The sequence below is a fragment of the Gammaproteobacteria bacterium genome (assembly GCA_024235095.1).
Classification (GTDB): Bacteria; Pseudomonadota; Gammaproteobacteria; order Competibacterales; family Competibacteraceae; genus UBA2383.
In genome coordinates, this window is sequence record JACKNC010000002.1 from 576,448 (window position 1) to 807,133 (window position 230,686).

Annotated in this window: 225 protein-coding genes, 7 tRNA genes, 1 other RNA gene and 7 pseudogenes; 115 read left to right on the top strand and 125 right to left on the bottom strand. The window is 56.9% G+C overall.

The window, feature by feature from the left end; translation table 11 throughout:
• Positions 1-11 precede the first annotated feature (11 nt).
• From H6973_15645 to H6973_15655, 3 genes are all read right to left on the bottom strand, one after another.
• Positions 12-2,993, bottom strand: coding sequence for a DUF1566 domain-containing protein (locus H6973_15645; protein ID MCP5127021.1), 2,982 nt, complete (start codon positions 2,991-2,993; stop codon positions 12-14).
• Between the two features lie 28 nt (positions 2,994-3,021).
• Complete coding sequence (locus tag H6973_15650; GenBank protein ID MCP5127022.1) at positions 3,022-3,249, bottom strand: hypothetical protein; 228 nt, start codon at positions 3,247-3,249, stop codon at positions 3,022-3,024.
• 102 nt (positions 3,250-3,351) lie between these two features.
• Positions 3,352-4,056 (bottom strand): ATP-binding protein, encoded by a 705-nt coding sequence (locus H6973_15655; protein ID MCP5127023.1) that lies wholly within the window; start codon positions 4,054-4,056, stop codon positions 3,352-3,354.
• A gap of 140 nt (positions 4,057-4,196) precedes the next feature.
• Here H6973_15655 and H6973_15660 point away from each other — a divergent pair, with 140 nt between their 5' ends.
• Together H6973_15660 and H6973_15665 are read left to right on the top strand one after the other, a co-directional pair.
• Complete coding sequence (locus H6973_15660) at positions 4,197-4,886, top strand: IS630 family transposase (protein MCP5127024.1); 690 nt, start codon at positions 4,197-4,199, stop codon at positions 4,884-4,886.
• Positions 4,887-5,252, top strand: a complete 366-nt coding sequence (locus H6973_15665) for a transposase (protein ID MCP5127025.1) — start codon at positions 4,887-4,889, stop codon at positions 5,250-5,252.
• 72 nt (positions 5,253-5,324) lie between these two features.
• Here H6973_15665 and H6973_15670 read toward each other — a convergent pair whose 3' ends face one another.
• Positions 5,325-6,854, bottom strand: coding sequence for an IS21 family transposase (locus tag H6973_15670; GenBank protein MCP5127026.1), 1,530 nt, complete (start codon positions 6,852-6,854; stop codon positions 5,325-5,327).
• A gap of 536 nt (positions 6,855-7,390) precedes the next feature.
• Positions 7,391-7,687, bottom strand: a complete 297-nt coding sequence (locus H6973_15675) for a hypothetical protein (protein ID MCP5127027.1) — start codon at positions 7,685-7,687, stop codon at positions 7,391-7,393.
• A gap of 12 nt (positions 7,688-7,699) precedes the next feature.
• Here H6973_15675 and H6973_15680 point away from each other — a divergent pair, with 12 nt between their 5' ends.
• The gene (locus H6973_15680) at positions 7,700-8,587 is read left to right on the top strand and encodes an IS982 family transposase (protein ID MCP5127028.1); all 888 of its coding nucleotides are present in this window, start codon (positions 7,700-7,702) and stop codon (positions 8,585-8,587) included.
• Between the two features lie 59 nt (positions 8,588-8,646).
• Here H6973_15680 and H6973_15685 read toward each other — a convergent pair whose 3' ends face one another.
• The 4 genes from H6973_15685 to H6973_15700 form a co-directional block, all read right to left on the bottom strand.
• A complete protein-coding gene (locus H6973_15685; protein MCP5127029.1) occupies positions 8,647-9,363 on the bottom strand; it encodes a hypothetical protein in 717 nt (238 codons plus the stop codon).
• Between the two features lie 330 nt (positions 9,364-9,693).
• Complete coding sequence (locus H6973_15690; GenBank protein ID MCP5127030.1) at positions 9,694-9,849, bottom strand: hypothetical protein; 156 nt, start codon at positions 9,847-9,849, stop codon at positions 9,694-9,696.
• Positions 9,850-9,903: 54 nt separating this feature from the next.
• Complete coding sequence (locus H6973_15695; GenBank protein MCP5127031.1) at positions 9,904-11,130, bottom strand: aspartate aminotransferase family protein; 1,227 nt, start codon at positions 11,128-11,130, stop codon at positions 9,904-9,906.
• A 74-nt stretch (positions 11,131-11,204) separates the two neighbouring features.
• Positions 11,205-11,825: a dTMP kinase gene (locus H6973_15700; protein ID MCP5127032.1), complete on the bottom strand. Its 621-nt coding sequence runs from the start codon at positions 11,823-11,825 to the stop codon at positions 11,205-11,207.
• 161 nt (positions 11,826-11,986) lie between these two features.
• On the opposite strand from H6973_15700, the gene H6973_15705 reads away from it, so the two are divergent.
• The 9 genes from H6973_15705 (at position 11,987) to H6973_15745 (ending at position 19,277) form a co-directional block, all read left to right on the top strand.
• Positions 11,987-12,063: transfer RNA gene (locus tag H6973_15705), tRNA-Val, on the top strand.
• A gap of 131 nt (positions 12,064-12,194) precedes the next feature.
• Positions 12,195-14,111, top strand: a complete 1,917-nt coding sequence (gene thrS / locus H6973_15710; GenBank protein MCP5127033.1) for a threonine--tRNA ligase — start codon at positions 12,195-12,197, stop codon at positions 14,109-14,111.
• Positions 14,112-14,129: 18 nt separating this feature from the next.
• Positions 14,130-14,651, top strand: coding sequence for a translation initiation factor IF-3 (infC, locus tag H6973_15715; protein MCP5127034.1), 522 nt, complete (start codon positions 14,130-14,132; stop codon positions 14,649-14,651).
• A gap of 95 nt (positions 14,652-14,746) precedes the next feature.
• Positions 14,747-14,944: a 50S ribosomal protein L35 gene (rpmI, locus tag H6973_15720; GenBank protein MCP5127035.1), complete on the top strand. Its 198-nt coding sequence runs from the start codon at positions 14,747-14,749 to the stop codon at positions 14,942-14,944.
• Between the two features lie 26 nt (positions 14,945-14,970).
• A complete protein-coding gene (rplT, locus tag H6973_15725; protein MCP5127036.1) occupies positions 14,971-15,333 on the top strand; it encodes a 50S ribosomal protein L20 in 363 nt (120 codons plus the stop codon).
• 81 nt (positions 15,334-15,414) lie between these two features.
• Positions 15,415-16,431, top strand: coding sequence for a phenylalanine--tRNA ligase subunit alpha (gene pheS / locus H6973_15730; GenBank protein MCP5127037.1), 1,017 nt, complete (start codon positions 15,415-15,417; stop codon positions 16,429-16,431).
• A gap of 10 nt (positions 16,432-16,441) precedes the next feature.
• Positions 16,442-18,820 carry a phenylalanine--tRNA ligase subunit beta gene (gene pheT, locus H6973_15735; GenBank protein ID MCP5127038.1) on the top strand — a complete coding sequence of 793 codons (2,379 nt, stop codon included), beginning with the start codon at positions 16,442-16,444 and terminating at the stop codon, positions 18,818-18,820.
• A gap of 13 nt (positions 18,821-18,833) precedes the next feature.
• Entirely contained in the window at positions 18,834-19,124 is a 291-nt protein-coding gene (ihfA, locus tag H6973_15740) for an integration host factor subunit alpha (protein MCP5127039.1), read from the top strand.
• 76 nt (positions 19,125-19,200) lie between these two features.
• A tRNA-Pro gene (locus tag H6973_15745) sits at positions 19,201-19,277 on the top strand.
• A 458-nt stretch (positions 19,278-19,735) separates the two neighbouring features.
• Here H6973_15745 and H6973_15750 read toward each other — a convergent pair.
• Together H6973_15750 and H6973_15755 are read right to left on the bottom strand one after the other, a co-directional pair.
• Positions 19,736-21,628, bottom strand: a complete 1,893-nt coding sequence (locus H6973_15750; protein MCP5127040.1) for a propionate--CoA ligase — start codon at positions 21,626-21,628, stop codon at positions 19,736-19,738.
• A gap of 170 nt (positions 21,629-21,798) precedes the next feature.
• Entirely contained in the window at positions 21,799-22,779 is a 981-nt protein-coding gene (locus H6973_15755; protein ID MCP5127041.1) for a malate dehydrogenase, read from the bottom strand.
• Positions 22,780-22,986: 207 nt separating this feature from the next.
• Between H6973_15755 and cysZ the strand changes: the two genes are divergently transcribed.
• The 7 genes from cysZ to H6973_15790 all read left to right on the top strand — a co-directional run bounded on the left by cysZ (position 22,987) and on the right by H6973_15790 (position 29,404).
• Positions 22,987-23,715, top strand: a complete 729-nt coding sequence (gene cysZ / locus H6973_15760; GenBank protein MCP5127042.1) for a sulfate transporter CysZ — start codon at positions 22,987-22,989, stop codon at positions 23,713-23,715.
• Between the two features lie 15 nt (positions 23,716-23,730).
• Positions 23,731-24,996: a lipid IV(A) 3-deoxy-D-manno-octulosonic acid transferase gene (gene waaA, locus H6973_15765; protein MCP5127043.1), complete on the top strand. Its 1,266-nt coding sequence runs from the start codon at positions 23,731-23,733 to the stop codon at positions 24,994-24,996.
• Positions 24,997-25,267: 271 nt separating this feature from the next.
• Entirely contained in the window at positions 25,268-27,028 is a 1,761-nt protein-coding gene (gene frdA / locus H6973_15770) for a fumarate reductase (quinol) flavoprotein subunit (GenBank protein ID MCP5127044.1), read from the top strand.
• Positions 27,025-27,768 (top strand): succinate dehydrogenase/fumarate reductase iron-sulfur subunit, encoded by a 744-nt coding sequence (locus H6973_15775; protein MCP5127045.1) that lies wholly within the window; start codon positions 27,025-27,027, stop codon positions 27,766-27,768. The genes frdA and H6973_15775 overlap by 4 nt, the downstream gene beginning before the upstream one ends.
• A complete protein-coding gene (locus tag H6973_15780) occupies positions 27,765-28,151 on the top strand; it encodes a fumarate reductase subunit C (GenBank protein ID MCP5127046.1) in 387 nt (128 codons plus the stop codon). The genes H6973_15775 and H6973_15780 overlap by 4 nt, the downstream gene beginning before the upstream one ends.
• A 2-nt stretch (positions 28,152-28,153) precedes the next feature.
• Positions 28,154-28,498 carry a fumarate reductase subunit D gene (locus tag H6973_15785; GenBank protein MCP5127047.1) on the top strand — a complete coding sequence of 115 codons (345 nt, stop codon included), beginning with the start codon at positions 28,154-28,156 and terminating at the stop codon, positions 28,496-28,498.
• A 90-nt stretch (positions 28,499-28,588) separates the two neighbouring features.
• Complete coding sequence (locus H6973_15790) at positions 28,589-29,404, top strand: class I SAM-dependent methyltransferase (GenBank protein MCP5127048.1); 816 nt, start codon at positions 28,589-28,591, stop codon at positions 29,402-29,404.
• Between the two features lie 113 nt (positions 29,405-29,517).
• On the opposite strand, the gene H6973_15795 is transcribed toward H6973_15790, so the two are convergent.
• Both H6973_15795 and H6973_15800 read right to left on the bottom strand, forming a co-directional pair.
• Complete coding sequence (locus H6973_15795) at positions 29,518-29,712, bottom strand: hypothetical protein (GenBank protein MCP5127049.1); 195 nt, start codon at positions 29,710-29,712, stop codon at positions 29,518-29,520.
• 291 nt (positions 29,713-30,003) lie between these two features.
• On the bottom strand, positions 30,004-30,312 hold the full coding sequence (locus tag H6973_15800; protein MCP5127050.1) for a hypothetical protein: 309 nt from the start codon (positions 30,310-30,312) through the stop codon (positions 30,004-30,006).
• 98 nt (positions 30,313-30,410) lie between these two features.
• Here H6973_15800 and H6973_15805 point away from each other — a divergent pair, with 98 nt between their 5' ends.
• Complete coding sequence (locus H6973_15805; GenBank protein MCP5127051.1) at positions 30,411-31,589, top strand: DUF1343 domain-containing protein; 1,179 nt, start codon at positions 30,411-30,413, stop codon at positions 31,587-31,589.
• Between the two features lie 4 nt (positions 31,590-31,593).
• On the opposite strand, the gene glgX (H6973_15810) is transcribed toward H6973_15805, so the two are convergent.
• The 4 genes from glgX (H6973_15810) to H6973_15825 form a co-directional block, all read right to left on the bottom strand.
• The gene (gene glgX, locus H6973_15810) at positions 31,594-33,738 is read right to left on the bottom strand and encodes a glycogen debranching protein GlgX (protein ID MCP5127052.1); all 2,145 of its coding nucleotides are present in this window, start codon (positions 33,736-33,738) and stop codon (positions 31,594-31,596) included.
• Between the two features lie 74 nt (positions 33,739-33,812).
• Positions 33,813-35,045: a glucose-1-phosphate adenylyltransferase gene (locus H6973_15815; GenBank protein ID MCP5127053.1), complete on the bottom strand. Its 1,233-nt coding sequence runs from the start codon at positions 35,043-35,045 to the stop codon at positions 33,813-33,815.
• Entirely contained in the window at positions 35,042-38,461 is a 3,420-nt protein-coding gene (gene treS / locus H6973_15820) for a maltose alpha-D-glucosyltransferase (protein ID MCP5127054.1), read from the bottom strand. Before treS ends, H6973_15815 begins: the two co-directional genes overlap by 4 nt.
• A 10-nt stretch (positions 38,462-38,471) precedes the next feature.
• Positions 38,472-40,685: an alpha-1,4-glucan--maltose-1-phosphate maltosyltransferase gene (locus H6973_15825; GenBank protein ID MCP5127055.1), complete on the bottom strand. Its 2,214-nt coding sequence runs from the start codon at positions 40,683-40,685 to the stop codon at positions 38,472-38,474.
• Positions 40,686-40,877: 192 nt separating this feature from the next.
• Between H6973_15825 and dapD the strand changes: the two genes are divergently transcribed.
• Positions 40,878-41,696 carry a 2,3,4,5-tetrahydropyridine-2,6-dicarboxylate N-succinyltransferase gene (gene dapD, locus H6973_15830; protein ID MCP5127056.1) on the top strand — a complete coding sequence of 273 codons (819 nt, stop codon included), beginning with the start codon at positions 40,878-40,880 and terminating at the stop codon, positions 41,694-41,696.
• A 54-nt stretch (positions 41,697-41,750) separates the two neighbouring features.
• On the opposite strand, the gene dapB is transcribed toward dapD, so the two are convergent.
• From dapB to H6973_15845, 3 genes are all read right to left on the bottom strand, one after another.
• On the bottom strand, positions 41,751-42,554 hold the full coding sequence (dapB, locus tag H6973_15835; GenBank protein MCP5127057.1) for a 4-hydroxy-tetrahydrodipicolinate reductase: 804 nt from the start codon (positions 42,552-42,554) through the stop codon (positions 41,751-41,753).
• Between the two features lie 137 nt (positions 42,555-42,691).
• Positions 42,692-42,765, bottom strand: a tRNA-Gly gene (locus tag H6973_15840).
• A gap of 124 nt (positions 42,766-42,889) precedes the next feature.
• A complete protein-coding gene (locus tag H6973_15845; GenBank protein ID MCP5127058.1) occupies positions 42,890-43,201 on the bottom strand; it encodes an H-NS histone family protein in 312 nt (103 codons plus the stop codon).
• Positions 43,202-43,402: 201 nt separating this feature from the next.
• Here H6973_15845 and trmB point away from each other — a divergent pair, with 201 nt between their 5' ends.
• Both trmB and H6973_15855 read left to right on the top strand, forming a co-directional pair.
• On the top strand, positions 43,403-44,131 hold the full coding sequence (trmB, locus tag H6973_15850; protein MCP5127059.1) for a tRNA (guanosine(46)-N7)-methyltransferase TrmB: 729 nt from the start codon (positions 43,403-43,405) through the stop codon (positions 44,129-44,131).
• 135 nt (positions 44,132-44,266) lie between these two features.
• Entirely contained in the window at positions 44,267-45,538 is a 1,272-nt protein-coding gene (locus H6973_15855) for a hypothetical protein (protein MCP5127060.1), read from the top strand.
• 133 nt (positions 45,539-45,671) lie between these two features.
• On the opposite strand, the gene H6973_15860 is transcribed toward H6973_15855, so the two are convergent.
• Both H6973_15860 and H6973_15865 read right to left on the bottom strand, forming a co-directional pair.
• Positions 45,672-46,958, bottom strand: a complete 1,287-nt coding sequence (locus H6973_15860) for a citrate synthase (GenBank protein MCP5127061.1) — start codon at positions 46,956-46,958, stop codon at positions 45,672-45,674.
• Positions 46,959-47,000: 42 nt separating this feature from the next.
• Positions 47,001-47,246, bottom strand: a complete 246-nt coding sequence (locus tag H6973_15865; protein ID MCP5127062.1) for a type B 50S ribosomal protein L31 — start codon at positions 47,244-47,246, stop codon at positions 47,001-47,003.
• A gap of 190 nt (positions 47,247-47,436) precedes the next feature.
• On the opposite strand from H6973_15865, the gene rimO reads away from it, so the two are divergent.
• The 7 genes from rimO to ubiB all read left to right on the top strand — a co-directional run bounded on the left by rimO (position 47,437) and on the right by ubiB (position 54,407).
• Positions 47,437-48,765: a 30S ribosomal protein S12 methylthiotransferase RimO gene (gene rimO / locus H6973_15870; GenBank protein MCP5127063.1), complete on the top strand. Its 1,329-nt coding sequence runs from the start codon at positions 47,437-47,439 to the stop codon at positions 48,763-48,765.
• Positions 48,766-48,998: 233 nt separating this feature from the next.
• Positions 48,999-49,544, top strand: coding sequence for an ATP-dependent protease subunit HslV (gene hslV, locus H6973_15875; GenBank protein MCP5127064.1), 546 nt, complete (start codon positions 48,999-49,001; stop codon positions 49,542-49,544).
• A gap of 66 nt (positions 49,545-49,610) precedes the next feature.
• The gene (gene hslU, locus H6973_15880) at positions 49,611-50,945 is read left to right on the top strand and encodes an ATP-dependent protease ATPase subunit HslU (GenBank protein MCP5127065.1); all 1,335 of its coding nucleotides are present in this window, start codon (positions 49,611-49,613) and stop codon (positions 50,943-50,945) included.
• Between the two features lie 16 nt (positions 50,946-50,961).
• The gene (locus tag H6973_15885; GenBank protein MCP5127066.1) at positions 50,962-51,318 is read left to right on the top strand and encodes a DUF971 domain-containing protein; all 357 of its coding nucleotides are present in this window, start codon (positions 50,962-50,964) and stop codon (positions 51,316-51,318) included.
• A 21-nt stretch (positions 51,319-51,339) separates the two neighbouring features.
• The gene (gene ubiE / locus H6973_15890; GenBank protein ID MCP5127067.1) at positions 51,340-52,089 is read left to right on the top strand and encodes a bifunctional demethylmenaquinone methyltransferase/2-methoxy-6-polyprenyl-1,4-benzoquinol methylase UbiE; all 750 of its coding nucleotides are present in this window, start codon (positions 51,340-51,342) and stop codon (positions 52,087-52,089) included.
• Positions 52,089-52,703: an SCP2 sterol-binding domain-containing protein gene (locus H6973_15895; protein MCP5127068.1), complete on the top strand. Its 615-nt coding sequence runs from the start codon at positions 52,089-52,091 to the stop codon at positions 52,701-52,703. Before ubiE ends, H6973_15895 begins: the two co-directional genes overlap by 1 nt.
• Positions 52,704-52,733: 30 nt before the next feature.
• Positions 52,734-54,407, top strand: coding sequence for a ubiquinone biosynthesis regulatory protein kinase UbiB (gene ubiB / locus H6973_15900; protein ID MCP5127069.1), 1,674 nt, complete (start codon positions 52,734-52,736; stop codon positions 54,405-54,407).
• 42 nt (positions 54,408-54,449) lie between these two features.
• Here ubiB and H6973_15905 read toward each other — a convergent pair whose 3' ends face one another.
• The 5 genes from H6973_15905 to H6973_15925 form a co-directional block, all read right to left on the bottom strand.
• On the bottom strand, positions 54,450-55,454 hold the full coding sequence (locus tag H6973_15905) for an NAD(P)-dependent glycerol-3-phosphate dehydrogenase (GenBank protein MCP5127070.1): 1,005 nt from the start codon (positions 55,452-55,454) through the stop codon (positions 54,450-54,452).
• Positions 55,455-55,563: 109 nt separating this feature from the next.
• Positions 55,564-56,040, bottom strand: coding sequence for a protein-export chaperone SecB (gene secB, locus H6973_15910; protein ID MCP5127071.1), 477 nt, complete (start codon positions 56,038-56,040; stop codon positions 55,564-55,566).
• A gap of 32 nt (positions 56,041-56,072) precedes the next feature.
• Positions 56,073-56,504: a rhodanese-like domain-containing protein gene (locus tag H6973_15915; GenBank protein ID MCP5127072.1), complete on the bottom strand. Its 432-nt coding sequence runs from the start codon at positions 56,502-56,504 to the stop codon at positions 56,073-56,075.
• A 15-nt stretch (positions 56,505-56,519) separates the two neighbouring features.
• Positions 56,520-56,753: a DUF2892 domain-containing protein gene (locus tag H6973_15920; GenBank protein ID MCP5127073.1), complete on the bottom strand. Its 234-nt coding sequence runs from the start codon at positions 56,751-56,753 to the stop codon at positions 56,520-56,522.
• Positions 56,754-56,782: 29 nt separating this feature from the next.
• Entirely contained in the window at positions 56,783-57,088 is a 306-nt protein-coding gene (locus H6973_15925) for a winged helix-turn-helix transcriptional regulator (protein MCP5127074.1), read from the bottom strand.
• A gap of 278 nt (positions 57,089-57,366) precedes the next feature.
• Between H6973_15925 and gpmA the strand changes: the two genes are divergently transcribed.
• Positions 57,367-58,113, top strand: a complete 747-nt coding sequence (gpmA, locus tag H6973_15930) for a 2,3-diphosphoglycerate-dependent phosphoglycerate mutase (GenBank protein ID MCP5127075.1) — start codon at positions 57,367-57,369, stop codon at positions 58,111-58,113.
• Between the two features lie 124 nt (positions 58,114-58,237).
• Here the strand turns inward: gpmA and H6973_15935 are convergent, their stop codons facing one another.
• Complete coding sequence (locus tag H6973_15935) at positions 58,238-58,510, bottom strand: EAL domain-containing protein (protein MCP5127076.1); 273 nt, start codon at positions 58,508-58,510, stop codon at positions 58,238-58,240.
• Between H6973_15935 and H6973_15940 the strand changes: the two genes are divergently transcribed.
• The 3 genes from H6973_15940 to H6973_15950 all read left to right on the top strand — a co-directional run bounded on the left by H6973_15940 (position 58,497) and on the right by H6973_15950 (position 62,386).
• Positions 58,497-59,633: an FtsX-like permease family protein gene (locus H6973_15940; protein ID MCP5127077.1), complete on the top strand. Its 1,137-nt coding sequence runs from the start codon at positions 58,497-58,499 to the stop codon at positions 59,631-59,633. The genes H6973_15935 and H6973_15940 overlap by 14 nt on opposite strands.
• A 221-nt stretch (positions 59,634-59,854) precedes the next feature.
• Positions 59,855-61,825, top strand: a complete 1,971-nt coding sequence (locus H6973_15945) for a TonB-dependent receptor (protein ID MCP5127078.1) — start codon at positions 59,855-59,857, stop codon at positions 61,823-61,825.
• Positions 61,826-61,837: 12 nt separating this feature from the next.
• Positions 61,838-62,386 carry a YfiR family protein gene (locus H6973_15950; GenBank protein MCP5127079.1) on the top strand — a complete coding sequence of 183 codons (549 nt, stop codon included), beginning with the start codon at positions 61,838-61,840 and terminating at the stop codon, positions 62,384-62,386.
• A 3-nt stretch (positions 62,387-62,389) separates the two neighbouring features.
• Here H6973_15950 and H6973_15955 read toward each other — a convergent pair whose 3' ends face one another.
• Together H6973_15955 and H6973_15960 are read right to left on the bottom strand one after the other, a co-directional pair.
• On the bottom strand, positions 62,390-64,279 hold the full coding sequence (locus H6973_15955; GenBank protein MCP5127080.1) for an ATP-binding cassette domain-containing protein: 1,890 nt from the start codon (positions 64,277-64,279) through the stop codon (positions 62,390-62,392).
• Between the two features lie 21 nt (positions 64,280-64,300).
• Entirely contained in the window at positions 64,301-64,657 is a 357-nt protein-coding gene (locus H6973_15960) for a hypothetical protein (GenBank protein ID MCP5127081.1), read from the bottom strand.
• Between the two features lie 613 nt (positions 64,658-65,270).
• Here H6973_15960 and H6973_15965 point away from each other — a divergent pair.
• Positions 65,271-65,771: a hypothetical protein gene (locus H6973_15965; protein ID MCP5127082.1), complete on the top strand. Its 501-nt coding sequence runs from the start codon at positions 65,271-65,273 to the stop codon at positions 65,769-65,771.
• Between the two features lie 243 nt (positions 65,772-66,014).
• On the opposite strand, the gene H6973_15970 is transcribed toward H6973_15965, so the two are convergent.
• From H6973_15970 to H6973_15995, 6 genes are all read right to left on the bottom strand, one after another.
• On the bottom strand, positions 66,015-66,425 hold the full coding sequence (locus H6973_15970) for a septal ring lytic transglycosylase RlpA family protein (GenBank protein MCP5127083.1): 411 nt from the start codon (positions 66,423-66,425) through the stop codon (positions 66,015-66,017).
• A gap of 310 nt (positions 66,426-66,735) precedes the next feature.
• Positions 66,736-67,143, bottom strand: a complete 408-nt coding sequence (locus H6973_15975; protein MCP5127084.1) for a PilZ domain-containing protein — start codon at positions 67,141-67,143, stop codon at positions 66,736-66,738.
• A 54-nt stretch (positions 67,144-67,197) separates the two neighbouring features.
• A complete protein-coding gene (locus H6973_15980; GenBank protein MCP5127085.1) occupies positions 67,198-68,112 on the bottom strand; it encodes a protoheme IX farnesyltransferase in 915 nt (304 codons plus the stop codon).
• Entirely contained in the window at positions 68,109-69,113 is a 1,005-nt protein-coding gene (locus tag H6973_15985; GenBank protein ID MCP5127086.1) for a COX15/CtaA family protein, read from the bottom strand. The genes H6973_15980 and H6973_15985 overlap by 4 nt, the downstream gene beginning before the upstream one ends.
• A 12-nt stretch (positions 69,114-69,125) precedes the next feature.
• A complete protein-coding gene (locus H6973_15990) occupies positions 69,126-69,695 on the bottom strand; it encodes a hypothetical protein (GenBank protein ID MCP5127087.1) in 570 nt (189 codons plus the stop codon).
• A 125-nt stretch (positions 69,696-69,820) separates the two neighbouring features.
• Positions 69,821-70,618, bottom strand: a complete 798-nt coding sequence (locus H6973_15995; GenBank protein ID MCP5127088.1) for an SURF1 family protein — start codon at positions 70,616-70,618, stop codon at positions 69,821-69,823.
• 60 nt (positions 70,619-70,678) lie between these two features.
• Here H6973_15995 and H6973_16000 point away from each other — a divergent pair, with 60 nt between their 5' ends.
• The gene (locus H6973_16000; protein MCP5127089.1) at positions 70,679-70,918 is read left to right on the top strand and encodes a twin transmembrane helix small protein; all 240 of its coding nucleotides are present in this window, start codon (positions 70,679-70,681) and stop codon (positions 70,916-70,918) included.
• Here the strand turns inward: H6973_16000 and H6973_16005 are convergent.
• From H6973_16005 to H6973_16035, 7 genes are all read right to left on the bottom strand, one after another.
• On the bottom strand, positions 70,906-71,784 hold the full coding sequence (locus H6973_16005; GenBank protein MCP5127090.1) for a cytochrome c oxidase subunit 3: 879 nt from the start codon (positions 71,782-71,784) through the stop codon (positions 70,906-70,908). The genes H6973_16000 and H6973_16005 overlap by 13 nt on opposite strands.
• A 56-nt stretch (positions 71,785-71,840) precedes the next feature.
• The gene (locus H6973_16010; protein ID MCP5127091.1) at positions 71,841-72,431 is read right to left on the bottom strand and encodes a cytochrome c oxidase assembly protein; all 591 of its coding nucleotides are present in this window, start codon (positions 72,429-72,431) and stop codon (positions 71,841-71,843) included.
• Positions 72,428-72,571 (bottom strand): hypothetical protein, encoded by a 144-nt coding sequence (locus H6973_16015; GenBank protein ID MCP5127092.1) that lies wholly within the window; start codon positions 72,569-72,571, stop codon positions 72,428-72,430. The genes H6973_16010 and H6973_16015 overlap by 4 nt, the downstream gene beginning before the upstream one ends.
• Positions 72,564-72,851, bottom strand: coding sequence for a ferritin (locus H6973_16020; protein MCP5127093.1), 288 nt, complete (start codon positions 72,849-72,851; stop codon positions 72,564-72,566). Before H6973_16020 ends, H6973_16015 begins: the two co-directional genes overlap by 8 nt.
• A gap of 120 nt (positions 72,852-72,971) precedes the next feature.
• A complete protein-coding gene (ctaD, locus tag H6973_16025) occupies positions 72,972-74,561 on the bottom strand; it encodes a cytochrome c oxidase subunit I (protein MCP5127094.1) in 1,590 nt (529 codons plus the stop codon).
• Positions 74,558-75,412, bottom strand: a complete 855-nt coding sequence (gene coxB, locus H6973_16030) for a cytochrome c oxidase subunit II (GenBank protein ID MCP5127095.1) — start codon at positions 75,410-75,412, stop codon at positions 74,558-74,560. The genes ctaD and coxB overlap by 4 nt, the downstream gene beginning before the upstream one ends.
• 127 nt (positions 75,413-75,539) lie before the next feature.
• Positions 75,540-76,022, bottom strand: a complete 483-nt coding sequence (locus tag H6973_16035; protein ID MCP5127096.1) for a DUF2244 domain-containing protein — start codon at positions 76,020-76,022, stop codon at positions 75,540-75,542.
• Positions 76,023-76,438: 416 nt separating this feature from the next.
• On the opposite strand from H6973_16035, the gene carA reads away from it, so the two are divergent.
• From carA to H6973_16070, 7 genes are all read left to right on the top strand, one after another.
• Positions 76,439-77,581 carry a glutamine-hydrolyzing carbamoyl-phosphate synthase small subunit gene (carA, locus tag H6973_16040; protein ID MCP5127097.1) on the top strand — a complete coding sequence of 381 codons (1,143 nt, stop codon included), beginning with the start codon at positions 76,439-76,441 and terminating at the stop codon, positions 77,579-77,581.
• A gap of 104 nt (positions 77,582-77,685) precedes the next feature.
• On the top strand, positions 77,686-80,910 hold the full coding sequence (gene carB / locus H6973_16045) for a carbamoyl-phosphate synthase large subunit (protein ID MCP5127098.1): 3,225 nt from the start codon (positions 77,686-77,688) through the stop codon (positions 80,908-80,910).
• Complete coding sequence (gene greA, locus H6973_16050) at positions 80,907-81,392, top strand: transcription elongation factor GreA (GenBank protein MCP5127099.1); 486 nt, start codon at positions 80,907-80,909, stop codon at positions 81,390-81,392. The genes carB and greA overlap by 4 nt, the downstream gene beginning before the upstream one ends.
• A 61-nt stretch (positions 81,393-81,453) precedes the next feature.
• Positions 81,454-82,218 (top strand): trypsin-like peptidase domain-containing protein, encoded by a 765-nt coding sequence (locus tag H6973_16055; protein ID MCP5127100.1) that lies wholly within the window; start codon positions 81,454-81,456, stop codon positions 82,216-82,218.
• Between the two features lie 86 nt (positions 82,219-82,304).
• Positions 82,305-83,042, top strand: a complete 738-nt coding sequence (locus H6973_16060; protein ID MCP5127101.1) for a TerC family protein — start codon at positions 82,305-82,307, stop codon at positions 83,040-83,042.
• Between the two features lie 28 nt (positions 83,043-83,070).
• Positions 83,071-83,553, top strand: coding sequence for a CYTH domain-containing protein (locus H6973_16065; protein ID MCP5127102.1), 483 nt, complete (start codon positions 83,071-83,073; stop codon positions 83,551-83,553).
• The gene (locus tag H6973_16070; protein ID MCP5127103.1) at positions 83,538-84,023 is read left to right on the top strand and encodes a L,D-transpeptidase; all 486 of its coding nucleotides are present in this window, start codon (positions 83,538-83,540) and stop codon (positions 84,021-84,023) included. Before H6973_16065 ends, H6973_16070 begins: the two co-directional genes overlap by 16 nt.
• 121 nt (positions 84,024-84,144) lie before the next feature.
• Here H6973_16070 and H6973_16075 read toward each other — a convergent pair whose 3' ends face one another.
• Entirely contained in the window at positions 84,145-86,190 is a 2,046-nt protein-coding gene (locus H6973_16075) for an elongation factor G (protein ID MCP5127104.1), read from the bottom strand.
• Positions 86,191-86,463: 273 nt separating this feature from the next.
• On the opposite strand from H6973_16075, the gene H6973_16080 reads away from it, so the two are divergent.
• On the top strand, positions 86,464-87,336 hold the full coding sequence (locus H6973_16080) for a transglycosylase SLT domain-containing protein (protein ID MCP5127105.1): 873 nt from the start codon (positions 86,464-86,466) through the stop codon (positions 87,334-87,336).
• Here the strand turns inward: H6973_16080 and H6973_16085 are convergent.
• Entirely contained in the window at positions 87,314-88,120 is an 807-nt protein-coding gene (locus H6973_16085; protein MCP5127106.1) for a class I SAM-dependent methyltransferase, read from the bottom strand. The genes H6973_16080 and H6973_16085 overlap by 23 nt on opposite strands.
• A 93-nt stretch (positions 88,121-88,213) precedes the next feature.
• Positions 88,214-88,567: a phasin family protein gene (locus H6973_16090; protein ID MCP5127107.1), complete on the bottom strand. Its 354-nt coding sequence runs from the start codon at positions 88,565-88,567 to the stop codon at positions 88,214-88,216.
• 245 nt (positions 88,568-88,812) lie between these two features.
• Here H6973_16090 and H6973_16095 point away from each other — a divergent pair, with 245 nt between their 5' ends.
• Together H6973_16095 and H6973_16100 are read left to right on the top strand one after the other, a co-directional pair.
• Positions 88,813-89,757, top strand: coding sequence for a succinylglutamate desuccinylase (locus H6973_16095; protein MCP5127108.1), 945 nt, complete (start codon positions 88,813-88,815; stop codon positions 89,755-89,757).
• 20 nt (positions 89,758-89,777) lie between these two features.
• On the top strand, positions 89,778-90,458 hold the full coding sequence (locus tag H6973_16100) for a protein-L-isoaspartate(D-aspartate) O-methyltransferase (protein MCP5127109.1): 681 nt from the start codon (positions 89,778-89,780) through the stop codon (positions 90,456-90,458).
• Between the two features lie 32 nt (positions 90,459-90,490).
• Here the strand turns inward: H6973_16100 and H6973_16105 are convergent, their stop codons facing one another.
• Both H6973_16105 and H6973_16110 read right to left on the bottom strand, forming a co-directional pair.
• The gene (locus H6973_16105; GenBank protein MCP5127110.1) at positions 90,491-91,843 is read right to left on the bottom strand and encodes a deoxyguanosinetriphosphate triphosphohydrolase; all 1,353 of its coding nucleotides are present in this window, start codon (positions 91,841-91,843) and stop codon (positions 90,491-90,493) included.
• 170 nt (positions 91,844-92,013) lie between these two features.
• Positions 92,014-92,198 (bottom strand): annotated as a pseudogene (locus H6973_16110) (transposase family protein).
• A 208-nt stretch (positions 92,199-92,406) separates the two neighbouring features.
• On the opposite strand from H6973_16110, the gene rpsP reads away from it, so the two are divergent.
• The 10 genes from rpsP to recR all read left to right on the top strand — a co-directional run bounded on the left by rpsP (position 92,407) and on the right by recR (position 98,569).
• Entirely contained in the window at positions 92,407-92,679 is a 273-nt protein-coding gene (gene rpsP, locus H6973_16115) for a 30S ribosomal protein S16 (protein MCP5127111.1), read from the top strand.
• A 29-nt stretch (positions 92,680-92,708) separates the two neighbouring features.
• Positions 92,709-93,212 carry a ribosome maturation factor RimM gene (gene rimM, locus H6973_16120; protein ID MCP5127112.1) on the top strand — a complete coding sequence of 168 codons (504 nt, stop codon included), beginning with the start codon at positions 92,709-92,711 and terminating at the stop codon, positions 93,210-93,212.
• 86 nt (positions 93,213-93,298) lie between these two features.
• Complete coding sequence (gene trmD / locus H6973_16125; protein MCP5127113.1) at positions 93,299-94,090, top strand: tRNA (guanosine(37)-N1)-methyltransferase TrmD; 792 nt, start codon at positions 93,299-93,301, stop codon at positions 94,088-94,090.
• Between the two features lie 4 nt (positions 94,091-94,094).
• Positions 94,095-94,442 (top strand): 50S ribosomal protein L19, encoded by a 348-nt coding sequence (gene rplS, locus H6973_16130; GenBank protein MCP5127114.1) that lies wholly within the window; start codon positions 94,095-94,097, stop codon positions 94,440-94,442.
• Between the two features lie 34 nt (positions 94,443-94,476).
• Positions 94,477-95,292 carry a 3'(2'),5'-bisphosphate nucleotidase CysQ gene (gene cysQ / locus H6973_16135; GenBank protein ID MCP5127115.1) on the top strand — a complete coding sequence of 272 codons (816 nt, stop codon included), beginning with the start codon at positions 94,477-94,479 and terminating at the stop codon, positions 95,290-95,292.
• Positions 95,293-95,302: 10 nt separating this feature from the next.
• Entirely contained in the window at positions 95,303-95,791 is a 489-nt protein-coding gene (locus H6973_16140; protein ID MCP5127116.1) for a methylated-DNA--[protein]-cysteine S-methyltransferase, read from the top strand.
• Between the two features lie 35 nt (positions 95,792-95,826).
• Positions 95,827-95,923, top strand: an RNA gene (ffs, locus tag H6973_16145) — signal recognition particle sRNA small type.
• Positions 95,924-96,009: 86 nt separating this feature from the next.
• On the top strand, positions 96,010-97,611 hold the full coding sequence (dnaX, locus tag H6973_16150; protein ID MCP5127117.1) for a DNA polymerase III subunit gamma/tau: 1,602 nt from the start codon (positions 96,010-96,012) through the stop codon (positions 97,609-97,611).
• A gap of 17 nt (positions 97,612-97,628) precedes the next feature.
• A complete protein-coding gene (locus H6973_16155; protein MCP5127118.1) occupies positions 97,629-97,964 on the top strand; it encodes a YbaB/EbfC family nucleoid-associated protein in 336 nt (111 codons plus the stop codon).
• 8 nt (positions 97,965-97,972) lie between these two features.
• A complete protein-coding gene (gene recR / locus H6973_16160; protein ID MCP5127119.1) occupies positions 97,973-98,569 on the top strand; it encodes a recombination protein RecR in 597 nt (198 codons plus the stop codon).
• Between the two features lie 215 nt (positions 98,570-98,784).
• Here the strand turns inward: recR and tnpA are convergent.
• The 14 genes and pseudogenes from tnpA to rsmG all read right to left on the bottom strand — a co-directional run bounded on the left by tnpA (position 98,785) and on the right by rsmG (position 109,114).
• Positions 98,785-99,078: pseudogene (gene tnpA, locus H6973_16165) on the bottom strand (IS200/IS605 family transposase).
• 105 nt (positions 99,079-99,183) lie between these two features.
• Positions 99,184-99,339 (bottom strand): annotated as a pseudogene (locus H6973_16170) (transposase).
• Positions 99,340-99,512: 173 nt separating this feature from the next.
• Positions 99,513-99,938, bottom strand: coding sequence for a F0F1 ATP synthase subunit epsilon (locus tag H6973_16175; GenBank protein ID MCP5127120.1), 426 nt, complete (start codon positions 99,936-99,938; stop codon positions 99,513-99,515).
• A 60-nt stretch (positions 99,939-99,998) separates the two neighbouring features.
• Entirely contained in the window at positions 99,999-101,375 is a 1,377-nt protein-coding gene (atpD, locus tag H6973_16180; GenBank protein MCP5127121.1) for a F0F1 ATP synthase subunit beta, read from the bottom strand.
• Positions 101,376-101,440: 65 nt separating this feature from the next.
• Positions 101,441-102,304 (bottom strand): F0F1 ATP synthase subunit gamma, encoded by an 864-nt coding sequence (gene atpG, locus H6973_16185; protein MCP5127122.1) that lies wholly within the window; start codon positions 102,302-102,304, stop codon positions 101,441-101,443.
• A 12-nt stretch (positions 102,305-102,316) separates the two neighbouring features.
• Complete coding sequence (locus tag H6973_16190; protein ID MCP5127123.1) at positions 102,317-103,876, bottom strand: F0F1 ATP synthase subunit alpha; 1,560 nt, start codon at positions 103,874-103,876, stop codon at positions 102,317-102,319.
• 15 nt (positions 103,877-103,891) lie between these two features.
• On the bottom strand, positions 103,892-104,467 hold the full coding sequence (locus H6973_16195; protein ID MCP5127124.1) for a F0F1 ATP synthase subunit delta: 576 nt from the start codon (positions 104,465-104,467) through the stop codon (positions 103,892-103,894).
• Positions 104,468-104,484: 17 nt separating this feature from the next.
• Positions 104,485-104,955: a F0F1 ATP synthase subunit B gene (locus H6973_16200; protein MCP5127125.1), complete on the bottom strand. Its 471-nt coding sequence runs from the start codon at positions 104,953-104,955 to the stop codon at positions 104,485-104,487.
• Positions 104,956-105,007: 52 nt separating this feature from the next.
• Positions 105,008-105,295 carry a F0F1 ATP synthase subunit C gene (atpE, locus tag H6973_16205; protein ID MCP5127126.1) on the bottom strand — a complete coding sequence of 96 codons (288 nt, stop codon included), beginning with the start codon at positions 105,293-105,295 and terminating at the stop codon, positions 105,008-105,010.
• A gap of 106 nt (positions 105,296-105,401) precedes the next feature.
• Positions 105,402-106,169 carry a F0F1 ATP synthase subunit A gene (atpB, locus tag H6973_16210; GenBank protein ID MCP5127127.1) on the bottom strand — a complete coding sequence of 256 codons (768 nt, stop codon included), beginning with the start codon at positions 106,167-106,169 and terminating at the stop codon, positions 105,402-105,404.
• Positions 106,166-106,546: an ATP synthase subunit I gene (locus H6973_16215; protein ID MCP5127128.1), complete on the bottom strand. Its 381-nt coding sequence runs from the start codon at positions 106,544-106,546 to the stop codon at positions 106,166-106,168. The genes atpB and H6973_16215 overlap by 4 nt, the downstream gene beginning before the upstream one ends.
• A 222-nt stretch (positions 106,547-106,768) precedes the next feature.
• Complete coding sequence (locus H6973_16220) at positions 106,769-107,665, bottom strand: ParB/RepB/Spo0J family partition protein (GenBank protein ID MCP5127129.1); 897 nt, start codon at positions 107,663-107,665, stop codon at positions 106,769-106,771.
• Positions 107,662-108,462, bottom strand: coding sequence for a ParA family protein (locus H6973_16225; GenBank protein MCP5127130.1), 801 nt, complete (start codon positions 108,460-108,462; stop codon positions 107,662-107,664). Before H6973_16225 ends, H6973_16220 begins: the two co-directional genes overlap by 4 nt.
• Positions 108,463-108,481: 19 nt before the next feature.
• Entirely contained in the window at positions 108,482-109,114 is a 633-nt protein-coding gene (gene rsmG / locus H6973_16230) for a 16S rRNA (guanine(527)-N(7))-methyltransferase RsmG (protein ID MCP5127131.1), read from the bottom strand.
• A 146-nt stretch (positions 109,115-109,260) separates the two neighbouring features.
• Between rsmG and H6973_16235 the strand changes: the two genes are divergently transcribed.
• Entirely contained in the window at positions 109,261-110,004 is a 744-nt protein-coding gene (locus H6973_16235; protein MCP5127132.1) for a hypothetical protein, read from the top strand.
• Positions 110,005-110,011: 7 nt separating this feature from the next.
• On the opposite strand, the gene H6973_16240 is transcribed toward H6973_16235, so the two are convergent.
• The 8 genes from H6973_16240 to H6973_16275 all read right to left on the bottom strand — a co-directional run bounded on the left by H6973_16240 (position 110,012) and on the right by H6973_16275 (position 118,158).
• Complete coding sequence (locus H6973_16240; protein MCP5127133.1) at positions 110,012-110,770, bottom strand: Nif3-like dinuclear metal center hexameric protein; 759 nt, start codon at positions 110,768-110,770, stop codon at positions 110,012-110,014.
• A gap of 3 nt (positions 110,771-110,773) precedes the next feature.
• Positions 110,774-111,880, bottom strand: a complete 1,107-nt coding sequence (locus H6973_16245) for a histidinol-phosphate transaminase (GenBank protein ID MCP5127134.1) — start codon at positions 111,878-111,880, stop codon at positions 110,774-110,776.
• Positions 111,877-113,181 (bottom strand): histidinol dehydrogenase, encoded by a 1,305-nt coding sequence (hisD, locus tag H6973_16250; GenBank protein ID MCP5127135.1) that lies wholly within the window; start codon positions 113,179-113,181, stop codon positions 111,877-111,879. Before hisD ends, H6973_16245 begins: the two co-directional genes overlap by 4 nt.
• A 38-nt stretch (positions 113,182-113,219) precedes the next feature.
• A complete protein-coding gene (locus tag H6973_16255; GenBank protein ID MCP5127136.1) occupies positions 113,220-113,852 on the bottom strand; it encodes an ATP phosphoribosyltransferase in 633 nt (210 codons plus the stop codon).
• Between the two features lie 6 nt (positions 113,853-113,858).
• The gene (murA, locus tag H6973_16260) at positions 113,859-115,118 is read right to left on the bottom strand and encodes a UDP-N-acetylglucosamine 1-carboxyvinyltransferase (GenBank protein ID MCP5127137.1); all 1,260 of its coding nucleotides are present in this window, start codon (positions 115,116-115,118) and stop codon (positions 113,859-113,861) included.
• 21 nt (positions 115,119-115,139) lie between these two features.
• Positions 115,140-115,385, bottom strand: a complete 246-nt coding sequence (locus H6973_16265) for a BolA/IbaG family iron-sulfur metabolism protein (GenBank protein ID MCP5127138.1) — start codon at positions 115,383-115,385, stop codon at positions 115,140-115,142.
• A gap of 214 nt (positions 115,386-115,599) precedes the next feature.
• Complete coding sequence (locus tag H6973_16270) at positions 115,600-117,525, bottom strand: cache domain-containing protein (protein MCP5127139.1); 1,926 nt, start codon at positions 117,523-117,525, stop codon at positions 115,600-115,602.
• A 471-nt stretch (positions 117,526-117,996) separates the two neighbouring features.
• Positions 117,997-118,158, bottom strand: a complete 162-nt coding sequence (locus H6973_16275) for a hypothetical protein (protein MCP5127140.1) — start codon at positions 118,156-118,158, stop codon at positions 117,997-117,999.
• Positions 118,159-118,211: 53 nt separating this feature from the next.
• On the opposite strand from H6973_16275, the gene H6973_16280 reads away from it, so the two are divergent.
• The 14 genes from H6973_16280 to ptsP all read left to right on the top strand — a co-directional run bounded on the left by H6973_16280 (position 118,212) and on the right by ptsP (position 131,553).
• Positions 118,212-120,977, top strand: coding sequence for a pyruvate, phosphate dikinase (locus H6973_16280; GenBank protein ID MCP5127141.1), 2,766 nt, complete (start codon positions 118,212-118,214; stop codon positions 120,975-120,977).
• A gap of 151 nt (positions 120,978-121,128) precedes the next feature.
• Positions 121,129-121,749: a hypothetical protein gene (locus tag H6973_16285; GenBank protein ID MCP5127142.1), complete on the top strand. Its 621-nt coding sequence runs from the start codon at positions 121,129-121,131 to the stop codon at positions 121,747-121,749.
• On the top strand, positions 121,742-122,734 hold the full coding sequence (locus tag H6973_16290; protein MCP5127143.1) for a KpsF/GutQ family sugar-phosphate isomerase: 993 nt from the start codon (positions 121,742-121,744) through the stop codon (positions 122,732-122,734). The genes H6973_16285 and H6973_16290 overlap by 8 nt, the downstream gene beginning before the upstream one ends.
• A gap of 23 nt (positions 122,735-122,757) precedes the next feature.
• Positions 122,758-123,279, top strand: a complete 522-nt coding sequence (gene kdsC, locus H6973_16295) for a 3-deoxy-manno-octulosonate-8-phosphatase KdsC (protein MCP5127144.1) — start codon at positions 122,758-122,760, stop codon at positions 123,277-123,279.
• Positions 123,276-123,869 carry an LPS export ABC transporter periplasmic protein LptC gene (lptC, locus tag H6973_16300; protein MCP5127145.1) on the top strand — a complete coding sequence of 198 codons (594 nt, stop codon included), beginning with the start codon at positions 123,276-123,278 and terminating at the stop codon, positions 123,867-123,869. Before kdsC ends, lptC begins: the two co-directional genes overlap by 4 nt.
• A complete protein-coding gene (gene lptA, locus H6973_16305) occupies positions 123,850-124,368 on the top strand; it encodes a lipopolysaccharide transport periplasmic protein LptA (GenBank protein ID MCP5127146.1) in 519 nt (172 codons plus the stop codon). Before lptC ends, lptA begins: the two co-directional genes overlap by 20 nt.
• Before the next feature lie 2 nt (positions 124,369-124,370).
• Positions 124,371-125,096: an LPS export ABC transporter ATP-binding protein gene (gene lptB / locus H6973_16310; GenBank protein ID MCP5127147.1), complete on the top strand. Its 726-nt coding sequence runs from the start codon at positions 124,371-124,373 to the stop codon at positions 125,094-125,096.
• A 117-nt stretch (positions 125,097-125,213) separates the two neighbouring features.
• On the top strand, positions 125,214-126,677 hold the full coding sequence (locus tag H6973_16315) for an RNA polymerase factor sigma-54 (protein MCP5127148.1): 1,464 nt from the start codon (positions 125,214-125,216) through the stop codon (positions 126,675-126,677).
• A gap of 66 nt (positions 126,678-126,743) precedes the next feature.
• On the top strand, positions 126,744-127,070 hold the full coding sequence (raiA, locus tag H6973_16320; GenBank protein MCP5127149.1) for a ribosome-associated translation inhibitor RaiA: 327 nt from the start codon (positions 126,744-126,746) through the stop codon (positions 127,068-127,070).
• A 148-nt stretch (positions 127,071-127,218) separates the two neighbouring features.
• On the top strand, positions 127,219-127,689 hold the full coding sequence (locus tag H6973_16325) for a PTS sugar transporter subunit IIA (GenBank protein ID MCP5127150.1): 471 nt from the start codon (positions 127,219-127,221) through the stop codon (positions 127,687-127,689).
• Positions 127,662-128,654, top strand: a complete 993-nt coding sequence (gene hprK, locus H6973_16330) for an HPr(Ser) kinase/phosphatase (GenBank protein ID MCP5127151.1) — start codon at positions 127,662-127,664, stop codon at positions 128,652-128,654. Before H6973_16325 ends, hprK begins: the two co-directional genes overlap by 28 nt.
• On the top strand, positions 128,645-129,502 hold the full coding sequence (gene rapZ, locus H6973_16335) for an RNase adapter RapZ (protein MCP5127152.1): 858 nt from the start codon (positions 128,645-128,647) through the stop codon (positions 129,500-129,502). The genes hprK and rapZ overlap by 10 nt, the downstream gene beginning before the upstream one ends.
• 13 nt (positions 129,503-129,515) lie before the next feature.
• Positions 129,516-129,788, top strand: coding sequence for an HPr family phosphocarrier protein (locus H6973_16340; protein ID MCP5127153.1), 273 nt, complete (start codon positions 129,516-129,518; stop codon positions 129,786-129,788).
• A gap of 10 nt (positions 129,789-129,798) precedes the next feature.
• Positions 129,799-131,553, top strand: coding sequence for a phosphoenolpyruvate--protein phosphotransferase (gene ptsP / locus H6973_16345; protein MCP5127154.1), 1,755 nt, complete (start codon positions 129,799-129,801; stop codon positions 131,551-131,553).
• Between the two features lie 231 nt (positions 131,554-131,784).
• Here the strand turns inward: ptsP and H6973_16350 are convergent, their stop codons facing one another.
• From H6973_16350 to msrP, 6 genes are all read right to left on the bottom strand, one after another.
• Positions 131,785-133,167, bottom strand: coding sequence for an insulinase family protein (locus tag H6973_16350; protein ID MCP5127155.1), 1,383 nt, complete (start codon positions 133,165-133,167; stop codon positions 131,785-131,787).
• 317 nt (positions 133,168-133,484) lie between these two features.
• On the bottom strand, positions 133,485-136,400 hold the full coding sequence (locus H6973_16355; GenBank protein MCP5127156.1) for a response regulator: 2,916 nt from the start codon (positions 136,398-136,400) through the stop codon (positions 133,485-133,487).
• 12 nt (positions 136,401-136,412) lie between these two features.
• Complete coding sequence (locus H6973_16360; GenBank protein MCP5127157.1) at positions 136,413-136,973, bottom strand: YfiR family protein; 561 nt, start codon at positions 136,971-136,973, stop codon at positions 136,413-136,415.
• Positions 136,961-138,976, bottom strand: coding sequence for a TonB-dependent receptor (locus H6973_16365; protein ID MCP5127158.1), 2,016 nt, complete (start codon positions 138,974-138,976; stop codon positions 136,961-136,963). Before H6973_16365 ends, H6973_16360 begins: the two co-directional genes overlap by 13 nt.
• Before the next feature lie 11 nt (positions 138,977-138,987).
• Positions 138,988-140,976, bottom strand: coding sequence for a TonB-dependent receptor (locus H6973_16370; GenBank protein MCP5127159.1), 1,989 nt, complete (start codon positions 140,974-140,976; stop codon positions 138,988-138,990).
• Between the two features lie 167 nt (positions 140,977-141,143).
• Entirely contained in the window at positions 141,144-142,058 is a 915-nt protein-coding gene (gene msrP / locus H6973_16375) for a protein-methionine-sulfoxide reductase catalytic subunit MsrP (protein MCP5127160.1), read from the bottom strand.
• A 64-nt stretch (positions 142,059-142,122) separates the two neighbouring features.
• Between msrP and msrQ the strand changes: the two genes are divergently transcribed.
• The 4 genes from msrQ (at position 142,123) to H6973_16395 (ending at position 145,840) form a co-directional block, all read left to right on the top strand.
• The gene (gene msrQ / locus H6973_16380; GenBank protein MCP5127161.1) at positions 142,123-142,725 is read left to right on the top strand and encodes a protein-methionine-sulfoxide reductase heme-binding subunit MsrQ; all 603 of its coding nucleotides are present in this window, start codon (positions 142,123-142,125) and stop codon (positions 142,723-142,725) included.
• Positions 142,726-142,837: 112 nt separating this feature from the next.
• Entirely contained in the window at positions 142,838-144,739 is a 1,902-nt protein-coding gene (gene htpG, locus H6973_16385) for a molecular chaperone HtpG (protein MCP5127162.1), read from the top strand.
• 15 nt (positions 144,740-144,754) lie between these two features.
• Positions 144,755-145,381 carry a tetratricopeptide repeat protein gene (locus tag H6973_16390; protein ID MCP5127163.1) on the top strand — a complete coding sequence of 209 codons (627 nt, stop codon included), beginning with the start codon at positions 144,755-144,757 and terminating at the stop codon, positions 145,379-145,381.
• 21 nt (positions 145,382-145,402) lie between these two features.
• Complete coding sequence (locus tag H6973_16395; GenBank protein ID MCP5127164.1) at positions 145,403-145,840, top strand: universal stress protein; 438 nt, start codon at positions 145,403-145,405, stop codon at positions 145,838-145,840.
• A gap of 217 nt (positions 145,841-146,057) precedes the next feature.
• On the opposite strand, the gene H6973_16400 is transcribed toward H6973_16395, so the two are convergent.
• Positions 146,058-146,130 (bottom strand) — tRNA-Thr (locus H6973_16400).
• Between the two features lie 34 nt (positions 146,131-146,164).
• A complete protein-coding gene (gene amrS, locus H6973_16405; protein ID MCP5127165.1) occupies positions 146,165-147,271 on the bottom strand; it encodes an AmmeMemoRadiSam system radical SAM enzyme in 1,107 nt (368 codons plus the stop codon).
• A 191-nt stretch (positions 147,272-147,462) separates the two neighbouring features.
• On the opposite strand from amrS, the gene amrB reads away from it, so the two are divergent.
• Both amrB and amrA read left to right on the top strand, forming a co-directional pair.
• Positions 147,463-148,251 carry an AmmeMemoRadiSam system protein B gene (amrB, locus tag H6973_16410; protein MCP5127166.1) on the top strand — a complete coding sequence of 263 codons (789 nt, stop codon included), beginning with the start codon at positions 147,463-147,465 and terminating at the stop codon, positions 148,249-148,251.
• Positions 148,238-148,834 (top strand): AmmeMemoRadiSam system protein A, encoded by a 597-nt coding sequence (gene amrA, locus H6973_16415; protein ID MCP5127167.1) that lies wholly within the window; start codon positions 148,238-148,240, stop codon positions 148,832-148,834. The genes amrB and amrA overlap by 14 nt, the downstream gene beginning before the upstream one ends.
• On the opposite strand, the gene H6973_16420 is transcribed toward amrA, so the two are convergent.
• The gene (locus H6973_16420) at positions 148,783-149,457 is read right to left on the bottom strand and encodes a TIGR04282 family arsenosugar biosynthesis glycosyltransferase (protein MCP5127168.1); all 675 of its coding nucleotides are present in this window, start codon (positions 149,455-149,457) and stop codon (positions 148,783-148,785) included. The two genes, amrA and H6973_16420, sit on opposite strands and share 52 nt — an antisense overlap.
• Positions 149,454-150,137, bottom strand: a complete 684-nt coding sequence (locus H6973_16425; GenBank protein ID MCP5127169.1) for a TIGR04283 family arsenosugar biosynthesis glycosyltransferase — start codon at positions 150,135-150,137, stop codon at positions 149,454-149,456. The genes H6973_16420 and H6973_16425 overlap by 4 nt, the downstream gene beginning before the upstream one ends.
• Before the next feature lie 73 nt (positions 150,138-150,210).
• Here H6973_16425 and H6973_16430 point away from each other — a divergent pair.
• Positions 150,211-150,286: transfer RNA gene (locus tag H6973_16430), tRNA-Ala, on the top strand.
• A gap of 133 nt (positions 150,287-150,419) precedes the next feature.
• Positions 150,420-151,331 carry an ADP-ribosylglycohydrolase family protein gene (locus H6973_16435; GenBank protein ID MCP5127170.1) on the top strand — a complete coding sequence of 304 codons (912 nt, stop codon included), beginning with the start codon at positions 150,420-150,422 and terminating at the stop codon, positions 151,329-151,331.
• A gap of 126 nt (positions 151,332-151,457) precedes the next feature.
• On the opposite strand, the gene H6973_16440 is transcribed toward H6973_16435, so the two are convergent.
• The 3 genes from H6973_16440 to H6973_16450 all read right to left on the bottom strand — a co-directional run bounded on the left by H6973_16440 (position 151,458) and on the right by H6973_16450 (position 155,149).
• Positions 151,458-152,462: an alpha-E domain-containing protein gene (locus H6973_16440; protein ID MCP5127171.1), complete on the bottom strand. Its 1,005-nt coding sequence runs from the start codon at positions 152,460-152,462 to the stop codon at positions 151,458-151,460.
• Positions 152,463-152,464: 2 nt separating this feature from the next.
• The gene (locus H6973_16445; protein ID MCP5127172.1) at positions 152,465-153,916 is read right to left on the bottom strand and encodes a circularly permuted type 2 ATP-grasp protein; all 1,452 of its coding nucleotides are present in this window, start codon (positions 153,914-153,916) and stop codon (positions 152,465-152,467) included.
• 249 nt (positions 153,917-154,165) lie between these two features.
• Positions 154,166-155,149, bottom strand: a complete 984-nt coding sequence (locus H6973_16450; GenBank protein ID MCP5127173.1) for a hypothetical protein — start codon at positions 155,147-155,149, stop codon at positions 154,166-154,168.
• A gap of 209 nt (positions 155,150-155,358) precedes the next feature.
• Between H6973_16450 and H6973_16455 the strand changes: the two genes are divergently transcribed.
• Positions 155,359-155,451, top strand: a tRNA-Ser gene (locus H6973_16455).
• A gap of 193 nt (positions 155,452-155,644) precedes the next feature.
• Positions 155,645-156,277, top strand: coding sequence for a hypothetical protein (locus H6973_16460; GenBank protein MCP5127174.1), 633 nt, complete (start codon positions 155,645-155,647; stop codon positions 156,275-156,277).
• Between the two features lie 83 nt (positions 156,278-156,360).
• Here H6973_16460 and H6973_16465 read toward each other — a convergent pair whose 3' ends face one another.
• Entirely contained in the window at positions 156,361-157,572 is a 1,212-nt protein-coding gene (locus H6973_16465) for an FAD-dependent oxidoreductase (GenBank protein ID MCP5127175.1), read from the bottom strand.
• 94 nt (positions 157,573-157,666) lie between these two features.
• Here H6973_16465 and H6973_16470 point away from each other — a divergent pair, with 94 nt between their 5' ends.
• A complete protein-coding gene (locus H6973_16470) occupies positions 157,667-158,494 on the top strand; it encodes an SDR family oxidoreductase (protein MCP5127176.1) in 828 nt (275 codons plus the stop codon).
• A gap of 25 nt (positions 158,495-158,519) precedes the next feature.
• On the opposite strand, the gene H6973_16475 is transcribed toward H6973_16470, so the two are convergent.
• From H6973_16475 to H6973_16500, 6 genes are all read right to left on the bottom strand, one after another.
• Complete coding sequence (locus H6973_16475; GenBank protein MCP5127177.1) at positions 158,520-158,843, bottom strand: DUF3301 domain-containing protein; 324 nt, start codon at positions 158,841-158,843, stop codon at positions 158,520-158,522.
• Entirely contained in the window at positions 158,840-160,141 is a 1,302-nt protein-coding gene (locus H6973_16480) for a DUF697 domain-containing protein (GenBank protein ID MCP5127178.1), read from the bottom strand. Before H6973_16480 ends, H6973_16475 begins: the two co-directional genes overlap by 4 nt.
• The gene (locus tag H6973_16485) at positions 160,119-161,669 is read right to left on the bottom strand and encodes a 50S ribosome-binding GTPase (protein MCP5127179.1); all 1,551 of its coding nucleotides are present in this window, start codon (positions 161,667-161,669) and stop codon (positions 160,119-160,121) included. The genes H6973_16480 and H6973_16485 overlap by 23 nt, the downstream gene beginning before the upstream one ends.
• Positions 161,656-162,093 carry a thioesterase family protein gene (locus H6973_16490; protein ID MCP5127180.1) on the bottom strand — a complete coding sequence of 146 codons (438 nt, stop codon included), beginning with the start codon at positions 162,091-162,093 and terminating at the stop codon, positions 161,656-161,658. The genes H6973_16485 and H6973_16490 overlap by 14 nt, the downstream gene beginning before the upstream one ends.
• A gap of 107 nt (positions 162,094-162,200) precedes the next feature.
• Positions 162,201-162,614, bottom strand: a complete 414-nt coding sequence (locus H6973_16495) for a YjbQ family protein (protein ID MCP5127181.1) — start codon at positions 162,612-162,614, stop codon at positions 162,201-162,203.
• A 46-nt stretch (positions 162,615-162,660) separates the two neighbouring features.
• Positions 162,661-163,104 (bottom strand): DUF2147 domain-containing protein, encoded by a 444-nt coding sequence (locus H6973_16500; protein ID MCP5127182.1) that lies wholly within the window; start codon positions 163,102-163,104, stop codon positions 162,661-162,663.
• A 111-nt stretch (positions 163,105-163,215) separates the two neighbouring features.
• On the opposite strand from H6973_16500, the gene H6973_16505 reads away from it, so the two are divergent.
• The gene (locus H6973_16505) at positions 163,216-163,701 is read left to right on the top strand and encodes a CDP-archaeol synthase (GenBank protein ID MCP5127183.1); all 486 of its coding nucleotides are present in this window, start codon (positions 163,216-163,218) and stop codon (positions 163,699-163,701) included.
• On the opposite strand, the gene H6973_16510 is transcribed toward H6973_16505, so the two are convergent.
• Together H6973_16510 and H6973_16515 are read right to left on the bottom strand one after the other, a co-directional pair.
• Positions 163,698-164,609: a metallophosphoesterase family protein gene (locus tag H6973_16510; protein ID MCP5127184.1), complete on the bottom strand. Its 912-nt coding sequence runs from the start codon at positions 164,607-164,609 to the stop codon at positions 163,698-163,700. The genes H6973_16505 and H6973_16510 overlap by 4 nt on opposite strands.
• A gap of 68 nt (positions 164,610-164,677) precedes the next feature.
• A complete protein-coding gene (locus H6973_16515) occupies positions 164,678-165,865 on the bottom strand; it encodes an iron-containing alcohol dehydrogenase (GenBank protein ID MCP5127185.1) in 1,188 nt (395 codons plus the stop codon).
• A gap of 91 nt (positions 165,866-165,956) precedes the next feature.
• Here H6973_16515 and tsaB point away from each other — a divergent pair, with 91 nt between their 5' ends.
• Both tsaB and H6973_16525 read left to right on the top strand, forming a co-directional pair.
• On the top strand, positions 165,957-166,637 hold the full coding sequence (gene tsaB, locus H6973_16520) for a tRNA (adenosine(37)-N6)-threonylcarbamoyltransferase complex dimerization subunit type 1 TsaB (GenBank protein MCP5127186.1): 681 nt from the start codon (positions 165,957-165,959) through the stop codon (positions 166,635-166,637).
• Between the two features lie 99 nt (positions 166,638-166,736).
• A complete protein-coding gene (locus H6973_16525; protein ID MCP5127187.1) occupies positions 166,737-167,216 on the top strand; it encodes an Rsd/AlgQ family anti-sigma factor in 480 nt (159 codons plus the stop codon).
• Positions 167,217-167,232: 16 nt separating this feature from the next.
• Here the strand turns inward: H6973_16525 and H6973_16530 are convergent, their stop codons facing one another.
• Together H6973_16530 and folD are read right to left on the bottom strand one after the other, a co-directional pair.
• On the bottom strand, positions 167,233-168,114 hold the full coding sequence (locus tag H6973_16530) for a radical SAM protein (protein ID MCP5127188.1): 882 nt from the start codon (positions 168,112-168,114) through the stop codon (positions 167,233-167,235).
• A 14-nt stretch (positions 168,115-168,128) separates the two neighbouring features.
• On the bottom strand, positions 168,129-169,031 hold the full coding sequence (gene folD, locus H6973_16535) for a bifunctional methylenetetrahydrofolate dehydrogenase/methenyltetrahydrofolate cyclohydrolase FolD (GenBank protein ID MCP5127189.1): 903 nt from the start codon (positions 169,029-169,031) through the stop codon (positions 168,129-168,131).
• A gap of 638 nt (positions 169,032-169,669) precedes the next feature.
• Here folD and H6973_16540 point away from each other — a divergent pair.
• The 3 genes from H6973_16540 (at position 169,670) to H6973_16550 (ending at position 172,737) form a co-directional block, all read left to right on the top strand.
• Positions 169,670-171,661 carry an SUMF1/EgtB/PvdO family nonheme iron enzyme gene (locus H6973_16540; GenBank protein ID MCP5127190.1) on the top strand — a complete coding sequence of 664 codons (1,992 nt, stop codon included), beginning with the start codon at positions 169,670-169,672 and terminating at the stop codon, positions 171,659-171,661.
• Positions 171,662-171,823: 162 nt separating this feature from the next.
• Positions 171,824-172,183, top strand: coding sequence for a diversity-generating retroelement protein Avd (gene avd, locus H6973_16545; protein ID MCP5127191.1), 360 nt, complete (start codon positions 171,824-171,826; stop codon positions 172,181-172,183).
• Positions 172,180-172,737 carry a Retron-type reverse transcriptase gene (locus H6973_16550; protein MCP5127192.1) on the top strand — a complete coding sequence of 186 codons (558 nt, stop codon included), beginning with the start codon at positions 172,180-172,182 and terminating at the stop codon, positions 172,735-172,737. Before avd ends, H6973_16550 begins: the two co-directional genes overlap by 4 nt.
• A gap of 4 nt (positions 172,738-172,741) precedes the next feature.
• Here H6973_16550 and H6973_16555 read toward each other — a convergent pair.
• Positions 172,742-173,918, bottom strand: a pseudogene (locus tag H6973_16555) (IS630 family transposase).
• A gap of 631 nt (positions 173,919-174,549) precedes the next feature.
• Between H6973_16555 and H6973_16560 the strand changes: the two are divergent.
• Both H6973_16560 and H6973_16565 read left to right on the top strand, forming a co-directional pair.
• Complete coding sequence (locus tag H6973_16560) at positions 174,550-174,936, top strand: SUMF1/EgtB/PvdO family nonheme iron enzyme (protein MCP5127193.1); 387 nt, start codon at positions 174,550-174,552, stop codon at positions 174,934-174,936.
• Positions 174,937-174,981: 45 nt separating this feature from the next.
• Entirely contained in the window at positions 174,982-176,310 is a 1,329-nt protein-coding gene (locus H6973_16565) for an SUMF1/EgtB/PvdO family nonheme iron enzyme (GenBank protein ID MCP5127194.1), read from the top strand.
• A gap of 201 nt (positions 176,311-176,511) precedes the next feature.
• Here the strand turns inward: H6973_16565 and treY are convergent, their stop codons facing one another.
• From treY to H6973_16595, 6 genes are all read right to left on the bottom strand, one after another.
• On the bottom strand, positions 176,512-179,313 hold the full coding sequence (treY, locus tag H6973_16570) for a malto-oligosyltrehalose synthase (protein ID MCP5127195.1): 2,802 nt from the start codon (positions 179,311-179,313) through the stop codon (positions 176,512-176,514).
• A gap of 29 nt (positions 179,314-179,342) precedes the next feature.
• A complete protein-coding gene (treZ, locus tag H6973_16575; GenBank protein MCP5127196.1) occupies positions 179,343-181,187 on the bottom strand; it encodes a malto-oligosyltrehalose trehalohydrolase in 1,845 nt (614 codons plus the stop codon).
• 116 nt (positions 181,188-181,303) lie between these two features.
• Complete coding sequence (gene glgX / locus H6973_16580; protein MCP5127197.1) at positions 181,304-183,451, bottom strand: glycogen debranching protein GlgX; 2,148 nt, start codon at positions 183,449-183,451, stop codon at positions 181,304-181,306.
• Positions 183,452-183,502: 51 nt separating this feature from the next.
• On the bottom strand, positions 183,503-183,844 hold the full coding sequence (locus H6973_16585; GenBank protein MCP5127198.1) for a hypothetical protein: 342 nt from the start codon (positions 183,842-183,844) through the stop codon (positions 183,503-183,505).
• A 102-nt stretch (positions 183,845-183,946) separates the two neighbouring features.
• Positions 183,947-184,486: a hypothetical protein gene (locus tag H6973_16590; GenBank protein ID MCP5127199.1), complete on the bottom strand. Its 540-nt coding sequence runs from the start codon at positions 184,484-184,486 to the stop codon at positions 183,947-183,949.
• 145 nt (positions 184,487-184,631) lie between these two features.
• Positions 184,632-184,919 (bottom strand): Dna2/Cas4 domain-containing protein, encoded by a 288-nt coding sequence (locus tag H6973_16595; protein ID MCP5127200.1) that lies wholly within the window; start codon positions 184,917-184,919, stop codon positions 184,632-184,634.
• A gap of 210 nt (positions 184,920-185,129) precedes the next feature.
• Here H6973_16595 and H6973_16600 point away from each other — a divergent pair, with 210 nt between their 5' ends.
• Genes H6973_16600 through H6973_16610 form a run of 3 tightly spaced genes read left to right on the top strand, consistent with a single transcriptional unit; the run spans position 185,130 to position 186,391 of the window.
• Positions 185,130-185,591, top strand: coding sequence for a helix-turn-helix domain-containing protein (locus H6973_16600; GenBank protein ID MCP5127201.1), 462 nt, complete (start codon positions 185,130-185,132; stop codon positions 185,589-185,591).
• A complete protein-coding gene (locus tag H6973_16605; GenBank protein ID MCP5127202.1) occupies positions 185,539-186,120 on the top strand; it encodes an IS21 family transposase in 582 nt (193 codons plus the stop codon). The genes H6973_16600 and H6973_16605 overlap by 53 nt, the downstream gene beginning before the upstream one ends.
• Positions 186,083-186,391 (top strand): transposase, encoded by a 309-nt coding sequence (locus H6973_16610; GenBank protein ID MCP5127203.1) that lies wholly within the window; start codon positions 186,083-186,085, stop codon positions 186,389-186,391. Before H6973_16605 ends, H6973_16610 begins: the two co-directional genes overlap by 38 nt.
• Here the strand turns inward: H6973_16610 and H6973_16615 are convergent.
• The 6 genes from H6973_16615 to H6973_16640 all read right to left on the bottom strand — a co-directional run bounded on the left by H6973_16615 (position 186,380) and on the right by H6973_16640 (position 189,233).
• Entirely contained in the window at positions 186,380-186,889 is a 510-nt protein-coding gene (locus H6973_16615; GenBank protein ID MCP5127204.1) for a transposase, read from the bottom strand. The two genes, H6973_16610 and H6973_16615, sit on opposite strands and share 12 nt — an antisense overlap.
• Before the next feature lie 19 nt (positions 186,890-186,908).
• Entirely contained in the window at positions 186,909-187,535 is a 627-nt protein-coding gene (locus tag H6973_16620; GenBank protein MCP5127205.1) for a transposase, read from the bottom strand.
• A complete protein-coding gene (locus H6973_16625; protein ID MCP5127206.1) occupies positions 187,453-187,944 on the bottom strand; it encodes a hypothetical protein in 492 nt (163 codons plus the stop codon). The genes H6973_16620 and H6973_16625 overlap by 83 nt, the downstream gene beginning before the upstream one ends.
• Before the next feature lie 67 nt (positions 187,945-188,011).
• Positions 188,012-188,485 (bottom strand): hypothetical protein, encoded by a 474-nt coding sequence (locus tag H6973_16630; protein ID MCP5127207.1) that lies wholly within the window; start codon positions 188,483-188,485, stop codon positions 188,012-188,014.
• Positions 188,486-188,661: 176 nt separating this feature from the next.
• Positions 188,662-189,021, bottom strand: a complete 360-nt coding sequence (locus tag H6973_16635) for a helix-turn-helix domain-containing protein (protein ID MCP5127208.1) — start codon at positions 189,019-189,021, stop codon at positions 188,662-188,664.
• Positions 189,006-189,233 (bottom strand): hypothetical protein, encoded by a 228-nt coding sequence (locus H6973_16640; GenBank protein ID MCP5127209.1) that lies wholly within the window; start codon positions 189,231-189,233, stop codon positions 189,006-189,008. The genes H6973_16635 and H6973_16640 overlap by 16 nt, the downstream gene beginning before the upstream one ends.
• Before the next feature lie 94 nt (positions 189,234-189,327).
• Here H6973_16640 and H6973_16645 point away from each other — a divergent pair.
• Together H6973_16645 and H6973_16650 are read left to right on the top strand one after the other, a co-directional pair.
• A pseudogene (locus H6973_16645) lies at positions 189,328-189,503 on the top strand (IS21 family transposase).
• Between the two features lie 91 nt (positions 189,504-189,594).
• Positions 189,595-190,349, top strand: a pseudogene (locus tag H6973_16650) (ATP-binding protein).
• A 99-nt stretch (positions 190,350-190,448) separates the two neighbouring features.
• Here the strand turns inward: H6973_16650 and H6973_16655 are convergent.
• Positions 190,449-191,090 (bottom strand): annotated as a pseudogene (locus H6973_16655) (CRISPR-associated endonuclease Cas3'').
• 86 nt (positions 191,091-191,176) lie between these two features.
• On the opposite strand from H6973_16655, the gene H6973_16660 reads away from it, so the two are divergent.
• Genes H6973_16660 through H6973_16675 form a run of 4 tightly spaced genes read left to right on the top strand, consistent with a single transcriptional unit; the run spans position 191,177 to position 194,414 of the window.
• Positions 191,177-192,712 carry a 2-isopropylmalate synthase gene (locus tag H6973_16660; GenBank protein ID MCP5127210.1) on the top strand — a complete coding sequence of 512 codons (1,536 nt, stop codon included), beginning with the start codon at positions 191,177-191,179 and terminating at the stop codon, positions 192,710-192,712.
• 8 nt (positions 192,713-192,720) lie between these two features.
• Complete coding sequence (locus H6973_16665; protein MCP5127211.1) at positions 192,721-193,659, top strand: uracil-DNA glycosylase; 939 nt, start codon at positions 192,721-192,723, stop codon at positions 193,657-193,659.
• Entirely contained in the window at positions 193,656-194,141 is a 486-nt protein-coding gene (gene rimI / locus H6973_16670; protein MCP5127212.1) for a ribosomal protein S18-alanine N-acetyltransferase, read from the top strand. The genes H6973_16665 and rimI overlap by 4 nt, the downstream gene beginning before the upstream one ends.
• 42 nt (positions 194,142-194,183) lie before the next feature.
• A complete protein-coding gene (locus tag H6973_16675) occupies positions 194,184-194,414 on the top strand; it encodes a hypothetical protein (protein ID MCP5127213.1) in 231 nt (76 codons plus the stop codon).
• 21 nt (positions 194,415-194,435) lie between these two features.
• On the opposite strand, the gene H6973_16680 is transcribed toward H6973_16675, so the two are convergent.
• Genes H6973_16680 through pcnB form a run of 4 tightly spaced genes read right to left on the bottom strand, consistent with a single transcriptional unit; the run spans position 194,436 to position 198,120 of the window.
• On the bottom strand, positions 194,436-195,299 hold the full coding sequence (locus tag H6973_16680; GenBank protein MCP5127214.1) for a pantoate--beta-alanine ligase: 864 nt from the start codon (positions 195,297-195,299) through the stop codon (positions 194,436-194,438).
• 19 nt (positions 195,300-195,318) lie between these two features.
• Entirely contained in the window at positions 195,319-196,137 is an 819-nt protein-coding gene (panB, locus tag H6973_16685) for a 3-methyl-2-oxobutanoate hydroxymethyltransferase (GenBank protein ID MCP5127215.1), read from the bottom strand.
• A 40-nt stretch (positions 196,138-196,177) separates the two neighbouring features.
• Positions 196,178-196,738 carry a 2-amino-4-hydroxy-6-hydroxymethyldihydropteridine diphosphokinase gene (gene folK / locus H6973_16690; GenBank protein MCP5127216.1) on the bottom strand — a complete coding sequence of 187 codons (561 nt, stop codon included), beginning with the start codon at positions 196,736-196,738 and terminating at the stop codon, positions 196,178-196,180.
• Positions 196,739-196,770: 32 nt separating this feature from the next.
• Entirely contained in the window at positions 196,771-198,120 is a 1,350-nt protein-coding gene (gene pcnB / locus H6973_16695; protein MCP5127217.1) for a polynucleotide adenylyltransferase PcnB, read from the bottom strand.
• 80 nt (positions 198,121-198,200) lie between these two features.
• Here pcnB and H6973_16700 point away from each other — a divergent pair.
• From H6973_16700 to H6973_16710, 3 genes are all read left to right on the top strand, one after another.
• Positions 198,201-198,276 (top strand) — tRNA-Glu (locus H6973_16700).
• Positions 198,277-198,333: 57 nt separating this feature from the next.
• On the top strand, positions 198,334-198,573 hold the full coding sequence (locus tag H6973_16705; GenBank protein MCP5127218.1) for a hypothetical protein: 240 nt from the start codon (positions 198,334-198,336) through the stop codon (positions 198,571-198,573).
• A gap of 46 nt (positions 198,574-198,619) precedes the next feature.
• On the top strand, positions 198,620-199,051 hold the full coding sequence (locus H6973_16710) for a DUF29 domain-containing protein (GenBank protein MCP5127219.1): 432 nt from the start codon (positions 198,620-198,622) through the stop codon (positions 199,049-199,051).
• Positions 199,052-199,104: 53 nt separating this feature from the next.
• Here the strand turns inward: H6973_16710 and H6973_16715 are convergent, their stop codons facing one another.
• The 3 genes from H6973_16715 to H6973_16725 all read right to left on the bottom strand — a co-directional run bounded on the left by H6973_16715 (position 199,105) and on the right by H6973_16725 (position 201,020).
• The gene (locus H6973_16715) at positions 199,105-199,860 is read right to left on the bottom strand and encodes a hypothetical protein (GenBank protein MCP5127220.1); all 756 of its coding nucleotides are present in this window, start codon (positions 199,858-199,860) and stop codon (positions 199,105-199,107) included.
• Positions 199,861-199,883: 23 nt separating this feature from the next.
• Positions 199,884-200,096 (bottom strand): type II toxin-antitoxin system VapB family antitoxin, encoded by a 213-nt coding sequence (locus H6973_16720; GenBank protein MCP5127221.1) that lies wholly within the window; start codon positions 200,094-200,096, stop codon positions 199,884-199,886.
• A gap of 390 nt (positions 200,097-200,486) precedes the next feature.
• On the bottom strand, positions 200,487-201,020 hold the full coding sequence (locus H6973_16725) for a prepilin-type N-terminal cleavage/methylation domain-containing protein (GenBank protein MCP5127222.1): 534 nt from the start codon (positions 201,018-201,020) through the stop codon (positions 200,487-200,489).
• A 502-nt stretch (positions 201,021-201,522) separates the two neighbouring features.
• Between H6973_16725 and H6973_16730 the strand changes: the two genes are divergently transcribed.
• The 7 genes from H6973_16730 (at position 201,523) to H6973_16760 (ending at position 209,809) form a co-directional block, all read left to right on the top strand.
• On the top strand, positions 201,523-201,942 hold the full coding sequence (locus H6973_16730) for a putative toxin-antitoxin system toxin component, PIN family (GenBank protein MCP5127223.1): 420 nt from the start codon (positions 201,523-201,525) through the stop codon (positions 201,940-201,942).
• The gene (locus tag H6973_16735; protein ID MCP5127224.1) at positions 201,939-202,166 is read left to right on the top strand and encodes a toxin-antitoxin system HicB family antitoxin; all 228 of its coding nucleotides are present in this window, start codon (positions 201,939-201,941) and stop codon (positions 202,164-202,166) included. Before H6973_16730 ends, H6973_16735 begins: the two co-directional genes overlap by 4 nt.
• Before the next feature lie 107 nt (positions 202,167-202,273).
• Positions 202,274-203,614 (top strand): insulinase family protein, encoded by a 1,341-nt coding sequence (locus H6973_16740; GenBank protein ID MCP5127225.1) that lies wholly within the window; start codon positions 202,274-202,276, stop codon positions 203,612-203,614.
• Between the two features lie 23 nt (positions 203,615-203,637).
• Entirely contained in the window at positions 203,638-204,045 is a 408-nt protein-coding gene (locus H6973_16745; GenBank protein ID MCP5127226.1) for a hypothetical protein, read from the top strand.
• An 18-nt stretch (positions 204,046-204,063) separates the two neighbouring features.
• Positions 204,064-204,336 carry an acylphosphatase gene (locus H6973_16750; GenBank protein MCP5127227.1) on the top strand — a complete coding sequence of 91 codons (273 nt, stop codon included), beginning with the start codon at positions 204,064-204,066 and terminating at the stop codon, positions 204,334-204,336.
• Between the two features lie 518 nt (positions 204,337-204,854).
• Positions 204,855-206,774 carry a transglycosylase SLT domain-containing protein gene (locus tag H6973_16755; protein MCP5127228.1) on the top strand — a complete coding sequence of 640 codons (1,920 nt, stop codon included), beginning with the start codon at positions 204,855-204,857 and terminating at the stop codon, positions 206,772-206,774.
• 65 nt (positions 206,775-206,839) lie between these two features.
• A complete protein-coding gene (locus tag H6973_16760) occupies positions 206,840-209,809 on the top strand; it encodes a PAS domain S-box protein (protein ID MCP5127229.1) in 2,970 nt (989 codons plus the stop codon).
• Between the two features lie 81 nt (positions 209,810-209,890).
• Here the strand turns inward: H6973_16760 and cpdA are convergent, their stop codons facing one another.
• From cpdA to H6973_16775, 3 genes are read right to left on the bottom strand one after another with little or no spacing between them, the layout of a single operon-like run.
• The gene (gene cpdA, locus H6973_16765) at positions 209,891-210,658 is read right to left on the bottom strand and encodes a 3',5'-cyclic-AMP phosphodiesterase (protein MCP5127230.1); all 768 of its coding nucleotides are present in this window, start codon (positions 210,656-210,658) and stop codon (positions 209,891-209,893) included.
• A gap of 33 nt (positions 210,659-210,691) precedes the next feature.
• Positions 210,692-211,999 (bottom strand): amino-acid N-acetyltransferase, encoded by a 1,308-nt coding sequence (gene argA / locus H6973_16770; protein MCP5127231.1) that lies wholly within the window; start codon positions 211,997-211,999, stop codon positions 210,692-210,694.
• 6 nt (positions 212,000-212,005) lie between these two features.
• Positions 212,006-212,554 carry a hypothetical protein gene (locus H6973_16775; GenBank protein MCP5127232.1) on the bottom strand — a complete coding sequence of 183 codons (549 nt, stop codon included), beginning with the start codon at positions 212,552-212,554 and terminating at the stop codon, positions 212,006-212,008.
• Between the two features lie 65 nt (positions 212,555-212,619).
• Between H6973_16775 and H6973_16780 the strand changes: the two genes are divergently transcribed.
• On the top strand, positions 212,620-212,949 hold the full coding sequence (locus tag H6973_16780; protein ID MCP5127233.1) for a hypothetical protein: 330 nt from the start codon (positions 212,620-212,622) through the stop codon (positions 212,947-212,949).
• Positions 212,950-213,041: 92 nt separating this feature from the next.
• Positions 213,042-214,157, top strand: coding sequence for a hypothetical protein (locus tag H6973_16785; protein ID MCP5127234.1), 1,116 nt, complete (start codon positions 213,042-213,044; stop codon positions 214,155-214,157).
• Here the strand turns inward: H6973_16785 and H6973_16790 are convergent.
• Positions 214,106-214,807, bottom strand: coding sequence for a hypothetical protein (locus H6973_16790; GenBank protein ID MCP5127235.1), 702 nt, complete (start codon positions 214,805-214,807; stop codon positions 214,106-214,108). The genes H6973_16785 and H6973_16790 overlap by 52 nt on opposite strands.
• A gap of 286 nt (positions 214,808-215,093) precedes the next feature.
• Positions 215,094-217,502, bottom strand: coding sequence for a penicillin acylase family protein (locus H6973_16795; GenBank protein ID MCP5127236.1), 2,409 nt, complete (start codon positions 217,500-217,502; stop codon positions 215,094-215,096).
• Between the two features lie 105 nt (positions 217,503-217,607).
• On the opposite strand from H6973_16795, the gene H6973_16800 reads away from it, so the two are divergent.
• Entirely contained in the window at positions 217,608-217,937 is a 330-nt protein-coding gene (locus tag H6973_16800) for a high-potential iron-sulfur protein (protein MCP5127237.1), read from the top strand.
• A gap of 56 nt (positions 217,938-217,993) precedes the next feature.
• On the opposite strand, the gene parE is transcribed toward H6973_16800, so the two are convergent.
• The 3 genes from parE to H6973_16815 all read right to left on the bottom strand — a co-directional run bounded on the left by parE (position 217,994) and on the right by H6973_16815 (position 226,594).
• Positions 217,994-219,880, bottom strand: a complete 1,887-nt coding sequence (gene parE, locus H6973_16805; GenBank protein ID MCP5127238.1) for a DNA topoisomerase IV subunit B — start codon at positions 219,878-219,880, stop codon at positions 217,994-217,996.
• A gap of 125 nt (positions 219,881-220,005) precedes the next feature.
• A complete protein-coding gene (locus H6973_16810; protein MCP5127239.1) occupies positions 220,006-223,068 on the bottom strand; it encodes a bacteriohemerythrin in 3,063 nt (1,020 codons plus the stop codon).
• Entirely contained in the window at positions 223,046-226,594 is a 3,549-nt protein-coding gene (locus tag H6973_16815) for a PAS domain S-box protein (protein MCP5127240.1), read from the bottom strand. Before H6973_16815 ends, H6973_16810 begins: the two co-directional genes overlap by 23 nt.
• A 287-nt stretch (positions 226,595-226,881) precedes the next feature.
• Here H6973_16815 and flgA point away from each other — a divergent pair, with 287 nt between their 5' ends.
• The 3 genes from flgA (at position 226,882) to H6973_16830 (ending at position 228,476) form a co-directional block, all read left to right on the top strand.
• Positions 226,882-227,595 carry a flagellar basal body P-ring formation protein FlgA gene (flgA, locus tag H6973_16820; protein MCP5127241.1) on the top strand — a complete coding sequence of 238 codons (714 nt, stop codon included), beginning with the start codon at positions 226,882-226,884 and terminating at the stop codon, positions 227,593-227,595.
• Between the two features lie 80 nt (positions 227,596-227,675).
• On the top strand, positions 227,676-227,996 hold the full coding sequence (flgM, locus tag H6973_16825) for a flagellar biosynthesis anti-sigma factor FlgM (GenBank protein ID MCP5127242.1): 321 nt from the start codon (positions 227,676-227,678) through the stop codon (positions 227,994-227,996).
• Between the two features lie 12 nt (positions 227,997-228,008).
• Complete coding sequence (locus H6973_16830) at positions 228,009-228,476, top strand: flagellar protein FlgN (GenBank protein ID MCP5127243.1); 468 nt, start codon at positions 228,009-228,011, stop codon at positions 228,474-228,476.
• A gap of 237 nt (positions 228,477-228,713) precedes the next feature.
• Here the strand turns inward: H6973_16830 and H6973_16835 are convergent, their stop codons facing one another.
• Both H6973_16835 and H6973_16840 read right to left on the bottom strand, forming a co-directional pair.
• Positions 228,714-229,889 carry a HAMP domain-containing protein gene (locus tag H6973_16835; GenBank protein ID MCP5127244.1) on the bottom strand — a complete coding sequence of 392 codons (1,176 nt, stop codon included), beginning with the start codon at positions 229,887-229,889 and terminating at the stop codon, positions 228,714-228,716.
• Positions 229,886-230,419 (bottom strand): hypothetical protein, encoded by a 534-nt coding sequence (locus H6973_16840; GenBank protein MCP5127245.1) that lies wholly within the window; start codon positions 230,417-230,419, stop codon positions 229,886-229,888. The genes H6973_16835 and H6973_16840 overlap by 4 nt, the downstream gene beginning before the upstream one ends.
• Between the last annotated feature and the right edge of the window lie 267 nt (positions 230,420-230,686).

Genomic DNA, 230,686 nt, shown 5'->3' on the forward strand with positions numbered 1-230,686 from the left:
GACATTTGCGCTCAAAACCCCAGATACCCCATGAAGTCAGTAAATTCCTGGGAGTAGAGGAAGAAGGTCATGACATCGTTGCGCGGACTGCCTTCCGCCAGTTGTTCCAGCCAGAAGGCCAGTCCGTCCTCTTCGGGTTCGCGCTGGAAGAAGGTGCGGTAGAGGTTGCCGATGAAGGCGGGGTTTGTGGTGTGGCGCGCCAGGTATTCGGGGCTGTTGAAGAAGAAGTAGGCCATGTTGCGGAACACCGGTTTGGCGTCTTGTCCCTGGGCTTGTAGAGCGGTGATTTGGTCTTTCCAGAAGGCGACGCCGTCGTCCTCGGGGGCGCGGTCGAGGATGGAGCGGTAGTAGTGGGTGATCAGGGTGACGGCGGGGTCGTCGGCGATGACTTCGATGCGGTAGTCTTGTTGGACGAAGACCTGGCCGTGGGTGGGGTCGATGACCTGGAGCGTGAAGAAGTAAACGCCGACTTGGGTGGGGACGCCGCTGAGCAGGGCGTCGAGGCCGTCGGGGGTGGCGGTTTCCAGGGTGAGACCGGGCGGCAGTGCGCCTTCCGTCACACTCCAGCGGTAGGCGGGGTCGTCCGCTGCGGTAGCGGGTGGGGCAGGGCCTTCGTAGCGCGCTTGCAGGGTCGCACGGTAGGGTTGGTTGACCGGGGTGCGGCTGAGGATGCCGCCGCTGATGGCGAGGTTGGGTAGGCCGCGCCCGCCGGGGTCGGTGATGTGGGCGTCGGTGAGTCCGTCGGCGTCGCCGAGGTGACCGTCAATCAGGGTGAAGGTGGCGGTGTTGCCGGCGAGGTCGGCACCGTTGAGGAGATACCAATGCGGGTCAGGGTCGGTGGCGGTGGGGCCGTATTTCCAGTATTGCGCGCCGGCGGGCAGGGGGTCGCCGTAGGCGAGGGTGACGGTGGCAGGGATGCCGTTGGTGGTGCAGTTTTGCAGGACGACTTGCAGCAGGCCGTCGGTGAGGGTGATGCCTTGGGGGCCGGTGGCGGGGGCGTTGAGACCGCCAAGGGGCAGGGTCAGAATGTTCGGTTCGTCGAGTTCGCAACTGCGGCCATCGGGGTACTGAACGGCGGCACTGATCGTTTGGCCGGGTTTGACCGGGTTGGCGCGGGTGAAGGCGACTTCACGGATCGTGAGCCAGACTGGTTGGGTGATCGTTTGCTCATCCTGATCCTGGACAGTGACTTGAATCGGGGCGTCGTGGGCTTCAGTCGGCGTGCCGCTGATCGCGCCATTAACTGCTAAGGTCAGGCCAGGCGGTAAACCGGTGGCGGTGAAGGTGTAGGGGGGTTGGCCGCCCAGGGCGGTGAGGGTTTGCGTGTAGGGGGCGTTGCGTACGCCAATGGGCAAGCTTCGCTGCACCAGCACCAGCGGGGCGACGGTGATCGCGTAGTCGCGGGTTCCGGTTTGGGACTGGGCGTCGGTGACGGTGACGGTGACGGTGTACTCACCGGCGGTGTCAGGGATGCCGCTCAGAACGCCGTCGTCAGCAGTTAGACGGAGACCGGGGGGTAGGCCCGCAGCGGTGAAGATATAGGGACTTATTCCTCCGGCGGCATTGATGACCGTGGCGTAGGGGACGTTCGTGACCGCGCTAGGGAGGTCGCGGGCGGTGGGTACAGGGAGGGTGGCGGTGGGGGTGGGCGGTGGCGAAACGGTATCCCCGGAATAATCGCTAAAGGATGATCCGCCGCGGACGAGACGCACACTTTGCTGCACTATACGAGGTTGCCAGACTACACGGCTATCAAAGAAGGCGTCCAGATGTAAAGTTGATGAGCTTTCCGGATAACCACTCTGGGAAGACGACCAATAATTCTTCCTTCCTACTACATCAAAAACAATTTCATTAATATGGGGTATGCATTTATCCTCAAAAATTGTAAGCAATTCTTTAATATTTGGTACACGCCAGTCATTATATCCGGCAAAGGCATAGCCCTGCGCGGTTCGCAGCGCCTCGCCCCAAGTATACGTATGTGCGGAACCGCTACAGGTTCGTGTGGCGCTGTCCCAAGTTTGGCCCAGGCTGCACCGCATCCAGGTCAGACCCGTTTTAGCGTGGGTGGCTGTGCCGTTGAGATCGTCCAAAATGAAATCTTCGGTAGGCGTCGTTGCTTGGATATTTGGATAACAGTTCTCCTTATTGATTAGACTTGGATTGCTTGAACCGGTTGGTCCACCACGTGCGAGACGCACATCATATATGACGTAGTTCTTAGGAACGATCCTTAGGTTGGAGGGGGTGTCTCCGGGCGCAACGATGACTGCATGGCGTGAACGGGTAGTAATAGGGATAGGGACAGAGGATGACCAATTATATCCACTATGTTTGAAATAGTTTGTATCAATGTATGCACCAGGTTCTAAACCCACTAACTCGAACAGTTCATTTGCGGTTGGTAGGCGCCAGTCAGTGAAACCGCATAACCCCACCGCATTCACTGCCGCCGCATACGCCTGAGTGTTACATTGACTGTTGGGCAAGGTACCACCGCAGGTGTTGCCACCCAGTGATCCCGGATCGCCCCCGTTGTTATCGGTGTGAATATCGTCGTACCAAGTATAACTCCAGCCCCCGTACCGTAGGCCGCGATCATCGGTCTTCACTTCCCAAAGTACGTCAGTCACATTATCGCGAGTGCAAGCCCAGTCGCCGGGACCGGAACCGAGTACCGCATCAGCAGGCAATTCCCGGCCATCATTCGCGATCTTGGTGTAATCAAAGCCCGCGTGTCCACCGCCCACTTTGGTCAACACGCCGGCTGCCGCCGCCGCATCTCGCCCGATGGTGCAATCCTGGCGCGGGTGAGTGCTGGGTTCCGAGGTCACGGCCTGGGTATCGTCGTAACAAGTGGTCCGGCCGGTATCATTCAGGCCAGCGGCGGGTGCGGGGGTATTCAGGCCCAGCCCTATCGGAAGGCTCAAGCTGAGGGCAAGGAGGCGGAATCCCCCCCAACCCCCCTTTTTCAAAGGGGGGAGATGCATGCTTATGTTCCAATCAAACCCTTTCACTTCATTTTCTCCCCATTATTTTGATGGATCGGGTGCACGACACTTCAGTTTGCGATTCCTGCAAAATGGGTGGAGGGGCGATTTTCGGTGCGGGCCAGTCTTGCTCCAACTGGCGTAAGTCGTCCACCATCGCTCGCAGGTCCTGATGGAATTGAGCGGCATGGGCCGTGCGCCAATCGTGCAGTTCTTTCACAATCGGATCAGTCCACATGAGGGTTGCGTATTTCACTGATGCCGGCCATCCATTTCACGGGATGACGGCCGGCGAGTTCAGTCGAAGGCGGCAGCGTATTTCACTCGGTCGGAGCGCAGCGACGCAGTGGATGAGTGTTTACTGTTCCGTGATGGAGTTCGTCAAGGGGGTTTTACGTTTTCGTAAGGATTCTCCGGTCAGGTTGAGGGTGTAGGCGTTATGGACGAGCCGATCGAGGAGGGCATCAGCCAGAGTGGGTTCGTCCAGATAGGCGTGCCAGCTTGCCACGGGCAACTGGCTGGTCACGAGGGTGGATTGACGGTGATGCCGGTCATCGAGGATTTCCAGAAGATCACGGCGGCCCTCGCTGGTGAGCGGTGTTAAGCCCCAGTCATCGATGACCAACACGTGTGCTTTAGCGTACTCGCGTAGCAGCTTGGGATAGCGGCCATCGGCGCGGGCCAACGCCAGTTCAGGGAGCAAGCGGGGCAAACGGACATAGCGCGCGGTATAGCCCAGACGACACGCATGCTGAGCCAAGGCACAAGCAATCCATGTTTTCCCCACGCCGGTGGGGCCGGTAATCAGGCAGTTGAGATGCTCCACAAGCCAGCGTTCACCGAGCAGATGCTGGATGAGGGTTTTATCCAGGCCCCGGGGATGTTGGTAATCCAGGTCTTCCCGGCAGGCTTGCTGGGGCAAACGGGCTTGCTGTAAGCGGTACTGGAGGCGACGATTCGCGCGTTCGGTCAGTTCGCGATCAACCAGGAGACTCAAGCGATCCGTAAAGCTGAGCTGATCGCTATCGGGCATCTGGAGTTGCTCGTGCAAGGCCTGACGCATGCCGCTGAGTTTCAAGGTGTGCAGTTGTAGGCTTGCCAACGATTATCCCTACATTATCAACGAACTGAGCGTTAATCAAATTGTCTAATAACTATAGAAGACCTCTTTAGAGACTCTAAATTTATAGAGGAGGTGCGGCAATGAACGCGGAATGGATGTTTGATGCACGTAAAATACCGGATGAAGTGATGAATTACATCCGGCGTATTGCGGTTCGCGCGGTCGAAGAGAAGCATTATGGTCCGGAGCTTGTTGCTGATTTTTTGGGTATCGACCGAACGAGTATTTATGATTGGCTTCGCAACTATCGTTATGAAGGAGAAGAAGCCCTGGATACCCGGAAAGCGCTCGGCGCCACGTGTGTGATGACTCCGGATATTGATCGATGGTTAAAAGAAACGATACTCAATACGACGCCGGCGGATCATGGCTATGATACGGTTTTATGGACTTTAGAGATCATGGTTAATTTATTGAAAGAGTACTTTGGTTTATGGGTATCGGATGCCACGGTTCGTCTGCATTTACATCAATTAGGACTGAGTTGTCAAAAACCTTGTTATCATGCCTTAAACCAGGATCAGGAGGAAGTTAAAAAGTTTATTAATGAAGAATTTAAAGAGATTCAGAAGCGGGCTCAAGAACTTGGAGCGGATATTGCGTTTCAGGATGAGTCATGGGTTCAAGGCCATACGCGTTCTGGACGGACGTGGGGCTTAGTCGGTCATCCGCCTGAAATTAAAGTGAGTGATGACCGGGGTGGGTTTCACATTTTATCGATGGTTACGGCGACGGGCGAGTTAATATTTGAAGTGACCACTCAAAAATGAGTGAGTGGGGTTTTCATTGCCTTTTTAGAGAAGGCATTAGAGGGTCGAGAGCGCCCATTAATTGTCATCACGGACAATGCGTCTTATCATACCTCGAAAGAAGTCAAAGCCTTTCTTGAGACGCATCGAAAACAAATCCGCTTGTTCTTTCTTCCCCCCCACTCGCCAGAGTTAAATCCGGATGAACAGGTTTGGAATGAGATCAAAAATGATCATCTGGAAAAGGAGCCAATTAAAAACCGGGCTGATTTCAGAGCGCGCGTTTATTCTGCTTTGGAAAAGCTAAAAGAATTTCAGGAAAGGGTCAAATCATTTTTTAGGCTCCCTGATACTCAATACGCTAATCCTGAAAAAGCTCCAGCATGATTTTTGTGGGGATAACTATTAGCAAGACAATGATCGAGAAGGGGTTGTTTCAGCATGGCGGAGGCTCCTGGGTTATTGGTAATAGCGTGCGCCGCGCACGTTCGCGTGGGTCGCGGTCGAAGGGATGGGCGGTGGCGAAGTCCCCGCATCCGGGAGGCGTTGCTGGTCCAGGCCATGCTTGAGAATCGACTCGATGCTCTTGTAACTCAGTCCCCCAATGGCTAACGCGCGCTGACAGGCGGCCTCCAAGCGGTCGGCGCCATAGGCTTTGCCCAGACGCAAGATGCCCAAGCACGAGCGGTAGCCCTGCTGAGGATGGGGCCGCGTGGCCAGGATACGTTCCACTAGAGTCGCCGTGTGGGGGCCGGTCTGGTGAGCCCAGCGCACTAACCGTTCGGGCGTCCATTCGGCGTACTCCCGATGGGCTTTGGGCATGTGGGCGGTTACGGTGGTATGGCGACCAGGCTGCGGATGGCGGCGATGACAAGCCACCCGCTGACGTTGATGGAAGACCTCGACCGTGGTGGCGGTCAGGCGCACCTCCACTTCCTGGCGCACCAGGAGGTAGGGGACCGAATAGTAATGGCGCTCGATGTCAATGTGATAGTCAATGTTGACGCGCGCTTTTTTCCATTGCGCGAACACGTAGGGTTCGGCCGGTAAGGGACGCAACGCCGGTTGTTCCAGCGTTGCAAACCAATGCTGACGGGAACCGGGGAGTTTTTTGAAGGCGCGCTGATTGAGGGCGTCGCGCAGTTCGCGGATGACCGTGTTGAGTTCGTCGAGACTGAACAGAGTCCGATGGCGCAAGCGGGCCAGAATCCAGCGTTCCACCACGAGCACGCCACTTTCCGCTTTGGCTTTATCACGCGGTTTTCGGACACGCGCGGGGATCACCGCGACGCCATAATGGGCGGCTAACTCCAGATAACTGGGGTTGAGGTCGGGCTCATAGCGGTGCGGCGTCTGGACGCCGGTTTTCAAATTATCTGGAACCACAATTTCCGGGACACCGCCGAAAAATGCAAAGGCCCGGACATGCGCCATGAGCCAGTCATCCAGTCCTTGGGTCCAGGTCGCCTCCACATAGGTGTAATTGCTGGCGCCCAGCACCGCAACAAACACTTGGGCCTGGCGGAGTTCACCCGTGATGCGGTCCACGATGGGCACGGTGGGACCGGCGTAGTCCACAAACACCTTCTCACCGGCCCGATGGGTCTGGCGCATCACCACATCGGTATGCGCCACCCAAGCCCGATACTGCTGGCAGAACCAGGTGTATTGATAGCCCTGGGGATGCGTGGCTTTGTACTCTTCCCACAAGAGCCACAAGGTGACGCCGGGGCGGCGTAATTCCTGGTGGACGGTGGCCCAATCCGGTTTTCCGCGATCCGCAGACCCAGCGGCGGGGCGCGGCGGAAACAACCGTCGTTCCAATTCATCGGCCATCATGCCCTTGGGCAGGGGCCAACCCAGGCCCGCTCGTCGGGCGCGTTGCAGATACTCTCCGACCGTGCTACGGCCGATCCCGCAACTCCGGGCAATTTGTGGTTGGCTATGGCCCGCCGCCTGCAAACGAAGCACTTCTTGAATCTTGCGCATGGATAACCTCTCAGTCGGCATGAGTTCCTCCTCGGAAAAAAAGGAACCAGCCTACAAGTTGTTAACCTGCGTCGCTGCTCATTGGCGAAACAACCCGCCGCCTTCCGTGTAATGGCCTGCCGCCTTCCGTGAAACGACCTGCCGTCATCCCGTGAAATACGCAGAGGGTCTCCTAATAGTTCTTCCGGGGTGCAAATCACCGGAGGCCGATAGCCCAGCGTTTGGCAAAGGGTTTCGATGAAGGGTCGTTGGCAGGCATTGGCAATGTGCACGCAATTCCAGGTCAACAGATAATCTATCCTGTGTACAGTCGCTATGGCGATATGAAGTGCGTCGTCCTTGGCGCGAGCAGGTAAAGCCATGCGGTTCAAGAGTTGCTCCGCCAAGTCGGTCGCGGCATCGCTCAGATGCAAAAGCGGGATACCATCCAGGAGCGCTATAGTCTCGCTAGCAGTGATCCCTACATTCCAAGGGATGTATTTTTTAATAATTTATAAAAATCAATTATATGACGAATATTTTAGTGAATTTCTCTATTAGCAGGACAATAACCGCCGTTGGGCCACTACCGGATCGCCGGCGCGGCTTTCCGCAATGACCAATGCTGAAACGGATAACGCCCACGCTTGCCGTGTATCCCACCACTCCTGACTGATTTGCTGGTGCGCCGCCACAATCAGATCGCGGCTGGGACGGGCTGCCAAATAGCTAATGACCGATGTTTCCAGATAAACCGTACGCGATGTTCGACTTTTCCGAGGGGAGATGAGAGCAGGCGGATGCGGCATGGCGATGTGAGCTAAGCTGAGAGGAACCAACCGCCTCAACCGCACGGAGAGACCGCCATGCCGCTCGAAGACTTTATCATCACGGTGTTTTGTTGGGTAGACGAACACCTGAATGCCCTGCTCGGGGATCACTGCTTACGCTCGCGAGGCTTCGCCCCCAAGCTGAATGATAGTGAAGTGATCACGATGGAAGTCGTCGGCGAGTTCTTAGGGCTGGATACGGATGTGGGCATCTGGAAGTACTTCGGTCGTCATTGGCCGTCGTGGTTCCCGGAACTCGGATCGCGGACGACGTTTGCCCAGCAGGCGGCGAATCTGTGGGTGATCAAGCAGCGGCTTCATCAGCAGCTGCTGATCGAGTTGGGGGCGGCGACGGACCCGATTCGCTTGGTGGATGGTTGCCCTCTGCCCCTCTGTGTGTTGACCCGTGCCCCGCACTGTCGGTTATTTCCTGCGGTGGCGGATTTTGGCTATTGTGCGGCAAAGAAGCAGTACTATTACGGGCTTCACGGTCATCTGATGGTCACGATCCATGGCGTCATCACGGCGTGGACGGTGACGCCCGCTACGGGTGATGAACGCGAGGCGTTGTGGGATTTGACCGAAGGTGTTCAGGGTTGGGTGATCGGCGACAAAGGTTACCTGAGCGCCTTTCTTCAGACGGAACTGGCCACGACCGGGATTGACTTGCAAACCCCCTTGCGGGCCAACATGATCGATCCGCGTCCCCCGTGGGCTGTCCAGCAGCTTACGAGAACCCGCCGCCTCGTGGAAACGGTCATCGGTCAGCTCACCGAGCCATTCCATTTTGAGAAAATCCGGGCGCGGGATGTGTGGCACTTGACGAGTCGGATCGCCCGAAAAGTCTTAGCGCACACCTTGGGTATTTTCATGAACCGACAAGTCGGTCGGTCAGACCTCCAGTTTGAGGGCCTGATCGCCTGAAAGTCGAACATCGCGTAAACCGTAGGTTTCATCACTGCCGCGCGATGTTGCTATAAGGCTTATGGACACTGCTTGTAGATGTCATACTCCTGCCCGTTCCAACGCCAAACCGGGCAATGCGAACTGTCCACTACAGCATCAGGGTCCCCCACAATCGCAATGTCAGGGTAACCCTGATTCTTGGTCTTAAGCACCTTGTAAAAGCCATCAAAACCAAATTGTGGCTGCCATTGACCTTGATTATCTTTGATGTATAGATTCATATAGGCGCCAAGCTGACCAAAGCAAATTCCTCCAAATTCAAGGGTAAAAACTTCTGGTTGGCCGTCGCTGTTTAGATCGACTACTTTTGCTTCGTATTCAACCCATCGCTCACAATCCTTGACATAGTACTTTCCCTTAGTTGCCTTCAACTCGCCACCGGTCGCTTCGGCAATGATTTGCGCGTCGGTTGCGGCATTTCTTTTCGGGGTCGCCTGAACCGCTGCTGGATTTGCCATTGATGATTCTGGCGCAGGGGTTATTGGCGACATCGAAGCACTTAACATGCCCTCCCGGCATTCCCGAAACAACTGCCGCCGTTCTTCACGGTTGTAGCCTTGTTTCGCTTGCGCCCGGCAGGTTGCCCGCTCTTCCGGGGTTAACCGTTGTCGCGCTTCGGCTTGCTGAGTATGACTGGAATTCTGGGCAAAGGAGGGCTGAATACACCCAATAAGCCCTGAAAATGACAAGGAAAGTGCAAAGGGTAATAAAATACGACAGGTCTGATTCGACATGCATTACTCTCCTGTACAGATTTTGAAATTATGCCGGTTTCGATGGCCCACTCGCGTTGTAGCTTTTTGAGAAAATCCTGAAAAACGCCCGTTTCTCTGGAGTTCGTCTTGTTTCTCTCGCCACACTGTGGCTAGCGCTTACGACTCGAAAGATCCGTAAGACGATGCATCGCCGAGAAATCCTTCGATCCGCTGTATGTCATTATCGTAGTTTTATCGTTTTTCTGGCCTAACAACGATTATCTGGTTCCGCCTATCCTGCATCATTAGCAAGATAGGCGGAAATCCAAGCCGTCCGAAGAGCTAAAGAAGAGCAGACTTGAGCCGTACTCAGGTTGACTTACCCTCATCCAGCAACTCCTTGATAATCATCGGTGTGCCGCATTCCGGGCAGCGAGGGATCGCTTCTATGGGGATGTAAACGATCTCCGTGTGCCGACATTTCGGGCACTCAATCTGAATGGGTTCAGCCTTATCGCGTTGCATGGGCCAATTCCTCGGGTTAGGCAGGATTGCTGTTTTGGCAACCCAACCGGGATGTTAAGCAGCAGTTGGGGAAAGCAGACGCGCAATCGCCCGCTCAAGACGCTGTAAACCCTCTTCAATCAATTCATCGGGGATAATCAGCGAGGGCGCTAACCGGATCACATCCGGCCCGGCGACCAGCACCAGCAACCCTTCATCGAGCGCTGCCTTGATGAATTCCCGGCTGCGCCCTCGCCAGGTTTCAATCAATTCGCAACCCAATAAGAGACCCATGCCGCGCAATTCCCGGAACAAGTGAAACTGCTCATTGATCCGGCGCAGACCGGCCATGAAGACTTCATGCTTGCGCTGAACTCCTGCCAACAATTCGGGATCACTGATGAGATCCAGCACCGCGTTGGCGACCGCACAACCCAGTGGATTGCCGCCGTAGGTCGTACCGTGGCTGCCGACGTTGAGACTTTCAGCGATTGCAGTGGTAGTGAGCATAGCGCTGATGGGGAAGCCACCGCCCAGTCCCTTGGCGGTCGCCAGGATATCCGGGGTGACGCCGTAGGCCATATAGGCGTAAAGATGACCGCTGCGCCCATTGCCGCATTGCACTTCATCGAAGATCAGCAGCGCCTGATGGCGGTCGCAAAGTTCGCGCAGTCCTTGCAGAAACTCCGGGGTCGCGCAAGTCACGCCGCCTTCGCCCTGCACCGGCTCGACAATGACCGCGCAGGTGCGGTCAGAGATGACAGTGGCGAAAGCGTCCAGATCATTGAACGGAACATGGGTGACGCCCGGCGGCAGAGGTTCAAACCCCTGGGTGTATTTGGGCTGCCCGCCGACGGTTACGGTGAACAGCGTACGTCCGTGGAACGATTGGGTAAAGGCGATGATTTCATGCTTGTCCGCGCCGAAGTGGTCGGAAGCATACTTGCGGGCCAGCTTGAGCGCGGCTTCGTTGGCCTCGGCGCCGGAATTGGCGAAAAACACCCGTTCGGCAAAGGTTAGATCGCACAACCGACGGGCGAGCTTCAGCGCCGGTTCATTGGTCAGGACGTTACTGACATGCCAGAGCTTTTGCGCCTGTTCGGTGAGCGCGGCCAAGAGCTGCGGGTGAGCGTGCCCCAGCCCGGTCACGGCAATGCCGCCGGCGAAGTCGATGTAATCTCGCCCTTCCTGATCCCACAAACGGGAGCCTTCGCCACGCACCGGGATGATCGCCGCCGGGGCGTAGTTGAGAACCATGACTTGATCAAACCATTCGCGGGTGATGGGGGAATGACTGCTCATCGGGAGAATCCTGAATCGAGGTTGAACGAGGTATGAACCGACGCATAGCATACCTGGTTTGGAATGTTAGCGCTTTATGACATGATGGCGGCGAGAATGCTTTCAATTTCATGGCGAACGGCTTCAATCGGCTGGTTGGCGTTCACGATTCGATAGCGATCCGGATTTTGCAAGGCGCGCTCCCAGTAAGTCGCCCGAACCCGCTCGAAAAACGCCTGATCTTCCTGTTCAAAGCGATCCGCTATGCTGCGTTTCCCGGCTCGGGCCAATCCAACTTCCACCGGCAAATCAAACAACAGGGTCAGATCGGGACGCAGATGGCCCTGCACCCACGTTTCCAGATCCGCAATTTGCTCCAGGGACAGGCCACGCCCGCCGCCCTGATAAGCATAAGTCGCGTCGGTGAAGCGGTCACACAACACCCAGTCGCCCCGGGCCAGCGCGGGGCGAATGACTCGTTCCAGATGCTCAGCGCGGGCGGCGAACATCAGCAGGGTTTCCGTCGTCAACGCCATGCCGTCATGGCGATGGCCGAGCAACAGAGCACGAATTTCTTCGCCCAATGTTGTACCGCCCGGCTCGCGGGTGATCACGACCGAATAACCGGCCTGTTCCAGATAGTCGCGCATGAAGGCCAGTTGCGTGGTTTTACCGGCGCCTTCGCCGCCTTCGACAGTGATGAATCGATGAGCCATCGTGTTCTCATAAGAATATTTAGTGGTGCAATCCAAATACCGGGTCTCCCCTTGGCTTGTCAACTCCCTCACAGAGCACCATTGTGCGATTGCTTTGGCTTTTTTCATCTGAACCCTTGCCAATCCCGCCTTCTTTGGGTAATCTTCCGCGCCTATTGCTTAGGCGCGTAGCTCAGTTGGTTAGAGCACCACCTTGACATGGTGGGGGTCGTTGGTTCGAGTCCAATCGCGCCTACCAGATTTTGTAGGTTGCACAGCAAAGCGATTATCGAAGGGGCGCGCCTTCCTTCCAAAAGAAGGTTAAATGGTGCGCCCTTTACTATTTCCAACTCCCTGGAAAACCCTCAGTCGATCAAGAGAATTGTAGCGATGCCGACCATCTCGCTCCCCGATGGCAGCCAGCGCGTCTTCGAGAATCCCGTCAGCGTCCGGGAGGTTGCCGCCGCGATTGGCCCCGGACTGGCCAAAGCCGCTCTGGCTGGCAAGGTCGATGACCGCCTGGTCGATACCTCGCATGTGCTTGACCAGGACGCCCACCTGGCCATCATTACCGAACGCGATCCGGAAGGGCTGGATATTATCCGCCATTCCAGCGCCCATCTGCTGGCCCATGCGGTGAAGCAACTCTATCCCAGCGCCCAGGTGACGATTGGTCCGGTCATCGAAAACGGTTTCTACTATGACTTCGCTTTCGAGAGTACTTTCACTCCCGATGATCTGGAGCGGATTCAGGCGCGCATGGAGGAGCTGGCGGCGCGGGATATTCCCGTCACCCGCTCGGTCATGCCCCGCGACGAAGCCGTCGCCTTCTTTCGCAACATGGGCGAAGAGTACAAAGCGCAAATCATTGCCGATATTCCTTCCGGCGAGGATATTTCCCTTTATCAGCAGGATGATTTCATCGACCTTTGTCGCGGCCCGCACGTGCCGTCGACCGGGAAGTTGAAAGCCTTCAAGCTGATGAAGGTGGCCGGCGCTTACTGGCGCGGCGACTCCCGCAACGAGATGCTGCAACGCATTTATGGCACCGCCTGGACGGATCAAAAAGCGCTGAAAGCCTACCTGCATCGGTTGGAAGAAGCCGAAAAGCGCGATCATCGCCGGGTGGGCAAAGCGCTGGACCTGTTCCACGTCCAGGAAGAAGCGCCGGGCATGGCGTTCTGGCATGATCGGGGCTGGCGCGTCTATGTCGAAGTGCAGAACTATATTCGGCAAATGTTGCGCGAATATGGCTACCAGGAAGTCCATACTCCGCAGATCATTGACCGCAGCCTGTGGGAACGCTCGGGACACTGGGAAAAATTCCGCGACGACATGTTCACGACGGCTTCGGAGAACCGCGATTACGCGGTGAAACCGATGAACTGCCCCGGTCATATCCAGATTTTCAACCAGGGACTAAAAAGCTATCGTGATTTGCCGTTACGGATGGCTGAATTCGGTTCCTGCCACCGCAATGAACCGTCTGGCACGTTGCATGGTTTGATGCGGGTGCGCAATTTTGTTCAGGACGATGCCCACATCTTCTGCACCGAGGAGCAGATTCAGCCGGAAGTCACGGCGTTTATGGATCTACTGTTCCAGGTCTACGCCGATTTCGGTTTCACTGAAGTACAACTGGCTCTAGCCACCCGTCCCGACAAGCGGGTTGGCAGTGACGAGGTCTGGGACAAGGCGGAGAAGGCGCTGGAGCTGGCGCTGAACCGTACTGAGCTGCCCTGGCGGCTCAAACCCGGTGAGGGCGCGTTCTACGGTCCCAAGATCGAATTTGTGCTGCGCGACTGCCTGGACCGACTCTGGCAATGCGGCACCATTCAAGTCGATTTCTCCATGCCGGGTCGGCTGGACGCGCATTACATCGCCGAGGACGGAAGCAAGCGGGTTCCCGTCATGCTGCATCGGGCGATTCTCGGTTCGCTGGAACGGTTCATTGGCATTCTGATCGAGCAATATGCTGGCGCGCTGCCGGCCTGGCTGGCGCCGGTGCAGGCAATAGTGCTCGATATTACCGACCACCAGGCCGAATATGCCGTCCAGGTTGAAAAATCCCTTGCGCGACAAGGTTTCCGGGTCGAGTCTGACTTGAGAAACGAGAAAGTCGGTTTTAAAATTCGCGAACATACTTTGCAGCGCGTTCCCTATCTGCTGGTCGTTGGCGACCGAGAGATGGAAAACGAGACCGTTGCGGTGCGCACCCGCACTGGCCAGGATCTGGGCAGTATGAGCCTGCCCGCCTTCGTGGAGCAGCTGCAAGCCGATATTGCCCGGCGCGGGCGAACTGAATAACGATTGGAGGACCGCAACATCGCTGCGAATAATGAACTCCGGCTCAACGAAGAGATCACCGGGCGCGAAGTACGCCTGATTGATCAGGACGGCGAGCAGGCGGGGGTTGTCTCCCTGGTGCAAGCCAGGCGGATGGCTGAGGAAGCCGAACTGGATTTGGTGGAAATCTCCCCGAACGCCAAGCCGCCGGTTTGCCGCATCATGGACTATGGTAAATACCGGTTTGAGCAGGCCAAGAAGCAAAGCGAAGCTCGAAAGAAGCAAAAACAAATCCAGGTCAAGGAAATCAAGTTTCGTCCAGGCACGGACGAAGGAGATTATCAGGTCAAACTGCGCAACCTGATCCGTTTCCTGAGTGAAGGCGACAAGGCCAAGGTGACGTTGCGGTTTCGCGGCCGCGAGATGGCGCACCAGGACCTTGGCCTCAACCTTCTCAAGCGCGTCGAAGATGATCTCACCGCTTACGGCGCAGTGGAGCAACGGCCCCGCATGGAAGGGCGGCAGATGGTGATGACCATCGCGCCGGTCAAAAAGAAATAATTTTCCCTGCCAGACGCCGACTACTCCCGGTCTTTGACGCAGATCGGGGTTAATCCCTGAATTGAATTAAACTTTTAAAATTGCGGAGTCATGCAATGCCCAAAATGAAAAGTAATCGTGGCGCAGCTAAACGCTTTAGCCGCACCGGTTCCGGCCAGTTCAAGTGTTCCCACTCGCATCTCCGGCACATCCTGACCAAAAAGAGCGCCAAGCGGAAACGCCAATTGCGTGGTACAACGACCATCGCGGCAGTGGATACCCGAGCCGTGCGCCAGATGTTGCCTTACGCCTGATGTTGCTGGATCGGAGAAACTAAGCCATGCCTCGAGTGAAACGCGGCGTTACCGCTCACGCCCGCCATAAGAAGGTCCTTAAACAAGCCAAAGGCTATTACGGTGCCCGCAGTCGGGTGTACCGGGTCGCCAAACAGGCGGTGATTAAGGCCGGCCAATACGCCTACCGCGACCGCCGCCAGAAGAAACGCGATTTCCGCGCGTTATGGATCGTGCGTATTAACGCTGGCGCCCATGAAAATGGCCTGTCCTACAGCCGGCTGATCAATGGTCTGAAAAAAGCCGCTATTGAAATTGACCGTAAGGTTCTGGCTGATCTGGCGGTGTTCGACAAACCGGCCTTCGCTGAATTGGCCAACCGCGCCAAGGTTGCCCTCGGCGTCGCCTGAACGATTCCCCCACTTCTCATCATGGGGAAAGGGCGCGATCCTTTCCCTTTTTTGTGAGCTATCGTTACGAGACCCACCCGCGTGGATGCATTGCCCGAATTATTGCAAACCGCCCAGACGGCTATTGCTGGAGCCAGCGATCTTGCTGCTCTGGATCAAGTACGTGTTCACTATCTTGGCAAAAAAGGCGCGCTTACCGAGCGGCTCAAGGAACTGGGCAAACTGCCCCCCGAGGAGCGCCGTCAAGCCGGTCAGGCCATCAACGAAGCCAAACAGGCGCTGGAAACGGCCCTTGCCGCGCGCAAGATCGAATTGGAAGCGATAGAGCTGGATGCCCGACTGGCCAGTGAAGCGCTCGACGTCACGCTACCTGGACGCGGCCAGCGCCCCGGCGGCTATCATCCGCTCAGCCGCACGCTGACCCGGATCGAGGAACTGTTCATTAGAGTTGGCTTTACCATCGCCGAAGGGCCGGAAGTTGAGGACGATTTCCGCAATTTTGAGGCGCTCAACATCCCTCCGCATCATCCGGCGCGGGCGATGCATGACACGTTTTATTTTGACGCGCATACCCTGCTGCGCACGCACACCTCACCGGTGCAAATCCGCGTGATGGAAACCCAACCGCTGCCGATTCGAGTTATCGCCCCGGGCCGGGTTTACCGTTGTGATTCCGACGTGACCCACTCGCCAATGTTTCATCAGGTCGAGGGATTGCTGGTTGACGAGGAAGTGAGTTTCGCTGACTTGAAGGGGGTGCTGGATGATTTCCTGCGGAACTTCTTCGAGCGCGATCTGGCGGTCCGCTTTCGTCCTTCCTATTTCCCCTTCACTGAACCCTCGGCTGAAGTGGATATCGCCTGTGTCATTTGCAGCGGCGACGGTTGCCGGGTGTGCAAGCAGAGTGGCTGGCTGGAGGTGCTCGGTTGCGGCATGGTGCATCCGGCGGTGTTTGACAAAGTGGGGATCGATAGTGAGCGCTACACGGGCTATGCCTTCGGCATGGGCGTTGAGCGACTGACCATGTTGCGCTATGGCGTCAATGACTTGCGCTTATTCTTCGACAACGATCTGCGGTTCCTGCAGCAGTTTCAGTGAGATCATCAGCATGAAAGTCAGCGAACAATGGTTGCGGGAATGGGTCGATCCTGATCTGTCCAGCATTGAACTGGCCGCGCAATTGACGATGGCTGGCCTGGAAGTGGATCATCTGGAGCCTGCTGCGCCCGCTTTTGCGCAGGTGGTCGCAGGCCGGGTTGTGGATGTAGTTCCGCATCCCGACGCCGACCGGTTGCGGGTGGCGACCGTGGATGTCGGCCAGGCTACCCCTCTGCACATTGTCTGTGGCGCACCGAATGTCGCGGTCGGGATGTGCGCGCCGACCGCCCTGATCGGCGCAGTGTTGCCCGGCGGATTAGCGATTAAAAAATCCAGACTGCGCGGCGTCGAGTCACAGGGTATGCTGTGTTCAGCCAGGGAATTGGGTCTGGCGGAAAGTTCCGATGGACTCTTGCCATTGCCGGCTGACAGTCAACCTGGTCAGAGCGTGCGCGAACTGCTCGGGCTGGATGACACCATCATCGAAATTGAATTAACGCCTAACCGGGGCGACTGCCTGGGCATGGAAGGCGTAGCCCGTGAGGTCGCCGTTCTCAACCGGTGTGATTTCCAACCGCTGGCGGTGGAGGCGATGCAACCGGCGCTGGACGCGGCCTTCCCGGTGACCTTGCTTGATCCTGCAGACTGTCCACGCTACGTGGGTCGCGTCATTCGCGGGGTTGATCCCACCGCCGAAACTCCTTTGTGGATGAAGGAACGATTGCGCCGGGCGGGCATTCGCAGTCTGGGACCGCTGGTGGATGTGACCAATTATGTGATGCTGGAACTCGGCCAACCCATGCATGCCTTCGATTTAAACCGTTTGACGGGAGGAATTGAGGTGCGTCGCGCCCGGCCCGGCGACCGACTGGAGCTGCTCAATGGGGTGGTCATTGAACCGGATGTCGAGACTCTGCTAATTACCGATCATCAAGGTCCCCTGGCGCTAGCCGGGATCATGGGTGGCGAAATTAGTTCCTGCACCGACGCGACGCGCGATGTGTTCCTGGAAAGCGCCTTTTTTGCGCCCGCCAGCATCGCCGGTCGCGCTCGCCGTTACGGGTTGCAAACGGACTCTTCCTACCGTTTCGAGCGTGGCGTGGATCCGCAATTACAGCGCCGCGCCGCCGAACGCGCTACGCGGCTGTTGATCGATATGGCGGGCGGTCAACCGGGACCGATTGTTGAAGCCGTATCGCCGGAGCATTTGCCGACGGAGCCGGCGATCCGTTTGTGGCCGACGCGCATCTGTAAACTGTTAGGCATGGAGATTCCACGTATTCAGGTCGAAGATATCTTGCGCCGGTTGGGTATGGTGGTGGTGACCGAGGTTGATCATTGGCTGGTGGTTCCGCCTAGTAGTCGTTTTGACATTGCCCTGGAAGCGGATTTAATCGAAGAGGTCATCCGCGTTTATGGCTATGATCGGGCGCCGGCCAACCGACCGCTCACCCGGTTGGAGATGCCTGCGCAACCGGAAGAACAGCTTGGTTTGGAACGGTTGCGTGAAACTCTGGTGCAACGAGGTTTTCAGGAAGCCATCACTTATAGTTTTGTCGACCCTATTTTTCAGAAACATTTGGATCCTGAATGCAAGCCGCTGGCGCTGGCGAATCCAATTTCCGCTGATCTGGCGGTGATGCGCACCAGTTTATGGCCAGGTTTATTGAAAGCGCTGATCTATAATCAAAAGCGTCAACAATCACGGGTGCGATTGTTCGAGCAGGGTCTGAACTTTTTGCCCAACAAGGAAAGATTGCGGCAAGAACTGTTTCTCGGTGGCGTCGCTGCGGGACCGGTCTTACCAGAACAATGGGACGCGCCGGTGCGGATGCTGGATTTTTTCGACCTGAAGGCCGATGTCGAGGCGCTGTTGGCCTTGACGGGCGAGTTAGGAGCGTTCCGGTTTGTCGCCGCCACGCATCCGGCGCTGCATCCAGGTCAGAGCGCCCGGATTGAGCGATCCGGGGAGTCGATGGGTTGGATGGGTGCGCTACATCCACGGGTTGCGCAGGCGCTGGATGTAGAAGGCGATGTCTTCGTTTTTGAGTTGCGGCTGGCGGGATTGCAAGCGGCGCGATTGCCTGTGTTCCAGGAATTGTCCCGCTTTCCGGTCAGCCGCCGCGATCTAGCGATTGTGGTGGATGAAAATGTCACGGCACAGGCTGTACAGAATCATATTCGCCAACGGGGCGGCCCTTTGCTACGCGAAGCGTGGCTGTTTGACGTCTACCGGGGCAAGGGAATTGCCGAAGGTCGAAAAAGTTTGGCCTTTGGGTTGAATTTACAGGATTTTTCGCGCAATCTTACCGATAGCATGGTTGATGAGACCGTATCCGGCATTATTGCGGGACTCACGGAACAATTTGGCGCAACGCTCAGGATATAAGGAGTTTAGGGGTATGGCACTGACAAAAGCCGATATGGCGGAACGATTATTCGAGGAATTAGGCATCAACAAGCGTGAAGCCAAGGAACTGGTTGAAATTTTTTTCGAGGAGGTTCGCAGTGCGCTGGAGGATGGGCACCAGGTAAAATTGTCCGGATTCGGCAATTTTGACTTGCGTGACAAAAACCAGCGACCGGGGCGCAATCCGAAGACAGGTGAGGAAATTCCGATCACTGCCCGGCGAGTGGTAACATTCCGACCCGGGCAGAAACTGAAGGCGCGAGTTGACAAGTTCAAAGGTTAAATCTTCCAGGAATGCTTGGCAAGCTCGATTGTTTGCATTAGAATGTCCTTTCATTTCGGCGGCTTGCCGCCAATATCGGGGCGTAGCGCAGCCTGGTAGCGCACCTGCATGGGGTGCAGGTGGTCGGAGGTTCAAATCCTCTCGCCCCGACCAATCCAAATCAGTAGGTTATAGTTGCCGATGACGGGCAAAGTTCTCCTCGCAGGTGCGCAGACTGGCTAGCGTATAGAATTGCGCCCGCCGCCCGTTCCTTCTTGGGCCGCAACACCCGTCTCAACCGTTGCGCCTCTTCCTACCGCGAGCCATATTTGCCGGAAACCCGTTATGGCTGGCCTGGAAGTTGTGCGCGCCGGGCGTCCGGCTGGATTCACGAATAATTCGTCATCCGTTGACCACTGCCGAGGCAGTGCTGCTCCAGTTCGCTAATCCCAAAGTCTGGACAAACGTCAGGTGAGCGATAATGCTGATGGTCGTTGGGGGTCAGGAACAGAAACAGGAAGTTGCTCCTGAATTTGCCCGGTTTCCATGCGGAAAGACAATAAAAAAAACCCGCCTCCTGTACAGGAGACGGGATGTCGGCTAATGATTCAACAATGAATCAGCAAAACTGCTTAGTGCTGTCCGATAGCGCGGCGCACTTCTTCCAGCGAGTTCGGATCGTCCAGGGTGGACAGATCGCCGGGATCGCGCCCCTCAGCCAGCGCCTGAATTGACCGTCGCAGCAGCTTGCCGGAACGAGTTTTGGGCAGAGCGCTGACAAAGTGAACGTTATGCGGCTTGGCCACCGCGCCCAGCAGTTCCTGCACCTTGGCGATAATCTCCTTCTCCAGGCGCTCGACGGCGCCGGCGGCTTCAAGCTGCGTCGGATCTTTCAAGCGAGCGAAACCAACAGGCACCTGACCTTTGACCTTGTCGGCGATGCCAATCACCGCGACCTCGGCGACTGCTGAATGCGCCTGGATGGCTTCTTCGATTTCGCGGGTGCCCAGCCGATGGCCCGCGACGTTGATGACGTCGTCAGTGCGGCCCAGAATGAAGTAGTAACCCTCTTCATCGCACACTGCCCAGTCGGAGGAGGTGTAGAGCAGCTCCTTGAAGCTGGAGAAGTAACTCTGCACAAAACGTTTGTCATCGCCCCAAACGGTGCTTAAGCAACCCGGCGGTAAAGGCGGCTCTACGACCAACACACCCTTTTCGCCACGTGGCACTTCCTCGCCAGTGCCTTCGTTGATCACCCGGATGTTATAGCCATACACGGGGAATCCAGGCGAACCGAAGCGATTGGGTTTCAAGTCCACGCCTGGCAGATAGGACAGCATCGGCCAGCCGGTTTCGGTCTGCCAGTAGTGGTCGATGACCGGAATCTGCAAGGCGTCGGTAATCCAGCGCGAGGTCGGCTCATCCAGTGGTTCGCCAGCCAGGAACAGGTAGCGCAGGCAAGACACGTCATGCATCTTCATATACTTCTGATCCTGGCCTTTCAGCACGCGCACCGCCGTCGGCGACGAGAACATGGTCCGCACCTGGTATTCATTGACAATTTTCCACCAGACGCTGGGGTCAGGCCGGGTTGGCATTCCCTCGTAGAAAATGGTCGGCGAGCCGTTGATCAACGGAGCGTAGACAATGTAGGAATGCCCCACCACCCAACCGATATCGGACGTGGCGAACATGGTTTCGCCCGGATTGATGTGGTAAAGATGCTTCATGGTGGAAGCCAGCGCCACCGCGTAACCGCCGACATCGCGCTGCACACCCTTGGGAATGCCGGTCGTGCCAGAGGTATAGAGGATGTAGCTGGGTTCGTTCGACTCCAACCAGACGACAGGAACCTCGGCGTCCATGTGCTGGGCGCGCAGGGTCGCGTAATCCAAATCGCGGCCTTCCACCAGCGTCAGGCCCTTATCCAGGCCCCGGTTGCACATCACCACTTTTTCCGGCGGGAACTTGGCCAAGCTGCAAGACTCATCGACCAGGTGCTTGTAGGGCACGGCCTTGCCATTACGCATGCCGGCATCGGAGGTAACCATGACCTTAGGCTTGGCGTCGTCGATGCGCACCGCCAGGTTGTAGGCGGCGAAACCGCCGAACACCACCGAGTGAATGGCGCCGATTCGGGCGCAGGCCAGAATAGAGAACAAGGCTTCGGCGATCATCGGCATATAGATGATGACCCGGTCGCCTTTCCCGACTCCCAGCGATTGCAGCACAGCGGCGAAGCGATTCACTTCACGGTGCAGTTCGGCATAACTATAGATGACCGTCTCGTTGGTTTCCGTCGAAATGTAAATCAGCGCATTTTGGTCGGCGCGATCTGCGAGATGCCGGTCTACCGCGTTGTAGCACAGATTGGTCTCACCGCCGACAAACCATTTGCAAAATGGTGGGTTGCTGTAATCCCGAATTTTTTGCGGCAGTTTGTTCCAGTGAATCAACTGGGCCTGTTCGCCCCAGAATCCCTCGGGATCGTCGATGGACCAGCGATGGAATTCTTCGTAAGTCATACTTGAGTATCCTCCAGCTTCAATGGTTTAGAAATGCGACTTTTATGATTGTCGGCAGCAAACAGTGTAGTCGGTTACTGGGAAATTTCCTGTTTGCCCGTACAGGACTGACTTGGAACACAAGTGTAGAACGGGCAAGTTGTCCGTTCTACACCTTGGCGCCTCGCGGCCTACTTCAGCAGATCTTCAATGCTGGCGCGTTCTTCGCGCAGTTCCTTTTCAGTCGCGTCCATTTTGCCGCGGCTGAACTCGTCGATCGGCAAGCCCTGCACAATTTCGTAGTCGCCATTCTTGCAAACGCAGGGGTAAGAATAGATCACGCCTTCGCTGATGCCATAGGAACCATCGGCGGGCACCGCCATGCTGACCCAATCGCCTTCGGGAGTGCCCAGCGCCCAGTCGCGCATGTGATCAATCGCCGAGGAGGCGGCGGAAGCGGCGGAAGAAGCGCCACGGGCCTTAATGATTGCCGCGCCGCGCTGCTGCACATCGGGAATAAAGGTATCGCGGTACCAGCCCTGATCGACCAGTCCGGTCGCGGCCTGGCCCTTGACCGTGCATTGACTGATATCGGGGTACTGGGTCGCGGAGTGATTGCCCCAGATAATCATCTTCTTGATGTCATTGACATGCGAGTCGGTCTTGGCCGCCAGTTGACTCAAAGCGCGGTTGTGATCCAACCGGGTCATGGCGTGAAACTGGCGTGGACTCAGACTCGGCGCGCTGCTGGCGGCGATCAAGGAGTTAGTGTTAGCCGGATTGCCAACGACCAGCACTTTCACGTCGCGGGCAGCATGATCATTCAGCGCCTTGCCCTGCGGTCCAAAAATAGCGCCGTTAGCGGTGAGCAAATCCTTGCGTTCCATGCCGGGGCCGCGCGGCCGCGCGCCGACCAGCATGGCGTAGTTGGCGTCAGTGAAAGCCGTCTTCAGGTCGTCGGTGGCGACCACGCTGGCCAGCAGTGGGAAAGCGCAGTCATTCAATTCCATCACTACCCCCTGCAAGGCTTGCAGCGCGGGGGTGATTTCCAGCAATTGCAGGATCACCGGTTGATCGGGACCCAACATACTGCCCGAAGCGATCCGGAAAGCCATGGCATAGCCGATGTTGCCGGCGGCGCCAGTGATCACGACGCGGACAGGGTTTTTCATGCATGTACTCCTTATTGTGGTTGACGACGATTAAGCCTGACAGACACGATGTCGGTCTGCTCTCGCTACTTTCCCGGATGGTTCTCGATGAGCGATCCCGGTAACCGGGACGGCGACATCGCATTCATTGGTATAATTGAAAATAGTAACGTAGATTGTCGTGTTTTGAAACGAATGCTGGCATTGACAGCGAGGGTTCTCAATATCATGAGTTCTTCCCCCTTTAAAGGTGCGGATTATATACTGACCGGTCTGCGCTGGTTACCCCGCGCCGGATTGCGCGGTTTCGTGGCGATTCCGCTACTCATCAATACGCTGTTGTTCGGTGTTGGCGTCTGGTGGAGTTTCGATCAGTTCCAGCATTGGGATCAGATGGTGCAGAGCTGGCTGCCCGGCTGGTTGAGCTGGCTGCACTGGTTGCTTTGGCCAATTTTCGTGCTAACCGTGTTAGTGATCGTGTTTTACACTTTCTCGGTTGTGGCGAATCTGATCGCTGCTCCATTCAATAGCTTGCTGGCGGAACGGGTGGAGAAACTGGCTCGTCCAGAGCGGTCCTCCCGATCTGAAACCGGCCTGAGTTGGAAGGAGCTGGTTCTGAGTCCGCTGGCGGAACTGAGTAAGCTGCTGTATTTCATCGGTTGGGCGATTCCAGTCCTGATTCTGTCCTTTATACCGGTGATCAATGTTGCGGCCCCGGTGTTATGGGCATTGTTCAGCGCCTGGATGCTGGCGCTGGAGTATGCTGACTATCCGCTGGGTAACCGGGGACTGTCATTTCGGCAACAGCGTCAGTTATTGCGTCAACACTGGCCATTAACCTTGGGGTTTGGCGGCGCGACCCTGGTTTTGACCCTGATTCCGATCGTGAACTTTTTGGCCATGCCAGCGGCGGTGATCGGCGCGACGTTGATGTGGGTGAAAGAAGCGCCGGAGTGAACAGGGCAATCAAAAATGCGCCTCATCTATAGCGGCCTTCTCTATCTCCTGCTGCCGCTGGCGCTCTTGCGGTTGTATTGGCGTGGTCGCCATGATCCAGGGCATCGCCAGCGCTGGCGCGAGCGCTTGGGTTGGGTTCCGCCCCTGTCGCCGGGCAGCCTGTGGATTCATGCGGTGTCCGTGGGAGAAGTACGCGCTGCGTTACCGCTGATTCGCGCATTGCTGGACCGGCGCCCTGAGCAACCGTTATTGGTGACCACCACCACTCTGACCGGCTCCCACCAAGTAAAGGACACACTGGGAGAGCGAGTGCAACACGTCTACGCTCCTTATGACCTGCCCGGCGTCGTGCGACGATTCCTGCGCCAGGCCCAACCCCGACAGGCGATTATTATGGAAACCGAATTGTGGCCGAATCTGCTACGGCAATGCGCTACGGCAGGGATTCCAGTGCTGATCGCCAACGCCCGATTGTCGGAACGCTCGGTGCGTGGGTATGCGCGGATTCCCCGGCTGACCGCATCCATGTTGCAGGACATCACCCTGATCGCCGCCCAGGGGGAGGCTGACGCCAGGCGCTTCCGATCACTGGGCGCGCCACGGGTCGAGGTGACGGGCAATCTCAAGTACGACCTGAAAATACCTGATGATCTACGGGAGCAAGGCCGGCAATTACGACAGAAATGGCTTGGAGAGAACCGGCCGGTCTGGATCGCCGCAAGTACCCACGACGGTGAAGATGAACAGATTTTGCAAGCGTTTACCAGGGTTCGCAGTAGCTGGCCAGACTTGTTGCTGGTGCTGACGCCGCGTCACCCCGAACGCTTTGATAGCGTGGCCGCGTTGTGCCAGGAACAGGGTTTCAATGTCATCCGGCGCAGCGCCCGGCAAGCCTGTACGCCGGATACTGCTGTCTTTCTGGGCGACAGCATGGGCGAGTTGTTATTGTTCTACACCGCTGCCGACCTGGCGTTTGTCGGCGGCAGCCTGGTTCCTACCGGGGGCCATAACGTGCTGGAGCCTGCATTGCTGGGATTGCCAGTGTTATTTGGCCCCTGTATGTTTAATTTCGCCGAGGCCAGCGAACGGTTGCTGGAAGCAAAAGCGGCCTGGCAAATCACAGATGCTGGAGAACTCGCTGTTACTCTCGACTGGTTATTGGCCGACCCTCAGCAGGGCCGGGATGCCGGTCAGCGCGGACGACAAGTCGTGGAACGCCATCGTGGAGCCTTGGCGGCGTTGTTGACCCATATCGAAAATGGAGCCTGGCCCCTTTTCTAAAAATGGATAAATTTGCCAAACCTCTCCTGAATACCCTCTATAATTAGGCATCGGGCTGATCTGAAGCCTTGCAACGCTATAAATCCCGCGTGCTGCGCCGACAACATCGAAACATCATCCGCCTTGCTTGTAACGTCCTGCCCGTGTCCACGGCGAGGGCGGCGTCTGATGCATGTTTTCCGGAAATCAGCCCCTGGCCGCGGGTCCACCACCTACTCTTTTCATTCATCTTTCACCCATCCGACCGGCGCCATGCCGAGGAGCCAAAATAATGGAGATCATTAAAACCGACGTTGCCATCGTCGGCGCGGGAGGCGCGGGGCTGCGAGCCGCCATCGCCCTCGCTGAAGCCGACCCGAAGTTGCGCATCGCCCTGGTCTCGAAAGTCTACCCCATGCGCAGCCACACCTGCGCCGCTGAGGGCGGAGCCGCCGGAGTCATCAAACCCGACGACAGCCTCGACCTGCATTTCAACGACACGGTTGGCGGCGGCGACTGGCTGTGCGACCAGGACGCCGTGGAGTACTTCATCAACGAAGCCCCCAAAGAACTGATTCAACTGGAGCACTGGGGCTGTCCGTGGAGCCGCGAACCCGATGGCGCTGTCGCCGTGCGGCCCTTCGGCGGTATGAAGATCAAGCGCACCTGGTTCGCCGCCGACAAATCCGGCTTCCATATCTTGCACACGCTGTTTCAAACCTCGCTCAAATATCCGTCCATTCAGCGCTTTGACGAATATTACGCCACCGATCTGCTGGTCGATGACGGGCGCTGCCAAGGCTTCACGGCGCTGGAAATCCGCAGTGGGGAAATGCGCCAGTTCCAGGCCGGCGCGGTGATCATTGCCGCTGGCGGCGCTGGACGTATGTTCCCGTTCACCACCAATGGCGCGGTCAAGACCGGCGATGGCATGGCACTGGCCTATCGGGCCGGCGCACCGCTCAAGGATATGGAATTCGTCCAGTACCATCCCACGGGCTTGCCCAATAACGGCATTCTACTCACTGAGGGCTGTCGCGGTGAAGGCGGCATCCTGCTGAACAAGGACGGTCGCCGCTACCTGCAAGACTATGGCATGGGACCGGAAACCCCAGTAGGTCAACCGGTGTTGAAAACCATGGAACTCGGTCCTCGCGACCGGCTCAGTCAGTCCTTCTGGCACGAGCAGCAAAAGGGCAACACGGTTTCCACGCGCTGGGGCGATTGCGTGTTGCTGGATATGCGCCATCTGGGTGAGAAAAAGATCGACGAACGGTTGCCGCTGGTGCGCGATCTGTGCATCAGCTATCTGGGCATGGACCCGGTCAAGGAACCGATTCCGATTCGTCCGGTGGTGCATTACTGCATGGGCGGCATTCACACCAACGTCGAAGCGGCGACCCCGCTGCCGGGCCTGTTCGCCGCGGGCGAATGCGCCTGCGTCAGCATCAATGGCGCGAATCGTCTTGGCTCCAACTCCCTGACGGAACTGCTGGTGTTTGGCCGGCGCGCGGCGCTGAGCGCCATCGCCCATCTGCAATCAGGTCAGTCCGCGGGCAACGACGCCGCGCTGGCCGCCCAAGCGCAGGACTCTGCAAACCGGATTCAGGCGTTGTTCGACAAGAGCAGCGGTACAGAATCCATCGCGGGCTTACGCCAGGAAATGATGGATACCATGGAGGCCGGGGCCGGCATCTATCGCACCGGCGAGGGTCTGGCCGCGACCTGCGACAAGATTGCCGAACTGCGTCAGCGCTACGCCGGTATCGGACTCCACGACAAGAGCCGTGTCTTTAACACCGACCTAATGCAAGCGCTGGAACTGGGTTCCATGCTCGACTGTGCGGAAGCCGCTGCGGTCGGGGGGCGGGACCGTCAGGAGTCGCGAGGCGCTCACCAGCGACTGGATTTCACCGCCCGGGATGACCAGAAATTTCTCAAACACAGTCTGGCCCATTATCATCCCAAGGAACCGCCGCGCATCGAGTATCTCGATGTTGTCATCACCAAGTCGCAACCCGGTGTGCGTGACTACTCAGGAGCCAAGAAATGAGCGAACGCCAGATCCAACTGGAAGTGCTCCGTTATAACCCGGAGACCGATAGCGAGCCCCGGTTTCAGACCTACTCGGTGCCGTGCCTGAATGAATGGGTGGTGCTGGACGCCCTGAACTACGTCAAGGACAACCTGGACCCCACCGTGAGCTATCGCTGGTCCTGCCACATGGCGGTCTGCGGCAGTTGCGGCATGATGGTTAACGGCGAACCGAAACTGGCCTGCAAAGCGTTCATCCATGAGTACGGCGACCAGATTCGCGTCGAACCGCTGGCTAATTTCCCCATTGAACGGGATTTGGTCACCGTCGTCGATGATTTCATCGGCAAACTCGCTAGCGTCAAGCCGTATCTGATTCCCAAGGAGGACAAACCGGTCAGCGCCGGCGAGTACAAGCAAAGCCCGGTGGAACTCAAGACCTTCAAGCAGTACACGCTATGCATCAACTGCATGTTGTGCTACGCCGCCTGTCCGCAATACGGCCTGGTCCCGGAATTCATCGGTCCGGCAGCCATCTCGCTGGCGCACCGCTATAACCAGGATTCCCGTGATGGCGGTCGGGAACAGCGCCAGGAGGTCATTGCCTCTCACGATGGCGTCTGGGAGTGCTCGTTTGTCGGCGCATGCTCCGAGGTCTGCCCCAAGCATGTCGATCCCGCCAGCGCCTTGCAACAAGTCAAGGTTGCCAGCACTATCGACTGGTACAAAGAACACCTGATGCCCTGGATGAAGAAATGAGCCGTAAACCTTATATCCGTGAGATGTCCAAGACGAACTGGTTCTTCAGCCAGCCGCGCTACACGCGCTACATGGCCCGCGAAGTGACCTGCATTTTCATTCTGGCCTACACTATTTTGCTGATCTTCGCCCTGAAAAATCTGGCGGATGGCCCTGAAGCCTACGCCGGGTTCCTGGAGGCGCTGAACAGTCCGCTCGGAATTCTGTTTAATCTGGCGGCGTTGGTGGGAGCGGTGTATCACAGCACCTCGTGGTTCAACGTCACGCCCCAGGCCATGCCGATTCAACGGGGCGAGGAATTTGTGCCCGGTAGCATCATCGTCGGCGCACATTACGGCGGCTGGGCGCTGATTTCACTGATCGTGTTGTTTCTGGGGGTGTGACCGTGGCCAAATCCAATAAACCAATTGTTTGGGGACCGTTCGCGGCAGGCGGTACGATTACCGCGTTCGTCACGCCGGTGCTGGTGCTGTTGACGCTATTTGCCGCAATGGGTTTCGTTCCCAGTCTGCTGACCTACGAAAACTTGCATGCTTTCGCGGCCAACTGGCTAGGCAAGCTCGTGATCTTCGGCATCATCCTGTTGTCTCTGTGGCATGCCGCGCACCGCCTGCGGGTCACCTTGCATGATTTCGGCATTCGCGCCGATACGTGGGTAGCCATTGCGGTCTATTTCATCGCCAGCCTGGGAACCATCGCAACGCTGTTTTATCTCTTGCGTATCTCATAACCGGCGATTGCTCTTTTCGCCCTCAACCCTCAACCCCGCTCCCTCACCAGTGAGCGGGGATTTTTCATACCGGCTCGAAGGAAATTTCGCATGACGAGTTCGCAATCGGCTCAAAGCGCGGTCGCCTTGCACCAACCGCAGTCTTTGAAGAGCGGCGCCGACGCCGAACAGACGGTCGGCCTTGAAGCCACCCGTTCAGCGGCTGAAAATCCGCCGCCTGTCCCGTTGCCTGTCTATTTGCAGCAAACCTACTGGTGGGCTTACCTGCATCCCGCTTCGGTACGGGTTTTCGAGCGGCAATGGCTGGTCAATCTGATTCTGTGGGGCAATTTTGCGCCGTTGCGCGATATGGCGTTGCAGGAATTGGAGCCGTTTAAAAATGGGAACATTCTACAGGTCGCCTGCGTTTACGGGGATTTCACCGAGCGGTTAACCCAACGTCTGGGGCCGGACGGGCGGCTGGATGTAGTGGATGTTGCGCCGGTTCAACTGGAAAATCTGAAGTCCAAGTTGAATAGCGATAGCTCACGGGTTGGCGTACATCATCAGGACTCGGCTCATCTGCGTTTCGCTGACGCCAGCTATGACTGTGTAGTGGTGTTTTTTCTGTTGCATGAGCAACCCGAGAACGTCCGCATTCGCACGATTGCCCAAGCTTTGCGGGTCGTTAAACCCGGCGGCAAGGTAATTTTCGTCGATTACCATCGCCCGGATGTGCTGAATCCCTTCCGGTACGTCATGATCCCCATCCTGGCTTCCTTGGAGCCTTTTGCCATGGATCTCTGGCGTCGGGAAATCAAGGATTGGCTACCCGATGAAGCGCGCAACCTGGCGATCGATAAGCAGACCTTCTTTGGCGGACTCTACCAGAAGGTCGTCATTACCACCCCTAAAGCGGCGGCATGATGCTTTCCTGTTGAAGTTTTGTGTTGCAATAAAAAAACCCCGGTCAACCGGGGTTTTTTTATTTGTTAAAAAGTTGAGTAACCTGCTGAATTTGTTGTTGCTCATGAAGTGAGTCAATGGGAAAACTTTGCAAGCACATCATCTTCGATGTGGTGGCAGGTATCCGGGAATAGCGCCGAAGCCACGGCGCCCATCGGCAACAGGAACACCAGCGCACCGACCAGAGCGACCAGCCAGAAACCCAAGAATGGCGATAACACCAAGATTAGAATGGCAAATACAGCGACTTTAAGCAGTTCTTTCATCATTTAATACGCGGCGAAACTCTCGTCTTCTACGGCGTGAGTGGTCGCGTCCTCCATCGTTGGATTTTGAAAAATCCGATTGCAAGCGATGCAATGATCTATATGAAACGCTTGCGTCCGGAACCCGATGACATGGGATGATCCGAATCTTTGATATGTTATGCATTGTTTCAGACTCATCTCACTTGTGCGTTAGTTTAACAAAGAAAATGTTGCGATGCAAAAAAAATTGCGTTTCCGCATATCTTCATTGGAGGAAACCCGTAAAATGGGCGATCCGGGCATTGGATAGGATTAGTCTTTATACAATCCCTTAAAGTCTGGTGGGGGCGGCAGCAACGCGCCGGTGGGAAAATGTTCAAGGGCTGCCGGATGGTCTTGAAAAGGCGCATGGTGGTCCGCTTGACTGAGATGGCGGGTGTAGCGGGCTTCAGTAAACAGGCTTAAATCGCTCAAACCGAGTTCCCGAACCAGCGCCTGACTGGCGGCATGATGAACGGTTCGTGAGCGCCAGACTGCATCAAGCAACGTTAGGCCGAACAACAACAATAAGGCGCCAAGCACCATTAAGGCCAGATGCGACAAACGATGGGTAACTTTCATTAGGGTGGAGTCTATGTTTATGACAAATTTGGCAGAATTCGAGCGTAAGCGCTGCCCAAGCGCTAAAATTAACCCTTTATTTAGGGGATGATGATCTGATGTCCCGTGTGCAGACTGGTCTGGAAACCTTAATTTCCGAATTTCCCGAAAAGATTCGCGACGCGCGCATAGGCGTGGTTTGCCACCCGGCCAGCGTCGATGCCGAGTTGCGCCATATTCTCGACCTGCTGCCGGCGACCGGCGCGCGGATCGCCGCTATTTTTGGCCCCGAGCACGGCGCGCAGGGTACGGCGCAGGATATGGAGCACATCGAAGATCTACCGGTTGATCCACGGTTCAGGGCGCCCGTGTATAGTCTATACGGCGCGACCTTCGAGAGCTTGACGCCGCGTCGCAAACAATTACGAGGACTCGATGCGCTGGTCATTGATCTGCAGGATGTCGGCGCGCGCTACTATACCTACATCTGGACCATGGCGTTATGCATGCAAGCCGCCGGCAAAGCAGGTATACGGGTGCTGGTGTGTGATCGTCCCAACCCAATCAATGGGATTACCACGGAAGGCAATCTGATTAAACCGGGCTTTGAATCCTTTGTGGGTCTGGACCCGTTGCCCAATCGCCATGGCCTGACGATTGGAGAGATTGCCCGCTATCTTCAAAGTCGGCGTGGCGTCGAATGCGAACTGGAGGTGTTGCCCATGCGCGGCTGGCAACGCGAAATGTATTTCGAGGATACCGGCTTGCCGTGGGTTTATCCCTCGCCTAACATGCCTACGGTGGACACTGCGTTAGTCTATCCCGGTATGTGTCTAGTGGAAGCGACCGATTTGTCGGAAGGACGTGGAACCTGCCGGCCTTTTGAAGTCGCCGGCGCGCCAGGCATCGATCCTGACGCATTGGCTGCCGATTTGTCGGGACAAAACCTGACCGGGTGTCAGTTCCGCCCGCTGTATTTCCGCCCGCTGTTTCAGAAACACGCGGGGAAGACCTGCGGGGGCGTACAAATTCATGTCACCGACCGCGAGCAATTTGACTCCTTTATGACCGGCGTAGCCTTCTTACACAGCATCCGCCGGGTGGCCCCGGAAGCATTTGCCTGGCGGGCTAAACCTTACGAGTTCGTCGATGTGATTCCAGCGATTGATCTGCTGGCTGGAGATGAACGGTTGCGTTTAGCTTTGGATGCAGGGGCGGATCTGGCGGAATTGGCCGAGGAATGGTTGCAGGAGCGGGTCATTTTTGAGACCGTGCGCCAGGAAATGCTGCTGTATTAAAAGGCTAAGCCGATAGACGCCGATGCCGCAGCACCACCAATGAACGACCGCGCACTGGATAGGGTTCCTCGGCGGGATGCTGGTTGCCATACATCGGCTGACCCTGTGGTAGAGCGGTATCGATCAGGACCTCGAACATCGGATTTTCGCGCAGCACCGGCAACACGAAGGGCACTTCCTCGTGATGCGCGTTGAACAGCAACAGAAAGTCATCATCCTCCAGCGCATGGCCGCGTTCATCCCAGTCGCCCAAGCCATCGCCTGGTAGATAGAGTCCGAGACAACGGGCGTAATCATGACTCCATTCGTCATCGTCAACTTCCCGCCCATCGGGATTGAACCAGAGAATATCGCGCACCCCCTCGCCATGAATGCCCCGGAAGAAATGCCGGCGGCGGAAAGTCGGGTGTCGCTGACGAATCTGGATCAACCGTTGGGCAAAGGTCAGTAATTCACGGTTCTCCGGCAACCAGGAGATATTCCAGTCGAACCAACTGATTTCATTGTCCTGGCAGTAGGCATTGTTGTTACCGCGCTGGGTGCGTCCAACCTCATCGCCGGCCAGCAGCATCGGCACGCCTTGCGACAGCAGTAGGGTCGTCAAAAAATTACGGCGCTGATGCAGGCGCAAGGCGAGAACCGCCGGATCGCTGGTATCGCCCTCCGCCCCGCAATTCCAACTGCGATTGTGTGAATCGCCGTCCTGATTGTCCTCGCCATTGGCTTCATTGTGGCGCTCGTTGTAGCTGACCAGATCGTAGAGCGTAAAGCCGTCATGGGCGGTGATGAAGTTGATGCTGGCGTGCGGATGGCGACCGTTGTGCTCGTATAAATCGGCGGAACCGGTCAACCGATAGGCCAAGTCGCCGATCAAACCGCCCTCGCCGCGCCAGTAATCGCGCACCACATCACGATACTTGCCATTCCATTCGCTCCAGCCGACCGGGAATTTTCCAACCTGGTAGCCGCCTTCGCCCACATCCCACGGCTCGGCAATCAGTTTGACCTGGGACAACACGGGGTCCTGCTGGATCACATCCATGAATGAGTCCTCCTGATCAACCACCCCGTCTTTGTCCCGCGCCAGCGTGGCGGCCAGGTCAAAGCGAAAGCCGTCGACGCGCATTTCCTGCGCCCAGTAGCGCAGACTGTCCATGACCATTTGCAACACCCGGGGATGCGCCGTATTCAACGTATTGCCGCAACCGGTGTAATCCATGTAATAGCGGGGATTATCGGGAACCAGCCGGTAATAACTGGGGTTGTCGATGCCCCGGAAATTCAGGGTCGGACCCAGGTGATTGCCCTCAGCGCTATGGTTATAAACCACGTCGAGAATGACCTCGATGCCCACGGAATGGAGCGTCTTGACCATGCTCTTGAATTCGTTCACCGGATTATCAGTGGCCGCGTAGCGCGGATTTGGCGCGAAATAGCCGAGGGTGCTGTAACCCCAGTAGTTGCGCAGACCTCGATCCAGCAACAGGCGTTCGTCAGTGAAGTACTGGATCGGCAGCAATTCGACTGCGGTAACGCCCAGCGCTTTCAGGTAGTCGATGACCGGACTGTAGGCCAGTCCCGCATAGGTGCCGCGCAACTCTGCTGGAAGCTCCGGGTGGCGCATGGTGAAACCGCGCACATGCAGCTCATAGATCAGCGTATGGTGCCAGGGAACATGCGGCGAGCGGTCATCGCCCCAGATAAAAGCGCCGTCCACCACTTGACACTTGGGCATACCTGGCGCGCTATTGCGAGTATTGACGCTCAGATCTTCGGCGCGTCCCCCCATCCGGTAACCAAACTGAGCGTCGCTCCATTGCATCGGGCCGACAATGGCCTTGGCGTAGGGATCGAGAAGCAACTTATTCGGGTTGAAACGATACCCTTCCTCGGGTCCGTGAGGGCCATGCACCCGATAACCGTACAACAAGCCAGGCCGCGCATCGGGCAGATAGCCATGCCAGACGCGACCCGTGCGTTCGCGCAGAGGAACATGGGTGATTTCATGCTTGCCCTTGGCGTCGAACAGGCACAATACGACCTGATCGGCGTGTTCCGAGAACAGCGCGAAATTGACGCCCTCGCCATCCCAGGTTGCGCCCAAGGGATATGGCCGGCCCGGCCAAACGGTCATGGTGGATTTATTCATCAAGCTTGATCCAGCAAAGGCGCCAAGCACCAGACTCCGATTATTTTAACCTGGGGCCTGACACCTTAATAAAGTTACTCGCTAAACGCCTGCATGGTCGCGGTCACCTCCTGCGGGCCAACCACAGTGATGCCGCCCTGGGTGACCACGTATTTTTTGCGATCCTCTTCAAGATCGTAGCCAATGCGCGTCCCCGCTTCGATCACGTTGTAACCGCCGATGATAGCCCGCCGCAACCGCGCGCCGCGCTTGATGTGGACGTATTCCTGAATTAGACAATCCTCGATCTCCACATCGTCTTCAATGATCACTTCACGACGGATGATCGTGTTGGTGATCTTGGCCTGGCGCACCATAGAGCCGGCGGCCACCACGCTGTTTTTGATTTGGGCGTCCATCAGGCGCGCTACCGGCCCCTGATAGTTACTGGAAAAGATCCGCCATTGCGGGTTGAACATATCGAAACGCGGCTGCTCGCCCAACAGATCCTGGTGCGCGTAGAAATAAGCGTCCCGGGTGCCGACATCGCGCCAGTAAGCCTGCTCCTCATAGGGTTTGACGCCCGGCACCTTATTGGTGGCGAAGTCGTAGGCGAAGACGCGATGCGTGTCCTTCAGTTTGGGCAGGACATGGTGACCAAAGTCATGCTCGCCGCGCTCATGCGCCTCTTTAAGCGCTTTCACCAACACTTTAGCGTCGAACAGGTAGTTGCCCATCGAGGCATAAGCGCGGGTTGGATCAGAGGGCATGGGCGGCGGGTTGGCCGGCTTCTCCTGGAATTCGTTAACCCGGCCCGCATGGTCGGCGTGGATGACGCCAAACGAACTGGCCTCGGCGATCGGCACCGGCAGCGCAGCGACCGTCGCATCAGCGGCCCGTTCCAAGTGAAAATCCACCATCTGCTGAAGATCCATCCGGTAAATATGGTCGGCGCCGAACACGACCACCAGATCAGGGTTATGGAGTTGAATCAGGTTGATATTCTGATAGACGGCGTCAGCGGTGCCTTGAAACCAGTCGCCGCCGCTCATCATCTGCGGCGGCACCACCGTGACGAATTCCTCGTTCCGCATCGGCGACACCACCCACGCCTTGCGGACATGCTCAATCAGCGATTGGGATTTGTATTGCACCAGCATGTAGATCGATTGAATACCCGAATTGAGCAGGTTGCTCAACACGAAATCCACGATGCGATAGCGGCTGCCAAACGGCAGCGAAGGTTTCGAGTTATAAGCCGTCAGGGGACTCAAGCGGGCGCCTTCGCCGCCTGCCATTACAAAAGCCAGGATTTTTGGTTGTTTCATCGCGGCACATCCTTCGATTCGAATGATAAAAGTTCACATAACCCACCAAGTGGGATCTCCACCCAGGCAGGACGATTATCCAGTTCATAACGCAGTTCGTAACATGCTTTCTCCAAGGCAAACAGTTCCAATAACACCCGGACTTGATCAGGATCGGCGGGATAGCCCGGGCTGTCCCCCGCCGCTTCGGTGTAGCCCGCCAGGAACGCTGTGCGGGTCTGCTGTTCCCATTCATGAGCATGAGAAAGGAGCGTCTCCCGGTCACTGGCCCCATCCGCCGTGACCTGGCGCAAGGCGGCATGCACCGCGTAATTGAAGGAGCGCAACATGCCCACCACATCGCGCAGCGGCGAGTGCTTGCCGCGGCGTTCCTCCAGCGACCGCGCCGGCTCGCCTTCAAAGTCGATGATGATCACATCGTCTTTGGCCACCAGCACTTGGCCAAGATGGTAATCGCCGTGATAACGGGTCTTCATGGCGTGCGGCGTCATCGCTTCCACCTGCGCTGAACGCGCTGCCGCCGCGCCGCGCGCTTCCAGAACCTGAGCCGCCAGTGAGGCATAACGTCCCGCGCGCGGCAACCCGATTTGCGCCTCCAGCACCCGCTTGCCTAAGTCGCGCACCGCCTCGGGTAACCGATCCAGCGCCTGTTGTAATCGCTCGAAGGTCATCTCGACCTCCTCGCGAATCTGGTCTAGCCAATGGGTCATGTCGGCAACGGTAATCGGTTCTGGGTCAAAGGCGGGATTGCCCGTGGTTTGCGCCAACGCCCGATGCAGTTCGCCGGTGCGCCGGCCCAGGGTCGTGGCGAACAGCAGAAAAACGGCATGCGGACTCGGACTCTCGTCGGTTTCAGGAACAGTCGATTCGGTCTGTTGAGACAGGCAGTCATCGAAAAACCGCTTGAGATAATCCAGGGTATAGGTCCAGGCATCCCCCTGGTTGGCGACGAATCCTTGCAGAATCGCCAGAGCGATGACGGTTCCATTCTCGTCATCTTCATATTCCAGCGCCCCGGCCAGCGGCGCGGCGTTGGCGAAAGCAGCGATGTCGGTAAGGAAGCGGCCCATCTCCAGTTCCGGGCTGATGCCCGGTTGCAACCGGCGGTAACCTTTGAGCAACATGCGATTGCCGATGGCAATAGTAGTATTGCTGCTGTCCAGCGCTAGTCGCTTAACCGGCAACATTTCCGGCAAGTCACCCGCCAACGAATGGAAGGCGCGGGTCGCCGAGAACTTCAGCCAGCCATTGCCCAGGGGAATCCGGGCATTGCGGGCGATCATTTTCATGAGGCCCTGAGAAAACCGTTCGTCGGCGAAGGCGTCATACAGCAAGCCCATGCGGGCGCGCACCCGCACCCGAGCCAGTGCGTAGGGCCACAACGATCGCAGAGTTTCGTCACCGTCGTCTTTTTCCTCCCAGGCCAGCGCAAGCGGTAGTCCATAATCCTGCGGTTCGTCGCGCCCCACCAGCCAGACCCGAATCCGCGCTAACACCCACTCGGTTTGATCCGCCCAGATATCGTAGTTTTCAAACTCGACCCGCTCGATGCGCCCACCCTTGCCGGCGAACCAGCGCTGTGTGGGCAGGAAATCCGGCAACACCTCCCGGACCAATCGCTGGTGCAGGTTCTCGGCCATCTCCCGCCGGCTGGGTTCAACTTGATCGGGGAAAAAACTCTTCCACCCCTGGAACAAGACCAGCACCCGTAAATCGGCGCCCGGCAAACGGTCTTCATGCCAAGCAGGCGGGGCCGCGTAGCTCAGCCGGAACCAGTAGAAACCGTAACGGGGTAACGTCAGCAGGTAGGGCAATTCACCAATGGGCGGAAAGGAGATCTGGCCGAGCATTTCCACCGGCACCATGCCTTTGAACTTACCCAGGTTCAGTTCCACGGGTTGCGCGGAGCGGGACAGATTGGCGACGCACATGACAACTTCGTCCGCAAAGGCGCGAATGTAAGCCAGAATTTTACGATTACCGGGACGCACCATCTCCAGCCGACCCCGCCCAAAGGCTTGGGAGGTTCGGCGCACGGCGATCATGCGCTTCATCCAATTCAACAACGAGGCAGGCGCGCGAATTTGCGCCTCCACGTTAAGCGCTTCGTAGCCGTAGATCGGGTCCATGATCGGCGGCAGGTACAGACGCTGTGGATCGGCCTTGGAGAACCCGGCATTGCGATCCGGACTCCATTGCATCGGCGTGCGCACGCCGTTGCGGTCGCCGAGATAAAAGTTGTCGCCCATGCCGATTTCGTCACCATAATAAATAATGGGGGTGCCTGGCATCGACAGCAACAAGCTGTTCATCAGCTTGATTTTTCCATAATCGTTGTCCATCAGCGGGGCCAGCCGCCGGCGGATGCCGACATTGACCCGCATCCGGGGATCGGCGGCGTAGGTGCGGTACATGTAGTCCCGCTCACGGTCAGTGACCATTTCCAGCGTCAGTTCGTCGTGGTTGCGCAGGAATACCGCCCATTGGCAATTATCAGGGATGTCTGGGGTCTGTTCGAGGATTTCGACGATGGGATAGCGGTCTTCCTGGGCGATAGCCATGTACATGCGCGGCATCAGCGGGAAGTGATAGGCCATGTGGCACTCGTCGCCGTCGCCGAAGTAATCGCGCACATCCTCCGGCCACTGATTCGCCTCGGCCAGAAACAGGCGGCTGCGGTAATGTTTATCCACCACAGCCCGCATCTGCTTAATGACGTCATGCGTTTCGCGCAGATTCTCGTTGTAGGTGCCCTCGCGCACACACAAGTAGGGAATGGCGTCCAGCCGCAGCCCATCGACGCCCATGTCCAGCCAGAAGCGCATCACCTTGGTCACGGCTTTCACCACTGCCGGATTATTGTGATTCAAATCCGGTTGGTGCGAGAAGAAACGATGCCAATAGTATTGTTCCGCCACCGGATCCCAAGCCCAGTTGGAAGTCTCGGTATCCGTGAAAATGATGCGGGTTTCCGGAAATTTGTCGTCATCGTCGTTCCAGAGATAGAAGTTCCGCTGCGGCGAACCTCGGGGCGCCTTTCGAGCCGCCTGAAACCAGGGGTGCTGATCGGAGGTATGGTTGATCACCAACTCGGTGATCACTTTGAGTCCCCGGTGGTGCGCTTCGCGGACGAAGTTGCGGAAGTCAGCGAGTGTACCGTATTGGGGATGGACGTTCTGATAATCCGAGATGTCGTAACCGTCGTCCCGCAAGGGTGAAGGGTAAAAGGGCATCAGCCACAGCGTGTCAACCCCCAGCTCCTGAATATAATCCAGGCGTTGAGTCAGACCCCGGAAATCGCCGATACCATCCTGGTTGCTATCGCCAAACGCCTTGACATGGAGTTGATAGATCAGGGCGTCTTTGTACCATAGTGGGTCTTCAACCCCGGGCCAGCCTTTCGGATTATTCGCCATGTTTTGTTCCTCAACCCTGGAAAGTTGGAAAATCGCGCTCGGTGTGCAGACCGCTGAGGACCCGGAAGATATGCACCGGCATCCGATGCGGATTCAGCTCCACATAATTACGCGGCCCGTTCCAGATGTAGTGCGCGCCGGTCAGCAGATCATGCACCTGGAACGGCTGAAACGGATCGACGCCTAGTTCCTCCAGGTTCAATCCCGTCCAACCCGCCTGGGTGTAGTTAGGATCCAGATTCACTAGCACCAGGATGATGTTGGAATGGTCGACTGTGGACTTGCTGTAACAAATAATCTGATCATTGTCGACATGATGGAGGCGCAGATTCCAGTCGGATTGTAACGCCGGATTGTGCTTGCGAATGCGATTCATCAAGGCAATGAACTCGCGCAAGCTGTCCGGTCCATCCAGATCCTGGAAACCGCGCTGGCGCAACTGGTATTTCTCCGAATCGAGATATTCCTCGCTGCCATGCTTGACCGCAACGTGCTCCATCATTTCAAAAGCGGGTCCGTAAATGCCGTAATTGGCGGTCAGGGTCGCCGCCATGGCTAGTCGGGTCATGAACATGGGTTTGCCGCCGAATTGCAGCGACTCGTGCAGGATATCCGGAGTGTTCGGCCAGAAGTTGGGGCGGAAATACTCGCGGCCCGGTCCCTGACACACTTCATTGGCGTACTCGCTCAGTTCCCATTTCGTGTTGCGCCAAGCGTAATAGGTGTAGGACTGGGTGTAGCCGAGCTTGGCCAGGCGATGCATGACCTTGGGTCGCGTGAAGGCTTCGGCCAGGAAAATCGCATTCGGCGTGGTTTGCTTGATGTCGTTGATCAGCCATTCCCACATCGCAAAGGGCTTGGTGTGGGGATTGTCGACTCGGAAGATGCGCACGCCCTGAGCAACCCAGAATTCAAAGATGCTTTTGATCTCTTCCCACAGCGCTTGCCAGTCAGCGGTTTCAAAATTGAAGGGATAAATGTCCTGGTACTTCTTGGGCGGATTCTCGGCGTACTGCACCGTACCGTCTGGCCGCCAGCGGAACCAGTCAGGATGTTCTTTAACGTAGGGATGATCCGGCGCGCATTGCAGCGCGATGTCCAGGGCGATGTCGATGCCATGCTCGCGGGCTTTCTGCACCAGCTCCCGGAAGTCTTCCAAAGTACCCAGTTCCGGCAGGATGCTCTTGTGACCGCCCTCCGCTGCGCCGATGGCCCAGGGGCTGCCGACATCGTCGGGGCCGGGGGTGAGCGTGTTGTTCTTGCCCTTGCGGTTGACCCGGCCAATCGGATGAATCGGCGGGAAATACAGCACATCGAAGCCCATCGCCGCCAGGCGCGGCAGCCAGGCTTCGCAGTCCTTGAACGTCCCGTGCTTGCCGGGCACCGGGCTGCACGAGCGCGGAAACATTTCGTACCACGTGCTGAACCGGGCGCGTTCATCGTCGGCGACGACGCCTAGTATCTTGTCGTAACTGAGCGCCAGCGTGCGATCGGCCTGGCGGAACATGATTTGCGCCAACTCCTCATCCAGTCCCAACTGGCGACGGTGTTGCAATTCCTGCTCGCCGGCCAGTTCTTTGGCGCGCTGGATCAGCCACTGACCGTCTGCGCCCGCCACCCGTTGCCCCGCTTTGCCCACCAGTTCCGCGCCGATGCGTAGCGACAGAGCAATATCTTCCGCCTGCTCCCAACGGCCCAGATCATGCCGCCAGGATTTGAAGTGATCGACCCAGGCGAGAACCGTGTATTCGTAGCGGCCAATCTCGGTTATTTTGAACTCGCCGCGCCAGCGATCGTTAACCAGAAAACGCATCGGCGTTTCCTGCCAGGCGGTCTCGCCAACTTTACGATATTGCAGAACACAGGACAGGGAATCGTGACCGTCGGTAAACGCATCCGCTTCGACCACCACGCTTTCCCCGACTGTGCGCTTGATCGGGAAGCGGCCACCGTCGATTTCCGGGTTGACGCCCTCGATAACGATGCGCTTGCGGCCATCTGTCGCGACCTTCACAACTTCGGGAGTTGGCACGGGTTCCTGAACCGCTGTAGCCGTTGCCGGCTTGTCAGGCGCTGCCGCGTTTTGCTTTACTTCCGGCGCGGGTTCAGTCCTCTGGACAGTGGCGGTTGCTGGTTTGCTGGTAAGCTCCGGCTGTTTTTTTACCCCTGAAGCGGATTCGGGGATGACTTGCTTTCTGTCATTCGCCACGGTCTTTTTAGGCATACCGATGATCCTCGTTGTGCTATCTGCGACTGTTCGGGACTTGATTTAGGTATCAGGCATCAGGTATCAGGTTCAAAATAATCTGAAGCATGGAACCTAGAACCTGATACCTTTCTATTATGACGGTTTTTTGCGGCTGACCCAAACCTTGCATGAGCCGGAATGCCGCCCGCGCCTTGAGGATGTTGACTGATGACTGAATTACAACGGATTATCGAAAATGCTTTCGAGCGTCGTGCTGAATTGGACCCGGCGACCGCCCCAGCGGCGTTGCGTGAAGCAGTCGAGGAAACGCTCGGCTTGCTGGAAACCGGCCAAGCGCGGGTGGCGGAACTGCGTGACGGCGCCTGGATCGTCAATTCGTGGCTGAAGAAAGCAGTCTTGCTCAGCTTTCGTTTGAATGACAGTGTGATCATCCGCGACGGTTACACTAACTATTTTGACAAGGTCCCGCCCAAGTACGCTGAATACGGCGAAAATGACTTTTTGGCGGCGGGTGTCCGCGTAGTTCCGCCCGCCGCCGCCCGGCGCGGCTCCTACATCGCCTCCGGCGTCGTGCTGATGCCCTCCTACGTCAACATCGGCGCGTATGTGGACTCCGGAACCATGGTCGATACCTGGGCTACGGTCGGTTCCTGCGCGCAAATTGGCAGGAATGTCCACTTGTCTGGCGGCGTCGGCATTGGCGGGGTGCTGGAACCTCTGCAAGCCAGTCCCACGATTATCGAGGATGATTGTTTCATTGGCGCGCGTTCAGAAGTCGTTGAGGGTGTTATTGTGGAACGCGGCTCGGTGGTTTCAATGGGGGTTTATATCGGTCAGAGCACCCGGATTTACAACCGGCTGACCGGCGAGGTGAGCTATGGGCGCATTCCAGCCGGATCGGTCGTCGTCCCCGGCGCATTGCCCGCCGCTGATGGCAGTCATAGCCTGTACTGCGCGGTGATTATCAAGCAGGTGGATGAAAAAACCCGCTCCCGGGTGAGTATCAACGAATTGCTGCGGGATTAAGACGCGCTGAAATCGTGCGCGCTCCCAACTGCGCTCCCGCGAGCGCAGGAAGTTTCAGCGTAGCCCCAGCACATCCTGCATATCGAACAACCCCGAACCACGCCCCGCCAGCCAGGCGGCGGCGCGGACCGCCCCCTTAGCAAACGTCATCCGGCTGGAAGCGCGATGGGTGATTTCCAGACGCTCGCCCATGTCGGCAAACAGAACAGTATGCTCGCCGACGATGTCACCGGCGCGGACTGTGGCAAAACCGATCATGGAGCGGTCGCGCTCGCCAGTCACACCATGTCGTTCATAAACCGCGCATTCTTCCAGATGACGGCCTAGCGCTTTGGCGACGACCTGTCCCATCGCCAGGGCTGTACCGGAAGGCGCGTCCACTTTGTGCCGATGGTGGGCTTCGATAATTTCGATATCCACCTCATTCCCCAGCACTTGGGCCGCCATTTCCAGCAATTTAAAGCAGAGATTAACCCCAACGCTCATGTTAGGCGCGAATACAATAGGAATATCACTGGCCGCGTGGGTGATCACCGTTTTCTGTTCGGTTGAGAATCCGGTGGTGCCGATCACCATCGCTTTGCCTGCCGTGCGACAGAGTTCCAGATGGGCCAGTGTTGCCGCCGGTCGGGTGAAGTCGATCAATACATCGAATTGGTCGATGAACGGCGTTAAATCGGCGGTAACGGGGACATTGAGGGAACCAATGCCGGCCAGATCACCGGCGTCGTTGCCGATGAACGGGCTATCAGCCTGTTCCGAGGCGACCGTGCAGCGAACTTCTTCGGTCTGACGGCAGGCGTCGAGCAAGTGACGGCCCATACGTCCAGCAGCGCCAGCGATGGCAGTGTGAATCATGGCGGGAGTTCCTCATAGGGAAATCATTTGGAGATAGTAGGAGACGGGCCACGCCCCACATCCGCTTTATCGGGAATACCAGGAGGAGAGGCCGCAATAACAATAAAGGGTTACGCGCTAACGTAACCCTGATGTTCTGGAGCGGGTGATGGGAATCGAACCCACGCCATCAGCTTGGGAAGCTGAGGTTCTACCATTGAACTACACCCGCTGCATGATGTCTTACTATGCCCGTCTGAATCTACCTAGACTACATGGGGAAAATCCTAGCGCTAAAGCAGGCTCTTGGCAAGATTTGCGTGTCCCGAACGGACAGGAAATCAGGACAGGCGAAATCACTCGGGAATGCGGTAAGCTTCCGGATTAGGCGCATCTTTCAGCCAATTTGGCATTTTACCGCGCCCGGTCCAGGTTTGATCAGGGTCAGCTGGATTGCGATATTTGGGCCGGCCTTTCCGACGTCCGCTATAGTGCAACAACTCCTCTGGAGTCATCCCAAAACTCCTGGCTTCCTCGACCCATCGATGACGGGTTGCGTGGATTTCATCTACCTTTTTACGTTCGATTTCATCTTGCGCTCTCTTGATCAGAATATTCAGTTGATCGAGTGAAGAAGAATCAAGAATATCGTTAATCGTGTTACTCATGTTTTTTTGCGCACCGCTGTTAATCATTTAATTGCAGGGAAGGCTGGGATTCCAGCTACTTAATTATTATAGAGCATTTGTTTTTCTATCCGCAATCAATTTGCAGCCTTGTCAGTAAATTGATAAGTTGTGTTTTGATGATAGTTCTGATCAGGTATTGAAATACCCTTCATTTACACTCACTCAATCATTGAATGCGTTATGGCGTCGATTCCAGATGGTTTGAATGTCAACCGTGATTTGTCGCGGCCGATTCGCAGTTTTGTGCGCCGTGAAGGACGAATAACTTTAGCTCAGCAACGGGCGTTCACCAAATACTGGGGGCGATTTGGAGTCGAAACCGACACCCGGTTACTTGATCCAGAGCACTTATTTGGCCGCTCGGCGCCATGGGTTTTGGAGATTGGCTTTGGTAATGGAGAATCATTGGCCGCTATGGCAGTCGCACATCCAGAAGTGAATTATCTGGGGATCGAGGCGCATCGCCCCGGCGTCGGACATCTACTGCTCCGGGCAACCGAACTGCAATTAACGAATCTGCGGGTAATGTGCGCTGATGCTGCCGAGGCGCTGGAAAAACAGCTGCCGGATGAATGCCTCGAGCGCATTCAGATCTTCTTCCCCGATCCCTGGCCCAAGGCGCGCCACCATAAACGCCGGTTCATTCAACCAGGAAACGTTGCATTACTGGCGCGCAAGCTCAAACCTTTTGGGCAATTGCATCTGGCGACCGATTGGGAGGACTATGCCCTTTCGATGCTGGATATACTCAACGCGACTCCCGAACTGGTAAATACCGTGGACGGCAATGGGTTCACGCCACGCCCGTCTTGGCGACCGATGACCCGGTTCGAGCAACGTGGCTTAAGACTCGGGCACACCATTCGGGATCTACTATTTGTACGTGCGGCTCCAGGGATATTGAGATAGCACTAGCCGAATAACCTTCGGTGGACCACAATAGGGAAACTATGTTCCCTTGCGCGAACGTGGCGATGGGTTTGCGACTGCCGGAAACTCCGCGCGGCCCCACCCAAAAACTGAACATGGACCGAGGTTAATTGCATGTGCTTTCGACTTTTTTTGAAAAGTTTTTGCGTTTGGCGGTTGCAGTTCTGGATAGGAACGGTAGCGGCGTTATGGATAGCGTCCGATCCGGTGCTGGCCCAGGAAGGCGTTGTCTGGCCCGCGCCGGCCATTGCCGCCCGATCGGCGGTGCTCATGAACCCAACCACGGGGGAGATTCTGTTCGCCAAGGAACCTCGTTTGCGCCTGCCGCCCGCCAGCACCACCAAGGTCTTGACCGCACTGGTGGCGCTGGAGCGCCTCCATCCATTGGCGCGAGCGCCGGTGAGTCCCCAAGCCGCCAGCGCCCCGCCGAGCCGGATTGGTTTGCGCGCTGGCGAGGCGGTTCTCGTCCAGGATTTACTCTATGGGTTGATGCTCAAATCAGGCAATGACGCCGCCGAAACCCTGGCCGAGGCGGCGGGGGGGTCGATAGCCGGATTTGCGGAACTGATGAATCTCAGAGCCTGGCAAATCGGCGCGCGCGACAGCCATTTCATGAACCCACATGGTCTGCCCAATGATGATCATTATACGACGGCCTATGATCTGGCCCTGATTTTTCGCCAGGCGATGAGCCATCCTATGTTTGCTGACATCGTGCGCACCCGCAGCGCGGCCTTGAGGATCGAGTCCGGACGTGGCTTGTACAGTGATTGGCGTATGGTGCCGGTGCGTAATACCAATCGCTTACTGGCGACTTACGAGGGTGCGCGCGGCGGTAAAACCGGTTTTACTTTTAAAGCCCGGCGCTGCTTTGTCGGTGAGGTTGATCGTGGCGGTGTCCGTTTAATTGTCGCCATTCTGAATAGCCCCAACAGTGGCACGCTTTGGCAGGATGCGCGTACTTTGCTGGATTACGGTTTTGCCCGATATGGTTTGGCGCCGCCCCCGCCAGTGGAGCCAGAACCTACACCAGTGATGGTCAGGCGCGCTCCAGCGGCCCCGGTTGTGGCGCACGCGGCAGTAACCCGGGCCTTGACGGCCAGCAAGGGGAAGGGAGTGCGCATCGCATCCATCAAATTGGCTTCCCAACAGACCAGCAAGACCGCGAAGGCGAAGGCTAACGCCTCCAGCAAACCAGCCTCGATAGCAGTTAAAAAAACCTCGGCTGACAAATCAGGCAGCAAGACCGCCAGAATCGGTAAACTCGCATCTACGGCGATGGTTAAGGCGAATAGCAAGCAACCGCTGGCTAAAGCCAAGGTGGCTCGCGCTGAAAAGACTGTCGCTGCCAAGCCGCGTAAAACGATTAAAAAGCAGGGTGGTTAACAGCGATAAAAGCTGCGCTCATTTCAACTCCTCTCCTATAAGGAGAGGAGGGCTTTTATACAGATTTTGGCCCTGCTCTCGCGAACAGCCGATCAGGAAAAGCGGAGCATTAATCTGTCGTGCCGTAAAAAAGTTACGGGCGATTTTCCAGCACCACCACGTCGCGGCGGACAGGGCCAACATAGAGCTGGCGAGGCCGGCCAATCTTCATGTCGGATTCACTGATCATCTCGATCCAGTGGCTGATCCAGCCAGCGGCGCGGGCAATGGCGAACATCACCGTGAACATCTCGACTGGAATCTTCAATGCGCTGTAGATGATGCCGGAATAGAAATCGACGTTCGGATACAGCTTGCGCTCAATGAAATAATCGTCGCTGAGAGCGATCTCCTCCAGACGCATCGCCAGCTCCAGGCGTGGATCGTGACCGAAAGTATCCAACACTTGATGGCAGATCTCCTTAATAATCGTGGCGCGCGGGTCGAAGTTTTTATAGACCCGGTGGCCAAAGCCCATCAGACGAACGCCGGAACTCTTGTCTTTCACCTTGGCCATGAAGTTGTCGACGTTCTTGACATCGCCAATCTGATCCAGCATGCGGAGAACAGCCTCATTGGCGCCGCCATGCGCCGGTCCCCACAGACAGGCAATTCCAGCAGCGACCGCCGCATAAGGATTAGTACCCGAGGAGCCGGCCAACCGCACAGTGGAGGTAGAAGCATTCTGTTCGTGATCGGCGTGCAGCGTGAACAGTACGTCCAACGCCCGCTCGGCGAGCGGATTTACCTCATACCTTTTGCCGGGGAGGCTGAACATCATGTACAGCAGATTGCCGGTATAGCTCAGATCATCGCGGGGATAAATCGTCGGATCACCGATGCTGTGTTTATAGCAGGCGGCGGCAATGGTCGGCATTTTAGCAATCAGTCGCCGGGCGGTGACCATGCGATGTTCGTAATCGTGGATATTAAGCCGGTCGTGAAAGAAGGCGGATAACGAACTCACCACAGCCGTCATCATCGCCATGGGGTGAGCGTCATGGTTGAAGCCGTGGAAGAACCGGCGCAGGTTCTCGCGAATCCGGTTATGACGCGCAATGCTGGTTTCGAAGATTTGCTTCTTTTCCGGGTTGGGCAGTTCTCCATACAACAGCAGGTAACAAACTTCCAGGAAATTGCATTGTTTGGCCAGTTGTTCAATCGGGTAGCCGCGATACATCAGTTCGCCCTTGTCGCCATCCAGATAAGTGATGGCGCTTTGGCAACTGGCGGTGGACATAAAACCGGGGTCGTAGGTGAAATAACCGAACTCCTTGGCCAGTTTGCCAATATCGACTACGGACTGACCGTGCGTCGGACCCAGCACCGGCATCTGCACCGCTTTGCCAGTGATGTCATCCTTAAAGGTGATTGTTGTCATTCATAAACCTCCGGGGTGGGTGGCAAAAAGGTCAAAATCAAGTTACGACAACCCATACTTACGGCGGAAGCGATCCACCCGTCCGGCGGTGTCGACGATTTTCTGCTTGCCGGTGTAGAACGGGTGGGATTGACTGGATACCTCGACTTTAACCAGCGGATATTCCTTGCCGTCGGTCCACTGGATGGTTTCCTTGGCATGGATGGTGGATCGCGTAAGAAATGTGAAGTCCGTAGAGATGTCCTGGAATACGACTTCACGGTACTGGGGGTGGATGCCTTTCTTCATGACGGCTGAAATCCTGGAAATACGGTTGAATGGGCGATAGGTCGTCGCCAATGCGATGGGCGTACTGGCTGGACGTTTAAGCGGTATAATCTAGCGGTTTTCGGGGTTGATCCGCAAGTTGTGGTTGCGGTAGCGTGGATGGGCGACCTCGTGACCTGTCAACCAATCCTGAACCGTTGAAGACGCTTGCATGAATCGTGAACCGAGTATCGGCTTTGTCAGCCTGGGTTGTCCCAAAGCGCTGGTGGACTCCGAACAAATTCTGACCCGCTTGCGCGCCGAGGGTTACGGCATCGCGCCAACCTACGAAGAAGCCGATCTGGTGGTGGTCAATACCTGCGGCTTCATTGACGCAGCGGTGACCGAGTCGCTGGAGGCTATTGGCGAGGCGCTGGATGCGAACGGGCGGGTGATTGTCACCGGCTGTCTGGGAGCCAGGGATAATATGGTGCGCGATCTGCACCCCAGGGTGCTGGCGGTGACCGGCCCCCATGCCTGTGAAGCGGTGATGGACGCTATTCATGCTCATTTGCCCCGCCCGCATGACCCATTTCTCGATCTGTTGCCGCCGCAAGGCGTCAAGCTCACGCCCCGACACTACGCCTATCTGAAGATCGCCGAGGGTTGCAACCATCGTTGCGCGTTTTGCATCATTCCTCAATTGCGCGGCGATCTGGCCAGTCGCCCGATCGGCGAAGTGCTGCGAGAGGCCGAAACGCTGGCGCAGGCCGGAGTCAAGGAACTATTGATCGTTTCTCAGGATACCAGCGCCTACGGCGTTGATGTGCGCTACCGCACTGGCTTCTGGAACGGTCGGCCGCTAAAGACCCATTTGACGCCGCTGGCTGCCGCACTTGGCGAATTGGGCGTCTGGGTGCGCCTGCATTATGTCTATCCCTATCCGCATGTGGATGAATTGATTCCTCTGATGGCGGAGGGACGATTGTTGCCCTATCTGGATGTGCCGCTGCAACACGCCAGCCCGCCTATTCTGAAAGCGATGAAACGGCCCGCTAACAGCGGCGATACCCTGGAGCGCATCCGCCGCTGGCGGGCGATATGCCCTGATTTGACCCTGCGCAGCACGTTCATCGTTGGCTTTCCCGGCGAAACTGAGGACGATTTCGCGCAATTACTCGATTTTCTAAGCGAGGCGCAATTGGACCGGGTGGGGTGCTTCACCTATTCGCCGGTGGAAGGTGCGACCGCGAATGCCTTGCCCGATCCAGTGCCAGAGGAAGTTAAGCAGGAGCGGCAGGCCCGTCTGATGGAGCTTCAGGCGACGATCAGCGCCGAACGTCTACAGGGCCGCATCGGTCAAACGCTGACGGTGTTGGTAGATGCGATTGATGAGGAAGAGGGGATGGCCATTGCCCGCTCCACGGCCGATGCGCCGGAGATCGATGGCTTAGTCTATATCGAGGAAGGCGCGGCATTGCCCGTTGGCGAGTTCGCTCAAGTGCGCGTTGTAGATGCCGATGAGCATGATCTCTATGCTGATTTGCTAAATACCCATTGAACTTTTTTGGATAATCTTTATCCTAGAGGGTAAGCGTAAGCCCTTACGCCTGTCCGCTTCCCTCCCTGAGCGGGCTATATCCGGTTGAAGAGACTGGATACCTTATTCGCCCCGGTTCCATTCCCCCTTGTAACCGGGGCTTTTTTTTGGCTGGATGCGCTTGACGATTCCGCGACCGGCCCCATTATAACGATCAAGTTGTGTACAATCCCCGCAAGCAGTGAGGCAGAATGATGGAATCGGCATTACACGGCACTACGGTGCTGGCGGTGCGCCGCGAGGGTCGGGTGGTGATCGGCGGCGACGGACAAGTTACCTTGGGCAATACCGTGATGAAGGGCAACGCCCGCAAGGTGCGGCGGCTTTACCAGAACAAGATTATCGCTGGTTTCGCCGGCGGCACCGCGGATGCCTTCACGCTGTTCGAGCGCTTCGAGGGCAAGCTGGAAAAGCATGGCGGCAATTTGACTCGCGCCGCAGTGGAATTGGCCAAGGACTGGCGCACCGACCGGATGTTGCGCCGCCTGGAGGCATTGTTGATCGTCGCTGATCTCCAGACCACGTTAATGATTTCCGGCAATGGCGACGTGGTGGAGCCGGAACACGATCTCGCGGCGATTGGCTCAGGCGGCGCTTATGCCCAGGCCGCCGCACAAGCGATGCTGGAAAATACTTCGCTCGATGCGCGCACTATTGTCGAGCGCGCCTTGAAAATCGCGGCTGGCATCTGCATTTACACCAACGAGAATTTGACGTTTGAAGAACTGACGGGCGCATGAACCGGTGTTCACTGTCGGCGCGCTCGTTATCCTGTTTTCGCTTTACCCGTGGATGGTAGCCTCGCCATGTCGGAGATGACTCCCCGAGAAATTGCCCAGGAACTGGACAAACACATCATCGGTCAGGACGCCGCCAAGCGCGCCGTGGCCATTGCTCTGCGCAACCGCTGGCGGCGGATGCGGGTAGATCCGAGTCTGCGTAACGAAATTACGCCCAAGAATATTCTAATGATTGGCCCCACCGGCGTCGGCAAGACCGAGATCGCCCGCCGGCTGGCCAAACTGGCTAACGCGCCGTTCATCAAGGTTGAAGCCACCAAGTTCACCGAGGTTGGCTATGTCGGGCGCGATGTGGAATCCATTATTCGCGACCTGATGGATGGCGCGGTGAAGATGGTGCGCGAGGAAGAAATGCACAAGGTGCAAGATCGCGCCGAGGAAGCCGCTTATGAACGGGTGCTGGACACGCTGCTGCCGCGTCCGCGCAATGTCGGTTTCGCCAATGAGCCAGCCCCGCCGGATCATTCCAGCACCCGGCAGAAGATGCGCGACCGGCTGTTGAAAGGCGACCTGGATGACCGGGACATTGAGATCGAGATTGCCGTGCGCCCGGTCGGCGTCGAGATCATGGCCCCGCCCGGCATGGAAGAAATGACCAGCCAGTTACAGAGCCTGTTCCAAAATCTCAGCAATGGCCGCACCCGCACCCGCAAGCTCAGGGTCAAGGATGCCCTCAAGTTATTGCAGGAAGAGGAAGCCAGCAAGATGATCAATGAGGAGGAGCTGAAACTGCGGGCGTTGGCGGCGGTCGAGCAGAATGGCATCGTGTTCATCGATGAACTCGACAAGGTGGCTAAACGTGGTGAATATGGTGGCCCGGATGTCTCCCGCGAGGGTGTGCAGCGCGATCTGTTGCCCTTGGTGGAAGGTTGCACGGTGTCCACCAAGTACGGCATGGTGCGCACCGACCATATTTTGTTCATCGCTTCTGGGGCCTTTCATTTGGCTAAACCCTCGGATCTGATTCCTGAACTCCAGGGTCGCCTGCCGATTCGGGTGGAGCTGAATGCGCTGAGCACCGAAGATTTCGTGCGGATTCTGACCGAGCCGGATGCGTCGTTGACCGAGCAGTACAGCGCCTTGCTGGAAACCGAGGCAGTCAAACTGGAGTTCGCGCCGGACGGAGTACGGCGCATCGCCGAGGTGGCTTATCAGGTCAACGAGCGCACCGAGAACATTGGCGCGCGGCGCTTGCACACGGTGATGGAGCGGTTGCTGGAGGCGATTTCCTTCGAGGCGCCGGACCGTTCGGGCGAAAACCTGGCGGTGGACGCTGCTTATGTGGACGCTCATCTGGGCGAACTGATCAAGGATGAGGATTTAACGCGGTATATTCTGTGAGAAGTTTTATAAGCCCATGAGCATTCATCCGACTGAAATCAAGTTACACCAGACCTCGCGGATTCTGGAAGTCGCCTTCGAAGATGGCGCCCGTTTCCACTTGCCCTGTGAATATCTGCGCGTGTTTTCCCCATCCGCCGAGGTGCGCGGCCACGGTCCGGGTACTGAGACACTGATGACCGGCAAGGAGCAGGTCAATATCGCCGCCATCGAACCGGTTGGGCATTACGCCGTCAAGCTGGTATTTGATGACGGTCATAACACCGGTCTTTATTCCTGGAATGTGTTGTACGATCTTGGAGTGAACCAGGAGAGCCACTGGCAGGATTATCTACGCCGGTTGGCTGAAACCGGTTATGAGCGCCAAGCCTGATTTCTCTGTAAACGGTCAATCATGGAAAATCCTGAAACGACGCATTTTGGCTACCAGACAGTTGACGCCCGCGACAAGGCCCGCAAGGTGGCCGGTGTCTTCGATTCCGTCGCCAGCCGCTATGATTTGATGAATGACCTGATGTCGCTGGGCGTCCACCGCCTGTGGAAGCGCTTTGCGGTCGACCTGTGCGGCATTCGTCCCGGCAACCGGGTCTTAGACCTCGCCGGCGGCACCGGCGATCTGAGCAGTCGTCTGCTGCCGCTGGTGGGACCCAAAGGGCGAGTGGTGCTGTCGGACATCAACGCCAGCATGTTGGGGGAAGGCCGCAAGCGCCTAGTCGATGAGGGCGCGGTCGGTAACATTACCTATGTCCAGGCGGATGCCGAGCAATTGCCATTTCCCGACGGGACGTTTGATTGCGTAACCATCGGTTTTGGCTTGCGCAACGTGACCCGCAAGGAACGGGCGCTGGCGGCGATGCAGCGAGTGCTTAAACCAGGTGGACGGTTAGTTATCCTGGAATTTTCCCACCCAGTCGCCCCCGGTTTGAAGCCGGCTTATGACCTGTATTCATTCGCGATCCTGCCGGTTCTCGGCCAACTGGTCGCCGGCGATGCCGCCAGCTATCGTTACCTGGCCGAATCCATTCGCATGCACCCCGATCAGAATACGCTGTTGCGCATGATGGAAGAGGCCGGTTTCGAGCGCTGCCAGTACTTCAATCTGAGCGGCGGCATTGTGGCGGTGCATCGCGGGTATAAATTTTAATGGCGACCGCTGCTTTCATCGCCGCCGGTCTGGAAACCGCGCTCAATCGTTACCTGCGCCTTGATCCCGAGGTTTGGCCGCGCCTGGCGGAACTGGAGGGCGTAGTCATCGCCATTGAGCCGGAGGGACTCGGGATGGCACTGTATCTGTTGCCGGGTTCCCAGGGCATCCGGGTCGCTGATCACTGTGAAGGCGAGCCGACCGTGCGGATTCGCGGCGCATGGCCGGCGCTGATTCGGCAATGGCGCGGTCAGGCGGTGGGCGGGGAAATTTCCGTAGAAGGCGACAGCGCCGTGGGTCGGCAATTTCAGACCCTGCTGGCCCGGCTGGACATTGACTGGGAAGAACATCTTTCAAAAGTGGTCGGTGATGCACTGGCCCATCAACTGGGGACGCTCTGGCGCGGATTCCATGACTGGAGGCGACGCGCCGAGACGACCCTCCTGCAAGATGGCGGCGAATATCTGCAGCAGGAGTTACGGGCGCTGCCGCCGCGTCCGGCGGTCGAGTCCTTCCTAAGCGCTGTGGATGTGTTGCGCGAGGATGCGGACCGTCTGGAAGCGCGCATGGCCCGCTTGCGCCGGCAGCGGGCCGGCGACGATTCGACGGCTTAGCTCCTGTCCCGATCCATGCGCATCGGAGGCATGCTCGGTCCCGCGCAACTACTGCGATTGCTGCATATCAACCGGGTCCTGGTGCGGCATGGCCTGGACGATATTGTTCTGGCGACCCATCTGTTTCGACCGGTTGCCTTCCTGCGCCATCTATTGCCGTGGAACTGGATGCCGCGGCAGGAATTGCATTTAACGCGCGGCGAACGGATTCGGCTGACCCTGGAGGATCTGGGGCCGATCTTTGTCAAGTTCGGTCAAATGCTGTCCACCCGCCGTGACCTGCTCCCCGATGACATTGCCCTGGAACTGACCAAGTTGCAGGATCGGGTGCCGCCTTTTGCCGGCGACCAAGCACGGGCGATTGTCGAAAAGGCCTATCGGCAACCGCTGGAGGCGATTTTCACTGAATTCAATCTACAGCCGCTGGCGTCGGCGTCCATCGCCCAAGTGCATGCCGCACGGTTATTGAATGACCGTGAAGTTGTCGTCAAGGTATTGCGGCCCGGCATCGAGAAGATCATTCGCCGTGATGTCGAGCTGCTCTACATCATTGCCCGTCTTGCCCAGCGCTACTGGCGGGAAGGCCGTCGCCTGCGACCGCTGGAAGTAGTGAGCGAATACGAGAAAACCATTTTCGATGAACTGGATCTGGTGCGCGAAGCGGCCAACGCCAGCCAGTTGCGACATAACTTCAAGGATTCGCCGATTCTGTACATTCCCGAGGTGTTCTGGCCGGAAACCCGCCGCAACGTGCTGGTTATGGAGCGCATTCACGGCATTCCCGTCGGTAACATCGCCGAATTGCGGCGGCGAAGGGTGGATATGAAAAAGCTGTCCGAGCGGGGTGTAGTGGTGTTCTTCACCCAGGTCTTCCGCGACAGCTTTTTCCATGCCGACATGCATCCTGGCAATATTTTCGTGAACGCCGAGGATCCGAATGATCCTCGCTATATCGCCGTCGATTTTGGCATCATCGGCACCCTGAGTCCCACCGATCAGCATTATCTGGCGGAAAATTTTCTGGCGTTTTTTCACCGCGATTACCGGCGGGTGGCTGAGTTGCATATCGAATCCGGCTGGGTGCCGCCGGAGACCCGGGTGGATGAGTTTGAATCAGCGATTCGCACCGTATCGGAGCCCATTTTCGACCGGCCGCTCAAAGACATCTCCTTCGGCGGTTTCCTGTTAACCCTGTTCCAGACCGCCCGGCGCTTCAACATGGAAGTACAACCGCAATTGGTGCTGTTGCAGAAGACCCTGTTAAACATTGAAGGACTAGGCCGGCAACTTGATCCCGAACTGGATTTATGGAAAACCGCCAAACCGTTCCTGGAAAACTGGATGAAGAACCGGGTCGGGCCGTGGTCGGTGTTGAATCGCATTAAATACTACTTTCCGCGCTGGGCGGATCAGACGCCGGATTTACCCAATCTGGTTTATGGGATTCTCAAACAGGCGCATCACGGAGATTTAACCGTGCGCTTGCAGAAACAGGAGTTGGAACAATTGCGGCGCGATTTATACCGGGCCAACCGGCGCAATTTCCACGCTGCTGTCGGTGCGGCCCTGATTGTCAGCTCTGCGGTGGTGCTTGGATTCGACGCCCGCGACGGCGTTGAATTTTGGCGCGCGCCGTTGCTGAGCTGGGTGCTGGGCGGGATCGGGGTGGGGTTGTTGCTCAGCGCCTGGCCAAGAGAAGGGTAAGGGAATAAGCCTTTGATAAACGAGGGTTGATGGTTGACAGCCTTAGACCTCGGACTTCAAATCTCGCGCCAGTAAAATCTCCACGGCCTGGCGTGGATCCTGACCCTGATGCAGCACCTGATCTACTTGCTCGGTAATCGGCATTTCCACCGCATGTCGCCGGGCCAACCGTAAGGCTTCCCGCGCGGTCGCTGCGCCTTCCACCACTTGGCCGATCGCCGCGAATGCAGCCTCAGCCGTTTCGCCCCGACCAATCGCCAGTCCGAAACGGCGATTGCGGGACTGGTCATCGGTGCAAGTCAACACCAGATCGCCCACTCCGGCCAGTCCCATAAAGGTCTCACGCTGTCCCCCAACCGCCAGCCCCAGCCGGGTCATTTCCGCTAATCCACGGGTAATCAGCGCTGCCCGTGCGTTTGCGCCGAACCCCAGTCCATCGGCAATGCCTGTGGCGATGGCCAGCACATTCTTGACTGCGCCTCCCAACTCGACGCCAACGATGTCAGTGCTGGTATAGGCGCGCACATTGGAACCGTGTAGCAGCAGCGCTGCCCGGCGAGCATAATCCGCACTGTGCGCCGCAACCGTGACGGCGGTCGGCAGACCGCGGGCCACCTCACCGGCGAAACTGGGGCCGGAAATGACCGCCATGGGCCAGAATTCGCCCAATATTTCGGTGGCGACTTCGTGCAAAAACCGGCCGCTGCCCGGCTCCAGGCCCTTGGTGGCCCAAGCCAGACCGACGGTAGCCGGCAGCATCGAATGCAAATGTTGCAGCGTCACCCGATAAGCATGACTGGGCGTCGCTATCAGCACCCAATCAACCCCGGCAACCGCCGCCTCCAGATCAGCATCCATCTCCAATGTCGCCGGAAGGGGGATGCCGGGTAAATACCGGCGGTTTTCCCGTTCCTGGACAAGCGGCGCGACTTCTTGTGGATCATGGCCCCACAGACGGACAATGTGGCCATTGCGGGCTAGCAATAGCGCCAGCGCGGTTCCCCAGGAACCAACACCCAGCACCGTGATGGTTGTGGGGGAATTCATTCGATATCGGTCAGAAGCTGCACAAAAACTTCTTTAGCCTGGATGCAGGCCATCAGGCCAGAATCCAGGGTTCTCCTGGATTCTGCTACGCTCCATCCGGGCTACGCTCCTAATGCGGCGTCGAGGAGGCCGGAGCTTGCGCCGACGCCTGTTGCTGTTGCAAGCGCTGCATATAGAGCGCATCGAAGTTAATGGGATTCAGCAGCAGCGCTGGAAATCCGCCCTTACCGATCAGCGAGGCTAGTTCCTCGCGTGCGAAAGGAAACAAAATATTCGGGCAAAAGGCATGCAGCATGTGCCCTTTTTGCTGTTCGTCGAACCCCTTCAAAGTGAAGAGTCCCGCCTGCTTCACTTCAGCCAGATACGCGGTTCGTTCACCCAGCTTGGCGGTTACCGTCAAGGTCAGCACCGATTCGAAGAGGTCCTTGGTCAGTGGCGTAGCGCCAGTTTCCAGACGCACTTCGGTCTGCGGTTGCCACTGCTCGGTGAAGATCATGGGAGAATTCGGCGTCTCCAGCGATACATCCTTCAGATAAACTTTCTGGATTTCGAAATGTTGCTGCGGGGCTTGTTGTTCGTCGCTCATGCAAAATACCTTGTGGTGAGGGGTTTCAGGTTTCAGGCCTTCTTGCGGCTGATCGGCAGACTGGCGTCCTGCCAGGCATTCAGACCGCCGCTCAGACTGTGTACATGGGTGATTCCGTTTTTCTTGAGCAAGGCGCAGGCGGATTGCGCGGCGGCGCCACTGCGGCAATAGACGATCACCGGTTTATCGCCTGCCTTGACCAACTCGCTGATCCGGTCTTTGAGCATTGCTGACGGAATATGCCGGGCCTGCGGAATGTGGCCGCCCTTGTACTCCCCGGCGTCACGAATATCCACGACCCAGGCATCCTGGTCGTTAATCAGCCGCAGCGCTTCGTTCGGGTTGACAGTGGTAATTCCACGCACCCGGTGCAGAATCTCGGCGCCCATCAACATCCCTAAAATAGCGAATGCTGCCGCAAACAGCAGCCAATTCTGCAAGGCAAACTCAGTAAAATCACTCATATCAAGTCAACTTTCTCAACGCATCGCGCAACCTGCCGGGTCACCGGCGCTCTTAACGCCCAGCTTCCAGAGGATCAGTTCCGCCGGGCAAAATCGGGTAAAACCGCTTTGAAACAGGTTCAGCCCGACAAAAGCGGTAAACCACAGCCAATAGCTGCTGTGATAAAACGGACTGGCCGATGCGCCCAGTAACAAAGAAATCAGGACGAAAGCGCCCGCCATGATTCGAATGATTCGTTCGCTATTCATGAAAAACCTCGATTGAATTGCGTGGCAATCTACAAATTTCGCGTGCAAAACACATCACGCATCATCTCGATCAACCGCAGCGTCCGGGCGTCTCCTACCCGATAATAAACCCGGTTGGCGTCCTTACGACAAGCCAGAATGCCCTTATCGCGCAGAATCGCCAAATGCTGGGAGATATTGCTTTGAGAAGTACCGACCTGTTCGACGATGTCCTGGACGCTGAATTCCCGATCACTCAGCGTACACAGAATTTTGAGACGCAGCGGATGGGACATCGCCTTCATTGAGCGAGAGGCTCTTTCGATGTCATCATCGCGGGCAATCAGACTGTTCATCGGGAGATTACCCGCGTTGGCATGGCCCTACCTCAGACTGACCTAATCTCATTACGCGCCATAAAGCGGGTTATTTTCCAGAAATTTGATAAATTAGCATAACCGAATATAGCGATATTGAGAAGCGCCCGCCCATGTCGCCTACATATTCTTCCCAGGAGGCGACTGGCGAAATCGCCGGTCTGGAGGTATGATCGTTCAGCGAAAGGCTAGGAAGATTGCAGCATTAAAAACTTAAAACCCTAATACTTCAGCATTCCCACATCAGGAGGCATTGCATGTACAAACTTGTGCTCATCCGCCACGGTGAAAGCCAGTGGAACATGGAAAACCGTTTCACCGGCTGGGTGGACGTTGATCTGTCTGACAAGGGCCGCGAGGAAGCGAAAAAAGCAGGCCAGACTTTGAAAAAAGAAGGTTATATCTTCGATGTCGCCCACACCTCCGTACTCAAACGCGCTATTCATACGCTGTGGACGGTACTGGATGAACTGGATCAGGCATGGATTCCCGTACATCGGAGCTGGCGGCTCAACGAACGGCACTACGGCGCCCTGGCTGGCCTAAACAAATCGGAAACAGCGGCTAAACACGGCGAAGAACAAGTCAAAATCTGGAGGCGCAGCTTTGACATCCCGCCCCCAGCGCTGGAAGCGAGCGACCCGCTGCACCCAAGCAATGATCCACGTTACGCCGCGCTCGACCCGCGTGTGCTGCCCGGCACCGAAAGCCTCAAGCTCACTATCGACCGGGTGCTGCCCTACTGGCATGATGTCCTGGTGCCGACCATCCGTTCTGGCAAGCGGGTCGTGATCGCCGCGCACGGCAACAGCCTGCGGGCTCTGATCAAGTATCTGGACGACCTGTCAGACGAAGCCATCGTCGCGCTGAACGTCCCGACCGCTGTGCCGCTGGTCTATGAGTTGGACGCCAACATGCGACCCATCAAGAATTACTACCTCGCCGATCCCGAAGAGCTGAAGAAACTGATGGACGCCGTCGCCAACCAGGGCAAAGCGAAGTAAGCGGCTGTACAAAAATCAGCTTATTGGTTGCAGGAATCCTGCTTGCGGGCGATAACTTCAAAATCGCCCGCAAGTGGGTTCCTAAAGCAACAAACCTCTTGATAAAGTCTTGAGTGGGTTCCACTCATCTGTTCCGCAACATTTCAGCCATTTCACTCGCCGGCAATAGCTGACTGAACAGATGACCCTGATAGGCATAACACCCCTCGGCGCGCAGAAAATCCAGTTGCCCCGGCTTGTCTACTCCCTCGGCCAGGGTCTTCAATCCCAGGTTGCCCGCCAACGAAATGATAGCAGCGCAGATCGCGGCATCCTCGCTATTCACATCGCATTCGATGACGAGGTACTGGAGTGATGGTTCAGTCTCATGAGATTCCTGGAACATGAGTGTCGTCATTGAACGCCAGAAATACCTGATTGATTACACTCTAGCAGCCCTGCTGCGGCGCAAGACCCGTAATCTGGGCTTGCTGCTGGTGTATACCCTGCTGGTTTTTCTATTCAGTTCGGTGCTGCTGCTCAGTCAGGGCCTACGGCGAGAAGCCGCCTTGTTACTGCAAGACGCCCCGGAAGTCATGGTGCAAAAACTTGTTGCCGGTCGTCATGATCTCCTACCGGAAAGCTGGCTGGAACCGTTGCGCCGCGTTCGCGGAGTGGGTTCTGTACAAGGCCGCTTATGGGGCTATTACTACGATCCCGCAGTCAAAGCCAATTACACGCTGATGGTCGCACCAAGGCGGGAACTGGCGGCGAATGAAATCCTGATTGGCGCGGCGCTGGCGCGCATTCGCCAAATTGGGGTTGGCGATTATCTCAGCCTGCGTGCCGCATCGGGTCAGGCACTGCCCCTGAAAATCACCGGGGTGCTGGACTCGGTCTCAGAGCTGCTTAGCGCTGATTTGCTGCTGCTATCCGAAACCGCATACCGGCAACTGTTTCAACTTCCTCCCGACGTTTTCACCGATGCCGTGCTGACCGTGCGTAATCCCCGGGAAGCGCCTACCGTCGCACGCAAGATTGCCCTGGCTTTTCCAGAAAGCCGGCCCCTATTGCGTTCGGAAATCCTGCGCACTTACGATGCCGTATTCAACTGGCGCGAGGGCATGGTCTTTGTCGCACTGAGTTCTTTACTGCTGGCGTTCATGATTCTGGCCTGGGATAAGGCCGCTGGCCTGAGCGCTGAGGAAAAGCGTGAGATTGGCATTCTTAAAGCGATTGGCTGGGAAACCGGCGATATCCTAACCATGAAACTTTGGGAAGGAACGCTGCTCTCGCTCACCGCCTTTCTCGCCGGCTATGCCTTGGCGTACTGGCAGGTTTTCCACGGCGGCGCTCGCCTGTTCGCGCCGGTGTTGAAAGGCTGGGCGGTGTTGTATCCCGAATTTCAATTAACGCCGGCAGTGGATCTGCAACAGTTATTGGTATTGCTGGCGATGACGGTGCTGCCCTACATGGTGGCGACATTGATTCCGGGGTGGCGAGCAGCAATCAGCGACCCAGATGCGGTCATGCGCGGCTGAGTCAAGTGGTAAAAAAATACGCTAGAAGTATTTGCAAAATTACGTTAGAGATGTACTTTATCACTACACATTGTGTTTTCAGTGTAAGGAACCTGCATAATGTGTAATTTTACAAAGGCTCACTATACTGACAGCATAACCATTACATACCGTCACCCAGAATTTAAAAATCATCTATGATAATGAAAAATATAATCTATAATTCCGTTTTAGTTTTTTGTATGCTTGGAACAATAACCGTTGCATTACATGCCCAAGTTGCGCCTGATCCCCAGATTATTGAGCAACTACTGGAATTGGATCTGGACCAATTGCTGGACCTGGATGTGACCTCCGCTGCCCGTAAACCACAAAAACTGGCTGAAACCGCCTCAGCGGTCTACATCATTACCCAAGATGATATCCGCCGTTCTGGCGTCATCAATATTCCCGAAGCCCTGCGCCTGGCCCCAGGCGTTCAAGTCGCGCGCATCGGCGCTGATAAATGGGCCATCACCATTCGCGGTTTTAATGGCCGCTTCTCCAACAAGCTGTTGGTGCTCATGGATGGTCGCTCGGTTTACGATCCGCTGTACTCGGGCGTATTCTGGAACGCGCAGGACTATGTGCTGGAAGATATCGAGCGTATCGAAATCGTACGTGGGCCTGGCGCGGCGCTGTGGGGCGCCAATGCCGTCAACGGAGTGATCAACATCATCACGAAACCGGCGGAACAGACCCAGGGGATGTTGGTCACCACCTACGCTGGAACTGAAGACCGCGGCGGACTGGCGGCGCGTTACGGCGGGCGCTGGGGTGAAGATACCGCTTATCGAGTGTATGCCAAAGGATTCGAACGCGAGGCCAGCACCACCCTTACTGGCCAGGACGCCAACGATGCATGGCGATCGGGGCAGGTTGGCTTTCGCGTGGACAGTCGCTTGAGCGCCGAGGAACAATTCACCGTGCAAGGCGATATGCACTGGGATGTGGCCGGTGACCTCGCTGCGCTTTACCGTCTGTCGCCACCCTACGGTTTTCAGCTCCATGACGATTGGACGATGCGGGAATATAACCTTTTAACCCGTTATCGGCGTCGCACTGGAACGACCGATAATACCTTGCAGCTTTACTACAGCGACTCATTCAAGGGCACCGATGCCGATGTCAAATTCGATGTTCGCACCTTTGACTTAGACTGGCAACAGCAACTGCTGTCGACCGGGCGGCATGACTGGCTATGGGGACTCGGTTACCGGTGGTTGCAGCACTCCTATAACGGCGAACCCTATGCGATGTTGCAACCCGAAAAGACGGATTGGCAACTGTTTAGCGGCTTCGCACAGGATGAAATTGAGCTGACGCCGCAATGGTTTTTAACGCTAGGCGCCAAGCTGGAGCATAACGACACAACCGGCTGGGAATTCCAGCCCAGCGCCCGTCTGCTCTGGAGCCTAGCGCCGACCGAAAGCCTGTGGGCGGCGACTTCACGAGCGGTGCGCACCCCGTCGCGCGCCGAAATGGGCATCATCGCCAATTACCAGGTATTCCCGCCGCTCTCCCCCGGTAATCCCGGCGAACTGCCCATGCAAGTTCGGTTTTTTGGCGACCCGGCCATTGAAAGCGAGACGGTGATCGCCTACGAAGCCGGCTGGCGACGGCAATGGGATAACCAACTCTCTACCGATCTGGCGCTGTTCTGGAACGATTATGACCAACTGCGCTCGGTGACGCCAGGCGCGCCCTTTCTAGAATTTGCACCGATACCGCATCTGGTCTTGCCGTTCACCTTGAACAACACTCTGAGCGGCCACACTTATGGCCTAGAAATGGCTGTTGACTGGCGTCCCCATAAAAACTGGCGCTTACAGGGCAGTTACAGCTATTTGCGGATGAGCATTGACGATTCGGGCAGCACTGAAGGCAGCAGCCCGCGCCACCAATTTTCGCTGTTATCATCGCTGACACTGTCCCCGCGAGCGGAACTGAGCACCTGGTTGCGCCTGGTTGACGAACTGCCGGCGTTAGGCATCCCTGCGTATACCAGTTTGGATGCGCGGCTGGCCTGGTCGCCGCTTCCCGATCTGACTTTTTCCTTGGTCGGTCAAAATCTATTGGATGATCGACACCCCGAGTTTAACGCCGATGCTGAGGGACAAGTGCTTGGCGAGATCGAGCGTAATATTTACCTCAAAGCCCTCTGGCGATTTTGAGAGGGCGCACGCATGACAGTCCACTCCCTGTTCTCCGCACGCTTTCTTCATCGATGTAGCGGCTTGTTTGCCGGTTACCTGTTTATTTCTGCAATTTCCGCTCAGGTTCGGGAACCGACCGAGTTCGAATTGAAAGCAGCGCTGCTTTACAACTTTGCCCTGTTCACCGAATGGCCGACGCGCTCAGAGAGCATCTTTAATCTGTGTTTGTATGGCCAGGATCCCTTTGGCGTCGCTATCCAGGTATTGACGCAAAAATCCATACGAGATCGCCCGATTCGCGTTCAGCATCTAAATCAATTGACCGATATCGATACTTGTCATCTCCTTTATATTCACTCATTAGAATCTTCACAATTTAATCAGTTACTAATGCTGATTCAGGGAAAACCAGTTCTCACCGTGACCGATATTCCAATGCATCATAATCATAGCGGCATTATTAATCTGGAAGTGGAGCAAAAGAAAATCCGGTTTGACATTGACTTACTGGCCGCCAACCGCGCTGGTTTGTCACTCAGCTCCAAACTGTTGCGTCTGGCGCGCCGGGTTCATCAATAACTGCTAGGTTTCTTCCAGATCGGCCCAGCGTTCATACGCCGCATCCAGCTCCGCCTCCAGCGCCCGCAACTCCTCCAACCGCTGGGTTACGGCTTCCGGGATTTGCTTGTAAAACGCCGGATCGGCAGCTAATGTCTGCAATTCCTGCTGGCGTTGTTCCAACTTTTCGATGCGCGCAGGCAATTGTTCCAGCTCCCGACGCGCGTTATAACTGAGTTTGCCCAGACGGGCCGGTTTCGGCGTGGACGGCGGCGCAGGTTGGGCCGGTTTGACCGACCGGGCGGGCGGCGGCGCCGGGATGGGTCGCTGGCGCAACCAGTCGCTGTAACCGCCGACATATTCGCGCACGACCCCGTTGCTTTCGAACACCAGGCAGCTTGTAACCACGTTATCCAGAAACGCCCGGTCATGGCTGACCAGCAACAGCGTGCCACTGTAATCCAGCAGCAACTCTTCCAACAATTCCAGCGTTTCCAGATCCAGATCGTTGGTAGGTTCATCCATAACCAGCAGATTGGCCGGCTGACTGAACAGTCGCGCCAGCAACAGGCGATTACGCTCGCCGCCGGACAAGGATTTGACCGGTGAACGCGCACGTTGGGCCGTGAACAGGAAATCGCCGAGATAGCCGATCACATGCCGCTCACGCCCGTTGATCGTCACGGTTTCCCGACCTTCGGCAACGATATCCAGCACCGTCTGTTCGGGATCGAGGCGTTCGCGCAGCTGGTCAAACCAGGCGATTTCCAGTTTAGTCCCTAGCCGAACCTGCCCGTTATCCGGCGTCAACCGTCCCAATAGCAGGTTCAGCAGCGTGGTTTTGCCGGAACCATTCGGACCGATCAGACCAATGCGATCGCCACGCATGATCTGCACCGAAAAATCACGAATCAGCGGCGTCGCCTGCCAGGCATAGCAAAGGTTTTTCGCTTCGATCACCAATTTGCCGGAGGTCTCTGCCTGTTCCAATTCGAAGCGGGCTTTACCGGTGCGCTCACGACGGTGAAGGCGTTCCTCGCGCAGAGCCAGCAACGCCCGCACCCGGCCTTCATTACGAGTTCGCCGCGCCTTGATGCCCTGACGAATCCAGGCTTCTTCCTGAGCCAGATTCTTGTCGAATTTGGCGTTATGCCGGGTCTCGACGTCCAGCAGCACCGCTTTTTTCTCCAGAAACGCTGCATAGTCGCCCGGCCAGGAAGTCAGCGCACCGCGATCCAGTTCCAGCAGCCGGGTCGCTAGCCGTTGCAACAGCGCGCGGTCGTGGGTGACAAAAAGCAAACCGCCGCGAAATTCCAGCAACTCTTCCTCCAGCCACTGAATGGTTTCCAGATCGAGATGGTTAGTGGGTTCATCCAGCAGTAAAATTTCGGGTTCGCTGACCAGCGCCCGCCCCAGCAGCACCCGGCGTCGCCAGCCGCCGGACAATTCCGCTAGAGGCGTATCCGCCGGCAATTGCAAACGAGTGATTACGGTTTCCACTCGCTGCTGCCAACGCCAGCCATCGCGTGCTTCTAGTTCATGTTGCAGGCGCTCCACGCGCTGCAACTGTTCTGATGTGGTCTCATGCGCCAGGCGCACCGCCGCCTCGTGATATTCAGCCAACATCTCACCCAACCCTACCAAACCACTGGCGACGACTTCAAAGGTGGTAGCCGTGGTATCTGCCGGCAATTCCTGCGCCAGAGTGGCGATCTGCAGACCCGGCTGACGCCAGAGATCGCCAGTGTCAGGTTGCAAGTTACCGGTCAACAAGCGTAACAGGGTCGTCTTGCCTGCGCCATTGCGGCCGATCAGGCAGATGCGCTCGCCCGCATCCAGTTGGAAACTGACGTCATCCAGCAGTTTTTCAGCGCCGAAAGCGATGGAAAGATGATCGATGCTTAACAGAGACATGAATGGATGGAAAAATAAACACTACAATCGAATCGTTGCTGGACGAGAGGCATCATTCTCAATAAATAGCGGCGCCGTTTGCAAAGCATCAGGCATTTCACCTGATGGGAGACGGTACATCAAGGTTCGCGCTTGGGTTTCCTGCATCGCCTGGCTTTGTCGCAGAGCATCGGCCAGCAGCAGAAGGAACATCTCTTCAGCGTGCGCGCGCCAGTATCCCTCATGGGCAAGGATGGGAGCAGGCGAGGCAATAACCGGGCGAACCGGCGCAACAGGCAAGTAGAGCAGGGCAGTCAGTAATGCACCGCATAGCGTCAGCAGTGAGGCGGGTAGCAAGTAAAGACCAAAAGTTCCAAAACGATCAATAAGATTACGCATGACGACCCCCGACTATGCTGGTTGGATAGCGAACCTTTGTACAAGTTTTCGTTGAAAATCCATACAAACTCTTAGGTGTCATCAAAGATTTTGTCTGAATTTTTTGTACAACTCTTATAACCAAGCATAACACAAGGATTTTAAAACGCAAGCTGGCGAGATGCTGTTCATTTCCCTCTCCGTTTGCAGGAGACGAGGAACTGAATACCTTAATGCTAGTCGAGTATGTTAGTCGTTACGCGAATGAATACAAAAGATAATTAAAAAATAAAGGATTTTTTATATTTCAGCGGTCTGAACTTGCCATTAGTCGAATAATAATTAAGGCTGATTCTATGCAATGTGTCTGGCTAAAAGCTATCCTTTTGCAAACGGACCTGCTGAGCAAGCTCTATGTCAGGGAAGGATTTTGGTGACAGTGTGTCGTCGATTTGCGAATAGAACTGCATACTCACCGGATGATGGGAAAGCATCGCCGGGAATTGAGAACAGCGGCTAATCATCAGGATACTGCCGCTGCTGATTATTACGGATGTTCTTACGTCCGTTTTGGAGGATTGAATATGATTTCAATCCTGAAAGCTTCCTTATCCACACCTGAGGCAACTTAAAGATGAAAAATTTGTTACGTATTTTTGGTGCGGCTCTAGCGTTGTTGTTGAGCGTTGCGGTCGTTCATGCCCAGGGATTCGAAATGAAAAGCTTCCCCGGTGGCGTTGGTAAAAAGGAAATGGTGTACAAGTTTCTCGTGCCTGAAGGAGTGACTGTCACTAATCAGAAGGGTGAAGTGAAGAAAGGCGGCTCTATCGTGATGGTGCCTGGTTCCAGAATCAAGTTGCTGGAATCCCCCTATGTCAAGGAGATGCAGAAGGATGAGGCGTTCATGTCCAGTTTCATGAACGCTGATCAGTATTTTGGAATGCCCGCAGAGCAAGTCAGGGACTTCGCGGTCATCTCGCTCATGGTCCCCGAAGGCGTGACTATAGAGGGGAGCGGCAAAACCGTTAAAGGTCCAGCAGATTTGATATTGATGGTTTCCAATGGAGGATCGGAAGTCATGGAGGATACCCAACCCGCCGGGTATTGGGATACCATGGGTTGGGATATGAAGTAGTGAACAGCCTGATGTTGTTATAGTTATACACCCCCCGGCTGGGCGGTCTCGCGTAGCGTCCGCCTGATCGGGGTGATGTGTCAACCATCCTCATTGAACATGACGCTTCAAATGCGAATTAAGAGCTTCATCCTCAACTCGTTGAAAACCCGATTTCTGGATTTTCGTCAGCAATTCGATGAGTAACGTAACATATTTATATTTAAGGATATTAGTTAGCTCTTAATTCGCATTCAAGTGAAATTAGCGTTTCCCCCACTTCAGAACTTCAAGCCGCACTGGAACCCGGCCCTGCCCGGTTCTCAGAAATCGCAACTCACGAGCTGCCTTACGCGATAGATCAATGATAGCCTTTGATCGGCGAGCAAGGCGATCGACGATCCGCACCCGCACTGTACGCTTATTCTTTCGGTTGATCACACGCACTATGGTACCGAAAGGCCAGTGGTGGTGGGCGGCCATTAAGGCGTTTTGGCTGAACTTGACGCCACTCGCCGTTGTTCTGCCGTGAAACCGTTTGGCGTAATAGGTCGCCGTTCCGATTTGCGTTTTAAGAACCTTGGGTTCCGGCGTTACTTCAACAGGCGTCCCTGTAAGCAAAAGGATTGCTAGGATCAGCGTATGAAGACGCCATGATCTTGAAAGCTTCATCATTGAAAAACACCTCATCCCCCATCCCTTTCCCACAGGGAGAGGGGGGGCTATTATACGGTCTTCGAGGGATTCTCAGGCGACTGCTAAAGATCCAGTACTGCATTCGCCGATAGTATCTTCTTGCAGTAACCATGTTTTCACCAGATCGACTCCATCATGCTTTAGCAATTAACCGCTATCTGGAGATTTTTACCCCGGCATTGATCTTCACGGTTTTGACAGGTAGCGGTGGGTGCCCTATGGTTGAGATCAACAGGAAAATGCCAGCCCACTAGATCGACGAGGGTAATGGCATTGCATCAATGCAGAGCTACGATGGAAAACTTCGGGCATACTTCGCGACCCATTCGGTTGCGGCTTCTTCTGCTGAAAGAAAGCGCCCCTCCTTCTCCAGTACTTCATGCTGGTAATGATGGATCTGGCAAACTTGTTCGACCATGCGCACAGAAAATTCTGTGTTTTCATCGGCGAACTGGACGCCGACATGATAGTGGTCATTGGTGCGGCGGCACCAGACAATGGTTCCCGTTGCTTCGAAGGGCGGTTCGCGCACCGGAATAGTGATTTGGATGACGCAACCTCGTGACAGCGCGTCATGGGTTTGAAAGCATAGCCCGCCGGGGCAAATATCCTTCAGGCAGTGGCGCCGGCCAAGTTCGGAACGAGTAATCCGATACTCGATGGGGATGTCCGAGGGATGCCGAATATAACGTCGCATGGACGGTCCTCCATAGTTGAAAAACCGTAAAGCGCCTCGATTCCGGCGCCAACCTCAAAGCGCATCGAAAAACCGTAGCACGTAATGATCCAGCATGAGCGCGGCAAATAACCCGAATAAATAAACGATGGAAAACCCAAAGGTTGGCATGGCCAGCGCGTCGTCCTCAGTAGCATACAATCGCACGGCGTAGCTCAGAAAACGCAGACCAAAACCCACCGCGCCGATAAGATAAATCCAGCCGCTCATCCCAGTCAGAAACGGCAGCAGCGCAATCAGAAATAATAAAATGGTATACAGCAGAATATGCAACCGGGTGAAGGCCACGCCGTGAGTTACCGGCAACATGGGAATATCGGCGTTCGCGTAATCGTGGCGGCGGTGAATAGCCAGCGCCCAAAAATGTGGCGGTGTCCAGATATAAATGATCAGAAACAGCAGCAAGGCACCCGGATCGACCTGGCCAGTAACCGCCGTCCAGCCCAGCAGGGGCGGAGCTGCGCCCGCCGCGCCGCCAATGACGATGTTCTGCGGGGTCGCCCGCTTGAGAAACAGGGTATAGATCACCGCGTAACCGATCAACGAGGCGAAGGTCAGCACCGCAGTCAATGCGTTGGTGAAAGCCAGCAATAAAACAAAACCCAGTACGCCAATCAGCAGGGAAAACGTCAAGACTTGCCAGGTATCCAGTTGCCCGCTGGGAAGTGGTCGGCGGCAGGTGCGGGCCATCATCGCATCGACGCGCCGGTCAACCAAGTGGTTGATAGCGGCAGCGGAACCGGCCATCAGGGCAATGCCCAGCGAACCGAACAACAGGATAGGCCAAGGCACCATGCCGGGCGTGGCCAGCAACATGCCGACCATGGCGGTAAAGGTGATTAACGCCACCACCTTGGGTTTGGTCAGTTCCAGATATTCTCGCCAATGGCGGCGGAATCGAGCATGCAGGGTCTGGCTGGTCGTCGTCATGTCACAGTTTCCGGTCGAAGCAGGTGGTTTAGCGTCACCAGCGCCAGCAACAGCAGCGCCGCGCCGCCATTATGGGCGACCGCGACCGGCAAGGGCAATTGCATTACGACATTAGCGATGCCCAGACTGAGCTGTGCAGCCAGCAATACACTAATGGCGATGCCGGCTCCCCGTAGAATCCGACTGCCCGCCACGGTTAACCGCCAAACTAGCCAGCCCAGATAAAGCAGGATCACTACCGCGCCGAGACGATGAATCCAGTGAATGGTGACCCGCGCATCGTTATCCAGTACGCCATATTCATAAGACACGCCCAGACCCCGCCACAAGGTAAAAGCTTCCCGGAAATCAGTCGGCGGCCACCAGTAAGTTTGACACGTCGGGAAATCCGGGCAGGCCAGGGCTGCGTAATTAGCGCTGGTCCAGCCGCCCAAGGCAATTTGCCCGACCAGCAGGATCAGTCCCAGCACGGCGTAAACGCGCAAGGATCGAGCCTGCGCGATCACCGCATCGCCACTGTAGCGGCCTTGTCGCAGCGCCAGCCACATCAGCAAACTCAAGGTCGCCAGGCCACCGAGCAGATGTCCCATGACGACCACCGGTTTCAACTGCCAAGTGACAGTCCACATACCCAGTAGCGCCTGGAAAATCACCAACCCGAGCAATAGCACTGGCAGAACGACCGGTTGATCGGGTTCGCGACGATTCCGCCAGGCCAGCGCCGCCATCGCCAAAATGAGTAGGCCCAGCGTTCCCGCGAAGTAACGATGGATCATTTCCTTCCAGGCTTTGTGCGCCTCGACGGGCCGTTCCGGGTAGGCTTCGTTGGCCTTGGCGATCTGGTGCGCCTCATCGGGCACATCCAAATGTCCATAACAGCCGGGCCAGTCGGGACATCCGAGTCCGGCATCCGATAAGCGTACATAAGCGCCTAGCAGCACCACGGCAAAAGTTAATACCAATGCGGTCCAGGTCAGACGGTAAAACCATTTGTTTTTCATGATTTTTTATTTTCAACCAATCTTGGATAGGTGCAATAGCCGTTTTAAATCCTTCAGCATTCCGCCCGGATCGACCGTGGTCGGATAACGCATCAGCAAATTACCCAGGGGATCGACCAGGTAAATCCAGGAGCCAACCTGATCGACCGCCGGGAACGCCTGGAGAAAGGCGTTGCGGATTTCTGCGTTGGCCACGCCCGCCAGCATCTCTGTATGTTCTACGGCCAGCCATTCGCGAAAATCTGCTCCCGGCATCCCATCCAGCAGCAATACTGTATTAACTCGCACGATCTCTTTACCCAAGGCCAGCCGCACTTGCCGCATGTCATATAAAGCCGTGCGGCAATGCGCGTCGCAATTCGTCACCCCACCTACATAGACCATGAGCCAGTGATTGCTCAGCGCTGCTTCATTCCATGGGCGTCCGTTGAGGGGCGTAAAACGCAGACTGGGCAGAGGTTGAGCGGGATTGAGCAATTCGCCGTGTTGGGCGGAGCCACTGGGCCGCCAGTTATCCGCCAGCAGCCACCAGGCCGTAACGAGTGGCAGTACGAAACAGGCGATGACGAACAATAGAATCAATCGTTGTCGCCAAAGGGAGGGAATAACCGATAATTTGAGTGGAAAAGTTAGCGCGCTCATTAGTGTTAATGGGTTATCAATGATAAGCAAAACAGGCATCCCGCCTGTTGGGACTTACGAAAGAGTCATTTTACTTCATTTATTTCAGAAGGAGGTTCTCGACGAATACTGGCGGCGATGTACAAAATAACCAACGCCGCTGACAAAGCAAACCATTGTACCGCATAACCCTGGTGGCGTTCGGGACCAAAACCGCCGAAATTCGGCTGCCAATCACGCCAGTAGCCCTGCTCGGCTTGCGGGTCGAGCAAAATGATAGCGGGTTTAAGAGAATAACCGAGAATGGTTGAAAGCGGGGAGTAATCGACGTATTGAATGACGCGAGGCCAGTTCCGGTCAGCGCCGCCCGGTTCGCCCAGACGAATGCCGGGATTGGCGGGTTGCGCGATGCGGCCATTCACGATGACCGGTTCGGCGGTTACTGCAATGTCTGGTAGAACCTGCCGCGATTCGCCCAGTGGAACCCAGCCCCGGTTGACCAGGATCGCCTCGCCATCCGCCAATCTTAGCGGTGTCAACACCTGGTAACCGGGTCGGCCTTCCCGTAACTGGTTGTCCAGCAGCAGTTGCCGCGAATCGTCATAGCGGCCAGTCGCGGTCACCTGACGATAATAATGGCTGGAATCGGCTGGATTGAGATGATCCAGGGATACAGGCGCTTGTCGGGATTGTTCGGCGAAAGCCGCTTGCAATTCCGCTTTCTGCCAAGCCCGATTGAGTTGCCAAAAGCCAAGCGATAACAACACCGGCAGCAGCAACAAGACGGCAAGGGTTGCTGGCCAGCCTGGACGAAATTTCCGGGGACCGCTTCGCGCCGTGGCTGTCTCGCTGTCCATGGGTTTGGCGTCGGTTTCGTTCAACACCGGTTGGTTTCAGTTATACTTCCAGCAGCCGTCCTTGCCCCTAACTCCTGGAATCCACTTATGCTGATCAAAATTATCGTCGCCGTCATGCTGCTCCTGATCCTCGCCAGTCTGGGTTCCGGGCTGTTTTTCCTGATTCGCGACGGGGGACACAATCCACGCACGGTGAAGGCGCTCACCGTGCGGATTGCCTTGTCCGTCGCCCTGTTCATCCTGCTGATGGTCGCCTACGCCACCGGGTTGATCACGCCGCATGGCGTGATGCAACGCGAATCCGCCCCGGCAGCTCACATCCAGTAAACGAAGATAAACAGCCCCAGCCAGACTACGTCCACAAAATGCCAGTACCAGGCCGCCGCTTCGAAAGCAAAATGCTTGTGCGGCGAAAAATGCCCGGCGATGCTGCGGAACAGGATAACAGTCAGGATAATCGCGCCAATCGTGACATGCAGACCATGAAACCCGGTCAACATGAAAAAGGTGGAGCCATAAATTCCACTGCCCAAGGTCAGGTGCAACTCCGTATAGGCTTCATGATACTCAGTCGCTTGGAGAGCCAGGAACAATACGCCCAAGCCAACGGTGGCGGCAAGGCCCTTGATCAACTTGCCGCGATTGCCTTCCACCAGCCCCCAATGCGCCCAAGTGATGGTCGCGCCGCTGCTAAGCAGGATCAGGGTATTGATTGCTGGCAGCCCCCACGCATGCATAGGAGCGAAGAAACCGCCGATCTTGTCCGGCCCATTGGTCGGCCAGGCGGCTTCGTACCCAGACCATATCAGGCTCTGGGTGAGAACACCATGTTCGGTTTCGCCGCCCAGCCAGGGCACCGAGTAATGCCGTGCGTAGAACAGCGCGCCAAAAAAAGCGGCGAAGAACATCACTTCCGAGAAGATGAACCAGCTCATACCCCAGCGGAAGGAGCGATCCATCTGCGCGTTGTAAAACCCACGTTCGCTTTCCATCACCACTGTGCCAAACCAGCCGAACATGGTAGTCAACAGCATTGTCACGCCAATGAACAGTAACGTATTGCCACCGCCATTCAATAGGGTGGCCCCACCGAACATTGTCGTGAACAGGCTGATCGAAGCAATAATCGGCCAGTGGCTTTGATTCGGCACATAATAGATATCGGAAGCCGGCGCGTGTGCATGCGTCGCCATAGAAAAATCCCCCTTGGTGATTGTTGATCAATTCGGCGAATGAGAAAGGTTCAGAACTAGGAACCGCTCAACTCATCCAGTCTAAAGAAAGTATATGACAAGGTCACCGTACGCACATCCGGCGGCAAATCCGGATCGATGCGGAACGTGACGGGCATTTCTTTACTTTCCCCGGCCTGAAATTGTTGGCGGCTGAAGCAGAAACACTCGATTTTCTGGAAATGCGCGGCCGCCAGACCTGGCGAAACGCTGGGAATCGCCTGCGCGACCAGCGGTTGATTGGTCAAGTTACGGGCGTGAAAATGGGTCTGGTAAAACTGGCCGGGATGAACCGTCATGTGATCCACCTGCGGGGAAAATTCCCACGGCGCGGTCACATTCAGATTGGCTACGAACTCCACAGTAATGGTGCGTGATTCGTCGACTTTCATCGGCGCTACCGCAGCCACACGGCCTCCGGTTTTGCCATTCAATCCAGTCACTTGGCAAAGCACATTGTAGATCGGCACCATTGCGAAACCGAAACCAAACATGGCAACCGTGATCAACAACATGCGCCGCACCAGCCGGCGATGGGCTTGCCGCAGACGGTCTGTATCCAGAGATGCTGGATCAGAATTTGGAGTGTCTTCAACAGTCTTGTTCATTGCAGACCCATGATTACGATGATGCCGATATAAAACGCCAGCGCCAGCGCGCCCAGAAATAAAGCCGTGCGGCGGTTACGCGCCGCCAGCGCAGGGTCGGAATTTTTCGAGGTATCCATCCCGGTTTTGGTCCTATCCATGAGCAATTGGTTTCTCAGTGAAAAGATAGTCCCGCAACTCATGGTCAAAAGCGGGATCCTGGCGACGAATCCACTCCAGCACCATCGCCGCGTGTTCCTTCTCCTCATCGCGGTTGTGGGCCAGAATCGCCTTGAGTTCGGGATTCTTGCAGGCATCCACCCGCTGGTTGTACCAATCCACTGCCTCCAACTCTTCCATCAACGAGGTAATCGCCCGATGCATATCCCGCGTGTTGTCGGACAGCTCGTTGATCGGCTCGTGATAGCCTTCATTCGCCATGCCTGATTCTCCTCGATGATGCGCGTTTTCGCTACTACATAGTCATTAACTTTTGGTTCCCTCTCCCCCAACCCCTCTCCCCGCAAGCGGGCGAGGGGGGAGCAAAGTTACTGGATCAAATCAGTCCACCTGTGGGGCAGTCTGGAAAGTATGATACGGCGGCGGCGAACTCAACGTCCATTCCAGTCCTTTCGCGCCTTCCCAGACCTGATCGGTCGCCTTGGCGCCGCCACGAATCGTCTGGATAACGTTATAGGCGAACAGGAGTTGCGAAATGCCGAAGATGAACGCGCCCACTGTTGAGATCATATTGAAGTCGGTGAACTGCAAGGCATAGTCAGGAATGCGGCGCGGCATGCCGGCCAGGCCCAGGAAGTGTTGTGGGAAGAACAGCACGTTCACCCCGATCACTGACAGCCAGAAATGCCACTGACCCAGCTTCTCGTTGTACATGTGGCCGGTCCACTTGGGCAGCCAGTAGTAGGCTGCAGCCATGATCGAGAACACAGCGCCTGGCACCAGCACATAGTGGAAATGCGCCACCACGAAGTAGGTATCCTGATATTGGAAGTCCGCTGGCGCGATGGCCAGCATCAGGCCGGAAAAGCCACCAATAGTGAACAGGACGACAAAGGCGATGGCGAACAGCATCGGCGTCTCGAAGGTCATGGAACCCCGCCACATGGTCGAGACCCAGTTGAACACCTTCACCCCGGTCGGCACCGCGATCAGCATGGTGGCGTACATGAAGAACAGTTCGCCGGCCAGCGGCATGCCGACCGTGAACATGTGATGCGCCCAGACGATGAATGACAGAAAGGCAATGGAAGCGGTAGCGTAGACCATCGACGCATAGCCAAACAGGGGCTTGCGGGCAAAAGTCGGGATAATCTGCGAAATTACCCCAAACGCTGGCAGGATCATGATATAGACCTCGGGATGGCCGAAGAACCAGAAGATGTGCTGGAACATCACGGGATCGCCGCCACCCGCCGCGTTGAAGAAGCTGGTGCCAAAGAACTTGTCGGTCAGCAGCATGGTTACCGCGCCTGCCAATACCGGCATCACCGCGATTAGCAGGAACGCTGTGATCAGCCAGGTCCACACGAACAGCGGCATTTTCATCAGAGTCATGGTCGGCGCGCGCAGATTAAGAATCGTGGCGACGATGTTGATCGCGCCCATGATCGACGAGGCGCCCATCATATGCACGGCCAGGATCACGAACGGGAACGCCTCGCCGGTCTGCAACACCAGCGGCGGGTACAGCGTCCAGCCGCCGGCTGGACCGCCGCCTGCGGTAAACAGCGTAGACAGCAGCAGGGTGAACGCGAACGGCATGATCCAGAACGACCAGTTGTTCATGCGCGGCAAGGCCATGTCCGGCGCGCCGATCATCATCGGAATCAGCCAGTTTGCCAGACCGACGAAGGCCGGCATCACCGCGCCAAAGATCATCACCAACGCATGCATGGTGGTCATCTGGTTGAAGAAATGCGGATCGACGATTTGCAGGCCCGGTTGGAACAGTTCGGCGCGGATCACCAGCGCCATCGACCCGCCGATGAAGAACATCAGCAGAGAAAACAGCAGGTAGAGTGTGCCGATGTCCTTGTGATTGGTGGTAAAAATCCAGCGGCTTAAACCCGGCGCGGGGCCGTGATGCTCATGGTCATGACCATGATCGTGGGTCGGTGCTGCGGTGCTCATAGCGCTTGACCTCCAGAAACGGTGGCAGGTTGGGAAACAGGATGACTTTCATTCTGCGCGGTTTGCGGAGTGGCTTTCGCCTTCATCTGGGTCAGCCATTCTTTAAATTCTGCTTCAGGAACCGCCTTGACGACAATCGGCATAAAACCATGGTCCCGTCCGCACAGTTCGGCGCACTGGCCGCGATAAACGCCCGGTTTCTCGATCTGCGTCCAGGTTTCATTGATGAAGCCGGGAATGGCGTCTTTCTTCCAGCCCAGATCGGGCACCCACCAGGAGTGGATCACATCGGCGGCAGTCGTCAGGATGCGAACCTTCTTGCCCACCGGCACCACTAACGGATTATCCACCTCCAGCAGATAATGCTCGCCTTTCGGCGCAGCATTGCGAATCTGCGCCTGAGGTGTAGAAAGGGTACTGAAAAATCCAACTCCCTCATCGAGATAATCATAATGCCAGCGCCATTGATAGCCGGTGACCTTGACCGTCAGTTCAGCATCGCGGGTATCGTACATACGCACCAGAGTGGCCGTCGCCGGCACCGCCATCACGATCAGAATCGCCATCGGGATGATGGTCCAGAGTATCTCAATCAGCGTACTCTCATGGAACTGGGCCGCCACCGCGCCCCGTGATTTGCGGTGGTGATAGATTGACCAGAACATCACGCCAAACACCCCGATGCCAATCACCACGCAAATCCAGAAGATCGTCATGTGCAGATGGTAAACATCGTGGCTGACTGGAGTTACGCCTCTTGGCATATTCAGCGCAAACTCGGCGCAGGCGCTGCCGCTCCAACTCGCTAATCCGCTCCCGAGGGCGGCGGTCCCCGCTACAATTCGATTCATTCCCATACCCCTCTCCCGATGGTTGAATGCGCTCCAGGTCGTAGAACCGGTAACGCAAAAATGAAATACCAAAAAACACCCTGACCTGCCGGATCGCGTTCCGGCCCGTCATTTAAATGCAATGAAATTATGAATTAACGCAGAGACAACGGCTCAAGTCCTCGGCAAGCTGCCGACGTTCCTCTTCGACCAAGAAGCGACCCACCTCGACTGTTTGACCATGTACGCGGATCAGCAACCGACTCGGATACCACTGTCGGGGGCAAGCCTTAAGGACGACACGCGCCCAAGTTCGCGTCAGCGTTAGGGACTGTTCGGGCTTCCGTCGGCCCCGCTCGATGCGAATTGTGTCAGAAGCAATACAAATCACTTCCCGCTCATGACAGTGGCGGGCCACCAAATAAAAGCCGGTTCCCACCGCCAGCAGTTCCAGACCGGCAAACGGCAATACGAGCCAGAAACCCATCGCCACCAAAGGTAGCACGAGGGCCAGGGTAATAATGCAGAAGCTTGCGAAAACCATGACCGTCTGCCGCCAGGACAATGAGCGGTTGGGACGCAGCACAAAGCAGTATTGACACTCGGTGGTACAACCCATATCCGCGATCATATCTGGAATTCCCCTGTTCGTTTTGCCTAAATAACAAGTAACTTGATCGGGTAATTTTGTCAAGGGGTCAAGACCAATGAAATCGCTTCTGCAGCTTTGCTGTCCAGGGAAGTAAGGATTCTCTATAAGCAATTCTGTAAGACTCCACCACTCGGGCGACGTCTCCTCGCGGAATTCGGCCTGCGAAACTTCCGGACCCGCAATTGTCGATGAGCGCAGTACACCGCCAGATTCGCGCCAATGAAAAAATCAGCGCGTTCTGGAACTCGTGGGATGCTCCTGACTAAACGGCTAGAGCGAGCAGGGCTAATTTGATAAACTGCCGACTAGTTCAAAAACCCGGTTGATTTCGCGCCACATTCAGGGAGTGGTTTTCGCCGCTCCTTTCTTATGCGCGTCTGTTTGGGAGGCACTCCTTGAGGAAATCTGCGATTCTGGCCTTGGAAGACGGCAGCCTGTTCCGGGGCGAATCCATTGGCGCCGATGGCCACGCCCAGGGCGAGGTGGTGTTCAACACCTCGATCACCGGCTATCAGGAAATTTTGACCGATCCTTCCTACTGCCGGCAAATTATCACCCTGACCTACCCACACATCGGCAATGTGGGAACCAATCGCGGCGATGAAGAAGCCGCCGAGATTCACGCCAGCGGTCTGATTGTGCGCGACTACCCGCAGGTGGCCAGTAACTGGCGCAATCAGCAACCGCTCGACCGCTATTTGCGGGAGCGCGGAATCGTGGGCCTGGCGGGCATCGACACCCGCCGGCTGACCCGGCTGCTGCGTGAGAAGGGCGCGCAAAATGGCTGCATCATGGCCGGAGACGCGATTGATGCCGAACGGGCGCTGAAACTGGCCCGCGAATTTCCCGGTCTGAAAGGCATGGATTTAGCGAAAGTGGTCAGCGTCGCCACGCCCTACCTCTGGCGGGAAGGCCGTTGGCAACTTACCAGCAACAGTTTTCCCACCGTCAACAATGCTCGCTACCATGTCGTCGCCTGCGATTACGGGGTCAAGCGCAACATTCTGCGGATGCTGGCCGACCGGGACTGCCGATTGACCGTTGTTCCCGCGCAAATGTCTGCTTCAGCCATTATGGAACTGGATCCTGATGGCGTCTTTCTATCCAACGGCCCTGGCGATCCTGAACCCTGCGATTACGCGATCACCGCTATTCGCGAACTGCTGGACATCGGCGTTCCCCTGTTTGGGATTTGCCTCGGTCACCAATTGTTGGGGCTGGCCAGCGGCGCGCGGACAGTGAAAATGAAATTTGGCCATCATGGCGGTAATCATCCGGTTCTGGATCTCGATAGCCGCCGGGTGATGATCAGCAGCCAGAACCACGGTTTTGCAGTCAATGAAGCCACCTTGCCGGATTGCCTGCGCGCTACCCATCGTTCGCTGTTTGACGGTTCGCTGCAAGGCATCGCCCGCGTTGACCGGCCCGCCTTCAGCTTCCAGGGCCACCCGGAAGCCAGCCCCGGCCCCCACGACGTGGCGCCGCTCTTTGACCGGTTCATTGGCCTGATGGCGGAAACACGTCAGGCTAAAACCTGACCCACCCTTGCGTAGGTTGGGCTGCTGTTTTCTTGGCAACCCAATAGGATCATCACCGCATGTTGGGCTGACGCGGTCAGTCCAACCTACAAAAGTCGCGCAGTATGCCCAAACGTACCGATTTACACAGTATCCTGATTATTGGCGCCGGTCCCATCGTGATCGGCCAAGCCTGCGAATTTGACTATTCGGGCGCGCAAGCGTGCAAGGCGTTGCGGGAGGAAGGGTACCGGGTGATCCTGGTCAACTCCAACCCCGCCACGATCATGACCGATCCTAACATGGCCGATGCAGTGTATATCGAGCCGATTCATTGGCAAACGATCGCCCAGGTCATCGCCCGCGAGCGCCCTGACGCTTTATTGCCGACCATGGGCGGCCAGACCGCGCTGAACTGCGCGCTCGACCTGGTCCGGCATGGGGTGCTAGAGCAACAGGGCGTCGAAATGATTGGCGCTTCTCCCGACGCTATTGATATGGCTGAGGACCGCGAGCGCTTCCGGCAGGCCATGCATGAAATTGGCCTGGCTACTCCACGCTCAGTAGTCGCGCATACGCTGGAGGCGGCGCTGGCTCAGCATCACGAAATCGGTTTCCCGACCATTCTCCGCCCGTCTTTCACTCTGGGCGGCAGCGGCGGCGGCATCGCCTACAACCGCGAGGAACTGGTCGAGATTCTCGAACGCGGCCTGGACCTGTCGCCCACCAGTGAGGTGCTGCTGGAAGAATCGGTGCTGGGCTGGAAAGAGTTCGAGATGGAAGTGGTTCGCGACCGCGCCGATAACTGCATCATTGTCTGCTCCATTGAAAATTTCGATCCCATGGGCGTGCATACTGGCGACTCAATCACTGTCGCGCCAGCGCAAACGCTCACTGATAAGGAATACCAGATCATGCGCGACGCCTCGCTGGCGGTGCTACGCAAGATCGGCGTCGATACCGGCGGCTCCAATGTCCAGTTCGCTATCAACCCCGATAATGGACGCATGGTCATCATCGAAATGAACCCGCGCGTCTCCCGTTCCTCGGCGCTGGCGTCCAAGGCTACCGGCTTTCCCATCGCCAAGGTGGCGGCCAAGCTGGCGGTGGGTTACACCCTGGACGAGTTGCAAAACGAGATCACCGGCGGTCGCACCCCCGCTTCGTTCGAGCCGAGCATTGACTATGTAGTGACCAAGGTGCCGCGCTTCAATTTCGAGAAATTCCCACAGGCTGATCCCCGGTTGACCACCCAGATGAAATCGGTCGGCGAGGTCATGGCGATTGGCCGCATCTTCCAGGAATCGTTGCAAAAAGCATTGCGTGGACTGGAAATTGGCGTCGATGGTTTCAACGAAGTTCTCGACGGCAACCCGGCTGATCCGCATAAGATTCTTAAACAGGAACTGGGCGTTCCCGGCGCCCAGCGGCTGTGGTATGTAGCCGAAGCGTTCCGGCTGGGCTATTCGGTTGAGATGTTGTACGAACTGACACGCATTGACCCCTGGTTCCTGACGCAGATTGAAGAATTGATACAACTGGCTGGCGAGGTGCGCACCCTGGGTTTGACGGCGCTGCATGACCGCGAGCGGTTGTACTTCCTCAAGCGCAAGGGTTTTTCCGACAGCCGCCTGGCGGCCCTGTCTGGCGCTGATGAAACGACGGTCCGGCGCTTGCGCGAGCAGTTGGATGTCCACCCGGTTTATAAACGGGTCGATTCCTGCGCCGCTGAATTCGCCACCCGCACCGCCTATCTCTACTCGACCTACGAAGAAGAATGTGAGGCGGAACCGAGTGACCGGGAAAAAATCATGGTGCTGGGCGGCGGTCCCAACCGGATTGGCCAAGGCATCGAATTTGACTACTGCTGCGTTCACGCAGCTTTGGCGTTGCGGGAAGATGGCTACGAAACTATTATGGTCAACTGCAATCCAGAAACCGTATCCACCGACTTCGACACTTCGGACCGGTTGTACTTCGAGCCATTGACGCTGGAAGATGTGCTGGAAATCGTCCGTAAGGAGTGCCCCAAGGGCGTTATCGTCCAGTACGGTGGCCAGACGCCGCTCAAACTGGCCAAGCCGCTGGAAGCCAATGGCGTGCCGATCATTGGCACCAGTCCGGACGCTATCGACCGTGCGGAAGATCGTGAGCGGTTTCAGCAAATGATCGACCAATTGGGCTTGTTGCAACCTCCGAATCGCACCGCCCGCGAAGCGGAGGAGGCCGTGCGCCTAGCCCGCGAAATTGGTTATCCCCTGGTGGTGCGTCCTTCTTATGTGCTCGGTGGCCGGGCCATGGAAATCGTCCACGAGGAAGCCGATTTACGCCGTTACATGGCCGAAGCGGTGCAGGTTTCCAACGAATCGCCGGTGTTGCTGGATCGCTTCCTCAGCGACGCGGTTGAGGTGGATGTCGATGCGCTCAGCGACGGTTGCGAGGTGATCATCGGCGGCATTATGGAGCATATCGAGGAAGCTGGGGTGCATTCCGGGGATTCCGCCTGTTCGCTACCGCCTTTTTCCCTCGGCCCGACCATCCAGAATCGGCTGCGCGAGCAGGTGCGAGCGATGGCCATGAAACTGGGCGTGGTCGGGTTAATGAACACCCAGTTCGCCATCCAAGGCGACGCCATCTATGTTCTGGAAGTCAACCCGCGCGCCTCGCGCACCGTTCCCTATGTCTCGAAAGCCACGGGCCGACCGCTGGCCAAGATCGCCGCCCGCTGCATGGTGGGGCGCACACTGGCGGAACAGAGGGTATCCGGCGAGGTGATTCCCAACTATTATTCTGTCAAGGAAGCCGTGTTTCCTTTCGTCAAATTCCCCGGCGTTGACCCGTTGCTCGGACCGGAAATGAAATCGACCGGCGAGGTGATGGGCGTTGGGCGCACCTTTGGCGAAGCCTTCGCCAAGGCGCAACTGGGCGCGGGCGACCAATTGCCGCGCGGCGGACGGGCCTTCATCAGCGTGCGCGACATTGATAAAGCCAAAGCGGTCGAGATTGCCCGCGACCTGGACCGGCTCGGTTTCGCGCTGGTGGCCACCAAAGGCACTGCCGCCGCATTGCGCGCTCAGGGCTTGGCTTGCGAAACCGTTCACAAGGTCGGCGAGGGCCGACCGCATGTTGTCGACCTGATCAAGAATGACCAGATCGACCTGATCGTCAACACCACCGAAGGCAAGCAAGCCATTGCTGATTCCTTTTCCATCCGTCGTGAGGCGTTAATGCACAAGGTGAGCTATACCACGACGATCGCCGCGGCGCGGGCCACCTGTCAGGCCCTGCGCGAACTTGATAATGGGAGCGTAAACTGTCTCCAGGAACTCCACCGGGAATTGCCCGTATGACCACTACAAATAGAGTACCCATGACTGCCGCCGGCGCCGACCGGCTACGTACTGAATTGCAGGAATTGAAAACGGTGGCGCGGCCGCGTATTACCGCCGCCATTGCTGAAGCTCGCGCGCATGGCGACCTGAAGGAGAACGCTGAATATCATGCTGCGAGAGAGCAGCAAAGTTTTGCCGAAGGCCGCATTGCCGAAATCGAATCGAAACTGGCGAATGCACAAATTATCGATGTCACCACTTTGCCGCCTTCAGATCGGGTGGTTTTTGGTTGTACCGTGCGCCTGATCGAGGAAGACAGTGAGGAAGAGAAATGCTATCAAATCGTTGGCGAGGACGAAGCTGACATCAAGGCGGGCAAAATTTCCTTCAGCTCGCCGATCGCCCGAGCGCTGATCGGCAAATCCGCTGGCGATATCGTTGATGTGCAAACGCCAGGCGGTATAAAAACTTACGAAATTACTGACGTGCAATACCTCTAAACAGGAGGCGCGTGAGATGCGCTTATGTGATGCGCCATTTTTCCGGCGCCACCTGCCGGGTATGCTGGCAGGTAGTTTGCTGTTCATGGTCGGTCTGCCCCTGACGGTTTGGTCGGCGAGCCTGGCTGACACCGTGGAAAAGATCAAGCCCAGTATTGTCGCCATCGGCACGGTCCAACCCACCCGGCGACCGCCAGCCAAGTTTCAAGCGACGGGCTTTGCGGTCGGTCGCGGCCGACACATCATCACCAATGCCCACGCCTTACCCGACTTCCTTGATTCCCAGAACAAGGAAGCTCTGGCGGTCTTCATTGGCCAAGGAACCAAGGTTGAATCGCGTCCGGCGAAAAAAATCGCGACAGACGCGGAACATGATCTGGCTCTGCTGGAAATCGAGGGTGCGCCGCTTCCAGCCATGCGCCTCGGTGAAACGCGACGTCCTCGCGAAGGACAGGCTATCGCTTTCACCGGATTCCCGATCGGCGTGGTTCTCGGACTGTTCCCCGTCACGCACCAAGGCATCATTTCCGCAATCAGTCCGGTGGCTATCCCCGCGCCATCCGCCGGAAATCTGGACGCAACCACGATTCGGCGCTTGAAGAACGAGCCTTATGACGTGTTGCAACTCGATGCGACAGCTTATCCTGGCAACAGCGGCAGCCCGTTATATGAGCCGGATACCGGCCAGGTCATTGGGGTCATCAATAAGGTGTTCGTTCAGGAGAGCAAGGAATCCATCCTGGAAAAACCCAGCGGCATTACTTATGCTATTCCAGTGCATTACGTCAATATGTTACTTAAAAGAGCCAGGCAATCCGCAAATTAAAACTGCATTCATCAGCGCCTCAAATTTCAGGTGGTTAACCCGGCAAGCAAACGCCCTCAAATTTTCCTCTTCTGGAGAACCATTTCATGGACTTTTTGCTTGACCCCCAGGTCTGGGCCAGTCTGGTAACACTAACTGCGCTGGAAATCGTGCTGGGCATCGATAACTTGCTGTTCATCGCTATTCTGTCCAACAAGCTGCCGGAACACCAGCAACGCGCGGCGCGACGGAGCGGATTAGCGCTGGCAGTCATTACCCGTCTGATGTTATTAGCCAGCGTGTTCTGGTTGGCCAAGGCCACCGCGCCCCTGTTCAGCGTGTTCGAGCATCCGGTCTCGATCCGTGATCTGATCCTGCTCGGCGGCGGGCTGTTCCTGCTGGCCAAGGGTTCCACCGAAATTCACGCTACGGTAGATGGGGTGGAGGAGGAGATGCGCGAGGCTAAAGCTGCCGGCTTCATGGCGGTCATTGTGCAGATCATGATCCTGGATATCGTGTTCTCACTAGACAGCGTGATCACCGCTGTGGGCATGGCCCAGCATCTTGGCGTTATGGCCGCCGCAATCGTCATCGCGGTCGGCATCATGATGTTCGCTGCTGAACCGCTGAGCCTGTTTATCAACACCCATGTTTCAGTGAAAATGCTGGCGCTGAGTTTCCTGATCCTGGTGGGCACGGCGCTGGTGGCGGATGGTATGGGCTTCCATATTCCCAAAGGCTATCTCTACTTTGCCATCACTTTTTCGGTCGCGGTTGAAGCGCTCAACCTGACTGCGACTAAGCGCCGGCGGCAGCGGGCGGCGCAGCCGGTCTCTTCCCATTGAACGACCTGCGCTATTACCGGAACAATAAATGGCCACTGAGATTGAACACAAGTTTCTGATCCGCGACGACTGTTGGCGTCAACAGGTCGAGCGTTCGGTGCGAATGCGGCAGGGTTATCTGACCAGCGACGCCCGTTGCTCGGTGCGGGTGCGGGTGGCGGGCAACCAGGGCTTCCTGAATCTCAAAAGCGGGACTTTAGGCATCCAACGCAGCGAGTACGAATATTCCATTCCTCTGACCGAAGCTGAGGAAATTCTCGATACCCTGTGTGAGAAACCTTTATTGGAAAAGACCCGTCATTACCTGCATTTTGGCGATCACCTGTGGGAAATCGATGAGTTTGCCGGCGACAATGCCGGTCTAATCGTGGCGGAGGTGGAGCTGAGCTGGCCTGATGAGCCTTTCGCCCGGCCCGATTGGGTGGGTAAGGATGTATCGCACGACATTCGCTACTACAACTCGCAACTGGCCCGGCATCCCTACCAGAGTTGGTCATGTCCGAACGATTGATTCGCGTCAGCCTTCCGGCCCAACGGCTGGAGGTGCTGGAAGGACAACAGGCCATTGTGACCTATCCGGTGTCGACCGCTCGCAATGGTCCCGGCGAACGTTGCGCTAGTGGTTGCACGCCACGCGGTTGGCATCGCATCCGCATCAAGATCGGCGCCGGCCAGCCCCTCAATGCGGTTTTCGTCCGTCGTCGGCCTACGGGTGAAATTTATAGTCCCGAACTGGCGGCCCGGCATCCGCAGCGGGACTGGATTCTCACACGAGTTCTCTGGCTGACCGGATTGGAGTCAGGATATAACCGGGGAGGCGACTGCGACACCCTGCGCCGGTTTATCTACATCCATGGCTGCCCGGATACTGCGCCGATGGGCGAACCGCTTTCACATGGCTGTATTCGTATGAGCAACCCAGATGTGTTGGATTTGTTTGAGCGGGTAACCGCGGGCAACCGGGTGTTCATCGCTGCCTGAGCAGCCATATAAAAATGCTGTAGCCTGGATGTAGGCCGTTAGGCCGAAATCCGGGGGACTGCCTAAAAACCAGCTCTCTCTCCTTACACCGCAGGACCATCGGCCTGCGGGAGGGAAGTAATCAGCCTTCCTGTTCCTTCTGATGAAGGGATTGCAGCTTGTGCTGAACGTCGCTGGGCACCGGATCGTAATGACTTAGCTCGACGTCGTAGGAGCCGTGACCGCCAGTCATCGATTTCAGTTGCGACTCATAACCATCCAGTTCGGCCAACGGCGCCTGAGCTTTGATAATACTCATGCCGCGTGGTCCTGCATCGGTGCCGGCAATGCGACCGCGCCGGCTGGACAGATCGCCGGTGATCGCGCCTACACAATCCCCCGGCGCCCGTACTTCGAGATTCACAATCGGTTCCAGAATAATCGGACGTGCTTTGCTCACCGCGTCCAGGAAGGCTTCGCGGCCAGCGGTGATAAAGGCGATTTCCTTGGAGTCCACCGGGTGGTATTTGCCATCGTAGGCAATAGCGCGCACGTCCTGCATCGGATAGCCGGCAATTGCGCCCTCCTGCAAAGCCTCACGGACTCCCTTTTCCACCGCCGGCAAGAACGAAGTTGGGATCGTGCCGCCCACGACCTCGCTGACAAATTCAAAGCCGGCGTCCCGAGGCAGGGGTTCGATGCGCATGAACACTTCGCCAAACTGGCCCGCTCCGCCGGTCTGCTTCTTATGTCGGTGATGACCTTCGGCATTCTGGCTGATGGTTTCCTTGTAAGCAATCTTGGGCGGCTTGGTCTCGACTTGCAGGTTATAGCGTTGCTGCATTTTTTCCAGGGTGATGCGCAAATGCAGGTCGCTCAGTCCGCGCAACACGGTCTCCTTGGTATGCGTGTTATGTTCGATCGTCAGGCACGGGTCTTCCTCCAGCAGCTTATTCACTGTGTCGGACAATTTCTGCTCATCACCCCGGGTCGCAGCGCGGATGGCTAATCCGAACAACGGTGTGGGGAAACGCAGCGGCCGCAGATGAATCTGGTCTTCATCATGGGAATCATGCAGCACGACATCACGGTGAATGTCGTCCACCTTAGCGACGGCGCAAAGATCGCCGGGAACGCCCACTGCGACTTCAGGATGCTCTTTGCCATGAATCTGGAATAAATGGCTAACTTTGAACGGCTTGCGTCCGTCGCCAATCAACAATTGACTGTCCTTGGTGAGCGTGCCCTGATGAATGCGGAAAATGCCGAGCTTGCCGATGAAGGGGTCAATTATTACCTTGAAGACATGCGCCACGACATGCTGCTGCGGATCGGGGATAGCGCGCAGTTCTTCAATGGCTTCGCCCTCGCCCTTGAGAAACGGCTCGGGGTTACCCTCCAGGGGACTGGGCAACAACTTGACAAACACATCCAGTAGTTCCTTGACGCCAGCGCCGGTGCGGGCGGAGACAAAGCAAATTGGAATCAAATGACCTTCGCGCAGCGCTTTTTCAAAGGGTTCATGCAGTTGCTCGGCTTGCAGTTCCTCGCCCTGTTCCAGATACAGCGCCATGAGATCCTCATCCATCTCGACGACCTGATCGATCAGGGCCGAGTGCGTCGCAGCGACGCTGGAAAAATCGCTGTCCCCGGCTGGGTTGAAGAAACAGTCTACGACGCCGGCGCCACCATTAGCGGGCAGATTAATCGGCAGGCATTCGCGGCCAAAGGTTTCCTGAATTTGTTCCACCAGGCCAGGAAGATCGAGGTTTTCCGCATCGATTTTGTTGACAATAATCATCCGGCATTGATGACGTTCAGCGGCGCGCTCCATCACCCGTTGGGTGACTGCTTCGATGCCGGTTTGCGCATTGATGACCACCGCCACGGTTTCCACCGCCGGCAGCACGGCAATCGCCTGGCCGAGAAAGTCCGGGAATCCCGGCGTGTCAATCAGATTGATATGAATGTCCTGATAGTCAAGGTTGACCAGCGCGGCGTCCAGGGAATGTTGATGAGCTTTTTCCTGCGGATCAAAGTCGCAGACGGTATTGCCCTTTTCTACGGCGCCGGGCGCGGCGAGCTTGCCGGATTGGTGGAGAATGGATTCCACCAGAAGCGTTTTTCCCGCCGTGCCATGCCCGGCCAAGGCAATGTTACGGATGGATTCGGTCGTGTAGGTGACCATCAAGACCTCCTTTCGATTTACTCAACAGTGATTTTTGTAATATGCATCGTTTCAATAAGAACCATGAAGTCTACAGTAACCAGCAAGGTTTCTCAGCGGACGACATCATTTTTTTGCAATATTTCAGGAGATGTCACTCTTACAGCACCGACTTCAAACTGCCGGGATGGGGCTGGAATTTTTGCAAAAACTTGCATAGCATATTGAGAAACCAATAAATCATTGGCAGAGGAAAGCAGTTTGACTCGATGGTTCCAATACCTCGGATTCTGGATGCTCGGCATTCTGGGCGTGAGCGCCCACGGCATGAGCATGGATCCCGCATGGATCAAGCTGATCAAGGAAACCCCGGTCGCACAGGTCGAATGGGCCACGCGCTATGAACATGGCGAAGGCGTGCCTCAAAACTACGAGCGGGCCATGCAGCTTTATTGCGCGGCAGCGCGGCGCGGCCATGTACAAGCCCAGTACCAGTTAGGCTGGATGTACGCCAATGCTCGGGGCGTGGCGCGGAACGATGCTCAGGCAGCCGCCTGGTTCCGGCTCGCCGCAGCCAAAGGCGATGCGCCCGCCAAGCGAATGCTGGCGCGGGTGGATGATCCCGCCAAGGTTGAACAGGCGCATTGCGTAGAGCCAGTTGATCCGACCCCCAAGCCGCCAGCGCCTGTAATAGTTCGCCGCAAAAAGCCCACTTCACCGGAACAGGCGCAGATCGTATCACTGGTCAATCGCCTGGCGCCGGGTTATGGTTTACAACCAGCGTTGGTGCTGGCTGTCATCGAAGCCGAATCCGGCTTTAATTCACAAGCCCGCTCGGTCAAGAACGCCCAAGGTTTGATGCAACTGATCCCCGAAACCGCCGAACGATTCGGCGTCCAGGATCCCTATGATCCGGTGCAGAACCTTCAGGGCGGCATGGCCTATCTGCGTTGGTTGCTGGCGTATTTCCAGGGCGATGTCCGCCTGTCGCTGGCTGGCTATAACGCCGGTGAGGGCGCTGTGGTCCGCTATGGGGGAGTGCCGCCTTATGCGGAAACCCGAGCGTATGTTGAGAAAATTATTCGGGACTACGGACAGTTGGCGCATCCACCGGTGGCGCCGGTAACGCGGCCCGCGGTGCTGGCTAATCCATCGCCGTTGATGTAGGACACGGCTTGCCGATGATTTTGGGATGCGTCATATAGAGATCGAAGCGAGTATTGGGCGCGATGATCCGGGCATCGGGCATCGGCCCCGATAAAGCAGGCGCTCGTCGCGGTCGCTTGACCACCACTCGCCGCCTGGCGCGGGTCAAGGCAACGGCCAGCAATTCCGCAGCATCAGGATCATCGCCGGCCAGCGTTCTGAGTAAACGCATTTCCTTGCCCGCTAGCGCCGTTTTCCGACGATGGGGATACATGGGGTCCAAGTAAATCACGTCCGACCACTGGCTTTCATCCAGGGCCAGCAGGTATTCCCGACCGTCCGCCACCTGAAGGCTCATCCTTTCCGCAACTACTACACTGATGTCCGGGTTCTGCATCGCCCGACGCAACCCGTCCCGCAACAAAGCAGCAATTACCGGCGAGCGCTCCACCAGACGCACCGGGCAACCGAGACAGGCCAGTACGAAAGCATCCTGCCCCAGGCCAGCGGTCGGATCGACTACCGTGGGCGCGGCGCTGCTCTTGAGACCGACGGCCCGCGCCAGCGGCTGTTGACGACCGCCGCCCCATCGGCGCCGGTGATCTGCGGCCCCTGCAGTGAAATCAACATAAACCGGGCCAGGCGCGCCGACGCCTAGCTCCCGCAATTCCAGCCGTTCGCCAGTCAAAACCAACCGGTGGGTGGTGGGAACAGGCGATTGTTCAATCGCCAACGGCAATGCGAGTTCAGCCGCTAGCGCAATCGCATCGGCTCGCAGGGTGAACGATTCGCAGGCAACCGCGATAGTGGATGAGAGGAGCAACGATGATTACCGAACCAGATAAAAAAACACCGCCTCCGCACAGACGGGGCGGCAGTTGAAACGAAATCAGGTGATTCAGGCGGCTTTGGGCAACACATCCTGTAGAGTCGCCTGGGTCAGGTGATCCATTTCCGACTTGAAACGCAGGGTCATATCCGACATAGCTTTACCATCCCGCATCAGTTTGTACTGCATCGTTTGCGCAATTTCGCTTTGGCGCTTGCAAAAGTCCTGAAAGCTTTTTACATCCGTGACCTCGGCAGCGGCTCTCATCTGGTTCATGCCGATATCCAGATAGGATTTAAGCGCATTTATTTGGAATATCAGAATTTTTTCCATATTCTCAACGAACAGTCTATTGGCTTTGACCAGGGGTTCTGGTAGAGCTTGCGGGGTTTCCAGCGCTTTGCTAAATAGATTGACGATCATGATGGACTCCTCATCTTCTTGTGGGATGGTTGACTTTGCTGCAATGCAATATAGCGGGATTTATGTTGCAACGCAACATCAAAACCACAATTTTCCATCCAGGATAAAGCGATCGCCGAGGTTCAGGCATATCAAATCACCGTTGAAAGAATGCACCACGCGAAATTCAAAAATTGAACTATCCTTGACTGGCGAAAGCTTAAAGAATATTCATTCAATAACAATGGACTCTATGGAGCAGGCTCTTGATCAATATGATCAATTCAGGACGGGTGATCCAGTTGCAAAGTCACAAAGCGATGCTGCGTCCCGATATTGGTCCGCCGGAGCGCACACCACAGCTGGCGCTGGTCGCAGATCTTGAGAGTAATGAATTGAACGGCCTGTTTGTCCTGTCACGCTTGGCGGCGTTTCTGCGAAGCATCGAGGCCGGGGAACGGCATGAACTCCACTTGTGTGAACGAGTCGTCATTATTCCCAGCGTTGAAGCGCTACGAGGAGTATCAAGTCACGCTTGGCGCGTCGACCAGCGCCGCTGTCCAATAGCTATGGAATCCATGCGCGAAATGGTAATGACCCTCACTCAGGCTGCTTATTACCGGGTCAATGTACACACCGCAAATAGCGGCCTTGAGGAAATGCCGCAGGTATGGCTATATGCGCCGAATGATGATGAACGAGCCAGCGCCTGCCTGTTCGGATTACCAGCGGTGGTCGAACAACCGGCGGACTCGAAGGAAGCAAGTGAACTGGCGCGCATCTGGCGGCCACACCGTGGCGAAAATTTCATCATTCGCGCGGGGCAGTCAGGTAGCCTGCAAACTCGGCATTGTGAAATTCTGTTTCGCGCGCTGGTCGCGTTTCTCAGTCGCACTGGGATTATTGATGGTCTGCAACTAGCTGATGTCGAAGAAGATTTGCATTATTTTGGCCGCCGGCAAGTATGTGATCTACCGGCGGATCGATCCGGTATTTTCGCCTCGCGCCTGGAAGTCGGTCGCTGGGTGCAAGCCGGTGAGGAACTGGGCCAAATCCATGACGGTATTACCGGCAACATCCAGATGCGTGTGATAGCGCCGGTCGCAGGTTTGCTGGCGGGTCTGCGTCGGCAACCCCTGTTATGCGCAGGCGATCCCATCGCGCGGATTCTGACATTGGACATGGCATTCCGGCGCAGCTCGTTGCAGTGATGGTCTGGAGGACAATATGTATGAGCGACAGACAGACTGAGAATCATGCCGAGGCGCATCGGTGGCTATTGGAACGGGTGCGGGCGGAAACCTGCGAAACTGCGCGATCAACGGGTCTTAACGAACTCAGTGATCGGGTGATCGAAGCGATGGCGGCAACGCCTCGACATTGTTTCGTTGCGCCCGAACAGCAGGACTGGGCCTATGCCGACATGCCGCTGCCTATTGGGCGCGGCCAGACTATCTCCCAGCCGTTCATTGTAGCGCTGATGACCGAGTTGCTGGCGCCAGAGCCAGAGGATGTCGTGCTGGAAGTCGGTACGGGATCAGGTTATCAGGCGGCAGTGCTAGCCCATTTGGTCCAGCAGGTCTACACGCTGGAGCGCATACCCGAATTGGCGAATCTTGCAACGCAGCGCTTGCGAGAACTTGGCGTTGCCAACGTAGTGGTTCGCGCCGGTAACGGTGTCCAGGGCTGGGAAGAACAGGCGCCGTTTGATGGGATCATCGTCACAGCGGCGGCGGTGGAAGCACCACCCGCATTGATGCAACAGTTGAAACCAGGCGGGCGATTGGTCATTCCCGTCGGTCCGCCTCATCGCACTCAGGATCTGCGTGTGCTGGAGAAGGATGCCCAAGGCGTGGTGCGCAGCCGGAGCGTATTGCCAGTGGTGTTCGTGCCATTAATTGGCGATGACTGATTCCCCCTTTGCAAAAGGAAGGCAGGAAGATTTCACCCGGTGGGCAACGACATACCGGTCAATTTCTTGAACAGCGTCACGGCATAGGAATCGGTCATGCCGGACACAAAATCGGTAATAGCCAACGCCCGGCGGTAGGGATCAGCGACCGGGCAACGTCCGGGACCGGCGAACTGCTCCGGCATTAGGTAAACCAGCATTCGACTTTTGGGCGAGGCGTTCGCGCCATGTACGGCCAAATCATTGACCGTCATCACAAACGCTTCCAGCAACCCTGCAAGCACCTCAAAGCCAGCGGCTTCCACTTCGATCACGGGCCTGGAAACATAAACCTGATTTTCGCCACAATCCTTCAGGGCGCGCATCGCTCCGGCGGCAGGGATGATATCGAGCAGTTCCCCTGGGAGCGCGCCGGCCAGGATAGCATCCTCATGCTGCATAAAGCACTGATGGACCTGGTCGATAATGGCGCCGATGGCTTTGGCGCGCAGGTATTCGATTTTTTCCTTAGACCGGGTGATATGCGCCATCTTGCGTTCGGCGCGATGCGCTTCGCCGGTCAGGGGTAGCAATAAATCGCGGACTTGCTCGAAGGGCAGTTGCTGAAGCCGAAAGGCGTCTTCCACATCGATGATTCGATAACAGATGTCATCCGCGGCTTCAACCAGATAGGCGAGCGGATGGCGGTTCCAGGCGCCCGGCAACACCAGTTCGAGTCCCAGTTGACCGGCCACTTCGGCAAACAAGTCGGCGTCATCCTGATAGAAGCCAAATTTTTTAAAGGCGCTGCTAGCGGGAGGTTCAGCGGGCAACCAGGAGGCGCAAGGGTATTTAGTGAACGTGCCAAGGGTGGCGCAAGTCAGTTGCATCCCGCCAGGATTATCGGGACTTTGCAGGCGGGTGATGATGCGAAAGCCCTGAGCATTGCCCTCGAAGCGCAGGAAGTCCTGGCGTTGCGCCTCGGTCAACGAGTCCAGCACCGCCTGGCCGGTTGCGGAGGCGGTAAACCAGAGACGGATGGCGTCTTCACCGGCGTGACCAAACGGGGGATTGCCGATATCGTGGGCCAGGCTGGCGGCGGCGACGATCGCGCCAAAATCTTGTGGATAAACGCTTTTCAAGCCATGCCGTTTGATGACGCTGTCACCGACCATCGTTCCAAGCGAACGCCCGACGCTGGACACTTCCAGACTATGCGTCAAGCGGGTGCGGACGTAGTCGCTCTGCGCGAGGGGAAAGACTTGGGTTTTGTCCTGGAGCCGGCGAAAGGCTGAGGAAAAGACAATGCGATCAAAATCGCGCTGAAAATCGGTGCGCGCTTCATTAGCAGGGTGCAGGTAGGGCAACCCGGGACGGACGCGGGACAGCAGGCGATTCCAGTGCATAGGCGATTCCACAATTTTATGGCGTATGTTCACTATAGTGAACCCTGAAAATCGGACAACAGTTTAAGCAACGAAGTGGCTCCTTGATGCCGAAAATCCATTAGCTCTATTACGCCGCCATTTCCGTGGCTCCATTGCCGCAAGTTCACAGGCAGGTACAGAAAGCTTCATAACCACGCTTCTTTATTCTTCACGCAAATGCTTCCATGTCCACCCAATCCTCGACACCGCTGAGCACGGCACAGAGCACAATCATCAGAATATCCTGCAGTGGGTGGATCTGGTTCCGGGTCTCGCGGCGAGGATCGGGCAGGTTGGCGAAATACGGGCGCGGGTCGAGCAGTTTGGGCAGCATCAGTTCTCTCCATTCAATCAACCCTATCCCGTTACCCGAGCGAGCCGCTTCCTGTCAACCCCTCATATAGCGCGATTGCCCTGACCAGTATTTCTAAAAAGTTTTAAACACTCGAAATTTCCGCTATCATATTCAGTTTCATCCGGCCGCCCCGTATAGGCGGCTTTTTCACATGGATATCGGAATTCGCAAGAGGTATGCACAGCGCATGGTTAGCATTCGCTTGTCCCGTGGCGGCGCCAAGAAGCGCCCATTTTACACGATCATCGTGACTGACAGCCGCAACCGGCGCGACGGTCGTTATATCGAGCGGCTCGGCTTTTTCAACCCCATTGCCAGCGGTAAGGAAGAGCGGTTGAACATGGACCGGGAACGCTTGCAATACTGGCTAAACACCGGAGCGCAGCCCTCGGAGCGCGTGATCAGCCTGATGAAGGAACAGGCTCGTCAACAGCCAGCGACTGTAGCAGCGGTTGAGTAAGTCGAAGACTTGAATTCGGCACCGTTGTTATGAGCGACGACTGGATCGTGCTGGGCCGGGTTTCGGGTCTGTTTGGCGTACAGGGCTGGTTGCGGGTTTTTTCCCATACCGAACCACGGCACGGTATTGCTCACTATAACCCGGTTTTTCTGAACCGGCAGGGCAAATGGCAACCCTTCAACATCGAAGAAGGCCGCGCTCATGGTGCAGGAGTAGTGCTGAAGTTTGCCGGTTATGACGACCGTGATCAGGCGGCGACGCTGGTCCAGAGCGACATTGCCATCCGCCGCGCGCAACTGCCGCCGGTTGCGCCGGGTGAGTATTACTGGGCTGATTTGGCCGGGTTGCAGGTCGTGACGCTGAAAGGAGTGGTGCTGGGTACAGTCGACCGGGTGTTCGCCACTGGCGCCAACGATGTGTTGGTCGTCAAGGGTGAACGGGAGCGGTTAGTGCCGTTTGTAAAGGGCCAGGTGGTCGTCGAGGTTGATCTGGAACAGAGAAGGTTGCGGGTCGACTGGGATCCGGACTTTTAGACGCCCTGTTCTTCACTTACGCTGTCTCTCTCACTGTCAGCCCCTTTCTTCCAATGGAATGGAAAAGGGACACAAGGACTGCCGTCATGCGTGTGGATGTCGTGACCCTGTTTCCGGAAATGGTCGAAACCTTGCTGCGTTTTGGGGTTACGGGTCGGGCGGTCGAGCGCGGTTTGCTCGAAGTCGCGACCTGGAACCCACGAGATGACGCTGGCGACCGGCATCGCACTGTGGATGACCGACCTTACGGAGGGGGACCCGGTATGGTGATGAAAGTACAGCCGTTGCGCGATACCCTGCGCCGGGCACGCTCGGCGGTGAAACCTGCGGGGAAAACGCTTTATCTCAGCCCACAGGGACGACCCTTGACCCAGGATAGTGTGCAGCAACTAGCGTTGGAGTCGCGTTTGATCCTACTCGCCGGACGCTATGAGGGTATCGACGAACGGTTAATCGAGACCGAAGTGGACGAGGAATGGTCCATCGGCGACTATGTGCTGAGTGGTGGCGAGCTAGCGGCTTTGGTGATCATTGATGCAGTGGCGCGTTTGTTGCCCGGAGCGCTGAATGATCACGAATCGGCGGAGCAAGATTCATTCATGGAGGGACTGCTGGACTGTCCGCACTATACCCGTCCAGAGGAAATCGACGGTCGACGCGTTCCGCCAGTACTGTTGAGCGGTGATCATGCCGCAGTCGCCCGGTGGCGGCGACGCGAAGCGCTGGGACGAACCTGGCTGCGACGCCCCGAATTACTGGCGCGCTTGGAACTGACCACCTATGACCAGCAATTACTGGTTGAATTTATTAAGAAACATCGAGAGAAAAAGGGGAATGTCGGCGCCGCCGGCGATTTTCCCAAGCAACGTGGAGTTTAGTGTCATGAGCATATTGGTTGAAACATTCGAACGGGAGCAGATGACCCGTGAAATTCCCCCGTTCAATCCTGGCGATACCGTGGTCGTGCGGGTTAAGGTCAAGGAAGGCAATCGTGAGCGCCTGCAAGCCTTTGAAGGCATCGTGATCGCCAAACGCAATCGTGGCCTGAATTCGGCGTTCACAGTGCGCAAAATTTCTCACGGCGAGGGTGTGGAACGGGTGTTTCAGACCCACAGTCCAGTGATCGCCGACATTAGCGTCAAGCGTCGGGGTGATGTGCGCCGCGCCAAGCTGTACTACCTGCGCGGACTGGAGGGCAAGGCGGCGCGGATTAAGGAGAAGTTGCGTTAAGTTTTGAGTTCTACGTTTTAAAACAGGTGGCGATATGGACGATGAGAGAATAACCTGGCTGAAGCCGGTTCAGGCGCTTGCTGCGGAAGCGAGCAGCCGGATTCTGGAGATTTATTCCACAGCATTCAACGTGACTGCCAAGGATGATAACAGTCCTTTAACGGCTGCCGACCTTGCGTCCCATCGAACCATCGTGGCCGGTTTACGTGCTCTAACACCCGATATTCCGGTGCTATCCGAGGAATCCGCCGTCATCCCGTTCACCGAGCGCCGCCAATGGCGCCGCTACTGGCTGGTGGATCCATTGGATGGCACCAAGGAATTTGTGAAACGCAATGGCGAGTTCACGGTCAACATCGCGCTGATCGAGGATCATGAACCGGTATTGGGCGTGGTACGGGTTCCGGTAACCGGACTGTGCTACTCTGCTGTTCACGATCATGGGGCGTTTCGTGAAGAACCGGGCCAACCGCCGCAAGCCATTTCGGTGAAGCCTCTGGCGTCTGATCGACCGGTGCGGGTAGTAGGTAGTAAATCGCATGGGGGCGCAGGCTTGCAAAAGTTTGTTGCCGCCCTGGGTTCGCATCAGCTGGTTACCATTGGCAGTTCACTCAAATTGTGCCAGGTTGCGGAAGGCGCGGCGGATGTCTATCCCCGTATGGGGCCGACCTCGGAATGGGATACCGCCGCCGCCCAGGCGATTGTTGAAGTCGCCGGCGGCTGGGTCGTTTCAGCCGAAACCGGGGAACCCCTGCGTTATAACACCCGTGATTCCTTGCTGAATCCTTATTTCATTGTTTACGGTGACGCAAGTCGCGACTGGTTGAGCTATGTTCCCCCTAATCCCTAATTCCTGAAAGATGCTCGACAACGCCTATCAAGCTATTATCGCCGCGCCTTTCGGCTGTGTGATTGGCATTCGCACGCAGGGCGCAATGTTGACCGCGCTGGATTTCCTGCCGGTTGACTGGCCTGAAAAGTCTCCGGAAGATGTGGCAACGGCGCGGGCTATCGATGAATTGCAGGCGTATTTCCGTAATCCCCATGCGCCATTCACGGTCTCACTGATTTTGCAGGGAACCGCGTTTCAGCAACGGGTGTGGACGGCGTTGCAAACCATTTCGCCAGGAACAGTGCTAACTTATGGCGAATTGGCGCAACAACTCGGCACTGCGGCCCGTCCCATTGGCGGCGCTTGCCGGAATAATCCCATCCCGATTCTGGTGCCTTGCCATCGCGTAGTCGGTCGGCAAGGGCTGGGCGGTTACGCTGGCGAGGTCACCGGTAATCCGCTCGGGATCAAGCGCTGGCTGTTACAGCATGAAGGCGTGGATTGTAGCCGCTCTTAATGTTACGATTAGTCAATCTTTTTTATGGCGGCCCCGTTCAGTCCCCTCGCGACGATAAACTGTGAACCCCGTCAGGCCCGGAAGGGAGCAGCGGCAGCAGTGGCTTCGGGCGCCGGGGTGTGGCGGATCGGGGTCGCCGCCCTTCTCAAGGTGAAAGGTGAAACACGCAGGGTGAAAGGCCAGGAAGCCACCGCCTTCCCACGCCACTGGGGATTGGTATGAGTTACCAGGTTCTGGCCCGCAAATGGCGGCCACGCACCTTTCATGAACTCGTGGGTCAGGAGCATGTCGTTCGCGCCCTGACAAACGCCCTCGACCGGCAACGTCTGCACCACGCCTTTCTGTTCACCGGTACTCGGGGGGTGGGTAAGACCACGATTGCCCGAATCCTCGCCAAGTCGCTGAATTGCGAGGTCGGCGTCTCTTCCATACCCTGCGGTGAATGCAGCGCCTGTCAGGAGATCGATGCGGGCCGCTTTGTGGATCTAATCGAAGTCGACGCCGCTTCCCGCACCAAAGTCGATGAGACCCGAGAGTTGCTGGAAAACGTGCAGTATGCGCCCAGTCGCGGACGCTTCAAGGTGTATCTGATCGACGAAGTCCACATGTTTTCCAATCACAGCTTCAACGCGCTGTTGAAAACGCTGGAAGAACCGCCGCCGCATGTGAAATTTTTGTTGGCGACCACTGATCCACAGAAGCTACCGGTCACCATCCTGTCGCGTTGTCTCCAGTTCAGTCTTAAACGCCTGCCGTCCAGCATGATCGCCGGGTATTTGAGCCAGGTGCTGACACAGGAGGACATTCCGCACGAGCCTGCGGCGCTGCAATTGGTGGCCCGCGCCGGCGATGGCAGTATGCGCGACGCCTTGAGCTTGCTGGATCAGGCTATCGCTTTCGGCGGCGGTCAGGTGGAAACGGCGGCGGTCAGCGCCATGTTGGGCAGTATTGATCGGCGACAAGTCACCGGTTTACTGGAGAAACTGGCGGCTAATGATGCTCCGGGTTTACTCCAACAGATTGCGGCACTGGACGAACATGCGCCGAATTATGCCATGGTGCTGGCCGAGTTGCTGTCGCTGTTGCAACGAGTAGCTCTGGTCCAGGTCGTGCCGGATGCGCCGCTGGATGATGAAGTCGCTGACCCGGAGGAAGTGCGACGATTGGCAGAGATAGTGCCGCCCGAAGACGTACAGTTGTTCTACCAGATTGCGCTGCTGGGTCGGCGCGATCTGCCTCTGGCGCCGGATCCGCATAGTGGTTTCGAGATGGCGTTGTTGCGGATGCTGTGTTTTCGGCCTGCGACGCTGGAGACTGCGGTCGCTGTATCCCCCGGACCAGCAACGAGTTCGCATCATGCGGCGTCGCTGCCGGTTGCCGCAACTGCATCCGTTCCTCGCTCCGTCCCAGCGCCGCCTGTAGTTTCGCCACTGCCCGACTCGAAATGGGATGCATTGATAAAGCAGCTCGATTTGAATCCCCGAGACAAGAACCTGGCGCTAAATTGCGAGCTGGTGGCGTATGAGGACCATTGTTTGCAACTCAGGCTAGAGCCTAACCTGAAGCCGATGCTGAATCAGCATGTGGAAGATCGGATAAAAGCCGCATTAGAAAAGCATCTTGGCAAACCGGTTGACCTGAAATTTCAAATTGGCGCTGTAGCAGGAATAACACCGGAAGCTCAGCAAAAACAGCGACAAGCAGAACGGCGACAGGCGGCAGCGGAGCAAACCCAACAGGACCCGCATGTGCGGGATATGCAGGAAATGTTCGATGCGCGGATTACCGCGATCCACCCGCTTGATGAAAGCGATAGCTAATCTATGGAGGAAAGACAATGAAAGGCGGTTTGGGCAATCTGATGAAGCAGGCGCAGAAGATGCAGGAAAACTTGCAAAAGGCGCAGGCGGAAATTGCGGAAATGGAAATCCATGGCGAATCGGGTGGCGGGCTGGTTCGCATCGTGATTACTGGTCGCCATGAGGTTCGTCGAATCAGCATCGACGACAGCCTGGTAGGCGATGACAAGGACATGCTGGAGGATTTGGTGGCTGCCGCCTTCAACGATGCTGTGCATAAGGTCGAACGCACCGTGCAGGACAAGATGTCGGGTCTTACCGCCGGCATGGGTTTGCCGCCAGGTATGATGGGCGATCTCAAACTGCCATTCTGACAGGCTTTATGGCTGCTTCGCCACTGCTGAATCAATTGATGGCGGCGCTGCGTTGCTTGCCGGGCGTGGGGCCGAAGTCTGCCCAGCGCATGGCTTTGCACTTACTGGAGCGGGATCGCGACGGTGCTGAACGGCTGGTTGAAGCGCTGCGAACGGCGCTGGAGCGGATTGGCCGTTGTCAGCTCTGTCACGATCTGAGCGAGACGGAAATTTGCGCCCTGTGCGCTCATCCCGGTCGTGATCCTGCCCTGTTATGCGTGATCGAGACGCCGGCGGATGTGCTGGCGGTCGAACAGTCAACTGGTTTTCAGGGCCGATATTTTGTGCTGATGGGCCATCTATCGCCACTGGATGGGATTGGTCCGGCGGAACTGGGGCTGGAGGTGTTAGAAGCCCGTTTGGATGAAGGCGAGGTTTGCGAGATTATTCTCGCTACTAATCCGACCGTAGAAGGGGAAGCCACCGCTTATTACATTGCTGAACTGGCCCGCGAACGTGGCATCCGCGCGACCCGTATCGCCCATGGAGTACCGCTGGGCGGCGAGTTAGAATACGTGGATGGCGGCACCCTAGCGCATGCCTTCGCCGGTCGCCGAGAGGTGTGAGCGGGTTTGCAAAATGGCGTCAGCGAGATTGCCGTAATCTATACTGCTTTTCGACTTTACTATCAAGAGATGGGCAATGGTTTCCCTTCTTTTTTCATAGAGATAACTATTCATCGACAACTTTGCAGAGCTCCGACTCAACAACCACCGGCTGAAAGCCGGTGGGTTGAAGTAACGGACTGAAAGTCCATGTGCGCGTCGCCTAAACGACGCGCCTACGGTTCAACCCGAAAGTCACGCGCTGGATCCGGCTCAAAGTGATGCTCCAGGTACTCTTGAATCATCTCCTCCGTCATCTCTCCAACCGTCACGCAAAAATAGCCACGCGCCCAAAAATGCCGTCCCCAGTAACGCTTCTTCAATTCCGGGAATTCCTCAAACAACTTGCTTGATGATCGCCCCTTAATATGACGCATCATGTCACTGACCGATATCTCTGGTGGCGCTGAGACCAGAATAGGCACATGATCCTTGCTAACCACCCCTTTGATAATCCGAATCTCAAATGCGAATTAAGAGCTAACTAATATCCTTAAATATAAATATGTTACGTTACTCATCGAATTGCTGACGAAAATCCAGAAATCGGGTTTTCAACGAGTTGAGGATGAAGCTCTTAATTCGCATTCAAAGGCTTCACAGGTTTGCCGCACGCGTTCTCGAACGCGCTGACCGACATCCCCGATCCATACCCTGTAACGATACTTCATCACCCATACAAGATGATATTCAATTTTATAAACCGTGTGGCTCCCATACCGATAGTCCATCTCGACACTCCCCTGGCTCGTTGCTATGTGTCCAGCAACTCTACCCGCGTCAGGGCTGGAGATGAAATCTACCCGCCTAAAGGCGGGGGTTTTAACCTTACATATTGAAATAAAAAAAACCGTGACTTGCGTCACGGTCTAACAGGGTTCAAACAATTGTTATTATTGAAGGGTTACGACTTGCGCGTCTTACGCATTTTCTCAATGGTCTGCAGTTGCGCGATCGCCTCGGCGAGTTCCGCCTTAGCTCGGGCAAATTCAAAATCACTCTGATGATCGGCGATGATCTGCTCAGCGCGTTGCTTAGCGGACTGCGCAGCGACTTCATCCAGATCGCGCGCCCGCTCTGCAGTATCAGACAGGATGGTGACGACATGCGGTTGCACCTCCAGCAATCCGCCCGATACATAAAATAGTTGCTCCTCACCGCCCTGCAATTTGACCCGAACCTGACCAGGCTTCAACCGGGTCAACAACTGGCTGTGTCGGGGCAAAATGCCGAGTTCGCCCAACTCGCCCGGCGCGGTCACCATCTCGGCGGCGCCGGAAAACAGTTCCTTTTCCGCGCTGACGATATCGACATGCAGTGTCATAGCCATGGTGCGTCTCCTGATCGGTTGCACGTGGAAGGCGGTTCAGCGCGCCGAACCGCCGGCCCATTACAGCTTGTTCGCTTTTTCCACGGCCTCATCGATCGAGCCGACCATGTAGAACGCCTGCTCGGGCAGGTGATCGTACTCGCCGGCCACGATGCCCTTGAACGCGGTAATCGTGTCCTTGAGGGCGACATACTTGCCTGGCGAACCGGTGAACACTTCTGCTACGAAGAACGGCTGCGACAGGAAACGTTGCACCTTGCGGGCGCGGGCCACCACCAGCTTGTCTTCCTCAGACAGTTCATCCATGCCCAGGATGGCGATGATGTCCTTCAATTCCTTATAGCGTTGCAGCGTACTCTGCACTAAACGAGCGGTATCGTAGTGATCCTGTCCCACAACCAGCGGATCCAATTGCCGCGAGGTGGAGTCCAGCGGATCCACCGCTGGATAGATACCCAACTCGGCGATCTGCCGGGACAATACGACCGTCGCGTCCAAGTGGGCAAAGGTGGTGGCTGGTGACGGATCAGTCAAGTCGTCAGCCGGCACATACACGGCCTGAATGGAGGTAATCGATCCCACTTTGGTCGAAGTAATGCGCTCTTGGAGTACCCCCATTTCCTCGGCCAGGGTCGGCTGATAACCCACCGCCGACGGCATACGGCCTAACAGCGCCGAACATTCGGTGCCGGCCAAAGTGTAGCGGTAGATATTGTCAATGAACAGCAAGACATCACTGCCTTCGTCGCGGAAGGATTCCGCAATGGACAGGCCAGTCAGACCGACGCGCAGCCGGTTGCCCGGCGGCTCATTCATCTGGCCATAGACCAGCGCCACCTTGTCCAGTACGTTCGACTCCTTCATTTCATGATAGAAGTCGTTGCCTTCGCGCGTCCGCTCGCCCACACCGGCAAACACCGAGTAACCGGAGTGTTCAATAGCGATGTTGCGGATCAATTCCATCATGTTGACGGTCTTGCCCACGCCCGCGCCGCCGAACAGGCCAATTTTGCCGCCCTTGGCGAAAGGACAGAGCAGGTCGATAACCTTGATGCCGGTTTCCAGCAATTCGGTTGCGCCGGACTGATCCTCATAACTGGGAGCCGGTTGGTGAATCGCCCGATATGCGTCGGTCTCCACCGGCCCCTTGTGGTCAATGGGCGTACCCAGCACATTCATGATGCGCCCCAAGGTGCCCTTACCGACCGGTACGGTCACCGGCGCACCGGTATTGGAGACCATCATGTTGCGCTTCAACCCTTCGGAAGCGCCCATAGCGATGGTGCGAACGACGCCATCCCCTAATTGTTGTTGCACTTCCAGAATCAGCCCGCTCTCATCAAGGCGTAGCGCATCGTAGATTTTCGGCACCGACCCGCGCGGGAACTCAACGTCCACCACCGCGCCGATGATTTGCACAATATTGCCAGAACTCATTGTCTTGGGTTCCCCTTAAACTGGTTTCGCCGCGCGCCCGCCATTAGCAGGCGCCCGTCATGACCTCATACCGCCGCAGCGCCGCCCACGATCTCTGCCAATTCCTGAGTGATCGACGCCTGTCGGGCCTTGTTGTAGATCAGTTGCAACTCATCGATGATCGTACCGGCGTTATCCGACGCGCTCTTCATTGCGACCATGCGCGCCGCCTGTTCACAGGCGACATTTTCCACGAGAGCCTGATAAACCACCGACTCCCCATAGCGCCGCAACAGCAGCTCAATGAGTTCCTTGGGATCCGGCTCGTAGATGTAATCCCAGCGATGTTCCGGCGCTGCATCCTGCACCTCGGAGGTGATGGGCACTAAGCGCTCGATGCTAGGTTTTTGACTCATGGTGTTGACAAAGCCGTTATACACCAGATAGATCGCATCAATACGCTCCTCGCTGAACGCATCGACCATCACCTTAACCGGCCCCAGCACATCCTCGAAACGGGGCGCGTCCCCCAAGTGGGAGACATGGGCGACGATATTGCCCCGCAGTCGGCGGAAGAACTGGAACGCTTTGGTCCCGATGGTGCAAAGATCAATCTCAACACCGCGCTGCCGCCAGTCCTGCATGGAAGTGATGGCTGCCTTGAACAGATTCGTGTTCAGACCACCACACAACCCGCGGTCAGTGGAGATCACAATCAGACCGACTCGTTTAATCTCGCGCTCCACCAACCCCGGACTGCGATACTCGGTATGGGCATGGGCCAGGTGAGAGATGACGTTGCGAATCCGGCTCGCGTAAGGTCGGGCCGCTTGCATGCGCTCAAGAGCCTTGCGCATTTTGCTCGCCGCCACCATCTCCATGGCTTTAGTGATCTTCTGAGTGCTTTGGACACTCCTGATTTTGGTTCGTATCTCTTTGGCGCCTGCCATGCTGACACCCGTTTACCCGACGTAGTTGGCCTTGAAATCTTCTACGGCCTTCTTCAAGCCCGCTTCGATTTCGTCGTTGTAATCGCCTGTTGCGTTGATCTTATCGATCAGCGCCGCATGGCTGGACCGGGCGAACGCCAGCAAATCCGCCTCGAAATGGCCGATCTTGTTGAGCGGCACATCATCCAGATAGCCGCGATCCGCTGCGAACAACGAAATCGCCATTTCCGCCACGGACATCGGCGAATACTGCTTCTGCTTCATCAGCTCGGTAACACGCTGACCGCGTTCAAGCTGCTTGCGGGTTGCTTCGTCCAGGTCAGACGCGAACTGGGCGAACGCCGCCAGCTCGCGGTACTGGGCCAATGCCAAGCGAATACCACCACCAAGCTTTTTAATCGCCTTGGTCTGGGCAGCGCCACCGACGCGAGACACGGACAAGCCCGGATTGATAGCGGGACGAATGCCAGCGTTGAACAGGTCGGTTTCCAGATAGATTTGCCCGTCGGTGATGGAAATCACGTTAGTAGGCACGAAGGCCGACACGTCACCCGCTTGCGTTTCGATGATCGGCAAAGCGGTCAGAGAGCCGGTTTTGCCTTTCACTTCGCCGTTGGTGAGGCGCTCGACCTCATCGGCATTGATCCGGGAGGCCCGCTCCAGAAGGCGGGAGTGCAGATAGAACACATCGCCCGGGAAGGCTTCGCGACCCGGCGGACGGCGCAGGAGCAGGGACACCTGACGATAGGCCACCGCTTGCTTAGACAGATCGTCATAGACAATCAAGGCATCCTGGCCCCGATCACGGAAGTATTCACCCATCGTGCAACCGGAATACGGCGAAATAAACAACATCGCCGCTGACTCGGAGGCGCTGGCGGCCACCACAATGGTGTGCTCCATCGCGCCATGCTCTTCCAGTTTACGCACCACGTTAGCAATCGACGAATTCTTCTGACCGATCGCGACATAGATGCACTTGATGCCGGTGCCTTTCTGATTGATGATCGCGTCAATCGCCACGGCGGTCTTACCGGTCTGGCGGTCGCCGATGATCAGCTCACGCTGACCCCGGCCAATCGGCACCATAGCGTCGATGGCTTTCAAACCGGTTTGCACCGGCTGACTGACCGATTGGCGCTCGATCACGCCCGGCGCGATCACCTCGGTGGGCGCGGTCATAGTCGTGGCGATAGGACCCTTGCCATCAATCGGCTGGCCCAGTGCATTGACCACGCGGCCTAACAGCGCTTCACCGATGGGTACTTCCAGAATGCGACCGGTGCAAAGCGCTTTATCGCCTTCCGCCAGATGCTCGTAATCGCCCAGAATTACGGCGCCCACGGAATCCCGCTCCAGGTTCAGAGCCAGTCCATAGGTGACCGGATCGCCTTCCCGGGGGGATGGAAATTCGATCATCTCGCCTTGCATTGCATTGTCGAGACCATAAATCCGGGCGATGCCATCAGCCAGGCTGACGATGGTGCCTTCCGTGCGGGCTTCGGCAGCCGCCTGATAACCCTCAAGGCGTTGCCGAATCAGATCGCTGATTTCGGATGGTTTAAGTTGCATAAAACGGTATTCCCCTTAATGGCTCAAGGCCGTGACGAGTTTGTCCAGCCGGCCGCGCGCCGAACCGTCAATCACCAGATCGCCGACCCGGATGACCGCGCCCGCAATCAACGATTCATCAATCTTGCAATCGAGCGCGACATCGCGTTGAAACTTAATTTTTAGCGAGGCGATGACGCGATCGCGCTGGGCGTCGGTCACGGTGGCGGCGCTGATCAGTTCGGCGTGAAGAATGCTTTCGGCCTCGGCGCGCAGCCGCTCGAACAGAACGGCGATGCTGGGAAGCTGATGCAGGCGATGAAACTCCGCCAGCATCTTCAGAAAAGTGACGAAAGCTTCCGGCATTGCCTGGCCGCCCCGGACATCGCGGCACACCCCGGCGACCAACTCGGCTTTCTGATCACCGCGCATTCGCGGATTCCAGGGAGCGAGCAGGCGTTGCAGGGCAGGATCCGCAGCGATGACCGCAGCGGTCGAGAGCAGTTCCGACCAGAGCGGCAGGTTGCCGGTCTCCTGCGCTTCCTCGAACGCGGCGCGGGCATAAGGCCGAGCAGCGGTAGTAGGTCGGACGACGGTGGTGGTTTCAGCCATTGGCGTGGTCCGTAGAGTTAAAGCTGCGCAACCAGGTCATCCAGCAGAGAAGCATTCGCCGCTTCATCGGCTTCACGCTTGAGAATCTTGCTGGCGCCGGCGACGGCGAGACTGACGACCTGATGACGAAGCTGCTCGCGGGCGCGGTTGACCTCCTGCTCAATTTCCGCCTTGGCGGCAGTGAGCTGACGATCGCCTTCGGCGCGGGCATCCTGTTTTGACTGCTCGATGATCTCGTTAGCGCGCTTATGGGCCTGAGCGACGATCTCGGCGGCTTGCTGCTTGGCTTCCTTGAGCGTCTGCGCGGCCTTGGCCTGAGCCAGCTCCTGCTCGCGCACGCCGCGCTCAGCGGAGGCCAGGCCATCGGCGATTTTCTTCTGGCGATCCTGCATGGCCTGAATAATCGGCGGCCACACATACTTCATGGTAAAGAGCACCAGAAGGCCAAACGTGATCATCTGCCCAATGAGAGTGGCATTGAAGTTCACGCGGTTACCTCCTCAGTTGCACGAATTGGCGTGGGTCGGAAAGCTCTGAAGATCAATGGCCCAAAGCCTGCGTCACCGGACCGAGGAAGGGGTTGGCGAAGGTGAAGAACAGGGCAATGCCGACGCCGATCATGGTCACCGCGTCCAGCAGACCAGCGACGATGAACATCTTGACTTGCAGCGCGGGAATCATTTCCGGCTGGCGGGCGGCGCCTTCCAGAAACTTGCCGCCCAGCAGAGCAAAACCGATGGCGGTGCCTAGCGCGCCCATGCCCAGAATCAAGGCTACGGCGATGACGGTCATACCCTGCACGTTGGCAATCAAGCTTGCAGCTTCCATTTATGGTCTCCCGTTGAGAGGTTGGGGGTGTGAATGAAGAAAAATCGGAATATGAAGCCGGTCGCGCAACGACCGGGTTTCGCTGATAGACAACCTGTCCCTAAGCTTAGTGATCCTCGTGCGCCATGCTCAGATAAACAATGGTTAACACCATGAAAATAAAGGCTTGTAGAGTGATAACCAGGATGTGAAATACGGCCCAGGGCCAGCCAAGAGTAAACTGAATCCACCAGGGCAGCAGCGCGATCAGAATAAAAATCAGTTCGCCAGCATAGAGGTTGCCGAACAACCGCAGGCCAAGTGAAATAGGCTTGGCCAGATCCTCGACAATCCGCAACAGCAGGTTGAACGGCATGAACCATTTACCAAAGGGATGAGTCAATACTTCCATGGTGAAGTGCGCTGGTCCCTTGACCTTGATGCTGTAGTAGTAAACCAGCAACAGCACTGAAATCGACATGCCAAAAGTCGAATTCAGATCAGTGGAAGGTACCACCCGCAGGTAAGGGATGCCCAGCAAGCCGGCAACCGATGGAAGCAGATCGACGGGCACCAAATCCATGGCGTTCCATAGAAACACCCAGACGAAGATGGTCAGCGCCAATGGCGCAATCACCGGATTACGACCATGAAAAGAATCCTTGACCTGGGTATCGACGAAATCGATCATGATTTCGCAGAAGTTTTGCAAAGGCCCCGGCACATCGCTGGTGGCGAATTTCGCCGCTTTCATGAACAGCCACAGAAACAGCGATCCCAGACTGATCGAAAAAAACATCGTATCAAGATGAAGGGTCCAAAACCCCTCGCCAATCGTGAGATTGGTCAAGTGGTGGACAATGTATCCCGTTGCGGAATGACCACTTTCGCTCATAGCGTCCTCACCGAAGCATTGAAGGTAAAGGGTAATGCCAGCCAGTACGCCATCAACGCCGCGATGTACGCCACCAGAAGAGGAAGGGGAACAATCGGCAGCCAGAGCAGCGCAGCGCTGAACAGGAGGACGGTCAACAACAACTTGACGACCTCGCCGATATAAAACGCCCGGGCGACCTTGGCGGCGGGTGAGCCAATGCGTACTGAAAAAACTTTGCTGGCGAAATAGAAGGTGACCAACGTACTGATGCCGCCGCCGATCACTGCGGAATATGCCGCGCGGTGATCGCTCAGCGTCAGCGAGATCGCGGCGATCAACAGCGTAACGAGCAGTTGAATAGCGATGATGGTTCGGGTGACCTGTTTTGCGCCCATGATCATGATTCTAAATGATCCAAGCGCTTTGTTGTGCTGGACATGTTTGTAATCGTTATCTTTATTTAATTATTCGGGTCTTTTATCGCTTTTTCTCTAAAGCGTTCCGGCATTCGGTCTGACATTTCCTGCCCTCGATCCGGCTCTGCTTGTAGAGCACCCCAAAATTATAGGGAATATCGCGTATCAGGGTCAACGAAAATCACGGATGCCCTTGCTTGATTATTTGACCTTAGCGATGATGCCGTCCAGTTCATCCAGACTGTTGTATTGAATAACGACGCTACCCTTACCGGAAGCGCCATGCCGGACTCGCACCCGAGCGCCCAGCCATTCCGACAGATTATCCTGCAACAGGCGAATATTCGGATCAACCGCCGGTGCCGGCGCAAGGGTCTCAGCCTCTGGTTGTTGCAAGCGACGAGCCAGTTGCTCGGTTTCGCGCGCCGACAACCCGCGCAGCAGGACCTGATGAGCAGCTTCCCGCTGCAAGGCGGGCGGCAAGGGCAACAAAGCGCGGGCATGGCCCATGTCCAATTTGCGCTCCCGCACCAGTTGTCCGACTTCTTCGCTCAATTCCAGTAAACGCAACAGATTGGTCACTGTCGTCCGCGATCGCCCGATGGCGTCTGCGGCCTGTTGGTGGGTTAATTGAAATTCGTCGATCAATCGCTGCAGAGCGGCGGCCTCCTCCAGGGGATTGAGGTCTTCGCGCTGAATATTCTCAATCAGCGCCACGGCAATGGCGGCTCGGTCGGGTATCTCGCGAATCACCGCCGGCACCTCGCGCAAACCGGCGAGTTGCGCTGCTCGCCAGCGCCGCTCGCCCGCGATCAGTTCATAGCGGTTGCCATCCACCGGTCGCACCAGCACCGGTTGTACGACGCCCTGGGCGCGGATCGACTCCGCCAGTTCCTGAAGGGTATCCTCGCGTAAATCCAGGCGCGGCTGATAGCGGCCCCGCTGGATTTGCTCGACCGGCAGTTGTCGCAGGGTTTCCAGCGGCTCTGGAATGGAATCGTCCGCGGCATCCGTTGGCGCGTCTTCATCCCGGTTAGCGGCCGCCGCGCCCAACAGCGCATCCAGTCCTCGGCCCAGACCGCCCTTTCTGCGAATCATGCGCTGGCTCCACTTTCCACTTTCGCCGCAGGCCGCCGCAACCGCTTACGCACTTCCTTCGCTAGTTCCCGATAACTCTGCGCGCCGCGTGAATGGTCATCGTAATGAATGATCGGCAGCCCGTAGCTAGGGGCTTCGGCCAAACGCACGTTGCGTGGAATCAATGTTTCAAACACCGTTGCGCCGAAATGCTCCAGGATTTGCGCCGAGACATCATTGGCCAGCCGATTGCGCGGATCGAACATGGTGCGCAACACGCCTTCAATCCGCAAGCCAGGATTGGTCGATTTACGCACCTTCTCCACTGTATCCAATAGCGCCGACAAACCTTCTAGGGCGTAATATTCGCACTGCACGGGGATAATCACCGACTGGGCGGCGGTCAGCGCATTGACCGTCAACATGTTCAACGAGGGCGGACAGTCAATGAGAATGACATCGAAGTTCCACACCACCGGCGCCAGGGCTTCGCGCAGCCGACCAGGCGCATTATCGATCTGCAATAAATTGACTTCAGCGGCGGTCAGGTCGCCGTTGGCGGGCAACAACCGCATCTGGGCTTTTTCCACCCATTGCAAAGCGTCAGCCAAAGTCGCCTCGCCCACCAACACATCATAACTGGTGGCCGACACCGTGTGTTTGTCCACCCCGCACCCCATGGTCGCGTTGCCCTGGGGGTCGAGATCGATCAACAGCACCCCTTGGCGCAGCGCCGACAAACAGGCAGCCAGATTGACCGCGGTGGTCGTCTTGCCGACGCCACCCTTCTGATTGGTAATGGCGATAATATGGGCCATGAATTCAGTCTCGGGAATCTTAGGAAACAGGGGCGGGCGTCAGATGCACCAGATGGCGCTCGGCGTCCAGGCCCGGAATATGGAGTGGGTAAACACTGACCAGGCGGTAATCCGGCGGCAGACGAGCCAGTTCTTCATCGGGGAAAACACCCTTCATCGCGAGCAATCGACCCTGTGGAGCGCATAGTCGGCCCGCATTAACCAACAGGTCCGCCAACGTCGAAAACGCCCGCGATACTAATGTGTTAAATAAGGCCGTCGGCTGATAATCCTCGACCCGGCTGCGCACCACTTCAATATTGGCAAGACGCAACTCGGCGCTGGCCTGAATCAGAAACCGGGTGCGTTTACCATTGCTGTCCAACAGGCAAAATGTGCATTCCGGCCGAGCGATAGCTAATGGAATGCCGGGCAACCCGGCACCGCTTCCCACATCCAGCACACGCGGTACTTCAATCCAGGGCCAGATCGACAGGCTGTCCAGGATGTGCCGAACCACCATAGCTTCGGGATCGCGCACCGCAGTCAGATTGTAGGCGCGGTTCCAGCGCTCCAACAGCGTCAGATAGGTCGCCAGTTGTTCGACCGCGCCACTGGAAAGGGGAATACCCAGCTGTTTACTGCCGTCAATGATGGATTGCTCGATGCTCATGAAGCGTGGCGCTGGTTTGCGGGATTGTCTTTGCGGTTTTGAAAGCGGTTTGGATTGTACCATCGCCATTCTCGCAAATTGCATGATATTCATGATACAAGATGACGGACACCGTCGTCACGAACCTTACGCGAATGAGGTGATTCATGAACCCGATAATCGAATTGCTTTCCAACTGGATTCCAGTCAATGGCGGGATTGAATCCCTAGTTGAGAAATTGATTATGATTCAGCGGCATGATGTAACCCCTGGAAAGCTGATATCCACTAAAAACGCCAATGTCTCCTTGCAGGAAGTACCCACAACGACCAAGCCGAGTTCGGATATTGAGATAGGACAAATCAAATGGACTCACGGCTCGCCCAAAGGCGCCTGGGGAATTACTCGATGCCGCGCCGTGTTGCAATATATGTTGCCTCTAGCCAAGGATGGGAGCTATCCACCGATCCTGATGGGGATTCAACTGGACGCGGATATCACATTGAAACCGAAAAAGGAATTCAACGATATCAAGGATTTTACGCCCCTTTATCAGATGTTGCGCGACAATTATGGAGGAAACAAGGCCGAATTCTGCGCCGCTATGGCAACGAGAACCATCACTGAGTACAACAACTTCGGCACTGTGGATGGGGTTTTGTACCATGAGTTGTTGCACGTCATGCTGGCTAAAATCTTCGCCAAACAACTCCAAAAGTCGACGCTACAGAAAATGTCGGGCAGTGGTTATGAAACTCGTGAAAAGGCGCAGAAGGCGCTCTTGAAGATCGTCGATGAGGTTTGGAAGGATTGGCGGGGCTTGCTGCTTCACGATGCCGGCTTCCTCGATGAACGGTTTATTTGGGAAAAGGAATGCGCCTACTACATCAAACAGTACGAGAAAATCTGAAACGCTGCTAAACCGGGTTATCCACGTCCACAAAGGTAAATTGCAGGCCGAATTGCGTAGCCAAATGCACGCCCAATGCCTGAACGCCATAGCGCTCCGTGGCATGATGACCCGCAGCGAAAAAGTGTAGGTTATTCTCGCGGGCGAAATGAATTGTTTGTTCCGAAGCCTCCCCGGTCAGGAACGCCTCTACACCTTGCTCCAAAGCCGTCTCAATATAAGACTGCGCGCCGCCGGTACACCAGGCCAACCGATGCAGCGGTGCGTCGTTACCGGGGATATGCAAGGGTTTCCGCCCCAGACGGGATTCGATGCGGGCGGCAAACGCCTCGCCCTGCAACGGCGTCGCCAGTTCCCCCAGCATGACCAATCCCGGCGTCCGGTCATTACCGCTGGCCGTACCCGTAACCGTCAAATCCAGCACTCGCGCCAATTGGGCGTTATTGCCCAGTTCCAAATGGGCATCCAATGGCAAATGATAGGCCAGCAGGCTCAGGTCATGGCGGAGCAGCGTGGCCAGTCGCCGGTGCTTCATACCCACGATGCAAGGATTTTCGCCTTTCCAGAAATAGCCGTGATGAACCAGCACGGCATCCGCCCCCTGTTCCACAGCCACATCCAACAATGCTTGGCAGGCAGTGACTCCACCGATCAGGGTTTTTACTTCGGACCGCCCCTGCACCTGCAAGCCGTTTGGGCAATAATCGCTGAAGTCATCGACCGCCAGCAGGCGATGGATATAGGCAACCAACTCGCTCAGTTGCATGATTCAGCTCTCCGCCAGTATTTCCTGGAGCGCGGTTAGCAACGCTGCATTCTGTTCGGGCGCGCCGACGGTGATCCGCAGAAACTGATCAATGCGCGGCAAGTGAAAGTGACGGACGATAATGCTCCGTTTCCGCAAAATGTCCATTAACCCGGCGCCATCCCGTTGCGGATGACGGGCGAACACGAAATTAGCGGCGGAGGGCAGGACCGTGAAGCCCAGTTCGATCAGCGCCGCAGTCAGCTCAACGCGGTTAGCGATAACGGCCTGTCGGGTGCGCTCGAAGTGTTTGTAATCTTCAAAGGCAGCCACCGCGCCAGCCATCGCCAAGCGGTCGAGCGGATAGGAATTAAAGCTGTTCTTGACCCGCTCCAGCGCTTCGATCAGCCCGGAATGTCCCACCGCTAACCCGACCCGCAACCCGGCCAGCGAACGCGATTTGGATAACGTCTGGGCGACTAACAAATTCGGATAGCGATTCACCAAGGAAATGGCGGTATCGCCGCCAAAATCGATATACGCTTCGTCGACCACCACCACTGAATCCCGGTTGCGCTCCAGTAGCCATTCAATGTCGGCCAACGGCAGCAAACAACCGGTCGGCGCGTTGGGATTGGCGAAGATAATGCCGCCATTTGGACGAAGGTAGTCGGCGACGCGCAATGCGAAATCTTGCGTCAGCGGCACGGTGGCGCAGTCGATACCGTACAGACCGCAGTAAACCGGATAGAAGCTATAGGTGATGTCCGGGAACAGTAAGGGGTCGGGGTGCTGAAACAGGGCATGGAAAATGTGCGCCAACACTTCGTCCGAACCGTTGCCGACAAAGACTTGCGCTGGAGTGACCGCGTAGTAATCGGCGATGACCTGTTTCAAACGTTCGGCATTGGGGTCCGGGTAAAGACGCAGCGCATCGGACAACTCAGCCTGAATCGCCGCCAGCACACGCGGCGATGGACCATAAGGGTTCTCATTGGTGTTGAGTTTGACCAGGTTGCTGAGTCTTGGCTGTTCGCCGGGCACGTAGGGCGTAAGCCGCTGCACTACCGGACTCCAATAGGGATTCGAGACGCTGCTATCGGGAGGCGAGCCCGTATTCTGGGCCGTCATGCAGACGCCCTCCTGAATTCCGCTGACCGGGCGTGAGCCGTCAGACCTTCGCCACGCGCCAGTACTGAAGCGACACTGCCCAGCATCGCAGCACCCATTGGCGAACAGTGAATGAGACTGGTGCGTTTCTGAAAATCATAAATACCCAGCGGTGAGGAAAACCGGGCGGTGCGTGAAGTGGGCAGCACATGATTGGGACCCGCGCAGTAATCGCCCAGGGCTTCGGCGGTATAGCGGCCCAGGAAAATCGCGCCGGCGTGGCGAATTAGCGGCAACAATTCTTCCGGTTTTTCGATGGACAGTTCCAGATGCTCCGGAGCGATGAAATTGACGACCTCCGCGGCTTCAGTCAGGTCGCGCACCTGAATCATCGCTGCCCGCCGGTTCAATGCGGCCTCGATGATCACCCGACGCTCCATTTCCGGCAACAGGCGCTCGATGCTGGCTGTAACCCGTTCCATGAAAGCCGCATCCGGACTGATCAAGATCGGCTGAGCGTCCTCGTCATGCTCGGCCTGCGAGAACAGGTCCATAGCGATCCAGTCGGGATCGGTCAGTCCATCGCAGACCACCAGAATTTCCGAGGGACCGGCGATCATATCGATGCCCACCGCGCCGAAGACCTGGCGTTTAGCAGCGGCAACGTAGATATTTCCGGGTCCAACAATTTTGTCGACGCACGGCACAGTCGCGGTGCCATAAGCCAACGCCGCAATCGCTTGCGCGCCACCCAGGGTGAAAACCTGGTCCACCTCGGATACCACAGCAGCGGCCAGCACCAGATCGTTTATCTCGCCGCCTGGCGTCGGCGCGACCATCACGACTTCCGGCACCCCGGCGACCTTGGCGGGAATGGCGTTCATTAGCACCGAGGAGGGATAAGCCGCTTTGCCGCCGGGTACATACAACCCGACCCGATCCAGCGGCGTGACCTGTTGGCCGAGCACCGTGCCGTCCGCTTCGGTAAAAGTCCAAGATTCCAGCTTTTGCCGCTCGGCGTAGGCGCGGATACGGGTGGCCGCAGTTTCCAGCGCTGTGCGCTGGGTGGCCGGAAGCGACGTCAGGGCCTGTTCGCGCCGGGCAGCGGGAATTTCCAGATCGGCGGCTTGCTCAACAGCTAACCGGTCGAAGCGCTGGGTGTATTCCAGCAGGGCCTCGTCGCCACGTTGACGCACCTGGGCAAGAATCTCGCGCACCGTTGCGGTCACGGTTTCATCAGCGACGCCTTCCCAGGCGGTCAGGGCTTTCAGGCGCGGCCAGAAGTCCGCTTCAGTCGTGTTCAAGCATTGAATCGTTGCCATGAGACAGGTCGTAAATTCAGAATTGCAAGACTCGGGAATCAATCGCTGACCACAGCGGCCATCCGTTCCATGATCGCTTTGATCCAGGCATGTTTCATTTTCATGGCCGCCTTGTTGATAATCAACCGGGAGCTGATGTCGGCAATATGCTCCAGCGGAGCAAGGCCATTCGCTTTCAGCGTATTGCCGGTATCCACCACGTCGACGATGTAGTCCGCCAACCCGACCAGTGGGGCCAGTTCCATTGAACCATACAGCTTGATGACTTCTACCTGCCGACCTTGGTTGGCGAACCAGCGCCGGGTGGTGTTCACATACTTGGTGGCGATGCGCGAACGGCTTAACCGGGGCCGATGCTCAGGATCGCCCGCCACCATCAGCCGGCAACGGGCAATGCGCAAATCCAGCGGTTCATACAATCCCTCACCGCCATGCTCCAGCAGTACATCTTTGCCAGCTACGCCCAAATCGGCAGCGCCATATTGCACATAGGTCGGTACGTCAGTGGCGCGAATAATCACCAGTTTCACGTCAGGCTGATTCGTATCGAGAATCAACTTGCGGCTGGTTTCCGGATTATCCACCGGGATAATGCCCGCCGCCGCCAGCAAGGGCAGGGTTTCCTGAAAGATGCGGCCCTTGGACAGGGCAATGGTGAGTCGTGTGGTCATAGCGGATCAGCCCGGCGTCCGGCGGATGCGCGCGCCTAGGTGCGACAGCTTTTCCTCGATGCAGTCATAGCCTCGATCGATGTGGTAAATACGATCCACGATGGTATCGCCTTCCGCAATCAGCGCCGCCAGAATCAGGCTGGCCGAGGCCCGTAAATCGGTGGCCATCACCGGTGCGCCCGTCAAGCGGGGGACGCCGATACTGACGGCGGTGTTGCCTTCCAGTTCGATTTGCGCCCCCATCCGTTGTAACTCCAGGACATGCATAAAGCGGTTCTCAAATACCGTTTCGGTAATCATGCCAGTACCCTCGGCAACCGCGTTAAGGGCGACAAACTGGGCTTGCATATCGGTAGGAAAGGCTGGGTAGGGCGCGGTGCGGATGCGCACCGCCCTGGGCCGATTGCCGTTCATATCGACTTCAATCCAGTCCGACCCCGTGTTGACCTGGGCGCCCGCCTCCTCCAGCTTAAGCAACACGGCTTCCAGGATATCCGGGCGAGTGTCCTTAACCTTGACTCGCCCGCTGGTGATCGCGCCGGCCAGCAAATAGGTGCCAGTTTCAATACGATCCGGCAAGACCTGGTAGTGTGTCCCATGCAGGTTTTCGACGCCCTCGATGATCAAAGTATCAGTGCCGGCCCCACTGATGTGTGCGCCCATCGCGTTCAGACATTCCGCCAAATCCACCACCTCCGGTTCACGGGCGGCATTCTCGATGATGGTCGTACCCTGGGCGAGCGTCGCGGCCATCAGCAGGTTTTCCGTGCCAGTTACCGTGACCAGATCTAATACAACATGCGCGCCTTTCAAGCGGTTAGCGTGAGCGCGGATGTAACCGTTCTCGACCTTGATGTCTGCCCCCATCGCCTCCAGGCCCTTGATGTGCAGGTTCACGGGCCGAGAACCGATCGCGCAACCGCCGGGCAGGGAAACCTCGGCCTGGCCAAAGCGGGCGACCAGCGGCCCCAGCACCAGGATCGAGGCGCGCATGGTGCGCACCAGTTCGTAGGGCGCCTGGAAACTGTGAATGGATCGAGGATCAACCTGGATGTTCATTCTTTCGTCGACCACCAGATCCACGCCCATCCGGCCCAGCAGCTCCATGGTGGTGGTAACATCTTGCAAGTGCGGGACGTTGCGGATGGTTACCGGCGCGTCAGCCAGCAGAGTAGCGGCCAGGATCGGCAACACCGCGTTTTTGGCGCCGGAAGCCCGTAATTCACCCTGCAGGCGTGCGCCGCCGGTGATAATCAGTTTGCTCATGAAAATAGTATTCCTGGAAAGTCAGGATTGGAGTTTATGCCACGCATCCGGAGTATGGGTTTTCAGCGACAGGGCATGGATTTCTTCGTTTTGCATCCGTTCGCCCAAAGCGGCGTACACCATTCGATGTTGCTGGATCAATGACTTACCGGCGAAGACGTCACTGATGACGACAGCTTCGAAGTGGACGCCGTCGTCGCCGCGAACGATGGCCTGGGCGCCCGGCAGTTGTTCCTCAATCAGATGCGCGATGTCGTGGGTTTGCATGATGTGAAAAAAAGGTTGGAGTTGGAGAATGAGAGCGCCGATGGGCGTAAACTAAATAGTTTCCAGTCAAGCGATTCACAAGTCAAATGACGCGACTAGGGCAATCGCGCTGTGTGGTAGCCGGACTCGATTTCGCCAAATTGCACATCCAAGACCCGTCTGGGACTTGCCAGGGTCAAGACGACCGGCGAGATAGCGATAAAAATCTGTAGCGCTACCCAATTTTGGAAGCCACTGCATTTAGCAGCGCGACGAGTTGATTAGACAAACGTTCGACGTGAGCCAGCTCAGCCTTGGCCTGATCCATTCGACCTTCTTTTTTTAAGAAAAAGAGCGTCTTGATTCTGGCGTGGAATTGAACATGTTCTTTTTCCATGTCCTGCATCTCAGTGAAATGCCCATATTTCTTCATGCCGCCAGCATAAATCCACCGACCGAGATTGCACTCCCGGTGTGAAGTCAGCTGCGCTTCAGTCAAATTTTCTGTGCCCTCCAGAAAGCGGCGTAGCCGCGCTTTCCATGCCAAGTGTTTATTAGTCACTGATTCGAAATCGATAGTGGCCGCAGTGTGTTGATCTAGCTTGAAAAAATTCATCAGGTTTTGCAGCTCGCGGGCTTGTTCGCCCATGGCCTGGCTGGCCGCCGCCGTTTCTTCCACCAGCGCCGCGTTCTGTTGGGTGACCTGATCCATCGACAGGATGGCGCGGTTGACCTGTTCGATGCCCGAAGCTTGCTCTTTCGCCGCCGCCGCCATCTCGGCGACGATGTCGCTGGCTTTCTTGACAGCGGTGACGATCGCTTGCAGCATTTGGCCGGATTGTTTAACCAGCTTCCCGCCATCTTCCACCTTGGCGACGCTATCGGTGATCAGGCCCTTGATCTCCTTAGCCGCATCGGCGCTGCGTTGGGCCAATTTACGCACTTCGGCGGCCACCACAGAAAAACCCCGGCCTTGTTCCCCTGCTCGGGCGGCTTCCACAGCGGCGTTTAACGCCAGTAGATTGGTTTGGAAAGCGATTTCATCAATGACGCCGATGATGTCAGCAATTCTGTGGCTACTGGCGCTAATCGCGCTCATGGCGGCGACGGTCTGATCGACCACTTGCCCGCCCTGTTCGGCCTGACTGCGGGCGGCACTGGCCAGTTGGTTGGCTTGCCCGGCATTATCGGCGCTTTGTTTGACCGTGGAAGTGAGCTCTTCCATCGACGAAGCGGTTTCTTCCAGAGCGGAGGCTTGCTCTTCGGTGCGTTGCGACAGATCGGCGCTGCCTTGGGCAATCTCGGCGGCGGCGGAACTGACTTGGTGGATCGATTGGCTCAGCCGAGTCACCATGTCTCGGAATTGTCGCGCCATGTCGTGCATGGCGGCGTAAACGCCGGTTTCCTTACCGGTATTAGTCCATTCAACGGTCAAATCCCCCTGCGCGATACGCCGCGTCAGCGCTGCTATTTCGGTAGGCTCACCCCCGATGGTGCGACGAATCGTCTGTATCAGCAGGCGGTTTGTTAGCAGCAACACTCCCAGCGCTGCTGCCACCGCGAACACCGCTATCCTAATCGTATTGCTAAGATCGCTGGCGACATTCTGCTCTACCTGCTGGATTACCTTGTCGATGTCATCGATGTAAGCACCAGCACCTAACAGCCATTGCCATTTATCCAGGCCCACCGTATAACTGAGTTTAGGTACGTTCTTGCCTTCCGATGGCTTATTGAAGGAATACTCGACATAGCCTCCGCCGTGCTGAGCACGGTCAATTAATTCTTTTGTATAAAATAATCCATTGGCGTCCTTGAGAGTGGAAGCATCCTGGTTTTCCAATTCTGGTTTGAAGTGATGCGCCATCATCAATCCGTCGTAACGGATTGCGAAAACATATCCGTCCTGACCGTAACTGAGTTGGCGTAAGATGTTTCGGGCCTGTTCCTGAGCCTTAGCGTCGGTAGCGGATGCGCCCTCGTAGAGCGGACGGATCGCTGAAAGCGCCATATCCACGTAGTTCTTCAGTTCCGCCTCCTTCGCCGCTCGCATGTTCTTGCGCAGTTCTTCAACTTGTCGTTGAGCTTGATGGTTCATTTGTGAAATAGCCAAACCGGTCAGTCCCACGGCCAGCATCAGCGCGGGAAGCGTACTTAACAAGATGATTCTCGCTGTAATCGATAGTGTTTTCATCGTTTAACCTTTGGAGGGTCTAATTCCCCGCAACATATATATTACGAATCAGGTATCCGTTCTCTTGGTCGTAACTTTTTGACTATTCAATGATTATTGTGGAACTCACATCTTAGGTCAGGCAAAAGCGCAGCATTGCCCGACAGGAAAGGTCCACGTCGGGCACGTCCTGTGCCCGACCTACAGCCTGCAGCTTACTGCGTAATGAACGCCATCATCGCCTCGGACAATGGCCTGGACACCGGCAGTTGTTCTTCAATCATAGTGTGCGATATCGTGGGTTTGCATGATGAAAGGGGTTAGAGTTGGAGCAATGAGAGCGCCGATGGTTCGTAAACCAAGTAGTTTTCAGTCAAGCGACTCACGAGTCAAATGACCGCATGGCTGATTTATCCTGTCTTTGATCTCTCTAACCTTGGCATTTAGCAAAATCTGTAGCTATCCTTGCCAACCATACGGATCGTTGTATGCGCCGGTTCGGGGCATCCCCCGGCAACGACTTTTCCGCACACGCAATTCTGGCGACCAGAATTGGGCGGACGACCCATAACCCATCGAGGTTTTACCGGGCAATCCCATGTGTTGGCCCAGTTGGGGCAAGTCCCAGTTTATCCGCTGGAGTTTTGATCAAAATCAATGTTGAAGGTAGGATCATGACCAAAAAGTATATCTACAAGTACACCGAAGGGGATGGTAAGAACAAGATGCTGCTGGGCGGCAAGGGAGCAAATCTCTGCGAGATGACGCAGATCGGTTTGCGGGTGCCGCCGGGCTTTGTAATCACCACGGAAGCCTGCCTGGATTACATCGCCAACAACCGCCTGCCAGATGGCGTCATGGGCGATGTGCGGGCGCACATGGCCTGGCTGGAAGAGCAAACCGGCAAGCAGTTCGGCGGCGCAGACAATCCGTTGCTGGTTTCAGTGCGCTCCGGTTCCTCGATGTCCATGCCGGGCATGATGGACACCATTTTGAACCTGGGTCTGAATGAAACCACGCTGGCCGGGCTGATCAAGCTGACCGGCAACGAGCGTTTTGGTTATGACGCCTATCGTCGTTTCATCCAATTGTTCGGTAAGATTGCGCTGGGTGTCGATGATCATTTCTTCGACGAACACTTCGAAGCGATTAAGCGCCGTGCTGGCGTTAAAGTAGATTTGGGTTTGAGCGCGGAAGACCTCCGCGAAGCTGGCCAGTTGTTCCTGCAAGTGGTTCAGGAGCAAACCGGGCATCCATTCCCGCAGGACCCCTACGTGCAACTGGAGTTGGCGATTAAAGCGGTGTTCGGCTCGTGGATGGGTCAGCGCGCTGTGGATTATCGTCGCGAATTCAAGATTACCCCGGCCCAGGCCAACGGTACCGCGGTTAACGTCGTGACCATGGTGTTCGGCAATATGGGCAATGATTGCTCAACCGGCGTGGGTTTCACCCGCGATCCTGGCACCGGCGAAAATGTCATGTACGGTGAATATCTGGTCAACGCCCAGGGCGAGGACGTGGTCGCCGGCATCCGCACCCCGAAGCCGGTCATGGAGATGAAGGAAGAAATGCCGGACATGTACCGGCAGCTGGTCGACCTGCGCAACAAACTGGAAGGCCACTATCACGAAGTGCAGGACTACGAGTACACCATTGAAAAGGGTGTGCTGTACTGCTTGCAAACCCGCAATGGCAAAATGAACGCCCAGGGCATGGTGCGCAGCTCGGTGGAAATGGCCAATGAAGGTCTGATCACCCGCGAAAAGGCGCTGCTGCGCATTGATCCGGAGTCGCTGGAACAGATGATGTTTCCGCAACTCGATCCCAAGCATAAAGCGGCGCCGGCGGCAACCGGAATGGGCGCGTCTCCCGGTGCCTCTTCGGGCAAGATCGTGTTTGACGCCGACACGGCGGTCAAACGCGGGCGCGGTGCCAACGAGAAAATCATTCTGGTGCGTGAAGAGACCAAACCGGAAGACATTCACGGCTTCTTCGCCGCAGTGGGCATCCTGACCAGTCGCGGCGGCAAAACCTCACACGCGGCGGTCGTCGCGCGTGGCATGGGCAAACCTTGCGTGGTCGGCGCCGAAGATATTCTGGTCAATGTCCATCAACGTCAGGCGATCATTGGCGATAAAGTCCTGCATGAAGGCGACGTGGTCACCATTGACGGTGGCACTGGGCTGGTGTTCCTCGGCGAAATTCCCACCGTTGAGCCAGAATTCACCCCGGAACTGCGCACCTTGCTGAGCTGGGCCGATGAGGTCGCCTCCCTCAAGGTCATGGCGAATGCGGATACCCCGGACGCTGCTCAGCGCGCTTCCAACTATGGCGCGATGGGCATTGGCCTGTGCCGCACCGAGCGCATGTTCAACGCCAAGGAACGGTTGCCGCTGGTCCTGGAGATGATTCTGGCCGAGACCACCGAGGACCGCGAAGCCGCCCTGGCTAAACTGCTGCCGATGCAGCGCAGCGACTTCAAGGAAATTTTCCGAGTGATGGCGCCGCGTCCGGTCACGGTCCGCCTGCTGGATCCGCCGATTCACGAGTTCCTGCCCTCCGAACAGACCCTGATTGATGACATCGAGCATTTACGTCATCTGCGTCAAACCGCGCAAGGTCTGGAGGCGATCAGCCAGATTCTCAGCCAGGTTAACCCGAAGGCCGTTGAGCAACTCGGTATTCTCAACGACAGCCACCTGGTCGCTGACGTGCTGGCCAAGAAAGAGGAAATTCTGCAGAAGGCGCGCGCCCTGCACGAAATCAACCCGATGCTCGGTCATCGCGGCGTCCGCCTGGGCCTGACCTATCCCGAGATTTACAAGATGCAGATCCGCGCCATTCTGGAGGCGGCGGCGGAATGTATCCAGGAGAAGGTGAATGTTCATCCCGAAATCATGGTGCCACAGGTCTGCACCGTAGAAGAATTGAAGCGGGTGAAGGCGCTGGTCGACGAAGTGTTGCCTGAAGTCGAGGCCAAGTATGCGGTCAAGGTGCATTTCGAATTTGGCACGATGATGGAAGTGGTGCGCGCCTGTCTGCGCGCCGGCGAAATCGCCGGTGTGGCCGAGTTCTTCTCCTTCGGCACCAACGATCTGACTCAGGCGACGTTCTCATTCTCGCGCGAGGATGCTGAGAATAAGTTCCTGCCGTTCTACAATTCCGCCGCAATTCTCAAGGACAACCCGTTTGAGGCGCTGGATACGGCAGGTGTTGGCCAGCTCATGCAGTTTGCGGTCGAAAATGGCCGGAAGACTCGCAATGGTCTCAAGGTCGGCATTTGCGGCGAACAAGGCGGTCATCCGGCTTCGATGCGGTTCTGCCACTTTGCTAACCTGACCTACGTGTCCTGCTCCGCGCCCCGGGTGCCGATTGCCCGGTTGGCGGCGTCGCACGCCAAGTTGCTGGAAGGCGAATTCAAGCCCGCCACGACCGGTTGAAAATGAATGGCGTTGCCCTTGAGCAGCGCCGTTGTTGAGAATACCAGGGGCGGCTGCAGTCGCCCCTGTTTTGTTGTTCTTCTGGCGAAGGCTATGACTGCTATGAAACTGGAAGCGGTCAGTTCTTTCGCTGATGTCATGGGCAGAGCTAATGTCCTACAGCAACTTCAAAAATCTTGAGATTATCAAACAGAAATTCGATCTCGGCATAAAATCCGCAGATTCGCTGTTTAGCGATGTGGAAGACATCAATCCCAGTCTGTTACTGACGCAGTTGTTACAAGAAAACGTACCTTTAGCCTTAAACATCAACACGGAAAAAGCCCGTTCGGAATTCATTATCGCACCGGTATTGATGGAAGTACGGCGTTTGTTCAAGCAGCAAGTTAGCCTGTTTTCCGGTACTGATTTTAGCGTGGATGAAACCCAGGATTTGAACGGATATTGTGATTTTATTCTCAGCGCTTCCCCGGATCAGGTTTTCATCGAAGCGCCGGTGGTGTGTGTGGTGGAAGCCAAAAACGAAAACATCAAGGCCGGCTATCCGCAATGCATTGCCGAAATGGTCGCCGCCCGAACTTTCAATGAACAGCAGCGGCGACCGCTTCGCTCAATTCTTGGCGTAGTCACTACCGGTAGCAACTGGCGCTTCCTGAGACTGGAAGGCCGGATTGCCTGGGTGGATTTCGATGAATATCTGATCAGCCGGATTGCCAAGATACTGGGGATTTTCGCTCACGCTATTACCTCTGCTACGGCATTGAATGACTGAATTCCAACCCGTCATGCACGCTGACCAACTGAAACGCCTGGCCAGCCAGGTTTTGACCCTTGAAGCCCAGGCCGTGGAACAACTCAAAAGCCGCATTGACGACCGCTTTGTCCATGCCTGTGGCCTTATGTTGCGCTGCCAGGGACGCATCGTGGTTTTGGGTATTGGCAAATCCGGACACATCGGCGGCAAAATCGCTGCTACTTTGGCCAGTACCGGCACTCCGGCTTTTTTCGTCCACCCCGCCGAGGCCAGCCACGGCGACATGGGCATGATCACGGCGCAGGATGTCGTGCTGGCGCTGTCGAATTCCGGGGAAACCGATGAAATTCTGACGCTGTTACCATTACTCAAACGTCTGGGCGTTCCGCTGATCGCACTGACGGGTAACCCCAGCTCTACTTTGGCGAAAACCGCTGAGGTTCACATCGACGTCAGCGTTCCCCAGGAAGCCTGTCCCCTAGGTTTGGCTCCAACCTCCAGCACCACCGCTACGCTGGCGATGGGCGATGCGCTGGCCGTGGCGTTGCTGGAGGCACGCGGCTTTACCGCCGAAGATTTCGCCCGCTCCCATCCCGGTGGCCGGCTTGGGCGCCGCCTGCTGCTGCTCACCGACGACGTGATGCATACCGGCGAACAAATGCCACGCAGTATGCCTGACGACCTGCTCAAGGACGCTCTGCTGGAGATGAGCCGCAAGAGCCTGGGAACCACCGTGGTGGTCGACTCCGACGACTGTGTGCTGGGCGTTTTTACCGATGGTGACCTGCGTCGCGCGCTGGACCGGCAGGTGGACGTGCATACGGCCCGGGTCGCTGAAGTCATGACGCACCCCTGTAAAACTATTGCGCCGGGCGCCTTGGCCGCCGAGGCGCTGCGCATGATGCAGGAATACCGGATTAATGCGCTACCCGTGGTAAACTCCGCTGGAAAATTGGCTGGGGTGCTGAACATGCATGATCTGTTGCGCGCCGGTGTGCTGTAGCCTCCACTTTCAGGAAATTCGCAATGCGCGATGTATTGAACAAGGCCGCTCGAATTCAACTGGTGATTTTCGATGTAGATGGCGTCCTCACTGATGGTCGCCTCTACCTGGCTAATGATGGCAACGAATTCAAGGCTTTTCACATCCGTGATGGTCATGGCATCAAAATGCTGCTTGATGTCGGTGTGGAGATCGCCATTATCTCCGGTCGCCATGCCGCCTCAGTGGAACGACGCATGAAAGATTTGGGCATTCGCCATGCCTGCCTGGGGGTAGACGATAAGCGCGTTGTATTCAACAATCTGCTAATGCAGTTGAACTTGACTGCCGATCAGGTCGCCTATGTAGGCGATGATTTGATTGATCTGCCGGTGATGACCCAGGTGGGTTTGGCGATCGCCGTGCAGGACGCCGATCCCTTCGTCAGGCAACATGCACACTGGCAAACTCCTAGCCGAGGTGGGCGTGGCGCAGCGCGCGAAGTCTGTGAATTGTTGCTGGAAGCGCGTGGCCAGTTGGCGGCGGCGCGGAGCCGCTATCTTTGACTGTGCCCCCCAGCATCACCGCACGCGGTATTTTTTCTCTGACAGTACTGGCGCTATTGGCCGGTTTGAGCTATGGCCTGTTGCAGTGGGTAGAATCCGGCTTGCGTGAGCCAGAACGCGCCAAGAGCCAGGAACCGGTAATGATTATCAACCACTTTCAGGCAGTGCGCCTCAACACCGCTGGGGTGCGGGAATATGTGGTTGAAGCGCCGCAACTGGCCCAATTGCCCGACAAACTCGGCGCTCGGATTGAATGGCCTGTACTGGACTGGTATCAGCTTGACGGCCAGACCCGTGAGTGGCGATTGCAGTCTGAGCAGGGCTGGGTCGCCGCCGACTATGAGACCGTGCGTTTGGAGGGTGCGGTCACCATGACCCGACTCGCCACGAGTGGCAAGCCGCCGGTGACTGTGACCACGCGCGATGTATTGATTCGTCCCGGCGAACGCTATGTTGAAACCGCCGCGCCGGCGCGGGCAATCACTCCCGGTGGGGAATTACGCGCCGTTGGCGTTCGCGCCTGGTTGGATCAAGAGCGGTTGGAACTGCTTTCCCAGGTAAGAGGTACTTATGACCCCCCCAAACCCTAAATTCATCTGGGCGCTGGCATTGGCGTTAACGCCCTTATTGGCGATCGCTCTGCCGGAAGACCGCAACCAGCCCATTCAACTGGAAGCCAGTCGCGGCCAGATTGACCAGAAGACCGGCGTCAGCACTTACGAGGGCAACGTCGTGATCAGCCAGGGTTCCATGCGGCTGACTTCCGACACCGCCACCATTTACGTCAAGGATGGCGGTTTCCAGCGTATGGAGGCTACAGGCAAACCGGTCACTTTGCGCTATCGGCCAACGGCAGACAAACCGGAAATTCAGGGAGTGAGCCCACGAGTCGAGTACGACGTAGTCAGCGCCAAGGTGATCATGAGCGGCGGCGCCCGGTTGACCCAGGGCCAGGACGTATTCACCGGCGACCGGGTGGAATACGATCTCAAGGACGACGTAGTGCGGGCGCGTGGCGCGGGCAAACAGGGACGCATCCAGTTCACTATCCAGCCGCGCGCCAATGAATCGCCCGCTAGGAAGCCGTAACCATGGCGCAACTGGTCGCCCATGAAATTGTCAAGCGTTATCGCAAACGAGTGGTGGTGGACGCCGCTTCGTTGACCGTCGCCAGCGGTGAAGTCATCGGTTTATTAGGTCCGAATGGCGCAGGTAAGACCACCTGTTTCTACATGATCGTTGGTTTGATTCATTGCGATGAGGGGCGGGTGCTGCTCGATGAGCGTGACCTGACTCATCTGCCCATGCATGCTCGTGCTCGCCTGGGTGTTGGCTATCTGCCACAGGAGCCGTCGGTGTTCCGACGCATGAGCGTTCTGGACAATGTGCTGGCGATTCTGGAAACCCGTCCCGATCTCACGCGGGCTGAACGTCGCGCCCGAGCTGAGGAGCTTTTGCATGAATTGCACGTCGGGCACTTGCAGGGTAACCCGGGCATCAGCCTGTCGGGCGGCGAACGCCGGCGGGTGGAAATTGCCCGGGCATTAGCGGCCAATCCCGCCTTTATTTTGCTTGACGAGCCGTTCGCTGGCGTCGATCCCTTATCCGTTCTGGATATTCAGCGCATTATCCGGCATCTTTCCGACCGTGGGATCGGCGTGTTGATCACGGATCACAATGTCCGAGAGACGCTGGGTATTTGCGATCGCGCCTACATTCTTAGCGAAGGCCGGATGATCGCCGAGGGCGATTCCACTGCGATCCTTGCTAACCAGCAGGTGCGCCAAGTCTACCTTGGCGAATCTTTCCAGTTATGAATCGAGATAAAATTAGGAATAGATTCCCTTTCGTCATTTCCCTAGCACAGAATGCGCAAAACCGGCTAGGATTATAGGTAGCTTCAGTTCAACGGATCGACGCCAGATCGTATTGTTATGAGACAGTCATTGCAGCTCCGCCTGGGTCAACAACTGACCATGACCCCTCAATTGCAGCAGGCCATTCGCCTCCTGCAACTGTCCAGTCTGGATTTACAGACGGAGATTCAAACCGTTCTCGATTCCAACCTGATGTTGGAACGCGCTGACGAACTGCCAGAACTGCCGGTGCAGCCGGAAACTCTGGCGGCCCAAACTGCAGCCGACGCCAGCTCCGAAACCGAAGTCGGCGCAGCCAGCACCGATAACCTGCCGGACGAATTGCCGGTCGACAGCGCCTGGGAAGACATCTACGAGTCCTATGACGGCGCGACCAGCTACTCGCGAAATGAAGACGATGAGTGGGATCCTTATGAGCGCTATACCGGCGCTAGCGAATCCTTGCGTGACTATCTGTACTGGCAAATGCGGCTGACGCCGTTTAGCGACCGGGAAATGGAGATAGCGACCGCGATTATTGATTCAATCAACGAATCCGGTTACTTAGCGGTATCTCTTGAAGAGATTTGCCAAGGACTGCGCGATCAGTTCGAAGTGACCCTCGAAGAAGCCGGGACGGTGCTCAAACAAATCCAGCACTTTGATCCCCAAGGCGTTGCTGCGCGAAGCCCAGCGGAATGTCTGCTTTTGCAGCTGGAAGCCCTGCCGGATGAGACGCCTTGGCTGGCCGAGGCCCGTCAACTCGTCGAACAGCACCTCGATCTGCTCGCTAATCATGATTTTAATGGTTTGATACGGCGGCTCAAGGTCTCGCGCGAGGCATTGCAGAGCATTGTCAGTCTGATCCAGTCATTGAACCCCTATCCAGGCGCTCGTCTGTCCAGTGAAGAACCCCAATACGTGACGCCAGACGTGCTGGTTTATCGGCAGCAGGCTGCCTGGCGTGTGGAACTGAATCCCGAGAATACCCCCAAATTGCGGATCAACACACGCTATGCGGCGCTGACCAAACGTAATGGCCAAAGCAGCGACGCCACTTACCTGAAAAATCACTTGCAAGAGGCGCGCTGGTTTTTAAAAAGCTTGCAAAATCGCAACGAAACCCTGCTTAAGGTTGCGACCTGCATCGTCGAGCGCCAGCGAGAATTTCTCGAACATGGCGACGAATACATGAAGCCGCTGATTCTGCGCGATGTGGCCGAAACGTTGGGCATGCACGAATCGACGATTTCGCGTGTCACTACTCAGAAATATATGCATACTCCACGAGGCATTTATGAGTTAAAATACTTTTTCTCAAGCCACGTCGGCACCAGTGACGGTGGCGAATGCTCTTCCACCGCCATCCGCGCCATGATCCGCAAATTGATCCAGGCGGAAAACCCCGGTAAACCGCTGAGTGACGATAAAATCGCCAAACTGCTCGGCGCTGAAGGGATTCAAGTGGCTCGGCGGACCGTGGCAAAATACCGGGAAGCGATGTCTATTCCATCATCTTCGGATCGTAAACGCCTCGTCTGAACTACCGGAGCGGTTTGCCCCGACCCCATCAACCGCAACCAGACCTGCCAGTCAGGAGTCCATGCCATGCAAATCAAACTGAGCGGACACCACATCGACATCACCCCAGCGCTGCACGATTATGTGCATGACAAACTGGAACGCATTGAACGGCATTTTGACAACGTCACCAGCGCCCAAGTGATTCTCAGCGTTGAAAAGTTGCGCCAGAAAGCCGAAGCGACCATTCATGTCGCCGGTAATGACATTTTCGCTGACGCCGTCGATGAAGACTTGTACGCTGCGATTGACGCCCTGAGCGATAAAATCGATCGTCAGATCAAGAAGCATAAGGAAAAACTGACTGAGAAACATCGCGGTGAAAAGGCGCGCGATTATTCCCAACCCGGATGAGCGTCACTACGGCGATGATGATGCAAGCGCTTTCTCTACTCACCCAGGAACTGGCTAATTCACCACGGACGCAACCAGCAATGCATATTTGCTGTACGAGTCAATCGGCGCTTTTACTCCAATCTGCACCGCGGAGGGAGCTATGAGCCTGGATATCACCGACTTGATTAGCCATGAGCGGATCGTGTGCGATAGCGAAGTGACCAGTAAAAAGCGGGTGATCGAGGTTTTGAGCGAGCTGCTGGCGACAGGAGAAGCAGATCTAACCGTTCGACCGATCTTCGACAGTCTGATTGGCCGCGAGCGTTTAGGAAGCACCGGTCTAGGCCAGGGGGTGGCCTTGCCTCATGGCCGATTCGGGTTGATTCAGCACGCGATCGGCGCCTTTGTCAAGCTCCGCAAAAGAGTGGATTTCGACGCCATCGACCAGCAACCCGTGGATTTGGTGTTTGGCTTGTTAGTGCCGGATCACTATACCGATGAACATCTCAAGATTCTCGCCTATCTGGCGGAGATGTTCAGCGATCGGGAATTTTGCCGGCAGTTGCGCGAAAGCGACTCAGATCAGCATTTATACGAGCGGCTCCGGGATTGGAAGCCGCCCGCGCCGCTGCCATGAACCGTTCGGCAACGGCGCAAACCATTTTCCAGGGACTGGGCGCCTTGCTGGATTTGCACTGGATTGGCGGTAAGTCTGGCGCGGAGCGTGTTCTTTGGCCACCGGTCGAAGTCGGTACACCCTTTTATGGATTACTGAACTGGATCCATCCGCCCCGCTTGCAGATTTTCGGCGCTGAAGAAAGCGCCTTCCTGAATTCACTGGAATCGACGGTTCGGGAAGTACTGGTTCGGCAGCTGCTAGGGCCGGCCACCGGGGCGATTCTGATTTGCGATAATCTGGTTGATCAGGCGGAAGTTTTGCGGGTTGGCGCTGACGCCGCCGGAACACCGATCTGGTCGACGCCGTCCGCGCCAATCGTGGTGCTGGAGCGGCTTTACCACTATCGACAGACGCTGGAATCATCTACCGTCATTCATGGTGAATTGTTGGAAGTCTTCGGGATGGGCGTCCTAGTGACCGGTGGTAGCGGGATCGGCAAGAGTGAACTGGCCCTGGAGTTGATCAGTCGCGGTCATCGTTTGATCGCCGACGACACACCGAATCTGACCCGAATCGCGCCTGATGTGCTGGAAGGCGTCTGTCCACCCACCATCCGGGATCTGCTCGAGGTGCGTGGACTCGGCATTCTCAACATTCGTCGCATGTTTGGCGACAGCGCCATCAAGCGCAATAAGCGGGTTCGACTGATCGTCAATCTGGTTAAGCAGGAAGAGATCGTTCCACCGGATGAATCCCGGCTGCGGGGATTGCGCGATACTCAAGTGATCCTGGGCGTAGGTATTCCGGTGATCACCTTGCCCATTGCGCCCGGCCGCAACCTGGCGGTGCTGCTGGAATGCGCGGTGCGTGACCATATCCTGCGCCTGAATGGCTATCAGGCGGATGAGGATCTAATGATGCGAATGAACGAAGCCATGGCCGAGGCCGTACCGAGCATGGCGGAGGCTGCGCCATGCGCATAATTATCGTCAGTGGCCTGTCGGGGTCGGGGAAAACCATCGCATTGCAGACCCTTGAGGATCTGGATTGTTACTGCGTCGATAATCTCCCCTTCAAGCTGATTCGGCCATTGGCGCAAGAGATTCTCGCCGCCAGCGCAACGTTGCCGCCTACCGTGGCGGTCGGCGTGGATGCCCGCAACTTTTTCGACGAACTGAGCCGGTTTCCCGCCATACTGGCCGAGCTGCGCGCTAACGATCTGAGCATCGACGTACTATTTTTACAGGCTGAAGAGGAGGTGTTACTGAAGCGCTATAGCGAAACCCGACGCCGTCATCCCCTGGATCTGGGCAGCGTCCCGTTGCGCGAGGCGATTCGTCACGAGCGGCAGTTATTGGAGCCGGTGGTGGCTTGCGCCGACCTGATCGTCGACACCAGCGACACCAATCTCTACCAGTTACGCGAATTGATCCGTAGCCGGGTGCATGACACGCCAGGGGAGGCCATGTCGCTGCTGTTTGAATCCTTTGGTTTTAAAAATGGAGTGCCCTCCGACGCAGATTTCGTTTTTGATGTGCGTTGCCTGCCCAATCCGCACTGGGAGCCGCAATTGCGTCCGCTGACTGGACGAGACCAACCGGTGATTGATTTTCTCGACGGTCAGTCTGAAGTGAGAACTATGGTTGATGATCTGCGCCAATTTCTTGCCGAATGGCTGCCGCGTTTTGAGGAGAGCAACCGAAGCTACCTGACGGTCGCCATCGGTTGTACCGGTGGCCAACACCGTTCCGTTTTCATCGCTGAAACGCTAGGGCGTTATTTCAGCGCGATGCGGCGCCATGTCATGGTCCGTCACCGGGAACTCAAATGATCATAGGTAGACAATGGTATTGAAACGGGAAGTCGTCATCATCAATAAACTGGGGTTGCATGCCCGCGCCGCCGCCAAGTTTGTGACGTTGGCGTCTCGCTTTGACGCTGACATCCGTCTGCTGCGCAATGGGCGCGAGGTGAATGGGAAAAGCATTATGGGGGTGATGATGCTGGCGGCGGCCTGTGGAACCCGGCTGGAATTGTGCGCGGGCGGTCCCGAGGCCGAACAAGCGCTCGAGCATCTGGAAGAACTGATTCTGCGTCGTTTCGACGAGGACGAGTGAGGGTCTTCCCATGCCTTTTTCACTGCATGGCATCGGAGTTTCGCGGGGATACGCGATTGGCAGGACCTATCTATTGCAACGCAATCAGCCGGAAATTACCGAGTACACGATTCCCGACAATATTGTCGAAGACGAAGTTCAGCGTTTTCTGAACAGCCTGGAAATCGCCCGGCGACAATTACAGGATATCCGGATGCGGGTTCCGCCGACGGCGCCGGGAGATGCTGCCGCTTTTATTGACGCGCATCTGTTGATGTTGCAGGACGCAATGTTTACTGAAGCGCCGATTCATTTGATTCGCGACCGTCATTGCAATGCCGAGTGGGCGCTCAAAATCCAGCGGGATTTGCTGATCGAAATCTTCGAGCAAATGGATGATCCCTATCTACGCACCCGCAAGGATGATATCGATCATGTCGTGCGACGCGTGCAGCGTGTTCTGGTCACCGAAGATCCAGCTTATCTGAGCGATCCTGATTATGCGGATCTGGCGTCGAGTCGGCTTGAAGGTCGGGTCATCGTCGCTGACGACATGACCCCGGCGGACACCATCCTGATGCAACATCAAGGCGTGCAGGCTTTTGTGACCGAGTATGGCGGCCCCTTGTCCCATACCGCCATTCTGGCGCGCAGCCTCGGTATTCCCGCGGTGGTGGGCGTGCGTAATGCCCGAGGCTATCTGGGGCATGACGAACCGGTGATTGTGGATGGCCGCCAAGGCGTGATCCTGATCGGACTGGATGAGCGGATTTTACGTTACTATCGCCATAAACAACGGGAAGAACGCCGGCAACAGCGTGAATTGAGCAAACTGAAGGGGAAGCCTGCGATTACCCGTGACGAAGTAACGATCGGTTTGTACGCGAATATTGAATTGCCCGAGGATGCGACTGCAGTGCGGGATGTGATGGCGGACGGCGTCGGTTTATATCGGACAGAGTTTTTATTCATGAACCGCGCAGATGCGCCTGACGAGGAAGAACATCTGGCGTCGTATCTGCATGTGATCAAGACCCTGGAAGGTAGTCCAATCACCATTCGCACCGCTGACCTCGGGGCTGATAAACAGGTGGATGGAGGGCGCGGCGGACCGGTGACGACCAATCCAGCCCTGGGCTTGCGGGCGATCCGCATGTGCTTGAAAGATTTAGGGATGTTTCGCCCGCAGTTGCGCGCTATCCTGCGCGCCTCCGCCCATGGGCCGGTGCGGATGATGATTCCCATGCTCTCCAATATTCACGAGGTTTTTCAAGTCTTGCGGTTGGTAGACGAGACCAAGCAGGAATTGCGGGAGCGCGGCTTGGCTTTCGATGAACGCTTGCCGATTGGCGGAATGATCGAGGTGCCGGCGGCGGCGGTGTGCGCCGCTCAGTTTGCCCGCTACATGGATTTTCTGTCCATCGGCACTAACGATCTGATTCAGTACACGCTGGCAATTGACCGGGTCGATGATGAGGTGAACTATCTGTTTGACCCTCTGCATCCAGCAGTCCTGACGCTCATTCATCACACCATTCGCTCTGGTCAGAAGGTTGGCATCCCAGTCAGCCTGTGCGGGGAGATGGCGGGTGATTCCCGGTACGCCCGGTTGCTGTTGGGCCTGGGTTTAACTGAATTCAGTATGCATCCCACCGGTTTGCTGGAGATCAAGAAGGTCATCCAGGATAGCCATGTCGGCGAATTGAAGGAAATCGCGCGCCGCCTGTTGCGGACTACAGACATTGAAAAGTATGCTGAGATATTAAAGGACATTGCGCAGAATTAGGCGACATCTATCCTTTCTGGTTCTTCAATGGTTCTTGTGAAATTGATGCTGCAATCGGTAGGTCGGGTACAGGACGTGCCCGACATGCGCGCTCCTGTCGGGCAACGCGATGCTTATGCCCGACCTACGGCGTGGGTTCCACAAGAATCCTCGAAGAGCCTCCTTTCTTTCCCTTTGCAGACTTCTTTGTCAATCGTAACCGATGCTACAAGTCATATTTTTTATTTTAAATCATTGAACTACATGATCCATCGCCGTACCGGGCATGGCTGGGCGACGCTCCTCAAGCGGTAACGGATCCAACACCGCCACAGTCAGCTGGTCATCGGTGAGGTATTTACGGGCGACTTCGCGCACTTGTTCCGGGGTGACGGTCTGGATGTGTTGTACATAGTCATCGAGCTTCCGCCAGCCCAATCCGACCGTTTCGAGAATGCCCAGCCGCATTCCCTGATAGAACAGCGAATCCTGCTGATAAACATCAGCGGCAATCACTTGGGCCACTACGCGCGACAACTCCTCCGGACTGATTAGCGCCTCGCGCAGTTTGGCGACTTCAGCTCGCAACGCTTGTTCCAGTTCTGCGCTGCCGTGTTCCGGCCCGGGATTGCCGGCCAACACAAACAACCCTTCCAGACGGTCAGTCGGACTGTAGCCTGTTCCGGCGGCGGCGGCGACTTGGGAGCCGCGAATCAGGTTGCGGCTGATTCGTCCGCTGTTGCCGCCATCGAGAATGCCGTCGAGGACATCCAGCGCGTAAGGTTCCCATTCCTCGGTAGCAGTTTTCAACGTCGGAGCCTTGTAACCCATAATCACATAGGGGACTTCAGCCGGGGTTTTGACGGTGATGCGCCGCTCGCCCAATTGCGGGATTTCCGCCGCCGGTTTGGGGGGCTGCAAATCGCCAGGCGGCAGCGGACCAAAGTGTTTTTCCGCCAGTTCGCGGACCTTGATCGGGTCTACGTCACCGACCACGATCAGCGTGGCGTTGTTCGGCGCATACCACTGCTGATACCAGCGCTTGAGATCATCGGGACTGATCGACTGAATATCCTGCATCCAGCCGATGATCGGGTTGCGGTAGGGACTGGTCACGTAAGCAGCAGCTTGAAAACGTTCGTGGGTCAGCGCCTCCGGCTGGTCCTCAGTGCGTAAACGCCGCTCTTCGGCAACGACATGAGCCTCCTTGGCGATATCCTCCGGTTTCAGCAGTAGGTGACGCATGCGGTCGGCTTCGAGGCGAAAGCTGAGTTCCAGTCTTTCCTTTTCCAGGGTCTGGAAATAGGCGGTATAGTCGCGGCTGGTAAAGGCGTTTTCGTCCCCGCCATTCGCAGCGATCAGGCGGGAAAATTCGCCGCCGGGCGCGTCGGGCGTACCCTTAAACATCAGATGTTCCAACAGATGCGAGATGCCGGTCAAACTGCTCGGTTCGTAACTGGAGCCGACCTTGTACCAGACCTGCGAAACAACGACCGGTGCGCGATGGTCCTCGCGGACCAGCACTTTCATACCGTTGTTCAGGGTGAATTCGTGAACCGGATTGGCGGCAACGGCCACCGTTGGACTAGCGACGGCGCACCAGAACGCGAGAGCGGCAAGGCGGTTTGTGAGCATGAGAGTCTCCGTGAATGAAGTCGGCTCTAAAGAAAATGTCCAGCCTTTTGGCAAACAATACGGTTAAGGGTTCAGGCGCGAGGGCGCAGCGAAAATCCGACCGTAATCCGTATGGTCGACAGGATAATCATAGATGCTGCGCTGATGCGCTATTTGGTGGCGTCATTTACAGATTACGTTGATGCGACAGTTTTTGGCGATTTGAGGTTCGTAATGAAACCTTGTTTTTCAACCGATTGGATTTTTTCGAAAAAAGTGGCGTATGTAATGATGATATTTGTTAGCCAATAAATTTTGGTCCGACATTCCGCATCTTCTTACTCGGAATTCGCATATCTACCTTTTACGATCTCTTGTCTCAGAATAGCTTGCGCGGCATCAAACGCCTCTTCAATTTCCACGAGTTGTTGCATGGCATCGACAGCCTGGCGTTGACGCGCCTGCATTTCCAGTTTCTTGCACAAGCCTTCTAAAAGCATCGCACCTACATTGGCGCTGCTGGATTTCAACGTGTGGGCGGCAATGCACAAGGCATCATGATCATCATCAGCAACGGCTTTTTTCAATTTTTCAATTAACTTTGGCGCATCGCGCAAATAAAATCCAATGAGGCGAGAAAACAGGCCGGGCGCTCCTCTGCGTTCCAGAATACGGATTTGTTCCAGCACCTGCTGATCGATCGGTTCTGCGGACTCGCCGGACGACCGATTCTCACTCCCTTCGCCCGCTAGCAAGTGAGAAGTCGAGGGAGAGGGTTCCAGGGACAGCTGCACGAGCGTCGGCAGCCAGCGGTTTAATATCTTGACCAAATTCGCCTGGGAAAAAGGTTTACTCAAATAATCGTCCATGCCCGCTTTCAGACAACGCTCCCGGTCACCGCTGACCGCATGGGCGGTCAGCGCCACGATCGGTAACCGGCCACGATCGGCCTGCTGTCGCTCTCGTTCGCGGATCAGCGCCGTCGCCTGGAATCCGTCCATCACCGGCATTTGGCAATCCATGAGCACCAGGTCGCAGGTTTGCTGCTCAAGCCAGTCAACGGCCTGGCGCCCTTGGTCAGCCACCGCGACGATGCAACCGGACTCGGTCAGCATCGCTTTCGCCAATTCCTGGTTGACCGCGTTGTCTTCGACCAGCAGTATGCGCGCTCCGCGACGAATCAGGGTCTGTTGGCACGTTTGCTGTGATGACGTGAGTTTCTTCCCATCCGGTTGAAGTAACTGACGCAGGCAACTCCACAACAGCGATTGACGCACGGGTTTGTGCAATTGACAGACTATGCCCGCCTTGTGCGCCTTGTCCTGAAACTCGCCTTCAAACATTGCTGACGTCAGTAAAACCAGCAAGGTATTGCATAATTCCGGTTGTTCATGGATGGCTAACGCCAGCTCCACCCCGGTCATGTCCGGCATCAGGCCGTCCAGCAAGGCGATTTCATAGGGATCGCCAGCGGTATGGGCTAACAACAGCTCATTGACTGTCGCCTGTCCGTCGGCAACGCAGTCACAGCGCATCTCCCACGCTTGTAATTGATGGAGCAGAGTCTCGCGGTTGGTCGCGCTGTCATCCACCACCAGAATGCGCACGCCGCGTAGATGGTCGATAGAGCCGAGGTGGCCCGTAGCGCGTTCGACAGGCCGCTGCAAAAACAGGTTAAAGGCAAAAGTCGAACCTTGGGTTTCCGTGCTCTGTACAGTGAGTACGCCGCCCATCAACTCTACAAGTTGCCGGGCAATGGCCAACCCCAGGCCGGTGCCGCCGTGCTGACGGGTCATGGATCCGTCGACCTGATCGAAGGCATTAAAAATCCGCGTTTGCGCAGTCTTGGGAATGCCGACGCCGGTATCCCGCACCTCAAAGCGCAATTCCAGGCCCGCATCGGTATCGCGCGGCGGCGCTGCCCACACCATCACTTCACCCCGTTCGGTAAACTTGATGGCGTTGCCGACCAGATTGGTCAGCACCTGACGTAAACGCACTGGATCGCCGCGCGCGACTAGGGGTTGCGGCGGCAGCGCGCAAATCAGCTCCAGTCTCTTGCGCTGGGCGCTATCCGCGAATAAAGCCGCAACCTCCTCGACCACCACGCGGGCATCGAAATCCACGTTGGACAATTCCAGCTTGCCTGCTTCGATCTTGGAAAAGTCCAGAATATCATTAATGATTTTCAACAAGCTGAGACCGGACTGCTGGATCAGTTCAGCAAAGCGCCGTTGCTGGGCAGGGAGTTCTGTATTGAGCAATAACTCGGCCATGCCCAGAATACCGTTCATCGGGGTGCGGATTTCGTGGCTCATATTGGCCAGGAACTGTGACTTGGCCTGACTGGCGGCTTCCGCGAACTCCTTGGCCTCGCTCAGTTCCTGCACCAATGTTTGCAACTCCTGATTGGCATCTGACAACTCTTGGGTGCGGGCTGCTACCTGTGCTTCCAGCCGCGCGTTGTAATGGGCCAGATCAGCATCGCGCCGCTGAATTTGCGCCAGCATGTCATTGAAGCCGTCCACCAGCGCGCCCAGTTCGTCATTGCTGTCGCGCTGCACACGCGTGTGGTAATTGCGCGAATTGGAGACTTGTTCCATGACCGCCCGCAGCCGCAGGATCGGTACGGAAATCACTCGCTGGAAGCCTGAAGCCAATACGGCCGCTAGTGATAACGACGCTGCGAATAAGGCGGCAATAATCCAGTAATAACGATGCAGGTTATCGGTAAGATCTCGCATGTCGGAGTACATTTCCAGGTACCCCAACAGCTGGTTGTCCTGCTTGATCGGCCATTTGACCATCATTATCTGACCGTCCACGCCGTTGAACATGATGACTGCCGACGACGGGTTCACTTCATCGCTACTTTGCTGCTCAAGCTGGCGATTCAGAATGTCATCGCCCTGGCGTAATTTCTGACGTTCCTTTTCCGTCAGGTCCGGCAGATAATAATCTGCCAGAATGCGCTCATCGGGGCTATCAATTGTTGCGTACCGGATATCTGGTTTGGCGCGCAGCACCCTCAGATTCTCCCCAGCGGCCTTAAGATCGTTGAACAGCAGCGCAGACGCGGTATTGGCGCTGATGACATCGGCCAGCGTCAGCAACTGATTCCGGGTCGCCTGGCGCAGGGTGTAGGTTTCATTAATCACCAGCGCCACCGCGACCGCCGCCAGCGCCAGGGCGTTGATCAGCAACATCATCGCCATCAGTTTGTATTTAACCGACAGATTGCCAAACGCTTTCATACGTCATGACCTTCAATTGCCTTCATCTACGATGATCGCCAATTTGAGCAGCTGGGAGCTGAGCTTGAGACCCGCGTGGCGCATAGCGGCCAGATTGACGATAAAGTGAATCCGCTGCTCCACTTCCACCAGACCAATGATGCCGCCCGCCTGAGCAAAATCTTCGATGTCGCTGACCGTCAACACCGGACGCTTGCCGAACGTCGCGAGCAGATTTTTCAAGCGTGGTTGCTGGGAACGGCTGATAAAGACAATATGGCAACCCGACCCATCTGAATGGGACGGTAATGCTTGCACGCTGACCGCATGACTCCCCACCGTCTTGCCGCGCAGGCTGGCCAACGCATCGCCAAAGGGATTGTCGTTGATGATACAGATATGCAGTGGCGCATCATCTCCTGTGAAGGCGCTCGGCGGCCATTCCACGAATTTGGCGAAGTTATACAGGTAGGCCGCCTTGATCGCATATTCGTCCGCCGCCAGGGCAGACGCCGCCAACGGCAGCCAGGCGATGGCCAGCAACAGGGTTTGCAGCGCCGCCAGAATGCTAATCCGCCCTGCTAGAACGACCATTTGATCTGGCCATAAACGCTGCGTTCGACCTCGACCGGGTAGGAAAATACTTCCTGGACAAATTCCAGGTGCTGATTATCCAGCAGATTGGCGCCGACCAGGGACAGTTCCCACCCAGGCTGAGGACGCCAGCCCAGACGCAAGGTCAGATTGAGAGAGGGATCGACCGAAACCGCGCCTAGTGGCGATATCGTCGGCACCGAACCCAGTTTGCTGGTATAGAGCAACCAAGCGTCCAGCTCCAGATCATCGCGAAGATCCCAGGAAGAGCGCAGCGACGCCTGGTTCAATGGACTCCATTGCCGCTCTTCGGGGCGTGACCAGAGATAGGTGTAGGTCATTTGCAACCGCCAGTGTTTCAGCGGGCGCCAGTCAGCGGCGACCTCGAACCCATAATTATCGTCATTGAACAGGTTGCGGAAATGGAGCGGCAGTACCAGATGCGGCGGCAATGGCTCTAGTTCGGGAAATGGCGCTCCCTGAACAGTGGCGAACAATTCGTCATAATCATTGTAAAAGGCCGTGACATCCAGCGAGAAATCCTGACCCCGCCAGGTGCGATAGCCGAGTTCGTAAGCAGTCAGCTTCTCTGAGTCAAAACCCTGATCGCCCAGTGTCGCGATCAGACCCGGCAGGCTGCCGGTAATTTCCGGCGGCAGCGTCATGGCATTAATCCGGGCGTCTTCTTCAACCCGCGACGGGGTGCGCACCGCCCGCGATACCGCGGCCCAAACCCGCTGGCGATCATCGGGTTTCCATAACAAGCGGATGCTGGGCTGGAATTCCCAACCGGTGTAGTCGTTGTGCTCCATTCGAGCACCCAACGTCAATAACCAGCGCTCGGTCACGGCAATCTGATCCTGGGCGAACAGGCTGAACAGTTCACTAGTCTGGCTCGAAGGCGTCAGCGTAATCAGCATGGAAGGATCAAAGCGGTCGTGATAGCGGCGGTAGTTCAGCCCCCACACCAGCTTCTGCTTTTCGCTCCACTGGAAATTGTGCTGGAAATCCACGTCGAAGGTATCCAGCCGGAAGGGGGCCAGCAAGGCGTCATGGTCTTCATACTGGTAATACGCCTGCAAGTTGATCCGCTCACGCTCTGAGTAGCGGCGTTCCCAGGTGGTTTGTAAGCTTCCACCATGTGCGTGAGTCGAGTCCAGCCGGCGCTCGGCATAGGGCGGCGTCAGGATGGGAACCACCACGTTTTCATCGAAGTCGCCGTCATAAATATCGCCCATAACGCTTACCGAATCGCGGCCTGTCGGTTGCCAGTCCAGGCGGAACCCGCCGCGCTGGAGGGTCCAGTCATCGCCGGCATCCCTCCCTTCGGGGTCGACAAAACCATCGCGGCGCGCCTGGCGGCCATAAAGCCGATACTGGGCGTTTCCCCCCCATTGGCCGCCATAGCGGGCATCGATGATGGAACGCTCCTCATTTCCGGCAGTAACGCTGACCACACCGCCTTGAGTAGCGCGGGCCGGTTTGTTGATGATATTGATCACCCCGTTGACTGCATTGGCGCCCCACAAACTGCCGCCGGGACCGCGAATGACCTCGATGCGGTCGATATCACCCAGCGGTAAATCCTGAATTTCCCAATACACGCCGGAAAAGGCCGGCGTATAAATGGAGCGGCCATCGATCATCACCAGCAGTTTGTTAGCGAAGCGCCCATTGAAGCCACGAATGCTGATCGCCCAGCGATTGGCGTCAATGCGGGCGACCTCCATGCCGGGCGCTAGACGCAACGCTTCGGCCAAGGTAGTGACGCCAGAGCGACGGATGTCCTCATTCGTAATGACGAAAACCGCGGCGGCGCTATCGGCCCAGGGTTGATATTGCTTGGCGGCAGAGATGACATTGACTTGCATTAACTCTTCAATGTCCAGCTCGGTCAGATCCGGCGCGGCGGCAGCGACTGGATGTGGCAAACTGCTTAATGCCAGTCCAGTGGCCAAGATCAGCGCGCCCCAGGTTTTGTTGTCAAAAGCGAGTTTCCGCATCATTCGATACCCTAAAACCGCCAATCCAGTCTGACGTAAACGCCGCGCTCCACTTCCGTGCTTGCGGAATTTGTGAAAGCCGAACCATATTCCAGATGGGGGCTGTCGAGCAGATTCTGTCCCACAATCGCCAGTTCTACATCCTTATACGGCTTCCAGCCCAGGCGGACGTCCAGCGTAGCGTAGCTGTCCACTGGCGGATCACGCAAAGCGCCGACCGAGCGAAACCACAGGTCAAATTCCAGGCGATCGCTCAAATCCAGGGTGGAGAACAGGGAGAACTGCTGCCGGGGACTGGAGCCTTCGGCGGCGCTCAGACTCAACACATCAATGCTGCCGTCATCCAGCCGCAAATTCGCCTGAAAATAAGTATAGGCGGCGCGCAACCGCCATTTTTCCAGCGGACGCCAATCCGTCGCCAACTCCAGTCCATAGGTATGGCCGCTCATCTGATTCACAAAGGTCAGCGGCAAGACCAGATGCGACGGCGGGGCGACTTCGAAGTAGGGCTGATCCTCGCGCACGGTGCGCAGGTCATCATAGACATTAAAGAATCCTGCCAGGTCCAGGGAAAAGCGGGGATGGGGATTAAATCGATACCCCAATTCGTAAGCGATCAGGCTTTCCGACAGAATCGCCGGATTGCCATTGACCGTCACCAGAACAGGAAAAGGTTGTGGATTTGCCGGGGTGTTAGGCGGAATCACCGACAAATCGTTGTAAAGATCCGCATCGGCCCGCGATGGCGTCCGCACGGCTCGCGAAATAGCGCCCCAAATCGTGTGTCGATCATCCGGCGTCCAAGCCAGGCGCGCGTTCGGCTGGATTTCAAAGCCTGTGTAATCATTGTGTTCAAACCGAGCGCCCAGGGTGAGGAATAATTGCTCCTCCAGCTTGATCTCGTCGTGAATGAAGGCGCTGAACAGGTTCAAATCCCGATGATCGGGAATGAGCCCCACGTAGGGTGAATTGCGGATGCGATCCTGGGTGAAGCGGTAGCCCAGTCCCCAGATGATGTCCTGGTCCTCGCTCCAGGCCAACCGGTGTTGCAGATCGAAATCAAAGGTATCCTGCGTCTGCCTACCTGTCGCCTCATCGCGCTCCATTCGGTCGTAATAAATCTGCGCCTCCAGTTCTGATGTGGCCGAAAAGGCATGTCGCCAGCGCGCCTGCAGGTTGCCGCCGGAAAAATCGGCCTGTTCGGCAAAGGTCGTGGTATAGGGCGGCGTCAAGGTGCTGAACGTGAGTGTTTGGTCGGCGTCGCCTTGATAAATATCGCCCTGCACGGTGATCGCATCCTGGTTCGACAGCGCGCCGTCAAGGCGAAAACCGGCCTGGGTGGATTGACTATCGTCCGGAGTGTCGCGCCCGGTGGGATCAACTTGGCCATCGCGTCGCCACGATTTGACGTAGGCGCGGGCCTGGAAGTCCTCGCCCCATTGCGCGCCGTAGCGCACTGCCCCAAAGCCGCGTTCTTCTGTTCCGCCGCCGACGGTCAATAAACCGCCCTGCGTGTCTTTGGCGCTTTTAGTGATGATATTGATGACGCCATTGACGGCGTTTGATCCCCACAGAGCCGCGCCGGGGCCGCGAATCACTTCAATCCGGTCAATGTCTTCCAGCAGCGTGTCCTGGACTTCCCAATACACGCCGGAGAACAGGGGCGTGTACACCGTGCGGCCGTCCATGAGCACCAGCATCTTGTTGGCAAGGCGGTTATTGAAGCCCCGGGACGTAATCGCCCACTGATTGGCGTTGATGCGCGCCACCTCCAGGCCAGGGGCCAGACGCAGAGCTTCGGCGATGCTCAGCGCCCCGGAACGGCGGATATCCTCGGCGGTGATCACGAATACCGCCGCCGCCGCCCGGGAAAGCCGCTGGGGTTTGCGGCTCACCGACGTCACCGTTTTTTGCATCAATTCTTCTAGACTCAGTTCCGTCAAGTCTTCCGGTTCATCCAGCACCAGCATCCTGCTGTAGGCACCGTTCGTGGCAACCATGCCCAATAAACTCAACCCCCATGCAAACCTGCGCAATGTTGGCATGATACCCTCTGACAAGATTTATATTTGTTATCAATTTCAGAAACTTTAATAAAAAAAAGAACCCAGTGGGCATCCGCTTGCGGTTCCCCGAAACAAGCATATCCAGGGAAAGAGTATAGTCTTCAGAAATCCTTGCGCAGATCCATCCCCGCATACAGGCCAGCTACTTGCTCGGCATAGCCATTGAACATCAGCGTATCGCGGCGGAAGAAGTCGCCAATGCGCCGCTCTTTCTTCTGACTCCAGCGTGGGTGATCCACGTTGGGATTCACGTTGGCGTAAAACCCGTACTCGCTGGGAATCTCACGGTTCCATGTAGTGGCTGGCTGCTGCTCGGTGAAGCGAATTTTCACTATCGATTTGATGCTCTTGAAGCCGTATTTCCAGGGCGCAACCAGTCGTAGCGGCGCGCCGTTTTGATTGGGCAGTTCCTTACCATAGAGACCCGTCGCCAGCAACGTTAATGGATGCATCGCCTCATCCATTCGCAGCCCCTCAATATAGGGCCAGTCCAGGATACGAGTGCGTTGGCCCGGCATCTGTTCGGGATCGAACAAAGTGGTGAATTCGACATATTGAGCGCTGGAGGTGGGCTGAAAGCGCGGCAGGATTTCTGCGAGGGGGATACCCAGCCACGGGATGACCATCGACCAGGCTTCGACGCAACGCAGGCGGTAGATGCGCTCTTCCGGTTGATGCGGTGCCAGAAAGTCTTCCAGCGTATATTGCCCCGGTTTCTCGCAATGCCCTTCTACCGTCACTGTCCAGGGTTCGGTTTTCAGGCTGCCCGCGTTTTCCGCTGGATCGGTTTTGCCCGTGCCGAACTCGTAAAAGTTATTGTAGGAGGTCACATCCTTATAGGGAGTCAGTTGGAGATCATTGTCCGCGGCCTGCGCAAGGCGGCTGCGCAAGGCGGGCGGCAACAACGCCACGGCGCCCCATACCGCAGCAGTTTTCATGAACTCGCGACGGCGCGCGTACAGTTCGGGGGGCGTGATCTCTGACGGAGAAATGTTAACAGGTTTCTGAATCAGCATGGTGCGGCTCCGGGTGATAGACTTCCTGTTTGTGACCTGTTCAACCCTTGCGAGTTGCGTTTTCATGACCCCACAACGAACCCGTCTGCTGCAACGCCTCGGTAAGCCAATGGTCTTTAGCGCCAGCCTGTTGCCGCTTACCTGGCTGTTCTGGCTCGGCTGGAGCGGTCAATGGGGCGCAAACCCGGTGGAAACATTGACGCATTTCACGGGTGACTGGAGCCTGCGTTTCCTGCTGCTGACCTTGGCGGTGACGCCGTTGCGTCGCCTAGGCGGCTGGAATGGATTGCAGCGCTTCCGCCGAATGCTGGGATTGTTTGCCTTCTTTTATGTTTGCCTGCACTTCAGCGTTTATCTGATTTTCGATCATTTTTTCGATATTTCAGCCATCGTTGCCGATATTGCCAAACGGCCCTATATCACAGTCGGTTTTGCCGCTTTCCTGCTGTTGATTCCCCTGGCGGTCACTTCCACGAATAGGATGATTAAGCGGCTGGGCCGCAACTGGCAGCGACTGCACCGGCTGGTTTATGTGATCGGGATACTCGGCGTGCTGCATTACCTGTGGCTGGTCAAGGCAGATATCAGCGAACCGTTATTGTACGCTGGAATTCTCGCCGGGTTGCTGGGGTATCGGTTATGGTGGCGGCAAACCCATCGCGGTTAGCATTCGACCCGCGACAAGGTGATGTTGATCAACAGCATTCCTTGAAATCCCGCGATTCGTCCGCATATCTGCTCCTGGCCTATAAACATTACGACTCAGGAGACCGTCCCCCATGACCGTCGAAGCCCATAAGGAAACGCTTGGTTTTCAAGCCGAGGTGCAGCAATTGTTGCGCTTGGTCGCGCATTCCCTGTATTCCCACAAGGAAGTTTTTCTTCGTGAACTGATTTCCAACGCCTCTGACGCCTGCGACAAGCTACGTTTTGAAGCGCTAACCGATGGCGCACTGTACGAAAATGATCCTGAACTGAAAATTCGCGTCACGTTCGACAAAGATGCGCGCACGATTACCGTGACGGACAACGGCATCGGCATGGATCGGCAGGAAGTGATCGACAATATTGGCACCATCGCCCGTTCCGGCACCCGCCAGTTCATGCAGAAACTGACTGGCGATCAAGCCAAGGACGCCAATCTCATCGGCCAGTTCGGCGTGGGTTTCTATTCCAGCTTTGTCGTCGCCGACCAGGTGACCGTGCGCACTCGCCGCGCGGGCATGGGACCAGAGCACGGCGTGCTGTGGGAATCCACCGGCGAAGGCGAATATACGCTTGAGAATATTGAGAAACCCACGCGCGGCACTGAGGTCACATTGCATCTGCATGAAGATGACAGCGACTTGCTGAATGAATGGCAACTGCGCTCAATCATTACCAAGTATTCCGATCATATCACCTTGCCGGTGATCATGCCGGTGCAGAAGTACAGCGAAGACAAGGATGCGCCGCCCAAATTCGAGGACGAGCGCATTAACCAGGCGGCGGCGCTGTGGGCGCGGCCAAAGAACGAGATCAAGGACGAGGAATACAAGGAATTCTACAAACACGTTGGCCATGACTTTGAAGAGCCGATGGCTTGGACGCACAATCGGGTCGAGGGCAAGCTGGAATACACTTCGCTGTTGTTCATCCCGAATCGCGCGCCGTTCGATCTCTGGGATCGCGAGCAGCGCCACGGGGTCAAGCTGTATGTGCAGCGGGTGTTCATCATGGACGACGCCGAGCATCTGATGCCGCGCTATCTGCGCTTCGTGCGCGGAGTGATCGACTCTAATGACCTGCCGCTCAATATCTCCCGCGAAATCCTGCAAAGCAGCAAAGTGGTGGACAGCATCCGGGGCGGTTCAGTCAAGAAGGCGCTGAGCCTGCTGGAGGACATGGCGGCCAATGACGCCGAGAAATACGGTAAATTCTGGAAGGAATTCGGACGGGTGCTCAAGGAGGGGCCAGCGGAGGATTACAGCAATCGTGAGCAAATCGCCAAGTTGTTGCGCTTCGCTTCAACCCATAACGATAGCACCGACCAGACTGTTGCCCTAGCTGATTACGTCGCCCGGATGAAAGAAGGGCAGGACAAAATTTACTATATCAGCGCCGACAGCTTCGCCGCCGCCAAAAACAGCCCGCATCTGGAAATTTTCCGCAAGAAGGGGCTGGAAGTCCTGTTGTTGACGGACCGGGTGGATGAATGGCTGATGTCCCACCTGACTGAATTCGATGGCAAGCACTTCCAGTCGGTAGCCAAGGGCGCGCTGGATCTGGACAAGATCGCCTCAGAAGAAGAGAAGCAGGAACAGAAGCAGGCCGAGGATCAGTACAAGGATTTATTGACGCGGGTCAAGGAAGTCTTGGGTGACAAGATCAATGAAGTACGCATTTCCTCGCGGTTGACGGATTCACCCGCCTGTCTCGTCGTGGATGAACACGGCCTCAGTCCGCATCTGGAGCGCCTGTTGCGTGATGCCGGGCAGAACGTACCGATGAGCAAGCCCTATTTGGAACTGAATCCCGGTCATTCGCTAATCACCCGGCTTAAAGACGAAGCCGATGCGACCCGCTTCAGCGACTGGACGCATCTGCTGTTTGAACAGGCGGTGCTGGCCGAGGGTGGACAACTGGAAGACCCGGCGAGCTTCGTCAAACGCTTGAATGGACTGCTGTTAGCGATGGGCTGATCTCATAACGCTTCCATGCCCCGCGTCTCCCAAATTGTCGGCATTCATCTCCCCCCTTTGAAAAAGGGGGGCCGGGAGGGATTGTACACGAGCGATGGGACTCAAATCCCCCCTAACCCCCCTTTGCCAAAGGGGGGGACTGAACGGTTATCCCGCATCACGTGGGCGCTGACCTGCATAATGCTGATCAACGGTTGCGCACACCTGGAACAAGCGAGCGGAGAAGCTGAACCTGCACTTGCTTTGGGAACGGGTGGCACGCGGCCATCTGCGCCGGTTCTCTCCAACGATTCAGGCTTTATCGAGGAACGGGCGCGGCAAGCCTATGAAACCGGTCGCTGGGATGTGGCTGAGGGCTATTATTTACAATGGATGCGCCTGAAGCCCGCTGATGACCAGCCCTGGTTTGAGTTGGGTAATCTGTACGCCGAACAGGGTCGGCTGGCATCAGCGGAACGCGCTTACCGGGAAGCCCTACGTCGGCGCGACGATGCGCGAACCTTGCATAATTTGGGGCTGACGCAGGTCAAACTGGGTGTAGGCGCCTTGCGTGAATCGCAACAACGCCTGCCGAAGGACGATCCATCGCGCCAGGAAACTTATGAGTTTTTACGGACGCTGCTGGAAACGGTATTACCATAGGATTGCCGAGGAGTGAACACTATGACGTACCAACACGTTTTATGCGCCGTCGATTTTTCCGACGAGGCGCTGAAGGTCGCAGAACGGGCCAGGGACATCGCTGGGAAGTATGGCGCGCGCCTGAGCCTAATTCATGTCGTGGAGGATGTGAATATCAGTCTGGGCGGCGGTTATGAACTGCTGCCGGTCTTGCCCGATCTGCCGGATGAGGCTCTGTTGCAGGAGGCGCGGGCTGAATTGGGCGGACTGGCGCAACGTCTAGGCATGGGCGATGTTGGCCTGTGGGTGGTCAACGCCATTTCCACCAAGGAGGGTATTCTCGGTGCGGTCCAGGATCACCAGATGGATTTGATTGTCGTCGGCAGCCACGGTCGACATGGGCTGGCCCTGCTGCTCGGTTCGACCGCCAATGCCGTGCTGCACGGCGCACCCTGCGATGTGTTGGCGGTGCGGATTTAATCGATGAGATTTTCAGGAGCGATCGAACAATGAACGATCGACAACTTCTGCAAAGAACTGCAGTGAAACCGATGGCTTTGACGCCCAACAAGCGAGTATTCTGGACGCAGAACTCAACATTCGTGACGACAACCGCTCGGCTTCACCCCGGCGGTCTTGGCCGACCGGTACGAACTGAACGGGATTGAACGAACCTCCAGCACCGGTGAAAAATTGAAGCTGGCGGTCGGAATCGAACCAACGACCGGCTGATTACAAATCAGCTGCTCTACCGACTGAGCTACGCCAGCGAATATTTACATTATACGAGTCTTTCTCCACGGATCAATCGGCATACTGCCGAAGACGCACCGGACGGCGGCGCGCGCCCCAGACACCCGGCTCCGCTTCAAACACTCCCACGCACGGCGCGCCACAGGCATTGCAACAACCGTCCGCTGTCAGATTCCATACGCCCAGCGTGTACCAGTCGCGCCCGATCAATTTTTGACCACACTGATGACAATAGGTGCTGTCGCCCTTTTCATCATGGATATTGCCCGTATAGGCATAGCGGATGCCGTTCTTCATGGCGATCCGACGCGCCCGGCTCAAGGTCGATGGCGGCGTCGGCGAGTGGTTCATCATTTTCCAGTCCGGATGAAAGGCCGTGAAATGAATCGGCACGTCCGGCCCCAGGTTTTCCATCACCCACTGCGTCAACGCTTCCAGCTCCGCATCCGAGTCATTTTCGCCAGGAATCAGCAGCGTGGTGATCTCGAACCACACCTGCGTTTCCTGTTTCAGATAAATCAGGGTATCAAGCACCGGTTGTAGGTGACCGCCACAAATTTTCCAATAAAACTCCTCGGTAAAGGCTTTCAAATCTACATTCGCGGCGTCCATGTATTTGAAAAACTCCCGGCGTGGTTCCTCGCAAATATAACCCGCGGTTACCGCTACTGACTTGACGCCGTATTCCCGGCAGGCGATCGCGGTATCGATAGCGTATTCCATGAAAATCACCGGATCATTGTACGTGTAGGCCATGCTGCGGCAACCCAGTTCATGCGCAACGCGAGCCAACTTCGACGGTGCGGCTTCATCCGCTAGAGTATCCATCTCACGCGACTTGCTCATATCCCAGTTCTGGCAAAATTTGCAGGCCAGGTTGCAACCGGCGGTGCCAAACGACAGGACCGGCGTACCGGGTAGAAAGTGGTTTAGTGGTTTCTTCTCAATCGGGTCGATGCAAAAACCACTGGAGCGACCGTAGCTGGTTAGCATGATTTGGCCGTCATGGCGCCCACGCACGAAACACAGACCCTGTTGTCCCTCGTGCAGCTTGCAATAGCGCGGGCAGACATCACACTGCACCCTGCCATCGTCCAGGACATGCCAGTACCGGGTGGGAAAGAAATCCGTCACGGAAGGAGTAGTAGGAATATTCATCTTCATGGTGGTTATCCCGGCCTTTGTGCGAAAAGGCTCTCGTCGTTTTCCAACCGGCGAAAAACCGGCTATTGATAAGGTTTTTTTGATCTTTCCGGTCAAATGACACTCTATACTTAATCAAAAGTTATCGTATCCGCATACTATGTTCTGACTACCGTATTGGCAAATTGATCCGGGAGGGCATCGTCATGCAAACCACACGCGCACCCGCAGTAGCGGGATTATTTTATCCGGCAAGTAGTACTGAACTGCACACGCAAGTGCAAAAATTTCTCAACCAAGCTCCACCAGCCATCGAATCACCCCCCAAGGCGATCATTGCACCGCACGCCGGCTATATTTATTCCGGCCCCATCGCCGCTTCCGCATACGCCCAACTCAAGGCGGCGCGCGGCATTATCACGCGCGTCGTGCTGCTAGGACCCAGCCACCGCGTCGGTTTCCGTGGGATTGCCGTCAGTTCTATGCAGGCGTTCGCCACACCCCTGGGCCCGATCCCCATCGACCAGGACGCTGTTGAGCAGGCGCGGAAATTGCCAGATGTTGGCTTTCTGGAACAAGCTCACGCCCAGGAACACAGTCTGGAAGTGCATCTCCCCTTCCTGCAAGAGGTGTTGGGTGATTTCAAACTCGCGCCGCTGGTGGTCGGCGACGCGCGTCCCGAGCAAGTCGGGGCGGTGCTGGAAGCCTTGTGGGGCGGCCCGGAAACGCTGATTGTCATCAGCTCCGACCTGAGCCACTATCACGATTATCAGACCGCCCGACAACTCGATAGCGCGACCTCCAAGGCTATTGAAACACTGCGCTTCGAGGATATCGGCTACGAGCAAGCCTGTGGGCGCAACCCGGTGAATGGCTTATTGTGGGTGGCGCGACGCAAGGGCCTGCATGGCGAAACCTTGGACCTGCGCAACTCCGGAGATACTGCGGGATCGCGTGACCAAGTAGTCGGGTACGGCGCTTATGCGTTCCACTGACTCGTTATCGCTTGAAGATCGGGCGGCGCTGCTGCATGTCGCCCGCGCTTCCATTCAGGAGGGTTTGCGCTATCGCCGAGCCTTGTCGATCAATCCCAATGATTACCCGGAAGCCTTGCGCGTATCGCGGGCAACCTTCGTGACTCTGGAAATCGGCGGTCAGTTGCGCGGTTGCATTGGCGCGCTGGCCGCTTATCAACCGCTGGTCCAGGATGTCGCCGTCCATGCTTACGCCGCTGCATTTGAAGATCCGCGTTTTCCCGAGTTGTGCGAGGAAGAATTTCCCAAGCTGGAAGTGCACATCTCGGTGCTGTCGCCGCCGGAACCTTTGCAATTCGGCTCTGAACAGGAACTGCTGGCGCAACTGCGTCCCGGCGTGGATGGACTGATTCTTCATTTTGGTCATCACCGAGGAACCTTTCTGCCGTCGGTTTGGGAGCAATTGACCGAACCGCCGGTCTTTCTGGCGCATCTCAAGCAGAAGGCCGGATTGCCCGCCCATTTCTGGGCACCTGAAATCCGGGTTGAACGCTATACGACGGAATATTTCGGCGATGCCGATGTGGCGGTTTCCTCAGCCTGAACACGGCGCAGGCGTTTGAGATCGGCGGGCGTATCCACATCCCAGCCTATCGAGAGTTCGTTCCAAACCACACCCGTTCGGCGCAACCGCCGACGGGTCGCCGCCATGACCGTCGAGCCACCCCAGGCAATGCCCCGGAACATTCCCGAACAGGGCCGCCGCCATCCGACTAGCACATACCCCCCATCCAGCGCCGGTCCCAGCACAACATCCGCCGTTCCAGCCACCAAGCGCTGCAAGGCATCCCGCAATTCCGGCGCGTTCAGCGAAATGCAATCACCGCCGATTAACACGCCATAATGGCCTTGAGAAAGAACCTGGTTCAGCGCATGGTTCATCCGTCGCCCCAGATCGCCCGCGCCCTGCCGGCGCAGGCGGACTCCGTATTTCCGTCGGCATGCAGCAAAAAAGCCATGCCCTACCCCCGGCGCGCACCACAATTCCACGGGGCACAGGCGAGCGGACATCGCGATGGCCAGGGTTCGATGCAGCAACTTTTTATACAAATGCGCCGCGCCAGGCGTACCGAGCTGTCCCGTTAACCGGGTTTTGACTTGTCCAGGAACCGGCGCCTTGGCGAAAATCAGCAGACGGGCATTAGGGAAGAGGTAGTAATCGCTCATGATCGGTAGTAGCTCCGGGCCAGCCGGTCGGGATCAGCGCCGAAGAAGTAGGCCAGCCGCAACTGCCACATTAGTAGAATGGTGCGGGCAATACCGTCCCGTTCCCAGCGCCGGCTGGAGGTTTGTAGGGGCTGGCGCAGGCAGACAGGACGTCCGTGCCGTTTCAACAACCGGCTTAGCGCGATGTCTTCCATCAGCGCGATGGACGGATAGCCGCCGATCTGTTCAAACAACGTGCGCCGGACAAAGATGCCTTGGTCGCCGGTGGCGATGCCAGTCAGACGGGAGCGGATATTCATCAGGGTTTCCACGACCCTCAGCGCCGGGTGGCGCCCGGACAGACGTACATCAAAACGGCCCCAACAGCGATGCGGATCGCTCAGACTGGCGTGAATCAGATCTAAGGCATCTGGCGGAGGAAGACTGTCCGCGTGCAGAAACCAGAGGATGTCCCCTTGGGCTTTGCTGGCGCCGGCGTTCATCTGCGCCGCTCTGCCTCTGGCGCTCATGATGACTTGATCCACCAAGGGTTTAGCCAGCGCTGCGGTTCGATCCCGGCTACCGCCATCGGCGACAATCAATTCACAATTCTGACCACGTAGTGGTTGCAGCGCTTGCAAACCGGCCACAATCTGCGCTTCTTCATTCAGCGTGGGCAGGATGATGGAAATGGCAGGCATCGTTTTTTTTTCCAGCGCAAGGTCTAGCCAACTGGGAGGAAGAATTGTATGATGAAGATCTTAAGTTAATCATGGGGCGGTAGCTCAGCTGGGAGAGCGTCGCGTTCGCAATGCGAAGGTCGAGGGTTCGATCCCCTTCCGCTCCACCAATCGAACATTCAAAGATATCTAGTGTAGTCCCGAAAGCCCGCCAAGTGCGGGTTTTTTTGTGTCTTTTAGTATTCATTCTGACGGTGCCTGGCAGCGCCATGATCAACCGCTACGGGTAAGGAGAAAAAAATGATCGATACCCCAAACCGCTTTCGAGGATGCCTGCTCGGTTTGGCGGTCGGTGATGCAGTCGGCGCCACGTTGGAGTTCAAGCCACGCGGCAGCTTCACGCCGATAACTGACATGGTTGGCGGCGGCCCCTTCGGCCTGCAACCGGGTCAATGGACAGACGATACTTCGATGGCGTTGTGCCTGGCCATCAGCCTGATTGAGCAGTGCAGATTTGACCCTGATGACCAGATGCAGCGCTATGTGCGCTGGTGGCGTGAGGGTTACCTGAGCAGCACCGGCGCGTGCTTCGATATCGGCAATGCCACGGTCACCGCCTTGCGCCGCTATAAGCAGGAGGGCAATCCATTAGCTGGCTCCGATGATCCTTACAGCGCTGGCAATGGCTGCCTGATGCGCCTCGCGCCGATTCCGATGTTTTTTGCCGCCGATATCGATGCTGCTGAACGCTACGCTGCCGAAAGTTCGCGCACTACACATGGCGCTGCTGAATGCCTGGACGCCTGCCGACTGTTCGCCCGTATCCTGGTGCGGGCGCTCGGTGGTCAGTCCAAAGAGGCCGTGCTGCTTGGCGATGCAGACACCTTCGACGGTCGTCAGCAAATCGCCGCCATTGCTCATGGTAAATACCGCGACAAATCGGAAAACGCCATTCGCGGCTCGGGCTACGTGGTGGAGAGCCTGGAAGCCGCCTTGTGGACGTTTGCCACGACCGAGAGCTTCGAGGACGCGATTTTGCGGGCCGCTAACCTGGGCGATGACGCCGACACCACCGCCGCGATTTGTGGGCAAGTCGCCGGCGCATTTTATGGCGGGGTGGGAATTCCGGTCCGCTGGCTGGAAAAACTGGCGATGGGCGAAACAATCGCCGGGTGGGCGGACCAACTTTACGCACTGTCAACAGTGCGAACCTAGAGCAATCGCGCTATGTGTTTTTCCTGACTCTTATCAATCTCTTGCAAAGCATGAGTGTTGTGCTTTGACAAGTTGATCTTCAGTCAAATCAATTTCTTAGATCGACATAGCGCGATTGCCCCGACGCTAATGCGTGAAGTAAGTCGCAGCAATCTGACCGTGCAGCGCCCCAAAGCCGACTTGCAACTCGTCGATGAATTCGTGCAGACCTTCGTGAGCCAGTTCTGGCACCGCGGCAGAGTTAAGCCGTTGCTTGAGCGCGGCGATGCCAGCGAGTGGCACAGTGTTGCCAGGAAGCTCCAACAGACAGACTTCCAATTGCTTCAGACAGCAGGCGACCGCGCGCGGGAAGAACTCATTTTGCAGCAGGAATTTCAGCACATCAGGACCGCCAACCCGTAACCGCACCTGCTGGCGATATATCTGGTAGGCGCTGAGCGATTTCAACACGCTCATCCATTGAATGCTCTCAAAGGGGTCCTGTTCCTCGCGTTCGGGTATGACCGCGCCCTGACTTTGTGACAGGCTGCCCTCTGTCGCCTCTTGCGTTTGGGTCTGCGACGCCGCTTGACCGGGGCGCGGCAGCAGATTAGCCGAACGCACATCCAGAATACGGGTCGTCATATCCGCCCGCTCCAGATGGCGACCCAACCAAACGAAATCATAGGCAGCGGTCTGGCTCATCGTGCCGGCCAGCATACCATTGATTTGTTGAACGCCGTGAATCACCCGGCGCAGGAATTCAAAACGGCCGCGCCGGGTCGGGACATGGTCGCGGGCGTAAATATACAAACTATTGATCTGCTCCCAGGCCTCCTGGGGCACCGTATCGCGGGTCGTGCGCAGGTTTTCGCGGGCGGAGGCCAGGCTGGAGATGATCGAACCGGGGTGATCGCGATCGCTGATGAGGAACTTGACCACCGTGTTCTCGTCGGCGAGCCGGTGCGGGTCCTTTTCAAAGAACAGATGCTCGGCGCCTACAATAAAAATCATGGGCAACCAGCCAAAGGTCGTATTGCGCGGTAAATCCAGCAACAGATTGGTATTGACATTGATGATGCGCGCGGTGTCTTCGGCTCGTTCCAGATAACGGGCCATCCAATAGATGTTCTGAGCAACGCGTGACAGCATGATTAGAAGCCCTCGGTGTCGACGATCCAGGTATCCTTGCTTCCCCCGCCTTGCGAGGAGTTGACCACCAGCGAACCCTTGCGCAACGCGACCCGGGTCAGACCGCCCGTAGTGACATAGGTGTTAGGGCCAGAAAGAATGAATGGCCGCAGGTCGACATGACGCGGTTCCATCTGGTCATCACACAACGTTGGCGAGGTCGAGATCGACAACGTGGGTTGGGCCATGTAATTGCGGGGATCTTTCTTGATCAATTCAGCAAAACGCTTGTGTTCGCTGGTCGAGGCGTGCGGCCCCACCATCATCCCGTAACCCCCTGATTCGTTAGCGGGTTTTACGACCAGTTGATCGAGATGATCCAGCACGTACTGCCGGTCCTTTTCTTTCATGCACAGGTAGGAAGGCACATTGGCGATCAACGGCTCCTGATCAAGATAGTATTTGATGATCTCTGGGACAAAGGCATAAACCACTTTATCGTCGGCAACGCCTGCGCCGGGCGCATTCGCCAACGCGACCTTGCCAGCGCGCCAGGCTCGCAGCAGACCCTTGACGCCTAATGCCGAGTCGGGTCGGAACGCCTCGGGGTCCAGGAACAGATCATCAATTCGCCGGTAGATGACATCGACCCGCTCCAATCCTTCGATAGTGCGCATATAGACGCAATCATCATCGCCAACTTCCAGGTCGCTGCCTTCCACCAGTTCCACGCCCATTTGTTGAGCGAGGTACGAATGCTCGAAGTAGGCTGAGTTGTAGATGCCCGGAGTGAGCACCACAACATTCGGATTGTCGCCAGGACGCGGCGACATCGAGGCCAGCATGTCGTAGAGACGCGGCGCATAATCGTCAACCGGGAGAATGCGTTGGTGCTCAAACAACTCCGGGAAAACCCGTTTGGTGACCACCCGATTCTCCAGCATATAGGACACGCCGGAAGGCACCCGCAGATTATCTTCCAACACGTAAATCGTTCCATCCTTGTCACGCACCAGGTCCGAGCCGCAAATATGCGCCCAGACGCCGTGGCGTGGACTGACGCCCATGCATTGCGGACGGAAATTGACTGACTGCGCAAGCACTTCCGCAGGAAATACTCCATCCTTGATGATTTTCTGATCGTGATAGAGATCATCGATAAACAAATTGAGAGCCTGTACGCGCTGTTTGAGTCCGGCCTCGGTGCGATCCCATTCACACTTGGGAATGATGCGCGGCACAACATCAAAGGGCCAGGCCCGGTCAATGCTGCCGCCTTCGGTATACACGGTGAAAGTGATGCCCAGCACTAAGATGGCCAACTCGGCAGCGGTCTTGCGCTCGTGCAACTCCTCATCACTCAAGGAAGCCAGATATTCGCACAGGGCTTGAGCGGCTGGGCGTGGCCCGGAACCGTTGTTAATCAGCTCGTCGTAACAACCGGGAGCAGCATACTGTTGCCAGTGGATGGTCATCGAGTTAGTCCTTAAATTCCTACATTATAAAAACCGACTAATCATCCATGGGAAAAAGCAACATCCAAGCCATAAATGTCTTCTCCGCTTAGATTCGTTCATTACGCGCATAGCATGATGCTTTATTTTAGGAAATCGCCTGATAATAGTGCGTTCTGTTTTGTTAACGCACTTATTCAGTGCGGCGTATGCCACAACTTGAGCTGGAACGTTGATAACATCGTTAGCGCAAGCCGTCAATTAAGTCATTTAACGCTGATTAAACCCCCCAGTATTGCTATTCGAACCCGGCGGCTGCCGCCACCACGGCGTTTGCGATTCCTGGGCGCGTTGCTGACGGAGTTGCTCCTGATAGCGTTGTTCAGCCAGATCTTGTTCCATTTGTTGACGGCGCATCTCTTCCAACTGCGCCTGTTCCCGTTGCTGCTGAGCCAGGCGTGCTTGCTGACGCAGATTCAACAGATTCGCGTTTTGTGGCATCGCGCGTAACCCACGACTGATGTAAGCGAGGCTTTCGTCCGGACGACCTTGGCGCAGGCTTTGTTGAGCGACATCGCGGTAGTAAGCAGCAATATTATCAATGCCCTGGAGCGCAGTGGGATTGCCTGGCTCCAGTTCCAGAACGCGCTGATAGGTTGACAAGGCATTGCTGCTGGCCGGAGCAGTGAACCGACGGCTGGCCATTTGTTGTTGAGCGTCGGCGAGTAATTGCGCGATTTGGGCTTCCGCCGTTACCGGGGCCGGTTCCCCGGACGGTTTCTCTTCCGGCGTTGTATCAGCAACCTCGCGCTGGTCGTCTGGCGAATTGACGGGTTGTTCGATGACCTGCGGGGGCGCATTCGGATCGCTTTCGGTTTCAGGAGACGCCGTCGCTGACGAGGATGCGGCAGCAAGATTTTCAGATGGCGGAGCGTCCGCCGGGTTGGCCAGAGGCTGAAGAGGCTCAGTCTGCGCTGGGAGCGACTTGGCGGGTGGCTCCATGATCGACCCGAGAGGCTGATAGGCAGGACTATCCTGGTTTTCGAACCATTGAATGGGGTCCCGCAGCGCCGGGATTTGCAGCAGAAAATAAAATCCGGTCGCGCAAACGACTGATACAGCGCCCAAGTAGAGCATGAAGTGGGCAAGCCAATTCAGAAAACGGGAACCAAGGGACAGCGATTCCGTCCCTGCATCAGGGACAGAAGCCGCTTCGGAAAGAGGGAAATCAACGGTATCGGGTTCCGGTTTCATAACTAATAAGCCGTACAAAAACTAACCTAATTGATTGCAAGAACTCGCTTGAGGGTCATTTTGCGGGCTATCGCTCAAAAGCAGACTCCTTCAGGAATAAACGACCCGAGCCGTCTCTTACAAATCATAGTGATTAATGGGGATTGGCAAAGCGTCCCAATGAGGTAGAATACAAGCATCTTCCGCATTTGCTCTATGCAACTCCTCCCGGAGAGGTACCGAAGCGGTCATAACGGCGCCGACTCGAAATCGGATGGGGGCTTAGCCGCCCCACGCGGGTTCGAATCCCGCCCTCTCCGCCAAATCAACGGCTTGTACGTTGCTGGCGTTCTTCCTTTTGAATGAGTTATTTAATCATAATAACTCTATTTGCGCTTCCAGAGAAAGTAGTACTTCAACTCAGTGACGGTGTGGGCTAGACTCAACTCGGTTGCAGCGTCGGCAAAATACCCCGTCGCGCATTAAAATTCATCAAGCGATTCAGAGGAGTGAACTATGCCAAAGAAAAAAGAGCCGACCGGAACACCGGTCAAAGCGGGAACTACGAAAACTGCCAACAAGGCCGAACCCTTGAAGACAACGCCCGCCAAGCCTGTAGAAGCCCCCAAACCGGCAACTGCGGAAAGCGCCGCCAAGCCCGCGCCTAAATCCACTGCTTCAGCCAAACCTGCCCCCGCCAAGGCCGCGGAGAAACCGGCGCCAACGCCTGCTACTCCCGCCAAGGCCGCGGAGAAACCGGCAGCAACGCCTGCTACTCCCGCCAAGGCCGCGGAGAAACCGGTAACTGCTTCCACCAAAGCGAAAACCGCCAAAACTTCCGCTGTCGAAACCAAGGTTCCAGCGTCCGGCAAGCGCGCCGATTCCGTTGTCACCGTCATCGTCGCCAAATACGATGTCGGCTTTGGCAACAACCTCTACATTCGCGGCGAAGGCGCTGACCTCGCCTGGGATGCTGGCGCCCCGATGAAAAACGTCGAAAATGATGTCTGGGTATGGACGACAAATGAAATGACTGAAGGGGTCATTTCGTTCAAGTTCCTGATCAATGACAACCCCGATCACTGGTCTGCCGGCGACAATCTGTCCGCCTCGGCTGGCGAAACGACAACCCTGTCGCCAGTCTTTTAAATCGCTTGCCGGGCATGTCGATGGCCGAAAAAACGGCGGTTGAAAAAAGCCCTCACCTCAGTCCCCCTCCCACGCGGAGGGGGTTATACCGTTTCCAATTCCCGTTGCAAACGCGCGAACTCCTGGCGCGAACGGACAACGCAATCCTCAATGGCGATCCCGGTAAAGTAGTTGCCAGTCAACGCCAACCGGCTGCCGGCCAGCAATCCGTCAACGGCCTGTGTTCGTTCCACATGACCTACACGCAGGGCAGGCAGCTGATTAGTCTTACTCACCACATTCGTCAACACCAGTTGATCATTCGGCAAACCGAGCACCTGGGCGATACAATCCCGTTTCCCCGCCTCATCCAACCGCCTTGGCCGGAAATGAAAAGTGAATCCCCGATACGACGGATCCGGGACGGTATCGCGGGAAACGACGGAAAGAAAAGGTTGATTGCGGCCAATCAACCCCGCTACCCGAGGCAAGTTCAATCGGGATTTGGGAATCGCCACGCCGACCGTTTCCACCGTTGCGGTCTCCACTTCCATGATCTGTTCGGTCAACTTCGGAAATCCAGGCCGGAGCAACCGGGTCGTTACCGCGACGGGGGTTGCCAGGCATAGGGCGCGGGCAGTGTAATCGCCACCATCAGTTCGAATGACAAACTGCTCGCCCTGGTTTTGCAGGTCGTTTACGGTACGGCCTAACTCGACGCGAAAGCCGGATGATCCCGCCAGAATATCGGCCAGGGTTTGTAAACCACCCGGCAAGGTAAAACCGCGTGGGACATCCTTGCGCCGGGGACGAGGGTTGAACAGGGCATCGGCGGGAAACTCATCGGCGGGTTGACAGACCACCGCACTGAAAGCCGGTTCGAACACCGTCGCATAATTGCGCGGACCGACGATATGACCGTAATATTCAGCAATGCCGCGTCCGGTCTTGATTAAACCCAGCAACCGGAATGGCGCCAGCAGCAACTCGGAGAAAACCAGTTGTGTAGGAATGCGGCGCACAGCGCCATCGGCAAACAGGCGAAAACCGACTTTGGCGCGGGGCCGCAAGCGCTCGAGCGCATGGAGCGATTCCAGGATCGCCAGCAGATTGCCGTAGGAATTGAATGCGCTATGCGCGCCCAGCTCCAGCCAGAAACCGTCCAGCGCGCCGGTAAAGCGATGCGAATGCAGGCATCCCCCAACCCGATGTTCCTGTTCCAGAACCCGCACGCTCCACCCAGCGGCGGCAGCATAATGCGCCATGCTCAGACCGCTGATCCCGGCGCCAATAATCAATAAATCGCTATCCGCCATGATGACCTCACGTTAGCCAAACCATGCTAGGTTCATCGACCCGGTTTTACGTACCATCGAAAGGGCTTATTACCACGAACCTGAAGGAAACGCCATGACCATCACCTCCTACTTTGCCAGGGATTTATTCCAGGGCCAGACCGTTTTCATCACCGGCGGCAGCAGCGGTATTAATCTGGGCATCGCTCGCAACTTTGCCGCAGTGGGGGCGAACCTTGGCATTGTCGGTCGCTCGCAAGCGAAACTGGACGCGGCGGCGGCGGAACTACGCGCGCTTGGGGCGCAAGTTTCCACTCATTCCGCCGATGTGCGCGACGCAGCGGCATTGGAAACCGCTATGCAGCGCTGCCGTGAAACACTGGGACCGATGCAAACCCTGGTCTGCGGCGCGGCGGGCAATTTTCCCTGCCCGGCTGAACAGATCAGTCCTAATGGCTTCAAATCAGTCATTGATATCGATCTACTGGGTACATTTCACGCCTGCCGGGCCGCATTCGAGCAACTCAAGGAGACGCGCGGCAATATCCTGTTCATCTCGGCGGGACAGGCCTTCATGCCTTATGCGTTCCAGGCCCATGTCGGCGCAGCCAAGGCCGGCATCGATCAGATGATGCGCAATCTGGCACTGGAATGGGGCCGGTTCGGCATTCGATGCAACAGCATCGCGCCCGGCCCGATCGAGGGCACCGAAGGCGTGCGCCGGCTGGTTCCCGAAGGCAGCGCCGATCGATTGAAAAAGATGATTCCACTAGGCCGCTTCGGTACGCCTGACGATATTGGCCAGCTGAGCGTCTTCCTCGCTTCGCCACTAGCTTCTTACATTACCGGTACGCTGGTGGTTGCTGATGGCGGGCAGAATCTGCCGGGGTCCGGGGCGTGGACGCAATTGATTATGGCGGAAATGGCGAAGGGGAAAGGCTAAAGACGAAGCACCGGAATCCGTGCCATCACGGCGCCAGCAGATCGCCGCCTTCCATCTGCAACACTTCCACGCGCCAGCCGACCAGCAACACACAACCGGTCTGGCGGCGATGCCCGGTATCGGTGAATTCGAACACGTACAGTCGCTCCCACTTCAACCGGCCATCATGATCACGCCGCAGCCACAACCGTTCCAGAGCCACAGTATCGTCCAGCAGTTGCACATTGCTCTGGCGACAAGCCCGGGAACTGGCGGCTTGCGCCTGTTCGCGCGCGCCCAGGCTGTCCCGCCAGAACAGCAGGGCGATGCCCACCACGAGCAGAAAGCCAATGAGAAACGAGAAACTCACAACAGCGGCTTCAAGCGCGCCAGGATGTCATCCCGCGCCTGAGCCAGCAACGATTCCCGATCCAGACTGTCAAGAATATCCTGCACGACCCGTTTGGGTCCGCTCTCGCCCCAGGACTTGCCCTGGATGAAGTATTGTTCAGCCGCTTTGCCGACCACATAAGTCCCATACCAGGCGACTGCGCCCTGCGCGCCCGCAGTCACCACGGTGGACAGACCCAGACTGACGCCTTTGAGGGCCGATGCCACCAGGTTCATGCTCCACACCGTGCCCATTAGAAACATCAGTTGGGTAAAGATGGTTTTCAGCAGGGCGCCAGCTTCGCCTCGATTAATCGGCAGACCATAGACCCGGCCAAGATGCACCACCATCGCTGCGTCGGTCGCTACCGCCGCCAGCATGTCCGCGATCGGAATCGGATTCAATGCCACCGCGATGCCTTTGCCCAAACAATAGTTGCGCACCACCTTCTCGGCGACCTCTCGGCGGATGATGACAATTTCCTTGGTCAACCGATCCGAGAAACGCCCGGCGAACAGTCCGGCATTGAGCGCCGCCATGGTCTTGCCTTCCGCCTTCAGAATGTCCCAGATGCGTTCGCGCAATCCGTTCACATCCGGTTGTGGCCGCCGTCGGGTCTCGGTCTCATTGCCCTCGGCGTCGACCAGAATCACGATGCGTTCCGCCGGTTGGGCGGAAGCGGTCACGATGTCCTGGGGCTGGATCAAACCGGTGGTGCGCTGGCGCAGCGTCTTCAACAAGGCGTCGCGGTCGGTTTGGTTATAGCGATCCATTTTGTTCAGCACCAGCACCAGCCGCTGCGCCACGCCTTTCACCTGCCGCAGGGCCTTGATTTCGGTGTCTGTGATATCGCCGTCCACCACGAACATGACCAGATCGCTGCGACTGGCTACGTCATGGGCGAGTTGCTCGCGCTCCTCCCCGGCCACCTCATTAATGCCCGGTGTGTCAATCAAAAATACTCCGCCTGCGTCGTATTCCTGCCAGCGGGCATGAGCGGCGCGGGTCGTCTCGCCATGCAGGGGACTGGTCGAAAACCGGGTCTCGCCGAGCAGCGCATTCAATAAAGCGGACTTGCCCACACTCACCCGACCAAACACCGCGATATGGATATGCCCCTGCTCGATTTTCTCCAGTAATACCTGGAGTTGCTGGTACTCATCGGCCAGCGCCTTGCGCACTGGCGGCGGCACTCGTTGATCGTCCAGTAGATCACGCAGGCTCTCGCGCGCCAATGCCAGATGGTCGTCGCCGTCAACCGGTCGTGGTTCCGGCATTGGCTTCTTCTTCCCGTTTTCGCGCCCAAACCAGTTGGGCCAAACGTTTTGCACGCGCTTCCAAATCTTCACTCAGGTTATCCTCGAACATCCGCAACGTCGGCCCGCTGACCAAATCGCCTCGACTTTCCAGAGAGCGGGCCACCGCCTTGCCCAGACTCTCGAAGACCAGTCCATACACCACGGCGTGCATCATGCCGCCTACCACTGTGCCAATACCCGGAAAGGCCTTAAATACATTGCCGACCAGCGCGAGCAGCAGGTTGAAATTGCGCCTGATCTGATTGCCGGCCAGATTCAGGAACCGTTGCGTATCCATCTCGCGCGCCGGCACTTCATACAGAGCGCACAACTCCTTGATCAGATTAAACCCCAGGTAGCCTTGAATCAGCACATCGGTTCCCGGACTCACCGCCGCCAGCGCCCCAAACACCGCCTTACGCGAATAGCTCTGGATAATCGTCTCGGCTTTGCCGCGCCGGTGCTCGGCCACGGCGGAATCGAGTTTCTGCTGGGCCAGCACGAACACCGCCGTGTCGCGCAGCGCATCCAGCACCTGCGGATCGGTATCCAGATAACGCTGCAAAGCGCATCGCAGATCCTCGACTTCCGGCTTGCGCTCGCGCAGGGAAGTTTCCTCGCGACCGTCATGGTAGATGCGGGTCACTTCCTCGACGCCGCCGCATTGCACCGGCGCCACTTCGACTTGTTCGCCAATCCGCTCAGCCAGGCGTCCACGCACCAGGGTCAATTCTGATTCGGTGAACCGATCGATTTTGTTCAAGGCAACGATCAGCGGACTGCCCAGATCGACCAACGTCCGCAACGCTTCATACTGATTACGGGTCAGATCGCCCTCGCACACATAGAGAATCACATGGGCGCGCAGGGCTTCGTCGCGAGCCATCCGGTCCAGACTGCCGTCCGCCTCATTCAGACCTGGCAAATCGGCCAGCACCAGACGGTCGCCCGCCGAACTGGTCCAGGTGTAGTAGCTCACTTCGCGAGTCGTGCCGCCGCAGACATCGACCGCAATATCGGTTCCCGGCAGCAGGGCGCGAATCAGCGAGGATTTGCCGGCGCTGATTTCGCCGAATATGGCGACGATGATTTCGCCCACCGCCCGTCGGCGCTGCAACTCTTCCAATTCGTGACGGATATCGTAAACCGGCACCCCGGCGGCTTCGCTGCGCTCCATCCGTTCGCGCAGCGTCGCCTCGTCCGGCGGCGGGGCCGGCTTACGGGGTTTTTCACTGGGACGGCCCCAGCGCAATACGCGCCAGACCGCGTAAGCGCCACCGCCGCTCAAGACGCACAAAATGAACAGATAAACGACCCAGAACGTCGTCGGCGCACGCTGCAAGCGCTCCCAGACTGACAGGCCCAGGTCGGTGATATACAGCACCAGCACCAGCAGGAACGCCACGCCCACACTGGCGCCGATCGCCAGTATCAAACGCACCGGCAAGAGCGCCCGAGCAGCGGGCGACAGCGGCAGCTTGGACAGTAAGGGCTTAGACAGCGACATCGGGCGGGAACAGGTCAAGGAACGGTTGCGGAATCTTCTGGATAGCGCGCCGGGCGTAGTCGAAGAACACTATGCCGGTTTTAGCTTGCGCCACTTCCCGACCACTGACTTTTTCCGTGACGCGGTAAAGAAAATCGCAGCCGTACTTGTTGAAATCGGCGAGCGCGATGGCGACAACCAGAGTTTCACCAGGGAACGCCTCGGATTTATACACCAGAGCGCTATCGGTCATGATCAGTCCAAAGCCGCCAATGCTCCCTTCGCTGAGACCGTAATGTTCCAGGAAACAAACGCGCGCCTCGTGCAGCAGACCCAGCATGGCGTCATTGCCCAAGTGTCCGCCATAATTAACGTCAGTGATCCGTACCCGTAGTTCGGTGGTAAATAAATAATGGGCTGGCAGTTCTAGTTTAATTCGCGCCATGCGCCGCCTCGATCTCGGAAGTCCGTTTTAATGATTAGGTGTGAAAGTCCGACCGCTTTATGCAACATTGCGGTCGCGGCGGGAATTGTAAACGATTATCGGTTAAATCACCCCTCCTGATCAGCCAGCACCGTGCAAACCACGCGGCGGTCGTTACGCGGCCCATCGAATTCGCAGAAAAAGATATTTTGCCAGCGAGACAGCCCCAACTTGCTGTCAATCACCGGAATCGTCTCCGACGGTCCAACCAACCCCGCCTTCAGATGGGCGTCACCGTTGCCGTCCTGCTGGTCATGCAGCCACACCCCGCGTGGAATCAGCTTGCGCAGCAGATTAACCACGTCCGTTTGCACACTGTCATCCCAGTTTTCCTGGATCATGGTCGCAGCGGTAGCGCCTTGGGCGTAAACCGACAGCAGGCCGTCGCGGACGCCGCTGGCCTTGAGCGCTGCCGCCACCTGTGGGGTAATATCAATCAATTCCTCGCGCTGTCGGGTCGACAGGTGAATGATTTGACGCATGGCCTTATCTCTTTATTATGACACTTGGAATACCGGCGCGATTCGGTTACTTGACTCGTTGCCACTGCTGCTGCTTGCTGAAGAACATCCATTTGCCGGTCACTTCCAGTATTTTACCATCCGCATTCAATTTGGCTTTACTAGCATAAACGCCGCCGTCCGCAGGATTGAAAATCTTGCCGCCGGTCCATGCATCGCCGTCTTTTTTCAGATCCCATAGAATCTTCATGCCCACTAATGGCTTGTCCTTCGACTCACCCTCACATTTGCTACAGGTTTTCTCTTTGGCGCCTTCCAGCAATTCCACGATTTTTCCAGTCAGTACGCCATTGCTTTCGGTGATTTCGACGATACTCTTGGGTTTGCCAGACTGGTCGTCGATGGTTCGCCATTGTCCCACCGGGGACTGGGGATCGGCGGCCTGAGCGGTCGTGAGCAGCAGCAGGCCACACAGGGCGCCAAGGCCGGTGATGAGTGCGATTTTTTTCATGGATATTCTCCTGGTTGGTTTGCAGGCCGTGGCAAAGCGCGGTCAAATTCAGTGTAGGCGGTAGCGGTTATGGTTGCCTGCACAATGACGGCTGCATAATGGAGCGAGGGCATGTTGCCGGTCGAATGGGGTTTGTTGCTATTGATTCTGGTTGCCAACGGTACGCCAGTTCTTGTCACGCGGCTCTGTGGCGACTGGGGCGGTCGCCCATTGGATGGCGGCTGGATACTGGCGGATGGACGTCGCCTGCTGGGCGATGCCAAAACCTGGCGAGGACTATTAGCCGCAATGCTGGCAACCGGACTGGGTGCAGTATTGCTGCACTGGCCGATAGGGGTCGGGATCATCATCGGCCTGGCCGCCATGTTGGGGGATGTGCTGTCAAGCTTTATCAAACGCCGTTTAGGTCTGGACTCCAGCAGTCAATCTGTGGGGCTGGATCAGATTCCCGAAGCGCTGTTGCCCCTGCTGGCGGTAGCGGAGACTTTTGCTCTGGGCGGGCTGACGATCGCTATGATCGTGGTGGGATTTGCAGTGCTGGAACTGACGCTATCGCCGCTTTTCTACTGGCTCGGCATCCGCAACCGGCCCTATTAAACAGACTCCTTTTGCTGGGCAGTGAAGCAGCGTAGCCGATGCAACGTGATTTCCGGCGGACAGTTGAAGCGTACTCCGACCACCGATGAACCCGAACCGACCGAGGTATAACCCTGCATGGTGTGATAACGCCAGAGACCTTTGCAAAAACGGCGTGGACAGTGAGCATTCGTCATCAAGGCGATCCCACCTGGCAGGCAGATCTGACCGCCGTGCGTATGGCCGCTGAGCATCAGGTCGAAACCGGCGTGAGCCGCCAGTCGATAGGGTTCCGGGGAATGGGAAAGCAGGATAGCGGCGGCATCGTGAGGAATCGCGGCAGCCGCCTTGTGGAAGTTGTCGACCTGATAGTAGTGCGGATCGTCAATACCAGCCAAATAGAGCGTCGCTCCGTCGCGTTCCAGCGCCACCGATTCGTTCAGCAGCAGAAAAATATCCAGTTGCTCAATCCCGCTGACCATCCGGATCGAGTCGTGGTTGCCCAGGATGGCGTAAACCGGTCCGCGCAGATGTGGACGCACCTCGGCCAGCGCCGCGATGATCGCTTTATAGGCGCCATACGTTTTAGCGCGAAAGTCGCCGGTGATCACACATACGTCATAGTCCACTGCTTGCAGGCGTTCGATCAAGACGGCGGGATAGGCGGGATGAGCATCCAGATGCATATCGCTCAAATGCAGCAGGGTAAAACCGTCAAACGCTACCGGTAACCGGGACAGAACGATGTCGTTGCGGCGGATCTGCAGCGCAGCGGCGTTGCGCACTCCCCGTTGGTACAGTCCCAAGCTGCGCAGTGTCAAGCGTATCAGCGTGTGTATCGAGTACCAGTTCTCGATGTGGAAGAAAGTCCGGCCCCGTCCGAAGATTTGCGTCGCATGTTCGGCCTCAATGCCAAGTCGTTGCTGCAAATGCACCCGGCCCAGGCGCTGTTCGAGTTGCCGGTATTCAGTGGATTCACGATCCAAAATAGCCGCCTTTAGAGCCGTTGCCGCATTACGTCAGTGATTTCGGCATCGCTGAGCGCCAACGGGTTGGTCTTCATGCTGCTGCCGCGTGAATGGGTGACAACGTGGGCGAAATCACTCTCCTGAATGCCATAAACATTTAAGCGAGGCAGACTCAGTCGCTCGGTCCATTCATCCAGCAAGGCTAACAGCGCAGCGTGGCCTTCTTCCAGACTCGGAAAATGCCGGCCATGCAGCAGATCGCCAGCGCGGGCATATTTACGCCAAGCTGGATTGTTGGGATCGCGCTCCCGCAGCGCCGCCAGGTTAACGCGGGTCGCGGCCCCAACCAGAGTGCCGCAGACTACGCCATGCGGGATCGGGAAGAATGCACCCAGAGGCGAAGCCAAACCATGCACCGACCCCAGGCCGGTCTGCGCCAGGCAAACGCCGGACAGCAATGCTGCATAGGCCATGTTTGCTTGTCCGGCAGCGGCGTTTTCTCCATTTTCATACCACGCGAACAAACCATCTCGCACGGCCTGCAAACCGCTTTCCGCCAGCGCATCCGTGAAGAGATTCGCTTTAATCGACACATAAGATTCCAGCAGTTGCGTCAATGCATCCATCGCATTGGCAGCGATCTGCGGCTTGGGACAGGACGCCAGCAGGTCAGGATCAAGCAGCGCGTATTCTGGAACCAGCTTGTCATCGCGAAAGGACTTTTTGAAGCCGTCAGGGCCACGCTGACTCAGGACGGCATTTTTAGTGGCTTCGCTGCCTGTGCCGGCGGTGGTCGGCGCCGCGATAAACGGTAGCGCCGGCCCTTGATAGGTTTTTTCCGGGCCGACCCCTTCCAGGTAGTCCATGACCGAATCGCCGACCTGCAATAAACCGGCGATGGCTTTGGCGGCGTCCAGGACGCTGCCGCCGCCGATGCCGGCAACTGCGGTGAACCCCTGGCCGTGAAATTCCCGAACTGCGTCATCCACGTTTTGCGGTGACGGTTCATCCGTGATCCGCACCTGCGCCCAGTCGATGTTGGCCTTTTCCAGAGCGTTCAACAGCGCTGGCCAGTGGGGCGATTCAACAAATGAGCGCTGGCCAGTAATCAACAGCACCCGGTTGCCGTACCGGGCGATCAGACCGGGGAGTTTTTTGATGCTGCCAGCGCCGAATTCAATGCGCGGCAAACGGGCAATTGAGAAAGGAGTGATCATAGCGGCGCTCCAAGAGATTTCATGAATTAAAACCAAAAGCACTATAAGCTATTTCTCTGGTCAATCTCAAAACGCCTGATGGGAGTACACCGTGAAACTGCTGGCCCTGGAGACCGCCACCGAAGCCTGTTCCGCCGCTGTGTGGGCAGATGGCGCTGTATTGGAGCGCTATGCACTGGCTCCACGCCGCCATGCGGCGCTCATTCTACCGATGATCGAGGCAGTGCTGGCGGAAGCCGGATTGAGGATTAATCAATTAGACGCTCTGGCAATCGGGCGCGGACCCGGCGCCTTCACCGGAGTCCGTATTGCGACAGGGATTATCCAGGGCATTGCCTTCGCCAGCGATCTGCCGGTCGCGCCGGTATCCACCCTGGCGGCGCTGGCCTTTGGCGTTACCCGGGAACCCGGTCAGACGCGAATCGCCACCGCGCTGGATGCTCGCATGGGGGAGGTGTACTGGGGAACCTGGATGATCGATGGCGAAACCGTAGAACTGCTGGGCCAGGAGCGGGTTTGCGCGCCTGCTCAGGTCACTGCTCCGCCAGGCGAATGGTTTGGAGCCGGGGCTGGTTGGGCCGCTTATTCCCAAACTTTGCTGCAACGGCTCACTGTAAGCGGCTGGCAGGGCGACTGCTATCCCCATGCTGGCGATGTGGCCCGCCTCGCCGCGGCTCCCAGCGGACGCAGTGAATGGCTGACCGCTGAGCAAGTGTTGCCCGTCTATTTGCGCAATCAGGTTGTGAGTCAGCTCCCTGCGGTATCCCGCTAAATCGTGTTGCGAATATTTGGCATTTAAGTATCATTCGCGGTAAGCTCCCTCCGCTGTAGCCAAAAAGACAAAAAGCATGACTACCTGGAGGATATGCCCATGAATACTGCGATAATTGCTGATCCTGCCCACAGTAAGGCGCTGCCCGACCTGGTGGCCAAGCTGCTGACCGCGCGTCAGGAAAGCCTGGTGCTTTATCAAAAACTGGCTGCGATGAAACCCTTTACGCTGGTTGATCCTGCGCGGCATCGATTGCGACGATTTCAGCAGGCGCTGGTGGATTATCTGGCGCTGGGGCCGTTCGAGGTCTATCAGGCGCTGGAGGAACAACCGGCGGATTCGCCGTATCGTCAGGCCCGCGAACTGGCCCGGCGACTTTATGCCCCCATTGCTTTCACCACCCAAGCTGCACTGGCCTTCCATGATCGCTACGACGGCGAATTATCGGAACCGGCGCTTGCACAACTGGACCAGGCGCTCTCGCAACTGGGTGAATCATTGGCAACCCGTATTGAACTGGAAGATCAGATTTTGGCTGCCGTTAGCCACAGCCTAACCCAATCTCGGGTAGCGGCTTGATTTTTTGTTAATAGCTTCAGTAACCCCTTAGCCAGGCCGGGCGCAACGACGTCCGGCCGGTCAGCGCTTCTCCCAGTTGCGCCAACAAGCGTTCGCGATCCCTGGGCAATTCACCCGCCAGCGCCAGGGCGTTGGACGCATGATTGGAACGAAACACCAGCGGCGCGAGCGGATTTAACCGCTCGATCAGCCGCGCCTGCTCCTCTAAAAGCGCGTGGTCATCCTGCTCCTGGAACGGTTCACGGAACTTGCGATGAAATTCGTCATGGATCATCGGATCCAGCATGAGTTGCAAGGTTGAGAGATAATCCAGCTTCACCTGGTTGACCAACTCAGCAGTGGCGTCGATGTGTTCCCGCCAGCGCGCCTGTCCGCCGAGACCAAGAATCACCGTCGCGGAGAGGGTTAATCCCGCCTGTTTGGCTTTGGTCAAACCATTTGCCATCGCTTCCGGCGTTGCACCCTTGGTAATGCGTTTCAGTAAATCTGCCGCGCCGGTTTCAATACCGTAATACAACAGTTTCAGACCGTTCTCGCGCAATGCCGTCAGTTCTTCCACTGACTTCTTCAATAGATTGGCGGGCAGCGCGTAACTGGATACGCGCTCCAGGCGGGGGAAGGCCGCGCGCAGCGATTCCAGCAGCACCAGCAGATGATCAGTCGGCGCGGCCAGGGCGTCGCCATCGGCCAGGAACACGCGCCGAATTCCGGGAACGGCTTGCGCCATAGCCTGGATTTCGGCCTGAACCGACGCCAGGGGACGAATGGCAAAGGTTTTGGTTCGGTACATCGAACAAAAACTACAGCGGTTAAAGCTGCATCCCAGGGTCACCTGCAAAATGAAACTGTCCGCCTCGGAGGGCGGTCGCCAAAGCGGCATGTCGTAATGGATCAACATCGTGAATTCTCGGGCTAATCCGCTATGGGCAGGATATCGGGAACAGAGATTCCGTGCTGCCGACAAGTGGCGGTCAAGGTATTCAGCAACAGACAGGCGATGGTCATCGGCCCTACCCCGCCCGGCACCGGGGTAATCGCGCCCGCGACTTCAACCGCCGAGGCGAAGTCTACATCGCCGGTCAATCGACTCTTGCCATCGGGAGTGGGAAGGCGGTTGATGCCGACGTCGATCACCGTCGCACCCGGTTTCAGCCAGTCACCCTTCACCATCTGCGCCCGGCCCACCGCCGCCACCAGGACATCCGCTCGCCGGCATTCATCCACTAGGTCGCGGGTGCGGGAATGGGCGATCGTTACGGTGCAATGCTCACGCAGCAGCAGGGCCGCCATCGGCTTGCCCACGATATTGGAGCGTCCCAGCACTACCGCCCGTTGGCCGGCCAAATCCCCAGCATGGGCTTTCAGCAGCATCAGGCAACCCAGCGGGGTGCAGGGCGCCATTGCGGTTCCACCGGTCGCCAGCAGACCCGCGTTGACCGGATGGAAACCGTCGACATCCTTAGCAACGGCGATAGTCTCGATGACCGTCTGCGGATCAATCTGTTGGGGAAGAGGCAACTGCACCAGAATGCCGTTGACCGCCGGATCCTGGTTCAATTCGACAATACGCTCCAGCAATTCGGATGAGGTCGTGGTGGCGGGCAACCGGTATTGAAAGGAATTCATACCCGCTTCCTGAGCCTGCAAGCCCTTGTTACGCACATAGATCTGGCTAGCGGGGTCTTCACCTACCAGGACAACCGCTAAGCCTGGGGTTAAGCCATACACCGTTTTGAGCCGGGCGACTTGCACCGCGATGCTGGCGCGGAGTTGGGCAGCGAAATTTTTACCGTCAATAATCGTGGCCGTGGCCATGGATTCTTCCCTTGATGGTTGAAAGCGTCCGCCAATTCTACTACAGGACGCTGACCTGCTGCCGTTATGCGGATGTCGAGGGGGCCTGAATTTGCTATTGTCTTGCTCGCCGTTATCCCTACATTCCGGGTCATGGCTATTCACTGCAGCAGTACGCAGTGCGTACCCTACTCTTGAATGATCGGTATCAACGTCATCGATGTAGGGTACGCACCGCGTACCTTGGAATGCAGGCTAAACAGGTTGCCAGACTATAATTCTCATCACATCAAACGATAGCTGTTAAATTCTGTGTAGCCCAGTAGGGTACGCATAGCGTACCTTTTCTCAGCGCGGGAAATCCTCACCTCCTTCCAGCGTGAACCGGACGAAGGCGGCTATGCTTTTTGTTCTCGCCCGGTAACCGTTCAGTCCCACCCTTTGGCAAAGGGGGTCAGGGGGAATTTTAGAGCCGTCGCCCGTGCGCAATCCCCCACCGGCCCCCCCTTTTTCAAAGGGGGGAGGTGAACGCTTACGCGGCAGGTTGGCTGAACGGATGGACATCCAGGCGCTGCTTACCTGATTTTCGCTTTGCCTTCGTGAATCCATGAATTGGGAGGAACCCCGCTGTGTTAACCGAAGCGCTGACCTTCGTTTCGATGGACTGGATCAAGCCGCTTGCCAAGAAACTGAAGGTAATTCGAGATGATAGAATCGGAGAAATCAACCGGATCGCTGACACCTTCGGCGATCCTAAAGAGCTGGCGCGCTTTTATGTCGAACCCAAATGCCAGCACCATAACCCGGCGGATTACCACGAGGACGAAGCATCCATCTCGTATGTAAAAACGCCGATATTCACCACCATCAACGACTTTTTAAACAGAGAAGTCGCCATACGAGACGGGCGCACTCAACTGTTTATTCTGGCCGACGCCGGCATGGGCAAAACCTCCCTGCTGGTCATGCTCAAGCTGACGCATCTCCTGGCGTTCTGGCCCCCAGGGTACGATTGCCTGCTGTTGAAACTCGGCTCCGATACTCTGGAGGTGGTTCGCCAGCACCCGAACAAGGCGAATACCGTGTTGTTGCTCGATGCCCTGGACGAGGACCCGACCGCCTGGGGCCATATCGAACAACGGCTGGTCGAGTTGCTGCACGCAACCACCTCCTTCCGGCGCGTCCTCCTTTCATGCCGCACGCAGTTTTTTCCCGAAACCGGAGCAGATCCGTTTGGCAGCCCTGGCCGGGTGACCGTAGGCGGTTTCATCTGCCCCATGCTTTTTCTTTCGCTCTTCGATGAGCGTCAGGTACACGAATATTTATCCAAACGATTTCCCGACCCTTGGCACTACGGACTAACGGGGTGCAGGCATCCGTCGTGGCTGCGCGCCGAGCAACTCCTCAGCTCCATGCGTTCCCTGCGCTTTCGACCGTTGCTCCTGGCCTACATCCAGGACCTGCTGGACGCCAACCGGACGCAGTGGGACGAGTACGCCCTCTATGAAGCACTCACGGAAACGTGGTTGCTGCGGGAAGTGAGCAAGCTGGCGAAACAAGGCATCAAGCTGACCCAGGAAGACCTGTGGACAAGCTGTACCGCCGTGGCGGTTCACCTGCAAGCACTTGGGAAGCGCGTGCTGTCCCAGGCCGAGCTACGGGGTTTGGTGGCCGGGTTGCCGATGATCGCCCATATTGAGCAGCTCGATTTTGGAGGGCGTTCGTTGATGAACCGCACCTCGGACCGCGAATATCGGTTTTCGCATTACAGCACCCAGGAATTCCTGGGGATTCATGCCCTCGTCGAGGGCCAGTTGGAAGTGGTGAAGGGGATTTGCCCGGCGGCGACTCGGGAACCGAAGCTGCGGGCCACGGCGCAAATGCTGGACTTCTTGCGTTGCTGTACCGATAAAGTTGATGGACTGCAATTGTTGAAGTGGCTGGATTGGAGCGACATTAAACTGAATCAGTTGGCGGGATGGCTCCGCTTCCAGGAACGTTTGCCGGGTGATGATACAGGCCCGGAGATGGTGGTGATACCCGCCGGTGAATTCCTCATGGGTTCACCTGAGGGTGAACCGGAGCGCCAAGCCGATGAAGGACCACAGCACACTGTGGTTTTAGCGCAACCTTTTGCGATGGGCCGGTATGCGGTCACGTTCGAGGAGTACGACCGTTTCTGTGCGGCGACCCGCCGGGATCAGCCGAATGACCGCGGCTGGGGCCGTGGGCGGCGGCCGGTGATCAACGTCTCGTGGGAAGACGCGGTTGCGTACTGCGCCTGGCTTTCGTACGAGGCGGGAGCATCTTATCGGTTACCCAGCGAAGCTGAATGGGAATATGCGGCGCGAGCGGGGACTACGACCGCCTTTTGGTGGGGCAACGAGATTGACCCGACTCGCGCCAACTATGACGGCAGATCTGCCTATCGAAATGGAGCGCGCGGTGCGTATCGCCAAAGAACTGTGCCCGTAGACGATTTCCAGCCGAACCCGTTTGGTCTCTATCAAGTGCATGGCAATGTCTGGGAATGGGTCCAGGATTCCTGGCATGACGATTATCAGGGCGCACCGACGGACGGTTCGGCGTGGGAGGAAGCGGGCAGCGGTCCCCGGGTGCTGCGGGGCGGCTCGTGGGACTACGTTCCGTAGAGGTTGCGGTCGGCCGCGCGCTACTGGCTCCTCCCGCGCCTCGTGTACGACATCGTGGGATTCCGTCTGGCCAGGACTTTAACCCTTTGATCTTTATTCTTTTACCCTTTCAGGGGTCCAGGGGGCGAAGCCCCCTGGTCGCGTTTTTTTAGGGGGTAGGGTATGGATGAGAAACTCGATCAAGGGACACCGCGCGCTGTGCAAGCCTGCCATGAACTGCTGGCCTGGCTTATTCCGTTGCTCGACCAGTTTCCGCGCTCGCGCCGGTTTACGCTCGGGGAGCGGCTGGAAACGGGCTGGCTCGCCGTGCTGGAAGCGCTGGTGGAAGCGGCCTACAGCCGCGACAAACGCGCCGCGTTGACTCGCGCCAACCTCCGGCTGGCGGTGAACCGGCATCTATGGCGGTTGGCCCTGGAGCTGAAGGTCATCAACCTGAAACGCTACGAACATGGAGCCAAGCTGATCGACGATCTGGGTCGGCAGATCGGCGGCTGGCTGCGGTCGCGGGACGCCGCGCCATGAAGCGGCTGGATGACTTGTGGCCGCAAGTGGTGGCGTTTGAAAATCTTTGGCTGGCCTGGCGCAAGGCCCGGCGGGGCAAGTCTCGCGCCGCTAGCGTGGTCGCTTTCGAGTTGGACTTGGAGGCCAACTTGCTGGCGCTGCGACGCGAACTGGAAACCGGTGATTACCAACCCGGCGTGTACCGATTGTTCACGATCTACGAGCGCAAGCCGCGCCGGATCGCCGCCGCGCCGTTCCGGGACCGGGTCGTGCATCATGCTGTGATGAACGTTATCGAACCGCCCCTGGATCGCCGCTTCATCCACGATTCCTACGCCTGCCGACGCGGCAAAGGCGTGCATGCGGCGGTGGACCGCTACCAGGGTTGGGCGCGACGTTATCGCTATGCCCTCAAATTGGATGTACAGCAGTATTTTCCCTCGATTGACCACACCATTCTCAAAACCACCCTCCGCCGCTACCTGCGCGATGAGCGGGTGCTGGCGCTGCTGGAGCAGATTATCGACGGTACTCCGGACGTAAGCGTTCACCTCCCCCCTTTGAATGATCTTTAAAAATTTAATCCGGTACTTCTAGCCCCACGTAGCGCAGTAGTTCCAAGGAACCTTGGGCAAACTGATTGAGGAAGCGGTCGATCTCGGTGCGGAGGGTGTCGAGGTCCTCCGCCCAGCGATGCAGGTGGGTCACGTCCTGGCGCAATTTGCGCCAGAGCTTTTCGATCGGATTACACCAGGAGGCATAGGTGGGTAGGGGAACGATTTGGATCGGCAGTTTCAGTTCGCCCCATCGTCGGATCGCCGCGGCACTCGGTTCCGTGGGCCAATTCGGTGGGCGATACCACGGCCAGCGGGTCTCTTGAGATTCCAAGGCCACCAGAAGGTCCGGATGGGTATGCACGGGCCAGTTATCCTGAATGACGTAGATACGCTCCGCGTCGGGATAGGCCCGGCACAGGGCCTGATAAAACATCACCAAAAAGGCGACGGTGATTTTGCTGGCGCGCTGATGAAAGACCGCACCGGTCAGCGCATTCAAGACCCCGAGCACCCGGGTGACCGTATTGGATTTCGGACTGCGCACCGCCTGGGCGTGCTCGGATGACCCCTTGGGTGCATAGGCATTCGCGACCGTCGGTTGCCGTTCCACCGTCACTTCATCCAGGTAGACCGTCACGACCCGCCCCGGTTGGGCCTGCGCCGCGGCGACCGCCGCCTGGACATCGGCCAATTTGGCATCATCGTCGGGATCAGGACTGCGGATGGCCGCCCGCGCCCGCTTCCACACAATGCGGGCGCGCCGCAGCACCGTATGCACCCCCGCCAGCGTCAAACCGCCCAGCCACGCACACGCCTGCTGGAGGCCCGCCAAGGTCCAGCGGGTCTGCGCCACGCCGCAGACCCGCGGATCCCGTTGACAAAGGTGTTGCAACTCCGTATGGGCCACCGCCGCCGTCGAATGCTGAGGGGGAAAAAGCAGGCTTTCGCCCGCGGCCTGGATGGACCTTCATGCCGGCGCTGCCGGTGGCTTGATAGCGATCTAACCAGTCATAAACCGTATCGGGTCGCCGCGGCCTTAACAAGCCATGTCGCGCTACGAATGCCGCCGGCATCCCATCGGCGATTTTCAACAGCGCGGCCGCCCGCTCGCGCAGATAGGGCTGACAGGCATGATCCCGCATCTGAACCAATTCCTGGCGTTCGGTCTCATTCAACACAAGCTGGCGTCGCGGCATCATCGGCTCCTCGGACAGGGGTAGAATCGCTCCCTTACTATACCGGATTAAATTTTTAAAGATCATAAAAAGAGGGGCCGGGGGGGATTTCGCACGGGCGACGGGGCCAAAATCCCTCCTTTGCCAAAGGGGGGGACTGAACGGTTACCTCCAGACCTACTGCCGACTGAACCTGTCTATTTCCCCGGCGACGACCTGCTCGCGCCGCTGGAGCGGCGTTGCGGTATTCCCATCGGCAATCTCACCAGCCAGTTCTTTGCCAATTTGTACCTGGACGCCCTGGATCACGGCATCAAAGAAACCCTGCGCACGCCGGCCTATCTACGCTATGTGGACGACATGGTGTTGCTGGCCGACGACAAACAAGAACTGTGGGCTTGGCGCGACTGGATCGCGGCACGGTTAGCGGAAATACGGCTGCGCTTGCATCCCGCCAAAGCCAAGGTCAGCCAGGTCCGGGAAGGGTTGAATTTGCTGGGCTATTTCGTGTTTCCCGAACGGCGGCGCTTGCGCAACGAAAACGGCCTGCGCTTTCGGCGCCGGCTGCGGGCTTTCGCGCAAGGCTACGCCGAGGGCCGACTGGACTGGGCCGATTTCGACCCCAGCGTGCAGGCGTGGATCGGCCACGCCCGTCATGCGGAAACGCTGGGGCTACGCAAAAGTATCTTTGCGGAAGTACACTTTCAGCGGGAACGGACCGAACGGCGGTCCCCGGGTGCTGCGGGGCGGCTCGTGGAACAACGAACCGAAGAGGTTGCGGTCGGCCGCGCGCAACAGGAACGACCCGCGCAACAGGAACAACAACGTGGGATTCCGTCTGGCCAGTCCGCCCACCAAGTCCCGGAGCCGCCGCGTTCACGGATGCGGCGGGCGTGGCGGGTGGGTGTCCATGAGTCCGTTTCCAGGACTCGCAGGGACGGGAGCGCCGAATAGCTGTGCCAGGGACCGACGGGGCGCGGGGCCGATGGGTTGCCGGAGGTCCCGCGTCCAATCTCGGCGGAACGCCTCAGGCGCGTTATGATACGGTTAATTCAAAATACAGCAATAAGCTTACGAGTCCAACAACATGAGCAGGGATCAGGTTTTTATCAGCTATAGCCATGCAGACAGTGACTGGCTCAGACGACTGCAAATTATGCTGGCCCCCTTGCGACGTCAGGGGATGCTGGACGTATGGGAAGATACGCGCATTCAGGTGGGACAGGATTGGAAAGCGGAAATTGAAAAGGCCCTGATGAGAGCCAAGGTCGCGGTGTTGCTGGTCAGTCCGGATTTCCTGGCTTCGGACTTTATCGTTAGACATGAGTTGCCGCCGCTGCTGGAGGCGGCCAAAAAGCAGGGTGCGACCATTCTCTGGGTACCGTTGCGGCACAGCCTGTACCGGGTCACCGAGATTGCCTGCTACCAGGCGGCTTATGACCCCGGAACGCCCTTGTCTACCTTAACGTTGGCCGAGCAGGATGCCGCGTTGGTGCGGATCGCGGAAGCGCTCATCGCCGTTGAATCTTCTCCCGCGTCCACTTCACCTCCTGAAACGCCAGAACCGGTCCGACCGCATCGAGTTGTTCTGCCTCCCGTCAAGTACATTCACGGCTGGTTGGCGGAGCGCGTGCAGGCACTGCAACAACAGACCGCTAAGGCGCTGGGTCTGCCGGTGGAGTTTTGCGATGATCTCGAAAGCGGCGGCCAAGGTCCGGTGATGGCCGTCATTCCAGCCGGGCGATTTTTGATGGGCTCCCCCGAGGGTGAACTGGAACGGCGAGACGAGGAGCGCCAGCACGAAGTCGAAGTCGCGCCATTCGCGCTGGGCAAGTACACCGTGACCCTCGATGAATACGATCGGTTTGCGCATGCCAAAGGGCGGGCGTTGCCCGCCGATCAGGGTTGGGGCCGTGGGCGGCGACCGGTGATCAACGTGAATTGGCTCGATGCAGTGGCTTATGCGGACTGGCTGAGCGAGCAGACGGGCCAGACTTATCGTCTGCCGACCGAAGCTGAATGGGAATACGCCTGTCGAGCGGGAACGACGACGCCGTTTTGTTTCGGGACCACGATCGGCACTGAGCAAGCCAACTACGATGGCAACTACATCTATGGCGGGGGACGAACAGGCATGTATCGGCAAAAGACCGTCGAAGTTGGCCAGTTTCCGGCCAACGCCTGGGGACTGTACGAAATGCACGGCAATGTCTGGGAATGGACCGGTTCCGAATACGACGAAAAGTATGGGGGCGCTGAGTTGCGCGGTGTCAGCGACCGCGATTCCGGCGGTCCCCGGGTGCTGCGGGGCGGCTCGTGGGGCATCGGTCCGCTGTGGTTGCGGTCGGCCGCGCGCTTCTGGGGCGTCCCGCGCTACCGGGGCTCCTCGTGGGATTCCGTCTGGCCAGGACGTTAACCCTTTGACCTTTTTGCTTTTACCCTTTCCGGGGGTCCAGGGGGCGTAGCCCCCTGGTCGCGTTTTTTTGCGGATGACCGAGGCAGAATTCCGGGCGGCGAGGCGCTGCGCCTTGGGCCTGATGCAAGAGAAATTTCGACCCGGTATTAACGATCATCGCGCATGACCCTGAAGGCGTCTATGCCGGCTCACGTCATTTCATCAACCCTGCCCTGCTTCATTGATCAGCAACGCCACCGGGAAGTGCTGAAGCGCCTCCCGCAGCCATAACGCCTCTTCGCCCTGCACCGTTTCCCCGGTCAGGGCATTATGCCAACACAGGCGCGAACCCGTAGGCGGCAGCACTCGGGTTTCATGCCAGACCGATTCGCCCAGGGGATATTCGCCGTCCTTGACCAAACTGCTCGGAAAGCGCGGCACAATAACCAGCGCTCGCCGTTCGCCCAATTCCCGGGCGAAGGCTACGACATGGGATTTGAGGCTGCCGATCACCGTTAATTTCTGGTAAGCGCCATGCTGGAACAATTCCAGCTCGCTCCGCCGCGCTTGCAGGGCGCGGTAGATCAGAAACAGCTTGATTCGCCCATCCTCGGGCGCCACCAACAATTCCGTGATCAACTGCAAAATGTTGCCAGCACGGTTTTGCAACGCCTTGAGCATCGCGCCACGCCGTTCAAAGTCGACCGGTCGACGATTATCGGGATCGACCAGACTCAAATCCCATAACTCCGTACCTTGGTAGAAATCAGGCAGTCCCGGTGTAGTGAGCTTGAGCAGGGTCTGGCTGAGGGAGTTGATGATCCCGTGATGCTGTATGCGCCGCTGGAATGGCAGGAACGCTTGCAGAAACGGATTTTCCTTGCCGGGTTGCATGACGCGCTCGGCAAAGGTTAACAAGGCGTCCTCGTATTGGTTGTCCGGCTCCAACCAGTTGGTATGCACCTTGGCCTCTCGGGTGGCCTTGATTAAATAGTCCTTGACCCGCTGGATGAAACCGGGGTAATCGGCCAGATCAAAGGGATAGGCGCCCAGCAGGGTTTGATACAGCAGGTATTCATCGTCATTCTCTGGAGCGCTCCAGGCGCCGATTTGCACCTTGCGCGACTGGTTGATTTCATGCCACTCCTGCAACTGATGTTCCCATTCCTCGGGTATTTCCGACAACACGTTCAACCGGGCGCGGACATCCTCGCCACGCTTGGTGTCATGAGTGGCGCTGGCGTTCATAGCATGGGGCCAGGAAGCAACCCGATGCTGATTGAAGGTGTGAAATTCATCCAGATCAATGCCGAATTGCAGGGGTCCCGCGCCGACCTCGTTGAGCGACAACAGCCGGTTATAGACATAGAACACCGTATCCTCAACGCCCTTGGCCATCAAGGGGCCGGTGAATTGCTGCAAGCGCATGATGAAATGCAGCCACTGATCCTTATCCTCAGCCGCCATGTGCTCATCGAATTCCAGGCGCAGGAACCGTTCGATGAAATTCAGTTCATTGCGGAAGTTGGGGATGTTCAGCCGGGCCTGAGCGATGACCTGCCGGATGTATTCCTGATCCGCCCGGCTGGAGCCGGTCCGACCGATGTAACTGCGATAGATCGGGAACAGCACCAGAATTTCGATCAGCGCGACCTGGAGTCCGTACAGGGTGAAATCGCTGGCGTAGCGGTAACGCTCGGAGATGCTTTTCAGCAGATGCGCCAGGTTGTCAATATCCCCCGCCAGATGCTTATCGACGATCATGCGCTTGTTGCTATCAATCAGCGCTTCGCAGGATGTGGTATTGCCGATAAACGAGCGATAAATCCGGGTGAACTCGGATTCGGACGCTGGTTGACAGAACAAGCCATTGATCATGCCGAGAAAATCATAGCCACTGGTGCCCTGACAAGGCCAGTTCACCGGCAATTCCTCGCCATGTTCCAGAATTTTTTCCACGACCAGATAGACATAGGGCGCTTGTTCGCGCAGGCGATGCAGATATTGCGCGGGGTCGTAGAGACCATCGATATGGTCGATGCGCAGACCCGTAATTTTTTCCTCGGCGACCAGTTTGAGGATCAATTCATGAGTAAAGTCAAAAACCTTCGCATCCTCGATCCGCAGAGAGATCAGGTCGTTGATGGTGAAAAACCGCCGGTAATTCAATTCCTCATTACCCACCTTCCAATAGGACAGCCGAAAGAACTGCTCGTTGAGCAAGCTGTCCAGCAAATCGAAGCTTTCGGGTTTGCCGACTTCGCCGTTGAAGGCGCGAATGTTCTGCTCGATAAACGCATGGACTTCAGGGCTGCCGTTCCATAGTTCCCACAACATCTGCTTGATGAAAGAAATCTGGTCGTAGCGCTCCCGCCCCTCTTCGCCGGATGGAATGTATTTGAGCAGATAAAGCACCCCCAGGAACTTGACGAAATGGGGATGGTTGCGCTCGAGCTGAGCGCGCAGCCGGCCCAGATCGTAGGTCAGTAACCGGTAGTAGGATTCGATGCGGATCGGGAAGCGGAAGTCGTAGTAATGCACCGCCAGTCCCTGCTCGCTGTAGCGCAATTGCAATTCGCCGCTTTCCAGGCAGTCGCCGTAGAACTTGCCCAGAAACGGGGCCAGCACCCGACCGCGAATGCCTTCGTAGAGATGATTCCAGTTGATGTCGAAAAACTCGTGATAGGGCGAATCCGGGCCATTCTCCAGTACGTCCACCAATAATTGATTCTGGCTGTCAAACGCCATGTGGTTAGGGACAATGTCCTGCACCCAGCCAATGCATTGTTGTTTCAAGACCTGGCTCAGCGCCTCGAAACGTTCCATGCCGCCCAGTTCGGGATTGATCGCATGGCTGTCCACGACATCATAACCGTGTTGACTGCCTTGGCGCGGAGTGAGGATGGGGGAGGCATAGATGTCAGAGACGCCCAGCTCCGCCAGGTAAGGCGCAACAGCAGCAGCGGCATCGAAGCCGAATTCCGGGGTAAATTGCAGGCGATAGGTTGCGACGGGAATGCGCATCATGGAATAAGGTCCTGTCGGTAGGGCATTCAGGAGGGAACGTCGCTGGCATAAACCGCGACGCTGTAGGGCAGTAGCTGAAGCACACCGGGAATAGCGCCATCCGCCAATTGTAGCGGCAGAGCAGAACCCTCGCCGCCCCAAGTGGGATCGGCGGCATCGAGGCGCAGACTCCATGCGCCAGCGCCAGGTTTGACCGTCACCGTGGCCGGTTCGGCAGCAAAATTCATCCAGGCGACAACTCGGTTGGCATCGCACCAGCGCTGCAATTCCAGTACGCCCGGTCTGATCACTGTCGCGCTCAAGCTAGCGTTATCAAGGCGAGCCAGCGCCGGCAGTTCCCGCCGCAGCCGTAACAGTTCGCGGTAAAAAGCGCGCAATTGGCCATGCCTGCCGGTGTTGCCGAGTTCCCATTGCAGTTTGGAGCCGTTGAACGCCGCTTCCGATTGCGGGTCTGGCGCTTCGCCTTTAGCATGAAAGGCAGCGAACTCTTTTTTCCGGCCTTCGCGCACGCCTTCGATCAAGGCTGTGTCGCCGTGGCTGATGAAATACTGGAATGGACGGGGTTCGCCATACTCTTCGCCCATGAACAACAGCGGCAGATAGGGTGACAGCAGTACCGCCGCCGCCGCCAGTTTCAGCGCGGGAAAGGGCAATAACCCGGACAATCGGTCGCCCAGCGCGCGGTTGCCCACTTGATCATGGTTCTGGCTGCACACCACAAAGCGCCAAGCCGGGCAGTCGCCGGGATCGTCGCCGTGAAAGCGCTGGCGGTGCGGGGAGTAGTCCCAGGCATAGACGAACGGCCGGTTGTAAACCTGCGCCAGTTGCTCCAGTGCGCCGAAATCCTCGTAATAGCCGTGGCGCTCGCCGGTCAGCACCGTATGCAGGGCGTGATGGAAATCGTCGCTCCACTGCGCGTCCAGGCCGTAACCGCCCACAGCGGGGGAACGAATCAGGCGCGGGTCGTTCAGGTCGCTCTCGGCGATCAGGTAAAAAGGCCGACCCAGGCGTTGCGCGCAACCGGCAGCGGCGGTCGCTAGTTCCGCCAGGATATGCCAGGCCCCGAAGTCGTAGATCGCATGAACGGCGTCCAGACGCAGCGCATCGCAATGGCAGGTCTCGAACCAGTAGCGGGCATTGTTGACTACATATTCACGAACGCCAGGACTGTGTGGGCCGTCATAGTTGACCGCGTCGCCCCACGGCGTACGGTAGTGGTTAGTGAAATAGGTTCCCAGTCCCCACAGATAATTGCCCTCGGGACCGAGGTGGTTGTAGACCACGTCCATGATGACGGCCAGACCTTCACGATGGCAGGCGTCGACCAGCCGCTTCAGTCCCTCCACGCCGCCATAGGAGTCTTGCGCCGCGTAAGGGTAAACGCCGTCGTAGCCCCAATTGCGGTCGCCAGGGAATTGGGCAACCGGCAGCAGTTCGATGGCGTTCACCCCCAATTCCCGCAATTCCGGCAGGCGGGGAATGATCGCGTCAAACGTGCCTTCCGGCGTAAACGTTCCGACATGCAACTCGTACATGACCCACTGCGGCAAGGGCGGCGGTTGCCAGTTGCTATCTGTCCAGGGGAAGGCATGATCGACCACGCGCGAGGGGCCATGCACACCCTGGGGTTGATGGTGGGAAGCGGGGTCAGGCCGGTCGGTTTCGCCGTCCCACTGGTAGAAGTACAATGCGCCGGGTTCAAGGCCGGTGACGGTGGCATGCCAGTAACTGCGCTCGTCGCAGGTCATGGGAATCAGACGGTCTTCGGGCGCGACTAAGTGGACGGCAGCCTGTTTCAGCAAAGGCGCCCACAGGGTGAAGGCGCATTGATGGTCGCCGAGATAATGGGCGCCCAGTTTGAGATGGTTCATGGGAATAATGCCTCCGTGGCTGTAGTAGGTTGGGTTAGCGCGCAGCGGTAACCCAAGATGATCAGAGCTGGGTAGGGTACGCATTGCGTACCCTACTGGGAAATCGAAATAGCCTTTTACTCCGACGCCGCACTGCTGGACGATCGCTGCAAAACCACCAGCGCCCGACCTGGGACGGGTACGATTGACGCTTCAGCGCCATAACTGCGACCGCGCTGCAAAAAGCGAGGCAAGGCCGTATCCATAACCGTCCGCCATTCTCCCGGCGCAAGATTTTCCGGCAAAGTAAATTCAATCGGTTCGTGATGGGCGTTGAACAGCAGAATGAAACTGTCGTCGATAATGCGTTCGCCCCGTCGGTCAGGCGTGGCAATCTCCTCGCCGTTCAGAAAAATGCCAATCGCCATGGTCAATCCGTCGTGCCATTGCTCCTCGGTCATCTCGCCGCCATCCGGGTTGAACCAAACGATATCGTGGACGCCGGAACCATGAATTGACCGACCCTGGAACCATTTGCGCCGACGCAGCACCGGATGGTCATAACGGAACGCCATCAACTCGCGGACAAACTCCAGCAGCGCCGCGTTTTCTTCGGGCAGATCCCAGTTCAGCCAGGACAGTTCGTTGTCCTGACAGTAGGCATTATTATTACCGTGCTGGGTGCGGCCCATCTCGTCGCCGGCCAGCAGCATGGGAACGCCCTGGGACAAAAACAGCGTCGCCAGGAAATTACGCTGCTGGCGCTGACGCAGGTTCAGAACCACCGGATCGTCGGTCTCGCCTTCAGCGCCACAATTCCAGGATCGGTTGTGGCTTTCCCCGTCGCGGCTGCCCTCATTATTGGCTTCATTGTGCTTTTCGTTGTAACTGACCAGATCATGCAGGGTGAAGCCATCATGAGCGATGATGAAATTGATGCTGGCGCTGGGGTTGCGGCCATTGGACTGGTACAGATCGGAACTGCCGGTGAATCGGAAGGCAAATTCGGCCAACCGGCTCGGTTCGCCGCGCCAGAAGTCGCGCACCGTATCCCGGTAGCGGCCATTCCATTCCGACCACAGCAACGGGAAGCCGCCGACATGATAGCCGCCTTCGCCCACATCCCACGGTTCGGCGATCAGCTTCACGTCGGACAGCACCGGGTCCTGATGGATGATGTCGAAGAACGCGGCCAGCCGGTCAACGGCGTACAGTTCTCGCGCCAGCGCCGAGGCCAGGTCAAAGCGGAAGCCATCCACATGCATCTCCAGCACCCAGTAACGCAGGCTGTCCATGATCAGCTTGAGCACTTGTGGATGGCGGACATTGAGCGAGTTGCCGCAACCGGTGAAATCCATGTAATAGCGCGGATTATCCTCGACCAGTCGGTAGTAAGCGGCGTTATCCACCCCGCGCAGGGTCAGGGTCGGCCCCATCTGGTTGCCTTCGCCGGTGTGGTTATAAACCACGTCCAGAATCACCTCGATGCCAGCCCGGTGCAGCACCTTGACCATTTCCTTGAACTCGCGCACCTGTTGACCCTGGGCGCCGCTGGCGCTGTAACCGGAGTAGGGGGCGAAGAAATTGAGCGAGTCATAACCCCAGTAATTGCGTAGCCCAGTGCCTGCCAGGTGGCCGGGATGAGCGAGATAATGATGCACGGGCATCAGTTCGACTGCCGTTACATCAATGGAACGCAAATGCGCGATGGCGGCGGGATGGGCTAGGCCAGCGTAAGTGCCACGCAACGCCTCGGGAATTTCCGGATGCAGGCGGGTGAAGCCCCGGACGTGCATTTCGTAGATCACCGTCTCGTGCCAGGGCGTGCGCAGCAAAGCATCGCCTTCCCAATCGAAATGCGGATCAATGACCACGCCCTTGGGCATCAATGGCGCACTGTCGCTTTCGGAAAAGGCTAGGTCTTCATCGAGCTGTTCCCACGGGTAACCAAAAATCGCCTCTCCCGGCTGAACATCGCCGTCGAGCGCCTTGGCGTAGGGATCGATCAACAGTTTGTTGGGGTTGAAGCGGTGGCCTTCGTGCGGGGCGAAGGGGCCATGCACGCGGAAGCCGTAACGTTGTCCCGGTCCGATACCCGGTGCGTAACCATGCCAGATAAATTTGTTGACCTCTTTCAGCTCCAGCCGGGTTTCCTGGTTGTTGTCGTCAAACAGGCATAATTCAACCTGTGTGGCGTTTTCGGAAAACAGGGCAAAGTTAGTGCCTTGGCCATCCCAGAAAGCGCCCAGTGGGTAGGGTTTTCCAGGCCAGATCGGTTGCAACATGCTGTTTCCTGATGAAGCGGCTTTGCAGCCAGATTTTGAAATTATAGCAGCTTATCCAGAACCGCTTTCGGGACACAGGCGTTTGGTCACGCATTTCGCCACGCCGGAACTGCTCGAACAGGCCCGGCAAAACGGCATTGTTTCCGCATCGAGCCGGGTGCGCAGACTGGCGCGCCAGACCGTCCGGGCAATCCCGGGAATGCCTCGACTGTATGCCGCCAGCCGGTTTAGAAAATCACGGTCAACCATGGCGGCTTCATCCGGGCTTTCGACAGGCGGCGGCAGAACATACTTACCGCTATGGGCCTGGCGGAATGCCAGCAGCGGCTTTTCCGCGCCCTCCGCCAGTCCTTGCAAATAGAGAGACAGGCGCTCTTGATCGAAAGCCTGCAAGGTCAGCGTCCGCGCCCGGCAATTTGGCCCGGCCCGGCGCAGAAACGCCCAGGCCCAGCTGTCGCAGCCGATGATACTGCGTCCCAGACTGCCGGAGCAGGCTTAGCGGAGAAATTGACGCACCAGACCTAACCCAGCGGCATGGCGCAAATAGACCCGCTCCAGCGCCGGCAAAACCCAATCCCGTTCATCGGTTCTCTTGGCAGATAACCAGTTAAGATCGTTAGCTAAAATCTGTTCTGGAGTCGGCGGCTCCAGGATGCACCACTGGCATTGTTTCGCCCATTGGCGCAGGATCCACTCAACGCCGCCATGCGGCGGCCCCACCACAAAAACGGTCAGCCGGTTAGGTTGCAGGTTGATCAAATCGTCTTGTAAAGCGTCATTCAGAGCCGCCGCCGCGTCGCGCCAGTCCGGGTCAGGAACGATCTGCATGAGTTGTTCGTCGGACAACACCTCTAACCCGTTGACTCGGTTAATTGTTTCCGAATCATCATCGTCGTGACGGGGGCGTCTACCCAAGGTAGCCCACCAATTTTCAGTAACAACATTCACCGACATGGTTGGGGGACGGTAATCGGCAAGGTTGATCCATTGCCAAAGTGGCGGCGCTTTCTGATCGCCATCGGAGTTGGTTGCCATATCGTTGTTTATTCCAATCTGTTCGCCCACGCGGGGCGCGGCCTTCCCCGCTGATGGAGCGCCGCGAGGATGATCCGCTTAATCCGCGCGCCCACGCGGGGCGCGACGCCAGACTGGGCCGCCCTGGACGGTCACGGTGCAGGTTTCAATCCGTGCGCCCACGCGGGGCGCGACCCAAAGAACAAAAACTTGGACGCACACACATCCCTGATTGTTTCAATCCGCGCGCCCACGCGGGGCGCGACTTCAGCAAACAGGCATCACAACGCCTAGGTTCATAATCGGCGGCCGGCGTTTGGCCTTCCTCAATCATCCGGCGGATGTGCTGAACCGTTTCGATGGTCAAAGCCCGCAGACCTGTATCGAAAGCCACGATTCGACGCCGGCGGGTTTTGCCATAAAAGAGCGCGCCCTCCGGAATCCGAGTATCCAGCTGCGTATTTCATGGGATGACGGCAGGTCGTTTCACGGGATGACGGCAGGTCGTTTCACGGGATGACGGCAGGTCGTTTCACGGAAGGCGGCAGGCCATTACACGGAAGGCGGCGGGTTGTTTCGCCAATGAGCAGCGACGCAGGTTAACAACTTGTAGGCTGGTTCCTTTTTTTCCGAGGAGGAACTCATGCCGACTGAGAGGTTATCCATGCGCAAGATTCAAGAAGTGCTTCGTTTGCAGGCGGCGGGCCATAGCCAACCACAAATTGCCCGGAGTTGCGGGATCGGCCGTAGCACGGTCGGAGAGTATCTGCAACGCGCCCGACGAGCGGGCCTGGGTTGGCCCCTGCCCAAGGGCATGATGGCCGATGAATTGGAACGACGGTTGTTTCCGCCGCGCCCCGCCGCTGGGTCTGCGGATCGCGGAAAACCGGATTGGGCCACCGTCCACCAGGAATTACGCCGCCCCGGCGTCACCTTGTGGCTCTTGTGGGAAGAGTACAAAGCCACGCATCCCCAGGGCTATCAATACACCTGGTTCTGCCAGCAGTATCGGGCTTGGGTGGCGCATACCGATGTGGTGATGCGCCAGACCCATCGGGCCGGTGAGAAGGTGTTTGTGGACTACGCCGGTCCCACCGTGCCCATCGTGGGACCGCATCACGGGTGAACTCCGCCAGGCCCAAGTGTTTGTTGCGGTGCTGGGCGCCAGCAATTACACCTATGTGGAGGCGACCTGGACCCAAGGACTGGATGACTGGCTCATGGCGCATGTCCGGGCCTTTGCATTTTTCGGCGGTGTCCCGGAAATTGTGGTTCCAGATAATTTGAAAACCGGCGTCCAGACGCCGCACCGCTATGAGCCCGACCTCAACCCCAGTTATCTGGAGTTAGCCGCCCATTATGGCGTCGCGGTCCCCGCGCGTGTCCGAAAACCGCGTGATAAAGCCAAAGCGGAAAGTGGCGTGCTCGTGGTGGAACGCTGGATTCTGGCCCGCTTGCGCCATCGGACTCTGTTCAGTCTCGACGAACTCAACACGGTCATCCGCGAACTGCGCGACGCCCTCAATCAGCGCGCCTTCAAAAACTCCCCGGTTCCCGTCAGCATTGGTTTGCAACGCTGGAACAACCGGCGTTGCGTCCTTACCGGCCGAACCCTACGTGTTCGCGCAATGGAAAAAAGCGCGCGTCAACATTGACTATCACATTGACATCGAGCGCCATTACTATTCGGTCCCCTACCTCCTGGTGCGCCAGGAAGTGGAGGTGCGCCTGACCGCCACCACGGTCGAGGTCTTCCATCAACGTCAGCGGGTGGCTTGTCATCGCCGCCATCCGCAGCCTGGTCGCCATACCACCGTAACCGCCCACATGCCCAAAGCCCATCGGGAGTACGCCGAATGGACGCCCGAACGGTTAGTGCGCTGGGCTCACCAGACCGGCCCCCACACGGCGACTCTAGTGGGCTGACACAGAAGTTTTGACAGGTTCAGAGGTTTCTGGGTCCACCGGGGTTTCAGAAGATTTCAAGGGAGGATAGAGGCGCTTGAGTTTGACCCGGGCCAAGTCGGTGCCGAACTGCCAGTGGATTTTGGTCTGACGTAGGTTGCGTGGGCCTTGCCAAGCGGCGATTTCCTTCCGCAAAGTTTCGAGGTTCGCAATGCGGCGATTCAAACACTGGCCGGCGAGAACAGCGAACTCACATTCCGCCATATTGAGCCAACTGCCATGCTTGGGGGTGTAATGAAATTCGAGCTTGCGGGTGATCCGGCGGGCTTCCTCTGGAGAAAAGACACTATACAAGGCCGCAGGAGTGTGGGTATTGAGGTTATCCACGACCAACCGGATTCGCTCCGCCTTCGGAAAGTACACATCAACGAGTTGCTGCATTTGCTGGGCAAAATCGCGTTTGGTGCGCTGTTTCGTGACATTAACATGACGCCACCCGCGCAAGGGGTAAATGCTCATTAACTGCAGGCGGGAACAATCAAGCCGCAGCAGCTTGGCGAATCAAATCCGTGAGCGGGGGGATCGTGTTTTGACCGGACACCCGATCGTACAGGTATTCCCAGAAGGAGAGACCGTGTTTAACGCAGGTCTTCTTGAGACTGAGGAAGGTGTCGCGACATCGTCGTCCGTCCTCGCTGCGGGTGCCGGCGCTGATCTTGCGTTTCTTCACCATATCCCGGATATCGTTCTCGCTGCGGTTGTTGTGCAGCGGTAATTCCGGGTAATCGAGCACCCGGAGCAACTCCTCCCGGTTGCGTTGGAAGCTCCGCAAAACATGGTTAAGCGGTTCACAGGCGGTGGCGGTCGCGCACAGTGTATCAAACTGGGCATTGATGGCGGCTTTCGCTGCCTGGGTGGGTGATAAGCGGTAGGTTGCCAAGTTCCGATAGATCGTCCAGATCTGTTCTTGCACGTCATCAATGGCGACCCGATCCGCTTCGTTCAGCGGGAGAATCTGTTGCAGAGGACGTTCCGCATGCACCCAGCACAAGGCGTGGGTGAACAGGGCAAATTGCCCGGCGTCATCGCTGAGCAAGCGCAGATCCAGCGGAAACCCCTGCGCGGCCAGCCCGCCGATGAGCGCGCCTTCCGTGACGAGGGTCATCGCCCGGGGCTATCGACCCGGTTCCGCCGCAAATAGGCGGCCCACGCTTGGGGTCGGTCGCGACGATCGGGCGTTGCGCCAGCCGTTCCCGGTGGCCGGCCGCCACGCCATGGTCGGCCATGTACGCTAGGGCCTCGGCATTGATTTCATAGCGGCGCTCGGTCTGCAAGACCTCCAGGAAGTTGATGCGACTCTTGGCATCGGTGCTGGCAAAGCAGGCAAACCACTCATTACCCAAGTACGTGCAGTAGCCGTTTTGCCCCTGATGGCGGGCGCCGGTATCGTCCGTTTGGACGTAGGACGAAACAGTCAAGCCGACTGCCTTGATTGCGTCCTTTTCCTGGTGAAAGTCGTCATAACCTTCCGTCAGCAGACGATTCAGTTGCCCCGACGAAATCTCAACCCCCATTCCCGGACTTGGGCTAGCAAGACCGGTTGGGTCACATGGGCTTGATAATATTGATGCAAAACATAAGTCACGAACTGGGGCCATAGTGCCCACCCCGCACCACGACCGGCACGGACGCCGTGACGTATTCGCCGGTAGGGAACCGCCATTGCTCCAACTCATAGCAGGTATTATGGAGTTCAATAACGACATCCTGGACGACATACCGCCGGTAGCCTTGGAACCGCGCCCCGAGCGGGAGGCCCTCCAGGATCACCCGACGGGTTTCATGAATGACGAGTTCGGCGGTCTTGGCCCGCTGGGGACCTCGACGAGGCGGTTCCTCCGTCCCGGGATTGAGCGCCGCCTTGACGGCGGCTTGCAGCGTGTTCGGCTTTAACTGCGGACGGGGGGGACCGCCCTGCAACCGCCGCAGTTCATCCTCTAAGCGTTGAATATGCGCTTGCTGCTCGCCAATCACCTGCAACAGACTCCGCACGACCGGGGTCTGGTCGCTTTCAGCGATCTCGGGTAGCGTTAGGGTGAAGGAGCGGTTTTGCATAGTGATTAGTGTAGCTTATTCAACAGCTATGTCATAGAACTACCTGCAACTAATGAGTATTTACCGCAAGGGTTGTACGAATAGAAATAAATTGGCGGTGCCTTCGCGTTTGTATTCACAGTCATAGCGCGCCGGTTGACCCGGGCGGGCGGGTTGAGGACAGCGGGTTTCGCTGGTCAATTGCACCGGACTTTCATCGAAGCACACTTGGGGGTATTGAGGATCATCGGGTTCGGCGTACAGGTCCAACACATCCTCCATATGCCAAACATAATCGGGACTGACACTGGGAATACACCATTCTTGACGTTGCCAGGGTTTGAGGTCGTTTTTTTAAGGATGCGCCGCACACTCTCACGGGAAATGGCTTCGATGGGCCGGAGTTCCATGAAGCGGTCCGCTAACAATTGGAGAGTCCACTGACAACGGCCAGCGGGCGGGGTACTACAGGCCAAGGCGACCAGAAAGGCGGCCTGTTTGCCGGTCAAGGCCGGGGGCAAACCGACTCGTGGCCGCTCGCTTAACGCCGCCAGCAACCCTTCGTCGACAAACCGTTGACGGGTACGATGAACGGTCGAAATCCCAAGTGAAGGCTTTGGGCAATGGCCTCATCCGTCGCCCCTTCCGCAGCCTGCAGCAACACATGGGCACGGGCAACCTTGCGCGCCGCTGCCTTGCTTTTATGAATGACCTTCAGCAGGTCTTCCCGCTCCTCTTCAGTTAGATCAACCAGATACTTGTGGGCCATGGTGATTCCTCCTGTTGATCTCAACCATAGGGCACCCACCGCTACCTGTCAAAACTTCTGTGTCAGCCCACTAGTGGAACGTATCCTGGCCACGCGGCCCCATCCTCAGCAGGGCTACCGCTCGTGCTTGGGCATCTTGCGTCTGGGCAAAGCCTATGGCGCCGACCGCTGGAGGCCGCCTGTCAGCGCGCGTTAGCCATTGGGGACTGAGTTACAAGAGCATCGAGTCGATTCTCAAGCATGGCCTGGGACCAGCAACGCCTCCCGGATGCGGGGACTTCGCCACCGCCCATCCCTTCGACCGCGACCCACGCGAACGTGCGCGGCGCACGCTATTACCAATAACCCAGGAGCCTCCGCCATGCTGAAACAACCCCTTCTCGATCAACTGCACACCTTGAAACTCAGCGGCATGCGTCAGGCCTTGCACGAGCAACTCCAGATGCCCGATAGCGATCAGCTCAGCTTTACGGATCGCTTGAGTCTCCTGGTTGATCGCGAACTGACCGAACGCGCGAATCGTCGCCTCCAGTACCGCTTACAGCAAGCCCGTTTGCCCCAGCAAGCCTGCCGGGAAGACCTGGATTACCAACATCCCCGGGGCCTGGATAAAACCCTCATCCAGCATCTGCTCGGTGAACGCTGGCTTGTGGAGCATCTCAACTGCCTGATTACCGGCCCACCGGCGTGGGGAAAACATGGATTGCTTGTGCCTTGGCTCAGCATGCGTGTCGTCTGGGCTATACCGCGCGCTATGTCCGTTTGCCCCGCTTGCTCCCTGAACTGGCGTTGGCCCGCGCCGATGGCCGCTATCCCAAGCTGCTACGCGAGTACGCTAAAGCACACGTGTTGGTCATCGATGACTGGGGCTTAACACCGCTCACCAGCGAGGGCCGCCGTGATCTTCTGGAAATCCTCGATGACCGGCATCACCGTCAATCCACCCTCGTGACCAGCCAGTTGCCCGTGGCAAGCTGGCACGCCTATCTGGACGAACCCACTCTGGCTGATGCCCTCCTCGATCGGCTCGTCCATAACGCCTACACCCTCAACCTGACCGGAGAATCCTTACGAAAACGTAAAACCCCCTTGACGAACTCCATCACGGAACAGTAAACACTCATCCACTGCGTCGCTGCGCTCCGACCGAGTGAAATACGCTGCCGCCTTCGACTGAACTCGCCGGCCGTCATCCCGTGAAATGGATGGCCGGCATCAGTGAAATACGCATCCAGCATCTCCGGTATCATTCGGTTTCCGTAATTCGGCCAAGGCCGGCAATCCACCACGGTTGATCCGCCACCCTTCAACTTTGGCGTAGAACGCCTCGGTATCCAGAAAATCCGCATCAACCAGGCAGGAGAACAACATGCGGGTGAAGAACGCTAATTGGAAAATCGTTCGATCCTTACGGGGGCTCATCAGCTTTGGTGGACTCTAGCGGTCAGGTAATTGAATCTCTTCCCGCCATGCCGAAAGCAGATTGGGAATGCTCGCCGCCAGTCGTTCCTTCAAGGCGCTGCGTCCGCCCGGATCGTATCCGTTGGCCAAGCCGGCATGATGTCCGGCGATGCAGTACGCCAACACACGTCCCAAGTGCAGCAGCCTGAAGTGCTCAACGGCGACTTTAGCGCCTGCCGTGGAATGATCCATGCGGCCATAATCACCGGTCAAACGTCCCTGGAACTCGTTTGTATATTTGCCAAGATCATGCAGTAATCCGGCAACCAGCCCCATGTCTTGAGCAGCAAAGCGTTCAGCAAAATTCGCGGTAAGCCGCCCAACGGCGTTGAGATGATCGCTGAGTAACTGCCAATCGTCTTGATTCATCGAATCTGTTGAATGTGCGTAGAACATGAATACCTCACATAGTTTTTGAAAGCTGACAAACCCGGCAAAATCGCCATAATGGCTTTTCAAATCCCAGTTTTGGAGAGCACCGTATGAACAAACTGATTATTTTCGATACGACCCTGCGCGATGGCGAACAAAGTCCGGGCGCGTCGATGACTAAGGAAGAGAAAGTCCGCATCGCCAAGATGTTGGAGCGGATGAAGGTCGACGTCATCGAAGCGGGCTTTCCCATCGCCAGTCCCGGCGACTTTGAAGCAGTGCGAGCCGTCGCTCGGGCGGTCAGGGACAGCACGGTATGTGGTCTGGCGCGCGCTTCCGAGGTGGACATCGACCAGGCCGGAGAAGCGCTGAAAGAGGCGGCAAGTTGTCGCGTCCATACTTTCATCGCCACCTCGCCGATTCACATGAAAATGAAGCTGCGGCTGGAGCCGGATCAAGTGTTGGAACGCGCGGTTGAAGCGGTGCGCCGCGCCCGGCGCTGGACCGATGACGTGGAATTCTCCGCCGAAGACGCGGGCCGTTCGGAACTCGATTTCCTGTGCCGGATCACTGAAGCGGTGATTGACGCCGGCGCGCGCACCATCAATATCCCTGACACGGTCGGCTACAACGTCCCCGAACAGTTCGCCCACACCATCCAGAGCCTGCTGGAACGGGTGCCGAACGCGGATAAAGCCATCTTCTCCGTACATTGCCATAACGACCTGGGCCTGGCGGTGGCTAATTCTCTGGCGGCGGTCATGGCGGGGGCGCGGCAGGTGGAATGCACCATCAACGGTCTGGGCGAGCGCGCGGGCAACGCCTCGCTGGAAGAAATCGTCATGACCGTGCGCACCCGGCGCGATGTGTTTAACCTGGAGACCGGCATCGACACCACGCAAATCGTGCCCGCATCCCGACTGGTCGCCAACATCACCGGCTTCCCGGTGCAGCCCAACAAAGCCATCGTCGGGGCTAACGCTTTCGCCCACGAGTCCGGCATCCACCAGGACGGCGTGCTTAAACACCGCGAAACCTATGAAATCATGCGCGCCGAGGATGTCGGCTGGAGCGCCAACCGCATGGTCATGGGCAAGCATTCAGGCCGCAACGCCTTCCGCACCCGGCTGGAGGAACTGGGCGTCAATTTCGCCACGGAGGAAGAATTAAACGCCGCTTTCGCCCGCTTCAAGGAACTGGCCGACAAAAAGCACGAGATTTACGACGAGGACTTGCAAGCGCTAGTCACCGATGCCTATCTGACCGCAGAAAACGAGCGGGTGAAGTTGCTTTATCTGCGTGTTTGTTCCGAAACCGGCGAGACGCCCAAGGCGCAAGTCACTTTGTCCGTGGATGGCGAAGAGCGCAGCGCGACCGCCGAGGGTGGCGGGCCGGTGGACGCCGCATTCAAGGCCATCGAGAGCATTTTGCAAACGGGCACGGACTTATTGCTGTATTCGGTGAACAACATCACCAGCGGTACCGATGCGCAGGGTGAAGTGACCGTGCGGGTCTCCAAGCAAGGGCGCATCCTCAATGGCCAAGGCGCGGACACCGACATCGTGATCGCTTCGGCGAAAGCCTACGTGAATGTGTTGAACAAAGTGCTGCAACCGATTGAACGGGCGCATCCGCAATTGTTGTAATGGCTGTAATGACTGATAAACGCCTCTACCTGGAAGCTCTGGACATTCCGTTGTGGCTGCCGCGAGCCAACCACCCCGGCGCTGCGCGCCACTCCTCCTTGACCAAAGAGGGGAATTCAGAAAATGACATTCTTCGCCCGGTGGAGGAGAGCTTGAAGACGCAGGCATCCGATGCCCCTCACCCTGTGGGAGAAGGATTGGGGGTGAGGGCGGAGACGGGCGGAGGAAACCCGGAATTGCCTCCTCCCGATGACTGGAATCCACCGATAGACGACAATTGGGAGCCGGTTTTTGAACTGGACGCCGACGATATCCCGGATGCGCCTCCTGTAATGAGCCGCGAGGCGCGCATCGCTCGGATGGACTGGGAGGAGTTGATCACCGAAACCCGCCAATGCACCGCCTGTGAATTATGCGGAACCCGCACGCAAGTCGTATTCGGCGTCGGCGATCATCAAGCCGAATGGCTGGTCATCGGCGAAGCGCCGGGAGCCGATGAAGACCGACAGGGCGAACCTTTCGTTGGACGAGCCGGCAAGCTGCTGAATCCCATGTTGTTGGCGATTGGCCTGAAACGCGAGCAGGTTTATATCGCGAATATTTTGAAATGCCGTCCGCCGGATAACCGCGAACCGACGCCGATGGAAGCGGCGAAATGCCGCCCGTTCTTGCAACGGCAAATCGAACTGATTCGACCCCGCATTATTCTGGCGGTGGGGCGGGTCGCGGCGCAGAACCTGCTGGAAACCGACACGCAAATCGGCAAATTACGCGGTCGCGTCCATCGCTTTGGGCCGACGCGCATTCCCGTAGTGGTCACCTACCACCCGGCTTACTTGTTGCGTTCACCCCGCGAAAAACGCAAAGCTTGGGATGATCTGCGTTTAGCCCGTCGCACTCTGGCGGCTGAACCGCCTGCTCCAACCGGAAAGTTTGCCGATTTATGAGCGCATTACCCAGGATCGCACCGCGAGAACAGGCCAGCGTCAGCCAGTTCCGCAAGATGCTCTACGCTGATTTGCGGGAAATTCTCGCGATTGAACGACGGGCTTATGACTTTTGCTGGACCGAGACCATTTTCCGCGACTGCATCCGGGCTGACTATCACTGCCGGGTGCTGGAAGTACCGCACAGCTTCATTCAAGCCTACGGGGTCATGTCGACTGCCGCCAACGAAGCACATATCTTCAATGTGTGCGTACGCCCGGAATTGCAGAGACGCGGCCTAGCGCGGCGGATGCTCGATCATTTGCTGGAACGAGCGCACACCGTGCAAACCCAAACCGTTTTCCTGGAAGTCCGCGCTTCCAACGCCGCCGCATTGCGGCTCTACCAGTCCGCCGGTTTCTGCGAAATTGGCGTTCGGCATGGCTACTACCCTGCCGCCAAAGATCGGGAAGACGCCATCGTGATGGCCAGGGAACTCTGACGGATCTTCCCCAATTTATTAGGCTGAGGGGAAGACCAGTCGGTGATTATCCATGCGGTGGAAGAGTCGCGCCGCATCTTCGAACGGATGATGAGCTACATCATCTACCACATCGCCATGAGCATCGACATCATGGTGTTCGTGGTGTTGGCCAGCATCGACAAGTTTCGCTACTCATGCCGGGGCATTCCTCGAACACACCAATGCCTCCGCGCAACCCGCGTCTGGAGCGTAGCGTTTTTTCATCGTTTCCCCTCGCCCACAAGCGGGTAAGGGGGGCTTGGGGAGCGGGACTCAAGAGGGCAGATGGCCGACCGCTAGATTATCGATCAGCCGCGCCCGACCGAGCCAGGCGGCGGCGAAAATCCGTAAATCAACCGCCATATCTTCGGGAGTAGGCCGTTGCAGGGTCTCAGCGTGACGGATTTCAAAATAATCGGGGCGGAAGCCCACCGCCCTGAGTTGCGCCCTGGCGTCCTCCTCCAAAATCGCAACATCCCGTTCGCCCTGTCGCCAGCGCTCCGCTGTGGTCTGTAACATGGCGTACAGGGTGGGAGCAACCGCCCGCTGTTCGGCAGACAGGTAGCCATTGCGCGAACTCATCGCCAAGCCATCCTCTTCCCGCACGGTAGGCACGCCGACAATCTGGATCGGTATATTCAGGTCAGCGGTCATTCGGCGGATGACCATCAGTTGCTGCCAGTCCTTTTCGCCAAATACCGCGATGTCCGGTTGCACCATATTGAAAAGCTTGGTAACGACTGTGGCGACGCCCCCAAAATGGATGGGGCGGCTGGCTCCGCATAGTACGGTGGTGAATCCCGGCACGATCACCTGAGTCATGTCCTCCAAAGGGCGCGGATAAATGTCGGCCAGGTCCGGGGCGAACAGCAGGTCGAGTCGAGCTTCCTCCAGCTGACGGCTGTCCTCGTCCAGGGTGCGCGGATAGCCCGCGTAATCCTCATTCGGCCCAAACTGCATTGGGTTGACAAAGATGCTGGCGACGGTGCGCGGCGCGCATTGCCGCGCCCGTTCCACCAAGCGGATATGCCCACGATGCAGATTGCCCATGGTGGGCGCGAAAGCGACTTCTTCACCGGAGCGCCGCCAGGCGGCGACCTGGGTGCGCAGTTCGGTCAGGGTATGCACAGTCCGCATGAAAAGCGCTCCTCAACAATCAGGCAATGCAGTGCTCGGGGCCGGGAAATTCGCCGGTTTTGACCGTGCGCACATAGGTTTCCACCGCCGTTTGCAAGCTGTCGCAGCCGGTCAGAAAGTTCTTGGAGAACCGGGGGCGATGGCCTTGGGTGATGCCCAGCATGTCGTAGCTGACGAGCACCTGGGCATCGCAATGCGGGCCAGCGCCGATGCCGATCAGCGGAATCGCCAGCGCCTCGGTCAACCGCGCCGCCAGTTCCGCCGGGATGCATTCCACCAGCGCCACGTCCGCGCCAGCATCCTGCAAGGCCAGCGCTTCGTCGATCATTTGCCGGGCGGCGGCTTCCTCGCGACCCTGCACCTTGTAACCGCCCAGTTTGTGGATTGACTGCGGCAACAAACCCAGATGGGCACAGACCGGGATACCGTTGCGGCTGAGTTGGCGCACGGTGTCCGCCAGCCAGCCGCCGCCTTCCAGCTTGACCATCTGCGCGCCGCCTTCCTGCATCAACCGGGCCGCGCTGTACACGGCTTGTTCGACCGTGGGGTAGCTGGCAAAGGGCATGTCCGCCATGACCAAGGCGGTCTGACAGCCTCGCGCCACCAGGCGGGTATGATAGATCATATCTTCCAGCGTCACTGGCACCGTGGTGCGCTGCCCCTGAATGACCATGCCCAGCGAATCGCCGACCAGGATAACCTCCACGCCCGCCGTCTCCAACAACGCCGCGAAACTGGCGTCGTAGGCAGTCAGCACCGCGAATTTTTCCCCGTCGCGCTTCATCTTTGCCAGGGTCGTGACCGTAATCGGCTTGCGAGTCGATGCGTCTTTGTACATGGCGTACTCTACATGGAGCCATCCGAAATGACGAATGGAGTCAGGATGGCGGGTTTAAGTAAGGTTTCATTGGAAGTGGCTTTGGCGGCGTTATCGTAACCGGTTCGTTTGCAATGTCCAGACGCACGATGCTTTGAGACGGACAATTTCTGAGTAGCATCGTCAACTTTCCCTGTCCGATGATCGTCAAATCAGGCGCAATGTCATACAAGGGATACAAAACGAAGGCGCGTTGATGCAGGCGAGGATGCGGTAAGGTCAGTCGGGGATCGTTGCGGGTGATGGAACCGTAAAGTAGCAGATCCAGATCCAGGGTGCGCGGCCCCCAGCGTTCAGCGCGGATTCTTCCCTGGGCGTTTTCCAGCGCCTGGAGCGCGGCCAGCAAGGCATCCGGGGTCAACGTGGTTTCCAGGGCGGCGACGGCGTTGAGGTAGTCGGGTTGACCCGATGGCCCGCCGACCGGGGCGGTGCGGTACCAGGGCGAACACACCGTCAACCGGCTGACGGGGAGGGTGGCCAACCCCTGAAGCGCGCGTCGAACCTGGTGCGCTGGGTCGTGCAGATTGCTGCCAATGCCGATGTAGGCCCGTACCGACGGCATAGAGGTACAAACTTTTCGCAGCGTGGGGCCAGTCAGGCGTCGGACCCTGGCGGAGGCGCTGACTGATCCTGCTGGGCTGACCGGGGCTTGCGGCGGCGGCGCGGTTTACCCTTTTTCGCCGGGGCGCGAGTCGCAGGTTGCGTGGCCTGGATTCGTTCAGCCTCGCTCATTCCTAGAAACCGGGTCCACCAGTCAGCCAGTTCCGCCGCCTGTTCATCGGCGTCGGCGCGCAACGTCAGAAAATCATAGGCCGCTCGGAAACGAGGGTGGGTGACCAATCGCAGCGGTCGCTTCCCGGTAACTTGCGTCAGTCGCGGTTGCAACTCCCAAATTTCCCGCATCGGCAGGCTATAGCGGCGCGGCAGGGCGACCCGCCGGCTCTGCTCGCGGGTGACGATGTCGGCGACTTCCTGAAGAATATCGTGATCGCCCAGTCCATCAGCTTGCAGACGGCGCATCTGCTCGCGCATCGGCTCCCAGAGCAATGCGGCGAACAGGAACGCCGGATTCACTGGCTTATCGTCCGCCAGTCGCTGATCCGTATTCGCCAGGGCGCGGATCAGCAGGGTTTTCGGATAATGCTGCTGCTGGTGGCCCAGGCAACGCTCGGTGGCCGGAAACAGCCACCCAAACAGCCGGTAATGACGCAGTAGTTCAAAGGTCTGAATGGCGCTACCGTTCATGAACAGCTTGAGCATTTCGTCGAACAGGCGGGCCGGCGGAATTTGTTCCAGCAGGTGACCCAGACGGTGCAAGGGCGCTTCGGTGGCCGGATCGAGTTGCAGTCCCAGTTTGGCGGCGAACCGCACCGCGCGCAGCATCCGCACCGGGTCTTCGTGGTAGCGCTGCACCGGGTCGCCGATCAGGCGAATCAATCCGGCTTGCAGGTCCGCCATACCGCCTACATAGTCCAGCACCGCGAAATTGGCGATATCGTAATAAAGGGCATTGATGGTGAAATCCCGCCGCCAGGCGTCTTCCTCGATGTTGCCGTAAACATTGTCGCTGAGAATGCGACCATCAGCGGCGCGCTCCACACCGGAGTCTTCGCCTTCTTTGCTGCGCGCGCGAAAGGTGGCGACTTCGACGATCTCCTGACCAAAACGCACATGGGCCAGCCGGAAGCGGCGACCGATGAGTCGGCAGTTACGAAAAAGTTTATAAATCTGCTCAGGACGGGCGTCGGTGGCGACGTCAAAGTCCTTGGGTTCGCGCCCTAGCAGCAAATCCCGCACGCCGCCGCCGACCAGGCAGGCGCGATGCCCAGCGTCGTGCAGCCGGTACAAGACCTTGACGGCGTTGGCGCTGATGTTGGCCCGCGAAATGTTGTGTTCGGGACGGGGAATGAGAATTGGCGGTGAATTTGGGTTTCGGGATTCCAAGGAATATGCGCAAGCTCTTGTCTGAAGTCAAAGCGTGCGTATAATACATCTTTCTCTTCAAGACGCCAGTCAGCGATTTTGCTCCCTTCGTCTAGTGGCCCAGGACACCGCCCTCTCACGGCGGGAACAGGGGTTCGAAACCCCTAGGGAGCGCCATAGCACAATCAGCTCAAGCTGAATGAAAAACAGCAGCAACTGTTTCAGCAGCCGGCGGTGAGCGCGCTCTACCCGGAATACTATCTGATCAAGATCAACCAGTTTAACGATGCGGTGAAAGACCCGCTGGATGAATGGATTTACTTTCTCAAGCATGAAGAAATTCAGGAGCATTTTACAGCGTGCGGGTTACAAGCGGCGCGAGAGAAGCTGGATGTGTTGAAATTATCGCCCGAGGAGCGGGCGGCGTATGAGCGGTATATGGAGGATTTGCATTATCAGGCGAGCATAATTTGAACGGTTCGATAGGCGAGATTATCGTTTTACATTTCAAGGAGTAAGCATGCTTGCAAATTATGAAACTGATATTATTGCCTGGTCTCGTGAACAAGCTCAGTGGTTGAAAGCCGGTCGGTTCGACCAATTGGATTTGGAACATTTAGCGGAAGAAATTGAAGACGTGGGTAAGAGCGAACAGCGGGAGCTTTCCAGTCGGATGGCTGTGTTGCTGGCCCATCTTCTCAAGTGGCAGCACCAACCTGAGCGCCGGGGCGCGTCATGGAAAATCACGATTCGCAATCAACGGAAAGGCATTATCCGTCGTTTGAACAAAACGCCTAGTCTGAAAGTAGATTTGGCGGATGCGGATTGGTGGGAAGGCGTATGGGAAGATGCAACTGCACAAGCGGCTCAGGAAACCGGATTATCCAGCTTCCCTGAAGACTGCCCCTGGTCTTCCGAACAGGTGCTGGGACTGGACTGGCTACCGATGTAAGCGAGCATGCGCCTGTTGAAAATCGTCAATTCCGGGCCAGCGAAGGCCCGCACTCAATGGCCATCCTCCAGCCACGGGTTGATCGAAATCCAGCCAACCGGCTTTCCTTCTTTTGCCGATAGCGCCATCACGATGTCCTTATTTCTGCCGCGCAACGGCAGGTAGAGATAATCCGTCAACACGCCGCCATGCTGCTGGAGAAAGGCGTCAAGCGCTGCCTTAGCCTGGGGATTCTGCCCGGCGATTTTCGCCACGTCGAGACTGCGAGCACCCAGTTTTGTAAGGTCGGGTTGATAAGGTTCATAGAATTCGGCCCGATATTCCAAGTCCTTTTCGCCTTTCAGCAACACACCAAACAATAAATCTTGCCGTTGTTGCGAGTCGTCGGGCAGATGCGCCTGCGCCAGGAGCGGGCCGATGCCGAAGCGGCGCTGGAGTTCCGGGTATTGCAGCTTGTCGAAGTCGATATCGGCGGCGGGAATCGAAGTAAACCGGTCGATGCCGAACACCACGAACGCCGGGCGCTCTTGGTAGATGATGGTTCCGCCGTAGATCAGCGCGCCGAGCTGAATGAGGATGATGCAACTCATATCGAATTTCAGACTGGGCTTGCCGGGTTTGAAGACGATTAGGGTCAGCAGTGGCCCCAGGACGACATCGACGCCGGCCAGAATCCGCAACACCTGCCAGCCACCGTCAATGGCGAAGTACGGGGCGGGATACCAGACGAAAAACATGAGGCCGAGGAAGATCAGAAAAATCGTGATGCTGGCGGTCAGGTGCAGGGCGAAGGCGTGTCGTTTGGTCATCGGGGTGGGGACTTCGTAAATGGTTACTTTTTGCAGTGGATGGTATGTCGCGAAGCGCGGAGCTGATCCAGATTCTCTTCCCAATGCACTTTTCCTCTTAGCTCCAGAAGCTGACGGCGTTTCAGCAGCTTGGCGTACTCGGCCAGTGCGGTATTGACCGCCGCTTTTTTGGTCCCGAAGCAGCCAAGCTGCTGAACCTGGTTCAGAAGGCGTTCATCAAGTTCGATCATTCTCATGGGCTATGAAGGGTGGTTTTTAATGCACAATTATAATACTAATTTTTGTCAAATAAAAAATTGTTGGTTCTTCGATACTTTTTGTGGAATTGATGCAGCAATCCGTAGCAATCTGTAGGTCCGGCACCGGACGTGCCCGACATAGGCCTTCTTGTCGGGCAACGCTACGCTTTTGCCCGACCTACAGTGTGAGTTCCACAAGAACCCTCGAAGAACCAAATTGTTTTGATGTGCATTGATGAGCAGGAGGCCAAGTTATCAATGACTATAAGACTAACGATCAACAACAAAGAGAGGCTCGCCTGACCTTATCGGTTTTTTCCTATAAAAACAACAGGCAATAAAAAAACCCCCGTTACCGGGGGCTTTCGTTTCTACGTTAGCTGGGAATCAACGGCATTGAGCCGGGGCATACTTGGCCAGCAGTGCGCCCGTCGCCGCAGCGGCCAGACCCTGGTTGGTGGCAGTCGCATTGGTGGCGCTGGCGCAAGCCCAGTCGACCGTGCCAGTGGTGCCTGCGCCGAGCGCTGCTGCCAGTGTTACAGCGGCGCCACCAGCCTGAACATAAGGTGACAAGATCACAGTGTCTGAGCCGGCGGCAATACCTACGTTACCTGCATTAAGTAAAATGGTGATCACGCCTGTTCCGGCAGTACCCAGCACGGAGGTCACGTATTTGCTCGTCGCACCAGCGCCAGCAGCCTGAGCATTCCAAGTGGCTATGGCTGCGTTCAGATCGGCGATCGTGGTCGCATTTTGGGCAACTTCCAACTTCAGCGGCTCCGCGATGCTCAAGCCTTCCGTGACGCGGGTGCGGATGGTGTAATCCTGATAAGCCGGTAGAGCGATCGCGGCCAAAATACCGATAATAGCCACAACGATCATCAGTTCGATCAAGGTAAAGCCGCGTTGGAACTTATTCATGGGATAACTCCTCAATTTACTTTCAGAAAAAACCCGGTTTTGGGTTAGGAAGTTGGGGGGATACGCTTGCGATCCCTTCGCGTTTGTCTGTTGCAGCCAGTGTGCCAGAATCGAAAACCTCCGTTATTTTTTTCTAATCTAATAAAAAATAAAAAGAAAAAATTAAACATTCCCCAAGCGGCATATCTACTCATTCCATAAGGGAACTTTTTGTCGGAAGCGTACTGACTTCAAAGGGCGCAGGTTGACGTTTTTGGTCAGGAGAGATGGATGGAGGGCTTTAGCGAGAACAAATTACTATCCATAATGAACTGCCCGTGAGGTAAGCGTTCACCTCCCCCCTTTGGAAAAGGGGGGCCGGGGGGGATTTCGCACGAGCGACGGGGCCAAAATCCCCCCTCACCCCCCCTTGCTAAAGAGGGGACTGAACGGTTACCCCGTGAGTACGAAAACAACTGACCAAAATTTGCATCGAAATATTGATAGCGTATAAGCTATCAAAATGATTCCTATCGTTGTTGATGCCAATGTCTTTGTCTCAGCGCTTCGCTCGGAGGGTGGCGCTTCGCGTGAGGTACTCCGTCGAGCGTTGCACAGTGTTTATCAACCCCTATTTTCCAATGCGCTCTGGTTGGAATACGAAGATTTGCTGGGACGCAACGTCTGGTCCGAGGCCACCACGGCAGAGGAACGCCGGGAAGTACTTGCTGCGCTGGCGGGTAGCGGGCGCTGGGTCAGGATTTACTACCTCTGGCATCCTAATCTGCCTGACGAAGCAGATAATCACCTCATCGAACTAGCCATAGCCGGGGGCGCTACGGCTATCATCACCCACAACACACGGAATTTGTTGCACAGCCAATTATTCTGGAAAAGCTTGTCCATCCTAACGCCTGCTCAATGCCTGGAGGCACTACGATGAGTACCCTAACGATTCGTCTACCGAACGATACCCATGATCGGCTCAGACAACTCGCCGCCCTGCGAGGCGTCAGCCTTAATAAACTGATGGAAGAAATCAGCATCCAAACCTTATCCAGCTTTGACGCCGAGACCCGGTTTCGCGCCTTGGCGGCCCAAGCCGACCCACAACGGGCGCTGGCGATTCTGAACCGGCTGGATGAGCAGAATCAGATCACGCGCTAATATATTTGCGTCAATGATCAATGGCGAATCTGTTTTAGCCACATTCCTATAGACTATATCGCTTAACATAATGAGAATTCATATAAAATACTGAGGATTTTTCCACCATGCGCAACCGTTCTTCATTGCTTACCCCTTTCCTTGCCATCGTCCTGCTGCTTGCCTCGGGAATAGCCGCCGCCGTTCCCGAAATCCAGCACTGGCGCACGGCCAACGATGTGCCGGTCTATTTCATTTCGGCCCGGGAACTGCCCATGGTCGACGCGCAAATCCTGTTCAACGCCGGTTCGGCCCGCGACGGCGACCAACCGGGACTGGCGCGACTAACCAATGCTTTGCTGGAAGAAGGCGCGGGCGACTGGTCGGCGGATGACATTGCGGATCGACTGGATCGTGTCGGCGCACAGTTCAGCGCCAGTTCGCAGCGTGATTCAGCGGTAATCTCATTACGCAGCCTGACCGATCCCCGCTATCTGCAACCGGCGGTGGAAACCGTGGCCCGGTTGATCAGGGAGCCGGCCTTTGCCCCGGAGGCGATCGAACGGGTTCGTCAACAAATGCTGACCGCATTGCAAGAACGCGCCCAATCGCCCGGCGCTATTGCTCAAGACGCTTTCTATCGCGCGCTGTATGGCCAACATCCCTATGGCTCGCCGCCAGAAGGCACAACCGCCAGTCTGAAAGCGCTCACCCGCGCCGCGGTCCAAGACTTCCACCGCCGCCATTACACCGCCGCCAACGCCAGGGTTGCGCTGGTCGGCGATCTGGATCGACCCGCTGCCGAGCGGTTAGCCAACGCGCTGGTCGGCGGTCTGCCTCCAGGCGAACCGATTCCGCCGCCGCCCCCTGTCCCTGAAGTGACTGCCAGTCAGACGGTGCGCATTGCCCATCCCTCCGCGCAAAGCCATATCCTGATCGGTCAAATAGGCGTCAGTCGCGCCGATCCCGATTACTACGCACTCTATTTGGGTAACCATGTTCTGGGCGGTAACGGGCTGGTTTCGCAGCTATCCCAGGAAATTCGCGAGAAACGCGGCCTTGCTTATAGCGTCTACAGCGCCTTTTCGCCGATGCGCCAGGCCGGTCCCTTTCTGATCGGTCTGCAAACCCGCAACGATCAAGTCGATACCGCGCTGGAGGTTGCCAAGACCGCTCTCCGCCAGTTCACTGCCCAGGGTCCCGAGGCCCAGGCGTTGGAAGAAGCGCGGCAGAACATTACCGGCGGCTTCGCATTGGATCTTGCTGGCAACCGCAAGCTCGCCAACTATCTGGGAATGATTGCCTTTTATGGATTGCCCCTGGATTACCTGCAAAACTTCGTTAGCGTTATGAACGATATTACTTTGGATCAGGTCACGGGCGCCTGGCGACGCCATATCCAGCCCGACCGGCTCATCACAGTCATCGTCGGTGGTGGTCAGGACGCACCCGATTCGTCAGATCGTTAACCGGAATAAGAGTCATAATCAAGATGAAAATTCTGATCTTATCGCTCATCATTGCATTCCCGACCAGCGCGCTGGCGCAGAGTCGCCTGGAGCAACGCGTTGACGAATTGGAACAGCGTGTAAAAATTTTGGAACAGCAAAGCGGTCGTCATACCTTTCTGACTGAACCACTGCAAAAAAACTCTCAAGAGCCGGTTTTTCCCGGTAAATTTATCGAACCCACTTCTTCCGCTCGTCGCTGGATTCGTTTCAGCGCGGACGGAACCTTCCTGTTTCACACGCCATCCGATCAGTTTACAGGAACCTGGGAAAAATCCGGCGCGAAGGTTTCGATCCGGGTTCAAAGCGGTTTCACCGAGGAATTCCATATTGTTGGAGACGCCTTAGTGGATAGCCGCAATATCACCTGGATAAAAGCGAAAAGCCAATAATTAAAGAGGACAAATCTCGTGAAAAAACTGTGCTTGCGTTGTTATATCAGCGGCCGCGTTCAGGGCGTCGGATTTCGCTACGCCACCGCGGACAAAGCCTTCTCGCTGGGCGTAACCGGGTATGTCCGCAACCTGCCAGATCGGCGGGTGGAAGCGCTGATCTGTGGCGATGAACGGGCGGTCACTGCGCTTCAGCACTGGCTAAGGCAAGGTCCGCCATTCGCCCACGTCAGCGATACCTATTGCGAAGCCTTGCCCTATCAGGATTTCCACGATTTTCGGATTGAATGAAAATGCTGAATCGAGCTTGACTTATCCACAGGCTTATGCAATCCCTCTGTCTAGCGAGTTATTCGGCTCCCTTCAACCCAAAATTGTGATCAGATTCCAAGTGTTGAACATAAGATATTGATATAAGATTAAAAAAATAAATAACTGGAAAGTCGTTAAAACGTCATTAATGCAATGACAATATGTACTTAGCGGCAATTAGCAAAAGTTATCCACAAAGTTATCCACAGGCAACCTGTTTCGTGTCAACTTTATGATTGGCGGGGCTACGCTACCAGGACTTTCGCTTGGCTACCATATAAAGTATGGTAATGATCAATAAATATCTATATATGGTAAAAAATAGCCCATAAGCGAAAGTCCTGGCTACAAAATTCATCTCAAAGCCAGGATAACTCTACGGATAAGGATTGCCTGAAGAATGGCTCGTGCTTTGACACAAGCTTAATGACAGCGTGATTATCATCGCAATCTGCAAAACGATCAGGCGCTAACCATCAAATATACAAGGGATTTTTATGCATCTGCTTTGGGCTATTGCCCTGATCATCGGCCTTGGCGGCGATGTCAACGCTACAGAGTCTTTGCGCGCGCAACGGCAAGCCTTTCAAATCGTCGAGCGATCGTTGCAGACTGGCGCGTCCCTGGATGATGCATCGTTGCGCGACTACCCGCTTTATCCCTATCTGGTTTACAAAGACCTGTCCCGTCGATTGAATGCATTCCCTGCTGCCGAAGTGCGGGATTTCCTGCAAACCTGGGCCGACACGCCCCTGGCGGATCGCCTGCGCAACGCCTGGTTGCGTCAACTGGCTGGCGCCCAGCGTTGGGCGGATTACCTGCGCGACGCTGTCCCCAGCCGCGATCCGACCTTCGAATGCTGGCGGCGGCAGGCGTTGCTTAATACGGACCAGACCGACGCCGCATTGCAGGATTTCGCCGCCGTTTGGCTCACTGGTCATTCGCTTCCCAATGCCTGTGATCCAGTGATCGCCGTCTGGCAGACTCAGGGCCAGCTTTCGCCGGAATTGCGCTGGCAACGCTTTGCGCTGGCCATGAAGGAGGGCGAGACGGGACTGGCCCAGTATCTGCGCGCTGATATGCCAGCGAACGATCAGGCTTTGGCGGATACGTGGCTGGCGGTAGCGAATGACCCGACCCTGATTCTCGATGCTGACCGTTTTAACGTAGATGACCCGCGCGTCCCGCCGATTCTGGCTGATGGTTTGAATCGCTGGCGGCGGCGCGATGCCCTGGGGGCAATTGCTGCTTTGGACACCCTCAAGGCGTGGAATCCAGCGTTAGCGCCTCATCTGGCCGATGAGGAACGGTTACTGGCCCTGTGGATCGCCAGCGATTACCACCCGACAGCGCTGGCGCGGCTGACCGCCCTGCCGGAAACCGTCGTCGATGCCGACGTACGGGAATGGCGGATCCGCGTTTGCCTGAAACAGGGCGACTGGCCTGCAACCCTGCACTGGCTTGATCAATTGCCTCCGGAAGAACGTGACAGCCCGCGCTGGCAATACTGGCGTGGCCGGGCGCTGGAAGCGCTGAATCGTATCGAATCGGCCCAACAAGCCTACCGAAACGCCTCTGGCCACCGTGACTACTACGGCTTCCTGGCCGCTGACCGACTGGGTGTTCCCTATACGATCACCAATACGCCGTTGGTGGTTTCGCTCACCGAATTGACCGCGCTGCTGGCCGCTTCGCCTGGGCTACAACGGGCCAGGGAGTTGTACATTCTGGGCCGGGAATGGGAAGCCGACGCCGAATGGCGACAAGCGACCCGAGCGTTCGATCCGGCAGTGCTGAAACAGGCGGCGCGGTTAGCCCAGCGCTGGGAGTGGCGCCATCAGGCTATTATTACCATTGCCCGGGCCGAATACTGGGACGATCTGGAACTGCGCTTTCCACTGGCCTACCGGGATGGAATCGTGGCAAACGCCACAGCCGATGCCCTGGACCCGGCCTGGGTTTACGCGGTCATCCGTCAGGAAAGCGCGTTTCGCGCCGACGCTCGTTCCCCAGTTGGGGCGCTGGGCCTGATGCAGCTCATGCCGGCTACCGGTCGCCAAGTGGCCCAGGATTTACAAGATCCTGCCAATAAAGCCGATCTGCGTCAGCCGGAAACCAATATCCGCTACGGCGTTCGCTACCTGCGACGCATGCTGGAACGGTTGCAGGGTAATCCAGCCCTGGCCACCGCCGCTTACAATGCCGGACCCAACAAGGTCATCGAATGGTTGCCAGTGCATGATTCAGTACCCGCCGATGTCTGGGCGGAAACCATTCCCTATCGGGAAACCCGGGCCTATGTGCAGCGGGTCATGGAATACGCCATCGTCTATCAGCGTCTGCTCGGCTTGCAAGAGGATTCCACCACCCTCAGTGCGCGCATGAAGCCGGTGTTGCCGCTGGAAAATCCTGGGTAGGCAGGTTAGCCCCTGTGCGAAACACCTCACACTCCCACGTATTACAATCCCCCTTAAGCCAAGTGTTGGAGGCCGCTGATATTGGCGTCTGGGAGTATGATCATGTCAGCGACCGCATGTTTTGGAGTCCCTGGCTGTACACCTTGCTGGGCTACGACATCGAGCAAGCGCCGTCCAGTCTGGCTGCCTGGCTTGGTCTGATCCACCGCGATGACTTGCCTGGGGTGCAGGCGCGCATTGCGGCAACGCTGGCGCCGGAAAATTCGTTGTGCGAGGTCGAATATCGCTTGCGCGCCGCGGATGGCCAATGGCGCTGGTTCCACGCACGGGGCCGGGTTATGCGACGGGATGCAAACGGCCGACCGCTGCTTACCGCTGGCATTCAACTGGATATCTCCGAACGCAAACACACGGAGCTACTGCTGCAAACGCAGCATGAATTTTCTGCAATTCTCGCCCAAAGACCCACCCGGGAGAGGTTGCTCAAGGCGATTCTGGAAAGCGCCTTGAGCTTGCCGGAATTGGATGGTGGGGGACTCTATTGGCGCGAGCCGGACAACAGCTATCGGTTAGTGGTCCGGCAGGGATTGTCTCCGGTCTTTTTTGCGAAAGTTGAGCATCTGGCTGCCGATTCGCGCCAGGCAGCCATTATCCGCGAAGGCCAGCTACATTGCAGTTGTATGACTGAACAGGCGTATTGCATCGATTCCGCGCTGATTCGAGAACCGGCGTTGATTGAAGAAGGCCTCCAGTCACTAGTCGTGCTACCGATCCATGTCAGGAACAACCCGATGGCCTGTCTTAATCTGGCCAGCAAACAGATTGGAGCGGTCGGGTCGCTAACGGTGACCGCGCTGCAAACGCTGGCCTGCCAGTTCACGCAGGCCCTAGGATGTGTGCTCGCCCAGGAAGAAGCCTTCCGGCAGCAGCAAAACCTGGCGGAACTCTTTAACGCGATTAACGATTATCTCTTCGTTCTCGATCTGGAGGGCCGCATCCTGCACTACAATCTGGCGGTGGCAAAAGGGCTGGGCTACGGCAATACGCTGTTCGACCAACCGATTAGCGCTGTTCATCCGCCTGAAGTCCACAATGAAGTCGGCCAGATCATCGCCGAGATACTGGCCGGAACCCGCGCAACGTGCCCACTGCCGCTGCTGAAAGCTGATGGCGAACGCGTGCTGGTGGATACCCGAGTGGTGAGAGGACGCTGGAACAGCCAACCAGTAATCATTGGGGTATCGCGCGACATCAGCATCGAACAAGCGGCCCGGATGGCGTTGGAAAACGAGGCCGAATGGCGTCGCGCGCTGATCGAAAATTCCCGTGACGGGATCGCCATTTTCAACGAAGACCACCAGATTATTGAAGTTAACCGAAGTTTTGCCGAGATGCTGGGCTACGCGCCGGAAGAGATGATCGGCCTGTATTCCTGGAATATAGACGCCGATATGACCGAAGCGGACATCCGCGCCGCGTTCGCCGATCCTCTTGCTATTGACGCTACTTTCGAAGCCCGCCATCGTCGCAAGGACGGTACGCTTTACGATGCTGAAGTCAGCGTCCGAGGCGCCCGCATCGGCGGGCGCAAGGTCTTTGTCACCATCACGCGCGACATCAGCGAGAAAAAACGTGCTGAAGCCAGCTTGCGGCGCAGTGAGGAACAATATCGGGCCGTTATTGAAACTTCGGCAGATGGATTCTGGATGGTGGACTCACAAGGCCGCCTGCTGGAAGTCAACGAAGCGTATGCGCGTCTGTCCGGTTATAGTCGCGATGAATTGCGATCCATGTCGATCATGGCTCTGGAGGCGCACGAGAATCCGGAGGAGATCCGCGCCCATATCGACAAGGTGCGTCGTGAAGGCAGTGGCCTGTTTGAGACCTGGCATCGGGCGAAAAGTGGCCGGGTTTGGCGCGCTGAAGTCAATACTAGCTACTGGCCAAGCGCTGGCGAACGGTTTTTTGTCTTCATCCGCGACGTCGATCATCGGCAACGCTCGGAAACGTTGCTAAAAATCCGCATGCGCCTGTCGCAAGCCGCGCTGACCAGCACTTTGGAGGACCTGATGAGGGCGGCCCTGGACGAAGCGGAGCACCTGACCGGCAGCACAATCGGTTTCTTTCATTTTGTCGAACCGGATCAGCGACACCTGACCTTGCAAGCCTGGTCCAGCCGGACACTGGAGAATTGCAGCCGCCCGGCGAACGACAAGGGTCAACGCTACCCTATCCATCAGGCCAGCGTCTGGATCGATTGTGTGCAGCAACGCCAACCGGTGCTTCATAATGACGAAGCGCGTTTGACAGCGCTGTACGGCTTGCCCATCGGCCACGTCGTCATCCGGCGTGAATTATTGTTGCCTGTCCTAGGCAATGATCGAGTGGCTGCGATTATCGGCGTGGGGAACAAACCCGAGGATTACACGGCTGACGATGTCGAAGCGATGCAGCAACTAACTGATCTAGTGATGGACATCATTGAGCGCAAGCGCACTCAGGACCAGATGAACTACCTTGCGTATCACGATGCGCTCACTGGTTTACCGAATCGGATTCTGCTAGCGGACCGCTTACGGCAAGCCATGGTGCAGGCGCGGCGGAACCAGCGGCGCTTAGCGGTCTGCTATCTGGATCTGGACGGCTTCAAACCAGTTAACGATACCTATGGCCACGATCAGGGCGATCAGCTCCTCATTCAAGTCGCCCAACGTTTGACGGCATGCATCCGGGCCGGAGATACGGTCGCCCGCTTGGGTGGGGATGAGTTTGTGGTCTTGCTGGGCGATCTGGCCACGATTGAGGAAGGAGAGCGCGCCATTGACCGGATGCTGACCACTTTGCAAGCGCCGTTTGACCTCGCCGAGGGCGCGGCGCGGCTCAGCGCCAGCATCGGCGTCACCCTCTACCCGGAAGATGGCGCGGATGCCGATGCCCTCCTGCGCCATGCTGATCATGCAATGTACCTGGCCAAGCAAGCCGGTGGGCATCGCTATCTCATGCCCGATCTTGATGAGCATAATCTTGCTCGCTGATGGCCCTGCATCACGGTGCGCGGACCGATCACTTATCAGAGCTACAATCTGTACCACTTTGGTCTGGTCGCGGCGATGATTTCACCCCACCCGCTCTACCCCAGTACGCAGCACACCGTCTGGGTATAACTCGAACCAGCGATAACCCGGCGGCAGGTCGTCCACTTGCGGTTCCGGGACGCGCGGTTTGAATTGAACGCAGGTTGCGGGCGTCGCCAGCAGGTGAACACCGTTCCGGCGGGCGCTGAATTCGGCGTGAATGTGTCCCCAGACGACCGCGCGGACCTGGGAATAACGATCCAGCACGCTGAATAACGCCGCATGGTTGCTTACCATCATCGTATCCAGCCAAGGCGTTTGGCTAGACACGGGGTTATGGTGTAAACAAACGACGGTGTGCCTGTCCGTATCCGTTACCAGCAGCGTGTCCAGCAAGGCCAGTTCGCTATAAGCCAGATGACCATCGGGCGTGCCGGGAAAACTCGAATCCAGCAGCACGAATTGCCAGTGGTCGGTCACGACGTGACGCTTGCGCCGCACCCATCCATTGCGCAGCATCCAGCTCATGGTGGCGGGAAAATCATGATTGCCCGGCAGACAATAGACCGGCAACTCCAGCAATTCCAGTCGCTGGCGCACTCGTTCGTAGGCTTCGGGTTCATCTCCGACCAGGTCACCGGTGACGAGCATTAAATCCACAGCAGGATAATTTTCCTGAATATGCGCTAACACCGTATTCAGGCCGGCGTCCACATCTATGCCCCAAGTCCGACTACCAGGCTGGGCTTTCAGATGAAGATCGGTGATTTGGATCACTCGCAAGGGAGTGGGAGACGCGACGGTCGACATAAATGATTCCTCAGGGATGAACCCACATAAAGCTTACAGGGATTTTATGAATATCTTGGAACGGCGTTGCCAGTTATAGAGTTCCTGCTTGCCCATCGGCAGGTCGCCCACTTCGGCCGGCTCGAAACCACGCTCCCGAAACCAGTGGGCGGTGCGGGTGGTAAGTACAAACAGCCGCTGTAATCCCTGGGTCTGAGCTTGACGTTCAATAAAGCTGAGCAGCGCATCGGCGCGACCTCGATTGCGGTAGTGGGGATGCATCGCAACACACGCCAGCTCACCTAATCGCTCAACGGGAAATGGATAAAGCGCGGCGCAACCGATGATGGCGCCATCCCGCTCCAACAGAACGAAACGCTCGATTTCCATTTCCAACCGCTCCCGCGATCGCCGCACCAGCGTTCCATCGTCTTCCAGCGGTTGAATCAGCTCCAATAGCCCACCCACATCATCAATGGTCGCCGTCCGCAACCCTTCATAGGTATCGGCGGCGATCAGCGCGCCTACGCCATCGCGGGTGAACAATTCTAGCAACAGCGCGCTATCGACTCGCCGGCTGAGCAGGTGAACGCGACGCACGCCGGTCTGACCGGCGCGCAAAGCCAGACGCAATAGACGGGCGGCTTCCTCGGGCAAGGCGGGATGCTCGGCGAGCAACTGTCCGGCTTCGTCGAGATTCAGTTGCCGAATCGGCTGACCAGCGGTATCGCATAATTCCGGCCCCTCCGTCAGCACCAGCAATTTGTCGGCTTGTAGTGCAATCGCGGCGGCAGCGGCCACATCCTCGGCGCTGAGATTGAAAATTTCCCCGGTCGGCGAGTAGCCCATCGGCGATAACAGGACAATAGCGTCCTGATCCAGCCACAGCCGAATGGCGCGGTCATCAATCCGCCGCACTTCGCCGGTGAAGCCGTAGTCCACGCCGTCGCGCACCCCCAGCGGCCGGGCGGTGATCAAATTGCCGGATACGACTCGCAGGTGCGCGCCGTGCATCGGCGAATTGGCTAACCCCATCGACAAGCGGGCTTCAATGCGCAACCTTAGCCGGCCGACCGCCTGCTTGACGTAGCGCAGGTCATCCGCCTCAGTGACCCGCAATTCATTGACATAACGCCATTCCCGTCCCGCTTCGCGCAGCCGTGCCTCGATTTGATGCCGTGCGCCATGCACCAGCGCCAGGCGAATGCCCAGACTATGTAACAGAGCCAGGTCGTGAATCAGGCTGGAAAAATGCTCGGCCTCTACCGCTTCGCCGCCGAACAAAACGACGAAGGTTTTGCCGCGATGGGCGTTGATATAAGGTCCGGCCTGGCGGAACCACTGGACGAAGGAATCGATCACTCTCGTTCAACCTTTCATTTTCGCTGCGGGTGGCAACAGTATCAGTTTTCCGGTCAATCCCGGCTCCTGCGCCAGCATCTCCCGCACCGGCTTTAAATCCGGCAGGTTCAGGGCCTGGCAAAGCGCCTCATCGATGGCCTGGCGAACCGGATCGATATTCAGTTTGGCCAGCGCCTGTAATTCACGGTCGCACAGCGCATCATAAGCCGCCGCTAGACGCGCCGCTTGCGCATCGCTCAAGGCGCGCACGTCCAAAACCGGCATCGTGGCCCAGGCCGGTTTTTTCACCTGCATCCAGGCTCCTTGCGTCACTACGCGATTTCCGAAAAGCGCCAGCAAAGCTAGGCTGCCATTCAGCCAGAGCAGCAGCGCCTTGCGACGTTCCGGTTCCAAATCGGTCTTAAACGCCCACCAAGTGTTGCCAATGACCGGTTGACTGAGATCAACGGCTAACAGTCGGTGGGTATTAGCGCGCAATCGCCAAGCTAATAGCAAATCCGAGGCGGTTTCCCAAACTTTTTGGTCCTGTAAATTTTCCTGTGATAGACAAACCATAGGGTATACTGATATCTAACTTTTTGCTTTTTCAAGAACTCTTTTGGAGCCGGCCTATTAGGGCATTGATTGATTTTGAAAAAGGGCGAAATCCATGGAAGGCTGCCGATCGGGCGGCGGCTGAGGATGCGTCCAGAAATTCTGTAAAAAACCACGCCTCCTCTTTGATCTGGAGAAGCGCCATGCCGACCGTTGAATTGATTCTTCGTGATGATGAAGGTCGTATTATTGATCATCGATCCACACGAACATATTCTTTGGATTGGAGAAATCAAAGCTTGCATTGTATTGAAGGTGCAGTTGAAGAATTTAAGAAAAATGCACTACCGGATCTTCAGGCTGATTTGTTAGAAGCGGCTCAAAACATCTTTATTCAGGATAAAAAAAAGACTTGATTTGCAATGGGACAACACCCATCAAGATTAAGACGCTTCATGGACCTTTTGAATTTAGACTTCAGCGATTTATTGATCGAGAATACCCTAGTTTGCCTCATCGAACCTACTTTGATTTGACGGATCAATTTCAGGAAGATTATGTGAGTGATCGGTTAAAAGAATTCTCCGCTTATTATAGCAATCGCTTAAGCTATATCGATGTATCCGATTTAATAGAGAGGGTCACCGGGTTCCGACAACTCAGTGACCAAAAAATCCACCATGTGGTGGTTGAAAAGGCGCAAGCGCTCAGTCAAGCGTGCGTCGCGCAAGTGGAAGAAACCTTATCGAAGACGAGTGGTTCTGTCATCAACATTGACCCTGATGTTGATATTTACGACCCAGAAAGTCGGGAAATTCTGATTTTCGAAGATGCCATTCAAGTCCGTGGTCAGAAAGAAAATCGTATAAGAAAACAATCAGTTATAAAGGAAGAAGTGCCAGAGAAATCCGCACCGAAGAAGACGTCTGCCGTATCGAGTGACGTCATTCTCTTTGAAAATAAAGACGGCGATCTTGAATACCTGACCGCACCGATTGATCGACAGGGGAAAGCGATCATTCCGGTTGCTGATATTCTGAAAAGCCGGGTGATTGAAGATTATGGGAAAGAAGAAAAGCCATTGCCGATTATCGCGATTACAGATGGCGCAAAAATCATTCGTGAGCATCTTTGGGCGGTATTTGGTATCACCGTGCTGATTATCCTGGATTGGTACCATCTTGGTAAAAAAATTCGTGATTTAATGAGTATGATTGCCTTGAATAAGGATGAGAAGAATCAGCATCTAAAGTTTATGTTCTATCACCTCTGGCGTGGTGATGTTGTCACGGTTTTGAATTACTTAGTCGAGCAGGTGCAACCCAAAAATGCAGAAAAGCATCTTGAACTGATCAATTATCTTGAAAAACATCAGCATGAAATTATCGATTATCGAAGTCGTCAGATTGCAGGCAAACCCATCGGAAGTGGTTCTATCGAGAAAGGCTGTGATCAAGTTATCGGACGTCGTCAGAAGAAAAAAGGGATGAGTTGGCGTCCTGCAGGAAGTCGAAGTTTAGGCATTTTAAAGGTGATCGAACTCAATAATGAATGGGATTCTGTCTGGTTTCCTCAAGAAGCCGCGAATGATCCGTCAAACTTGCGGTTAGTTTCAAACGCATAGAGCATCACAGGAAAATTTACAGGAGGATTTTTCTTGGCCCGGGCCACGATCACCAAATACGGTTGCTTCAAGGCGATGGAATAAACGGATTGGGCCAAGCGAAAGACCCCCGCGATCGAGAAAAAGGCATCCAAGACTAAAAATGCGGGGCCATCCTGATCGATGGTCAACGTCAGGGCCATCTGCACCACCCGCTCGGGCAGGCTCGGGTCCGCGCCCCTTTGGGGTGAAGTCGGTTCCACCTGACCTAAATGGCAAAAGCCTTGATGCATGCGCAGGGCTAAAGGCAAACAAAAACAAGCATCGAGTGCGCCAACCACCACCCCGATCGCGCCCCAGCAGTGCCCGCGGAAGTACGATGGCTTGTGCTGGGTTTCTGAAGCGTCATGTAACGACACGACGCCTGGCATACGCCCCCCATCCTTGACCACCAGCGTATGATCACCCAACAAGACAGCCCGCCCGGCCACCTGGACGGCGACGGCCTGACGCCACACATAACCCTGCCACGTCGCCAACAGGGTCTCTAGATCATAAGCTTTGGAGCGACAGAAATGCAGAAACCGGTGATAGACCGCTTCATTCCCCTGCCAGAACCGGCACATTGACGTCACCCCGATCATTTCCGGGGCGGCGAGAAAGCTCAACACCACCGCGCAGAACAGCAGCCAACTGCGCTGCCGCGCAAAGGCGCTGCGAAAACTTTCTCAAGCATGGTATACATAAATCAGCATGGATTCTCCTCGGGCGACCGGGTTGTTCAGGCGCGGACCGCTGAGGGGAATTCATGCTGCTCTTGAGGAGCGGCCGTCAAGGCTTTTCAGGGAGAGAACTTATGACTGATGAGTCCAGTAAGATAAAGAGTAAGATCATAGGAAGGCTCCGGATTTCGGCCTGACGGCCTGCATCCAGGCTACGGATTTTTCATACAGCCTCTCAGGGTTTAAGAATCAGCCGATGCTGCGCCGGTCCCGGCTCCAGCGGCGTCGGAAGACCTTTAACCCAGGCATCATGTCCCGCCCGATAATAAGGCGATAGGGGATGGCCGCTCTGCCCGCCGGGCGTATGCAGAAGAGCGGACGCTTCATGGCCGGGGGCCACGACCAGCCGTTCCGATGCGCCATTGGTCAGGGTTTGTATCCGGGGCATGTAAAGATCGCCCGGTAGCGGTTGCACCGGCAGATCGAGCCAGCTGCTTAACCAAGGGAGCACTCGACTGAACGGATGTTGGATATGCACCTGGTTTTGATCGCCCCAGGTATGGGCGGCCAAAGGGCGGCCATCCGCGGTCAAGGCCGCCAGCGTCGCATCCGCCGCTTCCAGCAACAACGCTGACCAATCGGGATAACGGCGATCAAGCAAATACTGCGGTTGCCGGGAAACCAGTTGCCACAGCGGCCCTTCATGCTGACGGAACGCGCCATAATCGAAAAAAGGATCGGCTTGCAAACAGGGTGCGATCAGCGGCGCAAACGCGCGTTGACGAACCTCCAGACGGAAAGTCCGCACGGCGCGATAGCCAACCGAATCCACGGTCGCCCGGTCTCCCCAGTCCATCACGAATTTTCGTAACTCTCTGCGTCGTGGATCAGCGCGCAACTGCTCCGGCGCCAGAGTCGTCAGCAGCAATTTGCGCCAGCGCTCCAGAAACCGGGCGCGATCATCGAGTTGCAGGGCTAGGAAATCTGCTTCGCTGAAACGCTCTCCGGCTAGTAATGCGTCGCGGATTTGCCGGGCGCGCGCGCCAAGGGCGTAACCGCCATCCCCGAGAAGCTTCAACTCGTTCTGATCCACCACCCGATTGTTCGCCGTCCACAGTCGCCCATTGGGCGGATCAATGACATGCGGGTACTCGGAGGGATCGAGCCAGCCGGACCAGCCGCGCTGACCCTCCGCCCAGGAAGACGGCAGGCGTCCGTCATGGCCAAAGCGGCGTGGAAACGGTCCGGCAAGAGTCCAGGCGATGCGCCCATCGGCGCTGGCCAACAACAGATTTTGAGTGGGAATACCGGCCTGGTGGGCGATATCCAGCGCTGCTTCCAGGGTTTCAGTTTGTTCCAGCGCCATTAGGCGCAGATTAACCGCGCGTGGATCGTGCGCCACCCAGCGCAGTGCGCGTCGCCGGTTGCGGTGATCGCGATCCAGCACCGGCCCCCAGATCGTTTCCAGAATCTCCAGCGTCTCATCCGGCGCATTCCGCACCGCCAAAGTCTCCTGGAAGTGTTCGAAAGATCGCGGTCCGTCCGGGGTTTGGTAATGGTCATCGTCATCGCCCGGCTCCAGCAACACCAGATCGGCCTCGTCGCCTTCGCTATTGGTGTAACCCCAGGCGAGGCGTCCGTTGCTTCCCACGACCATCGCCGGAGCGCCGGGCAGGGTAATCCCGGAGATGCGCCGTTCGCCGCCCTTTGCATCGGGATAAACCCATGTTGCCCGGTACCAAATATTGGGTAACCGCAGTGGGAGATGCATATCGTTAGCCAGCAGTGCGCCGCCGTGTTCGGTCAGATCGCCAGCCACCGCCCAGTTGTTGCTGCCCAACGGCGCATCAGTCTCGGAAGCGGCAGGCGAAAAGCGTAAAGCATAAGACGATGAAAGAGCAGGCGCATGTTGGGTGCTGAAGATGTCCGGACCCGGCGGCGGTAATGCGGCAAAGGGTTCGCCTTGCAAGGGCGCATCCCATCCGCCGCCCACCGGATCGAGAAATTCAGCGAGCGCCGGCGGTAACCGGTCGTGCAACAATCCCCGCGCTGATTCGCGTCGCCATTGCTCGCTTTGCAGGTCCAGATACATGGCGTACACCGCCAGCAGTGTGTCTTCGGGTTGCCAGGACTTAGGCTTAACCCGCAACAATAGATATTCGAAGGGTGATTGGAGGAGGTCCGCCAGACCCGCGTTAACGCCGTCGGCATAGGCGGCGATCAGCGCCTGTTCTTCGGCAGGCAGAGTCGCCAGCGTTTGCCGGGCGCGTTGTCGGAAGCGATGCAAGCGATGAACGCGATCCACCTCCAGCGCCATCGGGCCGAACCATTCCGCCAGTTCGCCAGCCGCCGAGCGTCGTAACAAATCCATCTGGAAAAAGCGCTCCTGAGCGTGCAGGAACCCGGTCGCGCGCGCAACATCCCGCCGATTATTTCCTTGAATCGTGGGAATGCCCAACGCGTCGCGTTCGATGGTCACCGCGGCCTCCAATCCAGGCAATGTCGCGGTTCCTTCCAGGCGCGGCAGGCTACCGCGCAGCAAAATGAGCAGAATGATCACAGCGCCGATCAACAGCGCTAAAAGACCGCCGCCGATCCACAGGATCGGGCGTCGCCAGCGAACCTGGTTAAACATCATTGTCATTGCTTAATCTCAAGCAGTTTGCCCGTGACGCATGGTATGATTCTATCGCTCGCATTAATTGATCATGCGAGGATTATGGTAATAACAATTTTCGAGGAAACCGCTATGGATCATCATGCCCCTGATAACAGTCGCCGTCGTTTCATCAAGCTGACCGCCATCGGCCTGGCTGCCGCGCCATTCGCCAGCACCCTGTTGAGTGGAACCGCCCACGCCGCAGAGATGGTCAGCGAGAGCGATCCCCAAGCGTCGGCGCTGGGCTATGTGGCCGATGCCGCCAAATCTGACAAACGGACGGATACAGCGGCAGCTTGCCATAGTTGTGGCCTGTACACTGGCAAAGAGGGTGAGGAAAGCGGCCCCTGTGCGATTTTCCAGGGCAAGCTGGTCAACGCTAACGGCTGGTGCACCGCCTGGGTGAAGAAAGCAGGCTGAGTGTAACCTGTGTACACCTCTCTCCCCCTGTCAAAGGGGAAGAGGGGACTGAATGCTTACACTTCCGCCAGATTGCCTTTCTCCTCCAACCAGTTCTTGCGATCCCCCGCGCGCTTCTTTGCCAGCAGCATATCCATCAATTTCAGGGTGTCGTCGCCGGTCTCCAGCGTCAACTGCACCAGTCGGCGCGTCGTCGGGTCCATCGTCGTTTCCCGCAATTGCAGGGGATTCATTTCACCCAGTCCTTTGAAACGAGTGACATTGATCTTGCCTTTCTTTTTCTCGGCAGCGATCCGATCGAGAATGCCCTGTTTCTCCGCCTCGTCCAGCGCGTAAAATATGTCCTTGCCGACATCGACGCGAAACAGCGGCGGCATGGCGACATGAACATGTCCGGTCTCCACCAGCGGTCGGAAGTGACGCACGAAAAGCGCGCATAACAGAGTAGCGATATGCAAACCATCGGAATCGGCGTCAGCGAGAATACAAATTTTGCCATAGCGCAACCCAGTTAACGCTTCGGAACCGGGATCGACGCCGATGGCCACCGCGATGTCATGTACTTCCTGCGAGGCCATGACCTCGGCGGAATCGACCTCCCAGGTGTTAAGAATCTTGCCGCGCAAGGGCATCACCGCCTGAAATTCCCGATTACGCGCCTGCTTGGTGGAGCCGCCAGCGGAATCGCCTTCCACCAGAAACAGTTCGGTGCGCGCCAGGTCCTGGGCGGTGCAATCCGCCAGTTTGCCGGGCAGCGCCGGGCCGCTGGTCACCTGTTTCCGCACGACCTTGCGGCTGGCCCGCAAGCGTTTCTGGGCATTCGCCAGCGCAAGTTGAGCAATGCGCTCGCCGGTTTCCGGATGCTGGTTTAGCCACAGGCTCAGCGCGTCCTTGACGACCCCACCGACGAATACCGCACATTCCCGCGACGACAACCGCTCCTTGGTCTGGCCGGAGAATTGCGGGTCCTGCATCTTGACCGAGAGGACATAGCAGCAACCTTCCCAAACATCCTCTGGCGCAATGCGCAACCCGCGCGGCAACAGGTTGCGGAACTCGCAGAACTCCCTGACTGCATCAGTTAGGCCGCCACGCAAGCCATTGACATGCGTCCCACCCAACGGCGTGGGGATCAGATTCACATAACTTTCCGCCACCGGTTCGCCACCCTCCGGCAACCAAGTCAAGGCCCAGTCTACCGCTTCGCGCTCACTGCTAATATGACCGACAAAGGGGGGATCGGGCAGTAGCGCCGTTTTGCCCAGCGCTTCCCGCAGATAGTCGGTCAGACCGTCCTGATAATGCCAGAGAACCTGTTCACCGGTGGCTTCATCATTGAACTTGACCTTCAATCCTGGACACAGCACCGCCTTGGCGCGCAGGACATGCTGCAAGCGCGGTACGGAAAACTTTGGCGAGTCAAAATAGCGCAGATCGGGCCAAAAGCGCACATGGGTTCCGGTGACCCGGCGCGGCGCGAGGCCGATTTCCGTTAGTTCCGACACTTTGTCGCCACCGGCGAAAACCATCTGGTATTCCCTGCCGTTGCGTTTGACCCGGACTTCCAGACGGCTGGATAGGGCATTCACTACCGATACCCCAACCCCGTGCAGACCGCCGGAAAACTGGTAACTGCGATCGGAGAATTTACCGCCGGCATGCAGTCGGGTCAGGATTAATTCGACGCCGGGGATACCCTCTTCCGGGTGAATATCCACCGGCATCCCCCGTCCGTCGTCCTCAACCGCCAGCGAGCCATCGGCGTATAGCGTGACCGTGATCGTCCCGGCATGACCGGCGATGGCTTCATCCACGCTGTTGTCGATGACTTCCTGGGCCAAGTGATTAGGGCGAGTCGTGTCGGTGTACATCCCTGGTCGCTTGCGGACCGGGTCCAGACCACTGAGAACTTCAATCGCGGAGGCGTCATAGGAAGCGTTCATGCAGTACAAGCAGTATTTAGGCAAGGTTAAGAGCTATCGCCCGAAAGCCGGGCGATGCGCATTATACGCAAGATGCTGCGCCATCAAGGAACGCACGAATGTACGGATGAAACAGGTGAGCTGATTTACTGGCGTTTCCGCCATTGCTCATACCAATGGAGCAATGCTTCGGCCGGCAACGGACGAGAAATAAAATAGCCCTGGGCAATCTGGCTGCTGGTGGTGAGGAGAAAAGCCCAGTCCTCCTCATCTTCGACGCCCTCCACTACCACTTCCATATGAAGTTGCTTGGCCATATCGAGACTGGCGGTGAAAATGGCTTTGAGCCGTGCATCTTTGCCGGCGTTGTGGGTGAAGCTGCGGTCGATTTTGAGTTCATCAAAGGGCAAATCACGCAGTTGCGCAAGGGAGGAGTGACCGGTGCCGAAGTCGTCGATGGAGAGGCGAAAGCGCTTTAGGCGGAGTCGGGTCAGCACATGCAATGCCGTCGCCAAATCCTGCATCAGCCGTCCTTCGGTGACCTCCAGGACGATCGCTTGTGGTAGAACGTTGTGGCTCGCTGCCTGCTCAATGACAAAATCGGCGAACGCCATGTCGGTCAAATCTTCCATCGAGACATTGACCGCTACCTGTAGAGCGAAGCCCTCGTCACGCCATAGCTGCGCCTGGCGGATCGACTCCTTTAACACAGCGCGCGTCACGTCGCCGATGATCCCACTGGCCTCGGCCACCGGAATAAACTGGTCGGGGAAGACCAGGCCGTCCTCGGGGTGCTGCCAACGCACGAGCGTTTCCACGCCGATCCATTCGCCCCCCGGCAGCGCTACCTTGGGCTGGTAGTAGTTGACCAGCTCACTGTTGGCGATGGCCGTGCGCAAGGCCGCGGCATCGTAGCTCTTACGGACCACCGTTGCTGCGGTCGGTGTTGAAGGCGCATGTCTTGCTCGGCATCGCCCGAGCAGGTCTGCTAGTCGCTGCGGTAAGGGGGGTTTTTGTACTGAACCGACCACCGACAGATGGACTTCCTGGGCGAGTTTTTCCGTGGCGCGCAACATCATTTCGTCTTCGCCGCTGACCAGGATCAAGCAGCCCGAATATTGGCGTTGCATCAATTGTTCGACGAATTCGATGCCGTCCATGCCTGGCATGTTGATGTCGAGCAGGATGGCGTCCGGTTTCTCAGTCGATTGGTCCAACATGGCCAGCGCGGATTCGCCCGTTTCGTAACAGGAGACATCGTCATACCCAAGTTCTTCCAACATGCTGCTGATCAGGTCGTGCATGAACGTATCGTCGTCGAGCAGCATGATCGAGAACGCAGAGGCGCGGCCGAGGAGGGGTTTGGGCAACCAGTGATCGAGGGCTGCCTGCAAATCAGGCAGCGATACGGGCTTAGCCAGGTAAACGTCCATACCCGCGGCTTGGCAACGCTCGGCCTCACCCTTCAAGACATTGGCCGTCAGCGCCAGGATGGGTGTCCGGCCGGCACCGCGTTTCCCTTCCTCAACCCGGATCGCTTGGGCGAGCTGGTAACCGTCCAGGTGCGGCATGTGCAGGTCGGACAGCACCAGTCCGTAGTCGCCGCTCAGCCATTGGCTGAAGGCTGCCCGTCCGTCCGGGGCGAGGTCGCAGGGGTAGCCCAGCAGGGTGAGCTGCTGCCGGATCACCTCCTGGTTGGTTACGTTGTCCTCGGCCACCAGGATCAGTTGGCCCTGGGCAATAGCCTCCGCGCGACTAAGAATAGTGGCTTGGGGCGGCGGTCGGTCCTGGGCGTCGGCAGCGATGGTCAGGGGCGTCGCGTCGGCGCGGGGAAAGGGCAGGCGGGCGGTAAAGGTGCTGCCGACATCCGGCGTGCTGTCTACCCGAATCTCGCCCCCCATCACCTCGGCCAAGCGCGTGCTGATCACCAGCCCCAGCCCGGTGCCGCCATACTTCCGCGCGGTCGCCGCGTCGGCCTGGGTAAAGGGATGGAACACTCGCTCCAGCGTCGCCGCATCCATGCCAATGCCATTGTCGCGCACCGAGAGTTCGACCCAGACTGGATCACTGGCTTCGCCCACCTGCCGCGCGACCACCTCGACGTCGCCCGCGCGGTCCAGCCCGCTGGAGAATTTGATGGCATTGGTGGTGAAGTTGGTGAGAATCTGCCGGACCCGCAGGGCATCGCCTTCCAGGGCGCGGGGGATGTGCGCATCCACGTCATGGCGCAGCGTCACCCCTTTCTGTCGAGCCTGTCCGGTAAGCATGGCGCAGGTCTTCTCGACCACATCGGCAATGGTGAAGGATTCGATAGAGAGATCCAGCCGGCCGGCTTCGATCTTGGAGAAATCGAGGATGTCGTTAAGGATGCCCAGCTGGGTTTGGGCGGAATCGCGGATGATGCATGTCATCTTGTGCTGCTCGTCCGTCAGGCGCGTGTTGAGCAGCACTTCGCTCATGCCGATCACCCCACTCATCGGCGTGCGAATCTCGTGCGACATGTTGGCCAGGAAGGCGCTCTTGGCTTGGCTCGCCGTGATCGCCGCGTTTTTCAATTCCAGCAATTCATTCTGCGCGTCGCGCAACTCCGCTTCTGCTTTCATGCGCCGGCTGATCTCGCGTGTTAGCGCGATCGTGCGGTTGGCCAGCTTGTCGTACATATCCATGATGGTGCCAATCAGAACGCGAGTGGCTCCAGCCATCTCTTCATTCGCCTGTTCCTTGGCGCGTTCGAACGAAATGCCAGAAGGCAAGGCCAGCACCACCTTGGCCATGCGCTTGTCGGATTCGATGATGTGCAAAGCCAGCCAACGCGTCAGGAATCCGACAATCTCCACGATCACATCATCCAACGGTAACTCGGTTTCTTTCTGCTTGATCTCGAGCACCTTGGCAATGAAATCACTATGGGCGTCTTTATGCCATACCTCCCAGGGATCATTCTGGAAATATTCGTGCCAGATACGTTCCTCAGTCGAGAAATGCACGACCGTATAGTCTTTCAATTCGTCGAAGACTTGATTCAGGGCCGGGGCATCGGCATTGAATGCCAGATAGCTCACCAGAGCATTGAGAAGATCGACGAGACGCTTATGCTGTACGTCGATTTCCTCGATGCCGGTCGCGAAGTTTTCGTTCCAGGGAAAGATTTCCAGTTGGGTCGTGGTCATTTTGGCGCCATTTAGCTCATTGATCCGGGTGGAAGGCATCGATAGTCTTGCTAGCCCTTTCAAAGGCGGAATCAAACACATCCTGTTGAACCTGAAGTGCAGTCAGGTCTCCGGCCTTGCCGGCCTGTTCCAGTTTTTCGCACAAGTCACCCAGTTGCAGGGCGCCGATGGCGCGGGCATTGGATTTGAGACTGTGCGCGATCTGGCTGACGGCGGCGGCATCTCCCTCGGCAACCGCAGCGTGGAGGCGCTCGGCCTGCGCCTGCGCCGTGACCTGGAACTTCTCCAGTAGGCGGCGGTGGATGGCCGATTTGTCCCCCACCATCTGGATCAGAATACCAGGGTCGAACACCGGAAGTTCACCTGCGTCCTCCGTCTCTTCTGTAGCCTCCGCAGAGGCAGGCATCTCAGCCGTCCGGCTCGCTGGACGCGGGTTCGCGGCGGCTGGCAGCCAGTGGATGAGTTGTTCCCGCAGTTGCGACAAGGGTACGGGCTTGGCCAGGTAGCCGTCCATGCCGCTGGCCTGGCAACGCTCAGTTTCGTCCTGGAGCACGTTGGCCGTTAAGGCCAGGATCGGGATGTGGCCGTTCCTCCGCTGGGCCTCTTCCCGGCGGATTGCCTGAGCAAGCTGATAGCCATCCAGGTGCGGCATGTGCAGGTCAGACAGTACCAAGGCGTAGTCGCCGGTCAGCCACTGGCGGAAGGCGGCCCGTCCGTCCGGGGCGAGGTCGCAGGGGTAGCCCAGCAGGGCCAGTTGCTGCTGGATGACCTCCTGATTGGTCGCGTTGTCCTCGGCCACCAGGATCAACCGCCCCTGCACAATGGCTTCCGCGCGATTCAGAACGGTGATTTGAGGTGGCGGTCGGTTCTGGGCATCAGTGGCAGCGGCCAGGGGCGCCTCGTCGGCGCAGGGAAAAGGCAGGCGGGCGGTGAAGGTGCTGCCGGCCCCCGGCGTGCTCTCCACTCGAATCTCGCCACCCATCGCTTCAGCCAGGCGCGCGCTGATCACCAGCCCCAATCCCGTCCCGCCGTACTGGCGCGTGGTCGAGGCGTCGGCCTGGGCGAAGGGATGAAACACCCGCTCCTGCGTCTGCGCATCCATGCCGATGCCGTTGTCGCGCACCGCCAGTTCGATCCAGACCCGGCCCCCTTCTCCGTCGGCTCGCCGCGCGACCACCTCAACGTTCCCCGTGCGGCCCAAACCGCTGGAGAATTTGATGGCGTTGCTGAGGAAGTTGGACAGGATCTGCCGCACCCGCAGGGCATCGCCCTCCAGGGCCGGGGGGATGTGCGCATCCACGGTATGACGCAGCGTCACCCCCTTCAACCGGGCCTGTTCGGCCAGCGTGGCGCAGGTCTTCTCGACCACCTCGGCCAGCGCGAAAGGTTCGATAGAGCACTTGAGCTTGCCGGCCTCGATCTTGGAGAAATCAAGGATGTCGTTGAGGATGCTCAGCTGGGTTTGAGCCGAGTCGTGGATGACCTGGGCCATCTTGCGCTGCTCGTCGGTCAGGCGCGTGTTGAGCAGCACGCCGGTCATGCCGATCACACCGTTCATCGGCGTGCGGATCTCGTGGCTCATGTTGGCCAGAAAAAGGCTCTTGGCCAGATTGGCCGCTTCGGCGGCCTCTTTGGCGTCCACCAGGGCCTGCTCCGCTTCCTTGCGGGTGCTGATGTCGGTTTGGAAGGCAATGAAGCGAGGGCCGGAGCTATCCTTAGCGGCCTGGTAGTAGATCGTCATTTCGACGGGAATCAGATGGCCGTCTTTGGCGCGTTGCGCGGTCTCGAATTGTATATAACTTTGCTGTTTGATCTGTTCCCTGATCTCCCTATAGCATTCGGCCGGAAAGTGGGAATCAATGTCGGAGACCGTTAACTGACACAGTTCCTCGGGGGTATAACCGAGGCACTCAGCGGCATAAGGATTAGAATAGGTGAAACGCCCCGTGGCGAAATCCGCCCATGTGATGCCGATCCCAACCTTGTCCATGGCGTATTGAGTATCCGCGATGTTCTGGTGGACTCGTTTCAGTTCAGCGGTACGAGCTTCCACCAGTTCCTCCAGGTGAGCACGGTGCTGGACCAATTCATCGTGCAATCGTTTTGTTTCCGTGATGTTCTCATAGATTCCAAGTACGCCAATCACCTTATTATTTATGGTCGTCAGGGGAACTTTCGAGGTGCGCAGCCAAATCGTTCGTCCATCTGGTGTGGTTTGGGGTTCTTCGTAGTTGATTTGTGGTATGCCAGAGTCGATGACCTCCTGATCATCGGCGCGATACAGATCGGCCTCGGTTGCCCAACCCATCTGGTAATCGTCCTTGCCAATTAGCTCACTTGGATCGTGTTTTCCGGCATCCCGGGCAAAGGCGGGATTGCAACCCAGATAGCGCAACGTCCGGTCCTTCCAGAATACGCGCATGGGAACATGATCGATGACAGCTTGAAGCAGGTTTCTGGACTCCTGTAGCGCCGCTTCTGCCTGCTTGCGTGCTGTTATGTCGCGGGTCGAGCTGAATAAGAAGACCTGTTCGTCAAGAATCACTGGCATGACACTGAGTTCCACATCAAGCAAGCTGCCATCTTTGCGTCGGTGTATCGTATCAATCTGAAAACGTGTATTTCTTTCAATTATATGTCTCATTAAATTGGCAATTTCATCTTGATTGCGCAGTACTTCCACCTGGGTAAGGTTCATTCCGATCGCTTCATCTCGCTCGTAACCCAGCATGGCACAGAAGGAATCACTGACTTCCGTGATGTCGCCGTCTGTATCCACGATGTGAATACCATCGCTAGCATTGTGCAGGAAAGTTCTATTCTTATCGGCTTCCTGACGCTCAGCTCGCATCGAGGCCTGGCGTTGAGACGCCAACCGGCGAGAAAAGTACAAACCAAGGGTGGTCAACAGGGTCGTCAACCCCAAGAGTAAGGCGGCAATCACCTGTTCTACCTGGTGCGACACCGCTGCGATCGATGTCGAGAACGCGTCCTCGAAGGGAGTAACCTCTTGGTTGATGGAATTCAACGCGTGAATCGCTTTGAACATGTCGGCGCGATTCCAGTCACCCGCAGTGATCTCCTGATACAATCGATGCCCCAGAGAATTAAGTTTAGCGATGTGGACGTCGCCCTCAGCCCAGAAGCGGATTGTCTCCTCTAGAAGCGGTGTTTTCCCAAAGTAGCGATACAAACGGATCATTCCCGGTATGTCTTCAGAGTGATTCCCTCCCTCGACAAACCCTTCGAAAGCGGTCTTCACATCTGGCTCCGCCTTGTCGAGTGCAATACGGGCCTTACGATCCCCCATCGGAATGGCGATGGCTTTAAGAAAATCCTGGTAGTCCGTCTCAGAATAGGAATAGATATAGGCTACAAGCGAAATGTGCGCCTGTTTCTGCCCCTTCGACCACATGCTTTCCCCACCCACGAAGGCTCGCATCGAGGACATGATATCCAGGCTGAATATCATCGAACCTAACAGAATGACGATGATCACCACGAAAGGCCAAACGGTTTGTATCATCAATCGATTAGCGGATTCAGTCTGGTGTCTATTGCGCATAATGTATGGTGCCTAAAAATTATAAATTAATATAATAACTTATATTCTTCGAGGATTCTTGTGGAGCCAACCGACTCAAAGGCGACTCGCAGATCCAATCTTTTGATCTTGAAAGAGGCAGCGCTGACTTGGCGTATTGATCTTGGCCCAGAAGTCCACATTCCACAGAAACCCTCGAAGAACCGTAAATTGAAAATAATAGAAAAATATTCAGGAATAGCTCTAATAATGGAACACTATTTGCTTAATATTCGCAATAGAAGTTCCTTTTTAAGAAGGCCAAACCCATGCGAACCCCTACTCTTCAAAACCTCCTGCTCAGCGGTTGCTGCGGGCTGGCGGCGTCGACGTTCGTCATGGCGGACCCTACCTTACAACCGCTTGACGACATTGAGCGCGCCGCTCACACTTTTTTGACGGCGCAACATCGCGGCCGCGAAGAACCGCCGAATATCCGGTTACAACCGCTTGATCCTCGCCTACGATTGCCCAAATGCCAGGCAGCGCTGGAAGCTTTCCTGCCGAGTGGCGCACGCACCGCTGGCAATACCTCGATCGGTGTGCGCTGTCCTGACGCCAAACCCTGGATTCTCTACCTTAGCGCCAATATCCAGATCCATGACCAAGTGCTGGTCGCTAAGCGCTTCCTGCGCCGGGGAACCATTCTCAGCGCCGCCGACTTTCAATCCGAACGCCGCGAGCTGTCCACGCTGCCCAGCGGTTACGAAACTGACCCCCAACAATTGATCGGTCGGCAACTACAACGCGCATTAATGGCGGGAAAGGTTATTCCACCGCGCTCCGTCAAAATACCGCCAGCGGTCCGCCGTGGCGAAACCGTTACCCTCGTCGCAGGACAAAGCGGCATCGAAATTACCTCCAGCGGCATCGCCCTAAATGACGCGCGCATCGGCGAACGGCTACGTGTGCGCAACGAAAGATCTCAACGAGTCGTCGAAGGTAAAGTAACCGTCAACCGGCGCGTCGAGGTTGGAAGATAACTGAAATTATATTAAAGTTTCATGAGGTACAGCCGATAACTTGGGTAAGTCTTAAAACTAACGGCGTAAGGATCACCACTATGGCCATCATCAATTCCATTTCGACTTTTCCTATACGCAGCAGCAATGGCCCTGTGGAGCAGTTCCTCACCGCAAAGACGGGAAAATCGCCAAATAGCGATTTGCTCAACAAGTCAGATGCGGAGAGCGACCAGGTTAATCTCACTAGGAGTTCGCTGCATTTACGCGAGATTGAAACCCACGAGGCGGAAGGACAACCGCCGATGGATCAGGAAAAAATTGAAAAGCTGCGTAACGCGATTGCCAAGGGCGAATACCGGGTCGATTCGAACAGGATCGCGCATAAAATGCTCGAATTTGATGAGCTAACCCTCGCATAGGACTGCTTGACCATGCTGGAGAAATTGTTGCGCGAAGAGTTAGCCCTCATTGAGGGGCTGCAGCAATTGCTTCAACAGGAATATGACGCCTTGCGTACCCGTGACGTGACGGCGCTGGAGCATATTGCTGGTGAAAAACAGATCAGCGCTGACCGGTTGCGCAGTCTAGATACAGCACGGATGGCTTACTTGCGTGAACAAGGTTTTACCGCCGATCGGCAGGGATTGCAAACCTGTCTGGAAGCCGCGCCAACTCGCAAGCAACGCGGGATTTTGCATAAGTTGGCGTCGGAATTCGAACGCGCTATCGAGCAGGCTCGCGACCAGAATGAAGTTAATGGCGCCATCATCGCGGCCAGTCGCAGCCATGTCGAACAAGCGCTGGCCATTGTCAGTGGCCGCGCCCCCCTGGAATTTCTCTACGATCATGATAGCCGCAAGGTTTTTAGCAGTAGCGGCCAGCCAATCGCCAAGGTCTGATAGCTGTTCCTTCCTGCTTTCCAGTGCCTTATATCTTACCACCTATCCGTTCTGAGTTAGGCTAAAGTAAGTTTGACTGAAATCGCTGAGGAGACGATGGGAATCTGCCAGAGGAGGCGCGCTACCGAAAACGGCAGGCTGCGATCGATTCCGCCTACCGCAAACAGTAACTTAACGAATAATGACAGGTATTCTGACAAAGTAGAATTAATCTTTGCCTTTTTACCAAAGGTTAGATTAACCGCCTCTGTTTCTTCTTAGTTGCTCAAGTTCTTGAGCGGTATCAACCATGATTCGTTTAAACTCTTCAATCATTTTGGCGAGGGTCCCAATCTCATCATTAGATTTTACCTCTACTTTAGCAGTAAAATCACCTCCTACTACACGGGTTGTGGCATTAACTACTTTATCAAGCGGCCAAATTACCACTAAGCTCACTACCAAGATCATAATCATGCTAATAATCAGGGTTCCAGCAAGAGTAATGAGTAGCATATTGAAACCGGCTTTTTGGTAGGTTTGTTCAACAGCAGTGAAATCGTCGAGAGTAATCACGGCGCCGACCTTTTTGTTGCCAGCGTCGTATAATGAGAATCCACCACCAACATAATATTTGCCGCCAAGCTCAAAATGCTTGATTAATTTTCCTTCGTCGGTGACAGCAGTCAAGTCGTCTGGGCTAAAAACATAATCTTTGAAGATCGATGGATCTGTCAGAGTCGTATCGATAACAACGTAATCTTTAAGTTCATCATAGTTATTGTCTAACCCTTTGCTTTCTCTGACTGACGCCCAATCTCTTGCATCGATGAACTGTTTACCCACTACCACGACATAATCCATCTCTGTTTGGTCCTTCATAATTTCGATGAAGTGATCGATTTCTTCACCAAATTCCACATAACCGATCAGGTCGCCCTCTTTGAAGTAAGGTGTAACAACCCGTAAGGCGAACGCTGTTTTTCCAAGCTCTATCCCTGTTCCCCAAGAGCCGGTTTTTTTCGATTGATTGAAAGTAATTCGATTTAATGAATCGTCAAATTTTCCTTCATCATGCAGCCTAGAAAAAACGGTGCCATTCTTTCGATGAAAATAAAAATGAGTAATCCCTAATTTTTTGTTATCTAAAAAAAGATTTTGACCGTAATGGTACAGCTTGTTTCTGTCGTTTTCTAGAAATATGTCTTTGTAATCCTCATTAGTTGTGAAACTGATAAGAGCAGCCTTCAACATCTTTATATCGTTTTTTTCTAGATTATAAAAAGTTTGCCTTGCTGATTGGATCCGGTCGATGGCGCTCTTTTCCACCGCAGATCTTTTGCTTTGAATAGAAATCGTATAAAAAATGGTGGCTAAAGTAATGACGCCAAGCACAATGACAGGCAATAGCTTGTATCTAATACTGGATTTCATTGCAATTTTTCTCCTAGAATCTCGTTAGTGGCTTGTATGAGTTTTTCGATCTTATTTGGATCATCCGGCGTATTTTCCGTGATATTCATCAATATCCCAGCTTTCAATCCAATGCGTCCTCGAACTATCGATCTGTCTAATCCTTTCCTGTCGATAATTGCATTAATTTGAGTGGATAATTGGAATAAGCGTCTTGTGTGCTCAGTAGGTATTGCCCCCATATTTGATTCATCTGACTCCATTTGTTTAAACAATAAGTCGATGCTTGGAGCATGGGGATTTGGTTTTTCGTTTTCACCCAGTTGCGTCGCCAAGAAAACAACATCTTTAATAGGCCAAGTTAAACAATTATTGACTTGGGTTTGTTTGGAGGTCTTTTGCAAAATAACATCGAAAATTTGACCTTCTTTGACAACGATCCATACACAGTTGATGAAATTTTCTTCTCGGATATAGACATACACCCGACCTGTTTTTTTCTGGTCTCGCACTAAGGATAGGGTTTCATGTAATTTTTTTTGCGCTGACATAATTTCTTACCCTTTGTAGAGGCGTTACAAAAGCACTCATGTTGCGTATTCGAGATACTAGATCAATCTATGGCGTTTATATTATATTGATAAATAATCAAAAAATTGGTTATTGGAGGTTTTTATGGAATGTGGGTTTCTGGGCTAAGCTTAGCACACTAAGCCGATGCTGCTTCTTTCAAGGTCAACGGGTTAGAGCCACGAGTCGTCCTTGAATCGGCTGGCTTCACAAGAATTCTCAAAGAACCAAAAATTTCAAAAGCTTCA

Coding starts and splice junctions, on each gene's coding strand:
- H6973_15645 (MCP5127021.1), bottom strand. CDS start 2,993: ATGCATCTCCCCCCTTTGAAAAAGGGGGGTTGGGGGGGATTCCGCCTC.
- H6973_15655 (MCP5127023.1), bottom strand. CDS start 4,056: ATGCGTCAGGCCTTGCACGAGCAACTCCAGATGCCCGATAGCGATCAG.
- H6973_15660 (MCP5127024.1), top strand. CDS start 4,197: ATGAACGCGGAATGGATGTTTGATGCACGTAAAATACCGGATGAAGTG.
- H6973_15670 (MCP5127026.1), bottom strand. CDS start 6,854: ATGCGCAAGATTCAAGAAGTGCTTCGTTTGCAGGCGGCGGGCCATAGC.
- H6973_15680 (MCP5127028.1), top strand. CDS start 7,700: ATGCCGCTCGAAGACTTTATCATCACGGTGTTTTGTTGGGTAGACGAA.
- H6973_15685 (MCP5127029.1), bottom strand. CDS start 9,363: ATGTCGAATCAGACCTGTCGTATTTTATTACCCTTTGCACTTTCCTTG.
- H6973_15690 (MCP5127030.1), bottom strand. CDS start 9,849: ATGCAACGCGATAAGGCTGAACCCATTCAGATTGAGTGCCCGAAATGT.
- H6973_15695 (MCP5127031.1), bottom strand. CDS start 11,130: ATGAGCAGTCATTCCCCCATCACCCGCGAATGGTTTGATCAAGTCATG.
- H6973_15700 (MCP5127032.1), bottom strand. CDS start 11,825: ATGGCTCATCGATTCATCACTGTCGAAGGCGGCGAAGGCGCCGGTAAA.
- thrS (MCP5127033.1), top strand. CDS start 12,195: ATGCCGACCATCTCGCTCCCCGATGGCAGCCAGCGCGTCTTCGAGAAT.
- rpmI (MCP5127035.1), top strand. CDS start 14,747: ATGCCCAAAATGAAAAGTAATCGTGGCGCAGCTAAACGCTTTAGCCGC.
- rplT (MCP5127036.1), top strand. CDS start 14,971: ATGCCTCGAGTGAAACGCGGCGTTACCGCTCACGCCCGCCATAAGAAG.
- pheT (MCP5127038.1), top strand. CDS start 16,442: ATGAAAGTCAGCGAACAATGGTTGCGGGAATGGGTCGATCCTGATCTG.
- ihfA (MCP5127039.1), top strand. CDS start 18,834: ATGGCACTGACAAAAGCCGATATGGCGGAACGATTATTCGAGGAATTA.
- H6973_15750 (MCP5127040.1), bottom strand. CDS start 21,628: ATGACTTACGAAGAATTCCATCGCTGGTCCATCGACGATCCCGAGGGA.
- H6973_15755 (MCP5127041.1), bottom strand. CDS start 22,779: ATGAAAAACCCTGTCCGCGTCGTGATCACTGGCGCCGCCGGCAACATC.
- cysZ (MCP5127042.1), top strand. CDS start 22,987: ATGAGTTCTTCCCCCTTTAAAGGTGCGGATTATATACTGACCGGTCTG.
- waaA (MCP5127043.1), top strand. CDS start 23,731: ATGCGCCTCATCTATAGCGGCCTTCTCTATCTCCTGCTGCCGCTGGCG.
- frdA (MCP5127044.1), top strand. CDS start 25,268: ATGGAGATCATTAAAACCGACGTTGCCATCGTCGGCGCGGGAGGCGCG.
- H6973_15775 (MCP5127045.1), top strand. CDS start 27,025: ATGAGCGAACGCCAGATCCAACTGGAAGTGCTCCGTTATAACCCGGAG.
- H6973_15780 (MCP5127046.1), top strand. CDS start 27,765: ATGAGCCGTAAACCTTATATCCGTGAGATGTCCAAGACGAACTGGTTC.
- H6973_15790 (MCP5127048.1), top strand. CDS start 28,589: ATGACGAGTTCGCAATCGGCTCAAAGCGCGGTCGCCTTGCACCAACCG.
- H6973_15795 (MCP5127049.1), bottom strand. CDS start 29,712: ATGATGAAAGAACTGCTTAAAGTCGCTGTATTTGCCATTCTAATCTTG.
- H6973_15800 (MCP5127050.1), bottom strand. CDS start 30,312: ATGAAAGTTACCCATCGTTTGTCGCATCTGGCCTTAATGGTGCTTGGC.
- H6973_15805 (MCP5127051.1), top strand. CDS start 30,411: ATGTCCCGTGTGCAGACTGGTCTGGAAACCTTAATTTCCGAATTTCCC.
- glgX (MCP5127052.1), bottom strand. CDS start 33,738: ATGAATAAATCCACCATGACCGTTTGGCCGGGCCGGCCATATCCCTTG.
- H6973_15815 (MCP5127053.1), bottom strand. CDS start 35,045: ATGAAACAACCAAAAATCCTGGCTTTTGTAATGGCAGGCGGCGAAGGC.
- treS (MCP5127054.1), bottom strand. CDS start 38,461: ATGGCGAATAATCCGAAAGGCTGGCCCGGGGTTGAAGACCCACTATGG.
- H6973_15825 (MCP5127055.1), bottom strand. CDS start 40,685: ATGCCTAAAAAGACCGTGGCGAATGACAGAAAGCAAGTCATCCCCGAA.
- dapD (MCP5127056.1), top strand. CDS start 40,878: ATGACTGAATTACAACGGATTATCGAAAATGCTTTCGAGCGTCGTGCT.
- dapB (MCP5127057.1), bottom strand. CDS start 42,554: ATGATTCACACTGCCATCGCTGGCGCTGCTGGACGTATGGGCCGTCAC.
- H6973_15845 (MCP5127058.1), bottom strand. CDS start 43,201: ATGAGTAACACGATTAACGATATTCTTGATTCTTCTTCACTCGATCAA.
- trmB (MCP5127059.1), top strand. CDS start 43,403: ATGGCGTCGATTCCAGATGGTTTGAATGTCAACCGTGATTTGTCGCGG.
- H6973_15855 (MCP5127060.1), top strand. CDS start 44,267: ATGTGCTTTCGACTTTTTTTGAAAAGTTTTTGCGTTTGGCGGTTGCAG.
- H6973_15860 (MCP5127061.1), bottom strand. CDS start 46,958: ATGACAACAATCACCTTTAAGGATGACATCACTGGCAAAGCGGTGCAG.
- H6973_15865 (MCP5127062.1), bottom strand. CDS start 47,246: ATGAAGAAAGGCATCCACCCCCAGTACCGTGAAGTCGTATTCCAGGAC.
- rimO (MCP5127063.1), top strand. CDS start 47,437: ATGAATCGTGAACCGAGTATCGGCTTTGTCAGCCTGGGTTGTCCCAAA.
- hslV (MCP5127064.1), top strand. CDS start 48,999: ATGGAATCGGCATTACACGGCACTACGGTGCTGGCGGTGCGCCGCGAG.
- hslU (MCP5127065.1), top strand. CDS start 49,611: ATGTCGGAGATGACTCCCCGAGAAATTGCCCAGGAACTGGACAAACAC.
- H6973_15885 (MCP5127066.1), top strand. CDS start 50,962: ATGAGCATTCATCCGACTGAAATCAAGTTACACCAGACCTCGCGGATT.
- ubiE (MCP5127067.1), top strand. CDS start 51,340: ATGGAAAATCCTGAAACGACGCATTTTGGCTACCAGACAGTTGACGCC.
- H6973_15895 (MCP5127068.1), top strand. CDS start 52,089: ATGGCGACCGCTGCTTTCATCGCCGCCGGTCTGGAAACCGCGCTCAAT.
- ubiB (MCP5127069.1), top strand. CDS start 52,734: ATGCTCGGTCCCGCGCAACTACTGCGATTGCTGCATATCAACCGGGTC.
- H6973_15905 (MCP5127070.1), bottom strand. CDS start 55,454: ATGAATTCCCCCACAACCATCACGGTGCTGGGTGTTGGTTCCTGGGGA.
- secB (MCP5127071.1), bottom strand. CDS start 56,040: ATGAGCGACGAACAACAAGCCCCGCAGCAACATTTCGAAATCCAGAAA.
- H6973_15915 (MCP5127072.1), bottom strand. CDS start 56,504: ATGAGTGATTTTACTGAGTTTGCCTTGCAGAATTGGCTGCTGTTTGCG.
- H6973_15920 (MCP5127073.1), bottom strand. CDS start 56,753: ATGAATAGCGAACGAATCATTCGAATCATGGCGGGCGCTTTCGTCCTG.
- H6973_15925 (MCP5127074.1), bottom strand. CDS start 57,088: ATGAACAGTCTGATTGCCCGCGATGATGACATCGAAAGAGCCTCTCGC.
- gpmA (MCP5127075.1), top strand. CDS start 57,367: ATGTACAAACTTGTGCTCATCCGCCACGGTGAAAGCCAGTGGAACATG.
- H6973_15940 (MCP5127077.1), top strand. CDS start 58,497: ATGAGTGTCGTCATTGAACGCCAGAAATACCTGATTGATTACACTCTA.
- H6973_15935 (MCP5127076.1), bottom strand. CDS start 58,510: ATGACGACACTCATGTTCCAGGAATCTCATGAGACTGAACCATCACTC.
- H6973_15945 (MCP5127078.1), top strand. CDS start 59,855: ATGCTTGGAACAATAACCGTTGCATTACATGCCCAAGTTGCGCCTGAT.
- H6973_15950 (MCP5127079.1), top strand. CDS start 61,838: ATGACAGTCCACTCCCTGTTCTCCGCACGCTTTCTTCATCGATGTAGC.
- H6973_15955 (MCP5127080.1), bottom strand. CDS start 64,279: ATGTCTCTGTTAAGCATCGATCATCTTTCCATCGCTTTCGGCGCTGAA.
- H6973_15960 (MCP5127081.1), bottom strand. CDS start 64,657: ATGCGTAATCTTATTGATCGTTTTGGAACTTTTGGTCTTTACTTGCTA.
- H6973_15965 (MCP5127082.1), top strand. CDS start 65,271: ATGAAAAATTTGTTACGTATTTTTGGTGCGGCTCTAGCGTTGTTGTTG.
- H6973_15970 (MCP5127083.1), bottom strand. CDS start 66,425: ATGATGAAGCTTTCAAGATCATGGCGTCTTCATACGCTGATCCTAGCA.
- H6973_15975 (MCP5127084.1), bottom strand. CDS start 67,143: ATGCGACGTTATATTCGGCATCCCTCGGACATCCCCATCGAGTATCGG.
- H6973_15980 (MCP5127085.1), bottom strand. CDS start 68,112: ATGACGACGACCAGCCAGACCCTGCATGCTCGATTCCGCCGCCATTGG.
- H6973_15985 (MCP5127086.1), bottom strand. CDS start 69,113: ATGAAAAACAAATGGTTTTACCGTCTGACCTGGACCGCATTGGTATTA.
- H6973_16000 (MCP5127089.1), top strand. CDS start 70,679: ATGCTGATCAAAATTATCGTCGCCGTCATGCTGCTCCTGATCCTCGCC.
- H6973_16005 (MCP5127090.1), bottom strand. CDS start 71,784: ATGGCGACGCATGCACACGCGCCGGCTTCCGATATCTATTATGTGCCG.
- H6973_16010 (MCP5127091.1), bottom strand. CDS start 72,431: ATGAACAAGACTGTTGAAGACACTCCAAATTCTGATCCAGCATCTCTG.
- H6973_16015 (MCP5127092.1), bottom strand. CDS start 72,571: ATGGATAGGACCAAAACCGGGATGGATACCTCGAAAAATTCCGACCCT.
- H6973_16020 (MCP5127093.1), bottom strand. CDS start 72,851: ATGGCGAATGAAGGCTATCACGAGCCGATCAACGAGCTGTCCGACAAC.
- ctaD (MCP5127094.1), bottom strand. CDS start 74,561: ATGAGCACCGCAGCACCGACCCACGATCATGGTCATGACCATGAGCAT.
- coxB (MCP5127095.1), bottom strand. CDS start 75,412: ATGAATCGAATTGTAGCGGGGACCGCCGCCCTCGGGAGCGGATTAGCG.
- H6973_16035 (MCP5127096.1), bottom strand. CDS start 76,022: ATGATCGCGGATATGGGTTGTACCACCGAGTGTCAATACTGCTTTGTG.
- carB (MCP5127098.1), top strand. CDS start 77,686: ATGCCCAAACGTACCGATTTACACAGTATCCTGATTATTGGCGCCGGT.
- greA (MCP5127099.1), top strand. CDS start 80,907: ATGACCACTACAAATAGAGTACCCATGACTGCCGCCGGCGCCGACCGG.
- H6973_16055 (MCP5127100.1), top strand. CDS start 81,454: ATGCTGGCAGGTAGTTTGCTGTTCATGGTCGGTCTGCCCCTGACGGTT.
- H6973_16060 (MCP5127101.1), top strand. CDS start 82,305: ATGGACTTTTTGCTTGACCCCCAGGTCTGGGCCAGTCTGGTAACACTA.
- H6973_16065 (MCP5127102.1), top strand. CDS start 83,071: ATGGCCACTGAGATTGAACACAAGTTTCTGATCCGCGACGACTGTTGG.
- H6973_16070 (MCP5127103.1), top strand. CDS start 83,538: ATGTCCGAACGATTGATTCGCGTCAGCCTTCCGGCCCAACGGCTGGAG.
- H6973_16075 (MCP5127104.1), bottom strand. CDS start 86,190: ATGGTCACCTACACGACCGAATCCATCCGTAACATTGCCTTGGCCGGG.
- H6973_16080 (MCP5127105.1), top strand. CDS start 86,464: ATGCTCGGCATTCTGGGCGTGAGCGCCCACGGCATGAGCATGGATCCC.
- H6973_16090 (MCP5127107.1), bottom strand. CDS start 88,567: ATGATCGTCAATCTATTTAGCAAAGCGCTGGAAACCCCGCAAGCTCTA.
- H6973_16100 (MCP5127109.1), top strand. CDS start 89,778: ATGAGCGACAGACAGACTGAGAATCATGCCGAGGCGCATCGGTGGCTA.
- H6973_16105 (MCP5127110.1), bottom strand. CDS start 91,843: ATGCACTGGAATCGCCTGCTGTCCCGCGTCCGTCCCGGGTTGCCCTAC.
- rpsP (MCP5127111.1), top strand. CDS start 92,407: ATGGTTAGCATTCGCTTGTCCCGTGGCGGCGCCAAGAAGCGCCCATTT.
- rimM (MCP5127112.1), top strand. CDS start 92,709: ATGAGCGACGACTGGATCGTGCTGGGCCGGGTTTCGGGTCTGTTTGGC.
- trmD (MCP5127113.1), top strand. CDS start 93,299: ATGCGTGTGGATGTCGTGACCCTGTTTCCGGAAATGGTCGAAACCTTG.
- rplS (MCP5127114.1), top strand. CDS start 94,095: ATGAGCATATTGGTTGAAACATTCGAACGGGAGCAGATGACCCGTGAA.
- cysQ (MCP5127115.1), top strand. CDS start 94,477: ATGGACGATGAGAGAATAACCTGGCTGAAGCCGGTTCAGGCGCTTGCT.
- H6973_16140 (MCP5127116.1), top strand. CDS start 95,303: ATGCTCGACAACGCCTATCAAGCTATTATCGCCGCGCCTTTCGGCTGT.
- dnaX (MCP5127117.1), top strand. CDS start 96,010: ATGAGTTACCAGGTTCTGGCCCGCAAATGGCGGCCACGCACCTTTCAT.
- H6973_16155 (MCP5127118.1), top strand. CDS start 97,629: ATGAAAGGCGGTTTGGGCAATCTGATGAAGCAGGCGCAGAAGATGCAG.
- recR (MCP5127119.1), top strand. CDS start 97,973: ATGGCTGCTTCGCCACTGCTGAATCAATTGATGGCGGCGCTGCGTTGC.
- H6973_16175 (MCP5127120.1), bottom strand. CDS start 99,938: ATGGCTATGACACTGCATGTCGATATCGTCAGCGCGGAAAAGGAACTG.
- atpD (MCP5127121.1), bottom strand. CDS start 101,375: ATGAGTTCTGGCAATATTGTGCAAATCATCGGCGCGGTGGTGGACGTT.
- atpG (MCP5127122.1), bottom strand. CDS start 102,304: ATGGCAGGCGCCAAAGAGATACGAACCAAAATCAGGAGTGTCCAAAGC.
- H6973_16190 (MCP5127123.1), bottom strand. CDS start 103,876: ATGCAACTTAAACCATCCGAAATCAGCGATCTGATTCGGCAACGCCTT.
- H6973_16195 (MCP5127124.1), bottom strand. CDS start 104,467: ATGGCTGAAACCACCACCGTCGTCCGACCTACTACCGCTGCTCGGCCT.
- atpE (MCP5127126.1), bottom strand. CDS start 105,295: ATGGAAGCTGCAAGCTTGATTGCCAACGTGCAGGGTATGACCGTCATC.
- atpB (MCP5127127.1), bottom strand. CDS start 106,169: ATGAGCGAAAGTGGTCATTCCGCAACGGGATACATTGTCCACCACTTG.
- H6973_16215 (MCP5127128.1), bottom strand. CDS start 106,546: ATGGGCGCAAAACAGGTCACCCGAACCATCATCGCTATTCAACTGCTC.
- H6973_16220 (MCP5127129.1), bottom strand. CDS start 107,665: ATGATTCGCAGAAAGGGCGGTCTGGGCCGAGGACTGGATGCGCTGTTG.
- H6973_16225 (MCP5127130.1), bottom strand. CDS start 108,462: ATGGCCCATATTATCGCCATTACCAATCAGAAGGGTGGCGTCGGCAAG.
- rsmG (MCP5127131.1), bottom strand. CDS start 109,114: ATGAGCATCGAGCAATCCATCATTGACGGCAGTAAACAGCTGGGTATT.
- H6973_16235 (MCP5127132.1), top strand. CDS start 109,261: ATGAACCCGATAATCGAATTGCTTTCCAACTGGATTCCAGTCAATGGC.
- H6973_16240 (MCP5127133.1), bottom strand. CDS start 110,770: ATGCAACTGAGCGAGTTGGTTGCCTATATCCATCGCCTGCTGGCGGTC.
- H6973_16245 (MCP5127134.1), bottom strand. CDS start 111,880: ATGACGGCCCAGAATACGGGCTCGCCTCCCGATAGCAGCGTCTCGAAT.
- hisD (MCP5127135.1), bottom strand. CDS start 113,181: ATGGCAACGATTCAATGCTTGAACACGACTGAAGCGGACTTCTGGCCG.
- H6973_16255 (MCP5127136.1), bottom strand. CDS start 113,852: ATGACCACACGACTCACCATTGCCCTGTCCAAGGGCCGCATCTTTCAG.
- murA (MCP5127137.1), bottom strand. CDS start 115,118: ATGAGCAAACTGATTATCACCGGCGGCGCACGCCTGCAGGGTGAATTA.
- H6973_16265 (MCP5127138.1), bottom strand. CDS start 115,385: ATGCAAACCCACGACATCGCGCATCTGATTGAGGAACAACTGCCGGGC.
- H6973_16280 (MCP5127141.1), top strand. CDS start 118,212: ATGACCAAAAAGTATATCTACAAGTACACCGAAGGGGATGGTAAGAAC.
- H6973_16285 (MCP5127142.1), top strand. CDS start 121,129: ATGTCCTACAGCAACTTCAAAAATCTTGAGATTATCAAACAGAAATTC.
- H6973_16290 (MCP5127143.1), top strand. CDS start 121,742: ATGACTGAATTCCAACCCGTCATGCACGCTGACCAACTGAAACGCCTG.
- kdsC (MCP5127144.1), top strand. CDS start 122,758: ATGCGCGATGTATTGAACAAGGCCGCTCGAATTCAACTGGTGATTTTC.
- lptA (MCP5127146.1), top strand. CDS start 123,850: ATGACCCCCCCAAACCCTAAATTCATCTGGGCGCTGGCATTGGCGTTA.
- lptB (MCP5127147.1), top strand. CDS start 124,371: ATGGCGCAACTGGTCGCCCATGAAATTGTCAAGCGTTATCGCAAACGA.
- H6973_16315 (MCP5127148.1), top strand. CDS start 125,214: ATGAGACAGTCATTGCAGCTCCGCCTGGGTCAACAACTGACCATGACC.
- raiA (MCP5127149.1), top strand. CDS start 126,744: ATGCAAATCAAACTGAGCGGACACCACATCGACATCACCCCAGCGCTG.
- rapZ (MCP5127152.1), top strand. CDS start 128,645: ATGCGCATAATTATCGTCAGTGGCCTGTCGGGGTCGGGGAAAACCATC.
- H6973_16340 (MCP5127153.1), top strand. CDS start 129,516: ATGGTATTGAAACGGGAAGTCGTCATCATCAATAAACTGGGGTTGCAT.
- ptsP (MCP5127154.1), top strand. CDS start 129,799: ATGCCTTTTTCACTGCATGGCATCGGAGTTTCGCGGGGATACGCGATT.
- H6973_16350 (MCP5127155.1), bottom strand. CDS start 133,167: ATGCTCACAAACCGCCTTGCCGCTCTCGCGTTCTGGTGCGCCGTCGCT.
- H6973_16355 (MCP5127156.1), bottom strand. CDS start 136,400: ATGAAAGCGTTTGGCAATCTGTCGGTTAAATACAAACTGATGGCGATG.
- H6973_16360 (MCP5127157.1), bottom strand. CDS start 136,973: ATGGTCGTTCTAGCAGGGCGGATTAGCATTCTGGCGGCGCTGCAAACC.
- H6973_16365 (MCP5127158.1), bottom strand. CDS start 138,976: ATGCGGAAACTCGCTTTTGACAACAAAACCTGGGGCGCGCTGATCTTG.
- H6973_16370 (MCP5127159.1), bottom strand. CDS start 140,976: ATGGTTGCCACGAACGGTGCCTACAGCAGGATGCTGGTGCTGGATGAA.
- msrP (MCP5127160.1), bottom strand. CDS start 142,058: ATGCTGATTCAGAAACCTGTTAACATTTCTCCGTCAGAGATCACGCCC.
- msrQ (MCP5127161.1), top strand. CDS start 142,123: ATGACCCCACAACGAACCCGTCTGCTGCAACGCCTCGGTAAGCCAATG.
- htpG (MCP5127162.1), top strand. CDS start 142,838: ATGACCGTCGAAGCCCATAAGGAAACGCTTGGTTTTCAAGCCGAGGTG.
- H6973_16390 (MCP5127163.1), top strand. CDS start 144,755: ATGCCCCGCGTCTCCCAAATTGTCGGCATTCATCTCCCCCCTTTGAAA.
- H6973_16395 (MCP5127164.1), top strand. CDS start 145,403: ATGACGTACCAACACGTTTTATGCGCCGTCGATTTTTCCGACGAGGCG.
- amrS (MCP5127165.1), bottom strand. CDS start 147,271: ATGAATATTCCTACTACTCCTTCCGTGACGGATTTCTTTCCCACCCGG.
- amrB (MCP5127166.1), top strand. CDS start 147,463: ATGCAAACCACACGCGCACCCGCAGTAGCGGGATTATTTTATCCGGCA.
- amrA (MCP5127167.1), top strand. CDS start 148,238: ATGCGTTCCACTGACTCGTTATCGCTTGAAGATCGGGCGGCGCTGCTG.
- H6973_16420 (MCP5127168.1), bottom strand. CDS start 149,457: ATGAGCGATTACTACCTCTTCCCTAATGCCCGTCTGCTGATTTTCGCC.
- H6973_16425 (MCP5127169.1), bottom strand. CDS start 150,137: ATGCCTGCCATTTCCATCATCCTGCCCACGCTGAATGAAGAAGCGCAG.
- H6973_16440 (MCP5127171.1), bottom strand. CDS start 152,462: ATGCTGTCACGCGTTGCTCAGAACATCTATTGGATGGCCCGTTATCTG.
- H6973_16445 (MCP5127172.1), bottom strand. CDS start 153,916: ATGACCATCCACTGGCAACAGTATGCTGCTCCCGGTTGTTACGACGAG.
- H6973_16450 (MCP5127173.1), bottom strand. CDS start 155,149: ATGAAACCGGAACCCGATACCGTTGATTTCCCTCTTTCCGAAGCGGCT.
- H6973_16460 (MCP5127174.1), top strand. CDS start 155,645: ATGCCAAAGAAAAAAGAGCCGACCGGAACACCGGTCAAAGCGGGAACT.
- H6973_16465 (MCP5127175.1), bottom strand. CDS start 157,572: ATGGCGGATAGCGATTTATTGATTATTGGCGCCGGGATCAGCGGTCTG.
- H6973_16470 (MCP5127176.1), top strand. CDS start 157,667: ATGACCATCACCTCCTACTTTGCCAGGGATTTATTCCAGGGCCAGACC.
- H6973_16480 (MCP5127178.1), bottom strand. CDS start 160,141: ATGCCGGAACCACGACCGGTTGACGGCGACGACCATCTGGCATTGGCG.
- H6973_16485 (MCP5127179.1), bottom strand. CDS start 161,669: ATGTCGCTGTCTAAGCCCTTACTGTCCAAGCTGCCGCTGTCGCCCGCT.
- H6973_16490 (MCP5127180.1), bottom strand. CDS start 162,093: ATGGCGCGAATTAAACTAGAACTGCCAGCCCATTATTTATTTACCACC.
- H6973_16495 (MCP5127181.1), bottom strand. CDS start 162,614: ATGCGTCAAATCATTCACCTGTCGACCCGACAGCGCGAGGAATTGATT.
- H6973_16500 (MCP5127182.1), bottom strand. CDS start 163,104: ATGAAAAAAATCGCACTCATCACCGGCCTTGGCGCCCTGTGTGGCCTG.
- H6973_16505 (MCP5127183.1), top strand. CDS start 163,216: ATGTTGCCGGTCGAATGGGGTTTGTTGCTATTGATTCTGGTTGCCAAC.
- H6973_16515 (MCP5127185.1), bottom strand. CDS start 165,865: ATGATCACTCCTTTCTCAATTGCCCGTTTGCCGCGCATTGAATTCGGC.
- H6973_16525 (MCP5127187.1), top strand. CDS start 166,737: ATGAATACTGCGATAATTGCTGATCCTGCCCACAGTAAGGCGCTGCCC.
- H6973_16530 (MCP5127188.1), bottom strand. CDS start 168,114: ATGTTGATCCATTACGACATGCCGCTTTGGCGACCGCCCTCCGAGGCG.
- folD (MCP5127189.1), bottom strand. CDS start 169,031: ATGGCCACGGCCACGATTATTGACGGTAAAAATTTCGCTGCCCAACTC.
- H6973_16540 (MCP5127190.1), top strand. CDS start 169,670: ATGGACTGGATCAAGCCGCTTGCCAAGAAACTGAAGGTAATTCGAGAT.
- avd (MCP5127191.1), top strand. CDS start 171,824: ATGGATGAGAAACTCGATCAAGGGACACCGCGCGCTGTGCAAGCCTGC.
- H6973_16550 (MCP5127192.1), top strand. CDS start 172,180: ATGAAGCGGCTGGATGACTTGTGGCCGCAAGTGGTGGCGTTTGAAAAT.
- H6973_16560 (MCP5127193.1), top strand. CDS start 174,550: ATGCGGAAACGCTGGGGCTACGCAAAAGTATCTTTGCGGAAGTACACT.
- H6973_16565 (MCP5127194.1), top strand. CDS start 174,982: ATGAGCAGGGATCAGGTTTTTATCAGCTATAGCCATGCAGACAGTGAC.
- treY (MCP5127195.1), bottom strand. CDS start 179,313: ATGCGCATTCCCGTCGCAACCTATCGCCTGCAATTTACCCCGGAATTC.
- treZ (MCP5127196.1), bottom strand. CDS start 181,187: ATGAACCATCTCAAACTGGGCGCCCATTATCTCGGCGACCATCAATGC.
- glgX (MCP5127197.1), bottom strand. CDS start 183,451: ATGTTGCAACCGATCTGGCCTGGAAAACCCTACCCACTGGGCGCTTTC.
- H6973_16590 (MCP5127199.1), bottom strand. CDS start 184,486: ATGGCAACCAACTCCGATGGCGATCAGAAAGCGCCGCCACTTTGGCAA.
- H6973_16600 (MCP5127201.1), top strand. CDS start 185,130: ATGCGCAAGATTCAAGAAGTGCTTCGTTTGCAGGCGGCGGGCCATAGC.
- H6973_16615 (MCP5127204.1), bottom strand. CDS start 186,889: ATGAGCATTTACCCCTTGCGCGGGTGGCGTCATGTTAATGTCACGAAA.
- H6973_16620 (MCP5127205.1), bottom strand. CDS start 187,535: ATGACCCTCGTCACGGAAGGCGCGCTCATCGGCGGGCTGGCCGCGCAG.
- H6973_16625 (MCP5127206.1), bottom strand. CDS start 187,944: ATGGGGGTTGAGATTTCGTCGGGGCAACTGAATCGTCTGCTGACGGAA.
- H6973_16630 (MCP5127207.1), bottom strand. CDS start 188,485: ATGCAAAACCGCTCCTTCACCCTAACGCTACCCGAGATCGCTGAAAGC.
- H6973_16640 (MCP5127209.1), bottom strand. CDS start 189,233: ATGGCCCACAAGTATCTGGTTGATCTAACTGAAGAGGAGCGGGAAGAC.
- H6973_16660 (MCP5127210.1), top strand. CDS start 191,177: ATGAACAAACTGATTATTTTCGATACGACCCTGCGCGATGGCGAACAA.
- H6973_16665 (MCP5127211.1), top strand. CDS start 192,721: ATGACTGATAAACGCCTCTACCTGGAAGCTCTGGACATTCCGTTGTGG.
- rimI (MCP5127212.1), top strand. CDS start 193,656: ATGAGCGCATTACCCAGGATCGCACCGCGAGAACAGGCCAGCGTCAGC.
- H6973_16680 (MCP5127214.1), bottom strand. CDS start 195,299: ATGCGGACTGTGCATACCCTGACCGAACTGCGCACCCAGGTCGCCGCC.
- panB (MCP5127215.1), bottom strand. CDS start 196,137: ATGTACAAAGACGCATCGACTCGCAAGCCGATTACGGTCACGACCCTG.
- folK (MCP5127216.1), bottom strand. CDS start 196,738: ATGCCGTCGGTACGGGCCTACATCGGCATTGGCAGCAATCTGCACGAC.
- H6973_16710 (MCP5127219.1), top strand. CDS start 198,620: ATGCTTGCAAATTATGAAACTGATATTATTGCCTGGTCTCGTGAACAA.
- H6973_16715 (MCP5127220.1), bottom strand. CDS start 199,860: ATGACCAAACGACACGCCTTCGCCCTGCACCTGACCGCCAGCATCACG.
- H6973_16720 (MCP5127221.1), bottom strand. CDS start 200,096: ATGAGAATGATCGAACTTGATGAACGCCTTCTGAACCAGGTTCAGCAG.
- H6973_16725 (MCP5127222.1), bottom strand. CDS start 201,020: ATGAATAAGTTCCAACGCGGCTTTACCTTGATCGAACTGATGATCGTT.
- H6973_16730 (MCP5127223.1), top strand. CDS start 201,523: ATGATTCCTATCGTTGTTGATGCCAATGTCTTTGTCTCAGCGCTTCGC.
- H6973_16735 (MCP5127224.1), top strand. CDS start 201,939: ATGAGTACCCTAACGATTCGTCTACCGAACGATACCCATGATCGGCTC.
- H6973_16740 (MCP5127225.1), top strand. CDS start 202,274: ATGCGCAACCGTTCTTCATTGCTTACCCCTTTCCTTGCCATCGTCCTG.
- H6973_16745 (MCP5127226.1), top strand. CDS start 203,638: ATGAAAATTCTGATCTTATCGCTCATCATTGCATTCCCGACCAGCGCG.
- H6973_16755 (MCP5127228.1), top strand. CDS start 204,855: ATGCATCTGCTTTGGGCTATTGCCCTGATCATCGGCCTTGGCGGCGAT.
- cpdA (MCP5127230.1), bottom strand. CDS start 210,658: ATGTCGACCGTCGCGTCTCCCACTCCCTTGCGAGTGATCCAAATCACC.
- H6973_16775 (MCP5127232.1), bottom strand. CDS start 212,554: ATGGTTTGTCTATCACAGGAAAATTTACAGGACCAAAAAGTTTGGGAA.
- H6973_16795 (MCP5127236.1), bottom strand. CDS start 217,502: ATGACAATGATGTTTAACCAGGTTCGCTGGCGACGCCCGATCCTGTGG.
- H6973_16800 (MCP5127237.1), top strand. CDS start 217,608: ATGGATCATCATGCCCCTGATAACAGTCGCCGTCGTTTCATCAAGCTG.
- parE (MCP5127238.1), bottom strand. CDS start 219,880: ATGAACGCTTCCTATGACGCCTCCGCGATTGAAGTTCTCAGTGGTCTG.
- H6973_16810 (MCP5127239.1), bottom strand. CDS start 223,068: ATGCCTTCCACCCGGATCAATGAGCTAAATGGCGCCAAAATGACCACG.
- H6973_16815 (MCP5127240.1), bottom strand. CDS start 226,594: ATGCGCAATAGACACCAGACTGAATCCGCTAATCGATTGATGATACAA.
- flgA (MCP5127241.1), top strand. CDS start 226,882: ATGCGAACCCCTACTCTTCAAAACCTCCTGCTCAGCGGTTGCTGCGGG.
- flgM (MCP5127242.1), top strand. CDS start 227,676: ATGGCCATCATCAATTCCATTTCGACTTTTCCTATACGCAGCAGCAAT.
- H6973_16830 (MCP5127243.1), top strand. CDS start 228,009: ATGCTGGAGAAATTGTTGCGCGAAGAGTTAGCCCTCATTGAGGGGCTG.
- H6973_16835 (MCP5127244.1), bottom strand. CDS start 229,889: ATGAAATCCAGTATTAGATACAAGCTATTGCCTGTCATTGTGCTTGGC.
- H6973_16840 (MCP5127245.1), bottom strand. CDS start 230,419: ATGTCAGCGCAAAAAAAATTACATGAAACCCTATCCTTAGTGCGAGAC.